The sequence below is a fragment of the Micromonospora sp. DT48 genome (assembly GCF_049844495.1).
Taxonomy (GTDB): domain Bacteria; phylum Actinomycetota; class Actinomycetes; order Mycobacteriales; family Micromonosporaceae; genus Micromonospora.
Window position 1 is genome coordinate 1 of sequence record NZ_JBNCLE010000012.1, and the last position, 230686, is coordinate 230686.

General features: G+C 71.4%; 198 protein-coding genes and 2 pseudogenes (1 of these 200 cut by a window edge). 106 read left to right on the forward strand and 94 right to left on the reverse strand.

Going from position 1 to position 230686, the window contains the following annotated elements; genetic code table 11:
• Positions 1 to 21: 21 nt before the first annotated feature.
• From ACLQ2S_RS16055 to ACLQ2S_RS16075, 5 genes are all read left to right on the forward strand, one after another.
• Entirely contained in the window at positions 22 to 7344 is a 7323-nt protein-coding gene (locus tag ACLQ2S_RS16055) for an amino acid adenylation domain-containing protein (protein ID WP_425701962.1), read from the forward strand.
• On the forward strand, positions 7344 to 8327 hold the full coding sequence (locus ACLQ2S_RS16060) for an ornithine carbamoyltransferase (protein WP_155217761.1): 984 nt from the start codon (positions 7344 to 7346) through the stop codon (positions 8325 to 8327). The genes ACLQ2S_RS16055 and ACLQ2S_RS16060 overlap by 1 nt, the downstream gene beginning before the upstream one ends.
• Complete coding sequence (locus ACLQ2S_RS16065; RefSeq protein ID WP_425701963.1) at positions 8297 to 9697, forward strand: MFS transporter; 1401 nt, start codon at positions 8297 to 8299, stop codon at positions 9695 to 9697. Before ACLQ2S_RS16060 ends, ACLQ2S_RS16065 begins: the two co-directional genes overlap by 31 nt.
• Positions 9698 to 9812: 115 nt before the next feature.
• Positions 9813 to 10748: a TauD/TfdA family dioxygenase gene (locus ACLQ2S_RS16070; RefSeq protein ID WP_155217765.1), complete on the forward strand. Its 936-nt coding sequence runs from the start codon at positions 9813 to 9815 to the stop codon at positions 10746 to 10748.
• Between the two features lie 88 nt (positions 10749 to 10836).
• Positions 10837 to 11586, forward strand: a complete 750-nt coding sequence (locus ACLQ2S_RS16075; protein WP_155217767.1) for a thioesterase II family protein — start codon at positions 10837 to 10839, stop codon at positions 11584 to 11586.
• A gap of 17 nt (positions 11587 to 11603) precedes the next feature.
• Here ACLQ2S_RS16075 and ACLQ2S_RS16080 read toward each other — a convergent pair whose 3' ends face one another.
• From ACLQ2S_RS16080 to ACLQ2S_RS16140, 13 genes and pseudogenes are all read right to left on the reverse strand, one after another.
• Positions 11604 to 12533, reverse strand: coding sequence for an NAD(+)/NADH kinase (locus ACLQ2S_RS16080; RefSeq protein WP_155217769.1), 930 nt, complete (start codon positions 12531 to 12533; stop codon positions 11604 to 11606).
• A 94-nt stretch (positions 12534 to 12627) separates the two neighbouring features.
• Positions 12628 to 15732 (reverse strand): M14 family metallopeptidase, encoded by a 3105-nt coding sequence (locus ACLQ2S_RS16085; protein WP_155217771.1) that lies wholly within the window; start codon positions 15730 to 15732, stop codon positions 12628 to 12630.
• A gap of 293 nt (positions 15733 to 16025) precedes the next feature.
• Positions 16026 to 17870: a nucleoside-diphosphate sugar epimerase/dehydratase gene (locus ACLQ2S_RS16090; protein ID WP_230462570.1), complete on the reverse strand. Its 1845-nt coding sequence runs from the start codon at positions 17868 to 17870 to the stop codon at positions 16026 to 16028.
• A gap of 325 nt (positions 17871 to 18195) precedes the next feature.
• Positions 18196 to 19464, reverse strand: coding sequence for a glycosyltransferase family 4 protein (locus ACLQ2S_RS16095; RefSeq protein ID WP_155217775.1), 1269 nt, complete (start codon positions 19462 to 19464; stop codon positions 18196 to 18198).
• A gap of 43 nt (positions 19465 to 19507) precedes the next feature.
• Positions 19508 to 21721 carry an acyltransferase family protein gene (locus ACLQ2S_RS16100; RefSeq protein WP_425701964.1) on the reverse strand — a complete coding sequence of 738 codons (2214 nt, stop codon included), beginning with the start codon at positions 21719 to 21721 and terminating at the stop codon, positions 19508 to 19510.
• Positions 21718 to 23274, reverse strand: coding sequence for a hypothetical protein (locus tag ACLQ2S_RS16105; RefSeq protein WP_425701965.1), 1557 nt, complete (start codon positions 23272 to 23274; stop codon positions 21718 to 21720). Before ACLQ2S_RS16105 ends, ACLQ2S_RS16100 begins: the two co-directional genes overlap by 4 nt.
• Positions 23271 to 24617, reverse strand: a complete 1347-nt coding sequence (locus ACLQ2S_RS16110; protein WP_155217781.1) for a lipopolysaccharide biosynthesis protein — start codon at positions 24615 to 24617, stop codon at positions 23271 to 23273. Before ACLQ2S_RS16110 ends, ACLQ2S_RS16105 begins: the two co-directional genes overlap by 4 nt.
• Entirely contained in the window at positions 24614 to 25411 is a 798-nt protein-coding gene (locus ACLQ2S_RS16115) for a GNAT family N-acetyltransferase (RefSeq protein ID WP_155217783.1), read from the reverse strand. The genes ACLQ2S_RS16110 and ACLQ2S_RS16115 overlap by 4 nt, the downstream gene beginning before the upstream one ends.
• Positions 25396 to 26031: a sugar transferase gene (locus ACLQ2S_RS16120; RefSeq protein WP_155217785.1), complete on the reverse strand. Its 636-nt coding sequence runs from the start codon at positions 26029 to 26031 to the stop codon at positions 25396 to 25398. Before ACLQ2S_RS16120 ends, ACLQ2S_RS16115 begins: the two co-directional genes overlap by 16 nt.
• A 67-nt stretch (positions 26032 to 26098) precedes the next feature.
• The gene (locus ACLQ2S_RS16125) at positions 26099 to 27190 is read right to left on the reverse strand and encodes a lipid II:glycine glycyltransferase FemX (RefSeq protein WP_425701966.1); all 1092 of its coding nucleotides are present in this window, start codon (positions 27188 to 27190) and stop codon (positions 26099 to 26101) included.
• A 31-nt stretch (positions 27191 to 27221) separates the two neighbouring features.
• On the reverse strand, positions 27222 to 28394 hold the full coding sequence (locus ACLQ2S_RS16130; RefSeq protein WP_155217789.1) for a DegT/DnrJ/EryC1/StrS family aminotransferase: 1173 nt from the start codon (positions 28392 to 28394) through the stop codon (positions 27222 to 27224).
• 124 nt (positions 28395 to 28518) lie between these two features.
• Positions 28519 to 28950, reverse strand: a complete 432-nt coding sequence (locus tag ACLQ2S_RS16135; RefSeq protein ID WP_155217791.1) for a hypothetical protein — start codon at positions 28948 to 28950, stop codon at positions 28519 to 28521.
• 94 nt (positions 28951 to 29044) lie between these two features.
• Positions 29045 to 31508 (reverse strand): annotated as a pseudogene (locus ACLQ2S_RS16140) (Tex family protein).
• Between ACLQ2S_RS16140 and ACLQ2S_RS16145 the strand changes: the two are divergent.
• The 3 genes from ACLQ2S_RS16145 to ACLQ2S_RS16155 all read left to right on the forward strand — a co-directional run bounded on the left by ACLQ2S_RS16145 (position 31507) and on the right by ACLQ2S_RS16155 (position 34740).
• Positions 31507 to 33018 carry a deoxyguanosinetriphosphate triphosphohydrolase family protein gene (locus ACLQ2S_RS16145; RefSeq protein WP_155217795.1) on the forward strand — a complete coding sequence of 504 codons (1512 nt, stop codon included), beginning with the start codon at positions 31507 to 31509 and terminating at the stop codon, positions 33016 to 33018. The pseudogene ACLQ2S_RS16140 and the gene ACLQ2S_RS16145 overlap by 2 nt on opposite strands.
• Before the next feature lie 124 nt (positions 33019 to 33142).
• On the forward strand, positions 33143 to 34072 hold the full coding sequence (locus ACLQ2S_RS16150; protein ID WP_425701967.1) for a methionyl-tRNA formyltransferase: 930 nt from the start codon (positions 33143 to 33145) through the stop codon (positions 34070 to 34072).
• Positions 34069 to 34740 (forward strand): PIG-L deacetylase family protein, encoded by a 672-nt coding sequence (locus ACLQ2S_RS16155; RefSeq protein ID WP_155217799.1) that lies wholly within the window; start codon positions 34069 to 34071, stop codon positions 34738 to 34740. Before ACLQ2S_RS16150 ends, ACLQ2S_RS16155 begins: the two co-directional genes overlap by 4 nt.
• Positions 34741 to 34757: 17 nt before the next feature.
• Here ACLQ2S_RS16155 and ACLQ2S_RS16160 read toward each other — a convergent pair whose 3' ends face one another.
• From ACLQ2S_RS16160 to ACLQ2S_RS16180, 5 genes are all read right to left on the reverse strand, one after another.
• A complete protein-coding gene (locus ACLQ2S_RS16160) occupies positions 34758 to 35909 on the reverse strand; it encodes an MBL fold metallo-hydrolase (protein WP_155217801.1) in 1152 nt (383 codons plus the stop codon).
• Positions 35910 to 36035: 126 nt separating this feature from the next.
• The gene (locus tag ACLQ2S_RS16165; protein ID WP_425701968.1) at positions 36036 to 37217 is read right to left on the reverse strand and encodes a zinc-dependent alcohol dehydrogenase; all 1182 of its coding nucleotides are present in this window, start codon (positions 37215 to 37217) and stop codon (positions 36036 to 36038) included.
• Positions 37218 to 37367: 150 nt separating this feature from the next.
• Complete coding sequence (locus ACLQ2S_RS16170) at positions 37368 to 38129, reverse strand: succinate dehydrogenase/fumarate reductase iron-sulfur subunit (RefSeq protein WP_309223193.1); 762 nt, start codon at positions 38127 to 38129, stop codon at positions 37368 to 37370.
• Positions 38126 to 40063 (reverse strand): fumarate reductase/succinate dehydrogenase flavoprotein subunit, encoded by a 1938-nt coding sequence (locus tag ACLQ2S_RS16175; protein ID WP_425701969.1) that lies wholly within the window; start codon positions 40061 to 40063, stop codon positions 38126 to 38128. Before ACLQ2S_RS16175 ends, ACLQ2S_RS16170 begins: the two co-directional genes overlap by 4 nt.
• A 2-nt stretch (positions 40064 to 40065) precedes the next feature.
• Positions 40066 to 40758, reverse strand: coding sequence for a succinate dehydrogenase cytochrome b subunit (locus tag ACLQ2S_RS16180; protein WP_309223194.1), 693 nt, complete (start codon positions 40756 to 40758; stop codon positions 40066 to 40068).
• A gap of 77 nt (positions 40759 to 40835) precedes the next feature.
• Here ACLQ2S_RS16180 and ACLQ2S_RS16185 point away from each other — a divergent pair, with 77 nt between their 5' ends.
• Positions 40836 to 41768: a LysR family transcriptional regulator gene (locus tag ACLQ2S_RS16185; protein ID WP_155217809.1), complete on the forward strand. Its 933-nt coding sequence runs from the start codon at positions 40836 to 40838 to the stop codon at positions 41766 to 41768.
• A gap of 70 nt (positions 41769 to 41838) precedes the next feature.
• Here ACLQ2S_RS16185 and hrpA read toward each other — a convergent pair whose 3' ends face one another.
• Positions 41839 to 45900, reverse strand: a complete 4062-nt coding sequence (hrpA, locus tag ACLQ2S_RS16190) for an ATP-dependent RNA helicase HrpA (protein ID WP_425701970.1) — start codon at positions 45898 to 45900, stop codon at positions 41839 to 41841.
• 431 nt (positions 45901 to 46331) lie between these two features.
• Between hrpA and ACLQ2S_RS16195 the strand changes: the two genes are divergently transcribed.
• Complete coding sequence (locus ACLQ2S_RS16195) at positions 46332 to 46754, forward strand: cytidine deaminase (RefSeq protein WP_155217813.1); 423 nt, start codon at positions 46332 to 46334, stop codon at positions 46752 to 46754.
• A gap of 41 nt (positions 46755 to 46795) precedes the next feature.
• On the opposite strand, the gene ACLQ2S_RS16200 is transcribed toward ACLQ2S_RS16195, so the two are convergent.
• From ACLQ2S_RS16200 to trmB, 4 genes are all read right to left on the reverse strand, one after another.
• Positions 46796 to 47689: an endonuclease domain-containing protein gene (locus ACLQ2S_RS16200; protein WP_155217815.1), complete on the reverse strand. Its 894-nt coding sequence runs from the start codon at positions 47687 to 47689 to the stop codon at positions 46796 to 46798.
• 153 nt (positions 47690 to 47842) lie between these two features.
• Entirely contained in the window at positions 47843 to 48484 is a 642-nt protein-coding gene (locus ACLQ2S_RS16205) for a hypothetical protein (protein WP_309223195.1), read from the reverse strand.
• A 119-nt stretch (positions 48485 to 48603) separates the two neighbouring features.
• Positions 48604 to 51108 carry a DEAD/DEAH box helicase gene (locus tag ACLQ2S_RS16210; protein ID WP_425701971.1) on the reverse strand — a complete coding sequence of 835 codons (2505 nt, stop codon included), beginning with the start codon at positions 51106 to 51108 and terminating at the stop codon, positions 48604 to 48606.
• A gap of 124 nt (positions 51109 to 51232) precedes the next feature.
• Positions 51233 to 51859, reverse strand: coding sequence for a tRNA (guanosine(46)-N7)-methyltransferase TrmB (gene trmB, locus ACLQ2S_RS16215; protein ID WP_230462583.1), 627 nt, complete (start codon positions 51857 to 51859; stop codon positions 51233 to 51235).
• Positions 51860 to 52088: 229 nt separating this feature from the next.
• Between trmB and ACLQ2S_RS16220 the strand changes: the two genes are divergently transcribed.
• Entirely contained in the window at positions 52089 to 52766 is a 678-nt protein-coding gene (locus ACLQ2S_RS16220; protein WP_375335331.1) for a hypothetical protein, read from the forward strand.
• 306 nt (positions 52767 to 53072) lie between these two features.
• The gene (locus tag ACLQ2S_RS16225) at positions 53073 to 53789 is read left to right on the forward strand and encodes a class F sortase (protein ID WP_375335332.1); all 717 of its coding nucleotides are present in this window, start codon (positions 53073 to 53075) and stop codon (positions 53787 to 53789) included.
• 43 nt (positions 53790 to 53832) lie between these two features.
• On the opposite strand, the gene ACLQ2S_RS16230 is transcribed toward ACLQ2S_RS16225, so the two are convergent.
• From ACLQ2S_RS16230 to ACLQ2S_RS16245, 4 genes are all read right to left on the reverse strand, one after another.
• Complete coding sequence (locus ACLQ2S_RS16230) at positions 53833 to 54144, reverse strand: antibiotic biosynthesis monooxygenase family protein (protein WP_155217824.1); 312 nt, start codon at positions 54142 to 54144, stop codon at positions 53833 to 53835.
• 152 nt (positions 54145 to 54296) lie between these two features.
• Complete coding sequence (locus ACLQ2S_RS16235; RefSeq protein ID WP_425701972.1) at positions 54297 to 55475, reverse strand: PASTA domain-containing protein; 1179 nt, start codon at positions 55473 to 55475, stop codon at positions 54297 to 54299.
• Positions 55476 to 55736: 261 nt separating this feature from the next.
• Positions 55737 to 56534 (reverse strand): exodeoxyribonuclease III, encoded by a 798-nt coding sequence (locus ACLQ2S_RS16240; RefSeq protein ID WP_425701973.1) that lies wholly within the window; start codon positions 56532 to 56534, stop codon positions 55737 to 55739.
• 47 nt (positions 56535 to 56581) lie between these two features.
• Positions 56582 to 57505: a proteasome assembly chaperone family protein gene (locus tag ACLQ2S_RS16245; RefSeq protein WP_309223196.1), complete on the reverse strand. Its 924-nt coding sequence runs from the start codon at positions 57503 to 57505 to the stop codon at positions 56582 to 56584.
• Between the two features lie 195 nt (positions 57506 to 57700).
• On the opposite strand from ACLQ2S_RS16245, the gene ACLQ2S_RS16250 reads away from it, so the two are divergent.
• The gene (locus tag ACLQ2S_RS16250) at positions 57701 to 58465 is read left to right on the forward strand and encodes an EcsC family protein (protein ID WP_155217830.1); all 765 of its coding nucleotides are present in this window, start codon (positions 57701 to 57703) and stop codon (positions 58463 to 58465) included.
• Between the two features lie 11 nt (positions 58466 to 58476).
• Here the strand turns inward: ACLQ2S_RS16250 and ACLQ2S_RS16255 are convergent, their stop codons facing one another.
• A complete protein-coding gene (locus ACLQ2S_RS16255) occupies positions 58477 to 59301 on the reverse strand; it encodes a GDSL-type esterase/lipase family protein (protein ID WP_425701974.1) in 825 nt (274 codons plus the stop codon).
• 223 nt (positions 59302 to 59524) lie between these two features.
• Between ACLQ2S_RS16255 and ACLQ2S_RS16260 the strand changes: the two genes are divergently transcribed.
• From ACLQ2S_RS16260 to ACLQ2S_RS16270, 3 genes are all read left to right on the forward strand, one after another.
• On the forward strand, positions 59525 to 59788 hold the full coding sequence (locus ACLQ2S_RS16260) for a DUF6343 family protein (RefSeq protein WP_155217834.1): 264 nt from the start codon (positions 59525 to 59527) through the stop codon (positions 59786 to 59788).
• A gap of 14 nt (positions 59789 to 59802) precedes the next feature.
• Positions 59803 to 61215, forward strand: coding sequence for an NADP-dependent succinic semialdehyde dehydrogenase (locus ACLQ2S_RS16265; protein WP_155217836.1), 1413 nt, complete (start codon positions 59803 to 59805; stop codon positions 61213 to 61215).
• Positions 61216 to 61321: 106 nt separating this feature from the next.
• Positions 61322 to 62281 carry a TIGR03885 family FMN-dependent LLM class oxidoreductase gene (locus tag ACLQ2S_RS16270; RefSeq protein WP_425701975.1) on the forward strand — a complete coding sequence of 320 codons (960 nt, stop codon included), beginning with the start codon at positions 61322 to 61324 and terminating at the stop codon, positions 62279 to 62281.
• A 125-nt stretch (positions 62282 to 62406) separates the two neighbouring features.
• Here the strand turns inward: ACLQ2S_RS16270 and ACLQ2S_RS16275 are convergent, their stop codons facing one another.
• Entirely contained in the window at positions 62407 to 65016 is a 2610-nt protein-coding gene (locus tag ACLQ2S_RS16275; protein WP_425701976.1) for a glycoside hydrolase family 9 protein, read from the reverse strand.
• 220 nt (positions 65017 to 65236) lie between these two features.
• Between ACLQ2S_RS16275 and ACLQ2S_RS16280 the strand changes: the two genes are divergently transcribed.
• The gene (locus ACLQ2S_RS16280; RefSeq protein ID WP_155217840.1) at positions 65237 to 65965 is read left to right on the forward strand and encodes a PP2C family protein-serine/threonine phosphatase; all 729 of its coding nucleotides are present in this window, start codon (positions 65237 to 65239) and stop codon (positions 65963 to 65965) included.
• Positions 65966 to 65980: 15 nt separating this feature from the next.
• Here the strand turns inward: ACLQ2S_RS16280 and hrpB are convergent, their stop codons facing one another.
• From hrpB to ACLQ2S_RS16295, 3 genes are all read right to left on the reverse strand, one after another.
• On the reverse strand, positions 65981 to 68590 hold the full coding sequence (gene hrpB, locus ACLQ2S_RS16285; RefSeq protein ID WP_425701977.1) for an ATP-dependent helicase HrpB: 2610 nt from the start codon (positions 68588 to 68590) through the stop codon (positions 65981 to 65983).
• Positions 68591 to 68700: 110 nt separating this feature from the next.
• A complete protein-coding gene (locus tag ACLQ2S_RS16290) occupies positions 68701 to 68892 on the reverse strand; it encodes a DUF397 domain-containing protein (RefSeq protein WP_425701978.1) in 192 nt (63 codons plus the stop codon).
• 44 nt (positions 68893 to 68936) lie between these two features.
• Entirely contained in the window at positions 68937 to 69779 is an 843-nt protein-coding gene (locus ACLQ2S_RS16295) for a helix-turn-helix domain-containing protein (protein WP_425701979.1), read from the reverse strand.
• A gap of 143 nt (positions 69780 to 69922) precedes the next feature.
• Between ACLQ2S_RS16295 and ACLQ2S_RS16300 the strand changes: the two genes are divergently transcribed.
• From ACLQ2S_RS16300 to ACLQ2S_RS16310, 3 genes are read left to right on the forward strand one after another with little or no spacing between them, the layout of a single operon-like run.
• Positions 69923 to 70549, forward strand: a complete 627-nt coding sequence (locus ACLQ2S_RS16300) for a GOLPH3/VPS74 family protein (RefSeq protein ID WP_309223199.1) — start codon at positions 69923 to 69925, stop codon at positions 70547 to 70549.
• Positions 70550 to 70581: 32 nt separating this feature from the next.
• Positions 70582 to 72105 (forward strand): APC family permease, encoded by a 1524-nt coding sequence (locus tag ACLQ2S_RS16305; protein WP_155217842.1) that lies wholly within the window; start codon positions 70582 to 70584, stop codon positions 72103 to 72105.
• Entirely contained in the window at positions 72102 to 72698 is a 597-nt protein-coding gene (locus tag ACLQ2S_RS16310; RefSeq protein ID WP_155217844.1) for a GNAT family N-acetyltransferase, read from the forward strand. Before ACLQ2S_RS16305 ends, ACLQ2S_RS16310 begins: the two co-directional genes overlap by 4 nt.
• A 60-nt stretch (positions 72699 to 72758) precedes the next feature.
• On the opposite strand, the gene ACLQ2S_RS16315 is transcribed toward ACLQ2S_RS16310, so the two are convergent.
• Positions 72759 to 73583, reverse strand: coding sequence for a SigB/SigF/SigG family RNA polymerase sigma factor (locus tag ACLQ2S_RS16315; protein WP_155217846.1), 825 nt, complete (start codon positions 73581 to 73583; stop codon positions 72759 to 72761).
• On the opposite strand from ACLQ2S_RS16315, the gene ACLQ2S_RS16320 reads away from it, so the two are divergent.
• The 3 genes from ACLQ2S_RS16320 (at position 73477) to ACLQ2S_RS16330 (ending at position 74998) form a co-directional block, all read left to right on the forward strand.
• Positions 73477 to 73749: a hypothetical protein gene (locus tag ACLQ2S_RS16320; RefSeq protein ID WP_425702028.1), complete on the forward strand. Its 273-nt coding sequence runs from the start codon at positions 73477 to 73479 to the stop codon at positions 73747 to 73749. The two genes, ACLQ2S_RS16315 and ACLQ2S_RS16320, sit on opposite strands and share 107 nt — an antisense overlap.
• A 226-nt stretch (positions 73750 to 73975) precedes the next feature.
• Positions 73976 to 74710 (forward strand): hypothetical protein, encoded by a 735-nt coding sequence (locus ACLQ2S_RS16325; RefSeq protein ID WP_309223200.1) that lies wholly within the window; start codon positions 73976 to 73978, stop codon positions 74708 to 74710.
• 159 nt (positions 74711 to 74869) lie between these two features.
• A complete protein-coding gene (locus ACLQ2S_RS16330; RefSeq protein ID WP_255456636.1) occupies positions 74870 to 74998 on the forward strand; it encodes a hypothetical protein in 129 nt (42 codons plus the stop codon).
• 97 nt (positions 74999 to 75095) lie between these two features.
• Here the strand turns inward: ACLQ2S_RS16330 and ACLQ2S_RS16335 are convergent, their stop codons facing one another.
• Entirely contained in the window at positions 75096 to 76082 is a 987-nt protein-coding gene (locus ACLQ2S_RS16335) for a pirin family protein (protein ID WP_155217848.1), read from the reverse strand.
• 10 nt (positions 76083 to 76092) lie between these two features.
• Positions 76093 to 76572, reverse strand: coding sequence for a MarR family winged helix-turn-helix transcriptional regulator (locus ACLQ2S_RS16340; RefSeq protein WP_309223201.1), 480 nt, complete (start codon positions 76570 to 76572; stop codon positions 76093 to 76095).
• Between the two features lie 158 nt (positions 76573 to 76730).
• Here ACLQ2S_RS16340 and ACLQ2S_RS16345 point away from each other — a divergent pair, with 158 nt between their 5' ends.
• On the forward strand, positions 76731 to 77252 hold the full coding sequence (locus ACLQ2S_RS16345; protein ID WP_309223202.1) for a GNAT family N-acetyltransferase: 522 nt from the start codon (positions 76731 to 76733) through the stop codon (positions 77250 to 77252).
• Positions 77253 to 77321: 69 nt separating this feature from the next.
• Here ACLQ2S_RS16345 and ACLQ2S_RS16350 read toward each other — a convergent pair whose 3' ends face one another.
• The 3 genes from ACLQ2S_RS16350 to ACLQ2S_RS16360 all read right to left on the reverse strand — a co-directional run bounded on the left by ACLQ2S_RS16350 (position 77322) and on the right by ACLQ2S_RS16360 (position 81788).
• Positions 77322 to 77909, reverse strand: a complete 588-nt coding sequence (locus ACLQ2S_RS16350) for a general stress protein (RefSeq protein ID WP_155217850.1) — start codon at positions 77907 to 77909, stop codon at positions 77322 to 77324.
• A gap of 176 nt (positions 77910 to 78085) precedes the next feature.
• The gene (locus ACLQ2S_RS16355; protein WP_155217852.1) at positions 78086 to 79465 is read right to left on the reverse strand and encodes a glycoside hydrolase family 6 protein; all 1380 of its coding nucleotides are present in this window, start codon (positions 79463 to 79465) and stop codon (positions 78086 to 78088) included.
• Positions 79466 to 79658: 193 nt separating this feature from the next.
• Positions 79659 to 81788, reverse strand: a complete 2130-nt coding sequence (locus tag ACLQ2S_RS16360) for a SpoIIE family protein phosphatase (protein WP_425701980.1) — start codon at positions 81786 to 81788, stop codon at positions 79659 to 79661.
• 188 nt (positions 81789 to 81976) lie between these two features.
• Between ACLQ2S_RS16360 and ACLQ2S_RS16365 the strand changes: the two genes are divergently transcribed.
• Positions 81977 to 82837: a mechanosensitive ion channel family protein gene (locus ACLQ2S_RS16365; protein WP_425701981.1), complete on the forward strand. Its 861-nt coding sequence runs from the start codon at positions 81977 to 81979 to the stop codon at positions 82835 to 82837.
• Between the two features lie 55 nt (positions 82838 to 82892).
• Here the strand turns inward: ACLQ2S_RS16365 and ACLQ2S_RS16370 are convergent, their stop codons facing one another.
• Positions 82893 to 83267, reverse strand: a complete 375-nt coding sequence (locus ACLQ2S_RS16370; RefSeq protein WP_425701982.1) for a DUF6401 family natural product biosynthesis protein — start codon at positions 83265 to 83267, stop codon at positions 82893 to 82895.
• A 159-nt stretch (positions 83268 to 83426) separates the two neighbouring features.
• Between ACLQ2S_RS16370 and ACLQ2S_RS16375 the strand changes: the two genes are divergently transcribed.
• A complete protein-coding gene (locus ACLQ2S_RS16375; protein ID WP_425701983.1) occupies positions 83427 to 83873 on the forward strand; it encodes a hypothetical protein in 447 nt (148 codons plus the stop codon).
• A 22-nt stretch (positions 83874 to 83895) separates the two neighbouring features.
• Here ACLQ2S_RS16375 and ACLQ2S_RS16380 read toward each other — a convergent pair whose 3' ends face one another.
• The 5 genes from ACLQ2S_RS16380 to ACLQ2S_RS16400 all read right to left on the reverse strand — a co-directional run bounded on the left by ACLQ2S_RS16380 (position 83896) and on the right by ACLQ2S_RS16400 (position 86628).
• Positions 83896 to 84183: a hypothetical protein gene (locus tag ACLQ2S_RS16380; protein WP_425701984.1), complete on the reverse strand. Its 288-nt coding sequence runs from the start codon at positions 84181 to 84183 to the stop codon at positions 83896 to 83898.
• A gap of 105 nt (positions 84184 to 84288) precedes the next feature.
• A complete protein-coding gene (locus ACLQ2S_RS16385; protein ID WP_155217861.1) occupies positions 84289 to 84546 on the reverse strand; it encodes a hypothetical protein in 258 nt (85 codons plus the stop codon).
• 136 nt (positions 84547 to 84682) lie between these two features.
• On the reverse strand, positions 84683 to 85144 hold the full coding sequence (locus ACLQ2S_RS16390) for an SRPBCC family protein (protein ID WP_155217863.1): 462 nt from the start codon (positions 85142 to 85144) through the stop codon (positions 84683 to 84685).
• A 44-nt stretch (positions 85145 to 85188) separates the two neighbouring features.
• Entirely contained in the window at positions 85189 to 85605 is a 417-nt protein-coding gene (locus ACLQ2S_RS16395) for a DUF2795 domain-containing protein (RefSeq protein WP_155217865.1), read from the reverse strand.
• A 45-nt stretch (positions 85606 to 85650) separates the two neighbouring features.
• The gene (locus tag ACLQ2S_RS16400) at positions 85651 to 86628 is read right to left on the reverse strand and encodes a YihY/virulence factor BrkB family protein (protein WP_155217867.1); all 978 of its coding nucleotides are present in this window, start codon (positions 86626 to 86628) and stop codon (positions 85651 to 85653) included.
• A 149-nt stretch (positions 86629 to 86777) separates the two neighbouring features.
• On the opposite strand from ACLQ2S_RS16400, the gene ACLQ2S_RS16405 reads away from it, so the two are divergent.
• Positions 86778 to 87179 carry a ChaB family protein gene (locus ACLQ2S_RS16405; protein WP_155217869.1) on the forward strand — a complete coding sequence of 134 codons (402 nt, stop codon included), beginning with the start codon at positions 86778 to 86780 and terminating at the stop codon, positions 87177 to 87179.
• Positions 87180 to 87266: 87 nt separating this feature from the next.
• On the opposite strand, the gene ACLQ2S_RS16410 is transcribed toward ACLQ2S_RS16405, so the two are convergent.
• Positions 87267 to 88700 carry an aldehyde dehydrogenase family protein gene (locus ACLQ2S_RS16410; RefSeq protein ID WP_425702026.1) on the reverse strand — a complete coding sequence of 478 codons (1434 nt, stop codon included), beginning with the start codon at positions 88698 to 88700 and terminating at the stop codon, positions 87267 to 87269.
• Between the two features lie 69 nt (positions 88701 to 88769).
• On the opposite strand from ACLQ2S_RS16410, the gene ACLQ2S_RS16415 reads away from it, so the two are divergent.
• A complete protein-coding gene (locus ACLQ2S_RS16415) occupies positions 88770 to 90383 on the forward strand; it encodes a phytoene desaturase family protein (protein ID WP_425701985.1) in 1614 nt (537 codons plus the stop codon).
• A gap of 9 nt (positions 90384 to 90392) precedes the next feature.
• On the opposite strand, the gene ACLQ2S_RS16420 is transcribed toward ACLQ2S_RS16415, so the two are convergent.
• Both ACLQ2S_RS16420 and ACLQ2S_RS16425 read right to left on the reverse strand, forming a co-directional pair.
• Positions 90393 to 91160, reverse strand: a complete 768-nt coding sequence (locus tag ACLQ2S_RS16420; protein ID WP_155217872.1) for a polyprenol monophosphomannose synthase — start codon at positions 91158 to 91160, stop codon at positions 90393 to 90395.
• A 94-nt stretch (positions 91161 to 91254) separates the two neighbouring features.
• Entirely contained in the window at positions 91255 to 91701 is a 447-nt protein-coding gene (locus ACLQ2S_RS16425) for an SRPBCC family protein (RefSeq protein WP_309223203.1), read from the reverse strand.
• Positions 91702 to 91941: 240 nt separating this feature from the next.
• Here ACLQ2S_RS16425 and ACLQ2S_RS16430 point away from each other — a divergent pair, with 240 nt between their 5' ends.
• The 8 genes from ACLQ2S_RS16430 to ACLQ2S_RS16465 all read left to right on the forward strand — a co-directional run bounded on the left by ACLQ2S_RS16430 (position 91942) and on the right by ACLQ2S_RS16465 (position 100639).
• The gene (locus ACLQ2S_RS16430) at positions 91942 to 93633 is read left to right on the forward strand and encodes an HAD-IIIA family hydrolase (RefSeq protein WP_155218114.1); all 1692 of its coding nucleotides are present in this window, start codon (positions 91942 to 91944) and stop codon (positions 93631 to 93633) included.
• Positions 93630 to 94601: a glycosyltransferase gene (locus tag ACLQ2S_RS16435; RefSeq protein ID WP_155217874.1), complete on the forward strand. Its 972-nt coding sequence runs from the start codon at positions 93630 to 93632 to the stop codon at positions 94599 to 94601. The genes ACLQ2S_RS16430 and ACLQ2S_RS16435 overlap by 4 nt, the downstream gene beginning before the upstream one ends.
• On the forward strand, positions 94592 to 95809 hold the full coding sequence (locus ACLQ2S_RS16440; RefSeq protein ID WP_425701986.1) for a glycosyltransferase: 1218 nt from the start codon (positions 94592 to 94594) through the stop codon (positions 95807 to 95809). Before ACLQ2S_RS16435 ends, ACLQ2S_RS16440 begins: the two co-directional genes overlap by 10 nt.
• Entirely contained in the window at positions 95809 to 96456 is a 648-nt protein-coding gene (locus ACLQ2S_RS16445) for a D-sedoheptulose-7-phosphate isomerase (RefSeq protein WP_425701987.1), read from the forward strand. The genes ACLQ2S_RS16440 and ACLQ2S_RS16445 overlap by 1 nt, the downstream gene beginning before the upstream one ends.
• 10 nt (positions 96457 to 96466) lie before the next feature.
• Positions 96467 to 97903: a PfkB family carbohydrate kinase gene (locus tag ACLQ2S_RS16450; protein ID WP_309223204.1), complete on the forward strand. Its 1437-nt coding sequence runs from the start codon at positions 96467 to 96469 to the stop codon at positions 97901 to 97903.
• A 114-nt stretch (positions 97904 to 98017) separates the two neighbouring features.
• Positions 98018 to 98722, forward strand: coding sequence for an SDR family oxidoreductase (locus ACLQ2S_RS16455; RefSeq protein ID WP_309223205.1), 705 nt, complete (start codon positions 98018 to 98020; stop codon positions 98720 to 98722).
• Entirely contained in the window at positions 98719 to 99672 is a 954-nt protein-coding gene (locus ACLQ2S_RS16460; protein ID WP_309223206.1) for a glycosyltransferase family 9 protein, read from the forward strand. Before ACLQ2S_RS16455 ends, ACLQ2S_RS16460 begins: the two co-directional genes overlap by 4 nt.
• Positions 99656 to 100639: a DNA topoisomerase IB gene (locus ACLQ2S_RS16465; protein ID WP_425701988.1), complete on the forward strand. Its 984-nt coding sequence runs from the start codon at positions 99656 to 99658 to the stop codon at positions 100637 to 100639. Before ACLQ2S_RS16460 ends, ACLQ2S_RS16465 begins: the two co-directional genes overlap by 17 nt.
• Positions 100640 to 100648: 9 nt before the next feature.
• Here the strand turns inward: ACLQ2S_RS16465 and ACLQ2S_RS16470 are convergent, their stop codons facing one another.
• Positions 100649 to 101440, reverse strand: a complete 792-nt coding sequence (locus ACLQ2S_RS16470) for a TetR/AcrR family transcriptional regulator (RefSeq protein ID WP_425701989.1) — start codon at positions 101438 to 101440, stop codon at positions 100649 to 100651.
• A 94-nt stretch (positions 101441 to 101534) separates the two neighbouring features.
• Here ACLQ2S_RS16470 and ACLQ2S_RS16475 point away from each other — a divergent pair, with 94 nt between their 5' ends.
• Both ACLQ2S_RS16475 and ACLQ2S_RS16480 read left to right on the forward strand, forming a co-directional pair.
• Positions 101535 to 102497, forward strand: a complete 963-nt coding sequence (locus ACLQ2S_RS16475; protein WP_155217882.1) for an ATP-binding cassette domain-containing protein — start codon at positions 101535 to 101537, stop codon at positions 102495 to 102497.
• The gene (locus ACLQ2S_RS16480; protein ID WP_425701990.1) at positions 102490 to 103254 is read left to right on the forward strand and encodes an ABC transporter permease; all 765 of its coding nucleotides are present in this window, start codon (positions 102490 to 102492) and stop codon (positions 103252 to 103254) included. The genes ACLQ2S_RS16475 and ACLQ2S_RS16480 overlap by 8 nt, the downstream gene beginning before the upstream one ends.
• 66 nt (positions 103255 to 103320) lie before the next feature.
• Here the strand turns inward: ACLQ2S_RS16480 and ACLQ2S_RS16485 are convergent, their stop codons facing one another.
• The 3 genes from ACLQ2S_RS16485 to ACLQ2S_RS16495 all read right to left on the reverse strand — a co-directional run bounded on the left by ACLQ2S_RS16485 (position 103321) and on the right by ACLQ2S_RS16495 (position 105982).
• Complete coding sequence (locus tag ACLQ2S_RS16485) at positions 103321 to 103824, reverse strand: hypothetical protein (RefSeq protein WP_309223279.1); 504 nt, start codon at positions 103822 to 103824, stop codon at positions 103321 to 103323.
• 125 nt (positions 103825 to 103949) lie between these two features.
• Positions 103950 to 105581 carry a RecQ family ATP-dependent DNA helicase gene (locus ACLQ2S_RS16490; RefSeq protein ID WP_425701991.1) on the reverse strand — a complete coding sequence of 544 codons (1632 nt, stop codon included), beginning with the start codon at positions 105579 to 105581 and terminating at the stop codon, positions 103950 to 103952.
• Between the two features lie 278 nt (positions 105582 to 105859).
• Positions 105860 to 105982 carry a hypothetical protein gene (locus ACLQ2S_RS16495; RefSeq protein ID WP_255456639.1) on the reverse strand — a complete coding sequence of 41 codons (123 nt, stop codon included), beginning with the start codon at positions 105980 to 105982 and terminating at the stop codon, positions 105860 to 105862.
• Between the two features lie 137 nt (positions 105983 to 106119).
• On the opposite strand from ACLQ2S_RS16495, the gene ACLQ2S_RS16500 reads away from it, so the two are divergent.
• On the forward strand, positions 106120 to 107640 hold the full coding sequence (locus ACLQ2S_RS16500) for a glycoside hydrolase family 3 protein (protein ID WP_155217886.1): 1521 nt from the start codon (positions 106120 to 106122) through the stop codon (positions 107638 to 107640).
• Here the strand turns inward: ACLQ2S_RS16500 and ACLQ2S_RS16505 are convergent.
• Entirely contained in the window at positions 107624 to 107905 is a 282-nt protein-coding gene (locus ACLQ2S_RS16505; protein ID WP_155218121.1) for a GNAT family N-acetyltransferase, read from the reverse strand. The two genes, ACLQ2S_RS16500 and ACLQ2S_RS16505, sit on opposite strands and share 17 nt — an antisense overlap.
• Before the next feature lie 72 nt (positions 107906 to 107977).
• Between ACLQ2S_RS16505 and ACLQ2S_RS16510 the strand changes: the two genes are divergently transcribed.
• From ACLQ2S_RS16510 to ACLQ2S_RS16540, 7 genes are all read left to right on the forward strand, one after another.
• Positions 107978 to 108334 (forward strand): hypothetical protein, encoded by a 357-nt coding sequence (locus ACLQ2S_RS16510; RefSeq protein ID WP_309223210.1) that lies wholly within the window; start codon positions 107978 to 107980, stop codon positions 108332 to 108334.
• A gap of 56 nt (positions 108335 to 108390) precedes the next feature.
• Positions 108391 to 109212, forward strand: a complete 822-nt coding sequence (locus ACLQ2S_RS16515) for a DUF1206 domain-containing protein (protein ID WP_425701992.1) — start codon at positions 108391 to 108393, stop codon at positions 109210 to 109212.
• A 137-nt stretch (positions 109213 to 109349) separates the two neighbouring features.
• The gene (locus ACLQ2S_RS16520) at positions 109350 to 110564 is read left to right on the forward strand and encodes a mechanosensitive ion channel family protein (RefSeq protein WP_309223211.1); all 1215 of its coding nucleotides are present in this window, start codon (positions 109350 to 109352) and stop codon (positions 110562 to 110564) included.
• A gap of 147 nt (positions 110565 to 110711) precedes the next feature.
• Positions 110712 to 111182 (forward strand): phage holin family protein, encoded by a 471-nt coding sequence (locus ACLQ2S_RS16525; protein ID WP_155217890.1) that lies wholly within the window; start codon positions 110712 to 110714, stop codon positions 111180 to 111182.
• Positions 111179 to 111493, forward strand: a complete 315-nt coding sequence (locus ACLQ2S_RS16530; protein ID WP_155217892.1) for a DUF3618 domain-containing protein — start codon at positions 111179 to 111181, stop codon at positions 111491 to 111493. Before ACLQ2S_RS16525 ends, ACLQ2S_RS16530 begins: the two co-directional genes overlap by 4 nt.
• Positions 111490 to 111762, forward strand: a complete 273-nt coding sequence (locus ACLQ2S_RS16535) for a DUF4235 domain-containing protein (RefSeq protein ID WP_309223212.1) — start codon at positions 111490 to 111492, stop codon at positions 111760 to 111762. Before ACLQ2S_RS16530 ends, ACLQ2S_RS16535 begins: the two co-directional genes overlap by 4 nt.
• 287 nt (positions 111763 to 112049) lie before the next feature.
• Complete coding sequence (locus ACLQ2S_RS16540; protein WP_011905669.1) at positions 112050 to 112253, forward strand: cold-shock protein; 204 nt, start codon at positions 112050 to 112052, stop codon at positions 112251 to 112253.
• Positions 112254 to 112349: 96 nt separating this feature from the next.
• Here the strand turns inward: ACLQ2S_RS16540 and ACLQ2S_RS16545 are convergent, their stop codons facing one another.
• Both ACLQ2S_RS16545 and ACLQ2S_RS16550 read right to left on the reverse strand, forming a co-directional pair.
• The gene (locus ACLQ2S_RS16545; protein WP_155217894.1) at positions 112350 to 112544 is read right to left on the reverse strand and encodes a hypothetical protein; all 195 of its coding nucleotides are present in this window, start codon (positions 112542 to 112544) and stop codon (positions 112350 to 112352) included.
• Between the two features lie 83 nt (positions 112545 to 112627).
• The gene (locus ACLQ2S_RS16550) at positions 112628 to 113611 is read right to left on the reverse strand and encodes an aldo/keto reductase (protein WP_155217895.1); all 984 of its coding nucleotides are present in this window, start codon (positions 113609 to 113611) and stop codon (positions 112628 to 112630) included.
• A gap of 312 nt (positions 113612 to 113923) precedes the next feature.
• Between ACLQ2S_RS16550 and ACLQ2S_RS16555 the strand changes: the two genes are divergently transcribed.
• The gene (locus tag ACLQ2S_RS16555; protein ID WP_425701993.1) at positions 113924 to 114949 is read left to right on the forward strand and encodes an adenosine deaminase; all 1026 of its coding nucleotides are present in this window, start codon (positions 113924 to 113926) and stop codon (positions 114947 to 114949) included.
• Between the two features lie 244 nt (positions 114950 to 115193).
• Here the strand turns inward: ACLQ2S_RS16555 and ACLQ2S_RS16560 are convergent, their stop codons facing one another.
• Positions 115194 to 116609 carry a HAMP domain-containing sensor histidine kinase gene (locus ACLQ2S_RS16560; RefSeq protein ID WP_155217897.1) on the reverse strand — a complete coding sequence of 472 codons (1416 nt, stop codon included), beginning with the start codon at positions 116607 to 116609 and terminating at the stop codon, positions 115194 to 115196.
• Between the two features lie 17 nt (positions 116610 to 116626).
• Positions 116627 to 117316, reverse strand: coding sequence for a response regulator transcription factor (locus ACLQ2S_RS16565; RefSeq protein ID WP_309223214.1), 690 nt, complete (start codon positions 117314 to 117316; stop codon positions 116627 to 116629).
• A gap of 75 nt (positions 117317 to 117391) precedes the next feature.
• On the opposite strand from ACLQ2S_RS16565, the gene ACLQ2S_RS16570 reads away from it, so the two are divergent.
• Entirely contained in the window at positions 117392 to 118312 is a 921-nt protein-coding gene (locus ACLQ2S_RS16570; RefSeq protein ID WP_425701994.1) for an ADP-ribosylglycohydrolase family protein, read from the forward strand.
• 23 nt (positions 118313 to 118335) lie between these two features.
• Here the strand turns inward: ACLQ2S_RS16570 and ACLQ2S_RS16575 are convergent, their stop codons facing one another.
• Positions 118336 to 119241, reverse strand: a complete 906-nt coding sequence (locus tag ACLQ2S_RS16575; RefSeq protein WP_425701995.1) for a DUF1775 domain-containing protein — start codon at positions 119239 to 119241, stop codon at positions 118336 to 118338.
• Positions 119242 to 119437: 196 nt separating this feature from the next.
• On the opposite strand from ACLQ2S_RS16575, the gene thrS reads away from it, so the two are divergent.
• From thrS to ACLQ2S_RS16590, 3 genes are all read left to right on the forward strand, one after another.
• Positions 119438 to 121444, forward strand: a complete 2007-nt coding sequence (gene thrS, locus ACLQ2S_RS16580; RefSeq protein WP_309223215.1) for a threonine--tRNA ligase — start codon at positions 119438 to 119440, stop codon at positions 121442 to 121444.
• A 61-nt stretch (positions 121445 to 121505) separates the two neighbouring features.
• Complete coding sequence (locus ACLQ2S_RS16585; protein ID WP_155218125.1) at positions 121506 to 122018, forward strand: HIT family protein; 513 nt, start codon at positions 121506 to 121508, stop codon at positions 122016 to 122018.
• A 328-nt stretch (positions 122019 to 122346) separates the two neighbouring features.
• Positions 122347 to 123405 carry an aldo/keto reductase gene (locus ACLQ2S_RS16590; RefSeq protein ID WP_425701996.1) on the forward strand — a complete coding sequence of 353 codons (1059 nt, stop codon included), beginning with the start codon at positions 122347 to 122349 and terminating at the stop codon, positions 123403 to 123405.
• Between the two features lie 34 nt (positions 123406 to 123439).
• On the opposite strand, the gene ACLQ2S_RS16595 is transcribed toward ACLQ2S_RS16590, so the two are convergent.
• Positions 123440 to 125593 carry an elongation factor G-like protein EF-G2 gene (locus ACLQ2S_RS16595; RefSeq protein WP_155217905.1) on the reverse strand — a complete coding sequence of 718 codons (2154 nt, stop codon included), beginning with the start codon at positions 125591 to 125593 and terminating at the stop codon, positions 123440 to 123442.
• Positions 125594 to 125890: 297 nt separating this feature from the next.
• Between ACLQ2S_RS16595 and pgsA the strand changes: the two genes are divergently transcribed.
• The 6 genes from pgsA to pdxT all read left to right on the forward strand — a co-directional run bounded on the left by pgsA (position 125891) and on the right by pdxT (position 130898).
• Positions 125891 to 126523 (forward strand): phosphatidylinositol phosphate synthase, encoded by a 633-nt coding sequence (gene pgsA / locus ACLQ2S_RS16600; RefSeq protein WP_155217907.1) that lies wholly within the window; start codon positions 125891 to 125893, stop codon positions 126521 to 126523.
• Between the two features lie 25 nt (positions 126524 to 126548).
• Complete coding sequence (locus ACLQ2S_RS16605) at positions 126549 to 127427, forward strand: phosphatidylinositol mannoside acyltransferase (protein ID WP_309223280.1); 879 nt, start codon at positions 126549 to 126551, stop codon at positions 127425 to 127427.
• A 13-nt stretch (positions 127428 to 127440) separates the two neighbouring features.
• Complete coding sequence (locus ACLQ2S_RS16610) at positions 127441 to 128595, forward strand: glycosyltransferase family 4 protein (RefSeq protein WP_425701997.1); 1155 nt, start codon at positions 127441 to 127443, stop codon at positions 128593 to 128595.
• A gap of 31 nt (positions 128596 to 128626) precedes the next feature.
• Positions 128627 to 129133: a hypothetical protein gene (locus tag ACLQ2S_RS16615; RefSeq protein WP_155217911.1), complete on the forward strand. Its 507-nt coding sequence runs from the start codon at positions 128627 to 128629 to the stop codon at positions 129131 to 129133.
• A gap of 166 nt (positions 129134 to 129299) precedes the next feature.
• The gene (gene pdxS / locus ACLQ2S_RS16620) at positions 129300 to 130217 is read left to right on the forward strand and encodes a pyridoxal 5'-phosphate synthase lyase subunit PdxS (RefSeq protein ID WP_309223217.1); all 918 of its coding nucleotides are present in this window, start codon (positions 129300 to 129302) and stop codon (positions 130215 to 130217) included.
• Positions 130218 to 130292: 75 nt separating this feature from the next.
• Positions 130293 to 130898, forward strand: a complete 606-nt coding sequence (gene pdxT, locus ACLQ2S_RS16625; protein ID WP_309223218.1) for a pyridoxal 5'-phosphate synthase glutaminase subunit PdxT — start codon at positions 130293 to 130295, stop codon at positions 130896 to 130898.
• 110 nt (positions 130899 to 131008) lie between these two features.
• On the opposite strand, the gene ACLQ2S_RS16630 is transcribed toward pdxT, so the two are convergent.
• Positions 131009 to 131857 (reverse strand): helix-turn-helix transcriptional regulator, encoded by an 849-nt coding sequence (locus ACLQ2S_RS16630; RefSeq protein ID WP_155218132.1) that lies wholly within the window; start codon positions 131855 to 131857, stop codon positions 131009 to 131011.
• 103 nt (positions 131858 to 131960) lie between these two features.
• Here ACLQ2S_RS16630 and ACLQ2S_RS16635 point away from each other — a divergent pair, with 103 nt between their 5' ends.
• The 4 genes from ACLQ2S_RS16635 (at position 131961) to ACLQ2S_RS16650 (ending at position 134208) form a co-directional block, all read left to right on the forward strand.
• Positions 131961 to 132590, forward strand: a complete 630-nt coding sequence (locus ACLQ2S_RS16635) for an NADPH-dependent FMN reductase (protein ID WP_155217913.1) — start codon at positions 131961 to 131963, stop codon at positions 132588 to 132590.
• A complete protein-coding gene (locus tag ACLQ2S_RS16640; RefSeq protein ID WP_155217915.1) occupies positions 132587 to 132889 on the forward strand; it encodes a hypothetical protein in 303 nt (100 codons plus the stop codon). The genes ACLQ2S_RS16635 and ACLQ2S_RS16640 overlap by 4 nt, the downstream gene beginning before the upstream one ends.
• Before the next feature lie 222 nt (positions 132890 to 133111).
• Positions 133112 to 133861, forward strand: a complete 750-nt coding sequence (locus tag ACLQ2S_RS16645; protein WP_155217917.1) for a YebC/PmpR family DNA-binding transcriptional regulator — start codon at positions 133112 to 133114, stop codon at positions 133859 to 133861.
• 164 nt (positions 133862 to 134025) lie between these two features.
• Positions 134026 to 134208 carry a hypothetical protein gene (locus ACLQ2S_RS16650; protein WP_375335337.1) on the forward strand — a complete coding sequence of 61 codons (183 nt, stop codon included), beginning with the start codon at positions 134026 to 134028 and terminating at the stop codon, positions 134206 to 134208.
• 70 nt (positions 134209 to 134278) lie between these two features.
• Here ACLQ2S_RS16650 and ACLQ2S_RS16655 read toward each other — a convergent pair whose 3' ends face one another.
• The 8 genes from ACLQ2S_RS16655 to ACLQ2S_RS16690 form a co-directional block, all read right to left on the reverse strand.
• Complete coding sequence (locus tag ACLQ2S_RS16655) at positions 134279 to 135340, reverse strand: ABC transporter permease (RefSeq protein WP_309223219.1); 1062 nt, start codon at positions 135338 to 135340, stop codon at positions 134279 to 134281.
• Entirely contained in the window at positions 135337 to 136230 is an 894-nt protein-coding gene (locus tag ACLQ2S_RS16660; RefSeq protein WP_309223220.1) for an ABC transporter ATP-binding protein, read from the reverse strand. Before ACLQ2S_RS16660 ends, ACLQ2S_RS16655 begins: the two co-directional genes overlap by 4 nt.
• 80 nt (positions 136231 to 136310) lie before the next feature.
• On the reverse strand, positions 136311 to 136991 hold the full coding sequence (locus tag ACLQ2S_RS16665; RefSeq protein WP_309223221.1) for a response regulator transcription factor: 681 nt from the start codon (positions 136989 to 136991) through the stop codon (positions 136311 to 136313).
• A complete protein-coding gene (locus tag ACLQ2S_RS16670; protein ID WP_155217921.1) occupies positions 136988 to 138343 on the reverse strand; it encodes a sensor histidine kinase in 1356 nt (451 codons plus the stop codon). The genes ACLQ2S_RS16665 and ACLQ2S_RS16670 overlap by 4 nt, the downstream gene beginning before the upstream one ends.
• 190 nt (positions 138344 to 138533) lie before the next feature.
• Complete coding sequence (locus ACLQ2S_RS16675) at positions 138534 to 140489, reverse strand: M48 family metalloprotease (protein ID WP_425701998.1); 1956 nt, start codon at positions 140487 to 140489, stop codon at positions 138534 to 138536.
• 10 nt (positions 140490 to 140499) lie between these two features.
• Positions 140500 to 141096, reverse strand: coding sequence for a LemA family protein (locus ACLQ2S_RS16680; RefSeq protein ID WP_155217926.1), 597 nt, complete (start codon positions 141094 to 141096; stop codon positions 140500 to 140502).
• 72 nt (positions 141097 to 141168) lie between these two features.
• Entirely contained in the window at positions 141169 to 142113 is a 945-nt protein-coding gene (locus ACLQ2S_RS16685; RefSeq protein WP_155217928.1) for an HAAS signaling domain-containing protein, read from the reverse strand.
• Positions 142110 to 142451, reverse strand: a complete 342-nt coding sequence (locus tag ACLQ2S_RS16690) for a PadR family transcriptional regulator (RefSeq protein WP_155217930.1) — start codon at positions 142449 to 142451, stop codon at positions 142110 to 142112. The genes ACLQ2S_RS16685 and ACLQ2S_RS16690 overlap by 4 nt, the downstream gene beginning before the upstream one ends.
• A 139-nt stretch (positions 142452 to 142590) precedes the next feature.
• Between ACLQ2S_RS16690 and ACLQ2S_RS16695 the strand changes: the two genes are divergently transcribed.
• From ACLQ2S_RS16695 to ACLQ2S_RS16710, 4 genes are all read left to right on the forward strand, one after another.
• Positions 142591 to 143205 (forward strand): TetR family transcriptional regulator, encoded by a 615-nt coding sequence (locus ACLQ2S_RS16695; protein ID WP_309223222.1) that lies wholly within the window; start codon positions 142591 to 142593, stop codon positions 143203 to 143205.
• A gap of 90 nt (positions 143206 to 143295) precedes the next feature.
• Positions 143296 to 144876 carry an MDR family MFS transporter gene (locus ACLQ2S_RS16700; RefSeq protein WP_155217932.1) on the forward strand — a complete coding sequence of 527 codons (1581 nt, stop codon included), beginning with the start codon at positions 143296 to 143298 and terminating at the stop codon, positions 144874 to 144876.
• A 178-nt stretch (positions 144877 to 145054) separates the two neighbouring features.
• Positions 145055 to 148588, forward strand: a complete 3534-nt coding sequence (dnaE, locus tag ACLQ2S_RS16705; RefSeq protein ID WP_155217934.1) for a DNA polymerase III subunit alpha — start codon at positions 145055 to 145057, stop codon at positions 148586 to 148588.
• 73 nt (positions 148589 to 148661) lie between these two features.
• Positions 148662 to 149699 carry an aminotransferase class V-fold PLP-dependent enzyme gene (locus ACLQ2S_RS16710; RefSeq protein WP_309223223.1) on the forward strand — a complete coding sequence of 346 codons (1038 nt, stop codon included), beginning with the start codon at positions 148662 to 148664 and terminating at the stop codon, positions 149697 to 149699.
• A 91-nt stretch (positions 149700 to 149790) separates the two neighbouring features.
• On the opposite strand, the gene ACLQ2S_RS16715 is transcribed toward ACLQ2S_RS16710, so the two are convergent.
• From ACLQ2S_RS16715 to ACLQ2S_RS16730, 4 genes are all read right to left on the reverse strand, one after another.
• On the reverse strand, positions 149791 to 150648 hold the full coding sequence (locus ACLQ2S_RS16715; RefSeq protein ID WP_155217936.1) for an SPFH domain-containing protein: 858 nt from the start codon (positions 150646 to 150648) through the stop codon (positions 149791 to 149793).
• Positions 150649 to 150755: 107 nt separating this feature from the next.
• A complete protein-coding gene (locus ACLQ2S_RS16720; RefSeq protein ID WP_425701999.1) occupies positions 150756 to 151853 on the reverse strand; it encodes a calcium:proton antiporter in 1098 nt (365 codons plus the stop codon).
• Positions 151854 to 151907: 54 nt separating this feature from the next.
• Positions 151908 to 153824 carry a helix-turn-helix domain-containing protein gene (locus tag ACLQ2S_RS16725; protein WP_425702000.1) on the reverse strand — a complete coding sequence of 639 codons (1917 nt, stop codon included), beginning with the start codon at positions 153822 to 153824 and terminating at the stop codon, positions 151908 to 151910.
• Between the two features lie 17 nt (positions 153825 to 153841).
• On the reverse strand, positions 153842 to 154624 hold the full coding sequence (locus ACLQ2S_RS16730) for a 3-hydroxybutyrate dehydrogenase (RefSeq protein ID WP_155217940.1): 783 nt from the start codon (positions 154622 to 154624) through the stop codon (positions 153842 to 153844).
• 191 nt (positions 154625 to 154815) lie between these two features.
• Between ACLQ2S_RS16730 and ruvC the strand changes: the two genes are divergently transcribed.
• From ruvC to ACLQ2S_RS16770, 8 genes are all read left to right on the forward strand, one after another.
• Positions 154816 to 155343 (forward strand): crossover junction endodeoxyribonuclease RuvC, encoded by a 528-nt coding sequence (ruvC, locus tag ACLQ2S_RS16735; protein ID WP_309223224.1) that lies wholly within the window; start codon positions 154816 to 154818, stop codon positions 155341 to 155343.
• Positions 155340 to 155942: a Holliday junction branch migration protein RuvA gene (gene ruvA / locus ACLQ2S_RS16740; RefSeq protein WP_155217942.1), complete on the forward strand. Its 603-nt coding sequence runs from the start codon at positions 155340 to 155342 to the stop codon at positions 155940 to 155942. Before ruvC ends, ruvA begins: the two co-directional genes overlap by 4 nt.
• 55 nt (positions 155943 to 155997) lie before the next feature.
• Complete coding sequence (gene ruvB / locus ACLQ2S_RS16745; RefSeq protein ID WP_155217944.1) at positions 155998 to 157068, forward strand: Holliday junction branch migration DNA helicase RuvB; 1071 nt, start codon at positions 155998 to 156000, stop codon at positions 157066 to 157068.
• A gap of 138 nt (positions 157069 to 157206) precedes the next feature.
• Entirely contained in the window at positions 157207 to 157545 is a 339-nt protein-coding gene (gene yajC, locus ACLQ2S_RS16750) for a preprotein translocase subunit YajC (RefSeq protein ID WP_309223225.1), read from the forward strand.
• 282 nt (positions 157546 to 157827) lie between these two features.
• Positions 157828 to 159711 carry a protein translocase subunit SecD gene (secD, locus tag ACLQ2S_RS16755; protein ID WP_425702001.1) on the forward strand — a complete coding sequence of 628 codons (1884 nt, stop codon included), beginning with the start codon at positions 157828 to 157830 and terminating at the stop codon, positions 159709 to 159711.
• 1 nt (position 159712) lies between these two features.
• Complete coding sequence (gene secF, locus ACLQ2S_RS16760) at positions 159713 to 160903, forward strand: protein translocase subunit SecF (RefSeq protein ID WP_155217946.1); 1191 nt, start codon at positions 159713 to 159715, stop codon at positions 160901 to 160903.
• 106 nt (positions 160904 to 161009) lie between these two features.
• Positions 161010 to 161576 (forward strand): adenine phosphoribosyltransferase, encoded by a 567-nt coding sequence (locus tag ACLQ2S_RS16765; RefSeq protein WP_309223227.1) that lies wholly within the window; start codon positions 161010 to 161012, stop codon positions 161574 to 161576.
• Positions 161577 to 161747: 171 nt separating this feature from the next.
• Positions 161748 to 164207 carry a RelA/SpoT family protein gene (locus ACLQ2S_RS16770; RefSeq protein WP_375335333.1) on the forward strand — a complete coding sequence of 820 codons (2460 nt, stop codon included), beginning with the start codon at positions 161748 to 161750 and terminating at the stop codon, positions 164205 to 164207.
• An 81-nt stretch (positions 164208 to 164288) separates the two neighbouring features.
• Here ACLQ2S_RS16770 and ACLQ2S_RS16775 read toward each other — a convergent pair whose 3' ends face one another.
• A complete protein-coding gene (locus ACLQ2S_RS16775) occupies positions 164289 to 165122 on the reverse strand; it encodes a peptidylprolyl isomerase (protein ID WP_309223228.1) in 834 nt (277 codons plus the stop codon).
• A 64-nt stretch (positions 165123 to 165186) separates the two neighbouring features.
• Positions 165187 to 166113: a peptidylprolyl isomerase gene (locus tag ACLQ2S_RS16780; protein WP_309223229.1), complete on the reverse strand. Its 927-nt coding sequence runs from the start codon at positions 166111 to 166113 to the stop codon at positions 165187 to 165189.
• Positions 166114 to 166356: 243 nt separating this feature from the next.
• Here ACLQ2S_RS16780 and ACLQ2S_RS16785 point away from each other — a divergent pair, with 243 nt between their 5' ends.
• Positions 166357 to 167076 (forward strand): MBL fold metallo-hydrolase, encoded by a 720-nt coding sequence (locus tag ACLQ2S_RS16785; protein WP_309223230.1) that lies wholly within the window; start codon positions 166357 to 166359, stop codon positions 167074 to 167076.
• A 72-nt stretch (positions 167077 to 167148) separates the two neighbouring features.
• Positions 167149 to 168477, forward strand: a complete 1329-nt coding sequence (gene hisS, locus ACLQ2S_RS16790) for a histidine--tRNA ligase (RefSeq protein ID WP_155217948.1) — start codon at positions 167149 to 167151, stop codon at positions 168475 to 168477.
• Positions 168478 to 168568: 91 nt separating this feature from the next.
• On the opposite strand, the gene ACLQ2S_RS16795 is transcribed toward hisS, so the two are convergent.
• A complete protein-coding gene (locus tag ACLQ2S_RS16795) occupies positions 168569 to 169399 on the reverse strand; it encodes an SGNH/GDSL hydrolase family protein (RefSeq protein WP_155217950.1) in 831 nt (276 codons plus the stop codon).
• A 246-nt stretch (positions 169400 to 169645) separates the two neighbouring features.
• On the opposite strand from ACLQ2S_RS16795, the gene ACLQ2S_RS16800 reads away from it, so the two are divergent.
• The 15 genes from ACLQ2S_RS16800 (at position 169646) to mltG (ending at position 186738) form a co-directional block, all read left to right on the forward strand.
• Positions 169646 to 170698, forward strand: a complete 1053-nt coding sequence (locus ACLQ2S_RS16800; RefSeq protein WP_425702002.1) for a S1 family peptidase — start codon at positions 169646 to 169648, stop codon at positions 170696 to 170698.
• 106 nt (positions 170699 to 170804) lie between these two features.
• A complete protein-coding gene (locus ACLQ2S_RS16805; protein WP_155217954.1) occupies positions 170805 to 171206 on the forward strand; it encodes a hypothetical protein in 402 nt (133 codons plus the stop codon).
• A gap of 24 nt (positions 171207 to 171230) precedes the next feature.
• Entirely contained in the window at positions 171231 to 171446 is a 216-nt protein-coding gene (locus tag ACLQ2S_RS16810; RefSeq protein WP_425702003.1) for a hypothetical protein, read from the forward strand.
• A gap of 197 nt (positions 171447 to 171643) precedes the next feature.
• The gene (gene aspS / locus ACLQ2S_RS16815; protein ID WP_309223231.1) at positions 171644 to 173452 is read left to right on the forward strand and encodes an aspartate--tRNA ligase; all 1809 of its coding nucleotides are present in this window, start codon (positions 171644 to 171646) and stop codon (positions 173450 to 173452) included.
• A 108-nt stretch (positions 173453 to 173560) separates the two neighbouring features.
• On the forward strand, positions 173561 to 174418 hold the full coding sequence (locus ACLQ2S_RS16820) for a sugar nucleotide-binding protein (RefSeq protein WP_309223282.1): 858 nt from the start codon (positions 173561 to 173563) through the stop codon (positions 174416 to 174418).
• Positions 174419 to 174520: 102 nt separating this feature from the next.
• Positions 174521 to 175117: an ArsR/SmtB family transcription factor gene (locus ACLQ2S_RS16825; RefSeq protein WP_425702004.1), complete on the forward strand. Its 597-nt coding sequence runs from the start codon at positions 174521 to 174523 to the stop codon at positions 175115 to 175117.
• Positions 175114 to 176397: an MFS transporter gene (locus ACLQ2S_RS16830; RefSeq protein ID WP_309223232.1), complete on the forward strand. Its 1284-nt coding sequence runs from the start codon at positions 175114 to 175116 to the stop codon at positions 176395 to 176397. Before ACLQ2S_RS16825 ends, ACLQ2S_RS16830 begins: the two co-directional genes overlap by 4 nt.
• An 87-nt stretch (positions 176398 to 176484) precedes the next feature.
• On the forward strand, positions 176485 to 176694 hold the full coding sequence (locus tag ACLQ2S_RS16835) for a hypothetical protein (protein WP_155217960.1): 210 nt from the start codon (positions 176485 to 176487) through the stop codon (positions 176692 to 176694).
• 74 nt (positions 176695 to 176768) lie between these two features.
• The gene (locus tag ACLQ2S_RS16840; protein ID WP_155217962.1) at positions 176769 to 178295 is read left to right on the forward strand and encodes a replication-associated recombination protein A; all 1527 of its coding nucleotides are present in this window, start codon (positions 176769 to 176771) and stop codon (positions 178293 to 178295) included.
• Positions 178296 to 180688: 2393 nt separating this feature from the next.
• Positions 180689 to 181402, forward strand: a complete 714-nt coding sequence (locus ACLQ2S_RS16845; RefSeq protein WP_425702027.1) for a hypothetical protein — start codon at positions 180689 to 180691, stop codon at positions 181400 to 181402.
• 139 nt (positions 181403 to 181541) lie between these two features.
• Entirely contained in the window at positions 181542 to 182003 is a 462-nt protein-coding gene (locus ACLQ2S_RS16850) for a DUF948 domain-containing protein (RefSeq protein ID WP_309223233.1), read from the forward strand.
• A 26-nt stretch (positions 182004 to 182029) separates the two neighbouring features.
• Positions 182030 to 182335 carry a hypothetical protein gene (locus ACLQ2S_RS16855; protein WP_155217964.1) on the forward strand — a complete coding sequence of 102 codons (306 nt, stop codon included), beginning with the start codon at positions 182030 to 182032 and terminating at the stop codon, positions 182333 to 182335.
• Positions 182332 to 185010, forward strand: a complete 2679-nt coding sequence (alaS, locus tag ACLQ2S_RS16860) for an alanine--tRNA ligase (protein WP_155217966.1) — start codon at positions 182332 to 182334, stop codon at positions 185008 to 185010. Before ACLQ2S_RS16855 ends, alaS begins: the two co-directional genes overlap by 4 nt.
• Before the next feature lie 73 nt (positions 185011 to 185083).
• On the forward strand, positions 185084 to 185545 hold the full coding sequence (ruvX, locus tag ACLQ2S_RS16865; protein WP_425702005.1) for a Holliday junction resolvase RuvX: 462 nt from the start codon (positions 185084 to 185086) through the stop codon (positions 185543 to 185545).
• Complete coding sequence (gene mltG, locus ACLQ2S_RS16870; RefSeq protein WP_155217967.1) at positions 185542 to 186738, forward strand: endolytic transglycosylase MltG; 1197 nt, start codon at positions 185542 to 185544, stop codon at positions 186736 to 186738. Before ruvX ends, mltG begins: the two co-directional genes overlap by 4 nt.
• Before the next feature lie 31 nt (positions 186739 to 186769).
• Here the strand turns inward: mltG and ACLQ2S_RS16875 are convergent, their stop codons facing one another.
• A complete protein-coding gene (locus tag ACLQ2S_RS16875; RefSeq protein ID WP_425702006.1) occupies positions 186770 to 188035 on the reverse strand; it encodes an endo-1,4-beta-xylanase in 1266 nt (421 codons plus the stop codon).
• A 100-nt stretch (positions 188036 to 188135) separates the two neighbouring features.
• Between ACLQ2S_RS16875 and ACLQ2S_RS16880 the strand changes: the two genes are divergently transcribed.
• The 7 genes and pseudogenes from ACLQ2S_RS16880 to ACLQ2S_RS16910 form a co-directional block, all read left to right on the forward strand.
• Positions 188136 to 188945, forward strand: a complete 810-nt coding sequence (locus ACLQ2S_RS16880; RefSeq protein ID WP_375335336.1) for a shikimate dehydrogenase — start codon at positions 188136 to 188138, stop codon at positions 188943 to 188945.
• A gap of 243 nt (positions 188946 to 189188) precedes the next feature.
• On the forward strand, positions 189189 to 190892 hold the full coding sequence (locus ACLQ2S_RS16885) for a glycosyl hydrolase (protein ID WP_309223236.1): 1704 nt from the start codon (positions 189189 to 189191) through the stop codon (positions 190890 to 190892).
• A gap of 230 nt (positions 190893 to 191122) precedes the next feature.
• Positions 191123 to 193057 carry a hypothetical protein gene (locus ACLQ2S_RS16890; RefSeq protein WP_155218167.1) on the forward strand — a complete coding sequence of 645 codons (1935 nt, stop codon included), beginning with the start codon at positions 191123 to 191125 and terminating at the stop codon, positions 193055 to 193057.
• A 96-nt stretch (positions 193058 to 193153) separates the two neighbouring features.
• Positions 193154 to 193696 carry an acyltransferase gene (locus ACLQ2S_RS16895; RefSeq protein WP_155217971.1) on the forward strand — a complete coding sequence of 181 codons (543 nt, stop codon included), beginning with the start codon at positions 193154 to 193156 and terminating at the stop codon, positions 193694 to 193696.
• A complete protein-coding gene (locus ACLQ2S_RS16900; RefSeq protein ID WP_155217973.1) occupies positions 193689 to 195284 on the forward strand; it encodes a lipopolysaccharide biosynthesis protein in 1596 nt (531 codons plus the stop codon). Before ACLQ2S_RS16895 ends, ACLQ2S_RS16900 begins: the two co-directional genes overlap by 8 nt.
• 105 nt (positions 195285 to 195389) lie before the next feature.
• Positions 195390 to 196625 carry an O-antigen ligase family protein gene (locus tag ACLQ2S_RS16905; protein ID WP_155218169.1) on the forward strand — a complete coding sequence of 412 codons (1236 nt, stop codon included), beginning with the start codon at positions 195390 to 195392 and terminating at the stop codon, positions 196623 to 196625.
• A pseudogene (locus ACLQ2S_RS16910) lies at positions 196622 to 198190 on the forward strand (lipopolysaccharide biosynthesis protein); the annotation flags it as partial. The gene ACLQ2S_RS16905 and the pseudogene ACLQ2S_RS16910, both read left to right, overlap by 4 nt.
• 157 nt (positions 198191 to 198347) lie before the next feature.
• Here ACLQ2S_RS16910 and ACLQ2S_RS16915 read toward each other — a convergent pair.
• The 9 genes from ACLQ2S_RS16915 to ACLQ2S_RS16955 form a co-directional block, all read right to left on the reverse strand.
• Positions 198348 to 200177: an AMP-dependent synthetase/ligase gene (locus ACLQ2S_RS16915; protein WP_425702007.1), complete on the reverse strand. Its 1830-nt coding sequence runs from the start codon at positions 200175 to 200177 to the stop codon at positions 198348 to 198350.
• Between the two features lie 180 nt (positions 200178 to 200357).
• Positions 200358 to 200894: a gluconokinase gene (locus ACLQ2S_RS16920; RefSeq protein ID WP_425702008.1), complete on the reverse strand. Its 537-nt coding sequence runs from the start codon at positions 200892 to 200894 to the stop codon at positions 200358 to 200360.
• On the reverse strand, positions 200884 to 202113 hold the full coding sequence (manD, locus tag ACLQ2S_RS16925; RefSeq protein ID WP_309223481.1) for a D-mannonate dehydratase ManD: 1230 nt from the start codon (positions 202111 to 202113) through the stop codon (positions 200884 to 200886). Before manD ends, ACLQ2S_RS16920 begins: the two co-directional genes overlap by 11 nt.
• 30 nt (positions 202114 to 202143) lie before the next feature.
• Complete coding sequence (locus ACLQ2S_RS16930; RefSeq protein ID WP_425702009.1) at positions 202144 to 203115, reverse strand: sugar kinase; 972 nt, start codon at positions 203113 to 203115, stop codon at positions 202144 to 202146.
• Entirely contained in the window at positions 203112 to 203750 is a 639-nt protein-coding gene (locus tag ACLQ2S_RS16935; RefSeq protein WP_425702010.1) for a bifunctional 4-hydroxy-2-oxoglutarate aldolase/2-dehydro-3-deoxy-phosphogluconate aldolase, read from the reverse strand. Before ACLQ2S_RS16935 ends, ACLQ2S_RS16930 begins: the two co-directional genes overlap by 4 nt.
• Position 203751: 1 nt before the next feature.
• Positions 203752 to 204900 (reverse strand): galactonate dehydratase, encoded by a 1149-nt coding sequence (gene dgoD, locus ACLQ2S_RS16940; protein WP_155219585.1) that lies wholly within the window; start codon positions 204898 to 204900, stop codon positions 203752 to 203754.
• A 6-nt stretch (positions 204901 to 204906) separates the two neighbouring features.
• Entirely contained in the window at positions 204907 to 205722 is an 816-nt protein-coding gene (locus tag ACLQ2S_RS16945; RefSeq protein ID WP_155219588.1) for a carbohydrate ABC transporter permease, read from the reverse strand.
• Positions 205719 to 206666, reverse strand: a complete 948-nt coding sequence (locus tag ACLQ2S_RS16950) for a carbohydrate ABC transporter permease (RefSeq protein WP_230462702.1) — start codon at positions 206664 to 206666, stop codon at positions 205719 to 205721. Before ACLQ2S_RS16950 ends, ACLQ2S_RS16945 begins: the two co-directional genes overlap by 4 nt.
• A 68-nt stretch (positions 206667 to 206734) precedes the next feature.
• Entirely contained in the window at positions 206735 to 207973 is a 1239-nt protein-coding gene (locus tag ACLQ2S_RS16955) for an ABC transporter substrate-binding protein (RefSeq protein WP_309223482.1), read from the reverse strand.
• 188 nt (positions 207974 to 208161) lie between these two features.
• On the opposite strand from ACLQ2S_RS16955, the gene ACLQ2S_RS16960 reads away from it, so the two are divergent.
• Positions 208162 to 208923, forward strand: coding sequence for a FadR/GntR family transcriptional regulator (locus ACLQ2S_RS16960; RefSeq protein WP_309223483.1), 762 nt, complete (start codon positions 208162 to 208164; stop codon positions 208921 to 208923).
• A 118-nt stretch (positions 208924 to 209041) separates the two neighbouring features.
• On the forward strand, positions 209042 to 209659 hold the full coding sequence (locus ACLQ2S_RS16965) for a CG0192-related protein (protein WP_425702011.1): 618 nt from the start codon (positions 209042 to 209044) through the stop codon (positions 209657 to 209659).
• 70 nt (positions 209660 to 209729) lie between these two features.
• On the opposite strand, the gene ACLQ2S_RS16970 is transcribed toward ACLQ2S_RS16965, so the two are convergent.
• Both ACLQ2S_RS16970 and ACLQ2S_RS16975 read right to left on the reverse strand, forming a co-directional pair.
• Positions 209730 to 210746, reverse strand: a complete 1017-nt coding sequence (locus ACLQ2S_RS16970) for a CehA/McbA family metallohydrolase (RefSeq protein WP_425702012.1) — start codon at positions 210744 to 210746, stop codon at positions 209730 to 209732.
• Positions 210739 to 211467, reverse strand: a complete 729-nt coding sequence (locus tag ACLQ2S_RS16975) for a CBS domain-containing protein (protein WP_425702013.1) — start codon at positions 211465 to 211467, stop codon at positions 210739 to 210741. The genes ACLQ2S_RS16970 and ACLQ2S_RS16975 overlap by 8 nt, the downstream gene beginning before the upstream one ends.
• A 183-nt stretch (positions 211468 to 211650) precedes the next feature.
• Here ACLQ2S_RS16975 and ACLQ2S_RS16980 point away from each other — a divergent pair, with 183 nt between their 5' ends.
• Genes ACLQ2S_RS16980 through ACLQ2S_RS16995 form a run of 4 tightly spaced genes read left to right on the forward strand, consistent with a single transcriptional unit; the run spans position 211651 to position 215094 of the window.
• Positions 211651 to 212697, forward strand: a complete 1047-nt coding sequence (locus ACLQ2S_RS16980; RefSeq protein ID WP_425702014.1) for a hypothetical protein — start codon at positions 211651 to 211653, stop codon at positions 212695 to 212697.
• Positions 212694 to 213152 (forward strand): ABA4-like family protein, encoded by a 459-nt coding sequence (locus ACLQ2S_RS16985; protein WP_425702015.1) that lies wholly within the window; start codon positions 212694 to 212696, stop codon positions 213150 to 213152. The genes ACLQ2S_RS16980 and ACLQ2S_RS16985 overlap by 4 nt, the downstream gene beginning before the upstream one ends.
• A gap of 5 nt (positions 213153 to 213157) precedes the next feature.
• Entirely contained in the window at positions 213158 to 214471 is a 1314-nt protein-coding gene (locus ACLQ2S_RS16990) for a sensor histidine kinase (protein ID WP_309223486.1), read from the forward strand.
• Positions 214468 to 215094 (forward strand): response regulator transcription factor, encoded by a 627-nt coding sequence (locus ACLQ2S_RS16995; RefSeq protein ID WP_309223487.1) that lies wholly within the window; start codon positions 214468 to 214470, stop codon positions 215092 to 215094. The genes ACLQ2S_RS16990 and ACLQ2S_RS16995 overlap by 4 nt, the downstream gene beginning before the upstream one ends.
• Positions 215095 to 215155: 61 nt before the next feature.
• Here the strand turns inward: ACLQ2S_RS16995 and ACLQ2S_RS17000 are convergent, their stop codons facing one another.
• Both ACLQ2S_RS17000 and ACLQ2S_RS17005 read right to left on the reverse strand, forming a co-directional pair.
• The gene (locus tag ACLQ2S_RS17000) at positions 215156 to 215458 is read right to left on the reverse strand and encodes a MoaD/ThiS family protein (RefSeq protein WP_309223488.1); all 303 of its coding nucleotides are present in this window, start codon (positions 215456 to 215458) and stop codon (positions 215156 to 215158) included.
• Complete coding sequence (locus tag ACLQ2S_RS17005; protein ID WP_425702016.1) at positions 215455 to 216570, reverse strand: WD40/YVTN/BNR-like repeat-containing protein; 1116 nt, start codon at positions 216568 to 216570, stop codon at positions 215455 to 215457. The genes ACLQ2S_RS17000 and ACLQ2S_RS17005 overlap by 4 nt, the downstream gene beginning before the upstream one ends.
• Positions 216571 to 216791: 221 nt before the next feature.
• Between ACLQ2S_RS17005 and ACLQ2S_RS17010 the strand changes: the two genes are divergently transcribed.
• Positions 216792 to 217217, forward strand: coding sequence for a hypothetical protein (locus tag ACLQ2S_RS17010; RefSeq protein ID WP_155219606.1), 426 nt, complete (start codon positions 216792 to 216794; stop codon positions 217215 to 217217).
• Positions 217218 to 217229: 12 nt separating this feature from the next.
• Positions 217230 to 219827 carry an alpha-amylase family glycosyl hydrolase gene (locus tag ACLQ2S_RS17015; RefSeq protein ID WP_425702017.1) on the forward strand — a complete coding sequence of 866 codons (2598 nt, stop codon included), beginning with the start codon at positions 217230 to 217232 and terminating at the stop codon, positions 219825 to 219827.
• Positions 219828 to 219890: 63 nt separating this feature from the next.
• Here ACLQ2S_RS17015 and ACLQ2S_RS17020 read toward each other — a convergent pair whose 3' ends face one another.
• The 4 genes from ACLQ2S_RS17020 to ACLQ2S_RS17035 form a co-directional block, all read right to left on the reverse strand.
• Positions 219891 to 220394, reverse strand: coding sequence for a hypothetical protein (locus tag ACLQ2S_RS17020; protein WP_155219612.1), 504 nt, complete (start codon positions 220392 to 220394; stop codon positions 219891 to 219893).
• Positions 220384 to 222186: a RyR domain-containing protein gene (locus ACLQ2S_RS17025; RefSeq protein WP_155219615.1), complete on the reverse strand. Its 1803-nt coding sequence runs from the start codon at positions 222184 to 222186 to the stop codon at positions 220384 to 220386. Before ACLQ2S_RS17025 ends, ACLQ2S_RS17020 begins: the two co-directional genes overlap by 11 nt.
• Before the next feature lie 196 nt (positions 222187 to 222382).
• The gene (locus ACLQ2S_RS17030; protein ID WP_309223489.1) at positions 222383 to 223996 is read right to left on the reverse strand and encodes a flavin monoamine oxidase family protein; all 1614 of its coding nucleotides are present in this window, start codon (positions 223994 to 223996) and stop codon (positions 222383 to 222385) included.
• 202 nt (positions 223997 to 224198) lie between these two features.
• Positions 224199 to 225485, reverse strand: a complete 1287-nt coding sequence (locus tag ACLQ2S_RS17035) for a serpin family protein (RefSeq protein WP_155219621.1) — start codon at positions 225483 to 225485, stop codon at positions 224199 to 224201.
• A 226-nt stretch (positions 225486 to 225711) separates the two neighbouring features.
• On the opposite strand from ACLQ2S_RS17035, the gene ACLQ2S_RS17040 reads away from it, so the two are divergent.
• Positions 225712 to 226278, forward strand: a complete 567-nt coding sequence (locus tag ACLQ2S_RS17040) for a hypothetical protein (RefSeq protein ID WP_425702018.1) — start codon at positions 225712 to 225714, stop codon at positions 226276 to 226278.
• A 31-nt stretch (positions 226279 to 226309) separates the two neighbouring features.
• Here ACLQ2S_RS17040 and ACLQ2S_RS17045 read toward each other — a convergent pair whose 3' ends face one another.
• The gene (locus ACLQ2S_RS17045; RefSeq protein ID WP_155219627.1) at positions 226310 to 228478 is read right to left on the reverse strand and encodes a UvrD-helicase domain-containing protein; all 2169 of its coding nucleotides are present in this window, start codon (positions 228476 to 228478) and stop codon (positions 226310 to 226312) included.
• Positions 228475 to 230686, reverse strand: the 3' portion of a protein-coding gene (locus tag ACLQ2S_RS17050; RefSeq protein ID WP_425702019.1) for a helicase-related protein. Its footprint extends 1277 nt past the window's final position; only the last 2212 of its 3489 coding nucleotides appear in the window; its start codon lies beyond the right edge, outside the window; the stop codon is at positions 228475 to 228477. Before ACLQ2S_RS17050 ends, ACLQ2S_RS17045 begins: the two co-directional genes overlap by 4 nt.

Below are 230686 nucleotides of genomic sequence, written 5' to 3' on the forward strand. Positions count from 1 at the left end.
CCGGTGGTGCCGTTCGCGTTGGTGGGTGAGGCGGATCGGGTGTTGCTGCCCGCCGGACTCACCGACGCCTACCCGGCGTCGCAGACCCAACTCGGCATGCTGGTCGAGCTGGCCACCAGCGGCGACCGCGCGGCCTACCACAGCGTCATCGCCCACCAGGTCCGCGACGGGCGGCCGTTCTCGGCCGACGCGTTGCGCGCCGCCGTCGCCACGGTCATCGCCCGGCACGAGATCCTGCGTACCTCGTTCGACCTGACCGGCTACTCGGTGCCGATGCAACTCGTGCACGCCGAGGCCACCGCACAGGTGACGGTGGTCGACGGCCGAGACGTCCCACCGGGCGAGCAGGTGCGCCTCTTCGAGGAGTTCGTCGCCGCCGAGCGGGCCAACCGCTTCGACCTGGCCACGGCACCGCTGCTGCGGGTCGCCGCGCACCAGGACGGCCCGGAGAGCTGGTGGCTGACCTTCACCATCTGTCACGCCGTGACCGAGGGTTGGAGCACCGCCCAACTGCTCGCCGAGCTGCTCGCCGCCTACGCCGAGCTGGCCGACGGACGGCAGCCGACCGAGACCGAGGCGCCGCCGGTCCGCTACGCCGACTTCATCGCCGCCGAACTGTCCTCGCTCGCCTCCGACGAGGACCGGGACTACTGGCGTACGACGATCGAGGAACACGCCCCGTTCGCCCTGCCCACCGGATGGGGTGACGTCGGCGCGCCGACGGCCATCTCGACCAGCGTCGACATCAGCGACCTGGACGAGGCCGTCGCCCGGCTGGCGTCCGAATCGGGCGTCTCGGTCAAGGCGGTGCTGCACGCCGCGCACCTGAAGGTGCTCAGCCAACTCACCACCGAGGAGAGCTTCCACGCCGGGCTGGTCTGCGACGCCCGGCCGGAGATGCTCGGTGCCGAGCGGGTGCACGGCATGTACCTCAACACCCTGCCGTTCGGCTACGACCGCACCGCCCGGACCTGGCGCGACCTGGTCACCGCCGTCTTCGACCGGGAGGTCGAACTCTGGCCGCACCGGCGCTACCCGCTGGCGGAGATCCAGCGCGGCAGCGGGGAGCGCCTGCTGCGGGTGATGTTCAACTACCAGGACTTCTCCCGGGCCACGGCGGGCGTGACCGCGACGGGCACCGAGCCGGTCGTCGTCGGCAGCGCCGGTGACGGTGCCACCGAGTTCGAGTTGTCGGTCTTCGCACACCGGAGCGCGTACCAGCTCTCCAGCCGCAGCGACGTGCTCTCCCGGGCCAACCTGGAGCGGATCGCCGGCATGTACCGGGCGGTGTTGACCGCGATGCTCGCCGACCCGGACGCCGACGCGCAGGCGGTCTGCCTCCCCGGTGGCGAGCGGGAACGGCTGCTCGCGGTGGTCGACTCCGGCATCGAGGAGCAAGCGACCGGCACCGTCGTCGAGGCGTTCCAGGCCCGGGTGGCCGCCGCGCCCGAAGCGGTCGCGGTGGTCGCCGGCCCGACCCGACTGACGTACGCGCAGGTCAACGCGCAATCGAACCGGCTGGCCCACCACCTACGGGCGGCCGGTGCCGGTCGGGGAACGGTGGTCGGCGTCCGCCTCGACCGGAGCGTGGACCTCGTCCCCGCGCTGCTCGGTGTGATCAAGGCCGGGGCGGCGTACCTGCCGCTGGACCCGGCGCAGCCCGCCGAGCGGACCGCGTACCTGCTGGCCGACGCGGGTGCCCAGGTGGTGGTCACCAACAGTGACAACGCCGACACGTTGGACGGATACGGCGGGACGCTGGTGCTGCTCGACCGCACCGACCTCGACGGCCGACCGGAGACCGACCCGGTGCCGGTCAACGACGCCGACGACGCGCTCTACGTCATCTACACCTCCGGGTCGACCGGCCGCCCGAAGGGTGTCTGCGTCAGCCACGCCAACGTGCTGCGGCTGCTCGCCAGCACCCAGGAGCACTTCGCCACCGACGAGACCGACGTGGTCGCGCTGTTCCACTCGTACGCCTTCGACGTCTCGGTGTGGGAGCTGTGGGGCGCGCTGCTGCACGGTAGCCGACTCGTGGTGGTGCCCCGGGCGGTGAGCCGGTCGCCGGAGGACCTGCTCGACCTGCTGGTCGAGCAGGACGTGACCCTCCTCGCCCAGACCCCGACGGCGTTCCGTGGTCTGGTCAGGCTGGCCGCCGACGGCGACCCACGACTGCGCCGGCTCGCGTTGCGCGCGGTGGTGCTGGCCGGTGAGCGCCTCGACTTCGCCGAACTCACGCCGTGGGTCGACCGGCTCGGGCTGGCCCGGGTCGCCCTGATCAACATGTACGGCATCACCGAGACCACGGTCTACTCCACCTATCACCGCGTCACCCGGGCCGACCTGGCCCCCGGTGTCGGTAGCCGGATCGGCCGTCCGCTGCCCGGCCTACGGATCTACGTGCTCGACCGGTACGGACAACCGGCGCCGCTCGGCGTGCCCGGCGAGATCCACCTGGCGGGGCACGGGGTGACCCGGGGATACCTGAACCAACCGGCGCTGACCGCCGAGCGGTTCCTGCCCGACCCCTACGGCCCCGCCGGTACCCGCATGTACCGCACCGGTGACCAGGGGATCCGACTGCCCGACGGCAGCGTCGAGTTCCTCGGGCGGCTGGACGACCAGGTGAAGCTGCGCGGCTACCGGATCGAGCTGGGCGAGGTGGAGTCGGCGCTGGCCGCGCTGCCGCAGGTCGCCGAGGCGGCGGTCATCCTCCGCGAGGACACCCCGGGTGACGCGCGACTGGTCGGCTACCTGGTGGCCGCGGCCGAGTCGGGCCCGACCGTCGGCGAGCTGCGTGCCGGGCTGTCCCGCAGCCTGCCGGAGTACATGATCCCGTCGACCTTCGTGACGTTGGAGCAGCTGCCCCGCAACAACAGCGGCAAGCTGGACCGGCGGGCGCTGCCCGCGCCGACGGACGACAGCCACGGCGACGGGCGCACCCCGGTCGCCCCCCGCACCGACCTGGAGGCCCGGGTCGCCGAGATCTGGGCCCGGGTGCTCGGTCGCTCGGTGGTGGGCGTCAAGGACGGCTTCTTCGAGCTGGGTGGCCACTCGATCAAGGCACTGGTGCTGGCCAGCGCGCTGCGGGAGGACGGCCTCGACGTCTCCGTCGCGGACATCGTCGACCTACAGACCGTCGCCCAGCTCTGCGCCGCGCTGGTCGAACGCACCGCACCGACCCGCGTCGAACCGGTACGACCGTTCGAACTGGTGAGCGCGGCGGACCGCGCCCTGCTGCCGGATCGCCTCACCGACGCGTACCCGCTGTCCCAGGTGCAGCTCGGGATGCTGCTGGAGATGCTGGCCGACAACGGCTGGCAGCACTACCACAACGTCGTCTCCTTCCTGGTCACCGAGGACGACCCGGTGGACCTACCGGTGTTGCGTCAGGCGGTGGGCCTGGTGGTCAACCGGCACGAGGTGCTGCGCTCCTCGGTCGACCCCACCGGCTACTCGGTGCCGATGCAGCTGGTCCACGACGCGGTGCGGGTGCCGGTCGTCCTGCGTGACCTGCGCGAGATGACCGCCGACGAACGTGAGGCGGAGCTGCGTCGACTGGTCGCCGTGGAGTACGCGTCGCCGTTCGAGCCCGACCGGCCGCCGCTGCTGCGGTTCACCGCATGCCAGGAGACCGACCGCAGTTGGCGGCTGATGTTGACGATCTGCCACGTGATCGTCGAAGGGTGGAGCCTGCACGCACTGGTGGCGGAGATCCTCGACCGGTACCGGTCGCTGCGGGCCGGCAACGACGCCGAGCCGGAGCCGTTGCCCCGGGTACGCTTCGCCGACTTCGTCGCCGCGGAACTGCGTGCCCTGGCATCGGCGACGGATCGACAGTTCTGGCAGCAGTTGGTGGACGGGCACGCCAAGTTCACCCTGCCCACCGCGTGGCGACCGCAGACCCCGTCGCCGACACCGACCGCGCACACCGTGCGGGTGCCGTTCGCCGACCTGGAGCCGGGACTGCGCAAGCTGGCCGCCGACGCCCGGGTCTCCCTCAAGGCGGTGCTGCACGCGGCGCACCTGACCGTGCTCAGCCAGCTCACCGACGAACCCCGGTTCTACAGCGGCCTGGTCTGTCACACCCGACCGGACATGGTCGGCAGCGACCGCGTCTACGCCATGTCGCTGAACACGTTGCCGTTCCCGCACGACCGCGACGCCACCAGCTGGACCGATCTGGTGCGTCGGGTGCACGCCCGGGAGGTGCGGATGTGGTCACACCGGCACTTCCCGGCCCCGGCGATCCGGCCGGCGGTGCCCGGCACCCGCCTGGTCGACGTCTACTTCAGCTACCTCGACTTCGACGAGGTGATCGGCCAGCGGGTGTCGACCGACGCCGGATACGCCGCCGCCAGCTCGGAGTTCGCCCTGGCCGTCGCCGCGGTACCCGGGCAGTTGCAGCTGAGCAGCGACAGCGACCACCTGGACCGCGCGGAGGTCGACCGGCTGGCTGCCCGGTACCGGCTCGTCCTGGAGGCCATGGTGGCCGACCCGGACGCCGACCCGACCGTGGTGCGCCTGCCCGAGGGCGAACGACACGACGTGCTGGTCGGATGGGCCGAGGCGGCCGACGAGGACCGCTCGACGCAGCCCGGCCTGGTGCCCGACCTCGTCGAGCGACGCGTCGCCACCTCGGGCGACGCCGAGGCGGTGGACGGGTACAGCTACGCGGCCCTCGACGCGGCGGCGAACCGGATCGCCTGGCATCTGCGGGACCGGGGTGTCGGCCCGGACCAGGTGGTCGGGGTGCTGCTCAGCCGGGGCGTGGACCTCGTCTCGACGTTGCTCGGCATCTGGAAGGCGGGCGGGGCGTACCTGCCGATCGACCCCTCGTACCCGGCGGCCCGGGTCGCGTCCATGCTGGCCGACGCGGGCGTCACCGTCGTGGTGACCAGCACCGACCACGCCGACCGATGCGCCACCGTGGACCGCGTCCTGCTGGACGTCGAAGCCGACACCATCGCCGCCCGCCCCCAGGAGCGACCGCCCGGCCGGATCGACCCGGACCAACTCGCATACGTGATCTTCACCTCCGGGTCGACCGGACGACCCAACGGTGTGCAGATCAGCCACGGCAGCCTCGCCGGCTACCTGGACTGGGCGGTTCGTGAACTCGTGCACGACCGGCCGGGCGGCGCGCCACTGTTCTCTTCGGTGGCCTTCGACATGGTGGTGACCAGCATCTGGGCACCGCTGGTCGCCGGGCAGCGACTGTGGCTGCTGCCCGCCGACGCCGGGCTGGACGAACTGGGCCCACGACTGGCCGAGGCGGGTCCGTTCAGCTTCGTCAAGTTGACCCCGAGCCATCTCGACCTGCTCGCCGGGCAGTTGACTCCCGAGCAGGCGGCGGCGCTGAGCCCGCTGCTGGTGCTCGGTGGCGAGCCGCTCACCCGGCGGACCTGCGCCCGCTGGCAGGCGCTCGCCCCAGGATCGGTGCTGCTCAACGAGTACGGCCCGACCGAGGCGACGGTGGCGGTCAGCCGCCACCCGGTCACCGCCGCGCTCACTCGGGACGTGGCACCGATCGGGCGGCCGTTGGGCCGGATGCGCACCTACGTGCTGGACGAGCGGCTGCAACCGGTGCCGGTCGGCGCGGTCGGCCAGGTCCACCTCGGCGGGCCGGGGCTGGCCCGAGGGTACGCCGGCCAGCCGGAACTCACCGCCGACCGGTTCGTGCCCGACCCGTACGGGCCGCCCGGCTCCCGGCTGTACCGCACCGGCGACCGGGGACGCTGGTTGCCCACCGGGGAACTCGACCTGCTCGGTCGGGTCGACGACCAGGTGAAGATCCGTGGACACCGGGTGGAGCCGGGGGAGATCCGCGCGGTGCTCCTCGACCATCCGGCGGTGCGGGACGCGGCGGTGACCGCCCGACCGGCACCCGGCGGCGGCAACCAACTCGTCGCGTACCACGTGGGCGACGCCGACGACCTGGCCGAGCACTGTGCCCGGCGGCTGCCCGCCGCCCTGATCCCGGCGGCCTTCGTGCCGGTCGACGCCATCCCGCTCAACCCCAACGGCAAGATCGACCTGCGGGCGCTCGCGGCCGTTCCGCTGCGGGCGGAGACCCGAACCGACCCGCCACAGGGGCCGACCGAGACCACCCTCGCCGGCATCTGGGCCGAGGTGCTGGGTGTGCACAGCATCGGTCGGCAGGACCGGTTCTTCGCCCTCGGCGGGCACTCCCTGCTGGTGGTGCCGGTGGTCACCGCCGCACGGCAGGCCGGTCTCCCGCTGACCCTCCGACAGGCCATGGTGGACCTCCCACTCGCCGACCTCGCCGCCCTGCTCACCCCGGCGGTACGCGCCGGTGCCACGGCGGTGACGGTGCCACGGATCGAGCCGCTGCTCGCCGAGGAGCGGGTGCCGGGCGCTTCGCTGGCCCTGCTGGTCGACGGTGAACTGGCCGAGGTCAGGGGGATCGGGCAGCGCGCGGCGGGCGACGACAGCCCGGTGACACCGGAGACCGTCTTCCAGGTGGGTTCGGTCAGCAAGGTGGTGGCCGCGATGGGTGTGCTGGTCCTGGTGGAGCGGGGAGCCCTCCAGCTCGACACGGACGTGAACGCGTACCTCAAGTCCTGGCAGCTACCCGCCGGCCGGGCGGTGAGCCTGCGGCAACTGCTCAGCCACGTCGCGGGGCTGACCTCCACCGGCAGCAGCGGACACCCCCGCGACGGTGCGGTGCCGACCCTGGCGGACCTGCTGCACGGCCGGGGCGTACCCACCGACCCGGTCGGGCTGCTCGACGCGCCCGACGCGGTGGCGGTGGAACGCAACAGCCACTTCGTCGTGGTGCAGCAGGTGATGGAGGACGTCACCGCGACGCCCTTCGCCGACCTGATGGCCGAGGTGGTATTCGAACCCCTCGGCATGACCGGCAGCAGCTTCGACCAGCACTTCCCGGAGACGTCCGGTCGGCCGGTGGCCGTCGGACACGACGAACGGGGCGCACCGCTGCCGGGAGGCTGGCAGGTGCGGGCCGACCCGGCCGCCGCCGGGCTCTGGACCACCGCCACCGACCTGGCCCAGCTGGTCAGGAGCATCCATCTCGGGTACCGGGGCGCTGCGTCCCTGTTCAGTCGGGAGACGACGGCCGCGCAGCTGACCACCGGCCCGGGCGGCGTCTTCGGGCTCGGCTGGATGGTGGACCACGTCGACGGACCGACCGGTACCCGGGTGGAGTTCACCCACCGGGGCCGCACCTCCGGTTACCGGGCGCTCGTGACCGGGCGCGTCCCCGACGGATCCGGGCTGGTGCTGCTGACCAACGGCGACGCAGGCGACGGCGTGATGTCGCGGCTGCTGTCGGACACCGCGCGTACGGAGGAGCAGTGATGACGGCCGTGTTCAGCCCCGCCACCGCACTCGTCGACAACCCGCCGACCCGACCGGTACGGCACCTGCTGTCGATCCGGGACCTCACCGACGAGGACCTGTACTCCATCGTCGCCCGGGGAGCGGCGTTCGCCGCCGGAGAACGCGGCGGCCCACTGGCCGGACAGGTGGTCGGGGCGTACTTCATGAAGACCTCGACCAGGACCCGGACCGCCTTCACCAGCGCGGCGTTGCGGCTCGGCGCGTCGGTGATCCAGTACGGACCGCATGATCTCCAGACGAACACCGGGGAGACCAGCGAGGACACCGGTCGGGTGCTGTCCGGCATGCTCGACGTGCTGGTGGCGCGTACCGCCGGTGATCCGGCCGAGATGCGTGCCTGGGCGGCCCAGGACCGGATGTCGGTGATCAACGCGATGAGCGCCGAGGAACATCCCACCCAGGCGATGACGGATCTGACCACGCTGCTGCGGCAGTTCGGCCGGATCGAGGGGCTTCGGCTGCTCTACGTGGGGGAGGCCAACAACACCGCCACCGCGTTGGCCCTCGCGCTCACCCGCATCCCGGGGGTGGAGCTGGAACTGCGGACCCCACCCGGCTACGGCCTGCCCGAGCAGATCCTGGCCGATGCCACCCGGCAGGCCGCGATCAGCGGGGCGAGCATCGTCGAGCGGCACCACATGACCGACCTTCCCGGCGACCTCGACGCCATCTACACCACCCGCTGGCAGACCACGGGCACCAACAAGCCGGACCCGCACTGGCGTCGGACCTTCGCCCCGTTCCGGGTCGAACAGGAACTCTGGCGGCGCAGCCCGAACGCGGTGTTCCTGCACGACCTGCCGGCGCACCGGGGTGAGGAGGTCACCGCGGAGGTGCTCGACGGTCCGGCGAGCATCGCCTTCACCCAGGCGGAGAACAAGCTGTACAGCGCGATGGCGGTGCTCGACTGGTGCCGACCCGCACCGCGCGGTACGACGTGATGAGCGCGGCCAAGGCGGCGGGTGCGCCCGCCCGCCGCCGGACGGGTCTGACCGGCAACCGCGACTTCCTGCTGCTCTGGGTCGGCTCCGGCTTCTCCGCGCTCGGCGCCCGGGCCACCTCCATCGGCTACACCCTGTTGGTCTTCTGGTCGACCGGGTCGGCCACCGCGGCGAGCCTCGTCACGTTCGCCGCGCTGTTGCCGAACCTGGTCGCCCAGCTGCCGGCCGGTGCGTTGGTGGACCGGTGGAACCGGCGGACCACGATGCTGGTCTGCGCCACCGGCCGGATCGTGGCGCTGGGCAGCGTGGCGGTGGCGGTGCTGCTCGACGCGGTGTGGTTGCCGCACCTGATGGTGGTCGCCTTCGTCGAGACCACCCTCGGCATCTGCTACGCCCTGGCGGAACGGGCGGCGGTGTGCAGCGTGGTGCCGCGCGACGAGTTGGGCGCCGCGACAGCGGCCAACGAGTCACGGGCCCATGCCGCCAGCATTCTCGGCCAGCCGACCGGCACCGTCCTCTACTCGGTCGCCCGGTTCGCGCCGTTCCTGTTCGCCACCGCGACGCACGTGATCTCGCTGGTGACCCTGCTGTTCCTGCGGCGGGACCTCCGCGCGCCGCGTGCCCGCAGCGACACACCGTCGCGGCTGCTCGCCCAGATCAAGGAGGGCTTCGACTTCGTCTGGGGGCAGGTGTACCTGCGTCGGGCGCTGTGTCTCTTCGCGGCCAGCAACATTCTCTTCCAGATCCTCGGGCTCGGTCTGGTGGTGCTGGTCAAGGAGCGCGGCGGGGAGCCCTCCACGGTGGGCCTGCTGCTGGTGGTCAACAGCGTCTTCGGCATGGTGGGCGCGATGACCAGCAACGCCTACCTGCGCCGCTGGGGCATCCGCCGGATGATGATCGGCATCAACGTGGCCTGGGCGGTGCTGATGCCGCTGCTGGTGGTGGCGCCCAGCCTGTTCGTGGTCGGCGTGCTCCTCGCGTTGATCAACTATGGTGCCGGGATCGGCAACGTGGCCGGCATGCTCTACCTGCTCAAGACCGCCCCCGACGAGATGCGCGGCCGGGCCGGCTCGATCTTCACACTGCTCGCCTCGGGCGCCAACTCCGCCGGGGCGCTGCTCGCCGGCCTGCTGCTCGACCGGGCCGGCATCGAGGTGGCGTTGACGGTGGTGGGCGCGACGATGCTGGTGATCGCGGTGTTCGCGGTGCTGGCCTTCGGCACCCGTGCCGCCGCCGAGGCGGAGCGGGCCGAGGCCGAGCAGATCGAAGCCGAGCGGGCCGAGGACGAGCGGATCGAAGCCGAGCGGGCCGGGGTCGGGCCGGGCGACACCGAGCGGGCCGCCGCGCAGCGGCTGCCGACCGCGCGGTAGCGGTCGACCCCGGCGCACCGACGCCGGGCCGCCCGCAGCCGATATCGAGGAAATATGGGTCCCGCCCACAGACTGGCGGCAGCGGACCGAACTGCACCCCGTAGGAGGCGTTTCGATGAGTGAGCGCGGCACCTGGCAGCCGTACGAGATCACACCCAGCAGCGCCGGAAGCGCTGCCACCGTCGACGGGCTGGTCGACCACCTGCGGGAGCTGGACCTCACGGAGTTGCTCACCGACAAGGGGGCGCTGGTGTTCCGTGGGTTCGGCGTCGAGCCGGGCGCCCTGGACCAGGTGATGGATCTGCTGCTGCCCAACCGACTCGCCTACGTGCACGGCAACTCGCCCCGCACCAAGGTCGGTCGCAACGTCTACACCTCGACCGAATACCCCGCGCAGTACACCATCTCCATGCACAACGAGCTGTCGTACGCCGCACACTGGCCGTCCCGGCTGCTCTTCTACTGCCAGATCGCCGCGGAGACCGGCGGGGCCACCCCGGTCGTCGACGCCCGACTGTGGCTGGAGTCCCTGGACCCGGAGGTCCAGGCCGCCTTCGCCGGTGGCGTGCGATACCAGCAGAACCTCCACGACGGCATGGGGCTGGGCAAGAGTTGGCAGCAGACCTTCGAGACGGAGGACCGCGCGGAGGTCGAAGGGTTCCTCGCCGAGACCGGGGCGACCTGGGAGTGGACCGCCGACGGCCTGCGGATCAGTCACGTGCGCCCGGCCACCACCCGACACCCGGTGACCGGCGTCGAGGTGTGGTTCAACCAGAGCGACCAGTGGCACCCGGCGGCCCTGGACGACGAGGTCGCCAAGGTCATGACCCAGATGATGACGCCGGACGAACTGCCGCAGTCGGTCACCTTCGCCGACGGCAGCCCGATCCCCGACGAGTACGTCCTCCAGGTCCGGGACCGTGGCCTGGAGGCCGCGATCGACGTGGACTGGCGGGTCGGTGACCTGCTGTTGATCGACAACGTGCTGGTGGCCCACGGCCGGCGTCCCTACACCGGGGACCGCCGGATCCTGGTCGCCATGTCGAACTGACTGCGCAACGGCCCGCCGACCGGTCACCCGGACGCGTCCGCGACGGACACGCACCGGGTGCCGGTGGCGGCCGAGGAGAGAGGTCGAGATGAACGGGGCCGAGTCGCCCGGCCGGTGGCTACGGACCTTCCGCCGGACCGAGCAGTCCGACCTGCGGTTGGTCTGCTTCCCGCACGCCGGAGGGAACGCCAACGTGTACCAGCCGTGGGCGCGGCTGCTGCCGGACGCCACCGACCTGCTGGCGGTCTGCTACCCCGGGCGGCAGGACCGGCTGCTGGAACCGTGCGTGGACCGGATGGACGTCCTCGCCGACCAGATCAGCGACGTGCTCGTGCCCTACCTGGACCGGCCACTCGCGTTCTTCGGACACAGCATGGGCGCCTCGGTGGCGTACGAGGTGACGCTGCGGCTGGAGTCCCGCTACGGATTCACCCCGGGCGTGCTCTTCGTCTCCGGCCACAGCGCGCCACACATCTCCCAGGTCGAACTCGACCCGGACCTGGCCGACGACGAATACCTGCTCAACCGCATCGGCGCCCTCGGCGAGGTGGACCCGGCCATGCTGCGGTCAGCCAAACTGCGCGAGCTGATCATGCCCGCCCTCCGGGCGGACCTGCGAATGCTCTACCGCTACCTGCCACGCGAACCGGCCAAGGTGCACGCCCCGATCGTCGGCTACCTGGGCACCGACGACCCGACCTGCACGGAGACGACGGTGAACGCCTGGGCGGAACTGACCATCGGCGGTTTCACGTCCACCACGTTCCCCGGCGACCACTTCTACCTGGTGCCGCAGTACGAACAGGTGGTCGCCGCGGTGACCGCGCGGCTGGGCTGACCGCGGCGCGTCCGGCCCTAACGCGGTGGTGGCAGTTCGCGGCGATCGAACTGTCGGCGTAGATTCTCGGGAAGCAACTCGCGGAGCTGCTCCGGCAGCAACGGCAGGTCGAGCAGGCTCAGCTTGAGCTGGCTGCGTTGCTGGTAGCGGCGCGGGTCGAGGCGGACCACCAGACCCGCGTCGGGGCGGTAGCGGATGTGCACCGTACCCTCCGTCGACCCGTCCCGGATGACCAGACCGTCCGCCTCCACGGCGACCGGCCCGGACCCGGGACGCAACTCCAGGTGCACCTTCTCCTCGCCGGAGAGCACCACCGACCGGGAGATGCCCGACATCGGCGCGCTCGGCGTGAGCACGACCGCCTGCGTCGCCGGGGAGACCAACGGCCCGCCCGCAGCGTAACTGTAGGCGGTCGACCCGGACGGAGTGCTCACCACCAGCGCGTCACAGCGGTAGTAGCCGTACCGCTGCCCGTCGACCGCCAGGGTCGCGTTGACGAAACTCTGACCCGGGCGGCGGACCAGCGCGATGTCGTTGAAGGCGACCACGTCGTCGCCGCACACGTCGCAGGCCAGGCAGCTGTGCGACTCGACGGTGTACGCGCCGGCCAGCAGCCGGTCCAGCGCCGCCGGCAGCTCCGGCGGCTCCACCTCCACCAGGAAACCCAACCTGCCCAGATGGATGCCGAGCACCGGCTTCGGATCATTGACGGCCGCCCGCAACGCGCCCAGCATCGTGCCGTCCCCGCCGATGCTGACCAGCACGTCCGACCCGGCGGCCAGCTGCTCCTGCGGCACCGGGCGAACCGACTCGGGTACCCGCTGCCGGTCCTGCGCCCGCACCGTCAGGGTCACCTCGTGCCGCGCGGCCCAGGCGGCGATGGTGTCCACCACCGGCGACACGTCCCGGGTGGGATGGAGCACCAACCCGAGCCGAATCCGGTCCATACCCCCAGCTCATCACAACCCGGCGCAGCTACCCGCCGGTACGCGGCAAGGCGCGCCGACGGCGGGAAACCGTCGGCGCGCCCGTCGCGCCGCGCTACCGGCGCGGTCGGCCCGTCAGATGGGTCAGCGACCGGGCGACCAGCTCGTCGCGCGCCGCCGGAGCCAACCCCTCCAGCCCGAAGCCCAGGTAGACGGTGTCCGAGGTGACCACCACGGAACCCTCCTCGAACGCCTGCTGGCTCCGCGACCAGTCGTTGGCCCCCGGAGCGGACCCGGGCGGCGGACCGGCCACCGTCCAACCCCCGAAGTCCGTCTCGAACGACGTCTCGGCGACGGTGACCCCGTCCACCACGACCCGCGTGTCGTCGACGAACAAGCCGAGGTTCTGGGTGGCCCAGTCGGTGGCGTAGGTGATCGACACCTCCACCTGCCGGCCCGCGTACCCGGACAGGTCGGCCACGAACTCCTTCCACCCGTTGGAACTGCCGGTCGCCGCGTGCCACTGCCCGGTGCTGCCGGTCGGCGAGCAGTCCGCACCCTGGTAGTGGGCGAGGAACGGGTGGATCTGCTGCACCCAACCGGAGGTGCAGCTGTTCCCGGTCTGCTGAGTGGTCAGACCCCCGGCGTCCGGCAGCGTGGTCCAGTCGTCGGTGCCGACCTCACGAGCCTCGACGAACATGAAGTCCCAGTCCGTCTCGATGTCGAACGAGGTGTAGAAGCGCAACTCGCCGCTGCTCGCCCCGGTCAGGTCCACCGTCCGGGACAGCCGCTTGTAGGACTCGTCGGACTGACCGCTGAACGCGTACCAACCACCCGTACGAGGATCGAACGGCGCCCCACCCGGCCGCTCCCAACCCACCGGAGCGGAACTGGCGAACTGCGGGAACTGCTCCGGCGGCAGGAACCCCGACGTGGTCAGGAACGACGCCGAGTGGTCCTGGTTGCCCGCCGAGCCCTCGGCGTTGAGCGCCCCGGAGAAGCCGGCGAACGCCCCGGCGTCGCCCCGGACCGGGTACGGCTGCCCCTCCGGCGAGGTGCCGCCGTCGCTGACATAGGTGTACGCACCCAGCCAGTACTGCTGGAAGTCGTTCAGCAACGGCAGACAGGTCGGGTCGGCGGCGTCCGTACACTCCGGCGGCGCGTCCGGCTGGTAGCCGTACAGACCGTCGGACGCCTGGGCGTAGAGCGCGTACTTGCCGCTGACCAGCAGCTTGCCGCCCTCGTTGAGGTAGTCCCGGACGGACAGCTCGATATCGATCGCGGCCTTCGCCGCAGTGCCCGGCACCTGCCCCTCGGAGCGCAGGATGATGTCGTCGCCGGTCTCCCAGACCACCGCCTGGTAGTGCGACAGCACACCCAGGTGGTGCGGGGCGGTACGCCCCATCACGTCGAAGTCGTAGACGTCGCTGCTGCGCCCGGCCGCCTTCAACGAGGCGGCGATCTCGTCGGCGTACCTCGCGGTGGTGGTGTCCTGGGTCGGGCTCAGACCCGTCACGTCCTCCACCGCCAGCACCAGCACGTCCCCGCCGATGTCGTGATGCACCCGGTAGGTGAACCGCTCGCTGCTGATCTTGCCCCGACCCGGCTTGTTCGCGGTGAACCACACCTGCACCCGGTCACCCGGGCGGGTACCGGTGACCGTGCCGCGCAGTTCGGCGTAGTAGTCGTTGTGGGTGTCGCCGTAGCGTTCACCACCGCGCCACTCGCGGACCGTGGCGGACTTCGCCTTGCCCCCGTTGACCGTCCAGTTCAGCTTCACGTTCTTCAACGACCGCCGGGTGATCGCCGCGACCTGCTGGGTCCGGCCGTACGACACGTCGAAGGCGTCCACCACGAAGTCCGGCGTGCTGCGCCCGACCACCGACACCGGATCGTCCGGCTGCTGCGCCGACTTCGCCACCGCCAGCGCGAACGGGATGTTCTTCGCCACCTCCGCGGCGATCAACCTCTCGTCGTCCGGGAAGGTGAAGATGCTGACGCAGTCCTCCGGACGCCACTGGTCGTCCGGATCCGAGGCGGCGGCCGTCTGGCAGGTCGACATCTCCGGGGTGAAGCCCAACGTGCCGTAGCGCACCGTGGCGTGGCTGTCGGTGTCACCGTTGGTGGTGTACAACTCGGCGGAGATGTCCGGGTCGTACCCGGGAATCGCCGGGTTGGCGTCGTCACCGGCCAACGCCTCGTAGATCACGTCGTCCGGGGTGGGCGTGGCCACCTGCCAACCGACCCCGTAGAGCAGCAACTGCGCCGCCGAGTGGTAGTTGACGAAGAACGTGAACTTGATCCGCTTGAACAGCGCGTCCAGCGCCTTCGTCTCCGGCTCGGAGTTGGGGCTCGGGCCCCGGTAGGTCTCGCTGGTCGGGTTCGGCGAGGAACCCTCGTTGTCGTAGCCCCACTTGTAGCTGAAGTTGCGGTTCAGGTCGACGCCGTCGACGCCGGTGATCTGGCCGTCGCCGTCGTTGTCGCGCAGGTTCTTGCGCCACAGCCGGTTGCCGGGCGTGAAGGTGTGGTCGTAGCCGTCGGGGTTGAGCACCGGAATGAACCACAGCTCGGTGGTGTCCACCAGCCGGGTGATCTCCCGGTCGGAGCCGTACCGGGTCAGCACGTGGTGCATCAGCCGACGGGTCATCTCCGGCGTGATCCACTCCCGGGCGTGCTGGGAACCCCCGTAGAGCACCGCCGGTCGCTTACCGTCCTTCGTGGTCTTCGCGTTCTTGGTGACCTTGATCGCGAGGATCGGCTTGCCCTGGTGGGTCCGACCGATGGTCTCCACCTTGGTCAGCTTCGGATAACGGGCCGCCGTCGCGTTGATCTCGTCGCGGATGCCGCCCGGCTCGCTGTACGACCGGAAGGCCCGCCAACCCGCTGCGGTCTGCTCCCGCAGCACCTGCGAGGCGTCCTTACCGCGTACCTTCTTGACCTTGAGGTTGACGCCCTTGCGCGCCAGCCGGTCGGCCTGCCCCCGACTCAGCACCGTCTCGATCTCAGTCCGGCCCGCCCGGTCCGGCTTCGCGCCGTGCCCGATATCGACACCGGCCTCCCGCAACTGGTGCAACTGTGCCGGGTCGACCGTGCCGACGTACACCTCCAGACCGTCGCGACCGCCCGGGTCCGACGGCGGCCGTGCGCTCGCCGGTGCGGTCAGCACCAGCGCACCGACCAGAGTGAACACGCCGGCGATCGCCAGCGGTGTGCGCCTCATCGCGCCCCCTTGGGATGAAAGGACTACTGGGCGCGAGCCTCGCGGGGTGTGCGAAAGGTGTCAATAGATCGATCATGTTCATGTCAGGGGACGCCCGGGCCGCTACTCGGCGTTCGGCGGTGCCCATCGGCGTGCTCCGTGGTCGCGGCGCTGACGCGGAGCCCGCAGCCCGCCGCTTCAAGCAGCCTGTGCTCGAAGCGGCGGAACAGCCGATCACGGTCGAATTGGACCTCGGCCACACGCACGGCAGCCCACCGGTGGCGACGCGCGCGTCCTGGCGTCGTGGCCCGTGGTCAGCGGGCGAGCGGTATACCCGCCTTCTGGTTGAGCGCTGTGTTGCGGTGCATGCCGCAGAGGCGGGCGAGTTGGTCGATGATCTTGGCGGGGTCGTCGAACGGGTCCAGTCCGCTGACCTCAAGAGGGTCCAGGACGGGCACCTTGACGTGCGAGATCAGCGGATGCAACGGGCGGTGGTCGGACTCGCCGCTACCCAGCAGGTCCTCGTGCAGCTTCTCACCCGGTCGCAGACCGGTGTAGACGATCTCGACGGGGCTGGCGGCCTGCTCGATCATCCGACGGGCGATGTCGTCGATGCGCACCGGTTCACCCATGTCCAGCACCAGGGCTTCGCCGTCGCGACCGATGTTCGCTGCCTGAAGGACCAGGTGGACGGCCTCCTGCACCGTCATCAGATACCGGGTCACGTCAGGGTGGGTGACGGTCAGCGGCTGCCCCGACTCGATCTGTCGTTGGAAGGCGGTCACGACCGAGCCGCGACTGCTCAACACGTTGCCGAACCGGACGCTGAGGAAGGTGCCCGGGTAGTTCGCCGCCGTGTGCGCGGTCAACATCTCGGTGATCCGCTTCGAGTAGCCCAGCACGCTGATCGGGTCGGCGGCCTTGTCGGTGGAGATGTTCACGAACCGGGCCACGTCCCGGCAGGCGTCCAGCACGGTGAGGGTGCCCCAGACATTGGTCTTGACCGCCTCACCCGGGTAACGCTCCAGCAGCGTCAGGTGCTTGAGGGCCGCAGCATGAAAGACGATCTCAGGACGGCGTTGCCGCATGATCCGTCGAACACCTTCGTCGTCGCGTAGGTCGGCGAGGATCAGCTCGGGGCCGTCCAACAGCGCCCGACCGGTGAGCGACATCTGAAGGCCGTGCAAGGCCGACTCGTCGCGGTCCAGCATCATCAGCTCACCGGGGTTGGCCCGCATGATCTGGCGGCACAACTCCGAGCCGATCGAGCCGCCCGCGCCGGTGACCAGGACCCGCCGACCGGTGAGCACGTTGTCGTCGAGGGTGAGGTCGCAGACGACCTGGCGTCGACCGAGTAGGTCACTGATCTGGACATCGCGTACATCCCGGACGGTGATGCGGTGGTCCACCAACTCCCGAACGGGTGGGAGGACCTTGAACGAGGCGCCCGCGTTCAGGGTCGCCTCGCGGATCTGACGGATCAGTGTCGCCTCTGCGTTGGCCACCGAGAAGATCAGGGCGGTGGCACCGGTGCGGCGGATCGCGGTGGACACGTCATGTCGGCCGCCCAGCACCCGGACGCCGGCGATGCGCAGGTCCCGCTTGTCTGGGTCGTCATCGAGCGCCCCGACGGGCAGGTAGCGGCCCTTCGGGTCGCTGAGCATCGCCCGGATCAGCCCTTGCCCCGCCTCACCCAGGCCGAACAGCAGGACGGGCGCGGCCGAACGGACGTTCGGGCGCATGGCGCGGTCGCGCCGGTGGCGGTGGAGTAGCCGCAAGCTCAGCATCGACAGCAACGCCAGCGCTCCGCCGACCAGTGGTGTGCTGGCCGGGACCGGCCGGTCGGCGAATGCGAGGAGGGCGATCAGTGCGATGACGGCGGTGCTGGCCGTGGTGCCGGCCAGACCCCGTACCTCCTCCACACTGCCCAGCGGATGACGGCCGTAGTAGATGCGGCGGAGCACTCCGATTCCGACATGCAGCCCGGCGGCGACGGCGCCGAGTCCGGCGGCGGCGAGCACCTGACCGGTGGTGAGGTCGAGTTCGTACCGGGCCCACCCGGCGACGGCGAACCCGCCGATCCAGGCGAGTACGTCGGTGACCAGGAAGGTTGCGGTACGGCGATGCGCCCGCGCTCGCCCCGCGGTCGTTGCTTGCATTGGCTGGTCGCGCTGTGCTTCCGGCGGCATATGGAATCTCCCTGTCCCGTCCGTAGCCGACGTGACCCACGGCAGGTCAGGGGCCACGTACGTCCCCTACCTGCTTAGCGGACCGGGGGAGGTTTGCCCCGGCTTTCACATTTTTGTGGCTGACTGTCTGATTCGACAGCGTAGGTAGGGTCAGCGCCTTCCGCCGGATCAGCGCGGCAGCGCCCACCTGCGGCTGCGCAGCCGTCGTCCCGGTAGCGGCAGGCGGCCCTGGGCGGAAATGCCTACGGCCGGCCGAACTTGGGCGAGGCGGTGGGGGTGGTTGTCTCACCCACGCTCAACGGCCTTTGGCGGGTGTCGCCGCACTCTCGGGCCGGCGGGTGGCGGGAAGCACCGGACGTGCGGTGTCGAGCAGGATCTGCTCGAACTGATCGAAGAGCACATCACGGTCGAAGCGGGTCTGCGCGAGCCGCTGTGCGGCCCGTCGTGCCCTGGCCGTGCGCTCGGAGTCGTGCAGGAAGCCCGCGACCAAGCGGGCGGCAAGCGCGGGGTCCCCAGCCGGTAGGACCACCCCGCAGTCGTTCTCGCGGATCAGGTCGGCGATCCAGCCCTCGTGGTTCACCGCGACCGGTCGTCCGGCGGCCAACCCGTCGAAGACCTTGTTCGCCGAGTTGGCGTGCAACTCAGGTATGTCACGAACCGTGGAGATGGCCAGGTCGCAGGCACCGAAGTAGGAGGCCATCTCGGACTTCGGTAGCGGATCAAGTAGGAAGAGGTTCCGGCCCAGTACGCCTAGCTGTTCCGCCAGCGAGCGGACATGTTCCCGTTCGGGGCCCTGCCCGATGATCGCGAAACGGATGTCCGGCTTGTCGGCCCACGCCGCAGCCGCCATCCGCACTACATACTCGACCCGGTTGAGGTAACCGAGCGCGCCAGCGTAAAGCACCAGGTGTCGGTCGCCGAGCCAGGGCGTCGCGGCCCGCAGGCGGGTGCCGAACCGGTCCGCGTCGGCGAAGAGGGACCGGTCGCAGCCGTTCGGGATCACGGTGACGGGAAGGCCGGGGAAGCGCCGTTCGATGCTCTCGGCCATCCCCGGCGACAGCGCGATGATGTGCCTCGCCCTGTGGTAGGCCCACCGTTCCAATCGGTGGGCGGCCCACCGGGAGGCGGGCGTGCGCAGGGCGCCGAGCGCCACCGGGACCTCCGGCCACACGTCCCGTACCTCGAGCACCATCGGAACCCGACGCCGCCGAGCGGAGTAAGCGCCCGGGATCGCGATCGTCAGTGGGGTGCTGGTGGCGAAGACGACGTCCTGCGGCAGGGACGCGGCCCTGGTGGCCGCTACCCGGGCGAAGCGGAAGAACGCCCGGATCCGGTCGGGATACGACATGGCCCCTCGATAGGGCACCGCGGCCCAGTGCACAGTGGCCCCCACCTCGGTGGAGACTCGCCACGAGCCGAGCGGCGCGTCGCCTGGCTCGGTGTCGCTGGTGACGACGTGAACCTCGTGTCCGCGGGCCACCAGCCGCCGGGCGAACTCGAAGGAGCGGGTTCCGCCAGACATCTGCGGAGTCCGGAAGTACTGATGCAGGTAGACAATCTTCATCGAAACCGTTCCTGTGAGGCAGTTGCCCGGAGGCTGACTACGGTCACTTGTCGAGTGCCCGGTCCAGGGCGTCGGCCAGTCGGGGCGCCAGCGTCGCGGCGTACGTGGCGGTCAGGTGGTTGGTGTCGCGGTACACGAGCACGCCACCGATCACCGCCGAGCACGGGTCGGTGGGGCAGATGGCGTCATTGAGGTCGATCAAGGTGACCTTGTCCAGGTCCGACGCCGCCTTGGCCTGCTGGTCGCCGATGCCGGCGAGCGCAGCCTCGCGGCTGACCGCGCACTTCTTCATCCGATCGGGGTACTTGGAGGCGCACTCGGCGATGTCGATCCGAGGGTTGGGAGTGTCGCGGAGCACCACGGTCGGTACGCCGGCCGTACCCAGCGCGCGCCACGTCGCTCGCATGCCCGCACCGAGGGCCTCCAGGCTCTCGTCGCTGCCGAGTACCCGACCGTCCTCGACGACCAGGTAGTTCGAACTGCTGGTGATGACCAGATCCGGCCGCTGGTCACCGGTGAGCCGTTCCCGCACCGCCTTGTTCCAGGCCGTGCATGAGGTGTACGCGTTCTGCCCGCTCTGCACCTCGGCGTCGAGGAACGGGCAGGCGGACTTGGTGTAGGTGACGAGCTTCCAGCCCTTAGCGGCGGCGATCGCCTGCAACGCCGGGGCCCATTGCGCGGCGTGCGAGTCGCCGACCAGCGCCATGGTGAACGAGGCTGAGGTATTGCCGTAGGTGCAGGTACGCGGTTCCACGTCGGTACCGCTGGCCTGGCAGCCGTCCGCGTAGAGGGCGGGTAGGTCCGACCGGGCGGTCAACGGGTCGGGTACGAAGTCACCGGGGCGGTTCACCGCGGTGCCCTTGTCGTCGCCACGTGGCCGCGCCGCCAGCACGGCCGCGCCGATCTTCGGTGCCGTCGGGTCTGCCGACCTGTCCAGTCCCTGAGCGGCGACGACCCCGGGGGTGGGCCGTGCCGACGGTGCCGGCCAGACGGTGAACTGGAAGAGCAGCCCGGCGATCACCGGGACGGCGGTGCAGAGCAGGCCCAGTTTGATCGCATGTCCGGGCGAGTACTGGAGCAGGTCGGCGAAGCGGAACGGATTCTCGACGAATCGGTACGTGAGATAGGCCGGAACGGCGGAGCAGGCGACGACCGCCAGGGACTGGGCGAGTTCCAACTCGCCCAGGGCGCTCTCGGCGATGATCAGAAGCGGCCAGTGCCAGAGATACAGCGAGTAGGAGAGGGCTCCGATGGCCCGCATCGGTGCGATGCCGAGGGCGAGCGCCGGTCCCCACCGTCCCGCCGCTGGCCCGGCCGCGATGACCGCTGCGGTGCCGAGGGTCGGTAGCAGCGCCGCGTAACCGGGGAAGGGCATGCTCTGATCGATGACGAACAGCGCTGTCAGGACGGCGGCCAGACCGGCCCAACCCAACGCGCCGGCCACTACGCGGGGTAGGCGGACCAGACTTCCCGCGCCGATGGCCAACCCGGCGCCGATCGCCAGTTCCCAGGCCCGGGTGGTGCTGTGAAAGTAGGCGCGCCCCGGATCGGCGGTGCTCAGGTGGATGGACCAGAGCAGCGACGGTACGGCGATCAGCGCCATGCAGACGAACAGGGGAGTCCGCACGCTCCGGCCCGGACCACGAAGGCGGTGGGAGAGCAGTACGGCGAGCAGTACCAGAGGCGGCCAGAGGAGATAGAACTGCTCCTCGACAGCCAATGACCAGAAGTGCTGCACCACGCTCGGCGCCTGGTCTGACGCCAGATAGTCGACCGACCGTTCGGCAAGGCGCCAGTTCACCGCGTACAAGCCGCTGGCGACCACGTCCCAGCCGGTCTCCGCCCACCGGATCCGGGGCAGGAAGACGTAGCTCAGCACGAGGGTGGTGACGAGTACGACCGCAGCGCCCGGTAGCAGCCGCTTCGCCCGGCGACCGTAGAAGCCGGTCAGGGAGAGCCGCCCGGTCTCCTCGATCTCTTTCACGATCAGCCGGGTGATGAGGAAGCCGGAGATGACGAAGAAGACGTCGACTCCGACGAAGCCGCCAGAAACGGCGCTGAGCCCTCCGTGCCAGAGGAGCACGGCCAGTACTGCGACAGCCCGGAGTCCTTCGATGTCGCCGCGGAACCTGCTACCCGGCCCTTCCTGGCCGCCAGCGTGCGGAGGTCCTGGTCGACGAGGGGCGACGGGTGGTGATGCGCTTTGGACGCTGGGCGTGTTCCACAGGCTCGCGGAAATCGGCGTCGGTCGTGTCATCGTGTAGATCCTCTGTCGAACGGTGAGCGCCAAGGGTTGGCATTCCAGGCGGCAGCTCGTGCGTGCGGCTGCGCCCTACGCGTGGCGCCATGTCGTCGTCCTGGTGTTGTCAGCGGCACAGTTCGGGCCGACCCGGGGTATCGGTGGGTGCCGCCAGCTCCGGCTGCCAGCACTGAAACCACCACCACCAGCAGCAGGATCACCGGAAGTCGAAGCAGTGCCCGGGCGCCGTAGGTGTGGGTTCCCGACCACAGCAGGTCGGGGATTCCCGCGCTGATGATGACCGCCGCAACGATTCCCAGCAGGCGAGCCGGCCCGAGCCGTATCCGCAGCATCGTGGACATCTGCCGGTCGAGGAGCCGCACCGCGATCCCTACCACCAGCAGCATCGCCACCAACCCGGGGTACCCGAAGTTGAAGAACCATTCGCCGAGCATCGAACTCGCGTCCGAGTAGCCGGTGCCCATCCGCTCCGGGGCGGTGATACGTGCCAACTCGTAGCCGAGGGCGATGGGTTTGTCCGCCCAGATCGACTCTGGGATGAGCAACGCGGGAATGCTGAAGAAGGTGCGGCCACCGGCTACTTCGAAACCGTACGTCTGATAGTGGTAGAGCAGTTCGGCGAAGGCGTGAGGTGGACGGACGGCCGACTCGAGACCGGTGCGGCCGTACGAGCCGTCGACAGCCAGCCTGTCCAGGTACGAGAGCCGTTCCCGGGCCATCCAGTACAGGACGGGGGCGGTGGTCAGCACGATGCCGATCTTGATCGCCCGGGTCCGAAACCGGATCGCGTAGAGCGCGGCGATGGTGAGGCCGAGCGTGGCCACGACGAGTCGGCCGGTCCCTCCGTGCACGTATTGCACGAAGACAACGAACTGCGCGCCTATGTAGAGAGTGCGCCAGGACAATGCCTTCGCGTTCGGGTCGAGCACCAGCGCGGCGGCGGTCAGGGTGACCGCTGCGAACGCGGCACCCAGAATGAGGTTCTGTAGCTGCTCGGAGGTTGTTCCACCGGCCGTCGCCGCCACTGCCGCGAGCAGTACTGCCATACCGGCAGCGGCGACGCCGAAACGGGTGCCGGGGGAGAAGTCGAGGAGCCCGGCGGAGTCGTCCTCGTGGGTGGTGCGTCGGTTCCAGAACCCGAAGAAGAGGATTACCTGCGCCACGAAGCCGAACAGCAGCGACTGCCAGAGCCAGGGTTGGATGAAGTCCAACGTCAATATCGCGTGGTACACCCCGCCGACCCCGAAGAAGATCGCGAAGGCGAAGCCGAAGATGCTGACCGTGGTTAGGCGGTGGCCGCCGTGGCCGACGAAGATCCGGATTCCGAGTAGGCAGCAGCAGATGCCGAGCAGCGCGTTCGCCCTGCGGTAGTCCCCGCTGGCGGAGACGGCGGCGGTCGCGGTGACGATCACGGCGAGGGCCAGCCAGGCAGAGCCTTCGAGTAGCCCGGGGCTGAGTCTCGGCCGGTGGTCGGCGCGGACGGGCACGCCGTGCGGACCGGTGTCGAACCGGTGCCGCACTGGAAGTAGCTGTGCGACCTGTTGTGTCACGTGGTCAACCTTCTTCCGTGCTGAACAGCGTCCGTCGAGTCGAGAGACGCTTCCTGGTCGTCAGACGCCCTGCGGGGGAGCCACCCAGCCAGCAGCAGCGCCAGAAGCGCTCCGACGCCGTACGCGATCGCCGAGCCGGTGGCTGCGCCCAACGCGCCGTACCGGGGGATCAGGACGAAGTAGGCGATGAGAGCCACCACCATCGCCGGAATGTCGGCGGCGAGCGCGCCCCGGGCCCGGCCTGCGGCCACGCCAAGGCCGATCGCCACCCGGCTGACGCTGTAACAGACGACGCCGATGGCGAGCGGCACGAGCAGCGCCACGGAATCCTGGTACTCGGTGCCGAACACCGGCACAACGAGTGGGCGCCCAACCAGCAGCAGGGCACAGCCGGCGACCAGACCGTAGGCCGCCGCCGCCAGTAGTGGCCCGGTACGGCGCAGGTCGCCGGAGAGGAATCGCTGGTGCCAACGCGGCGACTGTGCGTCGACCCAGCTCTGCACCGGCCAGATGGCGAACTCCGCCACGGTGGCGACGATGATGTACAGGCCGAGTTGCTCGTAGCTGCCCAGCCAGGGCAGCAGCAGCCGGTCGGCACGGAGCATCACCATGCCCGCCACGGCCGCCGGAAGCAGCCGCAAGCCGAGGCGGCGGGCCGGGACAAGGCTGTGCGGCTGCTCCGGAAGGCCCCGGTCACGCCGCATCGACACCCACGCGGCCGCTGGTCCCGCGCCGAGGGCCACCCCGTACACCAGCAGCCAGAGGTTTGGCGAGTCGACCCCGACGGCGGTGAGCACCACCGCCGCCGCGACCAAGGTCAGCTGACCGACGACTGTGGCGATCAGGTACGGCCGGACGACTCCCGCCGCGGCAGCCCCGGTCCGCAGCGACGCCGTGACCACCAGCACGATCGCGCTGACCAGGAAACCGGTGACGGCCAGCAGACCACCGGTGGGCGTGTCGGAACCGATGGCGTACACGATCGGCGTGGCCATCACGATGACGACGACGGCGGAGGGACTGACGAGGCGCAACATGTCGATGGAGGTGTTGCGTACGCCGCGGCCGAGCGGAACGGTCGCCGGATAGGAGCGGTCCGTGCCCGCGATGGCGAGCATGTTCGCCAGGTAGGCCACCTGTAACAGCAGGGCCAGATTGCCCCGACCGGCCGGCCCCATCGACCGGGCGGCCATCGCGTTGATGGCGAGACTGGCGAAGCCGACGGCTAGTTGCGCCAGGACCAGATTCCCGGCCGTTGCCAGCGACGACAGTCGGGCGGCCGGGCGCGGGGACGGACCTCGGGTGCCGGACGGACCGTCCACGACGGTCTGGGGTTTGGTCATCGTCTGGACGGGTCCGGCAACTCGACGCGCATGCGGGTGAACGCGGCCAGAGCTGGCGCGGAACGCGGCGAGAGCGCCACCGCGGTGGGCTCCAGGGTGTCCACCGTGAAACACCGCTCGACTGGTAGGAGCCGGGCGATTCCGGCGGCCAACCGCCCGGCGTCGGACTCGGCCGGGACACGCAGCGCCGTACCGACCGTTCGGACCTCGAACTGGCGCTCGCCCAGCCGGACGGTGAGATCCCCGAAACCGTACGCCTCCCGGTGCACCTGGAAGGTCGGCCAGTTCACCACCTGGACGGCGGCTGACGCGTCAGGATCCGCGAGGGGTACCGCACGCCAGCGGCACTGGGAGATGTCGACGAAGCCGTGCCGCACGTACAGCCGGCGGGCTGCGGGATTGTCCGTCGAGACGTCCAGCAGAAGAGTCCGGCGCCCCAGCCGCTCGGCGAGTCGTCGTCCGTCATCCAGGAGGCTGGCCCCCAGGCCTCTCCCGCGCTCCGATTCGCGGACCGCCACCCCGTTGAGAAGCAACCCTCCGGGCAGGAGACGCCAGTCGGCCACGGCCCGAATACCCACCCGACCACGCACAGCGCGCAGGATCAGCGTACGGGCGGCCGGCGGGGGAGTGATGGCTGCGGCCAGGAACCGTCGATAGCCGTCGGCGTGGTAGGCCACCAGGCCGGCACAGGTTTGCGGGACCGAGCTGGCCAGCAGTTCAGCCGCAGCGCCGAGGGCGGGATCGCCGGGATCGTCGATCGTCTCGATCTGTGGCTCGGTCAGGACGATATGCATGACAACTGCCGTTCCCGGTCCAGGTCGAGCATCTCGGCGGCCGGATCGACCGCCACGCCGCTGCCGCTGAAGACCTTCTTGACGGTGGCGGCGAGGATGCGTAGGTCCAGCCCGAGGCTCCAGTTCTCGACGTATCGCACGTCGAGTTCCAGGCGGTCGTCCCAGGGAAGGCTGTTGCGTCCACTGATCTGAGCCAGCCCGGTGATGCCCGGCCGGACGTCGAACCGGCGTCGTTCCCGTTGCCGATACCAGTCGTCGTAGCGGGGTAGCAACGGGCGTGGACCGACCAGGCTGAGATCACCACGAACGACGTTCACCAGCTGGGGTAGCTCATCGATGCTGAGTCGGCGCAGCAGACGGCCGACGCCACGGCAGCGGATCCCGTCGGCGAGCAGGTTGCCATCGCTGTCACGCTCGTCGGACATGGTGCGTAGCTTGATGATGCGGAACGGGCGTTGCCCCCGGCCGGTGCGTTCCTGCACGAAAAAAACCGGGGCACCCAATTGGAGCCTTACGCACAGGGCGGCGACCGCCATGACCGGTGCGGACAGGACCAGGACGACCAGCGCGAGCGCGATGTCCAGTACGCGCTTCACGCGTAGTTGTGCGGTTTTCGACATGACCTCGCCTTAGGCGATCGACCTTGACTTCGTACTGTTCATATCAGGAAAGCAGCCGATTCATGGCCTATTTCGTATTTGCCGGGAAGGGCTGCCGGTACTCCGGAAAGAACGCGGGATCCGGACGCCATGCCGGGTCCCGTCGCCGTCCCTCCACCTGGTGGGCGCTGGTCAGCGCCGCATAGCGCGCAGGGTCGAGCACCCTGGTGCCGGTCGAGTAGGTGAGCAGGTTGTGCGGGGCGAAGGCCCGCTTGTAGCGAAAGATGCCATCGTTCGGGGCGTACCCGCCGCCAAGCAGGAATCGCTGATGGCCGTGCTGTCGACCCCACTGAAAGATCTCGTACTTCAGAAGGTCGTTGGGGCGTAGGTCGAACGCCTCCTCATCGGTGCCGCCGAGAAAGGAGTACATGTTTTGCGCGGAGAGGAGGACGAGTTCGGTCGACACCACCCGGCCGCTGTGTAAGGCATGGAAGAGGACCGCACCGCCGGGCAGATCCCGCAGCAACACCTGGAAGAACTCCGGCGGGAAGTGGTAGGTCTCGCTGGCTCCCCGCCGTTGCATCGTCGCGTGATAGATCCGAAGGAAGTCGGCCAGTCGTTCGCCGGTCACGTCGACCTCGACGGTGACCCCGTTTCGCCGTGCCTTGTTCACGTTCTTGCGGACCTTGTGCTCGAACTCCCGCCACATCTGTTCGGGCGGGGTGTCGAGATCGCGTACCACGTTGACCAGCCGTGGCTGGATCTTGCCCGGGTAGGGCAACCGTTGCTCGGGGAAGACATGTAGCCGGCAGAACTCGCTGACCACCCGGCGGGATCGGCAGAAGTCATCGAAGGCGAGCCAGAACTCCTTCGCCTCGACACTGTCGACACCCTGCTGGAACGCTCCGCCACTGCTACTGCCGTAGGGGCTGGCGAGATCGAACACCGGTGGTCCGGCCGCCTGTAGGTGTGGGGCGTCGACCGGACGCAGCAGAAACGGGTAGAGCACGAATCCGCTACGGGTGCGAACGTATGCCGCGAGGGGTTCCTCCCGCTCGTCGGCGAAGAGCCGCACATAGCGCGGGTGGGCGCACACCTCCCGGTTCGCCCATGCCTCGTACGCCCGCAGCCAACGCGCCTCGTCCTGCGGGTCGCGGGCGTTCCAGATCTCAAGCCTCATCGCTGCACACCTTGGGTTCGGCCGGCGCTCCTCATCGGCGGTCGAGGAAGTCGCCGATCGCCGTGGACACCCGCGCGGCCTGACGTTCGCTCATCGCGGAGCCGCTGGGCAGAGTGAGCCCGTCAGTGAAGAGGCTCTCGGCGACGCCGGACAGGACGCCACGAGCACCGGCGAACACCGGCTGCAAGTGCATCGGTTTCCAGATCGGGCGAGTCTCGATGCCCAACGCGTCCAGGTGGCGCGCGAGATCGGCGGCACGCCATCCCGCCACCTCGGGATCGACGACGATGCTGGTCAACCAGCAGTTGGATCCGGCGTCACCGTCGCCGAGCAGCCGAACACCCGGTACGGCGGCGAAGAGCTTCGCGTACCGCTCGCGGTGGGCCCGGCGTCTGGCCAGCATGCCGTCGAGCCGGCGTAGCTGCGCACGCCCGAGGGCGGCCAGCAGGTTGCTCAGCCGGTAGTTGTAACCGAGCTCGACATGCTCGTAGTGCGGCACGGGTTGCCGGGCCTGGGTGCTGAGGTAACGGCACCTGGCGACCAGTTCGGCGTCGTCCGAGACCAGCATGCCACCACCCGAGGTGGTGATGATCTTGTTGCCGTTGAACGACAGCACGGCGGCGCGGCCGAAGGAACCGGCCGGCTGTCCGTCACGAACGGCGCCGAGCGCCTCCGCGGCGTCCTCGACCACCGGCACTCCGGCCGCCGTGCAGACGGACAGGATGCGCCGATAGTCGGCGCAGGATCCGAACATGTCCACCGGCAGCACCGCGGCCACCCGACGGTTCGCGGAGCGTAGCTCGCTCAGCGCCTGGTCGAGCAGAGCCGGATCAAGGTTTCCCGACTCCGGCTCGCAATCGACGAAGACTGGTTCTGCTCCGGTGTAGACGACCGCATTGGCGGTGGCGATGAAGGTCAGTGTCGGCACCACCACGACATCGCCGGGCCGCGTGCCGAGGGCGACAAGAGCCAGGTGTAGTCCGGCGGTGCCGGAGGCCAGGGCGACCGCATGCCGACGGTCCACCCGTGCCGCGACCTCGCGTTCGAAGGCATCCAGATCCGGGCCGACCGGCGCGACCCATCCGGAGCGCAGCGCACTCAGCAGGTACGACTCCTCCAACGGCCCGACGTCCGGCGGCGATAGCAGGACGCGATCCGTCGCCTCTCCCGACCGTCGGCTGGTGTCGTGTTCGCGTACCGCCATCTTCGGTCCCCGTCCGTCCCGATCTGTCTACGGAGGGGTCAACGACCTAGCTGGTCGGGAGTATTGCCCTAATGCGACTTATATTGTCCTTCACGTCTGCAATGTGAATAGCCCACTCCGCCGATCACGTCCAGCTGTTACCGGCTTCGAGGCGTCGGTCGAGCAGGTCACGCAGCGGCACCGACTCTCCGTCGCGACCGCCCCGCCCGATGACCAACGGCGCCGGAGACGGCTCGGGCACGGCACCGAACAACCGTGCGCGCAGACTGGCCGGCACAGACAACAGGTAGAACCGTCCTGACGTGTCGATCGCGCGGAGGCGGGCCTGATCGACGTACCAGCCGGTGAGCGGGGTGCGGTAGCGGGCACGCCCGTCGTAGGAGCGGACGACGAGCCGACTGCTGCGCAAACCGCGCCGGAGCGCCTCGGTGACGAACCCGGCCACCAGCTCGGCAGCCTCGGCATGCTCAGCCGCCCGCCGTCGTGCCTCGGCCTCGGCGTGCGCCCGTACCGCGTGGCGTTGTTGTTCCCGCCACGCCGAGTCGTCCTGTCTCATGTGTTGCTCCTTTGTCGAGCCGCTGCCGGAGGCAGGTCCGGCTACCGCACCGCCGCCGGCGCGTTCGCCGGACCGCCCGTCGGCGATGACTGACTCAGGCGAGGCCGGCGCGGCGTAGCGCGTCTGCCATCGCACCGTTCGCCGGCGCGGTTTCCCCGCCCCGCCCCTGACGCGGCTGCCCGTCGCGTCGGCCGCCCGACCCACCGCGACCGCCGGTGCCGCTCTGGGATCGGCGTCCCCCGTCGCCCCGCTGACCAGCACGATCGCTGTTGCGCTCGCGCCGACCGCCGTCGCCGCGTCCGGTGTCGGCGTCGTCCTCCAGGCGCAGGGTCAGCGAGATCCGCTTGCGCGGCACGTCGACATCCAGCACCTTGACCTTCACCACGTCACCGGACTTGACCACGTCGCGCGGGTCCTTCACGAAGGTGCGCGACATCGCCGACACGTGCACCAGGCCGTCCTGGTGCACCCCGACGTCGACGAACGCCCCGAACGCGGCGACGTTGGTGACGACACCCTCCAGGATCATCCCGGGCGTCAGGTCGCTGATCTTCTCCACACCCTCGACGAAGGTCGCCGTCTTGAACTCCGGCCGTGGGTCGCGGCCCGGCTTCTCCAACTCGGCGATGATGTCGGTGACGGTGGGCAGGCCGAACGTGTCGTCGACGAAGTCGGTCGCGCGCAGCCCGCGCAGGAGGGCGCTCTTACCGATGATCGAGCGCAGGTCCTGACCGGTGCTGGCCAGGATCCGGCGCACCACCGGGTACGCCTCCGGGTGCACGCTGGAGGAGTCCAGCGGGTCGTCACCGTCCGGGATGCGCAGGAAGCCGGCGCACTGCTCGAACGCCTTCGGGCCGAGCCGGGCCACCTTCTTCAGGTCGGCTCGGGTGCGGAACGGGCCGTTGGCGTCCCGGTGCAGCACGATGTTCTCGGCCAACCCGGCCCCGATGCCGGAGACCCGGGTCAGCAGCGGCGCGGAGGCGGTGTTGACGTCCACGCCGACGCCGTTGACGCAGTCCTCCACCACGGCGTCCAGCGAACGGGACAGCTTCACCTCGGACAGGTCGTGCTGGTACTGCCCGACACCGATGGAGCGTGGGTCGATCTTGACCAGCTCCGCGAGCGGGTCCTGGAGGCGGCGGGCGATGGAGACCGCGCCGCGCAGCGACACGTCCAGGCCGGGCAGTTCCTGGGCGGCGTACGCCGAGGCGGAGTAGACCGACGCGCCCGCCTCCGAGACCACCACCTTGGTCAGCTTCAGCTCCGGGTGCTTCTTGATCAGGTCACCGGCCAACTTGTCGGTCTCCCGGCTGGCGGTGCCGTTGCCGATGGCGACCAGCTCGACCCCGTGCGCCGCGGCGAGCGTGGCGAGGGTGTGCAGCGAGGCGTCCCACTGTCGGCGCGGCTCGTGCGGGTAGATCGTGTCCGTGGCGACCACCTTGCCGGTGGCGTCCACGACGGCCACCTTCACCCCGGTCCGCAGACCCGGATCCAGCCCCATCGTGGGCCGGGCACCGGCCGGTGCGGCCAGCAGCAGGTCCCGCAGGTTGGTGGCGAAGACCCGCACGGCCTCCTCCTCGGCGGCCTGCCACAGCCGCATCCGCAGGTCCGCGCCGAGGTGGATGAGGATGCGGGTACGCCACGCCCAGCGCACCGTGTCGGCGAGCCACCGGTCGGCGGGCCGTCCCTGGTCGCTGATGCCGAACCGGCCGGCGACGGCGGCCTCGTAGCGGCTCGGCCCGGTCACCGCCGCGTCGACGTCACCGTCGGCCTCCGGATCCATGGTGAGGTCGAGTACGCCCTCCTTCTCGCCCCGGAACATGGCCAGGATGCGGTGCGAGGGCAGCTTCGGGTACGGCTCGGCGAAGTCGAAGTAGTCGGCGAACTTCGCCCCGGCGCTCTCCTGCCCTTCGCGTACCCGGGACACCAGCCGGCCCCGCGACCACATCTGCTCGCGCAGCGTGCCGATCAGGTCGGCGTCCTCGGCGAACCGCTCGATCAGGATGGCCCGTGCCCCGTCGAGCGCGGCGGCGGCGTCGGCCACGCCCTTGTCCGCGTCGACGAAGGTCGCCGCGACCGTGCGAGGGTCCTGCGTCGGGTCGCCGAGCAGCGTGTCGGCCAGCGGCTCCAGCCCGGCCTCGCGGGCGATCTGTGCCCGGGTCCGCCGCTTCGGCTTGTACGGCAGGTAGATGTCCTCCAGGCGGGACTTCGAGTCGGCCGCCATGATCTGTGCTTCCAGCGCCTCGTCGAGTTTGCCCTGGGAGCGGATGGACTCCAGCACCGCCGCGCGCCGTTCGTCCAGCTCACGCAGGTACCGCAGGCGCTCCTCCAGGGTGCGCAGCTGGGTGTCGTCGAGCAGGCCGGTGGCCTCCTTCCGGTAACGCGCGATGAACGGGACGGTGGCACCACCGTCGAGCAGTTCCACGGCCGCGCGTACCTGGCGCTCGGCGACGCCGAGTTCCTCGGCGATCCGCTGATGAACAGAGAGGGTCACGATGTCGCTCCGCCTTCGGGTCTGGGTTCCGTGGTGCATTCTGCCGGGCTACCGTGGCGATCATGGAACCACCTGTGGCCCCCCGGGCGCGCCGACTCTTCGGCGGCAGCGCGCGGGCCCTCGGCGACCTGGCGGTCAGCCCGTTCCGCGCCGACCGGGACCGGATCGTCGGCTCGCCGTTCTTCACCCGGCTCGGCGGCGTCACTCAGGTGGTCAGTCCGGGCGGGACGGGGCTGCTGGTGCACAACCGGCTCACCCACAGCCTCAAGGTGGCGCAGGTGGCGCGGGCGATCGCCGAGCGGATCACCGCCGACGAGGACCAACGCGACCTGGTGGAGAAGCTGGGTGGCTGCGACCCGGACGTGGTGGAGGCCGCCGCGCTCGCCCACGACCTCGGCCACCCGCCCTTCGGGCACCTGGGGGAGCGGGTGCTGGACCGGCTGGCCCGGCACCGGCTCGGCCTGACCGACGGTTTCGAGGGCAACGCCCAGTCGTACCGGATCGTCACCTCGACCGAGATCCGTGGCGCGGCGACCACCGGCCTGGACCTGACCGCGGCGGTGCGGGCGGCGATGCTGAAGTACCCCTGGACCCGGCTCGACCATCCCGATCCGCATCCGCGCCTGATGGATCCGCCGCCGCGTGGGGCGACGCCGCCGCCGGACGATCCGGGCAGCGGCTCGGCGAAGTTCGGGGCGTACCGCACGGAGCTGGACGACCTGCGGCAGGCGCGGGCACCGTTCGCCGGCCGGATCGCCGAGTGGCAGCAGACCGTCGAGGCGTCGGTGATGGACACCGCCGACGACATCGCCTACGCCATCCACGACGTGGAGGACTTCTACCGGGTCGGCGTGCTCCAGCAGGGCGCGGTGGCCGCCGAGCTGATGGCCTGGCAGCGTGAGGGCGGTCAGCTGCGGGGGGTCACCGACTCCGCGCTGGCCACCTCGGCGCGCCGGCCCGGTTCGTCGATCGAGCGGCTACGCCGCCAACTGCACCACAAGGACGCCTGGATCGCCGATGACGAGGCGTTCGCCGCCGCCGTCGAACACGTCCGGGAGGAACTGGTCGAAGGGCTGCTCGCGACACCGTTCGACGGCTCGATCGAGGCGGAACAGTACATCGCCCGCTTCTCCGCCCGGTGGACCACCCGCTTCGTGGACGCGATCACCGTCGTCGAGCAGCCCGCCGTACGCTCCGGGCACGTGTTGCTGGCCCCGGCCCAGTGGCACGAGGTGCAGGTGCTCAAGTTCGTGCACCACCGGTTCGTGCTGGCCCGCCCCGACCTGGCGCTGCACCAACGCGGGCAGGCCCGGCTGCTGGACACCCTGGTCGAGGCGTTGCGGGAGTGGCTGCTCGACCCGGAGGAGGAGTCCCGGCTGCCGCGCCGACTGCACGACCTGGTGGAGTTGGCCGAGGCGGAACTGCACCCGCGTACCCCGGACCGGATCGGCAAGGCGCGCGGTCGGGCCATCGTGGACTTCGTCGCCCAACTGACCGACAGTCAGGCGGTGGCGATGCTGGACTCGCTCTCCGGTCGGTCCGGCGCCCTCTGGACCGACGCCTTCGTCCTCTGAGCTGCATTGGCCGAAATGGCCTCCTCCGCGATTTGTCCGTCTTAGCCCCTGAAAAGCTCCTAAGATGCGCGAAAGCGGCTGAGGGTGCTGTGGCGGATGAGCCGGCTGAGACGAAGGGGTGCCGATGAGCAAGCGCTTGGTATGGGTCAGTTTCGACACCATAGGCAGAGCCTGTCTGGAAGCTGCCGCCGAGGTGGGGGCCGAGGTGGCGGGCATCGTGACGCTTGCGGGTCCGATCCGTCCGGAAGTCTCGGGCATGTGCTGCTTCGACGATGTGGCCGATCGGTTCGGCGCGGAGCTGATCGAGGCCCGCAACGTCAACGACCCGGACTGCGTCGCCGCCGTACGCCGGCTGGCTCCGGACACCCTCTGGGTGGTCGGCTGGTCGCAGTTGCTCCGGGAGGAGCTACTCGCGATCCCGCGTCGCGGCACCTTCGGGATGCACCCGACCCTGCTTCCCCGGCACCGGGGTCGTGCCCCGATCCCCTGGGCGATCCTGACCGGGCTGGCCCGCACCGGAGTGACGCTCTTCGAGATCCCCGACGCCACCGCCGACTCCGGGGCCATCGTCGGACAGGCGCAGGTCGACATCGCTGCCGACGAGACTGCGACAACCCTGTACGCCAAGTGCGCGACGGCACACGTCGAGTTGGTGCGCGAGTACTTTCCGCTGATCGCGTCGGGCACCCACCCACGGCTTCCGCAGGATCCGAAGCGGGCAAGTCACTGGCCCAAGCGCACCCCGGCCGACGGCCTGATCGACTGGGAGACCCGCGCGGAGTATCTCGATGTCTGGGTGCGTGCGCAGACCCACCCCTACCCGGGTGCCTTCACCTGGCTCGGGGACCGTCGGTTGGTGATCTGGGCTGCCCGGCCGGAGTCCACCGGGCACCGGGCACCTGCGGGTACGGTCCTGGCGCATCGCCCTGACGGGGTGCTGGTCGCGGCAGGCGCTGGTGCCCTGCTGATCCGTGAGGCGTCGGTCGACGACCGCCCGCCGGCCAGCGGAGACGAGTTGCGCGACCTGCTCGACGTCGGGGCGGTGCTCGGATGAGCGCGCGACGGATCCTCATCTTCGCCGCCCACCCCGACGACGAGATCCTGGGCATGGGCGGCACCATCGCACGGCACGCCGATGCTGGTGACGCCGTACGCATCTGCTGCGTCACCGACGGATCGTCCACCCAGTACGCAGGCGACCTCGAGATCCTGCGGCAGAAACAGCAGGAGGCACGGAAGGCGGCTGAAACCCTCGGCGTCAGCGACTACGTGCACCACGACCTGCCTGACATGCGGCTGGATACGCTGCCGCACGTGGACGTGAATCGGGTGGTCGAGCGGCAGGTGGCCGAGTTCCAGCCGGACACCGTCTACTGCGTGCAGGCCGACATCAACCTCGACCATCGCACCGTCTTCCACTCGGTCGCGGTAGCCACCCGGCCGGTACCGGGACAGTCGGTGCGCAGGCTGCTCACCTTCGCCCCGAGTTCCAGCACCGAGTGGACTCCGGCGCCGGAGAGTTGGTGGCAGCCGAACTGGTTCGTCGACATCTCGGACACGCTGGAGCGGAAGCTGGAAGCGTTCAGGTGCTACCGCTCGGAGTGGCGGGACTGGCCCCATCCGCGCAACGACCGAGCACTGCGGGTACAGGCCGAGCACTACGGCACGGTGATCGGCTGCGACGCAGCCGAGCCGTTCGTGATGGTTCGCGGTATCGAGTGACAGGAGCCGGGTAGCCGTCAGGCGACGGCCTGCCACCAGCCGTCGACCGGCGGCGGGTCGTCGACCACCACCCGCTCGCCGGGGCGCGGCACGGCCAGCCGCACGTCGCGGGCCTTCGCTTCGGCCCAGAGCCGGTCCACCGGCTCGGACCAGTCGTGGATGGCGAGGTTGAACGTGGCCCAGTGCACCGGCACGAACAGACCGCCGCGCAGGTCCAGGTGGGCGGCGACGGCCTCCTCCGGGAACATGTGGATCCCCGGCCAGGCCCGGTCGTACGCGCCGATCTGCATCAGCGTCACGTCGAACGGCCCGTGTGCCGCGCCGATCTCGGCGTACCCGCCGAAGTAGCCGGAGTCCCCGGTGTAGAAGACCCGACGGTGGCGGCCCGCCACCACCCAGGAACTCCACAGCGTGACGTTGCGGCGCAGCCCTCGGCCGGAGAAGTGCTGGGCGGCGGTGCAGGTGATCTCCAGTTCGGCCACCCGGTGGGTCTGCGACCAGTCCATCTCGATGATCCGCTCCGCCGGTACGCCCCAACGGTCGAGGTGGGCCCCGACGCCGAGCGGCACCAGGAACGGCGCCGACTGGCGGGCGGTCAACTCCCGCACCGTGCCCATGTCGAGATGGTCGTAGTGGTCGTGGGAGATGAGGATCGCGTCGAGGTGGGGCAGTTCGTCGAGGCGTACCGGCGGTTCGTGCAGTCGACGCGGGCCGACGGCCGTCGAGGGGGAGCACCTGTCACTCCACATCGGATCGACCAGCACCCGTCGACCCTCGATCTCGATCAGGGCGGAGGCGTGGCCGTACCAGACGACGTTCAGCTCGCGTTCCGGATCGATGCCGGTCTCGGCGGTGGGTCGCAGCAGTGGCACGGGCGCGGCGGGCCGGCGCTTCTGCTTGCCGAAGAGCAGTTCTCGGAAGAGGTTGCGGTCGGAGACCGGCACCATCGTGCGGGTGTCCGTCCGGTTGTGGAAGGTGCCGTCGCGGAACTGCGGTGACCGGGCCGCCCGTGCGGCGCGGTCACCGGCCAGTCGGCCACCCATCGCCGCCGGCACGTTCCGTGCGGCCCAGGCCGCCCCGGCGAGCCCGGCCAACGCGGCCAGGCCCGCCACCGACCCGATGATCCGCCAACCCGTGCTCCGTCCGGTCGGCTCGTTCGGCGCCCGCATGGTCCCCCCTCGGTTGATGCCGTGTCCACATTAGCCGCCGCCGGTCCATCACCCGCCGTCGCTGGGGCGGTACGGGTCCGCGGCGGGCGGGCTCGCCGGGGTCGGCGCGAGCGGGCCCGCGGTCGGTCACGGGGCGAGGACGACCTTCACGCAGCCGTCCTGCTTCTGCTGGAACATCTCGTACGCCTGCGGCGCCTGCTCCAACGGCAGCCGGTGGGTCATCAGGTCGGTCACGCCGAGCGGGTCCTCGTCGGTGAGCAGCGGGATGATCTCGTCGGTCCAGCGCCGCACGTGGCACTGGCCCATCCGCAGCTGGATGCCCCGGTCGAACATCTCCATCAGCGGCAGCGGGTCGACCTCGCCGCCGTACACCCCGGAGATGGAGACGGTGCCGCCGCGTCGGACGGCCTTGAGCGCGGCCTTGAGGGTGACCAGCCGATCCACCCCCACCTTGTCGATCATCGGTTGGGCGAGGGCGTGCGGTAGCAGCCCGGCGGCGGCCTGGCCGAGCTTGCCCAGCGGCGCGCCGTGCGACTCCATGCCGACCGCGTCGATCACCGCGTCCGGCCCACGCCCGTCCACCAGGTCGATCAACGTGCCCGGCACGTCGTCGAGTTGGGAGATGTCGAGCACCTCCACGCCGTGCCGCCGGGCCATCTCCAGCCGCTCCGGCACCAGGTCGAGGCCGATCACCCGGTCCGCGCCCAGGTGTCGGCCGATCCGGGCGCAGAACTGGCCCACCGGTCCCAGCCCGAAGACCGCCAGGGTGCCGCCGCGCGGAGTGTCGGCGTACCGCACCGCCTGCCAGGCGGTCGGGAGGATGTCGGAGAGGTAGAGCCACCGCTCGTCCGGGCCCTCGGTGGGCACCTTGATCGGGCCGAACTCGGCGTGCGGGACGCGGAGGAACTGGGCCTGTCCGCCGGGCACCGCGCCGTAGAGGGAGGTGTAGCCGAACAGCGCGGCACCCTTGCCCTCGGCGGTTACCTGGGTGGTCTCGCACTGGGCGTAGAGCTGCCGCTGGCACATCCAGCAGGACCCGCAGGCGATGTTGAACGGCACCACCACCCGGTCGCCGGGCTTGAGTCGGGTGACCCCGGGGCCGACCTCCTCGACGATTCCCATCGGTTCGTGGCCGAGGATGTCACCCGGCTTGAGGTAGGGCCCCAGGACCTCGTACAGGTGCAGGTCGGAGCCGCAGATGGCGGTGGAGGTGATCCGTACGATCGCGTCTGTCGGGTCCTCGATTCTCGGATCGGGCACCTCCTCGACCCGCACGTCCCGCTTGCCCTGCCAGGTCAGTGCCCGCATGTCCGCTCCCTCTCGCCGCCGTCCCGTAGCTGGACTGCTACCCGTCACGGACCGCTTGAATCGGTCGAGCCGGTGATCGGAGGGATCAGCGCGAACGGCCGCCGCGCCCGTTCCGGGCGAGGCGGCCGTCGCACGGGCGCGAGGGGGCGCTCAGGTGCCGGGGGTGTCGGCGCGTCGGGTGGTCGCCGCCAGGTAATCGCGGTTGAGCCGGCCGATGGTGGTCAACGGGATACCCTTCGGGCAGACCACCGTGCACTCGCCGGCGTTGGTGCAGCCACCGAAGCCGGCCTCGTCGTGCGCCTCGACCATGCCGAGCACCCGGGTGTAGCGCTCCGGCTGGCCCTGCGGCAGCAGCGAGAGCTGGGTGACCTTGGCCGCGGTGAACAGCATGCCGGACCCGTTCGGGCAGGCCGCCACGCAGGCGCCGCAGCCGATGCAGGCGGCGGACTCGAAGGCGGCGTCGGCGTCGGCCTTGGCCACCGGTACGGAGTGTGCCTCCGGCGCGCTGCCGGTGGGTGCGGTGACGTACCCGCCGGCAGCGATGATCTTGTCGAAGGCGTTGCGGTTGACCACCAGGTCCTTGACGACCGGGAAGGCACGGGCCCGCCACGGCTCGATGGAGATGGTGTCGCCGTCGGAGAACTGCCGCATGTGCAGCTGGCAGGCGGTGGTGCCGCGCTGCGGGCCGTGCGCCTCCCCGTTGATCATGAGGCCGCACATGCCGCAGATGCCCTCGCGGCAGTCGTGGTCGAAGGCGATCGGCTCCTCTCCGGCGAGGATGAGCCGCTCGTTGAGCACGTCGAGCATCTCCAGGAACGACATGTCCGGGGAGACGTCTTCGACCTGGTAGGTCACCATCCGACCCTTGTCCTGGGGGCCGGACTGGCGCCAGATGCGCAGGGTCAGATTCACTTGTAGCTCCGCTGCGTGGGGTGGACGTATTCGAAGTTCAGGTCTTCCTTGTGCAACACCGACGGCTCACCGGTGCCGGTGAACTCCCAGGCCGCGACGTACGCGAACCGCTCGTCGTCGCGCTGGGCCTCGCCCTCGGGAGTCTGGTGCTCGGCGCGGAAGTGGCCGCCGCAGGACTCCTCCCGGTGCAGGGCGTCAATGCACATCAGCTCGGCCAGTTCGAAGAAGTCGGCGACCCGGCCGGCCTTCTCCAGCGACTGGTTGAGCCCCTCACCGTTGCCCGGGACCCGTACCCGCTGCCAGAACTGGTCCCGCAGGGCGCGGATCTCGTCGATGGCCTTGCGCAGTCCGGCCTCGGAGCGCTCCATGCCGCAGTGTTCCCACATGATCTGGCCCAGTTCGCGGTGGAACGAGTCCACCGTCCGGTCCCCGTCGACCGCGAGCAGCCGCTGGATGCGGTCCTCCACGTCACGACGGGCCTCGACGGCCGCCGGGTGGGTGGCGTCGACCTTCTCGAACGGACCGGCGGCGAGGTAGTTGGCGAGCGTGTTGGGCAGCACGAAGTACCCGTCGGCCAGGCCCTGCATCAGCGCCGAGGCGCCGAGCCGGTTCGCGCCGTGGTCGGAGAAGTTCGCCTCACCGATGACGAACAGGCCGGGGATGGTCGACTGGAGGTCGTAGTCGACCCAGAGCCCGCCCATCGTGTAGTGCACCGCCGGGTAGATCCGCATCGGCACCTCGTACGGGTCCTCGCCGGTGATCCGCTCGTACATCTCGAAGAGGTTGCCGTACTTGGCCTCGATGGCCTTGCGGCCGAGCCGCTCGATGGCGTCGGCGAAGTCGAGGTAGACCCCCAGCTTCGTCGGGCCCACGCCCCGCCCCTCATCGCAGACGTTCTTCGCGGCGCGGGAGGCGATGTCGCGGGGCACCAGGTTGCCGAAGGACGGGTAGATGCGCTCCAGGTAGTAGTCGCGCTCGCCTTCCGGGATGTCGCGGGGGTCGCGGTCGTCGTCCTTGGCCTTCGGCACCCAGACCCGACCGTCGTTGCGCAGCGACTCGCTCATCAGGGTCAACTTCGACTGGTGGTCGCCGGAGACCGGGATGCAGGTCGGGTGGATCTGCGTGTAGCAGGGGTTGGCGAAGTACGCGCCCTTGCGGTGGGCCCGCCAGGTGGCGGTGACGTTGCAGCCCTTGGCGTTGGTGGAGAGGTAGAAGACGTTGCCGTAGCCGCCGGAGGCGAGGACCACGGCGTCGGCGAACTCCGTGGTGATCTCACCGGTGACCATGTCCCGGACCACGATGCCCCGGGCCTTGCCGTCGACGACGATCAGTTCCAGCATCTCGTGCCGGGCGTTCATCTCCACGTTGCCCAGGCCGATCTGGCGCTCCAGCGCCTGGTACGCGCCGAGCAGCAACTGCTGGCCCGTCTGGCCCCGGGCGTAGAAGGTGCGCTGCACCTGCGCGCCACCGAAGGAGCGGGTGTCGAGCAGACCGCCGTACTCGCGGGCGAAGGGCACGCCCTGGGCGACGCACTGGTCGATGATGTTGACCGAGACCTCGGCCAGCCGGTGCACGTTCGACTCGCGGGAGCGGAAGTCGCCGCCCTTGACGGTGTCGTAGAAGAGCCGGTGCACCGAGTCGCCGTCGTTGCGGTAGTTCTTCGCGGCGTTGATGCCGCCCTGCGCGGCGATCGAGTGCGCCCGGCGGGGGCTGTCCTGGTAGCAGTACGACTTGACCCGGTAGCCCTGCTCGGCGAGCGTGGCGGCGGCGGAGCCACCGGCCAGTCCGGTACCGACCACGATGACCGTCATCTTGCGGCGGTTGGCCGGGTTGACCAGCTTCGCCTCGAAGCGGCGACGCTCCCAGCGGGTCTCGATCGGCCCGTCGGGCGCCCTGGTGTCGGCGATCGGGTCGCCCTCGATGAACAGTTCCATGGTCAGGACACCAATCCGGTGAGTACGGCGAACGGGACCAGGAGGTAGCCGGCGCAGAGCGCGACGGCGAAGACCAGCGCCACCACCCGGGCCCGCTGCTCGCCACGCGGGGTCTGCTGGCCGAGGCTGCGCAGCGCGCTGAACACGCCGTGCCGCAGGTGGAAACCGAGGGTGACGACCGCCAGGGTGTAGAAGAGCGTGACGTACCAACGCTCCGGGGCGAAGTCGGCGACCACGTTCGCGTACGGCCGGGAGGAGTCGCCGACCGGGTTCAGCGTGCCGGTGGTCAGGTCGAGGATGTGGTAGACCACGAAGAGCAGGATGATCACGCCGCCCCACCGCATGGTCCTCGCCGCGTAGCTGCCCCGGACCTTCTTGCGGTGGGCGTAGCGCACCGGGCGGGCGGCGCGGGCGCGCAACGCCAGGACCGTGGCGGCCCAGATGTGCAGGACGGCCGCGGTCACCAGGCCGACCCGCTGCACCCACAGGAACCCGCTGGCGGGAAGCAGCGGCACGCCGAGTTCGCGTAACCAGTGCGCGTAGTGGTCGAACGACGTCGCACCCGAGAAGATCTTCAGGTTGCCCAGCATGTGGGCGATGAGGAACAGCACCAGCAGGATGCCCGTCACCGCCATGACGGCCTTGAGACCGACGTTGGATCGGATGGGCGACCGCGTTCTTGTCGTGACTACCACGCGACCGACGCTAGGAGCAGTTTGATCAGTCGTCCAATGCATCGACGTCGCAGTCTTGATAGCCATAAGCTATGTAGATGCAGCTCCATCAGCTGAAGTACTTCGTTGCGGTTGCCGAAGTACGACATTTCACCCAGGCGGCCGACATCGTGGGCATCACCCAGCCTTCGTTGAGTAAGCAAATTCACGCGCTGGAGGACACCCTCGGTGCGCCCCTGTTCGAGCGGGTAAGGGGCAACATCACCCTCACCGCGGCGGGGGAGGTCCTGCTGCCGCTGGCCAAGCGGATCCTCGCCGACGTCGACACCGCCGTCCGCGAGGTACAGGAACTCGTCGGCCTGCGCCGTGGTCGGGTACGCCTCGGCGCCACCCCCAGCCTGGCCACCTCGCTGGCCCCGCCGGTGCTGCGCCGGTTCCGTGACGCCCACCCCACCGTCGACCTTCGAGTGGAGGAGGGTGGCTCCCAGGATCTCGTCCGTGACCTGCTCCGCGGCGACCTCGACCTGGCGCTGATCATCATGCCGGCCCAGGGCGCCGACCCCGGACTGCGCGCCGACCCGATCCTCACCGAGAGCCTGGTGGTCGCCTCGGTCGACCCGGTGCCGTCCGCCACCCCCGGTGCCGACCTGCGCGTCGCCGACCTGCGCGACCAGCCACTGGTGATGTTCCGCGAGGGCTACGACCTGCGCGACGCCACCCTCCAGGCGTGCCGGGACGCCGGCTTCGAGCCGACCCTGTCGGTCGACGGTGGAGAGATGGACGCCGTGCTCAGCTTCGTCGAGGCCGGGCTGGGCATCGCCCTGGTCCCCGGCATCGCGGTGGCGCGCCGACCCGGCATCCGGGTCACCCGACTCGCCCCGCCCGGCGTACGCCGCACCATCGCCGTGGCCCGCCGCCGCGACGTGGTGCCCACCCACGCCGGCCGTGAACTGCGGCGCATCCTGCTCGACTACGTGCACACCGCCACCGCCACCGCGCAACTGCCACCCGGCGTCGAGCCGCTGAGCTGATCAGCCGGACCGGTGTCGGATCGCGGCCGGACGCGATCGCGGGCGACCTTCGCCCGACGCGCCGGCCGGCCTAGCCGCTCTCGGCGTCGTCCATGGCGCGGTAGATACGTTGCTCGGAAACCGGGTAGGGGGTGCCGAGGGCCTGGGCGAAGATGCTCACCCGCAACTCCTCGATCATCCACCGGATCCGGCGTACCGCGTCGGCGGAGCGTCGAGCCGGTGGCAGCGCGGCCAGCATCTCGTCGTACTCGCGCTGCACCACCGCGACCCGGTCCTGCTGGGACTTGTCCCGCGCCGGATTGCTCGGCAGCCGGTCCAGCCGCCGCTCGATCGCGGTCAGATAACGCAGCAGGTCGGGCAGGCGGGCGTACCCGGCCTCGGTGATGAAACCGGCGTGCACCAGGCCGGTGAGCTGGTTGCGGATGTCGGCCAGGGCGGCCACCACGGCCAGGTTCCTCGTCGCGCCGAGGCGCTGCTGCACCGCGTACGCGGTGGCGAGCACCGCCCGGACCCGCTCCATCACCTCCACCACGGTGTCCACCAGGTCGGCCCGGACCTTCTCCCGCAGCGCGGCGAAACCCGCCTCGTCCCACGCCGGGCCACCCGCGTCGATGACCAGCTTGTCGATCGCCGCGCCGGATGCGTCCTCGATCAACGCCTGCACCCCGCCGTGCGGGTTGCGGGACAACGCCAGCTTCGCCTCGTTGGACAGCCGTCCCTGGAGGAACTTCGCCGGCGAGGGCACGGTCAACCGCAGCAGCCGTCGAGTGCCCGCCCAGTGGGCGGCCTCCTGCTCCGCCGGTGAGTCGAACACCCGCACCCCGACCGTGGCGCCCTCGTCGACCAGCGCCGGGTAGGCGGTCACCGCGTAGCCGGCCCGGACCTGCTCGATGGTGCGCGGCAGCGTGCCGATCTCCCAGCCGGTCAGCCCCGAGCGGGCCAGATCCGGCGCGGCGGCGGCCACCACCTGGCGTACCTCCGCCTTGAGTCGGCGTTGCAGGGTCGGCAGATCCTTGCCCTCGGCGACCGGCTTGTCGTCCTCGCCGAGCACCCGGAAGGTGACCCGCAGGTGCGGCGGAAGTTTGGCCAGGTCCCAGGCGTCCCGAGGCACCGTCACCCCGGTCATCCGCCGCAGCTGGCGGGTCAACGCGTCCAGCAGCGGCTCCGCGCCCGGGGTGATCTCCGCCAGCGCGGCGCGGGCGTAGTCGGGTACCGGAACGAAGTTGCGCCGGATCGGCTTCGGCAGCGACCGGATCAGCGCGACGACCAGTTCCTCCCGCAGCCCCGGCACCTGCCAGTCGAAGCTCTCGGCGGGCAGCTGGTTGAGCAGCGGCAGCGGGATGTCCACCGTCACGCCGTCGGTCGGGGTCCCCGGATCGAAGGTGTACGTCAGCGGCAACGCCACCCCGTCGGCCTGCCACTGGTCGGGGTAGTCGGCCTCGTCGAGCCCGCCCCGACCGGAGTTGACGAGCAGTTCGCGGGTGAAGGTGAGCAACTCGGGCTGCTGGCGGCGGGCCGTCTTCCACCAGCTGTCGAAGTGCCGACCGGAAACCACCTCGGCCGGGATCCGTTCGTCGTAGAACTGGAAGATCGTCTCGTCGTCGACCAGGATGTCGCGTCGCCGGGCGCGGTTCTCCAGCTCCTCCACCTCGGCCAGCAACCGCTGGTTGTCCCGCCAGAACCGGTGGTGGGTGGACCAGTCGCCCTCGACCAGGGCGTGCCGGATGAACAGCTCCCGGCTCAACGTCGGGTCGATCCGGCCGAAGTTGACCTTGCGGGAGGTGACCAGCGGGACGCCGAAGAGGGTGACCTTCTCGTACGCCATCACCGCCGCCTGCTTCTTCTCCCAGTGCGGCTCGCTGTAGCTGCGCTTGACCAGGTGTTGGGCCAGCGGCTCGACCCACTCCGGCTCGATGCGTCCGTTCACCCGCCCCCACAGCCGGGAGGTCTCCACCAGCTCGGCGGCCATCACCCAGCGGGGCGGCTTGCGGAACAGCGCCGACCCCGGGAACAGGGCGAACTTCGCGCCGCGCGCACCCAGGTACTCGTGCTTCTGCGCGTCCTTGAGGCCGATGTGCGACAGCAGGCCGGGCAGCAGCGACTGGTGCACCTTCGCGGTGTCGATCTCCTCCGGCAGATCCGCGCCGACCTGGCGTCGGGCGGCGCCGCCGTCGGGCTCAGCCGCCGCGGGGCCCCGCCGGCCGCGTCTGCGTCCGTCCCCCTCGGGCGTACGCAGGACCTGCCGCAACTGGCTGACGATGTCCTGCCACTCCCGCACCCGCAGGTAGTTGAGGTACTCGGCCCGACACATCCGCCGGAACGCGCTGGAGGAGAGCGCCCGCTGCTGCTCCCGCAGATACCGCCACAGGTTGAGGTACGCGACGAAGTCGGATTCGGCGTCGGCGAACCGGGCGTGCGCCTGGTCGGCCTGGGCCTGCTTGTCCGCCGGCCGTTCACGCGGATCCTGGATCGACAGGGCCGCCGCGATCACCATCACCTCGGTGGCGCAGCCGTTGCGTTCGCCCTCCAGCACCATCCGCGCCAACCTCGGGTCGACCGGCAGTTGGGCCAGCCGCCGACCGAGGGAGGTGAGCCGCCGTGCCGGCTCGGTCTCGGTCGGGTCGATCGCACCCAACTCGTGCAGCAGGTTCACCCCGTCGGTGATGTTGCGACGGTCCGGCGGGTCGATGAACGGGAAGGCGGCGATGTCACCCAGCCCGATGGCGGTCATCTGGAGGATGACCGAGGCCAGGTTGGTCCGCAGGATCTCCGGGTCGGTGAACTCCGGGCGGGAGGCGAAGTCCTGCTCGTCGTAGAGCCGGATACAGATGCCGTCCGAGGTACGCCCACAGCGGCCCTTGCGCTGGTTGGCGCTGGCCTGGGAGATCGGCTCGATCGGCAGCCGCTGCACCTTCAGGCGCTGCGAGTACCGGGAGATCCGGGCGGTGCCGGGATCCACCACGTACTTGATGCCGGGCACGGTCAGCGAGGTCTCCGCCACGTTGGTGGCCAGGACCACCCGTCGCCCGGAGTGCGGGGCGAAGACCCGGTGCTGCTCGGCGACGCTGAGTCGGGCGTACAACGGCAGGATCTCGGTGCCGAGCAGCGACCGCTTGTTCTGCACCAGCTTGCCCAGCGCCTCGGCGGTGTCCCGGATCTCCCGCTCACCGCTGAGGAAGACCAGGATGTCGCCCGGTCCCTCGGCGGCCAACTCCTCGACGGCGTCGCCGATGGCCTGGATCTGGTCGCGGACATTCTCCTCGTCCGGGTCCTCCTCGTCGCCGTCGGCGACCTCGACCAGTGGCCGGTAGCGCACCTGGACCGGGTAGGTCCGGCCGGAGACCTCCACCACCGGCGCCGGCTCGCCGTCGGGATGTTCGGCGGTCGGTGGCCCGGCGAAGTGCCGCGCGAACCGGTCGGTCTCGATGGTGGCCGAGGTGATGACCACCTTGAGGTCGGGGCGGCACGGCAGGAGTTGCTTGAGGTACCCGAGAATGAAATCGATGTTGAGGCTGCGTTCGTGCGCCTCGTCGATGATCAACGTGTCGTACTGGCGCAGCATCCGATCGGTCTGCAACTCGGCCAGCAGAATGCCGTCGGTCATCAGCTTGACCAGGCTGTTCTCGCCCACCTGATCGGTGAAGCGCACCTTGTAGCCGACCACGTCGCCGAGTTCGGTGCCCAACTCCTCGGCGATCCGGTCGGCCACCGTCCGCGCGGCCAGCCGCCGAGGCTGGGTGTGGCCGATCAACCCGTGCACACCGCGACCCAGCTCCAGGCAGATCTTCGGCAACTGGGTGGTCTTCCCGGAGCCGGTCTCGCCCGCCACGATCACCACCTGGTGGTCGCGGATCGCCGCGGCGATGTCGTCCTTGCGTCCGCTCACCGGCAGACTCGCCGGGTAGGTGATGGTCGGCACGGCGGCTTTCCGCCGCTCCAGCCGGACCTCCGCCGCGGCCGTCTCGGCGACGATCTCGGTCAGCACCGCTTCGCGTCGCTGTGGGTCGCGTAGCTTCCGCAACCCGTCGAGTCGACGGCGCAGGTGCCGCTGGTCACGGAACATCAACGGTGACAGGCGGCGCTGCAGGTCGCGGACGGGGTCGGTCGAGGTGGGTGAGCCTGGATTCTGCATGTCGTGGCCAAGGATAGGCAGCCACTTCCCGGACCGCCTCCTGGTTACCCCCTGCCCGGCCCTGTCCTGGTTAGCGCCTGTCCGGCCTGGCCGTCTCCTGCCTGGCCGTCTCCTGCCTGGCGCTCTCCTGCCTGGCGCTCCTGCGTGGTGGTGCCCGGCCCTTCCTGCGTGGTGGTCCGGCCCTGGTCGGCGGCACGGTGACAACCCCTCTGGGGCTGCCCCTGCGCCTGCTTGCTCTGCTTCACTCGGCGCAACGGTCGCGGCCATGAAGCGGTGCGTGGGTTGAAGCAGAGCGGCACCGGCCGGCCGGGACAGGGGAGTCGAAGGCGGGTAAGACGGGGCGGTGGTCTGGCACCAGCGTGTTGGCGGTCTATCGTTGATCGCCTTGCTGGATGTTGAGCGCGAGCTATGAGCGGACCACGGGGACACCGATGACGATGCGCGACACCGATCGGGCGCTGGTGCAGGCCGCCAGCGCGGTGGCGAAGCTGCGCTGCCGCAGCGCCATGCACACGCTCGCCACGGCGGCCCGTACCCCTGACGGTCGGGTCATCTCCGCCGTGAACGTGGTGCACGCGACCGGCGGCGCGTGCCCTGAGACGGTCGCCCTCGGCACCGCCGCCACCCAGGGCGTGACGGAGCTGGAGACCGTCGTGACGGTCGGCGACCGGGGCCGGTCCCTGGTCGCTCCCTGCGACGCCTGCCGCCAACTCCTCACCGACCGTTTCCCCGCCGTACGCGTCATCGTCGGCCCCCCCGACGCCCCCACCCCCCTCCCGCTAACCGACCTCCCCCGCCACCCGACCCAAGACCCGGACAACTTCCCGGATGTTGCTGGGTCCGACGGCGCCTGAGGCAGCAACTTCCCCGAAGTTGCTCGGATCTTGGACGGGGGTCACCCCGAGCGGCGGGTGAGGGTCTGGCGGAGTTCGGTGAGGAAGCCGTCGAAATCCTCGCGCATCCGCTTGGCAGTGACGTGCAGGACGATCCAGTCCTCGCCGAGGATGCGGTTGAGGCGTCGCCGGTCACGGTGGAACTGCTCAGGATCGTCGTGCCACAGTCCGTCGTACTCGACGGCCACCCGCAACTGCGGCCACGCCAGGTCGACCCGCGCGATGAACCTGCCCCCGCGGGTCACCACGAACTGGGTCACCGGCCTGGGCAGCCCGGCCAACACGATGCGTACCCGCAGCCGTGACTCGGGGATGGACTCGGCCCCGGCGTCGGCGAGCTCGACCACCCGCAGCAGTCGTCGCCAGCCGCGCAGACCGATCCGGCAGCGGGCGTACGCGGCGACCTGGTCGAGGCGCACCGTGCCTCGGGCGGCGAGCTGGTCCACGGTCGCCACCGCCTCCTCGACTGGGCACCACTGCGCAAGGTCCCAGCAGGTGCGCTCAGGGCTGGTCACCGGGACGTCGTCGCGCAGGATGATCTCGTCGCTGCCCAGCTCGGCGGTGTGCACGACCAGACCCGAGACCGGGCCGAACCGTCGTCCGGTCGGGACGAGCACGTCGATCGGCTCGTCGGCGGCCACCCCGCGAACGCCGAACAGCGCCGCGGCGCTGCGGCCCGCCACCGCGGCACCGGTGGGCAGCAGCAGTCGTGCCGCCGCCTGACAACGGGTGCGGTGCGACACCGTGAGATGGGAGTCCGCGTAGACATCCCGGAAGAGCTGACGCCAGGCTTTGCTGCGCAGCTCGGTGCGGGTGAGCAGCCCTCGGGCGACCATCTCGGAGCCTCGGAAGATGCGCCCCCGCAACTGGGCGGGCCGCCTCGGTGACACCGGCATCGCTCCACCTTGGCCGAGCGGTGACCGGCGTCGCTGCCCCTGTGGATAACTCCGGAACCTGTCGGGGACGGCCGGCCCTAACCGCCGACGAGGCGGCGTTGGTGTCGGGTCCGGATGCACGACCGGTGTCCGGACCCGACACCGCTGACGTTCCTAGGCGGCGGACCAGATGGCGCGGAAGGCGGCGGCTTCGCCGGCGAGCCACCGTTCGATCTCGTCGGGCTTGGCGCCCTCGGGCATTCGATGGGTGACGCCTCGGCGCACGTCGACCAGGACCGGCTCGGCGTGCGGGAGGACGGCGTCCATGTGCCGGGCGGTCAGGTGCAGCGCGGCCAGCAGCGCCTCATCACTGGGCGGAGCCTCGTCGAAGTGCAGGCGCACCGCCTCGGCGTGGCCGTCCGCGTACCGGATGCCGAAGTGGGGGTTGATCTTGATCGGGAGGTCGCCGAGCATGGCGAGTGCGTCGCGGGTCTGGGCCAGGTCGACGCCGCGCGGCTCGCCGAGCGAGTGCAGCCACGCCGTCGCGCCGGGCACCAGCGCCTGGTAGAGCGGACGCCACCGGGGCTTGACCACGTCGACCACCTGCGCCAGGTGGGTGCCGCCGGTGTGGAAGGCGATGTCGGCCTTGAGCGCCTTGACGAACTGGCCGTGCGGGTTGAACCCGGAGCGGCTCGCGCGCTGTCGACGCAGGCCGCCGACGAAGCTGGCCTTGGTCGGGCCGGTGCGGTCGACGTACCGGGTGAAACCGAGGAGGGTGGCGTACGGCGAAAGAGGGGCGGAGATGGGCGCGGTCACGAGCATCCTCCCAGGTCAGGAACTCGATTAGTACATATATTCTAATCGACAGGTCTAACATCGCCCAGGGAACGAAAGGGGCCGCCCGGGCATCCCGGACGGCCCCTTTACGGAAAATCTCAAAGCTGGCCGACGTCGGTGATCGCCACGACGGCCGCGCCCGCCTCGTCGGAGGCGGCGAGGTCGATCTCCGCGCTGATGCCCCAGTCGTGGTCGCCCTCCGGGTCGTCCAGAATCTGCCGCACCGTCCAGCGTTCCCGGCCCTGATCGATCATCAGCAGCGCCGGGCCACGGGCGTCCGGACCGGTGCCGATCTCGTCGTACGCCTCGAAGTAGGGCTCCAACGCGTCGGCCCAGGCGTCGGCGTGCCAGCCGGAGTCCGCCTCCAACTCGCCCAACGCGTCCCACTGCCGTAGCGCGGCCAACTCGACCCGACGGAACAGGGCGTTGCGCACCAGCACCCGGAACGCGCGCGGGTTGCGGGTCACCGCCGCCGGTCGGTCGTCCAGAGCCGCGGCGACCTCCGGCAGGTCCGTCGGGTTGCGCAGTCGCTCCCACTCGTCGATGAGGCTGGAGTCGACCTGGCGGACCAGCTCGCCGAGCCACTCGATCAGGTCGACCAGTTCCTCGGTCTTGGCCTCCTCCGGCACCGTCTGCCGCAGCGTCTTGTACGCGTCGGCGAGGTAGCGCAGCACCAGGCCCTCGGAGCGGGACAGCCCGTAGAACTGCACGTACTCGGTGAAGGTCATCGCCCGCTCGTACATGTCCCGCACCACGGACTTGGGGGAGAGCTGGTGGTCGGCGACCCAGGGATGCCCCTGCCGGTACATCTCGTAGGCGTTCTCCAGCAGCTCGGCGAGCGGCTTGGGCCAGGTCACCTCGTCGAGCAGTTCGAGTCGGGCCTCGTACTCGATGCCCTCGGACTTCATCGCGGCGACCGCCTCGCCACGGGCCTTGAACTGCTGCGCGGAGAGCACCTGACGCGGGTCGTCGAGGATCGACTCGATCACCGACAGCACATCCAGGGCGTACGACGGCGACTCCTGGTCCAGCAGCTCGATGGTGGCCAGCGCGAGCGGCGACAGCGGCTGGTTGAGCGCGAAGTCGAGTTGGAGGTCGACGGTGAGCCGGACCCGCCGCCCGGTCTCGTCCGGCTCGGGCAGTTCCTCGACCACCCCGCCGGCCCGCAACGCGCGGTAGATGGCGATGGCCCGGCGGATGTGTCGACGCTGCGCGGCCCGGTCCTCGTGGTTGTCGGTGAGCAGGTGCCGCATGGCCGCGAACGCGTCGCCGGGGCGGCCGATGACGTTGAGCAGCATCGAGTGGCTGACCTGGAAGCTCGACGTCAGCGGCTCCGGTTCGGCCTCCACCAGGCGGTCGAAGGTGGGCTTGCCCCACCCGATCGAGCCCTCCGGCGGCTTCTTGCGTACCACCTTGCGGCGCTTCTTCGGGTCGTCGCCGGCCTTGGCGAGGGCCTTCTCGTTCTCGATGACGTGCTCCGGTGCCTGCACCACGACCCGGCCGAGAGTGTCGAACCCGGCCCGCCCGGCCCGCCCGGCGATCTGGTGGAACTCGCGGGCCTTGAGCAGCCGGGTGCGTACCCCGTCGTACTTGGACAGGCCGGTGAACAGCACCGTGCGGATCGGCACGTTGATGCCGACGCCGAGGGTGTCCGTACCGCAGATGACCTTGAGAAGCCCGGCTTGGGCGAGGGTCTCCACCAGCCGGCGGTACTTGGGCAGCATCCCGGCGTGGTGCACCCCGATGCCGTGCCGGACCAGCCGGGACAAAGTCTTGCCGAAGCCGGAGGTGAACCGGAATCCGCCGATCGCCTGCGCGATCATGTCCTTCTCGGCCCGGGTGCAGACGTTGACGCTCATCAGCGCCTGGGCGCGTTCCAGGGCGGCGGCCTGGGTGAAGTGCACGACGTACACCGGGGCCTGCTTGGTCTCCAGCAGCTCTTCGAGCGTCTCGTGCAGCGGCGTCATCGCGTACGAGAAGAGCAGCGGGACCGGCCGCTCGGCCGAGCGCACGACGGCGGTCGCCCGACCGGTGCGCCGGGTCAGGTCGTCGACGAATCGGGTGGTGTCCCCCAGGGTGGCCGACATCAGCACGAACTGCGCCTGCGGCAACTCGATCAGCGGCACCTGCCAGGCCCAGCCCCGGTCCGGTTCGGCGTAGAAGTGGAACTCGTCCATGATCACCTGGCCGACGTCGGCCTTGGCGCCCTCGCGGAGCGCCAGGTTCGCCAGGATCTCGGCGGTGCAGCAGATGATCGGGGCGTCGGCGTTCACGCTGGCGTCGCCGGTGAGCATCCCGACGTTCTCGGCGCCGAAGATCTCACACAGCGCGAAGAACTTCTCCGACACCAGCGCCTTGATCGGCGCGGTGTAGAAGGTCGTCCGGTCGTCGGCCAGGGCGGCGAAGTGGGCGGCGATGGCGACCAGGCTCTTGCCCGAGCCGGTCGGCGTATTCATGATCACGTTGGCCCCGGAGACGATCTCGATGACCGCCTCCTCCTGGTGGGGGTAGAGGTCCAGGCCGCGCTCGGACGCCCAACTGGCGAACGCGTCGTAGAGGGTGTCGGGATCGGCGGTCTTCGGCAGCGCGGCGGTGAGTGTCATGGCCGCTCCATGGTGCCTGGATCACGCCCCCGTACGCCAACCGGCCTTTGGCGGGTGCCTGGGCGGGCGGTGGTGTTAGCAGGGGGCCCTTCCTATACACCAGGCGTTAACAAGGTGCCCTTCCTTACCGGCGGCGGTGGTAGATCAGGTCGGCGATCGGGCGGCCGGCGCGCAGTGCCCGTCGCTCGAACCGGGTCACCGGCCGGTACGCGGGCCGGGGTGCGTAGCCGTCGAAGGCGTTGACCAGGCCGGGGTCGGCGTCCAGCGTCGCCCGCATCGACTCGGCGTACTCGGCCCAGTCGGTGGCGCAGTGCAGCGTGCCGCCGACGGCCAACCGGGAACGCAACCGGGCGACGTGACCGGGCTGGATCAACCGCCGCTTGTGGTGGCGGGACTTCGGCCACGGATCCGGGAAGAAGACGTGCACCGCGTCCAGCGACGCGGGTGGCAGCAGGTCGAGCAACTCCATCGCGTCGCCCTCGACGATCCGGACATTGCCCAGGTCACGGCGGTGGATCAGGTCCAGCAGGTTGGCGATTCCGGGGGTGTGCACCTCGACCGCCAGATAATCTCGATCCGGGTCGGCGGCGGCCATCTCGGCGGTCGCGTCGCCCATGCCCGATCCGATCTCGACCACCAGTTTGGCGCGACGGCCGAACAGGGCGACGGGGTCGAACGGGTCGGCGTCGGCGACGCGCAGACCGTACCGGGGCCAGAGCTGCTCCAACGCCGCCACCTGGCGGCCGCTCATCCGGCCGCGCCGTGGGTGGTAGGTGCGAATCGCCCGCGCCACGGGCGGCGCGGCGACAGCGGGAGTCGGGTCGGTGGAGGTCACCACCAACCGAGCCTACGTGAGCACCGCGCCGAACCGGATGTGATGTACGCCCGGTGGTGAGACCATCATCGGTGGAAGGCAGCACCGGGTGCCCGTAGGGCCCGGCGACCGCCCCGGCGCACCGGGAGGGGGCATCGTGCCAGCAGTGACCCGCACTCGTCCGGGGCCGTCCGCCGCTGGTCTGCGTACCCTCGCCACCATCGCTCCGCTGCTCTCGATCGCCCTGGTCGCTCCGCTGCCGACGGCGGCGTCGGCCGGGGCGGTGACCGTCGCGCCGGGCTCGGCGCCCGCGCCGACGCCCGCCTCGACCACTGCCGAGTCACGCACCGCCGGGTGGCCCGCCGTCGCGCCGCTCGCCGCCGGACAGCCCGGCGATGGGCAGCCCGGTGTGCCCGTGGGCGCACCGCAGCCCGGCCCGACCGTGTTCGTGGAGGTCTCGCCGAGCATGGTGGAACCGGGACACCTGGTCGGTCTGCGGGCGAGCTGCCACGACAACTCGGTGGGGGCCATCGTCGTCTCGGACGCGTTCGGCCGGGTCGCCGTCCAGCCGCAGCGCGGCCTGCTGACCGGAACGGCCATGGTGAAGGACCGGGTGCTCCCCGGCAACTACCGGGTCAAGCTGGAGTGCCGGGGCGGCGAGACCGCCTCCACCATGATCCAGGTGGTACGCCACGCGAAGCCCAGCCGAGGGCCGGCGACCGGCTTCGGTGGGTCCGCCAGCACGGTCACCGCCGGTCTGCTGCTCCCCGGCGGGCTGGCGCTGACCGTCACCGGCATGGTCCTCTGGGTCACCGCTACCCGCCGTCGCGGCACCCGGCGGTGAGCCGCCATGGCCGCCGCCCGCGCACCCCGCCCCACCGGCTCGGCCGGTTCTGGTCGTCCGGCCCGGCCCGTCGGCGCCGGTCGTGCGGCCCGTCCCACCGGTAGCCCGCCCCGCCCGACCCACCGTCCCGATCTGTTCGTTCCCCCGCCCGACCCGGCGCGCCCGCCCGACCCCGCGCGTTCGCACGGCCCCGCACGGCCGTTCGATCCCGCGCGTTCGTACGGCCGCGAGCACGTGCCCGATCCCACGCGCTCGCGCGATCCCGCGCGGCCGTCCGATCGCGCGCGGCCGCGCGGCCGGGCGGCCGTGCCGGACGTCGCCGCCCGGCGCTCCAGCCTGTCGCCGCTGCCCACCGACCGGCGTCGTGCTCCCCGCGCCACCGGAAGGCCCGAGCGGGCGCGGCGGTCCGGGCGCAGCCCGTGGTCGCTGCCGCTCGCGGCGGTGCTCGTGCTGGCCGGCGTCTTCGCCACCGGTGCCGGGCTCGGGCATCGGGTCGGAAGCCCCCTGGACTGGGCCGCCACCGGCGGTGAACGAACGTCCAGCCCACCGGCGGTGGCGCCCGCCGCGCGGCCGGTGAGCCTGACCATCCCGACCATCGACGTCTCGGCGCCGGTGAAACCGGTCGGTGACGCGCCGGACGGTTCGATCGACGTGCCACCGTTGAGCCGACACGAGGAGACCGGGTGGTACGACCGTGGGCCGGTGCCGGGCGAGCCCGGTCCGGCGGTCATCGTCGGGCACGTGGACACCAAGAGCGGCCCATCGGTCTTCTACCACCTGGGCAGGCTGAAGGCGGGAGACACCGTCGAGGTGGTTCGGGAGGACGACTCGGTCGCCGTCTTCACGGTGAACTCGGTGGAACGCTTCCCGAAGGATCGACTACCGGCCGACCGGGTGTACGGCCACGAGGGCCCACCCGGCCTGCGGCTGATCACCTGCGGAGGCCAGTGGGTGGGCGGCGGCACCGGTTACGCCGACAACGTCATCGCCTTCGCCACCCTCACCACCACCCGCCCCGCCTGACGCCGACGCGGCACCTGGCCGTCGCCCGGTGCACGGGCACCGGTCAGGGAACCTGTTGCACGACCTCGAATTCGAGCAGGGTGGCGCCGGAGGCGACCGGGGGCCGTTGTTCGGCGCCGGGCGGGGCGGCATGGGCGGCGCGCGCCGGACCGGAGGCCCAGTCCTGGTACGCCTGCTCGCTCTCCCACCTGGTGTAGACGAAGTAGCGGCTCTCCCCGGCCACCGGGCGCAGCAGCTCGAAGCCGAGGAAACCGGGGGAGTTCTCCACCGCGCGGGCCCGGGCGGCGAACCGCTTCTCCAACTCCTCGCCGGCACCGGGCGGGACGTCGATCGCGTTGATCTTCACGACTGCCATGGCCTCAACCCTAGTCCGGCGGCCACCGCCGGGAATCGTGGCCGCAGTACCCGAGGTAGCGGGTGTGGCAGGGCCATCACTGGCGAGGCGGCGGCCCCGCCACCCCTCCGTCACCCGCCGGATTGCGACCCTGCCCCGGCGGACCGGGCTGGTTACGGGAGCGGGCCGGACTGCATCGTCATCGAGACCGCGCTGTCCGCGACCACCTTCGTCCCACCTGCGGGCGACTGGCTCGCTACCCATGCCGCCGGACTGGTCGACCCGGTGAAGACCGGCACCAGACCGGCGGCTCGTACGGCCTGATCGGCCTGGTGGCGCAGCATCTCGCGGACGTGGGGGACGGTCTTGTCCAGCGGCAGCTCCACCGAGAGGGCGAGGCTGCACGACGAGTTGGCGTTGAAGGTGGACAGCCCGGTGAGGTGGCCACCGGCGTAGAAGCCCTGCTCGGGAGGGAGGTTCAGCGGCGGCGGGACCAGGTTGTTGGGGATGCGGCTGGGCAGGTCGGGCCAGAGCTCCGGCGGCAGGTAGTTGGCGAAGAACATGATCAACAGGTCGTCGGTGGCGATGCCGACGTGTGGACAGGGCCCGCTGCTCGTCCGGCAGGGCAGGTCCTGGTTGTACGGGAAGTAGTCGTAGTGGTCGGCCCCGCCGTAGACGGCCCGGTGCCGGGGCTTGGCGATGGCGTTCCAGGTCGGGGCGTCGAGGGTGGCCTGCGGATCGTCGGTTCCCCAGGTCAACAGGCGGGGCACCGTGCCCTGATGGATGGGCTTGGTGCCGTAGCCGGGCTGCCAGTCGTTCCACACCCCGCTGAGCGAGGCGACGGCAGCGACCTGGATGCGGGTGGCGAGGATACCGGCGTGCAGCGCACCGTAGGAATGGCCGGCCAGCCCGGTCTTCGCGGCGGGCAGCAGCACCTCCTTACCGGGCCAGCCCTGCCGCATCCAGGTCACGGTGCTGGCCAGCACCTGCTGGGTGCCGGGGCTCTGCGCCGGGTGCACGTGAATGTTCGGCAGTTCGGGCACGGCGACGATGTAACCGGAACGGGCCAGCGCCGCCGGGGTGCGAACCCAGCGCTGGTAGTGGTTGTCGTCCTGCTCGCAGTAGCCGTGGGCGAACACGATCAACGGGTACCTGCCGCAGCCGCTGAGCAACTGCGCCGTGTTCGGAGTGGAATCGATGCTCGGATGGAACACCCGGACCCGGGTGGGTGCGCCGTCGGTCGGCCCGTACTCGCGCCAGCCCCAGAAGACGGGGGCCAGGGCACTGGGCTGCCAGCCGAGGGCGCAGCCGGACGGTGGGGTGAGGGCGGTGGGTCGGATCTCGTCGGTCACGGGCTTACTCCTCGCCGTGCGGACGGTCTGCCAGCGCGTCTGCCGCGCTGCTCAACCCAGCGTATTGGCGCAGGTCAGGCCATGTCCCCTGAGTTTCAGCGAGCTGCCGCTGATCCGACAGACCACAGCGGCCAGGTGCGTCCGACGGACCGCAGCGGCCAGGTGTGTCCGACCGACCACCGGGGGCAGGCGCGTGCGACGGACCGCCGGGGCCAGGTGCGCCCACGGCGGGCGGCGACACCACCCGCAGCTACACCGCGCTCAGAGTGACTCGACGGTCGGGACCAGGTCGGCGTCGACGACGATGGGGGCGTGGTCGGAAGGGCCCTTGCCCTTGCGGGCCTCCCGGTCCACATAGGCCGATCGGACGGCGCGGGCCAGCCGGGCCGAGGCGTACACCAGGTCGATCCGCATGCCCTTGTTCTGGTGGAACATCCCCGCCCGGTAGTCCCAGTAGGTGAACGGATGCTGACCCTTCATCGGGGTGGGCACCACGTCGACCAGGCCGAGATCACGCAGCGCCGCCAGGGCGGCCCGTTCGGGTGGCGTGACGTGGGTGGAGTCGACGAACAGCGCCGGATCCCACACGTCGTCGTCGGTGGGGGCCACGTTGAAGTCACCGCAGACGGCCAGCGGCACCGAACTCGCCAGCTCGGTGTCCAGCGCGTCGCGCAGCGCCGCCAACCAGGCCAACTTGTACCCGTAGTGCGGGTCGTCGGGCGTGCGGCCGTTCGGCACGTACACCGACCAGACCCGCAGCCCGCCGCAGGTGGCCGAGATCGCCCGGGCCTCCGGCTCGGGGAATCCGGGCTCGCCGGGAAACCCGACGGTGACGTCGGCCAGGCCGACCCGGGACAGGATGGCCACCCCGTTCCACCGCCCGTCGCTGTGACTGGCCACCGTGTAACCCAGCGCGCCCACCTCGGCCACCGGGAAGGCACCGTCCGGGCACTTGGTCTCCTGCAGGCAGACCACATCCGGCGCGGTGCCGGCCAGCCAGTCGAGCAGCCGGGGCAGTCGGGCCTTCACCGAGTTCACGTTCCACGTCGCCAGGCGCATGATGCCAGCCTGCCCCATTCCGGTCGGCTCCGCGTGACTCGCCCCGCTCAGCCTCCCGGGGTGTCGTTGTTCGGGCGGGTCTGCTCGGCGAGGAAACGCTCCAACTCGGCGCCGAGTTCCTCCGCGGTGGGCAGCGGACCGCTCTCCGCGGCGAGCAGGTTCTTCTCACCCCGACCCCGGGCGTACGCGTCGTACTGCTCCTCAAGGGCCTGGACCAGGGTGGTGGCCTCGTCGCTCTGGGCGACCTGCCGGTCGATCTCGACCCGTACCACCTCGGCGGCCGACCGCAGCCCGTCCCTCGGCAGCAGCAGCCCGGTGCTCCGGGACACCGAGGCCAGCAGCACCTCGGCGGCGGCCGGATACTCGGCCTGCGCCACGTAGTGCGGCACGTGCGCGGCGAAGCCCAGCGCGTCCCGCCCCGCCTCGCCCAGCCGGAACTCCAGCAGGTGACCCACGCTGCCGGGCACCTGCACCCGTTGCAGCCACGGTTCGTAGCCGGAGATCAGGTCACGCCGGGTGGCGTGCGCGGTCACGCCGGTCGGTCGGGTGTGCGGCACCGCCATCGGGATCGCGTTGAGCCCGACGGTGAGCCGGACGTCCAGCCGGGCGGCGAGCCCGGCGACGGCCGCCGTGAACCGCTCCCACTGGAGGTCGGGTTCCGGGCCGGTGAGCAGCAGGAACGGGGTCTCGTCGTCGTCGTGGAGCAGGTGCAGCTCCAACACCGGGTCGTCGTAGCTCTCCCAGTGGTCCTCGACGAAGGTCATCACCGGGCGGCGGGAACGGTAGTCGAAGAGCTGGTCCAGGTCGAACCGGGCGATCGGGCGGGACTCCAGCGATGTGAGCAACTGTTCGCGGGCGAGCCGGCTCGCGTTCCCGGCGTCGACGAAGCCGGTGAGCGCCTGGATCAGGACCGGCTGACCGAGGTCGGGCAGATCGTCGGTGAGTTCGTAGAGCTCGTGTGGATCGAGCACCGGTGCGGCCTCCCTGCGAGTGCGTAACGGGACGCCGAACAGACGCCGGCTCCCGATCGCCAAAACGTACCTGCCATCCTCGTCCATTCCTGTGGCGCGGGTCCGCCCGGCCCGACCGTCGGTGGCTGATCGGCCGACGGTACGGCGTTGCCCGCGCGGGGTACATATGGATGCGCGCCACCGAAGGGAGAGGTGATGAGCGATCCCGTGCCCGCCGAGGGCCAGTCCGTCATCCCGCCCACGCCACCGTCGGGCGACCAGGATGACGAGTCGCCCCCGGCCACGCTGTGGGACCGGATGCGCCAGGATCCGCAGTACGCCCCGGAGCACCTCGCCCTGGAGGCGGTGCGCCGGCTCGGTCCGGAGGCCGCGCAGTGGGCGCAACGGATCCGGGCCGCCCAGCCGGGGATCAGCACCGAGGCCCTGGCGGAGCAGGCGGTGCGGCGGTTCGTCAACCAGGCCCGGCTTTCCGGTGCCGTATCCGGCGCGGCCGGACTTCCCGGCGCGGTGATCGACGTCGGCGTACTGGCCTGGACCCAGGCCCGGATGGTCCTGCACGTCGCCGCCGCGTACGGCACCGATCCGACCCACACCGACCGTGCCACCGACCTGTTGGTGCTCCAGAAGGTGCACAAGGCCGCCGCGAGCGCCCGCCTGGCGCTGGGCGTGGCGGCCGGCCGGGAGCGGGCGGGTGCGCTGTTCGGCGGTGGTGCGCAGGCACCGCTCGGCCGGGTGATGCTGCACCTCGGGATCCGGCTCGCCCAGATGGCCGGGGTACGCGCGGCGAAGCGAGTCTTCGCCAAGCTGGTCCCCGGAGCGGCGATCATCCTGGGCACCTGGGCGAACTCCTCGGCCACCAAGAAACTGGCCGAGCGTTCCCGGGCGCTGTACCGCCAGCACGGCACCCCCCGCATCCCGTCACCACGTCCCGGCGATGAGTCGGGCGATCAGTCGGCGTAGCCGGAGGGGCGTCACGTGACCTCGGCGAGGCGGGACTGGCCGCTGGTGTTGGGGTGGAAGTAGTCGAGCGGGTTGACCATACTCAGGTCGAACCGGACCCGGTGCGCGGCGCCGCCGTCGTAGCGGCAGCGGGATCCGTAGGCCCGGCACGCCGCCTTCAGTTGACCGTTGTACGCCGAGATCTGTTTCCGGAAGGCCGCGCGGCGGCTGCGGTCCGCCGGTGCGGTCGACGTCGCGTCGGCCAGCAGCGCCGGACACACCCCGTGCCGCCAGGCGCGTACCGCCCGGGGTTCGTCGTGGCCGACCTCCCAGAGCCGGTACAGGTTCGGGATGCTCACGACCAGCACCCGGGCCTTCGGGCGTCCCTCGCGCAGCACCCGCAACCCTCGGTCGATGTCGGCCCGGAACTGGTCGACCGGCGTCATCGCATCGATCGTGGCGCGGCAGGCGTCGTTGGCGCCGACCAGCACCGTCACGTAGTCGGCGCGGTCGCGTACCGCCGCCTCGGCCTGCCCGGCCAGCGCGTCGGCACGGGCCCCCGGCCGGGCGTGGTTGTACGCCTTGCCGCGCAGCCCCGGGTTGCGGTCGAGCAGCCGTCGGTAGTGACTGTCGACCCGCAGCCCGTCCCCGGTCGACCAGGAGTTGCGCTGACACGAGGTGAGCAGCAGACAGGACCCGAAGCCCGTGGTGATCGAGTCGCCGAGGGCGGCGACGACGCGGGGGGAGCCGGGCTGGGCCGTGCCCGACGGTCGGGGCGCCGCCTCACCACCGGCCTCGCAGGCCAGTGCGACGAGTGCGAGCAGGCAGACGGCGGCGGTGGTCCAGCGTCCAGGCATGACGTCCCCAGCCTCACAGCTCACAGCGATGGCACGGTGACTCTACGCGTAGAGGTCGGGTCGAGCGGGCGCTGCTGTCGGGGATGCGGCAGTGGTCTGTCGTACCGCGATCCGGCGTGCTACATGCGGCGCCGAGCCTCCGGGGGCCGCGACGACCGGTTCTCCGGTGAACGCCGTGCGGGTCGTGACGGTTAGCGCTGGCGACGTGGGGTAGGAGGAGGTGATGACGAGATCACAGCCTCGGCGTGCCCGTGGCACGGTCGGTCACGCGTACAGCGCGCTGAACCTGCGCCTGGCGCTGGCCAGTTTCGGGCTCGTCACCATGATTGTCTTCGCGGTACTGGCGTTTCGGGCCGACGTGGTCTGGTTGGGTGTCGTCTGCGCCGTCTTCGCGCTGGTCGCCGTCGTCGACCTGATCGTCATCCAGCGTCGTCGCGCCGCCCGCCGTCGGGAGGAGCCCGGCGTGCGGCACTCACTCTTCGAGTGACGGGAGTAGCCCTGATGACCATCGCCACCACCAACCCGGTCAACGGCCAGGTGCTCAAGACGTACGAGGCGATGTCCGACGAGCAGATCGACGGCGCGATCGAACGGGCCGACCTGGCGTACCGGCAGCTGCGCGGCACCACGATCGAGCAACGTGGGCGGTGGTTGACCGCCGCCGCCGAGCTGCTGGAGGCGGAACGGGACGAGATCGCCCGGCTGATGACCACCGAGATGGGCAAGACCCTCGCCGCCGCCAAGGCCGAGGTCACCAAGTGCGCCACGGCCTGCCGCTTCTACGCCGACCGGGCCGCCGAGTTCCTCGCCGACGTGCCGGCCGACGCCGAGGCGGTCTCGGCGACCCGGGCGTTCGTCCGCTACCAGCCGATCGGGCCGGTGCTGGCGGTGATGCCGTGGAACTTCCCCCTCTGGCAGGTCATGCGCTTCGCCGCGCCGGCCCTGATGGCCGGCAACACCGGCCTGCTCAAGCACGCCTCCAACGTGCCGCAGACCGCGGTGCTGCTGGAGGACCTGTTCCGGCGGGCCGGTTTCCCCGAGGGCGCGTTCACCACCCTGCTGGTCGGCTCCGAGGCGGTGGACCGGATCCTGAGCGATCCCCGGGTACGCGCGGCCACGCTGACCGGCAGTGAGGTCGCCGGCCGGTCGATCGCGCAGATCGCCGGCCGGGAGCTGAAGAAGACGGTGCTGGAACTGGGCGGCAGCGACCCGTTCGTGGTGATGCCCTCCGCCGACGTGGAACTGGCCGCCCAGGTGGCCACCACCGCCCGCTGCCAGAACAACGGACAGTCCTGCATCGCGGCGAAGCGCTTCATCGTGCACACCGACGTCTACGACGCCTTCGCCGAGGCGTTCGCCAAGCGGATGGCGGCGCTGCGGGTGGGCGACCCGATGGACGACGCCACCGATGTCGGCCCGCTGGCCTCCGAGCGGGGCCGGGACGAGGTCGACGCGCAGGTTCGTGACGCCGTCGACAAGGGCGCGACAGTGCTCTGCGGCGGCGAGAAGCCGACCGGGCCGGGCTGGTTCTACCCACCGACGGTGGTGACCGACCTGAACCCGGGCATGCGGATGTGGCACGAGGAGGTGTTCGGGCCGGTCGCCGGTCTGTACCGCGCCGCGTCGTACGAGGAGGCCGTCGAGCTGGCCAACGGCACCAGCTTCGGGCTCGGCTCGAACGCCTGGACCCGCGACCCGGGGGAGCAGCAGCGGTTCGCCACCGACCTGGAGGCCGGGGCCGTCTTCATCAACGGGATGACGACGTCTCACCCCGAGCTGCCCTTCGGCGGAGTGAAGAACTCCGGCTACGGCCGAGAGCTGTCCGCCCAGGGCATGCACGAGTTCTGCAACGTCAAGACGGTCTGGGTGGGGGAGGGCACCGCCTCCGCCGGTGCCGGCGCCCACTCCGAATAACCCGCCATGCGACGCAGGGGTGTAAGGAAGGGGCCCTTCCTATACACGAGGCGTTAGCAAGGGGCCCTTGCTTACATCCGTCCTGGGGTGGGTAGGGGAACTCGGCATGACGGCGATCGCTTTTCACGCTTCCCACGAGCAGATCCACCCGCGTGAGCTGCTGGCGGCGGTGGTCCACGCCGAGCACGTCGGCTTCGACGCCGCCATGTGCTCGGACCACTTCGCGCCCTGGAGCGAACGTCAGGGGCACTCCGGATTCGCCTGGTCCTGGCTCGGCTCGGCGTTACAGGCCACCGGCCTGTCGTTCGGGGTGGTCAACGCGCCCGGACAGCGCTACCACCCGGCGATCATCGCCCAGGCGATCGGCACCCTCGCCGCCATGTATCCCGGGCGGTTCTGGGCCGCGCTGGGCTCCGGCGAGGCCGCCAACGAGCACATCACCGGCGACGTGTGGCCGCGCAAGGAGGTACGCAACGCCCGGCTGCGCGAGTGCGTGGAAATCATCCGGGCGCTGCTGGCCGGTGAGGAGGTCAGCCACGACGGTCTGGTCCGGGTCGACCGGGCGAAACTGTGGAGCCGCCCGGAACAGCCGCCGGCGCTGGTCGGCGCCGCGGTCAGCGTGGCCACCGCGCGCTGGTGCGCCGAGTGGGCGGACGGCCTGATCACCGTCAACGCGCCGACCGACCACCTGCGCCGCATGGTCGACGCGTACCGGGAGGCCGGAGGCCGTGGACCGGTGCACCTCCAGGTGCACCTGAGCTGGGCACCGTCCCAGGACGAGGCCGAGGCGATCGCCTACGACCAGTGGCGCAGCAACGTCTTCGCCCCGCCGGTCTGCTGGGACCTGGACACTCCGGAGCACTTCGACGTGGTCTCCGAAGCGGTACCGATGACCCGGCTCGCGGAGGTGGTCAACATCTCCGCCGACCTGGGTCGGCACGTGGGCTGGCTGGAGGAGTACGTCGATCTCGGCTTCGACCAGATCGCACTGCACCACGTCGGGCAGGAGCAGCGGCCCTTCCTGGACGCCTTCGGCGACCAGGTGCTGCCGAAGCTGCGCGCCTGAGCCGACGAGTCCGGTCCGGTGAGCCGACGAGTCCGGTCCGGACCCCGCGCGGGGGGTCCGGACCGGACGTCGATCAGATGGGGGCCGGGTGGGGCGCCGGTCGCCGTCGGCACCCCACCCGGGGATCAGGAAACGGTGCAGGCTGCGCCGTTGACCGTGACCAGGTTCGGCGCGGGGTTCGCGCCGCTGCCGGTGGTGGCGTTGAATCCGAACATCACCGAGCTGCCCGGGTTGATCCGCGAGTTGTACGACTCACCCTTCGCGGTCACCGTGGCCCCGGACTGCGTCACGTCGGCCATCCACGCGTCGCGCACCTTGGCGTCGCCGGTGAAGGCGAACCGGGCGGTCCAGCCGTTGACCGGCGCGGTGCCGGTGTTGCGGATGTTCACCTGGGCGGTGAAGCCGGTGCCGCCCTCCCACGAGCCGTAGTTGGTGTAGGAGACCGTGCAGGTCGGTGCCGGCACCGCCGCGGAGTCGCCCTGGTCGGCCACGAACGAGGCGACCCAGGCCAGCGCCGAGTTCCAGTTGATCGCCACCTCGTTGGTGGAGTACGAGGCGATGTCGTCGACGAAGCAGAACATCGGCGCGCAGCCCTCGAGCAGCTGCTCCACGAACGGGTCCTGGAGCGCGGCGTTCGGTCCACCGGCGATCGACCCGGCGGGCGGCTTCGGCATGCTCGGGTCGAGCTGGTAGCCGAAGATCCGGCTGTGCTGGTTCTCCGCCGCGTGCTCGCCCCACCCGGTGACGTACGAGATGTTCAGCGCGTTGCGGCCGAGGATGTAGTCCATCGTCTGCACCGCACCGTCCCGGTACTTCTCGTCGCCGGTCAGGTCGAACGCGGTGGCCAGCACGACGGCGTTGTTGAGGATGGCGCCGTTGCCGCCCCAGAAGTAGCTACCCGGGTCGCCCGGCATGGGCAGCCCGTACGCCTGACGGCCGATCTCGGCGAGGTAGCCGTCGGCGGCGGTGGTGACCGACGCGCGGACCCGGGCCAGGTCGGCGGCGGGCAGCCCGTTCGGCACCGTCGCCAGGTCGAGGCGGCCCAGCGCGGCCACGCTCTGCCAGCCGAAACCACGCACGTCGAAGACGTCGCCGGTGTGGTGCGGCGAGGCGGTCAGGTCGGTCAGGTAGGTGGCCTCACCGGTGGTCAGGTACAGCTCGACGGCCGCCCAGTAGAACTCGTCGGTGACGTTGGTGTCGTCGTACGGGCCACCGCCGTTGCCGGACGACGGCGCGTACCGGGCCGGGTTGGCCTTGGCCGCCGCGTACGCGGTCTTCGCCGCGCTGCCGCAGCGCTGCGCGAACTCCTTGTCGTACGGGGCGAACAGCCGGGCGCACTGGGCGGTCACGGCGGCCAGGTTCAGGGTGGCGGCGGTGGACGGCGGGTGCAGCTCGCGCGGCTCCGGGTCGTCCTCGGGCCGCATCGGCAGGCCGGTCCAGTTCCGGTCGTGGATCTTGTGGTGGGCCATGCCCGCCAGCGGCTTACCGGCCGGCACCTGCATCCGCATCAGGAACTCCAGCTCCCAGCGGGCCTCGTCGAGGATGTCCGGCACCCCGTTGTCCCGCTCGGGCAGCCGCAGCGTGCCGTCGCCGAGGTTGGCGCCGAACTCGCCCGTGGGGGCGTTCTTGGTCCGCTCGAAGGCGCTGAGCAGCTGGTAGGTGGCGATGCCGCCGTTGACCACGTACTTGCCGTGGTCACCCGCGTCGTACCAGCCGCCGCGTACGTCGAGGCGGTAGTCGCAGGCTCCGGCGGCGCAGGGCACGTTGGTGTCACCCTGGTTCGGGGCGACGTCCAGGTGACCGGCGGGGCGGGCGTACTCCTCGCCGACCAGGTCACCGTCGATGGCGATGCCACTGCGCTGGATGTAGAAGAACTGCAACGCGTCCGAGCGCAGCTGGTCGTAGATGGTGCCGGAGATGTCGAAGGGGTGGCTGACCTCGCCGTCCACGGCCAGCGTCAGCCCCTGACCCGGGGTGCGGTACGAGGAGAAGTCGACCGTGTGCACGTGCTGCGCCGACGCCTCGTCGACGCCCCGGACGGTGGTGGTGCCGCTGGCCAGCACGGCACCGGAGGCGGAGTGCAGCTTCCAGGGCAGCGCCTCGGTCGCGTCGGTGACCACGGTGGCGTTCTTCGGCCCGCCGGGCAGGTAACCGACCTGGTTGACCCGGACTCGGGGACCGGTGTCCGGCACGTAGGGCTCGGGCGGGTTTCCGCCGCGCAACGAGATGTCGTCCAGGCAGACGGTCTGCGCCTCGGCGGCGCCGCCGACCTGGAAGATGAGTTGGGCGCGGTCGTCGTCGGTCGGCGCGACGAAGGTGCGTTCGATCCGCTGCTGGGTCGGCGTCGCGGCGGCGGTGACCGAGTAGTAGCCGGTGTAGGGCTCGCTGCCGAGTTGCAGCACGGCGGCGACCGAGCCGCCGGGCGTCGCGGTGACGTCGAAGCCGAGGGTGTACTCGGCGCCGGCGATCAGCGGAAGCGCGTCGTGGCCGATGCCGGCGTCCCAGGGGTTGGCCAGGCCGCCGGCCACGGTGGCACAGAGCTGGCCGTCTACCACGCCGAGGGAGTCGGTGCCGTAGGAAAACCAAGGCGACGAGCCGTCGCTGAAATCACCGTTGCGGATCTGTTCGGGGGCGTCGGCGGGTGGGTCGGCGAAAGCGGTGCCGGCACTACCGCCGACCAGCGCCACGGCGGTCGCCGCGGCGAGCACCGCGAGACGACGTCGGGATGGCGTCACGGGGGAGTCCTTCCGACGAGCGGGACGGAACTGGTGAAGTGGGGGTACGGACCTGGGAGCGCTCCCAGGTATCGGGCATGTTTCCAGGACGCGCAACACATGTCAATCGACCGCGCCCGATGAGCGTTAACGTTCACACTGAGTGAGATTCGCCGCGCCACGCCGGGTCGTACCGATCTCCTAGAGACAACTGAGCCCTACTCCTGGCAGGCTGCGTGCCATGACCCTGAAGCTGCGTTCCGCCGGGACGAGCGACCGTGGGCTGATCCGTAGCGGAAACCAGGACGCCTTGCATTCCGGCACCTGGCTGGTCGCCGTCGCCGATGGCATGGGCGGCATGGCCGCCGGGGACCTCGCCAGCGCCATCGCCATCTCGTCAGTGGCCCCGTTGGACGTGGAGACACCGGAGGACGCGCTGGTCGCCGCGCTCCAGAACGGCATCCAGCTCGCCACCGAGCGGATCCGCCAGGCGGTCGCCGAGGATCCCCAGCGGCAGGGCATGGGCACCACCTTGACCGCGCTGCTGTTCGCGCGTACCGGTAGCTGCCTGGCGCTGGCCCACGTGGGTGACTCCCGGGCCTACCTGTTCCGCGACGGCGTGCTCAAGCAGATCACCCGGGACGACACCTTCGTGCAGATGCTCGTCGACCAGGGGTTGATCACGCCGGACCAGGCCGGAAGCCATCCCCGCCGCGCCGTGGTGACCCAGGCGTTGCAGGGCGACGAGGTCTCCCCGACGTACGCCACGATGGTGCCCCGGGCCGGCGACCGCTGGCTGCTGTGCAGCGACGGGCTGTCCAACGTCGTACGCGCCGAGACCCTGGCCGAGGTGCTGGCGAGCCAGCCGGATCGGGAGGCCTGCGGGCGTACCCTCATCGACCTGGCGTTGCAGGCCGGTGGGCCGGACAATGTCACGGTCGTCATCGCCGACGTGGTCGAGGAGCCCTGACCGGCGGACACCGGGCTACCGTCGACGCCCGCTGTGCCGGGTCGGCGTGGCCGTGGTGGGGTCCTCCGGCCAGGGGTGGCGTGGGTAGCGTCCGCGCAGTTCGGCGCGGACCTGCCGGTAGCCGGAGTGCCAGAACGAGGCGAGGTCGGCGGTGACCGCCACCGGTCGACCGGCGGGGGAGAGCAGGTGCAGCAGCACCGGCACCCGACCCCCACCGACCCGGGGCGCCTGCGACCAGCCGAAGGTCTCCTGGAGCCGGACCGCGAGGACCGGGGCCGCCGGGTCGGCGTAGTCGACCCGGATCCGCGAACCGCTGGGCACCGCGATCCGCTCCGGTGCCAACTCGTCCAGCCGCCCGGCCACCGGCCAGGGCAGCAGCCGGCGTAGCGCGGCGGTCACGTCGACCCGGGCCAGGTCGCTGCGACGTCGGGCGTCGGACAGCTCCGGCCCCAGCCAGTGCGGGGCGCCCGCCAGCAGCGCCTCGTCGGAGACGTCGGGCCAGTCGTCGCCGAGCGCGTGTCGGCAGAACGCCAGGCGCTCGCGCAGATTCGTGGCCGACGGCGTCCAGCTCAGCAGGTCGAGGCCGGCGTCGCGCAGCCCGGTCAGCAGGGCGGCGACCACCGCCTCCCGGTCGGGGCGGGCCAGGGGCCGGTCGACCACCTCGATGGCCCCCAACCGGAGCACCTCCCTGGCCACCACGTCCCCGCCCGACCAGCCGATCTGGCGTTCACTGCGCAGCAGGGAGCCGGCCACCTCGCGGGCGGTGACCTCGTCGAGGACGGCGGCGAGCCGGATCCGGGCGGCCGGTGCGCCGGGGGCACGATCGGCCACCGCGACGGCCAGCCATTCGACGCCCGCCAGCTCCGAGCCGGGTGCCAGCTCCGCCGCGGTCCCGCCGCTCATCAGGTACGCCGAACCGCCCGGCCGCCGCACCCGGGCCAGCCGTTCCGGGTAGGCCAGTCCGACCAGCAGCCCGGCGGCGAGGTCGTCGGGCAACCACGCTGGGCGTCGGCCATCCCGTCGTTTGTGCACCGGCACCCCGTCCGCCGCGTCCTGCGGCTGGTCCGGGGCGGCGGGCGGCAGAGCGGCGCGCAGCCGGCGTACCTCCGCACGCCATCGTGCGGTGGCGGCCGGGTCGGTGCCGGCGCGCAACCGACGCCAGGCGGCAGCGAGATCGTCGCCGGAACCGGCCACCGTCGACTCGGCGAGCAGCGCCACCACCTGCGCGGCGCGGTCGGCACCCACCCGGTCGGCCCCGTCGATGAGGGCGCGGGCGAGCCGGGGATGCGCTCCGGCGGCGACGACCGCCCGACCCCGCTCGGTGATCCGCCCGTCCGCGTCGAGCGCGCCGAGGGCGGTCAGCGTCTCGGCGGCCACCGCCATCGCCGCCGCCGGAGGCGGGTCGGGCAGCGCGAGTCCGGTCCCGCCGGGAGCGCCCCAGGCGGCTACCTCGAGGGCGAACCCGGTCAGGTCTGCGGTTGCGATCTCCGGCTCCGGCTGCGCGGGCAACCGCTCGTGCAGCCCCGGCGACCAGCAGCGGTACACCTGGCCGGGGGCCTCCCGACCGGCCCGACCGGCTCGTTGGGTCGCCGCCGCGCGGGACACCGGCACGGTGACCAGCGCGCCCAGCCCTCGCGCCAGGTCCAGCCGGGCCACCCGGGACAGGCCCGCGTCCACCACCGTCCGCACCCCCGGCACGGTCAGACTGCTCTCCGCCACCGCCGTGGCCAGCACCACCCGCCGTCGCACTCCCGAGCGCAGCGCGGCATCCTGCTCGGCGCTGCTCTGGCGGCCGTGCAGGCGTAGCACGTCGACATCGTCGCGCAGGTCGGAGAGTCTGCCGGCGACCGCGGCGATCTCGCCCACCCCGGGCAGGAAGACCAGCAGGTCGCCTTCCTGCTCGCGCAGCGCTCGTCGGACGGTGGCCGCGACGTGGTCGAGCAGTGTCCGGTCCACCGGTCCCGCGCCGGGCGGTGGCACCGGTCGAGGCGGTGGGGCCCAGATGCGGGTCACCGGATGCAGCGCCGACTCCGCCCGCACCACCGGCGCCGATGTCGCGCCGCCGATCAGGGCGGCGAAGCGGTCTGCCTCCGGAGTGGCCGACATGGCCAGCACCCACAGCTCCGGCCGCAGCGCCGCGCGGGACTCCACGCTGAACGCGAGCGCCAGGTCGGCGTCGAGCTGCCGCTCGTGGATCTCGTCGAGCAGCACCGCGTCGACGCCGGGCAACTCCGGGTCATGCTGCAACCGGCGGACCAGCAGCCCGGTGGTGACCACCTCCACCCGGGTACGCGACCCGACCCGCCGCTCACCCCGAACCGCGTAGCCGATTCGGTCGCCGACCGGCTCGCCGAGCAGGGCGGCCATCCGCCGGGCAGCGGCCCGCGCGGCCACCCGGCGAGGCTGGGCGACGATCACCCGCCCGGCCACCGCGTCGGCCACCGCGAGCGGGGCGAGTGTGGTCTTGCCGGTGCCGGGCGGGGCGACCAGGACCGCGCTGCCGGCGGACTCCAGCGCCGCCACCAGCGTCGGCAGCACTGGCCGGACCGGCAGGTCGAGAGGCACGTCGGAGAGCACGGCCCAGTCTCGCACCGCCCCGCCCAGCCCACCTGCGCCGGCATCCACGGAGGGGCGCGGCGCTCCGGTCGTCCGGGCGGCGCGGCGTCGATCCTGGCCGCGCGGGGACGTGGGCGGCAGGATGCGTCAGGAGGGCGTCCGCCCGGAGCCCGGAGGGGTCAGCGACTGTGGACGCTGGTGACGAAGGCGCTCCAGGCCGACGGCGGGAAGGTCAGCACCGGGCCGTGGCGGTCCTTGCTGTCCCGTACCGCAACCCCATCGTCGATGGTGGCCACCTCGACGCAGTTGCCGTTGCCCACGCTGCGGGTGCTGGTGCGCCACTTCGCCCGGGACAGGTCGAGCGCGGTCATCGCGATCCCCTTCATCGTTACCGAAAGTGACCGCGATGCAGCGGTCACGTAAAGTAGCGAGAAGCTTCCTTCAGGCGGACCAGGGACGCCGCTGGATCAAGTGCCACAGCGCACAGCCTCTCGTGCACAAGGCTATACGAGCGCACCTGCGCGGGCTCCTCCAGTGCCATGCCCACGGAGAGATTTTCCAGGTAGACGACGGCCGCGTCGGCCGCGTCGGCAAAGGTGAGCAGCACGTACGACGAGTTCATCGCCGGATGTCCGCCGACGTCGAAGGGAAGTACCTGGATGGTGACGTTCGGTAGCTGCGCGACGGTTTCCAGGTGGCTCATCTGGCCTGCCATGACGCTCCGATCGCTGACAGGGCGTAGCAGTACCGCCTCGTTCAGCACCACCGACAGCTCCACCGGGGCGTTGCCGTGCAGCACGTCCTGGCGGCGTAGCCGGGCGGCCACCTTACGGTCCAGTCCCGACTCGCCGGCGGTGAGTCGGTACACCTCGCGGGCGTACGCCTCGGTCTGTAGGAGGCCGGGCACCGCCTCGGCCTCGTACGTGCGCAGCGTGGCCGCCTCGGCCTCCAGCCCGACGTAGAACTCGAACCAGTCCGGGAGCACGTCGCTGTAGTGCTGCCACCAGCCGCGCTGCTGGGCGCCCCGGGCGATCTCGATCAGCGCCTCGGCGTCGGAGCCGGTGACCTGGTACAGCGCCAGGGCGGCTCGGACGTCGCGGGGCTTGATGCCGATCTGGGCGTTCTCGATGCGCGACAGGTTGCTCTTGGACATGTCCAGTTGGCGGGCGGCGACGTCCAGGGTCATTCCGGAACGTTCTCGCAACTGGCGCAGCTCGCGGGCGATGCGGCGGCGTCTGACGGTGGGGCTCGCAGTCACCCTCCGAGTCTGTCACGGGAAAAGGCGCAGGTCGCACCACCACGGAGTGCAACTAAGAAAAACGGGAGTTGCGTTGCAGTTGCGCTCAGTGCATCCTTTCCCGGGTTAGCGATCACTTTGGACGGCCGGCTCGGGGAGGACGTGTGCTCACCGCCGACGAGTTCTTTCTGATCGCGCACAACGACAACCGGGGCAAGGCGAAGCTGCACCCGGCGGCGACTGGCCTCGGGCTGGCCGGAGGGCTCCTCGGTGAGCTTGTCCTCTACGGACACGTGACGGTCACCGCCGGCCAGGTCGCCGTGATCGACCGCCGACCTCCGGCTGACGCGTTGGCGCACACCGTACTGGATCAGTTGGTCGGCGAGGCCCAACACCAGTCGGTGCGAACCTGGCTCAGCTTCCTCGCCCAGACCGCGGTGACCTCGGTCGGGGAGCGGCTGTGCCGGGCCGGTGTGCTGCGGCGGCAGGAGACCCGGCGGCTGCTGCGGACCGTCGTCACGTACCAACCGATCGACCTCAACGTCGTGGCCTGGCCGGCCACCCGGCTGCGGGCGTTGCTGGAACGCGCCGAACCCCCCACCGTGCCCGACGCGCTGCTGCTCGGGCTGGTCACCGCCGCCGGACTGACCCGCGAGGTGCTGTGGAGCGCCGGTCCGCGCGCGCACCACCGACTCAACCTGATCATCCCGGCCCTGCCGGACCCGCTGAAGGAACTCGTCGCGCACACCGAGGCCGCCGTCGGTGCGGCGGTGCTGCGCGGCGCTCCCTGACCCGGCACCCCTTCCCCAGACCGGAGCGGTACATGTCCTCGACAGCGACATCCCAACGACCGAGCAACGTATCCGAGGCGCTGGCCCGTGGCCGGCTCGGTGTCCCCTCGGTGATCTTCTTCGTCCTCTCCGCGGCGGCACCGCTGACCGTGGTCGCCGGCGTGGTCACCACCGGCTACGGCGTCATCGGCGTGCTCGGCATTCCGCTGGCCTTCCTGGCGGTGGCCCTGGTCCTGACGGTGTTCTCCGTCGGCTACGTGGCGATGGCCCGGCGGATGGCCAACGCCGGTGCCTTCTACGCGTACGTGGCACGTGGGCTGGGACGACCCGCTGGGGTGGGTACGGCCTGGGTGGCCCTGATCGCCTACAACGCCCTCCAGGTCGGGCTCTACGGGACCATCGGCGCGGCGGCCACCCCGGTGCTGGACCGGCTGTTCGGGATCACGCCACAGTGGTGGATCGTGGCCCTGGTGGCGTGGGCCATGGTGGCGGTGCTCGGCCTGCTCCGGGTGGACATCAACGGCATGGTGCTGGCGGCGCTGCTCTGCGCCGAGATCGCCATCATCGTGGTGTTCGACCTCGGCCAACTGGGCAACCCGGCCGGCGGCGACGTGAGCTTCACCGCGTTCTCGCCGGACAACTTCTTCGTACCCGGACTCGGCGCGGTGCTGGTGCTGGCGATTCTCGGCTTCGTCGGTTTCGAGGCCGCGGTGGTCTTCAGCGAGGAGAGCAAGGACCCGAGGCGTACGGTGCCGCTGGCCACCTATCTGTCCGTGGCGATCATCGCGGTGGTCTACGCGCTCTCCTCGTGGAGCATGACGGTGGCGGTCGGACCGGACCGCATCGTCGAGCAGGCCGGTACCCAGAGCGTCGAGCTGATCTTCAACCTGGCCGGGGAGCACCTGGGCGACACCGTCCTGACCATCGGGCAGGCGCTCTTCCTGACCTCGGTGCTGGCCGCCATGATCTCGTTCCACAACACCACCGCGCGGTACACCTTCGCGCTCGGCCGGGAGCGGGTGCTGCCGGCGGTGTTCGGGCGGACCTCGCCGGTGACCGGCGCGCCCCGGGCCGCCTCGCTGGCCCAGAGTGCCCTCGGCCTGCTGGTGATCCTCCTGTACGCGGTCAACGGCTGGGATCCGGTCCTGCAACTGTTCTTCTGGCTGGGTACCAGCGGCGGGTTCGGCGTACTGCTGATGATCGCCACCACCTCGGTCGCGATCATCGCGTTCTTCGCCCGGAGCGGGGAGCGGGAGACGCTGTGGCGCAGGTTGATCGCGCCCGGCATCGCGACGGTCGCGTTGATCGCGATCATCATCCTGGCGGTGCAGAACTTCGCCAACCTGCTCGGGGTCGAGCCGGACTCGCCGCTGCGTTGGGCGATCCCGTTGGCCTACCCGGTGGCGGCCGTGCTGGGCGGTTTGTGGGGCCTGTCGCTGCGGCGGCGGCGTCCCGACACGTACGCCCGGGTCGGTCTGGGCGCGGAGAGCGCGGCGGCCGGCGTGGTCTCGCAGTCGGTCACCGAGCCGACGCCGACGGTGGGGGTGCGGCGATGACCACGACGCAGATCACCCGGCTCGGTGCGGACGACGCCCGCTGGGTCGCCGAGCGGATCGCCGAGTCGTTCCTGGTGCTCGACGCGACGCGGTGGCTGGTGCCGGACGAGGCCAGGCGGGAGACGGTGCTGGCCGGGAACTTCGAGATCATCGTGAGTCACGCGATGCGGCACGGGCTGGTCTTCGGCACCGACGACCGGGCCGGCGTGGCGGTCTGGCTGCCGTCGGTCGGCGAACCGTTGCCGCCGCCGGAGGACTACGACGCCCGGTTGGCCTCGGCGTGCGGGGAGTGGACCCCGAACTTCGTGCACCTGGACGACCTGTTCGCCGCCAACCATCCGCACGCCGACCACCACCATCTGGCGTTGCTCGCGGTGCGGCCGGACCGCCAGGGCCAGGGCGTCGGGACAGCGTTGCTGCGTCACCATCACGCCTGGCTGGACGCCAACGGCATGCCGGCGTACCTGGAGGCGAGCAGCGAGACCAGCCGCGACCTGTACGCGCGGCACGGCTACCGGGTCGCCGAGCCGTTCCGGCTGCCCGACGGTACGCCGTTCTGGCCGATGTGGCGGGAGCCCGTGGCCGCCGCCTGAGGTGGTGCGGACACGCCGGTGGCCGGGTCCGACGGACCCGGCCACCGGCGCCACCCCCTCCTAGTACGTTCCGTCGAGCTGCCCCCGCAGCTTCGTCAGCGCCCGAGCCAGCAGCCGGGACACGTGCATCTGCGAGACGCCGATCTGCTCGGCGATCTGCGACTGCGTCAGGTTGCCGTAGAACCGCAGCGTCAGGATCTTCTGCTCCCGCTCGTCGAGCGTGGCCAGTGCCGGGCCCAGCGCCACCCGCAGCTCGGCCAGCTCGAACTCGCTGTCCTCACCGCCGAGCATGTCGCCGAGTTCGGTCGCGCGGTCACCGTCGCCGGTCGGGGTGGACAGCGACACCGCGTTGTACGCGCGAGCGCCTTCCAGACCCTCCAGCACCTCTTCCTCGGTGAGCTTGAGGTGGGCGGCGATGTCGGCGACCGTCGGGGAGCGACCCAGGGTCTGCAACAGGGAGCTGTTGGCGTCGGAGATCGCCAGCCGCAGCTCCTGCAACCGGCGGGGTACCCGGATGTCCCACGTCCGGTCGCGGAAGTGCCGCTTCAGCTCGCCGATGATGGTGGGGATCGCGTAGCCGGCGAAGTCGACGCCACGGGAGGGGTCGAACTTGTCGATCGCCTTGATGAGGCCGACGGCGGCGGTCTGCGCGAGGTCGTCGGTGGGCTCGCCGCGACCGCTGTAGCGGTGGGCGAGGTGGTTGGCCAGGGGCAGCCAGGCTTCGATCGCCCGGTCGCGCAGCGCGGCCCGTGAGGGGTGCCCGGCCGGCAGCGCGGCCATGGCGTTCAACAAGTCGGCGGCACTGTCGGTGAGCGCCCGCGGGTCGAGCTTAGGGGCCGTGGTTGCCGGGGCGGGCGTCGATTCGGTGATCGTTGACGCGGTCATTGGTGGTCCTCCCTGCACCTCGTCCGCGGATATAGACGTGACGCTTTGGTTGTTTCTGTTTGTACGTTCGGAAGTCACCTTAGCCCGACCGTCCAACAAAAATCTAGCCGAACGGACGATGTACTTATGGGATGCCAAGGAAGAAATGCCTCATACCGTGCGCTGAAGGGTCGGTTTCTGTGCTGAGGGGATGAGGGACGTAGCATCGAGGTAGCCGATCGGGCCAGTTAGGTAAGCCCGAACGTCGCCGTCGCCGAGTCGGACAGCGGCGGGAAGGTGTCGAACGGATGATGCCGGGCGGTGGGCTGCCCGTCAGTGTCACCAATCCGTCGTTGTCCCGTTGACGGGACCGGGCATAGCGTCGCGGGGTACACCCCTGATCCGGAGGCGCCGTGCTCGATCCTGCCGTTCCTCACCTCGTCGTGAACTGCCGGACGCTGTACTTCAGCTGGCTCCCGGCGGACCCGGACGCGGTGGCGGCGCTGGTCCCCGCAGGACTGCGGCCCCACCCGGACCGCGAGGTCTTCATGAACCAGTACGTGGTGGACGACGAGAGTCAGACCTCCGGCTTCGGCGCCTACTCCCTGACCTACATCGGCATCACGCTGCTCGACATGGACGCCCCGGACGGGGTGACCCCGGGCGGCTGGTGGACCCACTACGTCACCTGTAGCGAGCGGGTACGCGGCTACGCCCTGGCTCGGGGCGCCCCGGCCATGTCGGGGCGTACCAGCATCACCGAGCGGAACGACACGATCGTCACGGAGACCGCCATCGAGGGCCTGCCGGTGATCCGGGCCCAGGTGCGGGTCGGGGAGACCGGACACCTCGTGCACAACGGCCACCACCGCTACCTGACCGAGTTGCACGGTCAACTGGTCAGCAGCATCTACCCGGTGGTCGCCGAACCGTCCGCCTCGTTCGAGATCGAATCAGTGGAGTTCCTCGACCCGGATCATCCGGTGTACGCGTTGCGCCCGGAGAACCCGCTCACCATCGCCTGGGGTTACTACTCACCGAGGTCGTCGTTCGCGTACCCCGGTGGGCTGACGGTGCTCGGCGAGGTGGAGCCGGTCCGTCGGTCGCCACACCGGACGGCGGCTACCGGCCTGTCGTCGAGATCCTGACCGGGCGGTACGCGGCGACCCACCCCGCGTTGGCGTGGTGGGTGGTGGTCGGTGGATCGGGGCGGCCCGGTGAGGTTTTCACCGGGCCAGGCGGGTAACTCGGTGACCGGGTCGGCGTGTTCCGGCCGATCCCCACCCCGAGCAGCGAGGAGCCGTAGCATGTCCGGCGAGCCGACGAACTCCGCGACCGAACACCGTGAGCAGGCGGTGGAGGGCGAGCGGGGGGCGCTGTTGACCGTACTGGTGATGGTCGTGCTCGGCGTGGCCGGCATCTTCGCCGTCTCCTGAGCCACGGCCCGTCGGCCCGCACCGCGCAGCGGGACCGGTCGGTCGCGCCGGGTGGGCGGCCCCGGACATCGGAGCCGCCCCGGCGCCCGATCTGCGATCAGGGACGCTCGCCCTGACCTCCGGTGTGCGGCAGCCGCTCCGCCGGGATCACGCCGAGGCGTCCGGCCTGGAAGTCCTCGAACGCCTGGAGCAGCTCGTCGCGGGTGTTCATCACGAACGGCCCGTAGTGCGCCACCGGTTCCCGGATCGGCAGGCCGCCCATGATGTAGAGGTCCAGCGTCGAGTTGCGGCTGTCCTGGCGGGCGTTGGCCTTGAACCGCAGGGCGTCACCCGGCCCGTGCACGGCCAGCTGGCCGGTGCGTACGCCACGGCCGTTCGCGCCGACGGTGCCCCGACCGCCGAGCACGTAGACCAGCGCGTTGAAGTCGGGCCGCCAGGGCAGGTCGACCTGCGCCCCGGGCTCGACCGTCACGTGGGTGACGGTGATCGGGGTGTACGTGGAACCGGGTCCCCGGTGACCGGCGATCTCACCGGCGATCACCCGGATCAGCGCGCCGCCGTCCGGGGTGGTGAGCAGCGCCGCCTGGTTGCCCCGGATGTCCTGGTATTTCGGCGGGCTCATCTTGGCCGCCCGGGGCAGGTTGACCCACAACTGGGTGCCGTGGAACAACCCGCCGCTGACCACCAGGTGCTCCGGCGGAGCCTCGATATGCAACAGCCCACTGCCGGCGGTCATCCATTGGGTGTCACCGTTGGTGATGGTGCCGCCGCCACCGTGGCTGTCCTGGTGGTCGAAGATCCCGTCGATGATGTAGGTGACGGTCTCGAAGCCGCGGTGCGGGTGCCAGGAGGTGCCCTTCGGCTCGCCGGGGGCGTAGTCCACCTCGCCCATCTGGTCGAGCATGATGAACGGGTCCAGCTCGCTCATCGGCACCCCGGCGAAGGCCTTGCGCACCGGGAAGCCCTCGCCCTCGAAGCCGCTGGGCGCGGTGCTGAGTCGGCGGACCGGCCGGAACGTGGTGGACTCGTCGAGCCGGGGCAGCCGGGGCAGGACGAGGACGTTGTCGACGGTGATGGCGGGCATCGGGGCTCCTTCAGTTGTCGCCGAGGATGGTGTCGCCGGCGGCGTCACGCAGCCGTCGGCCGAGCCGGGTGAAGATCCCGGTCAGGCAGGCGACCTCGGCGTCGTCGAGGTCGTCCATGAGGTGGGTGCGTACGGACCGCAGGTGGTGCGGTGCGGCCTCGCGCAGCGCCAGCAGCCCGGCGGCGGTCAGGACCGCCTCGCTGCCCCGCCCGTCTCGGGGACAGGGCTGCCGGGCGACCAGGCCCCGCCGTTGCATGGCGGAGATCTGGTAGGTCAGCCGGCTGGGGGAGAAGACCAGGCGGTCGGCCAACTCGCCCATCCGCAGTCGTTGCCCGGGCACCTCGGAGAGCAGCACCAGCACGTGGTAGTCGGCGAAGCTGAGCCCGCTGGCGGCGCGTAGGTCGTCCTCCAGCCGGGTGAACAGCCGTTGGCTCGCCTCGATGTAGGTCCGCCAGGCGGTCAGGCGGGTCTGGTCCAGGCTCTCGGTCACGGTGCCAAGGTAGCACTTACTAAAAATTTGAACAATGTGCCCCTGTCCTGTCGCGAGGCAGGAGGATGACGAGCCAACGGTTCGGTCGTGCAGGTTTGAAGAGATAGACGGGCGAAACCGGTGCGCGTCGCGTGGGGGTGGTGTGAGACGCTGCCGCGGTGGAACTGACCGCACCTGGCCTGCTGCTTCGTCCCTGGCGGGAGGCGGATGCGCCTGCCGTGCTCGACGCCTGGCACGATCCGGCCATCGCCCAATGGAACCCGCCGGGAGACTCGCTCGACCTCGACGCCGCGCTGCGCTGGCTACGGTGGCGCGCCGACTGGTCCGGCGGTGGCCACGTGGCGTTGGCGGTGGTCGACCCGACCGATCCGGACGCGCTGCTCGGTTCGGTCTCGTTGCACCGCATCCACGCGGGCGACGCCTCGATCGGCTACTGGACCGTGGCTGCCGCGCGTGGCCGAGGGGTCGCGACGGCCGCGGTCGTACGGCTCACCGAGTGGGCTTTCGCCGACCTGGAGCTGGAGCGGATCGAACTCTGTCACGCGGTGGCCAACCCGGCCTCCTGCCGGGTCGCCGAGCGCGCCGGTTTCCTGGCCGAGGGAACCCTGCGGCAGTCGCACCGCTACGGCGACGGTCGACGCTACGACGAGCACCTGCACGCCCGGCTCGCCACCGACTGACCCGACGCGCGACACCACCACCGGCGCCCCACGATGGGACCGCCGGTGGTGGCGTCGGTGGTGGTGGTGTCAGGCGGCCGTCTGCGGCGCGCGTCCGCCCAGGTTCAGTCGAGCCAGCAGCTGACGGGCCTGGTCGGCCACGTCGGCCTCCACGGTGACCGCGTACTGGTTGGCCCGCAGCGAACTGGCCGAGGTGAAGTCACGCTGCCCGCCGGTCATCGCGTGCGCGATGGCACCGAAGACGGCACCCCAGATCGCGCCGATGACCAGGCCGGCCAGGATCACCGCCACCCAGTTCCCGACGGTGAAGATGCCGAACAGCAGGCCGATGAAGAGACCGAACCAGGCTCCGGTGCCAGCGCCGACCAGCGCCGCGCGGGCGGTGGTCATCCGGCCCAGCACGGTCTCGACCAGGGTCAGGTCGGTGCCGACGATGGCGGTGCGCTCCACCGGGAACCGGTTGTCGGCGAGGTGGTCCACCACCCGCTGGGCGGCCGGATAGTCCGGGAACGCGCCGATCGTCACGGTCGGTGGACCGGTGGGAGGTCCGTGGCCGTTACCACTGGGAGCGGCGGGACGGCCGCCGGGGCCCGACGGGAGGGTGCCGCCGCCGGTCACACCCGGCTGCCAGGCCGAGGGGTTCGACTGTGTGGTCATGGTTCTCCTCCTTCGTCACCTGTCGCCTTCCCGGGTCGACGCGGCGGTAACACCCTGAGGCGGCCCCATGTTGATCCGGCCCGGCAGCTCGAGCGGCAGTGCCCGAGGGGGCAGGGGTGGGCCCCCGATGCCGCCGGTCTCGGCGGCGTCGGGGGCCCACGGGTCGGATCGGCCGATCAGGAACAGGCGGTGCCGTTCAGGCTGTACCCACTCGGCGTGGCCAGGTTGCCACCGGTGAAGGTGCCCTGGAAACCGACGCTGAGCGTGTCGCCGCTGGGCAGGCTGCCGTTCCAGGCGGCGTTGCGCACCGTGATCTGGTTGCCGGACTGGCTCCAGTCACCGTTCCAGCCGTTGCTCAGCTGCACCCCGGACGCGACCGTGAAGGTGAGGGTCCAGCTGTTGAGCGAGGCACCTTGGTTGGTCACCCGGATGTCGGCGGTGAAGCCACCGGGCCAGGTGTTCGGGGTGAACGTCACCGAGCAGCCACCACCACCGGGCGGCGGGGACGACGGCGGCGGCGGGGACGAGGGCGGCGGCGGGGACGAGGGCGGCGGCGGGGACGAGGGCGGCGGGGTGGTCTGCACCGGGCCTGCCGCGATGGCCAGGTCGTACGCCCGCTGCGGGACGAACTGACCCGCTGCCGCGATGCAGCCGTCCGCCTCACCCGGAAGCTTCACCCAGAGGAAGGCGTCGATGGCGGAGTCGCCGGTGTTGGTGGTGCTCGGCGTGCCGATCGCCCGTCCCGGCGGGTCGCACCACTCGGAGCCGGCCGGGCCGTTGCCGTTACGGCTGGTGTCGATGACCGCCTTGAGGTGGGAGTGGCCGGTGGCCGCGATGATCTGCTTGGCGTACGCGACCTCGTCGTGCGTGTACCGGTAGTTCGACACGTTCACCGAGATGCCGTCGGCGCTGTTGGCGATGTCGGCGGCGTTCAGCCGAGCGGCGGCCTCCCCGGCGGAGAGCCAGCCGCCGTGGCCGATGTCGTAGTAGACCTTCGCGGCCGACGAGCCCCGCTTGAGCGCCTTGCCGGCGTACGCCATCGAGGCCCGCACCTCGGCCTGCTGGTTCGCGTCCATGCAGCTGGTCATGATGGGCAGCACGTCCGGTTCCAGGATGATGCTGGCCGGGCGGCCACCGAGACCTGCGGCGACCTGGTCCACCCACTGCCGGTAGGCGGAGTGGTTCGGCGCGCCACCCGCGCTGTGGTTGCTGCAGTCACGGTTGGGGATGTTGTAGACCACCAGAATCGGGATCTTGCCGGCGGCGGCTGCGGCGCCGACGAAGGAGTCCACCTCGGCGCGTACGGTCGAGGTGTTGGTGGTGGTGTACCAGCGGGCCTGCGGCACGTTGGCGATCCGGTCCCGGATCACGGCGGCCTTCGGGTCGTTCGGGTTGGCGGCCACCCACCGGGCGGCGCTGGCCTGCGGATCGACGTAGAAGACGGAGTCGGCGGCGGCGGCGGGCGCGGGGCGCAGCGCGCCCACGCCGACGGTGGCGGCCACGGTCAGTGCCGTCGCCGCGGCGCCGACCAGAGCGAACGTACTTCGGTTTCTCATGGTCTGCTCCTCGTACCCATCGAAGAAAGTGCGTGGAAGCGCTCCCACATGTCCGACAAGGTACGGGTCGATTGCCGGCTTGTGAAGACTTTCGGAACAACTCGATGCGTGCGGGGTTACGACACCCACCCGGCTACCGTCGGTCGCCGTGCGATCGCCGACCCGACCGCGACCGGTGCCGCCCCAGGTCAGATCAGGTCGGCGGCAACAGGATCTCGAACCAGACCGTCGAACCGCGCACCGTGGGGTCGGTGCCCCAGGCGTCGCTCAGCTCCTCGATCAGACCCAGGCCACGTCCCCGGCTGCTCAACGTCTCCGTACGGGTCCGGGTGACGGTGCCCCGGGAGCCCGAGTCGGCCACCGACACGAGCAGGCGCTCGGGGCTCAGGTCGACCTCCACCCGGGCGGCCGTGCCCGCGTGCAGCAGCGCGTTGGTAGTCAGCTCGCTGGTGCACAGCACCGCCGCACCGATCACCGACTCGGCGACCTCCCACTCGGTGAGCTGGGCGGTCATCCAGTGCCGTACCCGGCTCGGCGCGGTCGGCTCGGCCGGCACCTCCATCCGCGCCGACCGGCTCGGCCGCACCGCGTACTCGACGGCGAGGACCGCCACGTCGTCCTCGGTCGCGCCGGGCACGGCCGCGGAGGCCACCGCGCACAACGACCGCGGATCGCCGCTGGGCGCCCCCGCCACCGAATCCGCCAGGCGGGTCAGGCCGTCCGTGAGCGGATACCGGCGTCGCTCCACCACACCGTCGCTGAACAGCAGCAACGTGTCGCCGGGGGAGAACGCGACGGTACGCGTCGCGGCGCGGTAGCCGATCCCCAACGGGGTGCCGGAGGGCACGTCGAGGTACTCGGCCCTCGGCTCACCCGTCGGTGAACAGCGACGCACCAGCGGTGCCGGATGCCCGGCGCTGGCCAGGGTCAGCTCCTCCCGTTCGACGTCGATGACACCGAACGCCACGGTGACGAACAACTCGTAGGTGCCGGCCTCCGCGCCGAGGCTGCCCACCAGCCGGTCGAGCCCGGCGAGCACCCGGTCCGGGCGGGGGTCGTTGAGCGCCAGCGCGCGCAACGCGGCCCGCACCTGGCCCATCCGGGCGGCGGCCTGGACGTCGTGGCCCGCCACGTCACCGAGGACCACCCCCAACTCGCCGGTGGGCAGCACGAACGCGTCGTAGAAGTCCCCACCGGCGGCGTTGCCGTCCACGCCCGGGTCGTAGCGCGCGGCGATCCGCAGGCGGGGCAGGACCGGCAGGTTCTCCGGCAGCATGCTGCGTTGCAGCAGCTGGGCGGTGCCGTGCTGGGTCTCGAAGCGGCGGGCCCGTTCGGTGGCCTGCCCGATCAGCTCGGCCGAGGCGGCCAGCAGCGCCCGCTCCGCGGCGGACCACGGGTGCGGGGATCGGTAGCCGACGGTCAGCGCCCCCCGCACCACCGAGGCGCGCAACGGCACCGCCGCCAGGGCGCGGATCTTCTGATCGTGCCGGTCCACCGCGATCTCGTGCAGCGGCTGGCCGTCGTCGGTGAAACTGGCCTGCCCGCTGCGGGCGCTGACCACGGCCGGGGCCGACCAGTCGGCCGAGCCGCGCCGCCACAGCGGGGGCAGCCGCTCGTCCGCCTCGTCCACCAACTCGCCCCGCACCCGCCGGACCATCCGCCACCCGCTGCCACCGCCGCCGTCGTCCACGGCGAAGGAGACCCGGTCGGCGTCGAAGGTGGTGATCGCGTAGCGCAGCGCGACCCGGGCCACGTCGTCCAGGGTGAGGGTGCCGGAGAGCACCGCGGCGAAGTCGCTGAGGCCCTGCAACTGGCGGGCGGCCGGGCTGGTCTCGGCCACCACGGCCAGGACACCGACGACCCGGCCCCGGCTGTCGCGTACCGGAGAGCAGGCGCGGGTGTAGACGGATTGTTCGACCGCGCCGGAGGCACGGTACAGCGGAAGCGGGATCTCCCGGTCCAGCAGGGCAGCGGCACTGCGGTACGCGTGCTCGATCACGTCGCCGATCCCCGGGCGCTGCCAGACGTCGGCGAAGACCTCCGCGGCGGGACGTCCCACGGCGTCCGGATGCCGGTCGCCGATCAGTTCGGCGTACGCCTCGTTGTAGAGCAGCAGCAAGTCCGTGCCCAGGTGCAGGGCCATCGGGGCCGGTGAGGCGAGCACCACGTCGGCCACCGCTCGCACCGCGGGATCCCACGACTCGTACGGGCCGAGCGTCGTGGCACCCCACCGGGGGTGGCCGGCGACGGTCTTCGTGCCCGGGACCGCCGTGCCCGGCAGAGGGCCTGCTGGCGTGGGTACTCGCCCGACCGTTCCTGGCATGAGCGCAGCCTAGTCCGCCCGCTCGACCAACGTTCCCGATCATCGACCGGGCGCGTCGGGCCAGGACATCAGGGCAGGTCAGAGCCGATCCGGTGGGCTCTGTCCGGAAAAAGGGGGTGATCGCGGCGGCGTGCTGGCCGGGTGACGGGGTAAGCGCGCCGGGCAAACCATGCGACAGGAGGGACGTCATGCCGGAAACCCTCGCGGCCAGGCAGGTCAACATCGGTGACGCCGCGGCCGACATGTGGAGGTCGGTGCTGCTGTTCGTACCCCGGGCCATCGCGTTCATCGCGATCCTCGTGGTCGGATGGCTCATCGCCAGAGCCGTGCTCAAGATCGTGGACGCGGTCCTGGAACGGGTGGGGTTCGACCGGGCGGTCGAACGGGGCGGTGTCAAGCGTGCGCTGGAACGGACGCGGTACGACGCCAGTGACATCCTGGCGAAGCTGGCGTACTACGCGGTGCTGCTGTTCACCCTTCAGTTCGCCTTCGGCGTCTGGGGCCCGAACGCGATCAGCGATCTGATCGCGGGTGTGGTGGCGTGGCTGCCACGAGCCTTCGTGGCGATCGTCATCGTGGTGGTGGCCGCCGCCATCGCCAACGCGGTGCGGGATCTGGTCACCGGGGCGCTCGGCGGGCTGTCGTACGGCCGCTTCCTGGCCGACGTGACGGCGATCTTCATCATCGCGCTCGGGGTGATCGCGGCGCTCAACCAGGTGGGTATCGCCACCACCGTCACCCAGCCCGTGCTGATCGCGGTGCTCGCCACGGTGGCCGGCATCCTGATCGTCGGCGTCGGTGGCGGTCTGGTGCGGCCGATGCAGCAGCGCTGGGAGGGCTGGCTCACCAGGGCGGCCGAGGAGTCGCGGGCGATCCGTGAGCAGCGGCAGGGTGCCGAGGCCGGTCGCGGCGACATGCAGCGGCAGATGGCCGACCGGACCGGTGTCGCCCAGCCGGCCTCCCGGGGACCGGAGTCCTCGATGGCCGGGGGACGGGGTACCTACCAGTCCGGCAACGCGGGTGACGAGACCCAGCAGTTCCGTCCGTGACGGGCGGTGGTGTCGCGGGACGGGTGTCCACCCTGAGGGTGGGCGCCCGTCACCGTCACAGCGGCGGCGGCTGTGGTGACGGCGTGTCCAGCGCGGCGGTCAGCGCGCAGATCGCGAGCAGGCGCAGCAGTACCCAGTCCGCCTCCGCCCAGTCGATCGGCGCCTCGGCCGGTTGCCGGCCGTGCTCCTCGGCGGCGGCGCACATTCCGTCGGCGTAGCCGGCGAGGGCCGCGGCGGTCAGCGGACGCCGGTCCCCGCGCAGGCTGTCACGGACCGCGGCGGCGTGCTGGTCGACGGCGGCGAGCAGGCCCGGCCGCACCCGGGCGGCGGCGAGCCCGTCGAGGCCCACGGCGTTGGTGAGCGTGACGAGACTGGACCGCACCCAGTCGACGGCGGTGGGGGAGGTGACCCGGTTCGACGACACGCGCATGGGGAACGAATGTAGCCAACCCGCAGCGCCGTGACCTCGGCCGCTCGGACGGTCACGGCCTTCCCGGCGGTGCTCGCCAGGTGACCGGGGGGATCGAGTCGGGCGCGGCGGGACGCGGAAACCGGACGCCGTGGCAGGGCTGGGCACCAGGAGGTACGAATGGACACCGTCGACGGACCCGACCAGCGACACCGGCGCCCCGCCGGTGTGAGCGACGACACCGTGGCGGCGCTCGGCAAACTCAGCGAGGCGCTGGAGTGCGTGGAACGCGCCCGGGGGCACCTCTACTCGCTGCACCAGCTCATCGGACACGCCGACCTGATGCTCGACGAGGCGGTCCGGATGTTCCGCGACGCCGGGCACCCCGGGATCGCCGACCGGATCGGTGACGAGTTGATCGGTCGCAACGTCATCGCCGGTCGGTGGACGTTCCAGATCGTCGAGGACTTCGACGACGGCTACTACGCGCTCTTCCGTGACCTGGACCGGTCGGCGCGCGAGCAGCTGGTCGACGGTCGACGCCACCTCTACGAGGCGGAGATGAAGGAACACCGCCGGACGCAAGGGCGCCCGGGACACGAGGCGCGGCCGACCGGCGACCGGTGACCACCCCGACGTGCGGCGGGCCCTACTCCGAGGAGCGGGCGTCCGCCGGGCGGCGCCGCGCGGCGTCGTCGGCGATGATCACGGTCGCCACCATCAGCGCGACGCAGAGGCTGAACAGCCACGAGCTGTCGTCGACCAGCCGTGCGGATACCGGCGCCTGTATGGCGGCGAGAAGGAAACCGAGCCATGCCAGGCGGCGCTGACGCGTGGTGAGGAAGCCGGAGCCCTGATGCATGCCGAAAGTCTTACGCGCGACGCGGCCATTGCCGTCAGCCGAACGGCCGATTCTGCCGGAGCTGTCCGAATTCACCGCCGTTCGGCTGAACCTGGACCTGGCCGCCGCCCCGACCGCCGCTGAACTCCTCCGGCTACTCCGGGCCGGTGGCGGCCGGTCACCCCCCGGCGCGTCACCGTGTCACAGGGTGTCGGGGCCGGTGCGTCCGGTGGTGGACGGTCGGTAGGCGCGGTCCCGGTCGGTCGGTTCACGCCCGGTGCCGGGCACCTCGGCGCCCCGGTCGGCCGCCTCGGGGCCGTGCCCGAAGGCGGCCTCCTCGCCGGCGTCGTTGCCGGTCACGTCGTCGGCCTGCCCGTCGAGCGTGGACCGGGCGACGGCCCGGTCCAGTTCCTCCAGCGGGAGCCGTTCCTCGTCGCGCCACGCTCTGTCGTCGGTCATGCCTTCGCGGTACCCCGGCCCGGTCTCCCCAAACGACGCGCCCGACCCGGGGCGGTCCAGGGCCGGCGGGCCGACCGGCCGTACGGCGACGACCGCCGGGTGGCCCCGGCGGTCGTCGACGATCGTGTCGTGGGGGTCAGGGCTGCGGACGGTCGACCTTGCCCCGCCAGGCGCCGGTCTCCTGACCGCGCCGCTCGATGAAGGTCTTGAAGCGCTGCAGGTCACCCTTTGCCCGGCGGTCGACCACGCCGAGCTTGTCGCCGGCCTGCTCGATCACCCCGTGCGGGTCGAACTCCAACTGGAGGCTGACCCGGCTGGTGTTCTCGTCCAGCCGGTGGAAGGTGACCACCCCGGCGTGCTGGGTGCCGCCGGTCGACCGCCACGCCACCCGCTCGTCGGGCAGCTGCTCGGTGATCTCGGCGTCGAACTCCCGCTTGACCCCGGCGATCTCGACGGTCCAGTGGGTCATCGTGTCGGAGAGCTGGCGAACCTCCTCCACACCCTCCATGAAGTGGGGGAACTCCTCGAACTGCGTCCACTGGTCGTACGCCGTCCGCACCGGGACGGCCACGTCGACATGCTCCATTACGCCACTCATCAGGCATCCTTCCTGGGGTTCGGGGAAGCTGCGGACCGGTTCGGCTACCAGCGCGTCGTCTCGTTGGTGTGACCCAACGCCGCCCACACCTCGGACACCGTCTGGTACCGGGTGCCCTCGGGCAGACGCTCCAGCGCCGCCAACACGTCGTCGGGGGCCTCGTTCTCGCGTGCGTTGGCCAGCAGCGCGGCTCGATCACCGGGGAGGCTCTTCATGGTGATGAACCGCCCCAGCCGGCTGCGTGCCTCGACGTCCTCGGAGGTCATGCCCTGCGGAGAGCCGCTACGCAGCTCGCCGGCCGGTGCCGTGGTCGGTTCCGGCTGGTCCTCTCCCGCAGGTTCCGGCACGCGAGACTCGTCGACCCGCGAGCCGCCGGTCCCCGGCCCCTGTACGAGGCCGCTGACCTCCTGGCTCATCTGCTCGTCGACCCGTGGTGAGTGCTTGCTGCTGCCGCGATCCATGCCTTCTGCGCTACCCGACGGTGCGGGTGGTAAACCGGCAGGCGGTCACGTACCGGCGGGTGACCGGGGCGGCAGGACCGGCTCCTCGGCGTCGTCGCGGCCGGACTGGAGCACCCGCCCCCGTTGAAGTTCGGCGTTGATCTGGACACCGAGCATCAGCGCGGAGTTGGACAGGTAGAGCCAGACCAGGAACGCGATCACCGCGCCGAGGCTGCCGTACGTGGTGTTGTACGAGCCGAAGTTCGCCACGTACAGCCCGAAGCCGAAGGAGCCGAGCGCCCAGGTGACCAGGGCCACCATCCCGCCCGGGGTGAGCCAACGGAACCGTGGCTGGCGCACGTTCGGCGCGGCCCAGAACAGCAGGGACATCAACAACATCGCGATCAACGCCAGCGCCGGCCACTTCGCCACCGCCCACGCGGTGCGCGCCGCGTCGCCGGCACCCACCAGGTCACCGAGTGCGTCGGCGACCGGGCCGCTGACGATCAACCCCACGGCCACGGTGGCGAGCAGCACCAGCGACAGGGCGGCCAGCCCGATCTGGGTCGGACGCAGCTTCCACACCGGTCGTCCCTCGACCACCCCGTAGATGGTGTTCGAGGCACGGGTGAACGAGGCGATGAAGTTCGACGACGACCAGAGTGCGCCGAGCAGACCGAAGCTGAGCAGCACTCCGGCGGAGCTGTTCTGGCTCACCACCTCGCGGACCACCCCGACGAAGCTCTCGTTGGCCACCACCGAGCCGGCACCCACGTCGTGGGCCAGGTCGAGCACCGTGTCGACGGTGCGTTCCCCGTCGGAGACCAGGCCGACCAGGGCCACCACCACGACGGTGGAGGGGAACAGCGCCAGCACCCCGTAGTAGGTGAGGGCGGCGGCCCAGTCCGTGCAGTTGTCCCGCAGGTAGTTGCGCCCGGCCCGGACCAGCACGCCGCGCCAGGTCTGCCAGTGCAGTTGGCGGATCCCGGGTAGCCGAGGCATCGGGGTGTCGGCCGTCGGAGCGTCGGGGTTCGTCGTCGTCATCACCGCTCCCTGGGACACGGCCGGCGCGTACGGTCCGTCGATGGCCGGGCCGGTACCCGGCTCCGGGCAAGAGCAAACGCCGACGGTGTTTGCCGCCGCGTCGCGGGGGTACCCGAATTCGAATCGCTCGCAGACGGAGGAGGTTCGAGATGCCCGGGCGCGAGGTACTGCCCAGCACGCTGCGGCGCTCCCCGGAGAAGGCCCAGCGCACCTGGGTGAAGACACACGATTCCGCGGTCGAGACCTACGGTGAGGGCGAGCGGGCGCACCGTGCCGCGTTCGCCGCGGTCAAACATCAGTTCGAGAAGGTCGGTGACCACTGGGAGCCGAAGGGGCGCAAGGGCCCCAGCGACCAGCAGGCCGCAGGCGGCGGCCCGGCCCGGCGGGCACCGACCGCCGGTGGGGTGGACGCGAACGCATCCAAGGAGCATCTCATGCGGGTGGCTCGCGACCTGGACGTGCCGGGACGGTCGAGGATGACCAAGCCGGAACTGGTGAAGGCCATCCAGAAGGCCAACGACCGGCAGACCCGCAAGGCCCGTGGCCGCTGAGCTCACGGCCGTCCGCCCGGGGCCCGATCGGCGTACCCGTCGATCCGGCCCCGGCGGCTCGCCGGGCCCCGGTCGGTTCCGGCTGGTTCACCAGTGGCCGCCCCCGGGCGCCTCGATGTGCACCGCCTTGGTGGCGGTGAACTCGTCGAGCAGTTCAGGTCCGTAGCCGAAGCCCTGACCACTGGCGCGACGCGGATGCGCGGCACCGGCGGGCGCGCCACCGAAGACCGAGTTCACCTTGACCGTGCCGACCGGTAGCTCCCGCCAGGCCCGCTGGGCGTGGCTCATCGACGCGGTCAGCACCGTCGCCGCCAACCCGTACGGTGAGTCGGCCGCGCACCGCAGCGCCTCGGCGAACGAGTCGACCACCACCACGGCGGCGACCGGCCCGAACGTCTCCTCGCGGATGAGCGCCAGATCGTGCCGGCAGCCGTCGACGACCGTCGCCGGGTAGAAGGCCCCCGGGCCCTGCGGCAGGGTGCCGCCGACGCGCAGCCGGGCACCGTCGGCCACCGCGGCGGTCACCTGCCCGTGGACGTGGTCGCGGTGCCGTCGGTCGACCAGCGGGCCGAGCTGGGTGTCCGGATCCCGCCCCGGTCCGACGCGCAGCGCGGCGGCCCGCTCGACCAGCGCGTCCACGAAGTCCTCGGCGACGTCCCGGTGGGCGTAGATCCGCTCCACCGCGACGCAGATCTGCCCCGCGTTGGCGAACGCACCCAGCGCGGCCTGGCCGGCGGCCCAGACCGGGTCGACGTCGGCGTCGACGACCAACGGGTCGCTGCCGCCGTTCTCCAGCAGCACCTTGGCGCCGGTGCCGGCGGCGGCCGTGGCGATCGCCTGACCGGCGACGCTGGAGCCGACGTGCGCCACCAGGTCCACCTCGGCGGCGGCCAGCGCCGCGCCGGTCGTGGCGTCGCCGACGATCAGCGACAGCACGCCCGCCGGCAGGGCACTGTCGAACGCGCGGGCCAGCAGCCAGCCGGTCGCCGGGGTGCGCTCACTGGGCTTGTGCAGCACCACGTTGCCGGTGACCAGGGCCGCGCCGAGCAGTCCGCAGGACACCGCGACCGGGTCGTTCCACGGCGTGATGGCGGCCACCACGCCACGCGGCTGCGGCGTCATGAAGTCCAGCGCCGCGTGGTCGCCGTGCAGGGTACGTCCACCTCGGGCCGGCGCGAGTTCGGCGTACTGCCGCAGGGTGGCGATGCCCGCGTCGACGCCGCCCCGGGCGTCGCCGAGCGGCTTGCCCATCTCGGCGGTCGTCGCGTACGCGAGATCGTCGGCGACCTCGGCGACGGCGTCGGCGATCCGGTGCAGTGTCGCGGCCCGTTCCGCCGGGGCCGTCGCGGCCCACTCGGACGCGACACCCCGGGCCGCCGCCACCGCCTTGTCGACCTCGTCGGGCGTGGCGATGGGTGCCCTGGTCACCGGCCGGTCGTCCGCCGGGTCGTGCACCGTCCACTCGCCGGCATCCCCGCCGGCACCCCAGACCCCACCGATGAGCTGCGTGACCGTGTACATGGCGCGCTGGATGCCCGGGTCGGGCTGCGGCAAACGTTTCGTCGGTACGACTCGGGGTAGCGTCCACGGATGACTTCGCCAGGCTCCCTCGGTGCCGAGCGGGCCGACGCCGTCGTCGTCGGTGCCGGACACAACGGACTGGTCGCCGCGAACCTGCTGGCCGACGCGGGCTGGGACGTGCTGGTGTTGGAGGCGACCGAGGTGCCCGGCGGGGCGGTGCGGTCGGCGCAGGTGACCGCACCCGGCTACCTCAGCGATCTGTTCAGCTCGTTCTACCCGCTCGGCTTCGCCTCACCCGTGCTGCGCGGGCTCGACCTGACCCGCTACGGGCTCGCCTGGCGGCACGCCCCGGACGTGCTGGCCCACCTGTTCCCCGACGACCGGGCGGCCGTGCTCAACCGCGACCCCGACGTCACGGCGGCGTCGCTGGAGACCTTCGCCCCCGGCGACGGCGAGCGCTGGCTGGCCGCGTACGCGCAGTGGCAGCAGGTCGCCGACCCGATGATGGCTCTGATCACCACCCCGTTCCCGCCGGTACGCGGCGGACTCGACCTGCTGCGCCGGCTGCGGGTCGGCGGCTCACTGCGGCTGGCCCGGCGGCTGGTGCTGCCGGTGGGTCGGCTCGGCGGGGAACTGTTCGACGGCGCCGGTGGACCGGCGTTGCTGGCCGGTTGCGCCCTGCACACGGATCTGTCCACCCAGGAGGCCGGATCCGGCGTCTACGGTTGGCTGCTCGCCATGCTCGGGCAACAGGTCGGCTGGCCGGTGCCGGAGGGCGGCGCGCAGAAGATCACCGACGCGCTGGTGGCCCGGTTGACCGAGCGCGGTGGGCGGATCGTCTACGGCGCCCGGGTGGAGCGGATCCTCACCGCCCGGGGCCGGGCGATGGGGGTGCGTACCGTCGGCGGCACCGACTGGCGGGCCCGGCGCGCCGTGCTCGCCGACGTTCCCGCTCCCGCGTTGTACCTGGACCTGGTCGGTCCCGCCGGGCTGCCGCCGCGCCTGGTGGCCGACCTGGAGCACTTCCGCTGGGACGGGTCGACCCTGAAGGTGGACTGGGCGCTGTCCGCGCCGATGCCCTGGACGAACCGTCGGCTGGCCACTGCCGGCACCGTGCACCTGGGGGCGGACCTCAACGGGTTGACCGGCTACGCCGCCAAGCTGGCCCAGGGTGAGCTGCCCGCCGATCCGTTCCTGCTGGTGGGGCAGATGACGGTGGCCGATCCGAGCCACTCGCCGCCGGGCACCGAGTCCCTCTGGTCGTACACCCATCTGCCGTTTCGCCGCCACTGGCGTTCCGACGACGTCCTGGCCCACGTGGAGCGGATGGAGGCGGTGCTGGAGGCTGCCGCGCCCGGCTTCCGTGCCCTGGTGGTGGGCCGGCACGTGGCCGGACCGGCCGAGTTGGAACAGGCCAACCCGAGCCTGGTCGGCGGCGCGTTGGGTGGTGGCACCGCCGCCCCCTACCAGCAGTTGTTCCTCCGGCCGGTGCCCGGCCTCGGTCGTGCCGACACCCCGGTGGACCGGCTCTTCCTGGCCAGCGCGTCGGCACATCCCGGCGGCGGGGTGCACGGGGCGCCCGGCGCGAACGCCGCCCGTGCCGCCCTGGCCCGCGACCGGGCCCTCACCGGCGGGTGGTACCGACGCGCGATGGCCACCGCCCACCGGGCGGTGTACGCGTGAGCGGGCCGGTCAGGGCCCGATGTTGCGGTGCCGGGTGCGCAGCTTGAACGGCATCAACGCGCTCTCGATCTTGGTGGCGGTGGTCATCTTCGACGCGCCGTCGCGCCGCTCCTCGAACCGGATCGGCACCTCCAGGATGGTGTGCCCCAGCTTGGTGGCGAGGTAGTGCATCTCGACCTGGAAGCTGTAACCGTTGGACTGCACCCGCTCCAGGCCGATGTCGCGCAGCGCGTCGGCCCGCCAGATCTTGAAACCGGCGGTGAGGTCCCGGATCCGTACCCGCAGCAGCGTGTGCACGTACAGGTTCGCCCAGCCGCTGAGCGCCCGCCGGTACAGCGGCCAGTTCTCGTCCAGCTCCCCGCCGGGCACGTAGCGTGACCCGATGACCACGCCGGCCTGAGTGGACAGCAGGGCACCGAGCATTCCCGGCAGGGCCTCCGGTGGGTGGGACAGGTCGGCGTCCATCTGTGCCACGTACTCGGCCCCGCCGTCGAGGGCCCGGCCGATTCCGTCCACGTACGCCCGGCCGAGACCCTCCTTGCCGGGCCGGTGCACGACCTGTACCCGCTCCGGATGCTCTATGGCGAGTTTGTCGGCGACCTCGCCGGTGCCGTCGGGGGAGTTGTCGTCGGCGACCAGGATCTTCAGGCCGGGAAGGGGCAGCGCGAGGAGACGCTCGACCAGCACCGGCAGGTTGCCTGCCTCGTTGTAGGTCGGGACCACGACGGTCAGGCGCACGTCCCGCCACGGCGAGGGTAACTGGACGGGTTCGATCATGGGGGACATCCTCGGTCTGCGGACAGGGCTACTGAGAGCGTAGCTACTTGTCCCTTCCGGGGGGAAATGGCTCCCCTGGCGCAGCGCCCCGCGCTCAGCCCGGCGACTTCTGCCGACGGGCGATGTCGGCGAGCCGGTTCAGGGTCTCCTTGTTGCGTTGGTGCAGCACCAGGTCGTTGATTTTGGTGCGGATCCAGCGCAGCGGCCCGGCGGCGAAGTCCTCGGCCAGCCTCACCCGGGTCGTGTCCGAGCCGACCGGTTCCAGGGTGAAGACCACGACGGCCTCCCCGGCCGGCCAGAGTTGGACGCGGAGCACGAGCTTGCGCTCCGGTTCACAGGCCAGCACCACCGAGCAGTCCTCCAGGGAGAACGGCCAGGGCCCGGCCCGGTGGTGCAGCCGGGTGCCGACCCGGGGCCACTCCTCGTCCACGTCGCGCATGTGGGCGGTGCCCACCACCCAGTCGCTGTAGGTCCACCCGTCCGCGAGCACCGCCCACACCTGCCGGGCCGGGGCCTCGATTACTTGCTCCACAACCGCCACCGCCCCTCGGTACCCGGCGCACGGCCCCGGCTAACGGGTGGGCCGGGTTAGCTTCTCGGCGACCGCGGGTAAGGCCATCGCGGGCGGCCGAGTGGGTGCCGTCGGCGCGCGGTATCGCCGACCGCGTCGCGGGTGACGTTTACTCACCGGGGCGCAGGGAACCCGCCGCCCGTGCGACAGGACCAGGAGGAGCCGGATCAGCGCAGGTCAGCCGGGGTGCTGGCCGATCCCGGCCGGGTCATGTCCCGCCCGATCCTGTTCGACGCGGTGCTGCTGGACCGAGACGGCACCCTGGTCGAGGACGTGCCGTACAACTCGGATCCGGACAAGGTGCGGCCGATGCCGGGGGCCCGCGCGGCGCTGGACCGGCTGCGGGCGGCCGGGCTGAAACTCGCCGTGGTGACCAACCAGTCCGGGCTGGCCCGGGGGCTGTTCACCGAGCGGCAACTGGACCAGGTGCACCGCCGCATCGAGGACCTGCTCGGCCCGTTCGACTCCTGGCAGGTGTGTCCGCACGACGACGGGGACGACTGCGCGTGCCGGAAGCCGAGACCGGGCCTGGTGTACGCCGCCGCCCGAGCGTTGGGCACCGTACCCACCCGCTGCGTCATGATCGGTGACATCGGCCGGGACGTCACGGCGGCGCTGGCCGCCGGTGCCGCCGGGGTGCTGGTTCCGACGCCGGTGACCCGCGCCGAGGAGGTGGCGGCAGCCCCCTGGGTGGCCGCCGATCTGCCCTCGGCCGTCACGGAGATCCTGCGCCGCCAGGCGGCGCTGAGCCCGGCGGAGTCGGTGGCGCGGGCCGGTGCCACGGTCGCCCGCCGTGTTCGCGTCAAAGGTCCCGGCAACGGCCGCACGGTCCTGGTGGTGCGGTCGGACTCGGCGGGGGACGTGCTGGTGACCGGACCGGGAATCCGGGCGGTCGCCGCCGGGGCGCGGCGGGTGGTGCTGCTCTGCGGACCGCGCGGGCGGGCCGCCGCCGACCTGCTGCCCGGCGTCGACGAGGTGATCGAGCACCGGCTGCCCTGGATCGACCCGGCACCCGGACCGGTGGATCCGCAGGAGATGGCCGCCCTGGTCACCCGGTTGGCGGCGGTGGGCGCCGACGAGGCGGTCGTCTTCACCTCGTTCCACCAGTCGCCGTTGCCGTTGGCCCTGCTGCTGCGGATGGCCGGGGTCGCCCGGATCGCGGCGATCAGCGACGACTACCCGGGCAGCCTGCTGGACGTGCGCCACCGGGTACCGGTCGGTGTGCCGGAGGCCGAGCGGGCCCTCTCGCTGGCCGCCGCCGCCGGCTACGTGCTCGACGGCGACGACGAACCGCACCTGCGGCTGCGTCCGGTCCCACCGCCGCCGCCGGAGGCCGGCGAACCGGGCTACGTGGTGCTGCATCCCGGCTCGGCGGCCCAGGCCCGGGGGTGCCCGCCCGAGCTGGCCGAACGGATCGCCGAGGAACTGTGCGCCGCCGGGCACCGGGTGGTGGTCACCGGCGGCCCGCACGAGCGGGACCTCACCGCGCGGGTCGCCGGTCGGCACGGCCGGGACCTCGGTGGCCGGACCGACCTGGCCGAGTTGGCCGGGATCGTGGCCGCCGCCGGTGCGGTGGTGGTCGGCAACACCGGGCCGGCGCACCTGGCCGCCGCGTACGGCGTGCCGGTGGTCAGCCTCTTCGCCCCCACCGTCCCGTTCGGCCAGTGGGGGCCGTGGCGGGTGCCGACGGTACGCCTCGGCGACGCCACCGCCGCCTGCCGGGACACCCGCGCCGCACGGTGTCCGGTACCCGGGCACCCCTGTCTCAGCGGCGTCGAGCCGGCCGCCGTCCTCGACGCGTTGCGGCTGTTGGGCGTACCGCCGGACCGGCCGGCCACCGGCTCGACCGGATCGCGGGCAACCCCCGAGGTGGCCACCGTCGGCGGTGGGGGCGGCCGATGAACATCCTGCTCTGGCACGTGCACGGGTCCTGGACCACCTCGTTCGTGCACGGCAAGCACCGGTATCTGATCCCGGCCACCCCGGACCGGGGACCGTACGGGCTGGGCCGGGCCCGGACCTACACCTGGCCGGAGAGCGCCGCGGAGGTGAGCCCGGAGCAGTTGCGTACCGCCGAGGTCGACGTGGTGATCCTGCAACGTCCCGAGGAACTCGACCTGGCGCAGCAGTGGCTCGGTCGCCGCCCTGGCCGGGACCTGCCGGCGATCTATGTGGAGCACAACACGCCGAAGGACGGTCAGGTCCCCAACAGCCGCCACCCGATGGCCGACCGGGACGACCTGCTCATCGCCCACGTGACGGCCTTCAACGAGCTGTTCTGGGACACCGGCGCGACCCGTACCACCGTCGTCGACCACGGCATCGTGACGCCGACGGCGACCTGGACCGGTGAACTCGACCGGCTGGCCGTCGTGATCAACGAGCCGGTACGCCGCTGGCGGGTCACCGGCACCGACCTGCTGCCCCGGTTCGCCGAGATCGCCCCGCTGGACGTCTTCGGCATGAAGGTGGCCGGGCTGGCCGAGCACCTCGGTCTGCCGGCCGACCGGCTGACCAGCCACGACGACGTGCCACAACACCGGATGCACGCCGAGTTGGCGCGCCGCCGGGCGTACCTGCACCTGTGCCGGTGGACGTCGCTAGGGCTGAGCCTGATCGAGGCGATGACGATGGGCATGCCGGTGGTGGCGCTGGCCACCACCGAGGCGGTGATGGCGGTCCCGCCGGGCGCCGGTGCCCTCGCCACCCGGGTGGACGTGCTGCTGGAGGCCGCCGAACGCCTCGTCACGGACCCACAGCGGGCGGCCCGCGCGGGCGCGCAGGCCCGCGTCGCCGCCCGCGAACGGTACGGCCTCGACCGATTCCTCACCGACTGGGACCGGCTGCTGGAGGAGGAAGTATGCGGATAGCGATGATCTCGGAGCACGCCAGCCCGCTCGCCATCCTGGGCGGTGAGGACGCCGGTGGCCAGAACACGCACGTGGCGGAGCTCTCCGCCGCGCTCGCCGCCGCCGGACACGACGTCCGGGTCTACACCCGCCGCGACGCGGTGGACCTACCGGTGACCGTCCGTAGTCCGGACGGTTACGACGTGGTGCACGTCCCGGCCGGTCCGGCCGAGCCGGTGGCGAAGGACGCGTTGCTGCCGCACATGCGCCCGTTCGGGGCCTGGCTGATGGACCGGTGGCGAGGCGGCGACTGGACCCCCGAGGTGGTCCACGCGCACTTCTGGATGAGTGGGCTGGCCGCGCTGGAGGCCGGCCGGCGCACCGGGGTGCCGGTGGTGCAGACGTTCCACGCGCTCGGCACGGTGAAACGGCGTCACCAGGGCGTGCAGGACACCAGCCCGGCCCGGCGGATCAGCTACGAGCGCCACCTGGGCCGCTCGGTGGACCGGGTCGTCGCCCAGTGCCGTGACGAGGTCGGCGAGCTGGTCCGGATGGGCGTGCCCCGCTCGGCGATGACCGTCATCCCGTCCGGGGTGAACCTGACCACGTTCGCCCCGCTCGGCCCGGCCGCCGAGCGGGAACCTGATCGGCCCCGGATCCTCACCGTGGGTCGGCTGGTGGAACGCAAGGGCTTCCAGACGGTGGTCCGGGCGATGGCGCACGTGCCCGAGGCCGAGTGCGTGGTGGTCGGTGGCCCACCGGCCGGTCTGCTGGAGACCGACCCGTACGCCCGGCGGTTGCGGGCGCTCGCCGGTAGCTGCGGCGTCGCCGACCGGGTCCGCCTGGTCGGCGCGGTGCCCCGGGAGGAGATGGGGCGCTGGTACCGCTCGGCGGACATCCTGGTCGCCGCGCCCTGGTACGAGCCGTTCGGGCTGACCCCGCTGGAGGCGATGGCGTGCGGGGTTCCCGTGGTGGCCACCGCCGTCGGTGGCCTGCGGGACACGGTGGTCGACGGCGTGACCGGGGACCTGGTGCCGGCGCGGGACCCGAGGGCGCTGGGGGAGGCGCTGCGGGCGCTGCTCGACGATCGGATCCGCCGGTTCGCGTACGCGGGCGCGGCGCGCGCCCGAGCCCGCCGGCACTACTCGTGGGAGGTCACCGCCCAGCGCCTCGCCGAGGTGTACGACGAGGTGGTCGCCGTGCACCGACCCACCCGGGTGGTGGCCTGATGAGTCTGCTCGACGCGCACCTGGCACACCTGACCGCGGCGCTGCCGCCGTTCCGGCGCTGCGAGCCACTGCTCGCCCGGTGGGGCGCGACGCTGGCCCGGCGGCTCACCGACGGCGGTCGGCTGCTCGTCGCCGGCAACGGCGGCAGCGCGGCCGAGGCCCAGCACCTGACCGCCGAACTGGTCGGCAAGCTGCGCGACGACCGGCAGCCGTTCTCCGCCATCGCGCTGCACGCCGAGACGTCGGCGTTGACCGCGATCGGCAACGACTACGGCTACGCGGAGGTCTTCGCCCGGCAGGTCCGCGCGCACGGCCGACCCGACGACGTCCTGCTGCTGCTGTCCACCAGCGGCGGCAGCGGCAACCTGCTCGCCGCCGCGCGGGCCGGTCGGGAGGCGGGGCTGCGGTGCTGGGCGTTCACCGGGCCGACGCCGAACCCGCTCGCCGAGGCGTGTCACGAGGTGCTCGCCGTGGACTCCCCGGACACCCAGGTGGTCCAGGAACTGCACCTGGTCTCCAGCCACCTGCTCTGCGAATACGTCGAGCAGGCGATGGCGGAGCAGCCGGCGGTCGGCGCGGCCGACGTGGTGCGGGCCGGTGTCGAGGTGGTGCTGGACGGCGACGCCGTCCGGCCGGTGCAGGCGTGAGGAGGCAAGCGTGACGGGACCCGTGGTGGTGGTCGGCGACACCCTGCTCGACCGGGACGTCGAGGGTGTGGTCAACCGGCTCTGTCCGGACTCGCCGGTGCCCGTGCTCGACGAGATCGCGCACGTGGACCGGCCCGGCGGGGCCGGCCTCTCCGCCGTGTTCGCCGCCGCGCAGGGTGCCGAGGTGGTGCTGGTGACCGCGTTGGCCGACGACGCCGGTGGGGCTCGGCTGAGCGTCCTGCTCGCCGCCGCCGGGGTACAGGTCTATCCGCTGCGGCTGACCGGTGCGACCCCCGAGAAGATCCGCCTGCGCTCCGCTGGTCGGGTGCTGCTGCGCCACGACCGGGGCGGCGGGGTGGGGGAGTTGGGGGAGCCGAGCGACGCCGTGCTGCGGGTGCTGGAGCGGGCGTCGGTGGTGCTGGTCAGCGACTACGGCCGGGCGGTGGCGCGGCATCCGGCGCTGCGGGCGGCCCTGGCGTCGATCCGCGCCCCGCTGGTGTGGGATCCGCACCCCCGGGGGCCCGCCGCAGTGCCCGGGGCGAACCTGGTCACCCCGAACGAGGCCGAGGTGCGGGAGCTGATGGAGGCACCGATCGGCGCCACCCGACTGGCCACCGCCGCCGAGGGGGCGCAACGGCTGCGGCAGCGCTGGCGGGCGGGTGCGGTCGCGGTGACGCTCGGTGCCGACGGCGCGTTGCTCAGCCATACCGCGTCGACTCCGCTGATGGTGCCCGCTCCGGTGGCCGCCGAGGGGGACACCTGCGGTGCGGGTGACCGCTTCGCCGTCGCCGCCGGTCTCGCGTTGGCCCGTGGGGCGTTGGTCTCCGAGGCGGTGCAGGAGGCGGTGGCGCAGGCTTCGGCGTACGTGGCGGACGGCGGTGTGGCGACCGCCCTGCCGACGGCGGTACGGCGTGCGCCGCAGGCGGTGCACGCGGCGGTGGCCGGCGATCGGGTCGGGGTGGCCGCGTCCGCCGCCGTGGTCGCTCGGGTCCGGGCCGCCGGGGGGACGGTCGTGGCGACCGGTGGCTGCTTCGACCTGCTGCACGCCGGCCACGTGGCGACGTTGCAGGCCGCCCGGCAGCTCGGTGACTGCCTGGTCGTCTGTCTCAACTCCGATGCCAGCGTCGCCGGGCTCAAGGGGCCGGGTCGTCCGGTGATGCGTCAGGACGACCGCAGTCGGCTACTGGCCGCGCTGAGCTGCGTCGACGCGGTGATGATCTTCGACGAGCCGACGCCGGAGGCGGCATTGTCCTGGCTGCGTCCGGACATCTGGGTCAAGGGTGGGGACTACGCCACCGGCGGTGGTGACGGCACCGACCTCCCGGAGGCGGCGCTCTTGCGTCGATGGGGCGGGCACACGGTGGTGGTGCCCTATCTGGACGGTCGCTCCACCACCGAGCTGATCGCCGCGAGCGCCGACCGCAGCATCCTGGAGGTTCGTCGGTGAGTGCGAGGAGTGAGCCGGTGTTGCGAGCCCCGCAGTCGCGAACGGAGGTTTCCGGGTGAGTGCGAGGAGTGAGCCGGTGTTGCGAGCCCCGCAGTCGCGAACGGAGGTTTCCCGGTGAGTGCGAGGAGTGGGTCGGGTACCGGGCGGACGGTGCTGGTCACCGGGGGGTCCAGTGGACTGGGCGCGGCCGTGGTGGCGGCGGTGGCCGCCACCGGTGGTCGGCCCCTGGTGCTGGACCGGCAGGCGCCGGCGGACGGGGTGCCCTGGGTGGAGTGCGACCTGGCGGACACCCGTGGCGCGGAGGCCGCCACCCGCCAGCTGGCCGAGCAGGCGGGCGGGCTGGACGGCGTGGTCACCGCCGCCGGCATCGACGTGCCCGGTCGGCTCGCCGACGTGCCCGGCGAGACCTGGGACCGGATCGTCGCCGTCGACCTGCTGGCCACCGCCGCGGTGATCCGGGCCGCGTTGCCGTTCCTGACGGCCTCCCGGGGCACCGTCGTGACGGTGGCCTCCACGCTCGGTGTCAAGGCGGTCAGCGATGCGACGGCGTACTGCGCGGCGAAGTTCGGGGTGGTCGGGTTCACCCGGGCGCTCGCCGCCGAACTGGCCGGTTCGGTCGGTGTCACGCTGCTCGTCCCGGGTGGGATGCGGACGGCCTTCTTCGACGAGCGTGACGCGCAGTACCGGCCCGGTCCGGACGCGATCCTCAACGATCCGGCCGACACCGCTGCCGCGGTGATGTTCGCGCTGTCCCAGCCGGCCGGCTGCGCGATCCGCGAGATGGTGGTCTGCGCCGATCAGGAGACGTCGTACCCGTGATCCTGGCCTTGCGTGCCCTCGGCGTCGGTGACCTCGCCACTGCGGTCCCGGCGTTGCGGGCGTTGCGGGCGGCCTACCCGGACGAGCGGTTGGTGCTCGCCGCGCCGGCCTGGCTCGGTCCGCTCGTCGAGCTGGTCGGCGGGGTGGACGAGCTGCTGCCCACCGCCGACCTGACGCGGCTGGACCGCCCCGGTGGGCGGGTGACGGTGGCGGTGAATCTGCACGGCCAGGGGCCGCAGTCGCACCGGCTGTTGGCGGCGGTACGCCCCGGCCGACTGCTCGCGTTCGCCAACGCCGAGGCGGCGCACGTCGACGGGCCGCCGTGGCACGATGACGAGCACGAGGTGTCGCGCTGGTGCCGGCTGCTGCGCGGGTACGGGATCGTGGCCGATCCGGGCGACCTGGATCTGCGTCGGCCGGACGCAGCGGTGACGGCCAGCGGTGTCACGGTGCTGCATCCCGGCTCGAAGGAGCGGGCCAAGCGCTGGCCGGCGGACCGGTTCGCGGCTCTGGCCCGGGAGCTGACCGGGCGGGGACACCGGGTGGTGGTGACCGGCAGCGCGGCGGAGCGGGCGCTGGCGGCCGGTATCGCGTACCAGGCCGGGTTGCCCGCCGCCTCGGTGCTGGCCGGCCGGACGGACCTGGCCCGGCTCGCCGCGCTGATCGCCGGTGCGCGCCTGGTGGTCAGCGGGGACACCGGCGTGGCGCATCTGGCCACCGGTTACCGCACCCCGTCGGTGGTGTTGTTCGGTCCGGTCCCGCCCGCCCGGTGGGGGCCGCCGCCGGAACGTCGACGACACCGGGTGCTCTGGGCCGGTGCGCGGGCATGGCCGGACTGGGACGGGGTAGGTGACCATCCCACGATGGTCGCTCTCGGGGTGGACGAGGTGCTGGCCGCCGTCGACGACGTGGAGCGGGTGGTGCGGGGGGACCGTGCGGTTGCGGCGTAGCGATCCGAGTCGGCCCGGGTACCGGCGGCGTCGGCGCGGTAGCGGCTGGTCGTTCCTGGACCCGCGCGGCGAGCCGGTACGCGATCCCGACGAGTTGGCCCGCCTGCGGGCACTGGTCATCCCGCCGGCCTGGCAGGAGGTGTGGATCTCGCCGTATCCCAACGGGCACATCCAGGCCATCGGCGTCGACGCGGCCGGTCGCCGACAGTACCTCTACCACCCGATGTGGCGGCAGCGGCAGGACGAGGCGAAGTTCGACCACGTGCTGGAGGTGGCGGGTCGGCTCCCGGTGTTGCGCGAGCGGGTCGGCCACGACCTGACGGTGCGGGGGCTGCGCCGGGAGCGGGTGCTGGCCACGGTGACCCGACTGCTGGACATGGGCGCCTTCCGGGTCGGCAGCGACCAGTACGCGGCGGGCGACGATCCCACGTTCGGGGTGGCGACCCTGCGCCCGGAGCACGCCCGGCTGCGCCGGGGCTGCGTGCTGTTCGAGTTTCCGGCCAAGGGCGGCATCGAGCAGGCACGGTTGATCACCGATCCGCAGTTGTGCCGGGTGCTGACCGACCTGCGGCGGCGTCGCCGGGCGGCTGACCGGTTGTTCGGCTACTGGGACGGGCGGCAGTGGCGCGACGTCCGGGCCGACGAGGTCAACGACTATCTCCGTGAGGCCAGCGGCGGTGAGATGACCGCGAAGGACTTCCGTACCTGGCATGCGACGGTACGGGCGGCGACGGAGCTGTCCGCGCTCGCCTCCGCCCGGTCGGCCACCGCCCGCCGTCGGGCGGTGGCGTCGGTGATGCGGCAGGTGGCGGAGCTGTTGGGTAACACGCCGACGGTGGCTCGGGCGTCGTATGTGGATCCGAGGGTGGTGGACCTGTTCCACGACGGTGTGGTCGCCCCGGTGCCCGAGGGGACCTCTGCGGAGCAGGCCGAACGGGCGGTGTTGACCCTGTTGACGCGGGGCTGACCGGGGGCGTCAATCGTCGGCGGACGTACCGTCACCGGCGGGGTCGGCCGCCTCCTCGGCCCGTTTCTCGATCATCGCGGCCACGCCGTCGAGGATCCGGCCCAGCCCGAACCGCCACTCGAGGTCGATGTCGCCGTCGTCGTGATCGTCGCCCTCGGCCAGCAGTTCGTGGATCGCCGGGTAGGGGCCGGAGCCGGTGACCCTGGCGAGGTGATGCCAGTAACGCTGGCCGACCTGCTCGGGCGTCTGCCCGGTGCGGGCGGCGGCCTCGGCGATGTCGGCGGTGAGCGTGGCCCAGCTGCGGGCGTACCCGCTGACCAGCATGATCACGGAGATCCGTTCGTTGGCCCGTAGGTGGGTGCCGCGCAGCGCGGCGAGACCGTACTCCATCCACCGCACCTGGTTCGGGGTGATGGGTGGCCCGCTGATCGGCACGTGCCGCATCCAGGGTTGTCGGCGCAGCGCCGCGACGTTGCCCTCGCCCCATCGCGCCAGTGCCGGCCGCCACCCCTCGTCGGCGCCGCGCGGGGCCGGTGGCGGACCGAAGGCGGTGTCCACCATGAGGTCGAGCAGGTCCTGTTTGGTCGGCACGTACCGGTACAGCGACATGGTCGCCACGCCCAACTCGCCGGCCACCCGGCTCATCGACACCGCCGCCAGCCCTTCGGCCTGGGCGATCTGGATGCCGGCGGCGACGACCTGTTCGAGGCTGAGGCTGCGTTTCGGGCCACGGCTCGGGTGGTCGCGAAGGCCCCAGGCGAACGCCACGTTCTCGGGCAGCTCGACGTCGGGTTCGTCCACTCCACCTCCCACACCGGCGTTGACCGCCAGCATAACTTCTGCGTATTGTCTACGCATATAAGCGTATGGCATACACAGATTACGGGTTGTGGTAATGGTGCATGGGCCGCCAGCGGTCGAACTCGTCGACCTGCGCAAGTCCTTCGCAGACCTCGTCGTGCTCGACGGGCTGACCCTGCGGGTACCCACCGGCGGGGTGCACGCCCTGCTGGGTCAGAACGGGGCCGGCAAGACCACCACGGTGCGGATCCTGGCGACGCTGACCCGGCCGGATTCGGGTACCGCCCGGGTCGCCGGGCACGACGTGGTGCGTGAGCGACGACGGGTACGCCGCACGATCAGCCTCGCCGGACAACACGCGGCGCTCGACGACACGCAGACCGGCGTGGAGAACCTGACCATGCTGGCCCGGCTCGCCGGGTTACGGGCACCGGCGGCCCGGGCCCGCGCTGCGGCGCTACTGGACCGCTTCGACCTGGCCGACGCCGCCCGGCGGCGGGTGATGACGTACTCCGGCGGGATGCGCCGCCGCCTCGACCTGGCGGCCAGCCTGGTCGGCTCCCCGTCGGTGATCTTCCTGGACGAGCCCACCACCGGCCTGGACCCGCGCAGTCGGCAGGCGCTGTGGGAGGTGATCGGCGAGCTGGCCGACGCCGGGGTGACGGTGCTGCTCACCACGCAGTACCTGGAGGAGGCCGACCGCCTCGCCGACCAGATCATGGTGCTGCACGGCGGCGGACTCGTCGCCGAGGGGACGGCCACCGACCTCAAACGCCGCTTCGGTGCCCAGCGGTTGGAGCTGACCTGGCGCGACGCCGCCGCGCTCGCCGAGGCGGCGCGGCGGTTGGGCGACCGCGTCACCCACCGCGAGCCCGCCCGGCTGGCGTTGTCGGTGGCCACCGACGGCAGCGCCCCACAGGTCCGCAGCCTGCTCGACGAGGTCGACCCGTCCCGGGACGCAGTGGTCCGGTTCACCGTCCGGGAGGCCACCCTCGACGACGTCTTCTTCACCCTGACCGGGCGACCGAGCCCCGAGCGGGAGGTGGCCGGTGTCTGAGCTGACCCTGCGCCCGACGCACACCGCCGTGATGATCGGCAGGTGCCTGCGACTGTCCAGCCGCAACATCGACGCGCTGCTCACCTCGCTGCTGCTGCCGGTGATCCTGATGGTGCTCTTCGTCTATCTCTTCGGCGGGGCGATCGAGACCGGCTCGGCGTACGTGACCTACGTGGTGCCCGGTGTGCTGCTGCTCTGCGCCGGCTTCGGTGCCGCCGGTACGGCGGTCAGCGTCACCATGGACCTGACCAACGGCATGATCGAACGGTTGCGCACCATGGACGTGGATGCCACCTCCATCCTCACCGGGCATGTGGTGGCGAGTGTGGCCCGCAACGCGGTGTCGACCGTGCTGGTGCTGGGGGTGGCCGTCGCCATCGGGTTCCGGCCGGCCGTCGCGCCGCTGCGCTGGCTGGCCGCGGCCGGGGTGCTGCTGCTGTTCCTGCTGGCGGTGTCCTGGCTGTCGGCGGCGTTCGGCCTGCTGGCCCGGACCCCGGAGGCCGCCAACGGCTACACCTTCCTGGTCATGTTCCTGCCCTATCCGAGCAGCGCCTTCGTGCCGGTCGAGACCATGCCCAGCTGGCTGCGTGGTTTCGCCGAGCACCAGCCGGTCACGCCGGTCATCGAGTCCCTGCGCGGGCTGTTGCTGGACACCCCGGTCGGTACCGCACCCACCCAGGCGGCGGCCTGGTGTGTCGGCCTGCTCGCCCTCGCCGTGCTGCTGTCCGGCGTGCTCTTCCGCCGTCGGCTCGCCTGACGCGCCCGCCCCGTTGCCGCGACGGTCGGTAGACCGTCACCGACAACGGGGCGGGCGGAGAGTCGCTCAGTCGTTGAGGACCTGGGCCAGCCGGTCGCGGAAGCGGCGCTCCGACGGACTGACCACGCTGCCGCCCAGGCCCAGCACGCCGCCGGTGCTGGCCGCGGTGACCACCTGATCGGCGATCTCCACCAGCCAGTGCCGGTACGCGCCCGCCTCGCCCTCGTCCACCTTGGCGGCCAGCAGGGCGGACGCCTCCTTGGCCCGGCCCAGCACGTCCTCGGCGTAGCCGCGCGGGTCTGCGGGCGCGATGAGCGGCAGCTCCTCACCGGCCTCCGGGTCACCGACCCGGCTGACGATCTCGCCGGCCACGGCGGCCACCAGCGGGCTGGCCGACTCCCGACCGCCGGAGATGGTCTCCAGGCCGGCGGCGCCCTCGGCCATCGTCGCCCGGGTGCCGTCGGACTCGGCGGCGCTCGCCGCGGTGAGCACCGACTGTGGCAGGCCGACCAACAGCCCCCACTCCTCGTCGGAGAAACCGAAACCGGTGTACGCCGGTTCTTCGATCACGACCCGCCCCTCCCGCTCGTCGTTCACGTCGTTGTCTGCTGCCGCCCACGCGGCCCGACCCGTCCCGTCGTCGGTGGCGAACCTCCAGTCGACGTGCCGTCCGGGGCGGCAGCGGCCGGCTCAGGTTAGTCCAGCGTCAACAACCCCTGTTCGGACACCACGCTGACCGACAGCGTCTTGTACCCGACCTCGTCGAACAGGACGGTCATCCGCCCTTCCTCGTAACTGAGCACCAGCCCGGAACCCCACTCGGCGTGCCGCACCTGGCTGTGTACGGGGAACGGGCCGACCGAGCCGTCGTCGGGCACGCTGGTGCCCGCGTGGCAGTTGTCGCAGTGCCCGCAGATCTCGGTCATCTGCTCGCCGAAGTAGGCCAGCAACGTCTGGCCCCGGCAGGCGGTGGTCTCAGCGAAGGCGCGCATCATGTCGGTACGCGACCGGGTCAGGCTCTGCTGCCGCTCCGCCTCGGTCACCGCTGCCGCCGCCGCGTCGACCGGTGTCGGGGCGTAGCGCGGCGCGCCGATCCGCTGTCCCGCGCGCTGCTGCGCGGCACCGATCTGCTCCAACAGGGCGAGGTACTGCCCGAGCTTGCGGGGGCCGAGCCCGGTCACCTCGCGCAGCTGCTTGCGGGTGGTGGGTTCCTGCCGCAGCACGGCGGCCAGATCGCGCAGCTCGGTGGCGTCGGGCAGGCCGCCGCTGAAGTAGCGCTGCAACCCGACGTCCTCGGCCTGCCACAGCAGCAGCACCCGGGCCGGTTGGCCGTCCCGACCGGCCCGGCCGATCTCCTGGAAGTAGCTGTCCGGCGAGTCGGGCAGTGCCATGTGCACCACCCAGGCGATGTTGGGTTTGTCGATGCCCATGCCGAAGGCCGAGGTCGCCACCATGATCGGCACCTGGTCGGCGAGGAACTCCTGGTGCAGCCGGGAGCGGGCGTTGGCCGCCATCCCACCGTGGTAGTACTGCGCGGGAAAGCCGGAATCGGTCAGCCGGGCGGCCAGCTCCTCGGCGGCGCGGCGGGTGGGCACGTAGATGATGCCGGGCCGCTTGTCCTCGCGCAGCAGGGCGATCAGCCGCCGCCACCGGTAGTCCTCGGTGGGGCAGTGCGCCACCTCCAGGAACAGGTTAGGCCGGTCCAGGCCGGACACCACGATCTCGGGTTTGCGCAACCGCAGCCGGCTGACGACGTCGTCGCGTACCGGTGGGGAGGCGGTGGCGGTCAGCGCCACCACCGGAGGCCGGCCGATGCCCTCGATGAGCTGCCCGAGGGCGAGATAGTCCGGGCGGAAGTCGTGACCCCAGGCGGAGATGCAGTGCGCCTCGTCGATCGCCACCAACGCCGGCCGCAGGGCGCGGACCTCGGCCATCCGGTCGGGGTTGGCCAGCTGCTCCGGGGTGATGAAGAGGAACTCCGCCCGCCCGTCGCGGATCTCGGCGATCGCCTCGGCCTGCTGGGCCGCCGTCTCGTCGGAGCTGATCCGGACCGCGCGCAGCTCTGCTCGCTGCCGCTCGTTGAGCGCGGCGATCTGGTCCTGCTGGAGCGCCAGCAGCGGTGAGATCACCACGGTCGGGCCGGGGATCAGGCTGGCCGGGATCTGGTAGATCGCGGACTTGCCGGCGCCGGTGGGCAGCACCACCAGGGCGTCGCGGCGGCGCATCACGGCCCGCATCGCGGCCAACTGGTTGGGCCGCAGGGCGGTCCAACCGAACAGGCTGCGCGCGGCTCGGCGCAACGACATCGAGTGCGTGGTCAGCTTCATCGAAGGCCGCAGGTACCCGGGTGGCTCCGCGCCGAAACCCGAGTCGATCAACTCGCCGTCGACCGGAACCTTCGCCGCTCGGCGGCGTCCTCGGGCCGCTGCCGCTCCGTCACCCCGCTCGCTCGCGCCCCGATCTCCCGCCCGCCGGAACGCGGCGTCGCGATCATGGACAGTTGCCGTTAGCCGCTAACGGAAACCGTCCAAGATTTCCTTGGTGGGCGCTGCTGCGCGGGGGAGCGGCGTCGCGCGGTGGTTGGGCGTGGGTAGCTCCGGGCGGTTCAGCGACGGAACATCGCGCGGATGGCGAGGAGCAGGAACAGGCCGCCGACGACCAGGCCGAGCAGGCGTACGCCGGGGATGTCGGCCGCGCTCGTCGCGTCGGCCAGCAGGAGGGGGTCCATACCCGCACTGTCGCGGGACAGCGCCCCCAAGGCAACTGTAAGGTTTATTGACTATTGCGTGGCGCGGTGTGACCATGTCTGCACCGCCAGGTGGCGGGGGAGTCCACGGCGGAAAACTGCGGGGGGTACGGCGCCGAATGAGTGAGCGAGTCGAGCGCAACGGTCAGCTGGCGACTCTGGCGGCCACGGTCCTACAGCCCGGTTTCGTCGGCACCGTCCCGCCCGCCTGGATCCGCCGTTGGCTCGGCGACGGGCTCGGCTCGGTGGTGCTGTTCAGCCGCAACATCGTCGATCCCAACCAGGTGGCCGCGCTCACCGCCGCGCTGCGCGCGGAGCGTCCGGACGTGATCGTCGCCATCGACGAGGAGGCCGGTGACGTCACCCGGGTCGAATCCGGGCGGGGCAGCTCCCGTCCGGGCAACCTGGCACTCGGCGCGGTCGACGACCCGGCCCTCACCGAGGAGGTGGCCCGCGACCTCGGCGAGGAACTCGCCGCCGTCGGGATCACCCTGAACTACGCGCCGGACGTCGACGTCAACTCCAATCCGGACAACCCGGTGATCGGCGTCCGGTCGTTCGGTGCCGACGCACCCCTGGTCGCCCGGCACACCACCGCCTGGGTACGCGGCCTCCAGGCCGGTGGTGTCGCCGCCTGCGCGAAGCACTTTCCGGGCCACGGTGACACCCGCGTCGACTCCCACCACGCCCTGCCCCGCATCGACGCCGACCGGGCCCGGTTGCACGCCGTCGAGCTGGCCCCGTTCCGGGCCGCCGTGGCGGCGGGCGTCCAGGCGGTGATGACCGGACACCTGCTGGTGCCGGCCCTGGACCCGGATCTGCCGGCGACCCTGAGCGACCGGATCCTGGGCGGCCTGCTGCGCGAGGAGCTGGGCTTCGAAGGGGTCGTGGTGACCGACGCGGTGGAGATGCGCGCGGTGTCGGGCCGCTACGGTCTGGCCGGTGCGGCGGTACGTGCCCTCGCCGCCGGGGCCGACGCGATCTGCGTCGGCGGCGAGCACGCCGACGAGGAGACCGCCCGTCATCTGCGTGACGCCATCGTCGACGCGGTCGTCGCCGGTGAACTGCCGGAGGAGCGGTTGGCCGAGGCGGCCAAGCGGGTCGGGCAGCTCGCGGCCTGGACGGTGGCGGCCCGTGCCACCGGCACGCGGACCGTCCGGGCCGGTGCCGGTTCGACGATCGGGCTGGCGGCGGCCCGGCTCGCCGTCCGGGTCACCACCGCCGACCCCACCGCCGACCGGGTGCCGTTGGTCGCCCCGGCGCACGTGGTGGAGTTCCAGCCGCCACACAACATCGCGATCGGGTCGGAAACCCCGTGGGGGGTGGCGGCGCCGCTGGCCGCCCTCGTGCCGGGCACCACCAGCGTCCGGTACGCCGAGAATTCAGTGCCGGTCGACCCGGCCGCCGGTGCCGTCGGCCGACCGCTGGTGTTGGTGGTGCGGGACCTGCACCGGCACGCCTGGATGCGGGACGCGGTCGACCGGGCGCTCGCCGTCCGCCCCGACGCGGTGGTCGTCGAGCTCGGGGTACCCGCGCTGGTCACCGGGGCGGTGCACATCGCCACCCACGGCGCCACCCGGGCCGCCGGTCGGGCCGCCGCCGAGCTGCTCGCCGGCGGGCCGGTCAGTCCGAGCTGGTGAGCAGGTCGGCGTACTCCGGGTGGCGTTCGATGAAGGCGGCCATGAACGGGCAGCGCGGCACCACCCGCTGGCCCCGTTCGCGGACCTGGTCGAGGGTGCTGCGCATCAGCGCCGCGCCGACCCCCATGTTCTGGAACGTCGAGTCCACCTCGGTGTGGGTGAAGATCAGCACCCCGTCCCGGGGCAGGTACGCGGTGAAGCCCGCGAACGCGTTGTCGACCAGGATCTCGAAGCGGTGTTTGGCGGGATTGTCCTCAACCAGCATGCTCACCCCTGCATTGTCCACCGACCTGCGGCCGGGCCGGTCGGTTCGCCAGGGTCTCGTACGCTGAACGCCGTGACGAATCGACTCCTCGCCCGTAACACCTCCGGCCGCGTGGCCGGGCTGCTGACCGGTCTCGCGCTCAGCGCGGCGCTGCTGACCGGTTGCAGCTCGGAAGGGGCCAGCACCAACTGCGGGCTGGACGCCTGCACAGTGACCTTCGACCGGGGCGTGGACGCCCGAGCCAGCATCCTCGGGGTCGAGGCCCGACTCGTCGAGGCGCAGGACGACGTGGTCACCATCGAGGTCGGCGGGGAGCAGCTGTCACTCACCGTCGGTCAGCAGGCGGCTGACGTCGGTGGGCTCGCGGTCACCCTGGACAGCGTCACCGATTCCGAGGTGAAGGTCCGCATCGCGCGTAACGGCGCCTGACGCGAGCCGAGCGGCCGGCACGTTTGGAAAACCTCGCGTTCGGAGATTGAGGCGCCATGTCTCTTACCCGGAACGCCGAAGCCACCGCTGCCCGTACGGCCGACAGCCGGTGGCTGGAACTCCTCGCCCGGGCCGGTTTCATCGGCTACGGGATCGTGCACCTGCTGTTCGGCTGGCTGGCGCTGCAAATCGCGTTCGGCAACTCGTCCGACGACGGCGACCAGTCCGGCGCGCTGCGTACCCTCGCCGCGCAACCCATGGGCAAGTTCGTGGTCATCGCCATCGCCGTGGGCATGGTCGCCATGGCGATCTGGCAGGCCCTCGAGGCGGCGGTCGGGCACCGCACCGAGCGGGGCAACGACCGGACCAAGGAACGGGTCGTCTCCGCCGCCCGGGCCGTCATCTACCTCTGGCTGGCCTGGACCGCCTGGAAGGTCTTCTCGAACGCCAACTCCGACAGCGCCTCCCAGCAGGAGGAGCTCACCGCCCGGATGATGGAGTCCACCGGTGGCCGGTGGCTGATCGGTCTCGCCGGCCTGGCGCTCATCGGGGTCGGCGTCGGGATGGCCATCTACGGGGCCAAGAAGAAGTTCATGAAGCGGCTGAAGACCGGCGAGATGAACGCCAAGACCACCCAGCTCGCCCGGCGGCTCGGCATGGCCGGCTACCTCTCCCGGGGCAGCGCGTTCGCGGTCACCGGTCTGCTGGTCGTGCTCGCCGCGGTGAACTACGACCCGGAGAAGGCACGGGGCCTGGACGCCGCCCTGCGCACGCTGCGGGACCAGCCGTTCGGCACCTTCCTGCTCATCCTCGTCGCGCTCGGCATCGCCGCCTTCGGCGCGTACTGCTTCGTCCAGTCCCGCTACCGCAAGGTATGACCTTCTCCTCCGCAGGCCCCCCGACGGTGGCCGGCGACGGCGATCCGAGGCACGATAGCCCCTTTGCCGGATCTTGATCGCCTGTAAGCCGGACACCGTCGGGGGTCGCCCGTCGGGTCGGAAGGAGAAACACACACGTGCACAGCTACCTCGTGACGGTCGTCGCCGCGCTCGCCGGGGCGGCGATCGCCCTTGCCGTGGTGGAGGTGGCGCATCGCCTCACCCGCCGGTGGGGTCGCCGATCGCTACTGCTGACCGAGTTGGCCGAGCACTCGCACCGAGCGTTCCAGGTCGCCACCACCGTTCTCGCGGTGCAGTTCGCCGTCCGCTTCAGCACCGGGTACGCGGTCGGCACCGCCTGGCGTCAGGCGTTGCTGCATCTGCTGCTCCTCGCCGTCATCGCGGCCGTGGCCTGGCTGGTCGCCTCGCTGCTGGTGGTGGTGGAGGACACCGCGCTGGCCCGGTTCCGGGTGGACGTGCCGGACAACCGGCACGCCCGGCGGGTGCGCACCCAGGTGGTGATGCTGCGTCGGGTGACGATCGTGGTGATCGTCGTGCTGACCCTCGGCGTGATGCTGATGACCTTCCCCGCCGTGCGGGGCATCGGCGCCGGTGTGCTGACCAGTGCCGGTCTGGTCGGTGTCGTCGCCGCCCTGGCCGCGCAGAGCCTGCTGGGCAACGTCTTCGCCGGTCTGCAACTCGCCTTCAGCGACGCGGTGCGCCTGGACGACGTGGTGGTGGTCGAGGGGGAGTGGGGTCGGATCGAGGAGCTGACGCTCAGCTACGTGGTGGTCCAGATCTGGGACGACCGGCGGCTGATCCTGCCCACCTCCTACTTCACCAGCACACCGTTCCAGAACTGGACCCGTACCGAGGCGGCGGTCCTGGGCACCGCCGAGTTCGAGGTCGACTGGTCGGTCCCGGTGCAGGCCATGCGGGAGGAGTTGCGCCGCATGGTGGAGAGCACCGAGCTGTGGGACGGCCGGGTCTGCGTCCTGCAGGTCACCGACGCCACCGGCGGCATGATCAAGATTCGGGCGCTGGTGAGCGCCGCCAACGCGGGCGCGCTGTGGGACCTGCGGTGCCGGGTGCGGGAGCACCTGGTCGCGTGGATCCGCGACCACCGACCCACCGCGATGCCCCGGCTGCGTACCGAGGTCGGCGATGCCGGAGGCGACCTGCCGTGGCAGTGGGTGCGGCCCCGACCCTCGACGCGCCGCCGCACCGAGGCCGAGGTCCCCGACGACGCCCGGCTCTTCGGCGGCAGCGACGACGGCGAGGCCCGCAACGAAGCCTTCGTCGGCCCCGACGAGACCGGCGACCTTCGGGAGCCCGCCGAACCTCGCCGCTGAGCATCTCGTTATCCACTCGGATGTGGAGGTTTGGCGCGCCGTTTGGCGGGGACGTGCTGCCCGACACTTCTGCCCCCTTTTTCGGGAACAGGATTGACGAGCGGCGACTCCGGGCATACAGCGCGGTGATGACGAGAGGGGGACAGCATGGCTGACGTGGCGAACGCCCACACGTCCCACAACGGGCGTACACCCCACATTGGGCGTACCTCCCACAACGGGACCGAGCCGTCCACCGCCGAACTGGTCCAGCGGGCGACGGAGCAGGTCTCGCGCCTGGTCCGGGACGAACTCGCGCTGGCCCGCGCCGAGCTGACCGAGAAGGGCAAACAGGCCGGCATCGGCGTCGGTCTGTTCGCCGGGGGCGGCGCGCTCGCCTTCTTCGGTCTGGGAGCCCTGGTGACCGCCGCGATCCTCCTGCTGGCCCTGGTGCTGCCGGCCTGGGCGGCCGCCCTGATCGTGGCGGTGGCCCTGTTCCTGGTCGCCGGGGTGTTCGCGCTGATCGGCAAGCGCCGGGTCAGTCGCGCGGTCCCACCGGTGCCCGAGGCGACCGTGCGCAGCCTGCGGGCCGACGTCGACGTGGTCAGCGCTGCGGTGAAGGACAGGGGACGGGCATGACAGGCAACGGTACGGGCGACACCGAGGCGCTGCGGGAGGAGATCCGGCGCACCCGGGTGGAACTGGGCGAGACGATGGAGGCGCTGGCCGCCAAGGCGGACGTGAAGAAGCGGCTGCTCTCCTCGGCGGACCAGGCCCGGGAACGGGTACGCGAGCAGGCCGCGTTGACAGTCGCCCGGGTGCGCGCCCAGGCTGGTCTCGACCTTCAGCAGGGACGGACCCGGCAGGGCCCGACGCCGTTCATCGCACTCGCGGCCGGCGCGCTCGCCGCCGCCGTGGTGTTGATGATCATTAGAGGGAGGCGTGGGTGAGCAAGGGAATCGGCAAGGTCGCCTACAGACCGGTGGGCGTGCTGATGGGTTTCGCCGCCGGTGCGATCGCGGGCGCGGTCTTCCGCCAGGTGTGGAAGATGACCGCCGGTGACGGTGAGGCGCCCAACCCGACCGACGAGGACCGCCGGTGGGGCGAGATCCTCGCGGCAGCCGCCTTGCAGGGCGCCATCTTCTCCGTCGTACGCGCTGCGGTGGACCGGGGTGGCGCGGTCGGTGTACGCCGGTTGACCGGTCGTTGGCCGGACTGAAGTGCGCTGGCAAGGCCCTCTCACCAGGTCTCGGTGAGGGGGCCTTTTGCCTTATTCAGCGCCGCCGCGCGACCGATCTGACGCATCCGTCAGGTCACATGTCGGAGAATTTCGTCCGGTAGGCTGTGCAGAGTTTTTGCGTACGTGGTTTGCTGTTCCACGCTGTTGAGAGATGGCGTGGGTTGAGAGAAGTCTCCTTCACCGGGGGCCGCCTCAGGCACCGCTGCTCGAAAACGGCCAACCGGCCGCACGGTGTGCTCGGCCGCCAGTTTTAGAAGGAGATACACATGGCGCAGGGAACCGTGAAGTGGTTCAACGCTGACAAGGGCTTCGGCTTCATCACCGTCGACGGCGGGGGTGCTGACGTGTTCGTCCACTTCTCGGCCATCCAGACCAGCGGCTACCGCACGCTGGAGGAGAACCAGCGGGTGGAGTTCGAAATCGCCCAGGGCCAGAAGGGTCCGCAGGCCGAGCAGGTCCGCCCCCTCTGAGGCACCGGTCGGCGACCGCCGGCCAGTGGCGAGGCAGTCCCCGAATCAGTGCGAAGCCCCGCGTCCCGACGGACGCGGGGCTTTCCGCATCATGCGTCAACGACGGTTGCGGGCGCGTACGCCGAGCCAGAGCAACACCAATCCGACCAGCACCAGCAGCGGTCCGATGACCGCCCAGACACGCTGGTCGGTCATCACGCTGCCCTCGACGTAGCCGAGGCCCTGCACCGTCCAGACCGCGCCCACGACGACGGCCAGCAGGCCGAGGGTGAGCCGGAACCAGCCGCTCATCGCGGTCTCCCTCTGTTGTGGCCCGCCGCCGGGCGTGCCGCCGTCAGGTCCGCCGTCTGGCCCGCCACCGGCGGGGCCGCCGCTCACCATCGGTGGTGCACCTGGGGGCGGATCAGGTCGTCGTAGACCGCCGCCACCTCGGCGAGTTCCTGGGTGGACAGTGGTGGTTGACCGGCCACGGCGGCGTTGTCGCGGGCCTGGGCCGCGTCGCGGGCACCGGGGATGACGACCGTGACGCCCGGCTGGTCGAGCACCCAGCGCAACGCGAACTGGGCCATCGTGCGCTCCTCGCCCACCAGCGGGGCGATCCGCCGTACGGCGGCCAGACCGGTGCCGAAGTCCACGCCGGAGAAGGTCTCGCCGACGTCGAACGCCGCACCGTGCCGGTTGTAGGTGCGGTGGTCGTCCGCGGCGAAGGTGGTGTGCTCGTCGTACCGGCCGGAGAGCAGCCCACTGGCCAGCGGGACGCGGGCGATGATGCCGACCCCGGCGGCCGAGGCGGCCGGCAACACCCGTTCGAGCGGCTTGTGGCGCAACGCGTTGAGGATGATCTGCACACTGGTCACCCCGGGCCGGGCGATCGCGGCCAGCGCCTCGTCGCAGGTCTCGACGCTGACGCCGTACGCGGCGATCCGCTTCTCGGCCACCAGGGTGTCGAGGGCGTCGTAGACCTCGTCGGTGGTGAAGACGGCCGTCGGCGGGCAGTGCAGCTGCACCAGGTCCAACGTGTCCACGCCGAGGTTCGCCCGGGACCGGTCGGTCCACCGGCGGAAGTTGTCCAGGGTGTACGCCTCGGGTGTCTGCGCCACCCGCCGGCCCATCTTGGTCGCCACGGTCAGCCGGGCGTCGGGGTGGGCCGCCAGGAACCGCCCGATCAGCTGTTCGCTGCGCCCGTCGCCGTATACGTCGGCGGTGTCGAGGAAGGTGACCCCGGCGTCGACCGCGGCGGCGAGCACCGCCATCGCGTCGTCCTCGGTCACCGTGCCCCAGTCGGCGCCGAGCTGCCAGGCGCCGAGCCCGACCACGCCGATCCGGCGGTCCATGCGGGGGAACGTGCGTTGCTCCATACGGTGAGCCTAGTGACCCCGCTCGCCGTGACCGGGAGCCGGGCCGCCCGCGACGGGACCGGCCGACCGCGCCGGGGCGCTGGTCACCGCCGCCCGCCCGGGGCGGCCTGGAAGACTACGGGTGTGCACCTGCCGCGCGACGCGGACCGACTTACGTGGGGCCGACCGCACCGGGCCGCGACCGGGCACCACCGGCCCGTCCGCTCCGGTGTCACGTCGCACCGAGGCGTACCCGATGCGTCACGGCCAGGCGCACGCCCCGTTCCGGCGGGTAATCCTCGTCGTCCATACCGGTTTCACCCAGGAGAACTCGTGACCGACCTGCGTTCCTTCATCGCCGGACTTCCGAAGGTGGAGCTGCACGTTCACCACGTCGGCTCCGCCTCACCCGACACCGTGGCCAAGCTGGCCGCCCGGCACGAGGGGCGCAGCCCCGTCCCGGCAGACCCGCAGCTGCTGGCCGAGTACTTCGTCTTCCGCGACTTCGCCCACTTCATCGAGTTGTACCTGAGCGTCGTGGACCTGATCCGAGACCCGGACGACGTCTGGATCCTCACCCACGAGGTGGCCCGGGAGCTGGCCCGCCAGCAGGTCCGCTACGCCGAGTTGACGGTGACGCCCTACTCGCACGTGCGACGCGGCATCCCGGCACCCGCGTTCTGCGAGGCGATCGAGGACGCCCGCAAGCGGGCCGCCGCCGACTTCGGCATCGAGCTGCGCTGGTGCTTCGACATTCCCGGCGAGGCGGGCCTGCCGGCGGCCGAGGAGACGCTGCGGATCGCGCTCGACCAGCGACCCGACGGGCTGATCAGCTTCGGCCTCGGTGGCCCGGAGCTCGGTGTACCGAGGCCGCAGTTCAAGCCGTACTTCGATCAGGCACGCGCGGCCGGGCTCCGCTCGGTGCCGCACGCCGGGGAGACCACCGGCCCGCAGACGATCTGGGACGCGCTGCGCGAGCTGGGTGCCGAACGTATCGGCCACGGCATCTCCGCCGCGCAGGACCCGGAACTGCTCGCCCATCTGGTGGAGCGCCGGATTCCGCTGGAGGTCTGCCCGACGTCGAACGTGCGTACCCGGGCGGTCGCCCACATCGACGAGCACCCGCTGCGCCGGTTGGTCGACGCCGGGGTGCTGGTGACCATCAACTCCGACGACCCGCCCATGTTCGGGACCACCCTGGACGACGAGTACGTGGTCGCCGCGCGCCTGCTCGACGTCGGTGAGGAGGGGGTGGCCGCGCTGGCCCGCAACGCGGTCTCCGTGTCCTTCCTTGACGAGCCCGGCAAGCAGCGGATCCTCGGGGAGATCGACACCTATCTCGCCGGTCGGCGCGGCTGACGCCGTCGGCACCGCTCAGGTGGCGCGCGGCGGGAGGAGGTGTGGGGGGACCGTGACTCCCGCCGCGCGCACAGTTCCACCAGCCGCGTGCGCTGGAAGCGACAGGCTGGTGGAACTGCTGGGTTCGCTGAGATCCTGACAGCCAGACCGGTCGGCGAGAACGGGGTTAATTCGGATCTAAGGAAGACTTGCGCCGTCGCACAGCCCGGAGCCACGATCGCGCCACGGGCCGTGACGAACGCACTCAGCCGTCCGTCGGCCGTTGCCGGGGCCAGCGGCGTCCGCTCTTCTGCTCCCGGCCCTCCCGAGCCATCCGGCCCACCAGACCGAATCGGCTGACCTGGCGCGGTGTCGCCTCCGGGTCGGCCAGCAACATCACCACACTGGCACCGCCCAACCGTGCCCGGTCGATGCTGACCGATCCGTTGGCCTGCAACGCCACCCGCTTGGCGATGTCCAACCCGAGCCCGGTGGAGCCCTGGTCGCTGGCACCGCGCCGCAGCGCCCGGTCCGGGTTGGCGATGCCGGGGCCGGCGTCGTCGATCCGGATGGCCACGTACCCGTCGCGGCGTGACACCGCCACCTCGAATGCGGTGCCCTGCGGGGTGTAGCGGAACACGTTGCCGATCACCGCGTCCAGGGCGGCGGCCAGCTCAGCGCGGGGTACCGGCGCGGGAATGCGCAACTGGGCACCGCAGACCCGGTGCGGGCGGTTCTGGTCACCGGCGAGGGCCGCCCAGAACACCATCCGGTCCCGTACGACCTCGCTGACGTCGCACATCGCCGGAGCGGTCTCGGTCGTCGTCACCGCCTTGCGGGTGGTCTTGATCAGCACGTCGATCTCGCCCTCCAGGGTGACGATCGCCTGCCGGATGCGCCGGATGCCGCGCCGGTAGTCCAGCTCGGCCTGGCTGAACGAACCCACGCTGGTGTCGTCGGACTCCAACGCCTCGGCGTCGAGTCGCAGCACGGTCAGCGGGGTACGCAGCCGGTGGGACAGGTCCGCGACCAGCTCCCGCTCCTCGGTGCGCGCCGCGACCAGCCGCTCCGCCATCCGGTTGAACGCGTGACCGGCCTCGGCCAGCTCGCGCGGGCCGTGCGGCTCGACGCGTACGCCCAGGTCACCGTCGCCGATCGCGAGGGCCGCCTTCACCAGGCCCCGGCTGGCGTCCGCCGCTCGGGCGGCGACGCGGTCCACCACCAGCATCGCGGCGCCCACCAGCGCGACGGCCACCCCGCCCAGCAGCAGCCACCGACCACCGCGACCGGCGTCGAGCACGGCGTCCGGGACGAAGACCTCCACCACGGCGGTCTGCTCGCCCAACACCACGGGATCCAGCCGCAGCACCCCGCCGTCGACGTCGACGACCTGCGAGCGGCCCTGCTCGCGGGCCTGGTCCAGCTGCGCCGCATCGGCCCGTCCGGCGGAGGCGTCCACGTCCAGCCCGTGCACCACCGGCCGGGTGGCCGGGTCGTCTCCGCTGGCCTCGATCGCCCGGGTCACCGTCTCCGCGTCGGTGCTGATCGCGAGCGCCCCGGTCACCAGCGCGCTGCGCCGCGCCGCGTCGGCGATCGCCTCCTCGCGGGCCTGCCCGCTGAGGGTCAGCCCGAGCGGCACGAGGAAGGCCAGTGCCAGCAGGGTGCCCACGCCGGCCGTCAACAGGGCCAGCGTCCTCCTCAGTCCGGCGCCACCAGCCGGAAGCCCACCCCCCGCACGGTGCGCAGGTAGCGCGGCTTCGCCGCGGACTCGCCCATTTTGCGCCGTAGCCAGTACAGGTGAACGTCGATGGTCTGATCCTCGCCGACCGACGGCTGCCGCCATACCTCCTCCAAGAGCTCCCGCCGGGACACTACCCGGCCGGGGCGGGCGGCGAGATACGCCAGCAGGTCGAATTCCTTGCGTGTCAGGGCCAGTGCCTCACCGTCGAGGTGGGCGCTGCGTTCGCCGACGTCAACCCGCAACCCGCCCACGGTGTGCACGGCGGGTTGGCTGGCCCGACTGGCCCGACCCGCCCGGCGCAGCACGGTGGTGATCCGGGCGTCCAGGTGCGCGCCGGTGAACGGTTTGATCATGTAGTCGTCCGCGCCGGCCCGCAGCAGCTTGACCACGGACTGCTCGTCGTCGCGGGCGGTGGCGATGATGATCGGCACGTCGGTGATGCCGCGCAGCATCCGCAGGGCGTCCGAGCCGTCCAGGTCGGGCAGCCCGAGGTCGAGCACGACCAGGTCCGGCGTCTCCGCGGCGACCCGGCGCAGCGCGTCCAGGGCGGTACCCACCGCGTGGACGGCATGACCCCGGTCGGTGAGGGATCGGAGCATCGCGCCGCGTACGACATGGTCGTCTTCGACCAGGAGGACGGTGGCCACCCAAGCACGGTACTCGGGACGGCAAGCGCGGCGACATTGCGGCCCGCCCCCGGAACCGGTCAAGCTGATGCGACCATGACGTTCACCCTCTATCCGGACACCCGCCTGGCCCTGGCCCGGGACAGTCTCACCGGCCTGTCGGTCGGCGACGCCCTCGGCTCACAGTTCTTCGTCCCCGGTCGGCGAGTCGCCGATCTCGCCGCCGACCGACTTCCACCCCCGCCGTGGCAGTGGACCGACGACACCGAGATGGCCTGCTCGGTGCTGGCCCGGCTGGCCGAGACGGGGCGCATCGACCGCGACGACCTGGCGTTGGACTTCGCCGAGCGCTGCGAGCCCTACCGTGGCTACGGTCCCGGCGCGGTACGCATCCTGCGCCTGATCCGCACCGGCACCCCGTGGCCGGTGGCCGCCGCCTCCGCGTTCGACGGGCAGGGCTCCTGCGGCAACGGCGCGGCGATGCGGGTCGCCCCGTTAGGCGCGTACTTCGCCGACTCGACCAGCCGAGCGGCGGCTCAGGCCCAGGCGTCGGCCGAGGTGACCCACGCCCACCCGGAGGGGATCGCCGGTGCCGTGGCGGTGGCGGTGGCGGCGGCCGGTGCCGCTCGGGCACGTCTGGACGGCGACCGACCCGACCCGGGCCGCCTGCTCGCCGGTGTCGCCGCCGCCGTGGACCCGTCGACCGAGGTGCACCGGAGCGTACGCCGGGCGGTGGGGTTGCTCGGCCGAGGGCTGCCGGAGGTGGTGGACGCGCTCGGCAACGGCTCCCGCGTCACCGCGCCGGACACCGTCGGGTTCACCTGCTGGGTCGCCGCCACCCACCTGGACGACTACCCGGCCGCAATCCGCGCCTGCGTCGAGGCGGGCGGCGACGTGGACACCACCGCCGCCATCGCCGGTGGGATCGTCGCCGCCTACACCGGGGTCGGCACCGCAGGCGGGGTGCCCACCGCCTGGCAGGCCGCCCGGGAGCCGCTACCCGACTGGGTCGACTGAGCCGGGCACGCCACGCCCGCCGGTCACCGCCGCGCGCCCGCCTCGACCACGTCCGAGCCCGCCGTCTCGGCCGGTCCCGCTGTCTCGGTCGTCCGGCCCGCGTCGGGTCCGGTCGACGGGTCCGACGCGGCCCCGTCGCCGGTCACCGGTTGCGTGTCGGCGGGCTCCTCGTCGAGTACCGAGCGGTCGACCTCCTCGGCCGGATCACGGCGTCGACGGCTGATCAGCCAGCCCACCACCGCACCGCCGCCGAGCCCGGCGACCAGCCCGGCGGCGAGCAGACTGTTGGCGTTCGGGCCGCTGTCGGAGCCGGTGGTGGTGGCCGGTGCCTCGGCGGGCGCCCCGCCGTCGGGGGCCGCGCCGTGTCCGCCGTGCGCCCCCGGGTAGGTCGGGTCGCCGGGCAGTAGCGCCAACGCCGGCAACGGCCGCATGCCCGCGCCGCTACCCCAGCGCACCTGGAGGCCGTCGGCGTACGTCTGCACCAGTTCGAAACCGAGCCGGTCGGTCTGCGGCAGCGGTGCCATCGAGAACACCAGCCGGGCCGGGCCCTCGTCCGCCTCGCCCTTCGCCCGCGACCAGATCAGCGACGCGGTCACCACGTCGGTGGCCGGGCCGTGCATCCCGGACACCGGTCGGTCCAGCTTCCGGGTGGTGATCGTCGGTGCCCAACCCGGCACGGACAGCGGGTACACCTCGGCGATCGGCGGGTCCGCGGGGATCCTGATCTCGATCCGTTCGGTACGCACACCGGGCCGTTCGTCCGGCACCACGAACTCGATCTTCACCGCGTTGCCCTGCTGCGCCTCGGTCGGGGTGAAGGTCACCCCGTCGGCCCACGCCGTGGCGGGCCAGAGCAGTACCACGGTCGTGGCCAGGGCGGCCACCAGCGCGCCCCGGCGTCGACGGTTCCCGCCGTGCGTCATCGCCATCTGGGTTCCCATCCGTGTCCACGCGGCCGGAACCGGCTCCGGCCGCACCCGGTAGTTCGGATCCCGGGCCGAAAAGGTTCAACGGTGGCGGTGATCGGCTGCCGTCGGTGTCGACGGCGGCGTGTCCCCCGGCGACCGATAGCATCAGTGAGCCACCATCGGCACCATCCGTAACGTCTGCTGCGAGGAGTCACCCGTGTCCGCATCCCGTACCCCCGCCGTGGCCGACCCCGTCGTCGTCGCCGCCGGGACGACGGCGGCCGATGCGGTGGCCTCGGCCGGGCTGCCCACCAACGGCCCCCGGGCGATCGTGGTGGTCCGCGACCCGCGCGGCGTGCTGCGCGATCTGGACTGGCGCCCGGCCGAGGAGACCGTGGTCGAGCCGGTCGCGCTGGACTCCCCGGACGGGCTGAACGTGCTGCGCCACTCCACGGCCCACGTGCTGGCCCAGGCCGTGCAGGACATCTACCCGCAGGCGAAGCTCGGCATCGGTCCGCCGATCGACAACGGCTTCTACTACGACTTCGCGGTGGACAAGCCGTTCCAGCCCGACGACCTGGCCAGGCTCGAGAAGCGGATGCAGGAGATCATCAAGTCGGGGCAGCGGTTCCGGCGTCGCCGCTTCGACAGCCTGGACGAGGCGAAGGCCGAGTTGGCGGCCGAGCCGTTCAAGCTGGAGCTGATCGACGTCAAGGGCGAGGGGCTGGACTCCTCCGAGGTGATGGAGGTCGGCGGGGGCGAGCTGACCATCTACGACAACCTCGCCGCCGACGAGGACAAGGTCTGCTGGTCGGACCTGTGCCGGGGGCCGCACCTGCCCAACACCCGGCTGATCGGTGCGTTCAAGCTGATGCGGTCGGCCGCGGCGTACTGGCGCGGTTCGGAGAAGAACCCGCAGTTGCAGCGGGTGTACGGCACCGCCTGGCCGACCCGCGACGGGTTGAAGGCGTACCTGAAGCTGCTGGAGGAGGCCGCCCGCCGCGACCACCGCAAGCTCGGCGCGGACCTGGACCTGTTCAGCTTCCCCGACGAGATCGGCTCCGGTCTGGCGGTCTTCCACCCCAAGGGCGGCATCATCCGCCGGGAGCTGGAGGACTACTCGCGTCGCCGGCACTCCGAGGCGGGGTACGAGTTCGTCAACAGCCCGCACATCACCAAGGCCCAGCTGTTCCAGACCTCGGGCCACCTGCCGTACTACGCCGAGACGATGTTCCCGCCCATGCAGTTGGAGGGGGCGGAGTACTACCTCAAGGCGATGAACTGCCCGATGCACAACCTGATCTTCCGCTCGCGCGGCCGGTCCTACCGCGAACTGCCGCTGCGGCTGTTCGAGTTCGGCACCGTCTACCGGTACGAGAAGTCGGGTGTGGTGCACGGGCTGACCCGGGTACGCGGCCTGACCCAGGACGACTCGCACATCTACTGCACCCGCGAGCAGATGCCCGGCGAGTTGACCACCCTGCTGTCGTTCGTGCTGGACCTGCTGCGTGACTACGGCCTGGACGACTTCTACCTGGAGTTGTCCACCCGCGACGACTCACCGAAGTTCATCGGCTCCGACGCCGACTGGGAGGAGGCCACCGAGGCGCTGCGCACCGCCGCCGAGACCTCCGGCCTGGACCTGGTGCCGGACCCGGGTGGCGCCGCCTTCTACGGTCCCAAGATCTCCGTGCAGGCCAAGGACGCCATCGGCCGGACCTGGCAGATGTCCACCATCCAGGTCGACTTCAACCAGCCGGAGCGGTTCGGTCTGGAGTACCAGGCCGCCGACGGCACCCGGCAGCGGCCAGTCATGATCCACCGGGCGCTCTTCGGCTCGATCGAGCGGTTCTTCGGCGTGCTCACCGAGCACTACGCGGGGGCCTTCCCGGCCTGGCTGGCTCCGGTGCAGGTGGTCGGCATCCCGATCCGCGACGACCACGCCGACTACCTGCACGGCTTCGTCGCGGCGCTGCGCGCCGAGGGGATCCGCGCCCAGGTCGACGCCGGTGACGAGCGGATGCAGAAGAAGATCCGCACCGCGCAGCAGCAGAAGATCCCGTTCATGGTGATCGCCGGTGACGACGACGTGGCCGCCGGCACCGTCTCGTTCCGGTACCGGGACGGCTCCCAGCGCAACGGAGTGCCGTTGGCCGAGGCGGTCACCCACGTCCTCGACGTGGTCGCCTCCCGGACCAACACCGGCCCCTCCGCCGAGATGTGATCGACGGGCGGGGTCGTAGGATCGCCGTGTGACTGGGGCGGAGGAGCACACCGACAAGGACATGGCCGACGGGCTGGACCGGCTCTGGACGCCCCACCGGATGACGTACATCTCCGGGGAGGACCGCCCGGAGGGCGGCTACGAGCGACCCTCCGGCTGCCCGTTCTGCCTGGCCCCGGGGCGGCCACCGGGGGAGAGCCTGGTGGTCGCCCGTGGTGAGCACGTGTTCGTGGTGCTCAACCTGTACCCGTACAACCCGGGGCACCTGCTGGTCTGCCCGTACCGACACGTGGCCGACTACACCGACCTGGACGGGCCGGAGACGGCCGAGCTGGCGTCGTTCACCCAGACCGCCATGCGGGTGATCCGCAAGGTCAGCAGTGCCCACGGCTTCAACCTGGGCATGAACCAGGGCGGGGTGGCCGGTGCCGGGATCGCCGCCCACCTGCACCAGCACGTGGTGCCCCGCTGGGGCGGCGACGCCAACTTCATGCCGGTGATCGGGCAGACCAAGGTCCTGCCGCAACTGCTGGCCGACACCCGCGACCTGCTCGCCCGCGCCTGGCCCGCCTGACCCGCCCACGCCGCCGCCGTCGCGTCCGGCTCGGGTCGCCTGGTCGCGCGTCCGCATCCGGTTCCGGCAACCTACCGGTACCCACACCCTCTGCTCTGCTTCACCCCGCGCACCGGTTACGAAGCGGAACCGTTGCGTATCGGTGAGTAGAGCAAAGGGTGGTGGGATGACCGGTGACTTCTCCGGCCAGCCGCAGGTCGCCCGCGCGGCGGTTGGGAAGAGCGTGAGATCCGCCCGCCAGTGGGTGATCCGTACGACATCTGTGGCCGTACGGATGGTCGTGCTGGATGTTCGTCAACGTCTGCCCGAAAGATGGCACGATGCGCCGGTGGGAGAGTCGAAGCGGACGCTGGGCCGCAGCGGCATCGAGGTCAGCGCCCTGGGCATGGGCTGCTGGGCGATCGCCGGCCCGTGGGCCGAGGGACGCATCCCGCTGGGCTGGGGGGCCGTCGACGACGAGGAGTCGGTACGGGCGATCCGTCGGGCGCTCGACCTCGGCGTGACGCTCTTCGACACCGCCGACAGCTACGGCGCGGGACACGGTGAGCGGATCCTCGGCCGGGCCCTGGCCGGTCGCCGCGACGAGGCGGTCATCGCCACCAAGTGGGGATACACGTTCGACGAACGCACCCGGCAGGCCATCGGGCCGGACGCCTCACCGGCGTACCTGCGGCGGGCGGTGTGGGAGTCGCTGCGCCGTCTCGACACCGACCACATCGACCTCTACCAACTGCACCTGGCCGACCTGCCGGTGGCCCGCGCCCACGAGCTGATCGGCGCGTTGGAGGAGCTGGTCGCCGACGGACTGGTGCGCGCATACGGCTGGAGCACCGACCGGGCCGACCGGGCGGCGGCCCTCGGGCACGACGCCCCGCACGCCGCCGCCGTGCAGCACAGCCTGTCGGTGCTGCGTGACGCGCCCGACCTGCTCGCCATCTGCGAGAAGTACGACCTGGCCAGCGTCAACCGTGGCCCGCTCGGGATGGGGCTGCTCACCGGCAAGTACCGCCCCGAGTCGGTCCTGCCCCGCGACGACGTGCGCGGGATGTCCTCGGGTTGGCTGGAGTGGTTCCGGGGTGGCCGGCCGGCGCCGGAGTGGCTGCGCCGGGTGCACGCCGTCCGCGCGACGTTGACCGCCGACGGGCGCACCCTGGCCCAGGGCGCGCTGGGTTGGATCTGGGCGCGCAGCGCTCGGGCCATCCCGATCCCGGGCTGCCGCACCGTCGCCCAGGTCGAGGAGAACGCCGCCGCGCTGGCCCTCGGCCCGCTCGCCCCCGACCACTTCGCCGAGGTGGAGCGGCAACTCGCCGCCCTGCGTACCGCGGCGCTGCGGGAGGCCGACCGCCCCTACTGGCCCAGCCCGATGCTCCCCACCGCCCGCCCCTGATCGGCTGCGGCCGGGTCTGCGTGACGCCGCCCGGTCAGCCGTGCTCCTTGCGGATGCGGTCGGCCAGGTGGGCGGGCATCGGGTCGTAGCGGACGAAGTGGCGGCGGAAGGTGCCCGCTCCGGCGGTCATCGCGCGCAGTTCCACGGCGTAGCGCAGCAGCTCCGTGGCGGGCACCTCGGCGCGGACCAGAGTGCGGCCCTCGGAGTCCGGATCCGCCTCGGTGCCGAGCACCCGGCCACGCCGCCCGGACAGGTCGCCCATCACCGCGCCCACGTTGCCGTCGGGCACCCGCACCGTCACCTCGTCGACCGGCTCCAACAGCGTCGGCTGCCCCCGGTCGGCGGCGTCCCGCAGGGCCAGCGCCCCGGCGGTCTGGAACGCCGCGTCGGAGGAGTCCACGCTGTGCGCCTTGCCGTCGACCAGGGTCACCCGCAGGTCCACCACCGGGTGGCCGGCGACCAGGCCGCGCTCCATCTGAGCGCGTACCCCCTTCTCCACCGAGGGGATGTAGTTGTGCGGGACCGCGCCGCCGACCACCCGGTCGACGAACTCGAAGCCGCCGCCGCGCGGCAACGGCTCCACCTCGATGTCGCAGACGGCGTACTGCCCGTGCCCGCCGGACTGCTTGACGTGTCGGCCGTGCCCCCGGGCCGGCACGGTCAGCGTCTCCCGCAGCGGCACCCGCACCGGCTCGGTGTCCAACTCCACCCCGCCCGCGCGCAGCCGGTCGAGGACCACGTCGGCGTGCGCCTCACCCATGCACCACAACACCAGTTGGTGCGTCTCCGGGTTGCGTTCCAGCCGCAGCGTCGGGTCACCGGCCACCAGCCGGCCCAGGTTGCGGGCCAGGGCGTCCTCGTCGGACCGGGACTTCGCCACGATCGCCACCGGCAGCAGCGGCTCGGGCATCTCCCACGGTGCCACCAGCAGCGGGTTCTCCTTGGCCGAGATGGTGTCACCGGTCTCCGCGCTGCCGGACTTGGTGATCGCGCAGATGTCACCGGCCACCGCCACGCCCACCTCGCGCAGGGTGGCACCCAGCGGGCTGTAGAGGTGGGCGATCCGCTCGTCGGCGTCGTGGTCGGGGTGGCCGCGCTCGGCCAGGCCGTGACCGGAGACGTGCACGGTCTGGTCCGGGCGTAGCGTGCCGGAGAAGACGCGGACCACGCAGACCCGCCCGACATGCCGGTCGATGGTGGTCCGCACCACCTCGGCCACCAGCGGACCGTCCGGGTCGCAGGTCAACGGGGGTCGGGGCGAGCCGTCCACCCCGGTCACCGCGGGCAGGGTGTGCTCCGGCGGGGCGGGGAAACCGGCGGTGAGCACCTCCAGCAGCGCGTCGACGCCGACCCCGGTCGCCGAGCAGACCGGCACCACCGGGTAGAAGTGGCCACGGGCGACCGCCTTCTCCAGGTCCTCCACAAGGACGGCGGCGTCGATCTCCTCGCCGTCCAGGTAGCGGTCCATCAGGGTCTCGTCCTCGCTCTCGGCGATGATCCCCTCGATCAGCTCGTTGCGGGACTCGGCGATGGCCGGCAGGTGCTCCGGGTCGGGCTCGCGCACCTGCGGCGGCAGCCCATCCGTGTAGTCGAAGACCCGCCGCGTGATCAACCCCAGCAGGCCGACGGTGGACTCGCCGTCGTCACCGAGCATCGGCAGGTAGAGCGGGAGCACGTTGTCGCCGAAGACCCGCTGGCACAGCGCCACCGCCTCGTCGAAGTCGGCACGGGGATGGTCCAGCCGGGCCACCGCGACCGCGCGGGGCATGTCCACCGCCGCGCACTCTTCCCACAGCGCGGCGGTGGCCGCGTCCATGCCGTCGACGGCGGAGACCACGAAGAGCGCGGCGTCGGCGGCCCGCAACCCGGCGCGCAACTCGCCGACGAAGTCGGCGTAACCGGGCGTGTCGAGCAGGTTGACCTTGATCCCGTCGTGGATCAGCGGCGCACAGGCCAGGGCGACCGAACGCTGCTGGCGTACGGCGGCCGGATCGTGATCGCAGACGGTGGTGCCGTCGGTGACCGTGCCGGCCCGCGTGATCGTGCCGGAGGCCGCGAGCAACGCCTCGACCAGCGTTGTCTTGCCCGCCCCGGAATGCCCGACGAGCACCACGTTGCGGATCCTGGCCGGGTCGGTCACCACCGGTATGCCGCCGGTGGCTCCCTTGTCCTGACTCCTCTGCGCCATCGGGCGCACCTCCCTCAGCCGGTGGTGGTGGCGACCGCCGCACGCGACGGGAAATGCGGCCCGGGCGGGGTGCTGCGGCGATATCCTCCGGTGCTGCACTGGGAACCGGGCAGTCAACAGCCGGTGGGGTGAGCCGGGTCACCCTCTTGGTCCGATCTCACACCCGATGGCGACCGGACACAAGCCTCTTCGACCGCCGCGCCGGGTCGGTCCGACGCGGCCGTGCCACGCCGGGTGAGCGTGGCTGGTGGCGGGCGGTGTCGTCGGTCGAACGCCGACCGATATCGTGGGACCGCCATGGCGAAGATCTTCCAAGTGTCGGCCCGCGCGGGGATGACCCGCGTCGTCGAGCCGATCGCCCGTAGCCTGCTGCGCGCGGGCGTGTCCCCCAACGCGGTCACCGTCTCCGGCACCTTCGGCGTGCTCGTCGGCGCGCTCGGCTTCGGTGCCCGAGGCCACCTGGTCGCCGGTGCGCTGATCGTGACGGTCTTCGCGCTCACCGACCTGCTCGACGGGACGATGGCCCGGATGAGTGGCGGCTCGACCCGCTTCGGTGCCTTCCTCGACTCCAGCATGGACCGGGTCGCCGACAGCGCGGTCTTCGGCGCGGTCGCGTTCTACCTGGCCACCGAGGGCGACCGCGCGGGCCTGGCCGCCGCGCTGATCTGCCTGGCCGCAGGCGGGCTCGTGTCGTACGTCAAGGCCCGCGCCGAGGGGCTCGGGATGACCTGCAACGTGGGCATCGCCGAGCGTACGGAACGACTGCTGATCGTCGGCGTCGGTGGCCTGCTCGCCGAACTGGTCCACCCGGTGGCGCTGCCGATCGCGCTCTGGCTGCTCGCGGCGGTCTCCCTGTTCACCGTCGGCCAGCGGATGCGGCACGTGTACCGGCAGGCCCAGCAGGCCGACGTGCCGGGTGGCACGGGGTGAGCGGCACAGCCGGGCGGGGTATCCGGTGAACCTCACCGAGTTCGGCTACGTCGCCGGTTGGCGGCTGGTCCGCGTACTGCCCCGGCCGGTAGCCGCCGCCGCGTTCACCGCCGGAGCCGACCGCGCCCACCGTCGCCGGGGTCCGGGTGCCGCCCGGCTCCGCGCCAACCTGCGCCGCGTGGTCGGGCCGCAACTGTCCGAGGCCGAACTCGACGACCTGGTTCGGCGTGGCCTGCGCTCCTACGCCCGCTACTGGATGGAGGCGTTCCGGCTGCCCGCGCTGAGCCGTGAGCAGCTGCTCGCCGGGTTCCGGCTGGATCGCGCCGAGGTGCTCGCGGCGGACGTCGCCGCCGGGCGTGGCGCGGTGGTGGCGTTGCCGCACGCCGGCAACTGGGACGCGGCCGGAGCGTGGGTCGCCGCCAACGGCTGGCCGTTGTCCACCGTCGCCGAACGGCTCAAGCCGGAGGGCGTCTTCAAGCGGTTCGTCGCCTTCCGGCAGCGTCTGGGGATGGAGATCCTGCCCACCGTCGGCGGCGAGCGGCCGCCGCTGGATGTGCTCACCGACCGGCTGACCGCCGGGACGGTGGTGCCGCTGCTGGCCGACCGGGACCTCTCCGCCCGTGGGGTGGAGGTCGACTTCTTCGGTGGTCGGACCCGGATGCCGCCCGGCCCGGCGCTGCTCGCGCTGCGCACCGGCGCGCCGTTGTACGTGGCGTCGATGTGGTACGAACCGGATGCGGCCTGTGCCTCACTGGAAGGTCCGTTGCCGGTGCCGGGACCCGAGACGGGCTCGCTCGACGTGCGGGTCCGATCGCTGACCCAGCTGATCGCCGACCGTCTCGCGGCGGGCATCGCCCGGCATCCGGAAGACTGGCACATGCTGCAACGGATGTGGCTGGACTGAGGGGACGGGCGCAATGCGGATCGGCATCGTCTGCCCGTACTCCTTCGACGTACCCGGCGGGGTGCAGAACCACGTCATGGATCTCGCGGAGGCGTTGATCGGGCTCGGGCACGAGGTGAGCGTCCTCGCCCCGGCGGACGAGGACTCGCCGCTGCCGCCGTACGTGGTGTCGGCCGGTCGGTCGGTGCCCCTGCCGTACAACGGCTCGGTGGCCCGGATCGCGTTCGGTCCGGTCTCCACCGCCCGGGTCCGCCGCTGGATCATCCGAGGCGACTTCGACGTGCTGCACGTGCACGAACCGCTCGCGTTGAGCTTGTCCATGCTCGCCGTGCTCTCCGCCCGTGGGCCGGTGGTGGCCACCTTCCACACCGCGATGACCCGGTCGCGGATGCTCGCCGCCGCCCAGGGGGTGCTCCAGATCGTGCTGGAGCGGATCACCGCGCGGATCGCGGTGAGCGCCCTGGCCCGCAAGGTGCAGGTCGAGCATCTGGACGGCGGGGCGGTGGAGATCCCCAACGGGGTGGCGGTGGCCAAGTTCGCCGGAGTCGAGCCGCTGCCCGGCTGGCCGGGGGAGTGCGGGCCGGGCACCGGCGGCACACTCGGCTTCCTGGGCCGCTTCACCGAACCCCGCAAGGGATTCCCGATCCTGCGGGACGCCTTCGTCGAGCTGGCCCGGCGGCGACCCGGCCTGCGCCTGCTGGTCGCCGGCCCCGGCGACCCGGACCACCTGTTCGACCGGTTCCCGGCCGACCTGCGAGACCAGGTCACCTTCCTCGGTCTGGTCTCCGAGGAGGACAAGGCGCGGATGCTGCGCAGCGTGCACCTCTACGTCGCGCCGAACACCGGCGGTGAGTCCTTCGGCATGATCCTCACCGAGGCACTCGCCGCCGGCACCACCGTCGTGGCCAGTGACCTGGACGCCTTCCGCCGGGTGCTCGACGGCGGCCGGGCCGGCCGGTTGTTCCCGACCGGCGACGCGGTGTCCTTGCGTGCCACGCTGGCGCAGTTGCTGGACGACGCGGAGCAGCGGGCGGAACTGACCGCCTGCGGCGACCAGGTGGTGGCGAATTTCGACTGGCCCGTGGTTGCCCGCCGGGTTCTGGAGGTATACGCAGCGGCGATCGAGGCCACCGACGGGCGGGTGATCGACCAGGAGTGGGTGGGTTGACCTGATCGGGAGGAACGGGAGCAGCACTACGATGCCGGGCATGTGGTGGGCGGTGGGCGTGACGCTGGTCGTCGCCCTGGTCGCGGTGTACCTGATCTGGACCGCCGGCCGGGTCGAGCGGCTTCAGGATCGTGCCCAACTCGCCGCCCGTGCCCTGGACGCGCACCTGCTGCGCCGGGCCGCCGCCGCCGCGGTGCTGGCCGAGCGCCGCGACGGCGTCGAGTTGTACGCGGCGGCGCGGATCGCCCTCGACGCCGGGCCGGAGGAGCGGGAGGCGGCCGAGAACGATCTCACCCGGCAGTTGCGGAGCATCCCACTCGACCCCACCGACCCCGACTGCGAGGCGGTGATCGCCGCCAGCCGGCGACTCGCCCTGGCCCGCCAGGTGCACACCGACCTGGTCCGTGACGCCCGTTCGGCACGCAGCCGCCCGCTGGTGCGGCTGTTGCGGATGGGACGCCGGCACACCTGGCCGCGCTACTTCGACATCGACGACCCGACCCTCACCATCCCCGCCGCCGACGTGTCGAGCCGCTGACCTCGCCCACCGAGCCGCTGGCCGGGCTGATCAGGGTGGCCCGGCTCGTCGGAGTGACGGCGACCACACAGCAGGCCACCACGGGTCCGATTGGCTGTCGGAGCGACGTCCACCCGGGCGTAGCATCTGCGCTGCCACCTCCCGAGGACGCCTGAGGAGCGACAACGTGTCCGAGACGACTTCCCCGAACACCGAGGCCACCCCGGTCGTCGGCACCGCCCGCGTCAAGCGCGGCATGGCCGAGATGCTCAAGGGCGGTGTGATCATGGATGTGGTCACCCCCGAGCAGGCCAAGATCGCCGAGGACGCTGGTGCGGTCGCGGTGATGGCGCTGGAGCGGGTCCCCGCGGACATCCGCGCCCAGGGCGGGGTGTCGCGGATGAGCGACCCCGACATGATCGACGGCATCATCAACGCGGTCTCCATCCCGGTGATGGCCAAGGCCCGCATCGGCCACTTCGTGGAGGCGCAGATCCTCCAGTCCCTCGGCGTCGACTACGTCGACGAGTCCGAGGTGCTCACCCCGGCCGACTACGCCAACCACATCGACAAGTGGGCGTTCACCGTCCCCTTCGTCTGCGGTGCGACCAACCTGGGCGAGGCGCTGCGCCGGATCACCGAGGGCGCTGCCATGATCCGCTCCAAGGGCGAGGCCGGCACCGGCGACGTCTCCAACGCCACCACGCACATGCGCCGGATCCGCCAGGAGATCCGCCGCCTGGCCTCGCTGCCGGCCGACGAGCTGTTCGTCGCGGCGAAGGAGTTGCAGGCACCGTACGAGCTGGTCAAGGAGGTCGCCGAGACCGGCAAACTGCCGGTGGTGCTGTTCACCGCCGGTGGCATCGCCACCCCGGCCGACGCGGCGATGATGATGCAGCTCGGCGCCGAGGGCGTCTTCGTCGGCTCCGGCATCTTCAAGTCCGGCAACCCGGCCCAGCGGGCCGCCGCGATCGTGAAGGCGACCACCTTCCACGACGACCCGGACGTGCTGGCCAAGGTGTCCCGGGGCCTCGGCGAGGCGATGGTCGGCATCAACGTCGACGACATCCCCGTCCCGCACCGCCTCGCCGACCGCGGCTGGTGACGTGCAAGGAAGGGCACCTTGTTAACGCCTCGTGTATAGCAGGGGCCCCCTGCTAACACCTCGGAGGGAACGCACGTGACGCCACCCGTCATCGGTGTGCTCGCCCTGCAGGGCGACGTCCGCGAGCACGTCTCGGCCCTGACTGCGGCGGGTGCCCGCGCCCAGACCGTACGCCGACCGGCGGAACTGGACGCGGTCGACGGCCTGGTGATCCCGGGCGGGGAGTCGACCACGATCAGCAAGCTGGTCGACATCTTCGAGCTGCGCGGCCCGATCGACAAGCGGATCGCGGACGGGATGCCGGTCTACGGCTCGTGCGCCGGGATGATCATGCTGGCGACCGAGGTGCTCGACGGCCGGCCGGACCAGCGTGGCTTCGACGGCATCGCGATGACCGTTCGCCGCAACGCGTTCGGCCGGCAGGTCGACTCGTTCGAGGCGCCGGTGGAGGTCGCCGGCATCCCGGGCGGCCCGCTGCACGCGGTCTTCATCCGCGCGCCCTGGGTCGAGCGGGTCGGCGAGGGTGTCGAGGTGCTGGGCACCGTGGCCGACGGCCCGGCGGCCGGCCGGATCGTCGCCGTACGCCAGAACAACCTGCTGGCCACCTCCTTCCACCCGGAACTCACCGGCGACCACCGCCTGCACACCTACTTCGTCGACCTCACCCGCACCGCCCGCTGACCCACCCGGCCCGACGGGAGGCACCAACGTCGGAAAAGTTGCTGCCTCCGAGCGGCGGCGGAGGCGGCAGTTCCCGAACCTGCGTGGATCTTGAGCGAGTCGAGTGCCGCTCAGCCGGCGACCGAGCGGAGACCGCCCGGGCGGCGGCCCAGCAGGCGGTCCAGTGCCGTGGCGCTGTCCGGGTCGGCGGGCTGCTGCACCACCAGCCGCTGCTGGTCGTCGGCGAGTTCCAGCGTCTCGTACGACAGCCGCAGCGGCCCCACCTCCGGATGCCGCAGCCGGCGCACCCCGCTGGACTGCACCGCGACCGGCCGGCGCTGCCACCGGGACCGGAACGGTACCCCGACGGTACGGTCGAGCCGTTCGGCGAACGCGTCGGTGGCCGGGTCGCCGCCGCGCAACCGGTGCAGGTCGGCGACCTGCTGGTCGGCGAGGTCGGCCCAGTCGGGGAAGTGCTCCGGTGCCCGTTCGTCGGCGAAGATGAACCACACGAGGTTGGGCTGCTCGTCGTCGAGCAGCCCCAGCGGGCGCGCCAGCCGGTCGAACGGCTCGTTCCAGGCCAGCACGTCGCCGAGCCGGTTGAGCAGGTAGGCCGGTCGGTCGCGCAACGACTCCAGCAGCGTCCGGACCGGCGGACGGACGGTACGCGACACGAACGGCCGCCCACCCGCGCACAGTTCCCGGCGTTGGTCGACCGACGCGAGTTGCTGGAGGTGCCGCCGGTCGGCGTCGTCGAGCCGCAGCGCGTCGGCCAGCGCGGCGAGGATGCCGGGCGACGGGCGGGTGTCCCGGCCCTGTTCGAGGCGGGTCAGGTACTCCACGCTGACCTGGGCCAACGTGGCCAACTCCGCACGCCGCAGGCCGGGCGTACGCCGCCGGCCGTTGGTGGGCAACCCGACCTGCTCGGGGCGTAGCGCCTCCCGGCGGCTGCGGAGGAACGCGCCCAATTCGCCGTCCATCACGCGTCCAGTCTGCCCCGATCGCCGCCGGGGAGCATGGCCCCGCCAGGGCTACCCTCACGCCGGTCTCCCCGAGTGTCGCCCACGGCTGTGGGATCGGGTCATGGACAGAACGCACGAGAACGAACCGATCACGGTGGGCCTGGTCGTGGGCAGCAGCCGCCCGGGGCGGCGTGGCCCGACGGTGGGAAAGTGGGCGGCCGAGACGATGGCCGGGCATCCGGCCGCGCGCGCGGGTGGGCTGACCGTCGAGCTGGTCGATCTCGCCGAGCAGCGGCTGCCGATGCTCGACGAGCCGGTGCCGGCCCGATTCGGCGACTACCGGCACGACCACACCCGTCGCTGGTCGTCGGTGGTGTCCGCCTACGACGCCTTCGTCTTCGTCACCCCGGAGTACAACAGCTCGGTCCCGGCGGTGCTGAAGAACGCCATCGACTACCTGGACGCCGAGTGGCGCGGCAAGCCGGCCGGAGTGCTCAGTTACGGCTCTCGCGGGGGCGGGCAGGCGGCCGAGCACCTCCGGGTGATCCTGGGTGAGGTGGGCATGGCCGTCGTACCGGGCCACGTCGAGTTGCGACTCTTCACCGACTTCCAGTGGCCCGCCGGGAGCGCCACGGACCCGACCGCGCACGCCCGCATCGCACCCGCGCCGGAACGTGCCGCCGAACTGGCGATCATGGTGACCGAGCTGGTGGACGCCGTTCGCGGCGCCGTCCCGGTGCCGGTGCGATGAGCGTGGACACCCTCCTGATCAGTTACCGGGTCCGGGCCGACCGTCTCGACGAGCATCTGGCCCTGCTCGACGCGGTGTACCGGGAGTTGGACCGGCTCCGCCCGCCCGGGTTCCGCTACCAGACCCTGCGGCTCGACGACGGGCTCAGCTTCGTCGACGTCGTCATGGGGCCGGATCTGCCCGGACCGCTGCCGTCGCTGGAGTCGTTCGGCCGCTTCCGGGCGGAGCTGGAGGGGCGCTGCGAGCAGCGCAGCACGGCCGAATTCACCGTGCTGGGGTCGTACGGCATGGGGGAATGACTTCGTCCGCTTTGTGTTGATCGGGGGAGAGCCGGCCGAAGGCTGACGTGCGGCGGGTGACGGCCACCCGCCGTACGTCGGTAGGATTGTCGAGATTCGGCAGGGCCATCTGCCCGTCCACGGCTTCCACCAGGGCTGACCGGCACCACCGTGTGCGCCGGTGCGGAGCGGGGCGTGCGCGGTGCGGTCGATGCAGACGGCGGGTAGCAACGGAGGTAACAGATGTCCGGCCACTCAAAGTGGGCGACGACCAAGCACAAGAAGGCGGTCATCGACGCCAAGCGCGGCAAGATGTTCGCCAAGCTGATCAAGAACGTCGAGGTCGCGGCGCGTACCGGTGGTGGCGACCCGGCCGGCAACCCGACGCTCTACGACGCGATCCAGAAGGCCAAGAAGAACTCGGTCCCCAACGACAACATCGACCGGGCCGTCAAGCGCGGCTCCGGCCTGGAGGCCGGCGGCGCCGACTACCAGACGATCATGTACGAGGGGTACGGCCCGAACGGTGTCGCCCTGCTGATCGAGTGCCTGACCGACAACCGCAACCGCGCCGCCACCGAGGTACGCACCGCCCTGACCCGCAACGGCGGCTCCTTCGCCGACGCCGGCTCCGTGTCGTACCTCTTCTCCCGCAAGGGTGTGGTGATCGTGCCCAAGGCGGGCACCACCGAGGACGACGTGATGCTGGCGGTCCTCGACGCGGGGGCCGAGGAGGTCAACGACCTGGGCGAGGCGTTCGAGGTGGTCTCCGAGCCGGGTGACCTGATCGCCGTGCGGACCGCGCTCCAGGACGCCGGCATCGAGTACGAGTCGGCCGAATCCTCCCTGATCCCCAGCGTTACCGTCCCTCTGGACGAGGAGGGCGCGCGCAAGATCTTCAAGCTGATCGACGTCCTGGAGGACAGCGACGACGTGCAGAACGTCTACGCCAACTTCGACGTCTCCGACGAGGTCATGGCCGCCGTCGGCTGACCCGCGTACGAGTCGAAGGCGCTGACCAGGAGGTTGGCGCCTTTCTCGTGCCCCCGTCGTCCGCATCCCGATGCGGCGGGCGCCAAGCAGCACGTAGATCTTGGAAAGTTCTCGTCTCTCGCGTACGGAAACTGTCCAAGATTGCCCGCCTTGGGGCTCGAGGTGTGCGAGCGGCTGCCGAGGAGCGGCTCGACGACAACCTGCCGAACTGCTCGTTCCACCTGCGGCAGCTCGCCAAGTACGGGTTCGCCGAGCGGGTGCGCGGTGCGGACGCTCGGGACCGGCCCTGGCGGGCCACCACCCCCTGCCTGCCAGCCGACTGGGCGGCGGCACCGGCACACCGGTGATCGTCTGCACTCCGGTGACCGGCGCGGCGGCGTGTCGAGTCAGCGAAGTGCAGACGATCAAGCGGCGGGCTCAGCCGAGGGTTTCGCGTTCGCGCCAGGCGGTGCGGATGGAGGTGCGACCGTTGGTCCGCAGCAGGGAGCCCTCGTACACCCGGGCTCCGGCGAACAGGAACCCCACCGCCGTGACCAGGAGCAGGGCCAGCGAGGCGACCAGCTCCCAGCCGGCGGCATCACCGTTGAACAGCCGCAGCGGCATCGCCGTCGGCGAGGAGAACGGCAGGTAGGACAGCACCCGCATGGCGGTGACGTTCTCGTTCAGGAAGATCACCGCGAAGAACGGCAGCATCACCGCGAGTTGGACCGGCATCGACACGCCGCCGATGTCCTCCAGCCGGTTGACCAGTGCACCGGCCGCCGCCCACATCGACGCGATCAGCACGAAGCCGAGCAGGAAGAACGGCACGAACCAGCCGATCGCCGGTCCGAGCAGCGACAGCAACGCGCTGTTGTCACCGAACGCCATGCCGGCCACCGCGACCACGGCCACCAGGCTGATCTGCCCGAGCGCGAGGATCGTACCGGCGATCATCTTCCCGGCCAGCAGGGCACGGACCGGCACCGCGGCGACGAGGATCTCCACGATCCGGGTCTGCTTCTCCTCGATGATGCTCTGCGCGATCTGCACCCCGAAGGTCTGCGAGGTGAGGAAGAAGATGAAGGCGAAGGCGAACGGCACCAGGAAGGCCACCACCGGGTCCACCGCGTCCGGGTTCAACAGCCGGACCGGAGGTTCGGTGCTCAGCGCGGCGACGACGTCGTTCGGGGCGTCGTTCATGGCGAGCACCGCCGGGCCGGCGACGACCGCGGCGTCCGCGTCGCCGTCGCGTACCGCCTGCTCGGCGGCGGCGTCGTCGGCAACGGTGAGCACCTCCAGCCCGGCCGCCCGCAACGGTCCGGCTGCCGCCTCGGTCACGGCCACGGTGGAGGGACCGCCGGACAGCAGCGGCGGCAGGATCGTCGCCGCCGCCGCGATCAGCAGGAAGACGACGGTGCTGATCAGGAAGGTACGGTCGCGCAGCTTGACCCGGATCTCCCGGGCGGCGACCAGCCGGGTGGCCTGCATGGCGTTCACTTGGTGACCTCTCGGAAGATCTCGGCGAGGGACGGGGAGACCGGGCGGAACGCGCGGACCGGACCGCGTCGCAGGGCGGCGTGCAGCAGGGGTTGCTCGTCGGACCCGGCGGCCAGGTCGAAGACGGCACGCGCGCCGTCGAGGTCCACCAGGGTCACCCCGGGTTGGTCGCGCAGCCAGCCGGCGTCGCCGTCGACCACCAACTCGAAGCGGGGCGTGGTGTACGCCGAGCGCAACTCCTCCCGGCTGCCGGCGGCACGGATCGAGCCACCGGCGATGATCACCAGGTCGTCGCAGAGTCGTTCGACCACGTCGAGTTGGTGGCTGGAGAAGAGCACCGGAGCACCGGCGGCGGCCCGTTCCCGCAGGACACCGACGACCGTGTCCACGGCCAGCGGATCCAGGCCGGAGAAGGGCTCGTCGAGGACCAGTACCTCGGGGTCGTGCACCAGCGCGGCGGCGATCTGGGCGCGCTGCTGGTTGCCCAGGGACAGCGTTTCGAGCAGGTCGTTGCCCCGCTCGGCGAGACCGACCCGCTCCAGCAGCCCGTCGGTGGCGCGGCGCGCCGCCTCGGCGGTCAGCCCGTGCAGCTGGCCGAGGTAGGTCACCTGTTCCCGGACGCTCATCTTCGGATACAGGCCGCGTTCCTCCGGCATGTATCCGAAGCGACGCCGTACCTCCCGGGTCAACGGCGTGCCCTGCCACGTCACCTGGCCGGCGTCCGCGGCGAGCACCCCGAGGATGATCCGCATGGTGGTCGTCTTGCCGGCACCGTTGCCACCGACGAAGCCGGTCATCCGACCGGCGACGACGTCGAAGGACACGTTCCGGAGCACCTGGCGGTCGCCGAAGCTGCGGTCGACGGCGTCGAGGCGAAGCACATTGGTCACGGCGTTACGCTAATTCGCCGATCATGCTTGCCCGTCCGTCCTGGGACGGAGATCTGGTCTCCATCTCCCGGCGGAGGCGCTCACCCGCCAGGCCGGACCACCCCCTGCTCGTACGCGAACACCACCGCCTGCACCCGGTCCCGCAGGCCCAGCTTCGCCAGCACCCGGCTGACGTGTGACTTCACCGTCGCCTCGCCGAGGTGCAGGTCGGCGGCGATCTCGGCGTTGCTGGCGCCCCTGGCGACGAGTGCCAGGACCTCCCGTTCCCGGGGGGTCAGGCTGTCCAGGGCCTGCTTCGACGCCACGTCACCGCCGGGTTGGCCGCCCGGTCGGGCGAAGGTGGCGATCACCCGCCGGGTGAGTTCCGGCGCGAGCAGACCGTCGCCACGGGCCACCACCCGGATCGCGTCGACGAGCGCCTCCGGAGTGCCGTTCTTGAGCAGGAAGCCGCTCGCCCCGGCGCGCAACGCGGCGAACAGGTAGTCGTCGCGGTCGAACGTGGTCAGCATCAGCACGGCCGGTCCACCCGGCTCGTCGCTGTCGGCGCTGATCCGCCGGGTGGCCTCCAATCCGTCGACACCGGGCATCTCCACGTCCATCAGGACCACGTCGGGCCGCAGCGCCCGGGTCATGCCGACGGCCCGCTCCCCGTCGGCGGCCTCGCCGACCACGTCGATGTCGTCCTCGATCTCCAGGATCACCCGGAATCCGGTACGCACGAGGTGGTGGTCGTCGACGAGGAGCACGCGGATCGGGTTCACGCCGGACCTCCCGTCGGGCTCCCCGCCGGAAGCGGAAAGCGGGCCCGAACCCGCCAGCCCTCGCCGGTACGCGGGCCGACCTCCAGTTCGCCGCCGTGGGCGGTGACCCGTTCCCGCATGCCGACCAGTCCCAGCCCGTCGGTGTTCGCCGGGCGGGTGGCCCTGCCGTCGTCGCTCACCTCGACCTCCATCTCGTGTGCCAGGTAGCGGACCCGGACGTCGAGCAGACTCGCGCCGCTGGCGTGTTTCAACGTGTTCGTCACCGCTTCCTGCACCACCCGGTACGCGGCCTGGGAAACCGACTCCGGCAGCGGCACCGGGTCGCCGTACACCCCCAGGGTGGCGCGGAGCCCGGCCTCACCGGCCCGGTCCACCACCGCGGCGATCCGGTCGACACCGGCCGGCTGACGGGTGCCTTCCGGGTCGCTGTCGCGGGCCCGCAGCACGCCGAGCATCCGGCGCAACTCGTCGACCGCCTGGCGGGCGGTCTCCTCGATGGAGGCGAGCGCGGTACGCGCCTTCGCCGGATCCTTGTCGAAGACCCGTCGGCAGGCTGCCGCCTGCACCCCCATCACCGACACGTGGTGGGCGACCACGTCGTGTAGTTCCCGGGCGATCCGGACCCGTTCGCCGACCACGGCGTGCTCGCGTACCTCGGCCTGCGACCGGCGCAGTCGCTCCGCCTGTTCGGCCAGTTCGTGCTGGCGGCGGGCGGCCACCCAGGCGGTCTCGCCGAAGGCGTACGCGAACCCGAAGTACAGCACGTTGACCAGGACGCCGGTGACGATCGCGGCGATCACCGGCGGCACCGGCCCGACCGCGTCGTCGAAGGCGTAGGCGGTGAGTGATCCGTAGCTGATCGCGTAGGAGATCCCGAGCCAGACGAACATCGCGGCGATCACGCCGATTCGTAGTCGCCGGGACAGCCGCCGGTCCTGCCCCCAGGCGCCCAGGGTGTAGATGGCGATGAACAGCGCCCAGGAGGAGAGCTGCCACTCGGGTACGGCGCGGGCCTGCGATCCGATGAACGCGGCCGACACGGCCAGCGTGCTGATCGCGGGGAATCGGCGTCGCCAGATCAGGGGCAGCGGCACCGCCACGGTCCAGATGAGCTGTTCGACGCCGGACGGAGGCGGCCCGAGAGCGAAGGCCCCGGTGCTGCGCGCCAACGTCAGACTGAGCAGCGCGATGGCGGTGGCGGCCAACCCGGCGTACAGATCCAGGCGTCGCTGCTCCGGCGTCGGGCCTGGCCGCCGCCACTCGTCACTGGCCTCGGCTCGCCGCCCCCCGTCGACGGTCGCGACGGGGGGCCGCCGCTGGTGAGCGGTCTCGGTGGTCACCCTGCGCAGCATGCCATCTCCTCGCCGACCGCCGTCGCGGCGGTGAGACCGAGCCGTCGGCCCACAGCTGCCCGATCCTCACGGACAGTGCTGTCGCGCCGCCACCGCCATGCCTTCCCACCCACGCTTTGCTCTGCTTCAACGGACGCAATGCTGACGGATCAGGCGGGCAGGGGACGTCGGGCGCGGGGGAGGGGGACGGTCAGCCGGTGCTGACGCCGACCATCGGTGGCAGCGGGCAGTGCAGCAGACCGCAGATCGTACGCAGCAACTCGACCTCCGGCACGGTCATCTCCCCGTCGTGACTGATCACCGCGACGGTGGCCGCCACCAGGCGTTCCTTGTCTGCCGGGCGCAACTCGTCCAGCACCGGCCAGGCGGTTTCCAGGGCCAGCACGCCGTTCTCCGGCGGCGCGTAGGGCAGAGGCGTGCCCGGCAGCAGCGCGGCGACACCGGCCTGGAAGGCGCGTTCCGCCTCGGCCCGGTCGGGGTGTCCGACCTGGGCGAGGATGGCCAGCAGCGCGGCTGCGGCCGACCGCGCGTCGGTGAGTTTGCGTCGATCGGTACGCCAGCGGGAGTCCGGCCGCAGCGACTCCGCCAACTCGGCCAGGAGCAGCCGCGACAGGCAGTACTCGGTCACGTTGATCGCGCCGTCGGCGTGGATCAGGGCGAACACGGCCGCCAGCAGTGACTCCAGTTCGGCGTCCGGATGCTCCCGCAGCGCCGGGAAGGCCAGCTCGGCCAGCGGCAACCGCAGCTCGGCGGGGAGGGCGCGCAGGTCGTCGGCGGCCCGCAGCGCGCTGTCGGCCAGCTGCTGACCCTGTCGCTGGGCCACCGCGACGTACTGGTGGTTCCGGACCTCCGGCTCGGTGCTGAGCAGCAGACCGAGCAGCAGCGGCACTGCCGCGTGCCGGTCGCGGGCCCGGTCGAGCAGCGGCTCCGGGATCCGGTCGAGGATCGCCGCCGCGTGCGTGTACGCGTTCTCGGTCGGCGCGGCCACCCGGTCCAGCACCTCGCCCGGCGCGACGCGTACCCGCCCGGCGTGCCCGGTCGGCCCCGGCTGCGCCGGGGGGTGCGGCCGGTCAGGGGCGGCGGCGGGTGCCAGACCCATCGCGACGTCCTCCTGGCGGCCCGACGGCGGTGCCGCCGCCCACCGCTGGGACAGCTGCCGCAGCTCGGCCGGGTCGAACGAGGGCTCCAACGCCTTGATCCGGTCGACCAGCGGGGGGTGGGTGGCGAGCCAGGAGGCTCGGGTCGCCTCACCGAAGAGCATGTGCCCGACCTCGTCGCGCTTCGGCGACTTGAGCTCGGACCCGTCGCTCAGCCCGCCGATCTTCTTCAGCGCTCCGGCGATGCCCCGCGTCTGACGGGTGAACTGCACCGCCGAGGCGTCGGCGAGGTACTCCCGCTGGCGGGACACCGACGCCTGGATGAGCCGCCCGGCGAGCACCCCCACGTAGCCCGCCACCAGCAGGGCCAGACCCACCAGCGCCAGCGGGGCGGCGCTGCCGCCGTTGTTGTTGCCGCGTGACCGGCCACCGCCGAGGACCCCGGCGCGGGCCAGCCCACGGCCGATCACGGTCAGGAAGAGGATGCCGAACAGCAGCCCCATCAGCCGGATGTTCAGCCGCATGTCGCCGTTGACGACGTGACTGAACTCGTGGGCGATGACCCCCTGAAGCTCGTCGCGGTTGAGTCGTTGCAACGCGCCCCGGGTCACGGCGACGGCGGCGTCGGACGGGGTCCACCCGGCGGCGAAGGCGTTGATCGCCGTCTCCTCCGGCAGGACGTAGACCTCGGGCACGGGTACGCCGGAGGCCAACGCCATCTCCTCGACGACGTTGCGCAACCGGCGCAGCTCCGGGTCGGTGGTGTTGGCCGGCACCGGCACCCCGCCCAACTCGCGGGCCACCTTCCCGCCGCCGCTGCGCAATGCGAGCGTACGCACCAGGGCGGCCAGCCCGATCGCGACGACGGTGGCGACGGTGACGATCGCGATCAGGCCGACGAGCTGGCCGGGGTCGGCGGTGGTGGCGTTGAAGGCGAACAGTGCCGCGAGGTTCACCACCACCACGATGCCGACCACGGCCAGCACGAACAGCAGTACCAACCGGGTCGACAGCCGGCGTACCTGGCGCTGCCGTTCGAAGAAGTTCATCGCGGCCCGATCAGAACGAGACCTGCGGCGCCTGGCGCTGCTGCGGGTCGTCCGGCTGGAACAGCGCCGCCGGCCCGAACGAGAACATCCCCGCCACCACGCTGGAGGGGAAGACCTCGCGCTTGTTGTTGTAGGCCATCACCGCGTCGTTGTACGCCTGGCGGGCGAAGGCGACCCGGTTCTCGGTGGAGGTCAGCTCCTCCGACAGCTGCATCATGTTCTGGTTGGCCTTGAGGTCCGGGTACGCCTCGGAGAGCGCGAACAGCCGGCCCAGGGTGGCGGTGAGGGCGTTCTCCGCGCCGCTGAGCTGCTGCATCGCCGCCGGGTCGCCGGGCGTCGCCGCGGCGGTGGCCTGTGCGTTGACGGCGGCGTTACGCGCGTTGATCACCGCTTCGAGGGTTTCCCGCTCGTGCTTGAGGTAGCCCTTGGCGGTCTCGACCAGGTTGGGGATGAGGTCGTGCCGCCGGACGAGCTGCACATCGATCTGGGCGAAGGCGTTGCGGTACGCGTTGCGGGCCCGGACCAGACCGTTGTAGATCGACACGCCGAAGGCGAGCACCGCCACGACGATCACCACCAGACACAACAGTCCGATGATCAGTTCCATGGCCGCTCCCTCGGTGTGTGTCGGTAACTTCCGCTGATCATCGTACGGTCGTCGGTCCAGACCCGCTCCTGCTCAGCGCGCTGACCGCTGCGCCTTGACCGCGCTGTCGACCACGTCCCAGAGGGTGATGGCGACGATCACCACGACGGAGATCCGGGCGACGGTGTCGATTCCGCCGTCGCGCAACCAGGCGAACCGGTCGACGAACTCCGGGTTGAGCAGCCGGTCGGTGAGCAGCAGCCAGATCGCCGGCACCGCGAACGCCAGGTTGAGCACGGCGTTGACGACGACCAACGGCCAGGTCCACCGACCGGCGCGGTATTTGGCCAGCTCCAGCCCGATGTTGGCGACCAGCACGAGGATGAACACCGGCAACCAGGACGACCAGAGCGCCGGGTCGAGGATCGGGAGCCGTTCGCCGGCACCGATGACGGTCTGGAAGTGCTGCCACGGCAGGAAGGCGATGAACAGGCACAGGAACACCAGCGAGGCGCAGACGTCGACGAGGGTGGTGCCGCGCTGGACCGGCTCGGCGGGGAGTTGGTCGACGGTCCACTTCGGCATGTTCAACGGGGTGCCGAGCCGTTCGAGCACCGCGAAGACCGCCGTCACCCAGAAGGCGATCTGCACCGCGACGTTGAACGCCGCGCTCACCCCGGCCCCGATGGCACCGGCCGGGTTGTCGGAGATGGTGGCCTGCACCACGCCGACCACCAACCCGACGAGGGCGGGCACGAAGCTGAGCAACAGGATCAGCAGGCGTTGCCAGGCCAGGTAGTAGGCGGGGCCGATGAGTTGGAGTCGACGGTCGGCGTAGCGGGCGGCGAGCTGGGCCGGGTCGCCCAGCTCGGTGAGGACCTCGCGCTCGGCCGTCTCGGCGTCCTGGCCGGTGGACGCCCGCCCTTCGACCATGTCCGCGATGAGGGCGCGCAGTTCGGTGGCGATCTCGTCGCGTCGCGCGGTCGGCACCGAGCGCAGGGTCGCGGCGAGATAGCGGTCGGTCAGGGTGGTTGTCATCGGGGGGCTCCTTCGATCAGGGCGGCCAGGGAGGTCTGCACGGCGGCGAAGTCGTCGAGGAGGAGGCGCAGCACCTGCTCGCCGGACTCACTGGTCCGGTAGAACTTGCGCGGCCGGCTCTCTTCGGTGTTCCACTCGCTGGTCAGCAGCCCCTGGTCCTCAAGTCGGCGCAGCAGGGGGTAGAGGGTGTTGGCGTCGACCGGGAAGCCGTGCCCGGTCAGACGTTGCAGCAGCGCGTAGCCGTAGTCGGGTTGGCGTAGGGCGACCAGGCTCGCCACCACGACCGTGCCCCGGCGTAGCTCCTGAAGGTGGGTCCGGAGGACCTCGTCAACGGCCATGTGTCACACCATACTGTGTGTCGCACAGCATTGTCTATCGCACATCGCTGTCTGACGCCCGACATGGTGTCACCCGATGGGTTTGGCGTCACAAGATGAAACTTTGCGGAGACTGCACGTTTGGTTCTAGGGTTTCGCCGTGACCCTCGACGACACGCAGCTGGGCCGGCGGGACCGCAAGAAGCGGCAGACCCGGGCCGCCCTCGCCACCGCCGCGCTGCGACTGGTCGCCGAACACGGGCTCGACCAGGTGACGGTCGAGGAGATCAGCGAGGCGGCGGACGTCTCCGCCCGGACGTTCTTCAACTACTTCCCGACCAAGGACGACGCCCTGGTGGGCGACCCCGAGGGGGAACGCGAGCGGGTGCTGCGTGCGCTCGCCGCCGTGCCCGTCGAGCAGCCCGCCCTGGAGGCGATGCGGCGGGCGTTCGCCGAACTGGTCGAGGAGATGCAGGGCGACGCCGAGCTGTGGCGGCTGCGGATGGGGGTCGTGGTGCAGCACCCGGTCCTGCTGGCGCGTCTCGTCGCCGGCAACGCCACCACCGAGAAGGCGCTCGTCGCGGCCGTGGCCGAACGCACCGGCCTGCCCGCCGACCATGGGTACCCCGCACTCGTGGTGGCGGTCGCCGGAGCCGCCCTGCGTACCGCGATGGTCCGGTGGGCGACCTGCGGCGCGGCCGGCTCCCTGGCGACGCTGCTCGACGAGGCGTTCGCCGCCGTCGCCGCCGGCCTGCCCGACCCCCGCACCGGCTGACCGGCCGGGGCGCACCCTCGGGCCCGACGAGGCCCGCTCCAACCACCGGCGTGACCGCGCCGGGGCAGCACCATGCGTGAGGAAAGGTCCATGACAGCTACGACTGAGCCGGTCGGCGCGCCCGTGACCGGCGCCGACCGGATGTCCCGCCGGGAGATCCTGCAAGCCCTCTCCGGGCTGATGGTCGGCATGTTCGTCGCGATTCTCGCCTCGACGGTGGTGGCCAACGCGCTGCCCCGCATCATCGCCGACCTCAACGGCACCCAGACCGTCTACACCTGGATCGTCACCACCGAGCTGCTGGCGATGACCGCCACCGTGCCGCTCTGGGGCAAGATGGCCGACCTCTACAGCAAGAAGCTGCTCATCCAGCTCTCCCTCGGCCTGTTCGTGGTCGGCTCGCTGATCGCCGGGCTCACCCCGAACGTCGAGGTGCTCCTGGTCAGCCGGGTCGTCCAGGGGATCGGGGCCGGTGGCATGACCGCCCTGGCGATGATCGTGATGGCCGCGATGATCCCGCCCCGGGAGCTGGGTCGCTACGCCGGCATCTTCGGTGCCGTCTTCGGCGTCGGCACCATCGCCGGCCCGCTCATCGGCGGCGTCCTGGTGGACACCTCCTGGCTGGGCTGGCGCTGGTGCTTCCTGATCGGCGTACCGTTCAGCATCCTGTCCATCGTGCTGCTCCAGCGGACCCTGCACCTGCCGGTCATCCGCCGTGAGGTACGCATCGACTGGCTCGGCGCGGCGTTGATCACCGCTGGGGTCTCCACCCTGCTGATCTGGTCGTCACTGGCCGGCCACAAGTTCGCCTGGGTGTCCGGCTGGACCGCGCTGCTGGTCGCCGGTGGGTTGGCGCTGCTGGTGGCGGCCGTCTGGGTGGAGGCCCGGGTACCCGAACCGATCATCCCGCTGAAGATCTTCCGCAGCCGGACCGTCGCGTTGACCACCGTCGCCAGCATGCTGGTCGGCGTCGCCCTCTTCGGCGGCACGGTGTTCCTGTCCCAGTACTTCCAGACCTCGCTGGGCAAGTCGCCGACGATCGCCGGCCTGATGAGCCTGCCGATGATTCTCGGCCTGCTGGTCTCCTCCACGGTCGCCGGCCAGCTCATCACGAAGTTCGGCCGGTGGAAGGCGTACCTGGTGGCGGGGGCGGCCGTGATGGTCGTCGGGATGCTGCTGCTGTCGACCATCACCGTCGACACCCCACTGCCGCTGCTGTTCAGCTACATGGCACTGCTCGGCATCGGGGTCGGCATGCTCATGCAGAACCTGGTCCTGGCGGCGCAGAACGACGTGCCCGCCCACGAGCTGGGTGCCGCCACCTCCGTGCTGACCTTCTTCCGCAGCATGGGCGGCGCGATCGGCGTGAGCGCCCTCGGCGCGGTGCTGGCCAACCGGGTCACCGGCCTGATGACCGAGCAACTCGGGCCCGCGGCGGGCGTCACCGACGGCGGCACGACCGAGGTACCCGACCTCTCCGCGCTGCCCGAGCCGATCCTGGCGATCGTGCGGGACGCGTACGCCACCGCCACCTCGGAGCTGTTCCTGATCGGCGCGCCGATCGCCTTCCTCGCTCTGGTCGCGGTGCTGTTCATCCGGGAGAAGGCGCTGCACACGGTCAGCGGCGACGAGCGGGCCCGTCAGGAGGCGGCGCTGCCCACCGGGCACTGAGCATCCTGCTCCCGACGAACGCGGGGTGCCCGGGAACGGGCACCCCGCGTCCGCCTGTCCGGTCCGAGTCCGCCAACCGACTGTCGTACGGGGGCCGCGCGGCGTGCTGGAACGCCCGCCGGAGGCAGCGTTAGGGTTAGCCCCGACCGACTCGATCAGCTACCCGGGGGGCCTCCGCATGGGCGATTCGTTCGCGCATCTGCACGTGCACACGGAGTACTCGATGCTCGACGGGGCAGCCCGGCTCAGGGACCTGTTCGCCGAGGTCAAGCGGCAGGGGATGCCGGCGGTGGCGATGACCGACCACGGCAACATGCACGGCGCGAACGACTTCTACAAGCAGGCGATGGCCGCCGGGGTGACCCCGATCCTGGGCATCGAGGCGTACGTGGCGCCGGAGTCACGGTTTCACAAGCAGCGGGTGCGGTGGGGGCGACCGGAGCAGAAGGGCGACGACGTCTCGGGTAGCGGTGGCTACACCCACAAGACGATCTGGGCGCGCAACCGGACCGGTCTGCACAACCTGTTCGCGCTGACCTCGCGCTCGTACACCGAGGGTTACTTCGTCAAGTGGCCACGGATGGACACCGAGCTGCTGGCCGAGTACTCCGAGGGCCTGATGGCCACCACCGGCTGCCCGTCCGGCGAGGTGCAGACCCGGCTGCGGCTCGGCCACGACGCGCAGGCCCTCGAGGCAGCCGCGAAGTACCAGGACATCTTCGGCAAGGAGAACTACTTCCTGGAGTTGATGGACCACGGGCTGGAGATCGAGAAGCGGGTCCGCGACGGCCTGCTGGAGATCGGTCGCAAGCTCAACATCCCGCCGGTGGTCACCAACGACTCGCACTACACGCACGAGTCGCAGGCCGAGGCGCACGATGTGCTGCTGTGCGTGCAGACCGGCAGCAACGTGGCCGACCCGAACCGGTTCAAGTTCGGGGGCAGCGGCTACTACATCAAGTCGGCCGACGAGATGCGCAGTGTGGACAGCTCCGACGCCTGGTTGGAGGGGTGCCGCAACACGCTGCTGGTGGCGGAGCGGGTCGACCCGTCCGGGATGTTCGAGTTCCACAACCTGATGCCACGCTTCCCGGTGCCGGAGGGGGAGACGGAGGAGTCCTGGTTCCGGAAGGAGACCTTCGCCGGGCTGGCCCGCCGGTTCCCGGAGGGCATCCCCGAGGGCCACCTGGTGCAGGCCGAGTACGAGTTGGGCGTCATCATCCAGATGGGCTTCCCGTCGTACTTCCTCGTGGTGGCCGACTTCATCCAGTGGGCCAAGAGCCAGGGCATCGCCGTCGGTCCCGGCCGTGGGTCCGCGGCCGGTTCCCTGGTCGCGTACGCCCTGGGCATCACCGACCTGGATCCGATCCCGCACGGGCTGATCTTCGAACGGTTCCTCAACCCCGAGCGGGTCTCCATGCCGGATGTCGACATCGACTTCGACGAGCGTCGGCGCGGTGAGGTGATCAAGTACGTCACCGACAAGTGGGGCGAGGACAAGGTCGCGCAGATCGCCACGTTCGGCACGATCAAGGCGAAGGCCGCGATCAAGGACTCGGCCCGGGTGCTGGGCTACCCGTACGCGGTCGGCGACCGGATCACCAAGGCCATGCCGCCGGCGGTGATGGGCAAGGACATCCCGCTCACCGGCATCTTCGACCCGAAGCACCCCCGCTACGCCGAGGCCGGCGAGATCCGGGGCCTGTACGAGTCGGACCCCGACGTCCGCAAGGTGATCGACACCGCCAAGGGCATCGAGGGGTTGATCCGGCAGACCGGGGTGCACGCGGCGGGCGTCATCATGTCCGCCGAGCCGATCATCGAGCACATCCCGCTGATGCGCCGCGACGCCGACGGGGCCATCATCACCCAGTTCGACTACCCGACGTGCGAGTCGCTCGGGTTGTTGAAGATGGACTTCCTCGGCCTGCGGAACCTGACGATCATCGACGACGCGCTGAAGAACATCGAGCTGAACCACGGCCGCAAGGTCGACCTGCTCAAGCTGCCGCTGGACGACAAACCGACGTACGAACTGCTCGCCCGAGGTGACACCCTCGGCGTGTTCCAGCTCGACGGCGGGCCGATGCGTTCGCTGCTGCGGCTGATGAAGCCGGACAACTTCGAGGACATCTCCGCCGTCCTGGCGCTGTACCGGCCCGGCCCGATGGGGGCCAACTCGCACACGAACTACGCGCTGCGCAAGAACGGGCTCCAGGAGATCACCCCGATCCACCCGGAGTTGGCCGAGCCGCTGGAGGAGATCCTCGGCCCGACCTACGGCCTGATCGTCTACCAGGAGCAGGTGCAGCGCGCCGCCCAGGTGCTCGCCGGGTACAGCCTCGGCAAGGCCGACCTGCTGCGCCGGGCGATGGGCAAGAAGAAGAAGGAGGTCCTCGACAAGGAGTTCATCCCGTTCCGCGACGGGATGCGCAACAACGGCTACTCCGACGAGGCCATCCAAACCCTGTGGGACATCCTCGTCCCGTTCGCCGACTACGCGTTCAACAAGGCGCACACCGCCGGTTACGGGCTGGTGTCGTACTGGACCGGCTACCTGAAGGCCAACTACCCGGCCGAGTACATGGCGGCGTTGCTGACCTCCGTCGGCGACGACAAGGACAAGATGGCCATGTACCTGTCGGAGTGCCGCCGGATGGGCATCCAGGTGCTGCCGCCGGACGTGAACACCTCGGCCGGCCCGTTCACCCCGGTCGGGCGGGAGATCCGCTTCGGGCTCGGCGCGATCCGCAACGTCGGCGCGAACGTGGTGGCCTCGATCATGCGCTGCCGCGAGGAGAAGGGCGAGTACACCGACTTCTACGACTTCCTGTCCAAGGTGGACGCGGTGGTCTGCAACAAGAAGACCATCGAATCCTTGATCAAGGCGGGGGCGTTCGACTCGCTCAAGCACCCCCGCAAGGGCCTGCTCGCCGTGCACGCCGACGCCATCGACGCGTACGCGGACGTCAAGCGCAAGGAGGCCGTCGGGCAGTACGACCTGTTCGGCGCGGGTTTCGGCGACACCGAGGTGGCGACGAACACCACGGTCATGCCGACCATCGCCGAGGGGGAGTGGGACAAGCGCGACAAGCTCGCCTTCGAACGCGAGATGCTCGGCCTGTACGTCTCCGACCACCCGTTGTTCGGTCTGGAACACGTCCTCGGCGCGGCGGCCGACACCACCATCGCGGCGCTGTCGGAGGAGGGCACCGTGCCCGACGGTGCGGTGGTCACCCTCGCCGGCATCCTCTCCGGCGTGCAGCGACGGGTCACCAAGCAGGGTCGGGCGTGGGCCTCGGCGACCCTGGAGGACCTCGCCGGTGGCGTGGAGACGCTGTTCTTCCCGAACACCTACGAGGTGATCGGACAGTACATCGCCGAGGACGCGATCGTGGTGGTCAAGGGCCGGGTCGACCGACGCGACGACACCCCGCGCATCATGGCCATGGACATGTCCCTGCCGGACATCAGCACCACCAGCGCGAACAAGCCGGTCACCCTGACCATCCCGGTGACCCGCTGCACCCCGCCGCTGGTGGAACGGCTCAAGGAGACCCTGGTGCTGCATCCCGGCGACGCGGAGGTGCACGTCAAACTGCTCAACGGCACCCGGAGCACCACCCTGCGACTGGGGCCGGTACGCGTCGCCGCCACCACCGCCCTGATGGCCGACCTGAAAAGCGTCCTGGGCCCCGCCAACGTGAACTAGCCCGGGCGGGCCGGGGGCCACCGGGGCGGGATTGGTGCTTAGGGCCGACCGACGCGGCGGTTAGCGTCGGGGCGTGGAACTGGAGCAGGCACAGAAGTTGTGGCAACCGCAGCCGGGCTGGCTGAACACCGCCAGCTACGGGTTGCCACCCGACCCGGCGTGGGAGGCGTTGCAGGACGCGCTGGCCGCATGGCGGATGGGTCGGGGCTCGTGGGAGAGCTGGGGAGCGGAGACCGACAGGTGCCGCAGGGCGTTCGCGCGCCTGGTCGCGGTACCGGTGGCCGACGTCGCGGTCGGTGCCACCGTCTCACAGCTGCTCGCGCCGGTCGCCGCCGCGCTGCCCACCGGCGCCCGGGTGCTGGTGCCCGAGGTCGAGTTCACCTCCAACCTGTTTCCCTGGCTCGTCCAGGTCGAGCGGGGCGTCGAGGTACGCACCGTCGCGTTGGAGGAGTTGGCCGCCTCGGTCGACGCCGACACCGACCTGGTGGCGTTCAGCCTGGTGCAGTCGGCGGACGGCACCATCGCCGCGTACGACGAGATCGTCACGGCGGCCCGGGCCCACGGCGCGCTCGTCGCGGTCGACGCCACCCAGGCGTGCGGTTGGCTGCCGTTCGACGCGACCCGCGCGGACGTCGTGGTGGCCGGCGGATACAAGTGGCTGATGGGCCCCCGGGGCACCGCCTACGCCTACCTGGCTCCCGAGCTGCGGGACCGGCTGCGACCCGACGCCGCCGGCTGGTACGCGGGCCGCGATCCGCACGCCTCGTACTACGGGCCGCCGCTGCGGCTGGCCGACGACGCCCGCCGGTTCGACCTCTCACCGGCCTGGTTCAGCTGGGTGGGCGCGGCTCCCGCGCTGGAACTGCTGCTGGAGATCGGGGTCGCGCAGGTGCGGGCGTACGACGTGGCGCTGGCCAACCGGTTCCTCGCCGGGCTCGGCCAGCCGCCCGGGGACAGCGCGATCGTCACCGTCGAGGTACCCGGCGCGCAGGAGAAGCTGGAACGCGCCGGGGTACGCGCCGCGGTGCGGGCCGGCCGGGTCCGCGCCGCGTTCCACCTCTACTCCACCACCGAGGACGTCGACCTGGCCCTCGACGCCCTCACCTCCTGACCGCGTCGTCCGCACCGCACCGGACGGCTCGCCGGTGTGCGGCCGCCGCCCGCCGCCCGCCCTCATCCCCTGACCGGTGAGGGCGGGCGGCTCACTTCCCGGTGATGATGCCCGGGTTGATGCACAGGCCGGGGGAGCTGCCGTGCTTGTCCGCGATCTCCAGGCAGCGGGTCACCTTGTCCACCTTCGCGTTGGTCTCGGTGACCTCCTTCTGGATCTCGGCGTTGAGGCGGTCCTGTTCGAGGTTGCGGGTCTGGGCGAGCTTGTCCTGGAACGCCTTGATGTTGCTCTCGGTCTTGTCGTCGTGGTTGACCCGGGTGATGGTGACCGACAGGATCTCCACGTCGTCGGCCAGCCGCTCCTCGGCGTTGGCCTTGATGCTGGCGGCGAAGGGCTTCAGGTCGACGTTCAGGTTGCCGGTCTTCGCGTCGATGCGCTCCAACGGGTTGTAGGCGGTGAAGGCGTCGTTCACTGCGCTGTCGAGCTGGACGCCGACCCGCTGCCCCCGAAAGCTCTGGAAGTCACCCTTGTAGTCCATGAACTGCTTCGGGGCGTTCTCGGGCTGGACCTGCCACTCGACGAGCACCTCCACGCACGCGTCGGCCAGCGTGCCGGTACGCACCCGGACGCACTGGTCGTTGCCGATGTGGTCGTACTTCTGCCGTCCGGCGTCCCACTCGCCGACCCGCTGCCACGGGGCGACCCACTTCAGGCCGGAGCCGGTGACCTCACCGGTCGGCTTGCCGAAGCTGGTGACGATGCCGACCGAGCGGATCGGCACCGAGTGGGCGCTCGACGCGACGGCGAAGACCGCCGTCGCGGCCAGGGCACCGACCGCCGTCAGCACCCCGAGCTGCCGTACCTGACGTTGCGAGCTGAGCAGGGTGACGGCGACAGCGATGATCGCGGTGGCGGCGGCGACGATCGCCAGGATGAAGCCGAAGGACATGACGGGACCTTTCCGGGGTGACAACCTGCTGAGTTGATCATCAACTTAGCCGCCCGGGTCAAGCCCTTGACCAGCGGCGGGGCCCGGCCGGCAGGTCGAGGCGCCCGTCAGGGGCTGGCGGCGAGCAGGATGAAGGCGGCGAACAGCACAAGGTGCACACCGCCCTGGAGCAGGGTGGCGCGACCGGGCACGACGGTCAGCACGCCGGTGACGACGGTCAACGCGAGCAGCGTCATCTCGGTGCCGCCGAGACCGAGCAGGAGCGGCCCGTCGAGCCAGATCGAGGCGATCGCGATGGCGGGGATGGTCAGACCGATGCTGGCCATCGCGGAGCCCAGCGCGAGGTTGAGGCTGATCTGGACCCGGTCCCGGCGGGCGGCACGGGCGGCGGCCAGGGTCTCCGGCAACAGCACCAGCAACGCGATGATGACACCGACGAAGGCCGGGGGCAGGTTCACCGCCGCGACGCCGGCCTCGATGGCCGGCGAGACGGACTTGGCGTCACCGACGACGGCCACCAGGGCGACCAGGAGCAGCACGAGGCTGGTCAGGGCCTGCCGGGTCGACGGCGGATCGGCGTGCACCTCCTCCGGCAGCGTCTGCCCGTGGCGGCCGACCGGGAGGAAGTAGTCCCGGTGCCGACCCGTCTGCACCATCACGAACAGGGCGTACAGGGCGAGCGAGACCACCGCCGCGAAGGTGAGCTGAGCGGGGTTGAACTCGGGGCCGGTGCGGCCGATGGTGAAGGTCGGCACGACCAGGCTGAGCGTGGAGAGGGTGGCGACGGTGGCGAGCGCGCTGCCGGTGCCCTCGGGGTTGAACACCGCCAACCGGCGGCGCAGGGCCCCGATGAGCAGGCTCAGACCGAGGATGCCGTTGCAGGTGATCATCACGGCGGCGAAGACGGTGTCGCGGGCCAGGGAGGCCGTCTTCTCCCCGCCACTGATCATCAGCGTCACGATCAGGGCCACCTCGATGACGGTGACCGCGACGGCCAGCACCAGCGACCCGTACGGCTCGCCGACCTTGTGCGCGACCACCTCGGCGTGGTGCACGGCGGCCAGCACCGCACCGGCGAGGAACGCCCCGACCACGATCACCATCACGCCGACGAGCTGCTGGTTCCAGGTCACCGCCAGCACCAGCAGGGCGGCGATCGGCACGGAGACGGTCCAGCCGGTCAGGGAACGGAGCAGCGCGAGCACGACCTTCATCCTGCCGAGCGACCACGCGGCGGGGACGGCGAACCGTCGAGGTCGTCAGCCGGGCGTACGCAGACGGTGCAACCGCAGGGCCAGTTGCACCTCCAGGGCCCGGTCGGGCTGCTGCCAGTCGGCACCGAGCAACTGACCGACCCGTTCCAGGCGCTGGGTCACCGTGTTGACGTGCACGTGCAGCTGCTCGGCGGCCCGGGCCAGGCTGCCACCCACCCCGAAGTACGCCTCCAGCGTCCGCACCAGCGCGGTACCGCGCCGGGCGTCATAGTCGATCACCGGCCCGATGGTGGCGGTGAGGAACCGGCTCACGTCGGCGTCGCCGCCGCCGTCGACGGCCCCCAGCAGCAGCCCGACGAAACCCAGCTCGGCGCTGCTCGCCCCCTGCCCGGCCCGGCCCAGCGCCCCGAGCGCGGTCAGGCAGCGGTCCGCCTCCCGGAAGGCGGTGCCCAGCGACGCGGGGTCGGTGAACGGCCCGCTCGCCCCGGCGGTCACCGGTCGGCCGGTGATCCTCGACAGGTCACGGGCCACCGCTCGGGCGCTGTCACCCGCGTGGTGACCGGGCAGCATCAGCGCCACCCGGCCGTCGCGCGCGGCGGCCAGCCCACCCCGGGTCGAGGCGTACGTGGTGGCCCAGGAGAGCACCCGCTGCCGGGCGGAGCCGGTCGCCGCGATGGCGTCGTCGCCGACGGCCACCAGCACGTGCGGTGCGTCCAGGTCCACGCCCAGCCGACGGGCCCGGCTACGCAGCGCGTCGGGGTCGCGCAGCGGCCGGGCGATCAGGTCGTCGAGCAACTCGCCCCGGACCCGTCCCTCCGCCTCGGCGACGGTACGCCGGAACAGCAGCAGCAGGGCGGTCACCAGCGCCGCCCGCTCCAGGATGCGCTGGTCGGCGTCGTCCGGTTCGCCCTCGGGGCGCAGCACCAGCACACCGAGGTTCTCCGTGCCGGCTACCACGGCGGCGTACCACAACGCTCCCCGGCGTACGCTGCGTCCCTCGGTCCGCGACGCCGCGACCGCCTCGACGATCTCCGCTCGCTCAGGCTCGTCGATCTCACCGACCTGGGCCAGCCGCCGTCCCTCGGCGTCGAGCACCAACAGCACCCCACCGAGCACGTCGGTGACCGCCGCGGCCACGTCCTCCACGCCGCCGCCGCGCAGCACCAGCGCCGTCATCCGGTCGTGGGCCGCGGCGGCCCGCTCCACGGAACTGCTGTGCGCGCGGATGGTGGTGTTCGCCGAGGAGAGTTCCTCCAGTGCCGCGCGGGTCTCGGCCAACAGCCGGGCGGTGTCGATCGCCACTGCGGCGTGAGCGGCCAACGAGAGCAGCAGCGCCACCTCCTCGCGGGCGAACGGCCGGGCCGTCCGGTTGGCCGCGTAGAGCACCCCGATGCTGGTCGAGCCGAGGCGCAGCGGCACTCCGAGGATGGCCACCAGCCCTTCCTCGCCCACCCCGGCGTCGATCTCCCGGGTGTGGTGGAACCGCTCGTCCTCCGGATAGTTCGCGGTGACGTAGGGAGCGCCGGACTGGGCCACCAGACCGCCGAGCCCGGCACCCATGGGCAGCCGCAGCCGCTGGAACCGGGCGGAGACCGACCCGTCGGTCACCCGCATGTAGGTGTCGCCGCGCTCGGCGTCGTTGAGGGTCATGTAGGCGACGTCCGCGCCGAGCAGGTGCCGGGCCCGGTGCACGATCGCCCGCAGCACCTCGTCCAGGTCACGCAGCCCGGCCAGGTCGCTGACCGTGTCGTACAGGCCGGAGAGTTCGCTCTCCCGGCGGCGACGGCGTTCCAGCAGCGCCCGGACCCGCAGCGCCACCGTCTTGGCCCGCTCCAACTCGGCGATGCGTTCGGGCGGCAGCCCGGCCGAGCGGGCGGCGACCAGCGGTCCCTCGAATTCGACCGCGGCTGCCTCCCGGGCGAGCAGTTCGAGGAACTCCACCGGCGACGACATGACCGACATTCTGCGGGTGACCTCCGCTAATTCGCCGTCCAGCCCCCGTCGAGCGCGATCGAGGCGCCGGTGAGGAAGCTCGCCGGGGGTGAGCAGAGGTAGGCCAGCAGCTCCGCCACCTCCTCCGGTTCGATCAGCCGCTTGACCGCCGCGCGGGCCAACATGACCTTCTCGATCACCTCGGACTCGGGGATGCCGTGGGCGGCCGACTGGTCGGCGATCTGGCTCTCCACCAGCGCGGTCCGCACGTACGCCGGGTTGATGCAGTTGGCGGTCACCCCGCAGGCCGCGCCCTCCAGCGCCACCACCTTCGACAGCCCTTCCAGCGCGTGCTTCGCCGAGACGTACGCCGCCTTGTACGCCGAGGCACGCAGCCCGTGCACCGAGGAGATGTTCACGATCCGGCCCCAGCCGCGTGCGTACATGTGCGGCAGCGCCCGCCGGATCAGCAGGAACGGCGCCTCCACCATCACCCGCTGGAGGTACTCGAAGCGCTCGACCGGGAACTCGTGCAGCGGTGCCACGTGTTGCAGACCGGCGTTGTTGACGACGATGTCGACGTCGGCGTCGAGGGCGTCCACCGCCGCCGGGTCGGACAGATCCACCCCCTCGGCCCGGCCGCCGATCTCGGCTGCCACCACCGTGGCCGCCTCGACGTCACGGTCGACCACCACGACGCTGGCGCCGGCCGCCGCCAGCCGCCGGGCGCAGGCCCGGCCGATGCCGCCGCCGCCCCCCGTCACCAGGGCGGTACGACCGGTCAGGTCGACGTTCACGACGTGGGGGACCGCCACGGGTTCTGCCGTCATGGCGCATGAAGTTACGAGGTGTGTGCTCGGGCGCACATGGGGTTGTGACACATACTCCCGGGGCACACTGTGGCCGCCTCCTACACTGCCGCCGCGGCTGCCAGATCGGGCGTGTCCCGGGGCGCGGCGCGGCGACGGCATCGGTAGGGTGTCGAACACACGTACTGCCCCGGCGGCTGGAGGGAGGCGGCGTGCGGGTGCTCGGCGTCGACCCGGGGCTGACCCGGTGTGGAGTCGGCGTGGTGGAGGGGGTGCCCGGCCGGCCCTGCACGCTGATCGCCTACTACGTGGTCTACACCGACCCGGCCGACGAGTTGCCCACCCGCCTGCTGCACCTGGACCGCTCGTTGACCGACCTGGTCGTCGAGCACCGGCCGGACAGCGTGGCGGTGGAGCGGGTGTTCAGCCAGCACAACGTGCGTACGGTGATGGGCACCGCCCAGGCCAGTGGGATCGCCGTGCTCGCCGGGGCGCGTGCCGGGCTGCCGGTGCAGACGTACACCCCGAGCGAGGTGAAGGCGGCGGTGACCGGCTCCGGCCAGGCCGACAAGGCGCAGATGACCGCGATGGTCACCCGGCTGCTGCGGCTGGCCGAGCCGCCCCGTCCGGCGGACGCCGCGGACGCCCTCGCGCTGGCCATCTGTCACGTGTGGCGCGGTGGCACCCGGTCGAAACTGGCCGCCGCGGCGGACCGGGCGAGACGAGGAGGAGCGAGATGATCGCCAGTGTGCGTGGCGTGGTGGCCGCCACCGGCCCGGATCACGCGGTGATCGAGGTCGGTGGGGTCGGCCTGGCCGTGCAGTGCGCCCCCGGTACCCTCGCCGACCTGCGGGTCGGTCAGCCGGCCCGGCTGGCGACCAGCCTGGTCGTCCGGGAGGACTCGCTCACCCTCTACGGCTTCGCCGACGACGACGCCAAGGCGCTGTTCGAGTTGTTGCAGACCGCCAGCGGGGTCGGCCCGCGACTGGCCCAGGCGGTGCTCGCCGTGCACACCCCGGACGCGGTCCGCAAGGCCATCGCCAACGCCGACACGGCGGCGCTGACCCGGGTGCCCGGCATCGGCAAGAAGGGCGCCGAGCGGCTGGTGCTGGAACTGCGCGACCGGATCGGCCCGGTGCCGGTGGGCGCCGACGGCGCGGCCGGGGTGACCGGTGGGGCCTGGCCCGAGCAGGTCCGTCAGGCGTTGATCGGGCTCGGCTGGACGGCCGGTCAGGCCGACCAGGCCGTCGCCGCCGTCGCCGAGACCGTCGACGGTCCCACCCCGCCGGTGCCGGTGCTGCTGAAGCAGGCCATCCGACTGCTGGGTCGCACCCGATGAGCGCGCGGGTCCAGCCGGGTCCGCGAGCCCCGAGGTCGCGAATGAAGGACCCCCGATGACCGGCCCCGACGGCGGACTCGTCTCGGCGTACGTCAACGACGCGGAACGGGACGCCGAGGCCAGCGTCCGGCCGAAGCGGCTGGACGAGTTCATCGCCCAGCACCGGGTCCGCGACCAGCTCGACCTGCTGCTCCAGGGCGCGATGCGGCGCGGCTCCCCGCCCGACCACATCCTGCTGTCCGGGCCGCCCGGCCTGGGGAAGACCACCCTGGCCAACATCGTCGCCGCGGAGTTGGGCACCGGCATCCGGGTGACCAGCGGGCCGGCGATCGAACGCTCCGGGGACCTGGCGGCGATCCTGACCAGCCTGGCCGAGGGGGACGTGCTCTTCATCGACGAGATCCACCGGATCGCCAAGCCGGCGGAGGAGCTGCTCTACAGCGCGATGGAGGACTTCCGGGTCGACGTGGTGGTCGGCAAGGGGCCGGGCGCCACCGCCATCCCGCTCGACGTGGAGCCGTTCACCCTGGTCGGCGCGACCACCCGGTCGGGCCTGCTCACCGGCCCGATGCGGGACCGGTTCGGCTTCGTGGCGCACCTGGACTTCTACTCGCCGGCCGACCTGGAGGTGCTGCTGCACCGCTCGGCGCGCATCCTCGGTGTGCCGATCACCGAGGACGGGGCGGCGGAGATCGCCGGTCGATCCCGGGGCACGCCACGCATCGCCAACCGGCTGCTGCGTCGGGTGCGGGACTTCGCCGAGGTACGCGCCGACGGTGTGGTCACCGTCGAGACGGCCCGCTCCGCGTTGACCGTGTACGACGTCGACGCCCTCGGGCTGGACCGGCTCGACCGGGCGGTGCTGACCGCCCTGGTGGATTCGTTCAAGGGCGGTCCGGTCGGCCTGTCGACGCTGGCCGTGGCGGTCGGGGAGCAGCCGGACACGGTCGAGGAGGTCTGCGAGCCGTTCCTGGTGCGGGCCGGGCTGTTGGCGCGTACGCCCCGGGGGCGGGTGGCCACCGAGGCCGCCTGGCGCCATCTTGGCCGTACACCGCCAAATGGTACATTTGGTCCAGAAGCCCCTCCCGCGCCCGATCTGTTCTCGGTGGACATCGGCGAGCCGTGATCTGTTCGTGATCCGGGCGACGTTCGGCGTTCCCAGACAGAGCGACTAGACTCGCCGCGGTCTGTACAGGACGTGCAAATCCGCCTCCGTTCCGGCGCCAACGCGCCGGTCCGGCGGCCAATGGGAAGGTCGACAACCGTGCACTACGCAGCAGAAGGCGGCGGAGCGGGAGGCTTCACGCCGATCCTCATGATCGCTCTGCTCTTCGGCGTCATGTATTTCATGATGATCCGTCCGCAGCAGAAGCGCCGCCGCGAGGCCGAATCGATGCAGGCCAACCTCTCCCCGGGCGACGAGGTGGTCACCATCGGCGGGCTCTACGGCACGGTCACCGGCATCGAGGACGACAGCGTCCTGCTGGAGGTCGCTCCAGGAGTGCAGACCCGCTACGCCCGACCGGCGATCGCCCGGGTGGTCACCCCGGCGGAGCGCCCGGCCGAGGCGGCGGCCGAGGAAACCGACTCGGTCAAGGACTGACGTCGAGTCCCGTCCGGGTGCCGGTTTCCCGGTGACTCGGACGGGGCACCCGCCCGCGTCCCCGGGTGGGTGTCACTCTCGAACTGCGCATTGAGACAATTGGATATCATGCCGACGCCGGGCGTCGGCGCGTCCGCCCGTACCCGGTCCACGCGTCCGCGCCGACCAGCCGAGGCGGCGGCACCAGCCCGGAAGCCGTCGGAAGGCAGGCCGTCGGCCCGGGATTCCGGCCGACCCGCCGCCGCACCCGCGGCGGCGTGACCACAGGGAGACAGGACAGCCGTGGCACCACCTCAGGGACAGATGCGCCCGGGACGGCAGTTGGCCGTGCTCGGGGCCATCTTCGTCGTCCTCTATCTTTTGGTGTTCTTCTCAGGCGGTGCCAGCGGTGGCTGGAAGGATCGGCTGGAACCTCGCCTCGGTCTTGACCTGGTCGGTGGCACCCGGCTGACGCTGGAAGCGACCAACACCCTGGACGGCCGGGCTCCGACGGCCGACAACCTGGAACGCGCCCGCCAGATCATCGAGAACCGGGTCAACGCCTACGGCGTGGCCGAGGCCGAGGTGGTCACCGAGGGCGACCGCAACATCGTCATCTCCCTCCCCGGCGAGAACCGCGAGCTCAACGAGGTCGGTAACGCAGCCGAGCTGCGCTTCCGCAAGGTGCTGAAGATCGTCGACGGCAGCGGGTCGATCCCGTCGCCGGCGCCGAGCGAGAGCCCGGAGGCGACCCCGTCGGGTACGGCGAGCCCGGAGGCCACGCCGTCCGGCTCCACCAGCCCCACGCCCGACACCGACGCCACCGCGTCGCCGTCGGCCGGCGGCCAGGGTGGTGGCGCGCCGACGCCGCCGCCGTCGGAGTCGCCGACCCCGTCGCCCACGGCGAGCGAAGAGGTGCCGCAGAGCATCGAGGAGCTGCGCCGCGCCGTCGAGCAGAAGGTCGGTGCCGAGGCGTGGGCCGCCGCGAGCGGGTTGCAGGCACCGGCCGACCTGAGCGCCGACCCGTCGCTGGCCGAGAAGCTCAAGCCGTTCGGTGAGCTGAGTGGCCGCGAGGTCGCGGTGCTGCCGGCGCAGATGCAGTTCAACGTGCCGACGATCAGCTGTGTGCAGCTCGACGACCGGCCCCCGGCGTCCATCTCCGACCCGGAGCAGCAGGTCGTCGCCTGCGAGGGCGGCTACGCGAAGAACCTGCTGGACGTGGCCAAGGTGCTCGGCACCGACGTCTCCGACGCCAACGCGGTGCGCGACCAGACCAGCCAGTGGGTGGTCAGCCTGAACTTCACCAGCTCCGGGCAGCAGAAGTGGACCGCGCTGACCCGCGAGGCGTTCAACAACGAGGGCCAGGCTTGCGACGCGTCCGCGCTCGGCGACGAGGGCAAGTGCCGGGTCGCCGTGGTGCTGGACAACGTGATCATCTCCTCGCCGCAGATCCAGGGCGTGCTGACCGGCAACTCCCAGATCACCGGTAACTTCACCAACGCGGAGGCCAGCGAGCTGGCCGGCTACCTGAGCTACGGCGCCCTGCCGGTCACCTTCGAGGCGCAGGAGCAGCAGAACGTCACCGCCACCCTGGGCGCCAGCCACCTGCGGGCCGGTCTGCTCGCGGCCGGCATCGGCATGCTGCTGGTCATCATCTACTCGTTCTTCTACTACCGGCTGCTCGGCTCGGTGATCTTCCTGAGCCTGATCCTCTCGGCGCTGCTGCTCTTCGGCGCGCTGGTGGTGCTCGGCCGGCAGATCGGCTTCACGCTCACCCTCGCCGGTATCGCCGGCATCATCGTCTCGCTAGGTGTGGCGGCCGACTCGTTCGTCATCTACTTCGAACGACTCAAGGACGAGATCCGAGAGGGACGCAGCCCGCGCAGCGCGGTACCTCGGGCCTGGGTCCGGGCCCGCCGGACGATCATCTCCGCCAACGCGATCACCATCATGTCGGCGGTGGTGCTCTACATCGTCTCGGTCGGCACGGTGAAGGGCTTCGCCTTCGCCCTGGGCCTGGCGACGGTGCTGGACCTGCTCGTGGTCTTCCTGTTCCGGCATCCGATCATGACGATGTTCGCCCGAACCAAGGCGTTCCTGTCCCCACGGGTCAGCGGCCTGGGCCGGGCACTGCCGGCCCGGTCGGAGCAGGCCCAGCCCCGCAACCAGCGTGTCAAGGAGGCCTGAGATGGCTGAGACTGGTCTGGCAGCCCGCCTCTACCGAGGTGAGGCCGGCCTCGACATCGTCGGCCGCCGCAAGGTGTGGTTCACCATCGCCGCCGTGCTGGTGACACTCGCGCTCGGCAGCGTCATCTTCCGGGGCTTCAGCCTCGGTATCGAGTTCGCCGGTGGCAACTCGTTCCAGGTCCCGACCAGCGTCGGCACCCTGGAGCAGGCGGAGCAGCGCGCCGGTGAGGTGTTGGCCAACGCGGTCGAGGGTGGCCGGGTGGTCACCGCGCAGCAGGTCGGCGGGGGTGGCGGCGAGTTCTACGAGCTGCGTACCACCGAACTCGACTCCGAGCAGGCCGAGGCGGTGCGGCTCGAGCTGGGGCAGGCGTTCAACATCGACCCGTCCGAGATCGCCAGCAACCGGGTCAGCGAGGCGTGGGGTAGCCAGGTGACCAACCGGGCCTTGCTCGGTCTGGTGATCTTCCTCGCGCTGGTGACGGTCTATCTGGTGCTGCGCTTCGAGTGGCAGATGGCGGTGGCAGCGGTCTTCTCGCTGGTGATGAACCTGGTGCTCACCGCCGGCCTCTACTCGATCGTCGGATTCGAGGTGACCCCGTCGACGATCATCGGATTCCTCACCATCCTGGGCTTCGCCCTCTACGACGTGGTGGTGGTCTTCGACAAGGTGCAGGAGAACACCAGAGGGATCACCGCGAACAACAACCAGACGTACGGCGAGGCCGCCAACCTGGCGGTCAACCAGAGCCTGATGCGGTCGATCAACACCTCGGTGGTCGCGCTGCTCCCGGTCGGCGGCATCCTGTTCATCGGTGCCGGCCTGCTCGGCGCGGGCACCCTGAAGGACCTCGGCCTGGTGCTGTTCGTCGGTATGGCGATGGCCTTCATCACCTCGATCACGCTGGCCACCCCGCTGCTGGTGGTGCTCAAGAACCGGGAGCCACGGATCCAGTCGCACAACAAGCGGGTGCAGGCCCGGCGGGCCACGGTCAACCGGGGCGAGACCCCGGCCAAGGGCGGCGCCGCAGCCCGCCCGGCCGAGCGCGAGGAGGAGCCGGTCGCCGCAGAGGCCGGTGCCCTCGCCGGTGCCGCCGCGCCGAAGGTGGGCGCACGTCCGGCGGGCAAGCGCTCCGGCGGGGCCCGGGGCGGGCGTCCCGGCGGCAACCGTCCGGGCGGCGGAAAACGCCGCTGAGGACGCCGGGGAGCCACCCGGTAGTCAACCGTGCCGGCGGCGTCCTGCATGCTGTGCGAGCAGTGTGCGGGACGCCGCCGTCGTGTGGAAGGGAAGCGGAACTGCCGTGACGGAGACCCACAGCGCCGAGGTGCGTGGAGACAGCGGGCTGGAGGTGGCCCGGCTGGTCGCCAGCCGGGTGCTCGACGTGCCCGACTTCCCCAAGCCCGGCGTCATGTTCAAGGACCTGATGCCGTTGTTCGCCGACGGTGACGCCTTCCGGGACGTCATCGACGGGATCGTCGCGTACCACGGACGGGAGTCCTTCGACACCGTGGTCGGTATCGAGGCGCGGGGGTTCGTGGTCGCCGCCGCGATCGCGTACGCGACGGGAGTCGGTGTGGTGCCGGTGCGTAAGGCGGGCAAGCTGCCCCGACCCGCCTACGCCGCCTCCTACGAGCTGGAGTACGGCGAGGCCACGCTCGAGGTGCACCAGGACGCCTTCACGGCGGGCCACCGGGTGCTGGTGGTCGACGACGTGCTCGCCACCGGTGGCACCGCGGCGGCGACGCTGGATCTGGTGGAGCGGGCGGGCGGCACGGTGGCCGGGTTCACCGTGCTGCTGGAGCTGTCCTTCCTCGGCGGCCGTGACCGACTGGCCCCGCGTCCCGTGCATGCCCTGTTGACCGTTTGAGTCGACGGCGGCGCCGGACGGGTCCGGCATGGTCCGTCCGGTGGAGCGGCGCGGTACCCCCGGTGGGGGTAGCATTGCCCATTGCTGACCGGGCGGTGACCCGTCTGTGCGGCGCTAGACCAGACCGGCCGGCGCACGGTCGGTTCGTTCCGGCGAGCGGTGAGGAGGCCGGTGTCCCACGAGGTCGTTCCTCCGGTGGAGGGCACGGTGCACCCGACAGGTGACGCGGAGGGCTCGTTGACCGGCCGCAACGGCGCCGCACCGGTGCCGGGTGGCGATTCCGGCACGGCGCAGCCGACCGGTGAGAGTTCCCGTCCGGCGGTCGGTGCCGGCGATGCTGTTGACCTCTCGGCGGCCGGTGGTTTCGCCCTGTCCCACGCGCCCACCGGGCGGCGGGTCCGGGCACGGCTCGCCAGGTTCAATGCCCCATGGCAGTCGTCGCAGGTCAGCGAGGTGCTGGAGCCGCTGATCGCATCACACCGGGAGAATCACCCCAAGGCCGACGCACGGCTGTTGCAGCGGGCATTCGACACGGCGGCTCGCTGGCACTCCGGTCAGTACCGCAAGTCCGGCGACCCGTACATCACCCACCCGCTCGCGGTGGCGACCATCCTGGCGAACCTGGGCATGGACACCACCACCCTGGTCGCCGCGCTGCTGCACGACACCATCGAGGACACGGAGTACTCCCTCGACCAGATGCGCTCCGACTTCGGTGGCGAGGTCGCCCTGCTGGTCGACGGCGTCACCAAGCTGGACAAGGTCAAGCTCGGTGACGCGGCGAAGGCCGAGACCATCCGCAAGATGGTCGTCGCCATGGCCAAGGACCCGCGCGTGCTGGTGATCAAGCTGGCCGACCGGCTGCACAACATGCGTACGCTGACCTTCCTGCCGCGACCGAAGCAGGAGCAGAAGGCGAAGGAGACGCTGGAGATCCTCGCCCCCCTGGCGCACCGGCTCGGTATGAACACCATCAAGTGGGAGCTGGAGGATCTGGCGTTCGGGACGTTGTTCCCGAAGCGGTTCGAGGAGATCAACCGGCTGATCGGGGAACACCAGCCGCAGCGGGAGGCGTTGCTGCGGCAGGTGACCCAGAAGGTGCAGACCGACCTGAAGGCCGCCAAGATCAAGGCGGAGACCACCGGGCGGCCGAAGCACCTGTACTCGATCTACCAGAAGATGATCGTGCGGGGGCGGGACTTCAACGACATCTACGACCTGGTGGGTGTGCGGATCCTGGTCGACACGGTGCGGGACTGCTACGCGGCGCTGGGGGTGATCCACGCGAACTGGCAGCCGGTGCCGGGCCGGTTCAAGGACTACATCGCCATGCCGAAGTTCAACATGTACCAGTCGCTGCACACCACGGTGATCGGTCCGACCGGCAAGCCGGTGGAGATGCAGATCCGCACGTACGCGATGCACCGTACGGCGGAGTTCGGCATCGCGGCGCACTGGAAGTACAAGGAGCACAAGGGCACCCAGATCGTCGGCCCACCGGCGCACATCGACGAGATGACCTGGCTGCGGCAGCTGCTGGACTGGCAGCGGGAGGCGGCCGACCCGAGCGAGTTCCTGGACGCGCTGCGGTTCGACCTGTCCAGCCAGGAGGTCTACGTCTTCACCCCGAAGGGCGACGTGATCCCGTTGCCGACCGGGTCGACGCCGGTGGACTTCGCGTACGCGGTGCACACCGAGGTCGGGCACAAGTGCATCGGCGCGCGGGTCAACGGCAAGCTGGTGCCGCTGGAGTCGACGCTGTCCAACGGCGACGTGATCGAGATCTTCACCTCGAAGTCCGACACCGCCGGCCCGACGCAGGACTGGCTGGGCTTCGTGAAGAGCCCCCGGGCGCGGACGAAGATCCGGCAGTACTTCAACAAGGAGCGTCGCGAGGAGGCGATAGAGGAGGGCAAGGACGCGATCGTCAAGGCGATGCGCAAGCAGGGCATGCCGTTGCAGCGGATGCTCACCTCCGACAACCTGATGGCGATCGCCCGGGATCTGCACCTGCCCGACGTGGCGTCGCTGTACGCGGCGGTCGGTGACAGTCAGGTCTCCGCCCAGTCGGTCGTGCAGAAGCTGATGGCCTCCTACGGCGGTGAGGAGGGCGCGGCCGAGGACATCGCCGAGACCGCCGTGGCCACCCGCCCGCCGCGCAGCCGCTCCTCCAGCCACGATCCGGGTGTGGTCGTACGCGGGGTCAGCGACGTGTGGATCAAGCTGGCCCGCTGCTGCACCCCGGTCCCACCGGATACGGTGTTCGGGTTCGTCACCCGCTCCGGCGGGGTGAGCGTGCACCGCGACGACTGCGCCAACGCCGAGGACCTGCGCGCCCAGGGCGAACGGGTGGTCGAGGTGAACTGGAAACTCACCTCCGCCTCGACCTTCCTGGTGGCCATCCAGGTGGAGGCGCTCGACCGGCACAAGCTGCTCGCCGACGTCACCCGGGTGCTCTCCGAGGAACGGGTCAACATCCTCTCCGCCACCGTCACCACCACCCGGGACCGGGTGGCGGTGAGCCGGTTCAGTTTCGAGATGGCCGACCCGAAGCACCTGGGGCACCTGCTCGCCGCCGTACGCAAGGTCGACGGCGTCTTCGACGCCTACCGCGTCACCTCCGGCGCCTGACCCCACCCACCCGGTACCAAAAGACTCGGGTCCCGATCCAACCGGATCGGGACCCGAATTCTCTGCTCAGAGGCGCAGTGCTCAGGCGTCGGCCATGGTGAGGTCGGTGATGATGACCTCCTTCTTGGGGTGACCGCCGCCGGCCTGCTGGGCGAACGCGCCGTCGTCACCGGCCGCCGCGACGTCCCGGACGATGTCCATGCCGTCGGTGATGGTGCCCAGGACGGTGTAGTTCGGGTCCAACGGCGAGTCGCCGTACACGATGAAGAACTGGCTGCCGCTGCTGGACGGCGCGCCGGAGTTGGCCATGGCGATGACGCCCTCCGGGTACGGCGGGCGCTTGTCGGCCGGCAGGTTCTCCTCCACCATCCGGTAGCTCGGGCCGCCGGTGCCGTCGGTCTCGCGCCAGCCCTCGCCGGTGGCGCTCGGATCGCCGCACTGGAGCACCTTGATGCCCTCGGTCACCAGGCGGTGGCACTTGGTGTTGTCGAAGAAGTCCTTCTCGGCCAGGTGAATGAAGCTGCCCGCCGTGCACGGCACCGCCGCCCGGTCGATCCGGGCGGTGATCGGGCCGAGGTTCGTGGTGATCGTCATGGTCTGGACGCCCACCTTGCTCTGCTGGGTGGGCGGCAGCCCGACGTCCTTGATCTGCGGGGTGCGCTCGCCCTCGGGTACCTCGATCCAGTCGCACTGCACAGAAGTCGCGTCCTGGGCCGCGTTGTCGGTGCCGCTGTCGTCGCCGAGCATGTTGCTGGCCAGCCAGGCCGTGCCGGCGACCACCAGCAGCAGGACCACGCCGGCCCCGACGACCGCCTGGGTCTGGCGGCGCTTACGGGCCCGGGCGGCCCGCTCGGCCATCTCCTTCTCGAGCCGGGCGCGGGCCGCCGCGCGCTGCCGCTCTCTGGTGGACGTCACGCCTCGATCCTCCTGGACTGTATGTGGATGCCGCTGCGGTGGGGTGGACCCTGCTCGCCGACGCTCAGCCGGCGTTGGCGCTGGCCTCGGGCGCGCCGGACGCGTCCGGACTCGGTGTGCCCGAGGAAGCCGGATCGGCGCTCGACGCCGGGTCCAGCACGGGCTCGCCGACGGTCAGGCTCTGAATGACCACGTCGTCGTTCTCCGGCTTGACCTTCTCCCCGGCCCCATTGTCCACCGTCGGCAGGGCACCGATCTTCTCGACGACGTCGAGCCCCTCGGTGACCCGGCCGATGATCGGGAACTGCGGCTCGGTGGTGGTGAAGTCCTTGAAGAAGATCAGGAACTGGCTGCCGTTGGCGCCGGGCGGGTTCGAGATCATCGCGACCGTGCCCTTGGGGTACGTCGGCGGCTCGTCCGGTGACGGGCTCGCGTCCGGCGAGGGGCTCGTCTCCGGCGCGGGCGGCACGTTCTCGCTGTAGAACGAGTAGGTCGGCCCGCCCAGCCCGGTGCCGCTGGGATCGCCGCACCGCACCGCGCCGTCGGCGGTGATCTCATGGCACTTGGTGTTGTCGTAGAACGACTGGCTCGCCAGGTGGGCGATGCTCGCCGCGGCGCACGGGGCGCTCGCGAGATCCAGCTCCACGGAGATCGGCGCGCCCTGGTTGGTGGTGATCGTCATCGGGCGGGTGCCGGTGACCGGCAGATCGGTGGTCGGGGGCTCGCCCACGTCCTTGAGGTTGCTGTTGCCCTCGGCGTTCTGCGGGGTCCAGAGGCAGACCTCGTTGTTGCTCGCGGTGTCGTCGACCGGCTCGCTGTCGAACGCGCCGAGAGCCCACGCTGTGCCGACGACCACCAGCACGAGGATCAGGGCGCTGCCGACACCGGCCTGGATCCGTCGGCGACGCCTGAGAGCAGCCGCTCGGCGGGCCATCTGCCGGTCGAGCTTGGCCCGCGCCAGTTTGCGCTGCCGGTCCCTGCTGGAAGCCACCCGTGCTCCCCTTTCCTCTACCCTGGTCCTGACCCGGTGTCGTGTACCTGTCGGGCGGCAGGTGCGCCACGCCACACGCCCGCCAGAGTGTACGGGTACCGGCTGGGAAAGTGGTGTACGAGGTCGGTGCCCAATTTCATCGGGATCCGTCAGTGCCTCACCCGGTGCTGGCGCGTTGGGTGGTCCGGAGTGTGACGCCGGTAGGCTGCCCGGTGAGGACGACTCGACGGAAAGGGAGCAGACGTGCTCGTTACCGGCTTTCCCGCGGATGCCTTCGGCACCAACTGCTACGTGGTTGCCACCGGGCCGGGGGAACAGTGCGTGGTGGTCGACCCCGGCATCGGGGTGATCGACCAGCTCGACGCGCTGCTCGCCGAGCATCGTCTGCACCCGGCCGCGGTGCTGCTGACCCACGGCCACCTCGACCACACGTTCTCCGTGGCGCCGGTCTGCGGGGCGCGGGGGATCACCGCGTACGTGCATCCCGCCGACCGGGAGCTGCTGGCGGACCCGACGAAGGCGCTGTCGATGGACCTGACGCAGCTCTTCGGTGGGCGGCTGTCCTACGCCGAGCCGGAGGACGTGGCCGAGCTGACCGACGGTACGACGCTCACCCTCGCCGGGTTGGAGATCACCGTCGACCACGCGCCAGGCCATACCGGCGGGTCGGTGCTCTTCCGGCTGCCCGCTACCGACTCGTCCATGGAGGCGGAGCAGATCTGCCTCTCCGGTGACGTGCTCTTCGCGGGCTCGATCGGCCGCACCGACCTGCCGGGCGGCAGCATGCCGATGATGCTCACCAGCCTGCGGGACAAGATCCTTCCGCTGGCCGACGACACCATCGTGCTGCCCGGCCACGGCCCCGCGACCACCATCGGCCGCGAGCGCGCCACCAACCCGTACCTCGCCGAGGTGGCGGGGACGGGCGGTGCGCGACCGGCGGCACCCACCCGCGGCCTCTAGACCTCACCGCGCCCCGCGCGGGATCGCCCCGAAAACCCTGCCGCGCGGCGCGCGGCTGCCGAGGAGTACGTCATGAGCAAGCCCACGCCCATCTCCGGGTTCCCGGAGTGGACGCCCGCCCAGCGGATGATCGAGCAGTTCGTCCTCGACCGGATCCGGGCCACCTTCGAGCTGTACGGCTTCGCACCGCTGGAGACCCGGGCCGTCGAGCCGTTGGACCAGTTGCTGCGCAAGGGGGAGACCTCCAAGGAGGTCTACGTGATCCGGCGTCTGCACGGCGACCCGGACGGCCCGGCCGGCGACGACACCCTGGGCCTGCACTTCGACCTGACCGTGCCGTTCGCCCGGTATGTGCTGGAGAACGCCGGCAAGTTGGCCTTCCCGTTCCGCCGCTACCAGATCCAGAAGGTGTGGCGCGGCGAGCGGCCCCAGGAGGGGCGGTACCGCGAGTTCCTCCAGGCCGACATCGACATCGTCGACCGGGACACCCTCGCGGCGCACCACGAGGCGGAGATGCCGCTGGTGATCGGGGACGCGCTGCGTTCGCTGCCGATCCCGCCGGTACGCATCCAGGTCAACAACCGCAAGATCTGTGAGGGCTTCTACCGGGGCATCGGGCTGACCGACCCGGAGGCGGCGCTGCGGGCGGTCGACAAGCTCGACAAGATCGGCCCGGCCGGGGTGTCGGAGCTGCTGGCGACCACGGCCGGGGCGAGCGAGGCGCAGGCCAAAGCGTGCCTGGCGCTGGCGGAGATCTCCTCGACGGACGCCTCCTTCGCCGACGCGGTGCGGGCGCTCGGGGTGAGCCACCCGTTGCTCGACGAGGGGGTCGAGGAGCTGGTCCGGGTGGTGGAGACCGCCGCGTCGCACTCGCCCGGTCTCTGCGTGGCGGACCTGCGCATCGCCCGTGGCCTGGACTACTACACCGGCACCGTGTACGAGACGCAGCTGGTCGGGTACGAGCGGTTCGGCTCGATCTGTTCCGGCGGCCGGTACGACAACCTGGCCAGCGCCGGCAACGTCAGCTTCCCCGGGGTCGGCATCTCGATCGGGGTGACCCGGCTGTTGGGGCTGCTCTTCGGCGCGGGCAAGCTGTCGGTGTCGCGGGAGGTGCCGACCTGTGTGCTGGTCGCGGTGGCCAACGAGGACCTGCGACCGGCCAGCAACTCCGTCGCCGAGGCGCTGCGGTCCCGGGGCATCCCGACCGAGGTGTCACCGAGCGCGGCCAAGTTCGGCAAGCAGATTCGGTACGCGCAGCGGCGCGGCATCCCGTACGTCTGGTTCCCGGGCGTGGACGGCGCGCCCGACGAGGTCAAGGACATCCGTTCCGGTGAGCAGGTGCCCGCCGCCCAGGGCGAGTGGACCCCGCCTCGGGAGGACCTCAAGCCCCTGGTGAGCTGAGCTTGGTTCCCCGCGATCTCGCACGTCGTCGGCCGCCGTCCGGACAGCGGTGCGGTGACGAGGCGCGAGATCGCGGGGTGGCCGAGTCGGCCTACCAGGCGAAGCCGGCGGCGTAGGAGACGCTGGCCAGGGCCTGCTGGCCGCTGGTGTTGGGGTGGAAGTAGTCCCAGCCGGAGAGCTGGCCGAGGGTGAACGGGTAGCCGAAGACCGCGTTGCCGTCGTACCGGCAGTTCGACCCGTACGCGGCGCAGGCCGCGGCGAGCTGGCTGTTGAAGTCGATCACCCGCTGCCGGACCCGGTTGCGCCGGTCGACGTCGGCCTGGGCGGTGGAGGTCGGGTTGGCCAGCAGGGACTGGCAGATGCCAAAGAGCGACCAGGCGGTACGCGCGCTGCTGCTGCCCTTGCCGACCGACCAGAGCCGGTGCACGTCCGGGATGCTGATCACGAAGACCTTGGCGTTCGGCAGGCCCGTCCGCAGCCGGTTCAACGCGGAGTCGATGTTGGCCCGGAAGGTGGCCGGCGAGGTCATCGTCGACTCGGAGCTGGTGCAGGCGTCGTTCGCGCCGATCAGGATCGTCACGTAGCCGACGCCCTGGCTGATCGCGGTGCCGGCCTGGCCGTACAGGTCGGCTGATTTCGCGCCGGTGCGGCCGGCGTTGTGGTTGCGTCCGTTGATGGCCGGTTCGAGCCGGCGGACGCGGAGGTAGTGACTGTCCACTGCGGAATCGCTACCGGTGCTGAACGAGCGGCTGGTGCAGTCGACGTACCACCCGCAGGCGTTGAAGCCACGGGTGATGGAGTCGCCGAGGCTGGCCATCGAGGTGGGTGCCGGGCCGGGGTTGGCCGTGGCGGGACTGGTGGCGAGCAGGACGAGGGCGATGACGCCGGCGAGGGTGGCCAGCGTACGTCGGACGAGGGGCATGGTGGCCTCCGGTTCACGGGTGCCGGACAGCGGCGGTTACCGGAGCGTATAGATGACTTTCTGTGTCCACAATGTTGCGTCGGGGTTACATGCGGCCGGTGGGTGAATTCGGGCAAACGGGGGTCTTGTTTAGGATCTTAAATATGTGAATACTTTCCATCGCTTGGCCATTTCCCCAGGTGGCCGAGTTGCCCCCGCCCCTGTCGGCATGACAGGGCCCTCAACCCCCAAACGGGAGGCTGTTACATGCGACCCACAAGGTCAATGCTGCGTCGCGTCGTCACCGTCGCCGCGGCCGGAACCCTGGCCGGCGGCCTGTTGGCCGGCGTGCCCGCCCAGGCGGCACCTGGATCCGCCTCGCCCGATGCCGCCGCCGCTCTTGCCGAGCGCCTCGGCGACCGCGCCGCCGGCACCTACGCCGACGCCACCGGCAAGATGGTCGTCGCCGTGACCGACGCCGTCGCCGCCCGCCAGGTGGCTTCCGCCGGCGCCACCCCCAAGGTCGTCAAGCGCGGCGCCGCGGAGCTGAACCGCGCCACCGCCGAGCTGGACCGTTCCGCCGCCATCCCCGGCACCGCGTGGTGGGTCGACCCGGCCACCAACCAGGTGGTCGTCTCCGTGGACAGCACGGTCACCGGGGCCAAGCTGGAGCGGGTCAAGGCCGCTGCCGCGCGCACCAACGGCGCGGTGCGCATCGAGGCCGAGGCCGGGGTGCTGAGCACCCGCATCTCGGGCGGCCAGGCCATCTACGCCCAGGGCGGTGGACGCTGCTCGCTCGGCTTCAACGTCCGGGCCGGCAGCACCTACTACTTCGTCACCGCCGGGCACTGCACCAGGATCGCCGCGAACTGGTACAGCAACTCGGGTCAGACCTCGCTGCTCGGCACCCGCGCCGGCAGCGTCTTCCCGGGCAGCGACTACGGCATCGTGCGGTACAGCAACCAGAGCACCGTGCAGCCGGGCAACGTCTACCTCTACAACGGCAGCTACCGCGACATCACCGGGGCCGCCAACGCCTACGTCGGGCAGTCGGCGCAGCGCTCCGGCAGCACGACCGGTGTCCGCAGCGGCTCGGTGACCGCGCTCAACGCCACGGTCAACTACGCCGAGGGCCAGGTCCGTGGGCTGATCCGCACCAACATCTGCGCCCAGCCCGGTGACAGCGGGGGCTCGCTGTTCAGCGGCGGCACCGCGCTCGGCCTGACCTCGGGCGGCAGCGGCAACTGCTCCATCGGTGGCACCACCTTCTTCCAGCCGATCATGCCGGTGCTGAGCCGCTACGGCGTCAGCGTCTACTGATTTCTGCGTAGGGGAGCACGTCCACTCCCAGCGGGCCGCCGGATTCCTCCTCCGGCGGCCCGCACTCGTCGTGCCCGCCGTCGAAGCCATCACGTACGGTCACCCCATGGTCGTACGATTTCTGGCGCAGCTCCGCCCGCTGGTCGTCGTGGGTGGACAGCTGTCCACGTGGCTGCTGCTCGTCGTGGACGCGCGTCGCGAGTGGAGCCCGTACTGGTTCGTCGGGCTGCTCCTGCTGCTCGGCGCGCTCGCGGCGATACCAGCGGCAGAGGTCGGCGAGCCGGCATTCCGGCCGGTCGCCCTGGTCACCTACACCATCGGGGCCGGCATCGTCGCGCTGGCCCTGTATGACACGGCGGACAAGCGGGCTCTGTGGGCGTACGCCCTGACCGCCCTCGGCGTGGTGGCCCTGCCGACGAGTCGGCCGACGATCGGTCGGGCGACCGTGACCGGTGTCGCGGTGGCCCTCCTGCTCACTATCGGCGTGTCGGCCCCGGCCCTGGCCTGAAGTGGTGGGTCGCCCGAGGTGACGGTGTGCGTCTCGTCGGAGGAGGCCGTCGACGAGCTGGTGCGCGAGGGCCCCCGCTTCGATCCCCGGCACGCGATCGCCGGCTTCGGACTGACCGAGTCGGATCCGCCCTGCGTCGAGGTGCTCCTGGATCCCGGTGCCACCGCTGGCGACGCCGACGACATCGCCCGCCGCTACTTCGAGGATCCGAGGGTGGTGTCCGCGAGCCGAACCCGCTGACCGACGTCCGGGCACGAGGTGGGGCAGCTCGCCCGTCCTGCCCAACCGCTGCCGCCAACTTCAGCCCGGGGCGGGTGTAAGGAAGGGCCCCTTCCTCTACCGCAGGCGTTAACAAGGGGCCCTTCCTTACACCCAGGGAAGGGGGAGGGGCAGAATGCGGGGGCAGAGACATTGAGCAGACGAGGGAGACGCACGTCGTGATCCGTACCCATGACGCCGGAAGCCTGCGCGCGACGGACGCCGGCACGACGGTGACGCTGGCCGGCTGGGTGGCCCGCCGACGTGACCACGGCGGTGTCATCTTCGTCGACCTGCGCGACGGCACCGGCGTGGTGCAGGTGGTCCTCCGCGAGGAGGACGCGCACGCGCTGCGTAACGAGTACTGCGTCAAGGTGGTCGGTGAGGTCACCCGGCGGCCCGAGGGCAACGAGAACCCGGAGCTGCCCACCGGCGAGATCGAGGTGACCGCAGCGGAGCTGGAGGTGCTCTCCGAGGCCGCGCCGCTGCCGCTGCCGGTGGACGACCAGGTCGTGGCCGGGGACGACGTCCGGCTCAAGTACCGCTACCTCGACCTGCGTCGCGGCGGTCCGGCCCGCGCCATGCGGCTGCGGTCGCGGGCCAACCAGCTCGCCCGCTCGGTGCTGCACGAGCGGGACTTCCTGGAGATCGAGACGCCGACGCTGACCCGGTCCACGCCGGAGGGCGCCCGCGACTTCCTGGTCCCGGTGCGCCTGCAACCCGGCAGCTGGTACGCGCTGCCGCAGTCGCCGCAGCTGTTCAAGCAGCTGCTGATGGTCGGCGGCATGGAGCGCTACTACCAGATCGCCCGCTGCTACCGCGATGAGGACTTCCGCGCCGACCGGCAGCCGGAGTTCACCCAGCTCGACATCGAGATGTCCTTCGTCACCGAGGACGACGTGATCGACCTCGGTGAGGCGATCGTCGCCGCGCTCTGGTCGGAGCTGGCCGACCACGAGATCCCCCGGCCCATCCCACGGATCACCTGGCACGACGCCATGGCCCGGTACGGCTCGGACAAGCCGGACCTGCGCTACGGCGTGGAGCTGACCGAGCTGACCGACTACCTGCGCGGCACCCAGTTCCGGGTCTTCGCCGGCGCGATCGACGCGGGCGGGTACGTCGGCGCGGTGGTCATGCCCGGTGGGGCGACCCAGACCCGCAAGGAGCTGGACGGCTGGCAGGACTGGGCCAAGGCGCGCGGGGCCCGGGGCCTGGCGTACGTGGTGCTCGACGCCGAGACCGGCGAGGCGCGCGGACCGGTGGCGAAGAACCTGTCGGCCGAGCACCTGGCCGGGCTGGCCGACGCGGTCGGTGCCAAGCCGGGCGACGCGATCTTCTTCGCCGCCGCCGCCGAGGCGCGCGAGGCGCAGGAGCTGCTCGGCGCGGCCCGGGTGGAGATCGCGCGGCGGGCCGGCCTGATCGACGAGAGCGCCTGGGCGTTCTGCTGGGTGGTCGACGCGCCGATGTTCGAGAAGACCGAGGAGGGTGGATGGACGGCGGTGCACCACCCGTTCACCTCGCCGAACTCGGAGTGGGTCGACCGGTTCGAGGAGGCGCCGGACCGGGCCCTGGCCTACGCGTACGACATCGTCTGCAACGGCAACGAGATCGGCGGCGGCTCGATCCGTATCCACCGCCGCGACGTGCAGCAGCGCGTGTTCGACCTGCTCGGCATCACGCCGGAGGAGGCGCAGGACAAGTTCGGCTTCCTGCTGGAGGCGTTCAGCTACGGTCCGCCCCCGCACGGCGGCATCGCGTTCGGCTGGGACCGGGTCTGCATGCTGCTCGCCGGCGCCGACTCGATCCGCGAGGTGATCGCCTTCCCGAAGACCCGGGGCGGCTTCGACCCCCTGACCGGCGCGCCCACCCCGATCACCGCCCAGCAGCGCGCCGAAGCCGGCATCGACGCCAAGCCCAAGCCGCAGCCGTCGCCCGCCCACCTCGGCACCGCCGGCCCCGCCGCCCCCGTATCCGACCCCACCTAACAGCCCCCACCCCCACCCCGCCCGGGTTGATCAAGAAGTTTGCGTCATGATCTGAGCGTTTCGGCGACCAAAACGTCTTGATCGACGCGTACGGGAGCGGGTGGTGTGGTGCGGGTCCTGGTGGTGGGGGGCAGCGGGTTTCTGGGGCGGGAGGTCTGCCGGCAAGGAGTCGCCGCCGGGTGGTCGGTGGTGGGCACGTGCCACTCCGGCGAGGTCGGGGTGCCTGGTGTCGAGGTGCACCGGCTGGATGTGACCGATCGGAGCGCGGTGGTCGCGCTGGTCACGGCGGTACGGCCGGACGCCGTGGTCTCCACCCCCTACCGGTACGGCGACTGGGTGGTCACCGCCGACGGGGCGGCGCATGTGGCGTACGCGGCTGCCCGGGTGGCGGCGCGGCTGGTGCACATCTCCAGTGACGCGCTGCATGCCGGGCGACCGCAGCCGTACGCCGACGACGATCCGCCGACCCCGATCTTCGCGTACGGTGCCGCGAAGGCGGCGGCGGAGACGGCGGTGCGAGCTGTCGACCCGGGCGCCGTGCTGGTGCGGACCTCGCTGATCCTGGGTGCGGGGAGCAAGCAGATCCAGCTCTGCCGGGACGCCCTGGCCGGTCGCGCGACCCTGTTCACCGACGAGTTGCGGTGCCCGATCGACGTCGGCGACCTCGCCGCCGCCGTACGGGAACTGGTGGACAGCGATGTCGCCGGCCCGCTGAACGTGGCCGGTCCGGAGGCGGTCAGCCGGGCGGAGTTGGGCCTGCTGGTGGCCCGCAGCGAGGGGATCGACCCGGTCGGCCTGAAGACCACCACCGGGGCCGCCGCCGGTGTGGTGCGCCCCACCGAGGTACGCCTCGACTCCTCCCGCGCCACCACCCTCCTCCGCACCCCGATCCGACCCGTCTCCACCCTCCTCCCACCCCCACCCCTCCTCCCATCCCTCGGGTTGATCAAGAAGTTTTCGCCATGAATTGAGCCTCTCGGTGACCAAAACTTCTTGATCAACGCGTACAGGGGGGAGGGAGGTGGGGTGGGGTTGTGCAGAGGAAGTGTGCATAAGTATTGTGCATTCATGGGAGATGGTGAGGAGCGGGCGGGCGGGCGGCAGGTCTGGCTTGATCGTCGGCAGGTGCGGGTGCTGGCGCATCCGTTGCGGACGCGGCTGCTCGGCGCGTTGCGGGTGAGGGGTCCGGCCACCGCGACCGTGCTGGCCGAACTACTCGACACGAACACCGGAGCGACCAGCTACCACCTGCGCCAGTTGGCGGAGGTGGGTCTGGTGGTGGAGGAACCGGGCCGGGGGACTGGACGGCAGCGTTGGTGGCGGGCCGCCCACGACGTGACCAGCTGGGAGAACACCGACTTCGACGACGACCCGGACGCGCGGGCCGCGATCGAGTGGATACAGGCCGAGCAGGTACGCCACTTCGTCGAGCACGCCGAGCGGTGGTTCGCCGCCCGCGCCGAGTGGTCGCCACAGTGGCGCGACGCGTTCGGCATGAGTGACGCGCTCCTGACCATCCCGGCGGGCCGACTGAAGGAACTCCAGCACGAGATGTGGCGCGTGGTGGAGCGCTACCGGGCCGAGGCCGATCCGCAGGAGCCCGGTGCCGAGCAGGTGCAAATCTTCCTCGCCTCCCTGCCGCTGCTGCTCGGGAGGAAGCCGTGAGTGAGCTGTCCGTACGCCAGATCCAGCGTCGCTTCCTGATCCTGCACGGTCTGCGATGGCTGCCGACCGGCCTGCTCATCCCGGTGTTCATCCTGCTCATGCGGGAACGGGGCCTGACCCTGACCCAGATCGGCCTGGCCGTGGCCGCGCAGGGCGTGGTGGTGCTTGCCCTGGAGTTGCCGACCGGCGGGTTCGCCGACGCCCTGGGTCGCAAACCGGTGCTGGTGGTGGCGAACGCGGTCGGCCTGGTGTCGGTGGGTCTGCTGGTGGTCGCCGACTCGTTGGCCCTGCTGGCCGCGGTCTGGGCGCTTCAGGGTGTGTTCCGCGCCCTGGACAGCGGCCCCCTCGAATCGTGGTACGTGGACGCCACCCTCGCCGTCGACCCGGACGCCGCGTACGAGAAGGGGCTGGGCCATGGTGGCACCGTGCTCGGCCTGAGCATCGCGGCCGGTGCCCTGCTCAGCGGTGGCCTGGTCGCGCTCGGTCCGCTGGGCCCGGTCAGTGCCTTGACCACGCCGGTGCTGGCGGCCTTCGTGCTGCAGGGGATCGCGTTGGCGGCACTGCTGATCCTGCTGGAGGAACGGCGACCGGCGAGCGGCCCCGGTGCCCTGCGGGCCTCGGTCCGCTCCGCTCCCCGCATGGTCGGCGAGGCCGTCGGCCTGCTGCGGCGCTCCCGGGTGCTGCTCGCGCTGGTCGCGGTCGAGCTGTTCTGGGGATTCGGGATGACCACCTTCGAAGGGCTGCTGCCGATCCGGCTGGGCGAGGTGGTGGGCGACGCCGACCGGGCCGCCGCCCTGCTCGGCCCGGCCAGCACCGTGGCGTGGCTCGCCTCGGCCGGTGGTGCCGCGCTGACCCCACTGCTCATCCGCTGGGTCGGCGCGGCACCGGGTGCCGCCCTGTTGCGCGTCGTGCAGGGGGCGACGGTGGTCGGGATGGCCCTGCTGGCCGGCCCGGTCGGGGTGTTGATCGCCTTCTTCGCCTGTCACGCCGTGCACGGCGCGTCGAACCCGCTGCACATGGGGCTGCTGCACCGCCAGGTCGACGGCCCGTACCGGACCAGTGTGATCTCGGTGAACTCGATGGTGGCCATGCCGGCCGGCGCGCTCGGCGGTGTGCTGCTCGGCGTCATCGGCGACCGGGCGGGGGTGAGCACGGCGATGCTGGTCGGCGCGCTCGCGCTGGCGGTCGCCGCGCCGCTCTACCTGCCCGCCTGGCGGGCGGGCCGGGCCGCCGACTCGGCGGCCACGGGCCAGGCGGCGGCAACCGAGATGGCGCGCTGAGCGGGGGCATCCTCCACTGGAGATTGGCGAGCCGACCGATCGGGTACATCCCGCGCGACCTACTGGAACCCCCACCGGAGGAACGTCATGCTCGCCATCGCCGCAGCCATCGTCTTCGGCTTCGCCCTGTTGCTCGACCTGCTGGACACCAAACTCGGCGCCCCGGACCTGTTCAACTGGAACACCCTGGTGCTGATCGGCCTGCTGCTGCTCTCCCTCTACCTGGCCGGCGTCGGCCGTGGCCCGGGCGGCGGGGGCGGTCGCTGGTACCGGGGCCGTCGGCCGGGCCGAGGCTGACCGGAAACGACCATCCGGGCTCGGTCGGCGGCGCGATTCCGGCGTTGCCGACCGAGCCCGGTACTGTTCTCGTGATGGAGACCGACGCCCTGTTCACCCTCGGTGAACCCGCCGCAGCACCCGGTGCGCAGGCGGGTTCCAGCGGTGTCGGCGGCTTCACCCCGGCGGGTCCGGACGCGCCGCTGCCGGTCCGCATGCGCCCGGCCGATCTGGACGAGTTGGTCGGTCAGGAACACCTGCTCAGCCCGGGTGCGCCGCTGCGGCAACTGGTGGCCGGCAGCGCACCGATGTCGGTCATCCTCTGGGGGCCGCCGGGCAGCGGCAAGACCACCATCGCCCACCTGGTCGCCGCCGCCACGGACCGACGGTTCGTGGCCATGTCGGCGCTGACCGCCGGGGTCAAGGACGTCCGCGCGGTGATCGACACGGCCCGACGGCAGCGGCGCTCGGGTGGCCCGCCGACGGTGCTCTTCATCGACGAGGTGCACAGGTTCAGCAAGACCCAGCAGGACTCGCTGCTGGCCGCCGTGGAGGACCGGACGGTCACGCTGCTGGCGGCCACCACCGAGAATCCGTACTTCTCGGTCATCTCCCCGCTGCTCTCCCGCTGTGTGCTGCTCACGCTGCGCCCCCTCGACGACGATGCGGTGCGCGGGCTGCTGCGCCGGGCGCTGGTCGACGAGCGGGGGTTGGCCGGGGCGCTCACCCTCGCGCCGGAGGCGGAGGAGCATCTGGTCCGGCTGGCCGGTGGGGACGTCCGCAAGGCGCTGACGGCGCTGGAGGCGGCAGCCGCCTCGACGACTGCGCTGGGCCGGGATCTGATCGACCTGGCCACCGCCGAACGCGCGGTGGACACCGCGGCCGTCCGCTACGACCGGGCCGGGGACGCCCACTACGACGTCACCAGCGCCTTCATCAAGAGCATGCGCGGTTCCGACGTGGACGCCGCGCTGCACTGGCTGGCCCGGATGCTGGTCGCCGGGGAGGACGCCCGGTTCATCGCCCGGCGGTTGGTCATCTTCGCCAGCGAGGACGTCGGCATGGCCGATCCGGGTGCGCTCGGTGTGGCGACGGCGGCGGCGCACGCGGTGGAGTACGTCGGCCTGCCCGAGGCGCAGCTCAATCTCGCCCAGGCCGTGATCCACCTGGCCACCGCGCCCAAGTCCAACTCGGCGACCACCGCCATCGGGGCGGCGATCGCCGACGTGCGGGCCGGTCGGGGCGGGCCGGTGCCCCGGGGGCTGCGCGACGCCCACTACTCCGGTGCCCGGGGTCTGGGGCACGGCATCGGTTACCGCTACCCGCACGACGACCAGCGGGGCGTGGTCACCCAGCAGTACGTGCCCGACGACCTGGTCGGCACCGACTACTACCGGCCGAGTCAGCACGGCGCGGAACGATCGGTGGCCGGCCGGCTGCCGTTGCTGCGCCGGATCGTCCGAGGGCTGCCCACCCCTGCCCGTCCGGACGAGCCGGCACCGGGCGGGCGGCCGCAGACATCGAGGTCGTCCGGGGGGGACGACGGCGATCGCCGTACGGTCACGGACGCCCAGGTGGCCGAAGAGGTCGGCGCGAGCGCCGACGGGAGGGGTCAACAGTGAAATCGTCGGACCGACCGGACGAGGGGCCGGACGCGCGACGCGGCAAGAGTCGGCGCTGGGGTCGGGGCAAGGCCGAGCCCGCCCCGGAGGAGCCGACCGGCGGCGAGGATTTCGGCTGGATCGACGACCTGCGTTCAGCCAAGCGGCAGCGCGGCGAGTTGGGCCCCGACGGCATTGCGGTCGAGCCGCCCGCCGGAGCACGGAGCGCCCCGGCACGCCCCGGCCAGGAGCCACCGGTGCGGCCCGGCGGAGTCCACCAACCCGGCCCGGAGGGGTCGGTGGCCGTACCCGGTCGCGGGCCGGCCGAGCCGCCACGGGCACGTCCGGTCGACGGTCCCTGGCCGGGCGCCCCGGCTGCCCGACCGCCTGCCGGCGGGGACCGGCCGTCGCCGCCACCGTTCGCCGCCCCACCGGCGACCACCGGCCGACACGAGCCCGGCGCACCGAACACCCCGCCGCCCGGTTGGGCACCGCAGCCCGGTGTCGCCGGACCGGCTGCCCGGCGACCGCAGCCCGGTGATCCGGTGCCGGGTGGTCCCGGACCGGTTCCGGAGGCCAACCCGGTGTCGGGCGCACCGGTCGGTCCGGGTCGCCCGCCGGTGTCGGGCCCGCCCGCCGGTCCCGTGTCGGGGCCGCCCGGGCGTCGGCTGCCCGGTGCCCGGCCGAACGCCGCGCCCGCCGGTCCTCGTCGCCTCCCGGGAGCCGAACCCACCCACGCATCGGAGCCGGTCACCGGTGGGCTTGCGCCGAACCACGCCGACCCTGGTGTTGCCGATGGTCGGACCGGACGGTTCGCCGGGCCGGGCCGACCACGTGTGGCCGATGCCCCGGCGGGGCCGCCCGCACCCGGTGTCCCCGATCCGACGCCTCCGCGAGGGGCCCGACGCGTCGCTGCGGATCCGGTCGGTCCGCGGGCTCCCGAGCACTCCGGACCAGCCGTACCTCCCGGTTCGGTGACCCCAGGCATGACGCCTGCCGCCGGTCGACCGGCCGGGCCCCCGGCGGGGGGGCCACGGGGCGGTCGTCGGCGGGCCGCCGAGCCGGAGCGGCCCGTGGTGCCGCTGTCCGGCAACGCGCCACCGATTCCCGGCGTGCCCGCCGGCCAGCCGCCGACCGGGCCCGCTCGTACCGCACCCACCGGGCGCAGTGAACCCGGCGTACCGACGGCGGTGGACCGGGACCGCCGGGGCGCGCCCACGCCCTCCGGTGTGGACGCGGCGGCGAGCCGTCGGGCGGTAACCGCGCCGCAGCCGCCGTTCGACCGTCGGCCGGTGGACGGGCCGGTCGAGCCGCCGCGGGGACGCCGCGCGGCCGATGCCGCCGACGCGCCAGGTCGACGCCCGGACGAGGAGCCGTCCGGACGGCACGCGGTGGCGGGCGCCGGCAGCGAGACGCCTGCCGCCGGTCGACCGGGTGAGGGCCGGGCCGGACGGCCGGAGCGGCCGTCGGACTGGCTCCGGCAGGCCGGGCGAGCACACCACACAGACCCGGCGTTGCCCACGATCAGCAAGCGACCGGTGCCACCCGGTCGGGTGGTCGGCACCCCCACCGGGGGTACGCCGACCGTCGGCGACCGTCGGGGCGTGGACGCCGGGGGACCGCCCCGCCGTCCCGTGGCGGGCGGTGCGCCGACCGACGGACGCGGTGTCGAGCCGGGACCGGAACGTGCCGCCCCCGACCGCCGCGCCGACGGACCACTCACCGGCCGTGGCCGTCCTGCTCCCGTGAGCGGTCCCGTTCCCGGGCCCGACGGATCACCGACCGGCCGTGGTCGTCCTGCTCCGGGTGGCCCTGTTTCCGGGGCCGACGGACCCGGACGTGGTCGTCCCCCTTCCGGGGGCGGCCCCGTTCCCGGGGGCGACGGATCCGAGCCGGGTGGGCGGGCCGGTGCGCCGCCACGGATCGGCGGCGCGGGCCCGGTCGTTCGACCCGACGGCCCAGCCGGTGGCCCGCCACGTGGTGCGGTGCGCCCCGACGGTCCGCCTGCCGGTGCGCCGCGTGGTGCGGCGCGAACCGATGGGTCGCCTGCCGGGCCGCCGCGTGCCGCGGTGCGTCCCGACGGGATTCGCACCCGTCCGGGCGGGCCGCCGCCGGGACCGGCCCGGGGCGCGGCCCGGCCCGACGCCGGGGCACCCGACGGCGTCGACCCCGGTCGAGCCGTCGGCACCGGACCAGTCGGTTCGCCGGTCACGGCTCGGGCGGGCGCCCCGGTGCGACCGGAGGACCGGGGGACCGGCCGGGCGACCCCGCCGCATCGGAACCCGGCGGGCCCCGAACCCTCCGGTGCGTCGCCGATGCCCCCGACGCGGGTCGGCGAGGCCCCGGCGGTGGCTCGCGCCGCGGCTGCCGTGGCGCCGGTCGACCCGGCCGCGCCTCGACCCGGGGCGGAGCCGATGGTTCACCGCGCCGACGCCGCGGACCACCCCGACGTCGACCGGTCCGAGAGCGACCAGGTCGGTGACGGCGAGGCGCGTCGGCCGACGGCGGGCAACACGCGGGCGCGTACCGCCGTGCTGGTGCTGGCCAGTGTGCTCCTGCTCGGCGTGCTCCCAGCGTTCTTCGGTGTGCAGACCATGAACCGGGACCCGGTCTTCGCCTCGCTGGACAAACTGGACGTGCCGTCCTGGGCGTCGGTCGAACCGGTCGACGACGTCAGCGGCAGCCAGTGGTGCCTGCTCGACTGCCGACTGCGGGAACGCACCGCCACCTCGGACCGCCCGCCGGACGAGACCGCCCAGGCGTACGAGGCGGCGTTGACCGGTGACGGTTGGCAGCGGTGGACGCCCAACTACTGCCCGGAGCAGGAGGAGAAGGGCAGCTACACCTGCTGGCGGCGCGACGAACTCACCCTCGACCTGTGGGTACGCGAACGGACCTGCGTGCCACCGCCGGTCGACGGTGAACCCGCCGTGGTGCCGGTCCCCGACCCGTCCACGGCGGCCGAGGAATGCCCCGGATCGTTGGTGTCGGTGAAGGTGCGCAACGCCATCGACGACGAGCGGACGCGACCCCAGCCGAGCACCGACCCGTCGCTGACCGGTGAGGATCCCTTCCCGACACTGACCGAGGACCCGCTGGGCGATCTGACCTCGTCGCCACCGTCCTGAGCCGATCGTCATCACGGACGGTAGGGTCAGGTGCTGGTGGTGACCGGCGGTCGGCCGGGAACTCGACGTTGGCGTGGGTGAGACGGTCGTGCGGTTGGGGGCCCCTGCGCCCCGGAAGCACTCTTCGAGGAGGACTGGCGTGGGCTTTTTGGAGGTCGCGGCACTGATCGCGGCGATCGCGTTCGCGATGCTGGTGCTGATCCTGACGCTGCCCATCCTGCGGTTGCGGCATACCGTGGACGCCGCCACCCGCATGATCAACGACGTCAACGACCGGACGGGTCCGCTGCTCGGCGACGTCAACACCACGGTACGCAACGTCAACGTGACGCTGGAGCAGGTGCAGACCTCCCTCGACGGTGTGAACCTCCAGTTGGCCAAGGTCGACACCATGACCAGCCACGCGCAGAACATCAGCGCCAACGTCGCCAACCTGGTCACCGTGGTCTCCGCGGCAGCGGCCAACCCGCTGGTCAAGGTCGCCGCGTTCGGGTACGGCGTGCGCAAGGCCGCGGCCAGTCGCCGGCACGCCGAGACCGAGCGCGAGGTGCGGGACACCATCAAGGCTCAGCGGCGCGCCGCCCGGCGCGGCAACCGCTGAACCCGACGGCACCGGGAGGTACGAGCATGAGGCGCCTTTTCTGGCTGGGTATCGGCCTGGCGGTCGGTGTGGTGGTGGTGCGCAAGGCGACGCGTGCCGCGCACGCGTACACCCCGGCCGGCATCGCCGACAACCTGTCACAATCCGCTGGCGGGCTGGTCGAGGAACTGCGTAGCTTCGTGGCGGACGTACGCGCCGGGATGGCCGAGCGGGAGCACGAGATCCACGAGGCGTTCGCCCATGGCGAGGCGTTCGACGACCAGTTCGCCGAGCTGCGGGAGGATCCGCGGATCGGCGACCGAGAGATTTTCCCGGAGGACCACCAGCGATGAAGACGGCGGAGATCAGGCGGCGGTATCTCGCCCATTTCGAGGCGAACGGGCACACCGTGGTGCCGTCCGCTCCGCTGCCCGCCATCAGCGATCCGAACCTGCTGTTCGTCAACGCCGGCATGGTGCAGTTCGTCCCCTACTTCCTGGGCCAGCAGACGCCCTCCTACCGGCGCGCGGTGAGTGTGCAGAAGTGCATCCGTACGCCGGACATCGACGAGGTCGGCAAGACCAGCCGGCACGGCACGTTCTTCCAGATGAACGGCAACTTCTCGTTCGGTGACTACTTCAAGGACGGGGCGATCCCGCTCGCCTGGGACCTGGCCACCAAGTCGGTCGGGGCCGGCGGCTTCGGGCTGGACCCGGAGCGGATCTGGGCGACGGTCTACCTGGACGACGACGAGGCGTACGAGATCTGGCGTCGTACCGGTGTGCCCGAGGAGCGCATCGTGCGCCGGGGCAAGAAGGACAACTTCTGGTCGATGGGCATTCCCGGCCCGTGCGGCCCCTGCTCCGAGCTGTACTACGACCGGGGCCCCGAGTACGGCCCCGAGGGCGGCCCGGAGGTCGACGAGGACCGCTACCTGGAGTTCTGGAACCTCGTCTTCATGCAGTACGAGCGGGGTCCGGGCACCGACAAGGAGAACTTCCCGATCCTGGGTGAGCTGCCGGCGAAGAACATCGACACCGGCATGGGCCTGGAGCGGATGGCGTCGATCCTGCAGGGCGTCGACAACCTCTACGAGATCGACGAGGTTCGGCCGATCCTGGACCGGGCGGCGGAGTTGACCGGTAAGCGCTACGGCGCGCAGTCGGGTCAGGCCGCCAACCAGTCGCACCCCGACGACGTGCGGCTGCGGGTGGTCGCCGACCACGTGCGTACCGCGCTGATGCTCATCGGTGACGGGGTGACCCCGTCCAACGAGGGCCGGGGCTACGTGCTGCGGCGGATCATGCGCCGGGCGATCCGGGCGGTGCGGCTGCTCGGCTGGCAGGAGCGGGCGCTGCCCGAGCTGCTGCCGGTGGCCCGGGACTGCATGGCCCCGTCGTATCCGGAGCTGGCGGAGGACTTCGACCGCATCTCGGCGTACGCGTACGCCGAGGAGGACGCCTTCCTGGCGACCCTGCGCGCCGGCACCACGATCCTGGACACCGCGATCACCGAGACGAAGTCGGCGGGCAAGCCGGCGCTCTCCGGTGACAAGGCGTTCCAGCTGCACGACACGTACGGTTTCCCGATCGACCTGACGTTGGAGATCGCCGCCGAGCAGGGGTTGAAGGTCGACCAGGAGGGTTTCCGTCGGCTGATGGCCGACCAGCGGGCCCGGGCCAAGGCCGACGCGCAGGCGCGCAAGACCGGGCACACCGACCTGTCGGCGTACCGGTCGGTGCTCGACGCCGGGGGGCCGGTGACCTTCACCGGCTACACGGAGGTGGCCCGCGAGTCGACGGTGCGGGCGGTGCTCGGCACCGACGGCCCCCGGGCGGCGGCGGTCGAGGGCGACACGATCGAACTGGTGCTCGACACCACCCCGTTCTACGCGGAGGGCGGTGGGCAGCAGCCCGACCTCGGCATGATCACCGTCGGTGGCGGCCAGGTCGAGGTCCTCGACGTGCAGCAGCCGGTGCCGGGCCTGATCGTGCACCGGGCCCGGGTGCTGCGGGGCGAGGTGCGGGCGGGGGAGACCGGCTACGCCGAGATCGACACCAGTCGGCGGCGGGCCATCTCCCGGTCGCACACCGCGACCCACCTGGTGCACCAGACGATGCGCAACTTCCTCGGCGAGTCCGCCACGCAGGCCGGTTCGCTGAACGCCCCGGGCCGGCTCCGGTTCGACTTCAACACCGCCACCGGTGTCGCCCCGAGCGTGTTGCGGGACGTGGAGCAGCAGGTCAACGAGGTGCTCCTGGCCGACCTGGAGGTGCACGCCTTCGTCACCTCGCTGGAGGAGGCGCGGCGCATCGGCGCCATGGCGCTGTTCGGTGAGAAGTACGGCGAGCAGGTCCGGGTGGTCGAGGTCGGTGACTACGCCCGCGAACTGTGCGGCGGCACCCACGTGGCCCGCTCCGGCCAGCTCGGCCTGGTCAAGATCCTCTCCGAGTCGTCCATCGGGTCCGGGGTACGCCGGGTCGAGGCGCTCGTCGGCATGGACGCGTTCAACTTCCTGGCCCGCGAACACCTGCTGGTGGCCCGCCTCGCCGAGTTGTACCGGGTCCCCTCCGAGCAGGTCGCCGATCGGGTCGAGCAGACCGTCACCCAGTTGCGCGACGCGGAGAAGGAGTTGGAGAAGCTGCGTGCGCAGCTGGTCCTCGGGGGCGCGGCGGCGCTCGCCGCCCAGGCCAAGGACGTCGGCGGGATCGCCTACGTGGGCACCGAGGCGCCCGAGGGGGCGGCCGGTAACGACGTCCGCACCCTCGCCCAGGAGATCCGGGGCCGGATCGACGCGTCGCGGCCGGGTGTGGTCGCGGTGGCCGCCCGGGCCAACGGCAAGGCGTCGCTGGTGGTGGCGGTGAATTCGGCCGCCCGCAGTCGGGGTGTCGCCGCGAACGACCTGGTCAAGGCGGCGTTCTCCGGCCGGGGCGGGGGCAGCCCGGAGTTGGCGCAGGGCGGTGGCCTACCCGAGTCGGAGGTGCCGCGCCTGCTGCTCACGGTCGAGAAGGCGCTCGCCGACGCGTGAGGCGTCAGCGCGATGGATCAGGGCGGACCGTAGCGGTCCGCCCTGACGCGTATGTCCGGGGAGGTGACACGGCGTGAACGACTCGCCCCGGGGGGTACGCCTCGGAGTGGACGTCGGACAGGTCCGGATCGGGGTCTCCCGGTCCGATCCGCACGGGGTCCTGGCCACCCCGCTGGTCACCCTCGCGCGGGAGCAGAATCCCAGGTCAGAGGCGGTACCCTCGGATGTCGCCGAACTCGCCGCGCTGGTCGCCGAACACGAGGCGGTGGAGGTGGTGGTGGGTCTTCCGGTCAACCTCGCCGGAAAACATGGCCCGGCGGCGGAGCAGGTGAAGGCGTACGCTCGACAACTGGCCGATGTGATAAGTCCGGTGCCGGTGACGCTCACCGACGAGAGGATGTCCACGGTCGTGGCGAGTCGTAGGCTTGCCGAGCGTGGTGTCCGAGGGAAGAGACAACGGGCGGTGGTCGACCAGGCCGCCGCCGTGGAGATTCTGCAGAGCTGGCTGGATGCGCAGCGGAGGCGGACGCGATGATGGACGATCTGGATCTCGGGTTCGACGAGCCGGAACGGGGGGAGAAGGGCAAACACCGCCGGGGGCGTCGCAAGGGTGGCCGATCCGGTGGTGGACGGGGTAAGACCGTCCTGGCCCTGCTGCTGGCCGTGGTGCTGCTCGGCGGTATCGGCGGGGGAGCCTTCTACGGCTTCGACCGGATCCAGAGCTATTTCGTCACCCCGGACTACGACGGCGCGGGCACCGAGGACGTGACCGTCCAGATCCCGCAGGGCGCGTTCCTCGCCGACATGGCGGTGGCGCTCTACGACGCTGGCGTGATCAAGAGCACCAAGGCGTTCATCGAGGCAGCCAACGACAACTCCCGCAGCCGCAACATCCAGCCCGGCACCTACAAGCTGCGCAAGCAGATGAGCGGCGAACTGGCCGTGGCCGCGATGCTGGACCCGAAGAACCGGATCGTCAACGGGGTCACCATCCCCGAGGGGCGCACCGCGAAGAGCATCTTCAAGCTGCTCAGCGAGCACACCAAGATCCCGGTCAAGGAGTTCGAGGCCGCCGCGAAGGACCCGGCGAAGCTCGGCGTACCGGACTGGTGGTTCAAGCGGGAGGACGGCAAGAAGCCCAAGAAGTCGATCGAGGGCTTCCTCTTCCCGGACACCTACGAGATCCCGCCGGACGCCACCGCCAAGGACATCCTCGGGCAGATGGTCGACCACTTCCTCACCGTCACCGGTGAGATGGAGTTCGCCGACCGGGTGCAGAAGGAACGCGGCGGGATCAGCCCGTACGAGGCGCTGATCGTGGCGTCGCTGGCCCAGGCCGAGGCCGGTACCAAGAAGGATCTCGGCAAGGTCGCCCGGGTCGCCTACAACCGGGCCTACTCCGGCACCTTCGACTGCGGCTGCCTGGAGATGGACGTCACAGTCAACTACTACCTGGAGTTGACCGGGCAGAAGACCAAGACGTCGGCCGAGATGACCGTCAGCGATCTGGACAACCCGAAGAACCCGTACAACCGCAAGCTGCGCGGCATGATCCCCACGCCGATCAACAACCCCGGCAAGGATGCCCTCGAAGGTGCGATGGACCCGCCCAAGGGCGACTGGCTCTTCTTCGTGGCCATCGACAAGGAAGGCAACTCCGCCTTCGCCGAGACCTACGCGGAACACCGGAAGAACGAGGCCAAGGCCCGGGAGGCCGGCATCATCTGACCGGTTACGGCACCCCCGGGCCCGGGCCGGGTCAGGTCAGGTCGACCGTCGCGGTGGTGGCGGGGGCGTCGATGGTGAAGCGCGCGGTGCGGTCACCAACGCTCACGGTGTAGTCGCCGAGGAAACCTTCGACGGTGACGGTGCCGTCCGCGTCGGTGGGCAGCTCCGTCGGCGACAGCCACCACTCGCCCTTGACGAGGGCTTTCAGGGCCTCGTACGCGGGCTTCGGGCTGCCGTCGGCGCGGACCAGTCCGGCGGGTGCGCCGAGCCAGGCGCCGTGGTCGGTGATCCCCCAGTAGTTGATCGCCTGGACCGACGGGTGGGCCACCAGCGACCGGTAGTGCCGCTCGATCTCCTCGGCCTGGCGGGCCTCACCCTCGGGGGTGCTGGGCCAGTGCGGGATCTGGTAGTCGTTGAGGTCCTCGATCTCGGGCGGCATGAGGTGGCCGGAGACCAGCGTCGTCTCGGTCAGGTGCAGCGGCAGCCCGTACCGGGCGAACCGGTCGAGCGTCCGTTGCATGTACTCCTCGCCCCGGTAGCCCTGGTGCATGTGGGTCTGCAAGCCGATCGCGTCGATGCGTACCCCGGCTTCGAGGACCCCCTCGATGAGACATTCGTAGGCCGAGCTGAGGTCGAAGTCGTTGAGCACCAGGGTGGCCGCCGGGTTGGCCGCGCGGGCCTCCTCGAACGCCAGCCGCACCATGTGGATGCGGCCCCGGGCCCGCGCCAGCGGGGTGATCGCGTTGTCGCCGTTGTCGAAGACGGGCATGATGACCGCCTCGTTGATGGCGTCCCAGGTGTCGATCAGCCCGGCGAACCCGCCGGCCAGGTCGCGGACCCGGGCCCGCAGCAACCGCTCGACCTCGTCGAGGTCCAGGCCCAGCAGCCAGGACGGCTGGACGGTGTGCCAGACCAGCGGGTGGCCCTTGACGGTGACGCCCCGCTCGGCCAGCCACCGTGCCGTGGCGGTGAGTCGGTCGGTGTCGGGTGCGCCCCGGCGCGGCTCGTAGCGGCCCCAGTAGAACGGCAGGGTCGCGGTGTTGAACACGTCCAGCCACAGCTCGCCGAGCCGGTCCAGGTCCAGGCGGTCGGTGCCGCCGAAGCTCTCGACGTCGGTGGTGTCGGCCGGACCCGCGCCGCCGACCAGGTCTACGAAGTCGAAACCGATGTTGCCGAAGGCGAAGGCGTGTCGGGTCTGGGTGACCGTCACGACCTGGTCGGCGAGTGGCTGCCGGTCCGGTCCTCGGACGGTGAGGGTGATCTCGCCCTTGCGGTGTCGCAGGCTGCTGTCTGACATTGTTGGATGTTAGGCGACAGATGATCGTCGGTGAGGAGCGAAGGTGGCGGAGTCGGTGCGCGAGGCGGCAGCACCCGAGGCATCGGTACGCAGGGCGGCGGTGCTGGGTAAGCCGATCGCGCACTCGCTCTCCCCGGTGATCCACAACGCGGGGTACGCCGCCGCCGGGCTCGACGGGTGGTCGTACACCCGGATCGAGTGTGCGGCGGCGGAGCTACCGGCCCTGGTCGCCCGCCTGGGGCCGGAGTGGGCCGGGCTGTCGGTGACCATGCCGGGCAAGGAGGCGGCGCTCGCGGTGGCCGCCGAGGTCTCGCCGGTCGCCGCCGCCGTGGGTGCGGCCAACACGTTGGTACGCCGCGCCGACGGCTCCTGGTTCGCCGACAACACCGACGTCACCGGCATGGTCGAGGTGCTGACCGAGGCGGGCGTACGCGCCGGTGCCACCGTCACCGTGCTCGGCGCGGGCGGAACCGCGCGGGCGGCGCTGGCGGCGGCGGCCCGGCTGCGCGCGGCCGAGGTCCGGGTCGTCGCCCGTCGCCCGGCGGCGATCGCCGAGCTGGCACCGGTCGCGGCGGTGCTGGGGGTGCCGATGGTCGCCGCGCCGTGGCCGGTGCCCGGGTCGGAGCCGTCGCCGCTGGCCGACACCGACGTGCTGATCTCCACGGTGCCGAAGGGTGCCGTCGACGAGCTGGCCGACAGCGTGCCCTGGCGGGCGGGCACGGTGGTCTTCGACGCCATCTACGACCCGTGGCCGACCCCGCTGGCCGCCTCCGCCGAGGCCGCCGGTTGTCGCATCGTCTCCGGCCTGGACCTGCTGCTCGCCCAGGCGATCGGCCAGTTCGAGCAGTTCACCGGAGTTCCCGCACCCCGCTCCGCGATGGCCGCCGCGCTCGCCGCCGCCCGCTCCTGACCGCTCCCGCCCGCATCGCGCGCTGCCCCGTCGGCGTGCTTCGCGCCGGTGGCGATGTCGCCGCCGACCGGGTGGATCCGCGCCATGATCGGTCCCGTTCGGTGCCGAGCGGAGTGGGGCGCGTGAGTTGGGTGGTGCTTAGGTGACTTTTAAGACCCGCTTAGGTCCGGCCGTCGGACGCACACTCCGTTGTGTACACAGATACGCTGCTCAGCGTTGTTGCCGTAGACACGAGGAGTATCCGTGACCAGTCGCGGACTGCACCGCATGATCCCGCATCGTGGCCCCCGGCGGAAGGCCGTGGTGCTCGGCGCCATCGGCACCACTGTGGTGCTGGGGCTCGGTGCGACCATGGTGCCGCTGCTCGCCGATGACGACCTGTCGATTCCGGTGGTGGCCGACACCACCGCCACGATGGTGCCGCAGGACGGCGACAACAGCGTCAAGACGACCCTGGCGACCTGCCCCGCGCCCTGCGACGGCAACCCACGTGGCGCGCGGGAGGCGGTGCTCACCTTCCTGGTCACCACGCTGCCGGCGAACGCGGTGAACGTCCGGGCCACGTTGCGGGTGCACGCCTGGGAGAAGTTCGACGCGACGGTGAGCGCGCACGAGTCCCGGCTGGACGCCCGGGCGGCCCGTCCGGCGCCCTCGCCGCTGGGCGCGGCGCTGGACACGGTCACCGGCGTCACCAAGGGATTCAACGAGTGGGACGTCTCGGGTCTGGTCACCGGCAACGGAATCTGGACGCTGTCGCTGGCGCAGGCCGGGCTCGACACCCGGATCTACTGGGCCTCCGCCGAGAACCGCAACGCCGACCTGCGTCCGCGGCTGGCGCTGAGCTACGGCGTGGGTGCCCGGCCGCCGTCCGCCCCACCTAGCGTCTCACCGACGCCGTCGGCCTCGCCGAGCCGCCCGCCGGCCTCGCCGTCCGCCTCGCCGAGCGCGAGCCCGACGCCCGCCCGACCCAGCCCCACCTCGACGCCACCGCCGGCCTCGGACAAGTGCGGCACGGTCTCGGCGAAGCTGGTCCCCGCCTGCGGCGCCTGGTGGGGGATGTACTCGCCGTCCAGCGCCGCCACCGGGTGGGACCACGGCAAGTCGATCACCGATGTGGAGAAGCAGGTGGGCCGGACGTTCGACATCGTCCACCGCTACCACGACTTCTCGAACACCGGCAGCAACGGTGCCTTCCCGGACGCCTTCCAGCAGCAGCAGATGCGGGAGGGCAGGCTGATGTTCTTCGCCTGGGAGAGTCGGATCTTCTCCTCGGGCACCGTGTTGACCTGGAAGGACGTCTACAGCGGACGGTACGACGCGACCATCGACGCGGTCGCCGGACGGATCCGGGCGATCGGCAAGCCGGTCTTCATCGGCTTCGACCACGAGCCGGAGGACGAGCCGGCGAAGGGTAGCGACGCGGACTTCGTCCGGGCCTGGCGGTACGTGCACGACCGGTTCGCCAACGCCAAGGCCGACAACGCGGTCTGGGTGTGGACGATGATGGGCTGGTCCGGCCACTACGACAGGTACGCCGGCCTCTACCCCGGTGACAGTTACGTCGACTGGGTCGCCTGGGATCCGTACAACTTCCACGTCTGCAACGGCAGCACCGTGTGGAAGAGCCCCAGCAACACCATCGGTTCCTTCTACCGCTGGCTGGACGACAACGGCATCGGTGCGGGCAAGCCCCGGATGCTGGCCGAGTTCGGCACCAACATGAACTCCGCCGACCCGAACGCCAAGCGACGGTGGTTCGAGGAGTTCCCGGCGGCGCTGAAGGCCCACCCGAAGATCAAGGCAGCGATCTACTTCAACTCGCCGGGCATGACGAAGACGACGAACACCTGCAACATGCTGATGAACCAGGACGCGGCGTCGATCGCCGGATTCGCCGCGGCGGGACGAGACAGCTACCTGCGGCAGCCGACCGGGGGGAGTCGCTGAGTGAAGTGAACTGATCACGGAGACGTACCGCTTGGATTGTCAATAATCTGACTGTCTGCCGGGTTGTCCGTTTCCTGATCCACCGACCGCCCAATCGGCGGATGCCGCCCTCCAGCGTGGAGCGGGCACGCTACGTGCATTCTCGTCCACTCTGGAGGCGCAGCGTGCCCAGATTCTCCTTGCCGTGGCGTACGGTTCGTCGGCGTCGAACACGGGCCGCGACCGTCGCGATGGTGACCGTCGCGGCTGTCCTGGCCGTGCCCACCGCGACATCCGCAGCCGTGGTTCCGGCGCCCGAGCCGGCCACCCTGGTCTCGACCAACCCGGTAGACCAGACCCCGCACGCCCGCGACGGCGAGGCTCGCGCCTTCGCCGAAATCGGGAACACGGTCTTCGTCGGCGGCACTTTCACGCAGATTCGGCAGACGGCCAGTTCGGCCTGGACCTCCCGTAGCTACCTCTTCGCGTACGACCGGACCACCGGGACGATCTCCACGACCTTCCTGCCGGTGCTCGACGGTGCGGTCAACGCGCTCATCGCCGGCCCCGGCGGAATACTCATCGTCGGCGGGGCCTTCAAGAACGTCAACGGTGTGTCCCGCCGCAACCTGGTGGCCCTCGAACCCTCGACCGGCATGATCGTCGACAGTTGGGTCGGTCGCTCCGACGGTGGCAACGTGCGGGACCTGGTGCTGCACGGCAACTGGCTCTACGTTGCCGGAGCCTTCAACTGGCTCAACGGCACCGCGCACGCCGGGCTCGGCCGGATGGACGCGACCACCGGCGAGATCGACCCGACCTTCAACATCAACACCAGCGTCGGCCGACACGGCACCAGCATGTACGTCTGGACCATCGACGTCTCGCCGGACGGCAACACCCTCGTCGTCGGCGGCAACTTCCTCTACGTCAACGAGCTGCCACGCAACCAGATCGCGCTGGTCGACCTCACCGACACCCCGAGCGTCATCGACTGGAGTTCGGAGCGGTTCGTGGCCCCGTGCGCGAACCCGACGACCTTCGTGCACTACGTGCAGGACGTACGCTTCGGCGGCGACGGGACCTGGTTCGTGGTCGGCACCAACGGCGGTACGGGCTGGCCGAGCGCCTACTGTGACGCCCTGGTCCGCTTCGAGACCGACGCCCGGGGGCCCAACCAGGTCGCCACCTGGGTCAACTTCACGGGTAACGACACGATCACGTCGGTCGAGGTGGCCGACAACGTGATCTACCTCGGTGGGCACTTCCGCTGGCTGAACAACCCGAACGCCAGTGACCGGGCCGGCAACGGCGCCATCGACCGGCTGGGCATCGGTGCGGTCACGCCGGCCACCGGCATGCCGGTGAACTGGAACCCGCGCCGCAGCGGTGGCAACGCCCTGCCCTCGGGCGCCAGTTCCTGGGGCTCGTCGGTGCCGGTGCTCTGGCGGGGCAGCGCCGGTCTCTACTTCGGTCATAACTCCGACGGCATGGGTAACGAGTACCACGGCCGGCTCGGCATGTTCCCGCTCAGTGGTGGGCGCACCATCACCCCGAAGAACCCGCCCACCGGGAGCAGCGGATACCTCCACCTGAACGTCGGGCCCGGCGAGGTGGCGAAGGTGCCGTTCGACGGCACCGAGTTGGACGCCGAGAACGCCACGGTGGTCAGCCAGCCGAACTACACGGGCGCGGGCGCGACCTGGCTGGTGGATGACCGGATCTACTGGTCCCACGCGGTCTCCGGCACGCCGACCGGCAGTCGGATCGACGTCTCGCTGTTCAACGGCTCCACCATCGGTGGGCCCTGGGAGGCGTCCGGCTACAACGACTGGTACAACCCGGCCCTGCTGACCGGCGCGTTCTTCCTGGACGGTCGGCTGTACTACACCCGCAGCGGCGCGAACAACCTCTACTACCGCTACTTCGAGATCGACGGCAACTATCTGGGCGCCACCGAGTTCGTCCTGCCGACCACCGGCGTGACCTGGTCGGCGGTGCGAGGCATGGCCTGGGTTGACGGTAAGATCGTCTACGGGGCGACCAACGGTTCGCTGCGTAGTGTGCCGTTCGACCCGACCCTGGCTCCCGCTGCGGCGGTCAACGGCACCGAGTCGACGCTCATCGCGGAGGCGACCCCGGAGCTGACCTGGTCGACCGCCTCGATGTTCTTTTCGGTGTCCTAGCGTTCACCGTTCGTAACGAATCCTCGGTAGTTTGTTCACCTCGGGTCGGCGTGCGGCATCATCCGCCGCCGACCCGAGGCAAGGTGGGGAGGCTCGTTGACTGGCATCCGGCGTGGACTCGTCGTGCGTACCGTCTTCGCGGTCAAGCGTGGTTGGTACCGGCTGCGCTATCCGCGTCTGCGACTCGGCGCGGGAGTGGAGATCCGGGGCCGGATCCGGCTGCGTCGCGGCGTACGGGTCACCATCGGTGAGCACACCCGACTGAACAAACTGGTCCGGTTCGCCGGGCCGGGTGAGGTGCGCGTCGGCGCGAACTGCCTGCTCAACGCGACCTGGATCGGCACCTGGACGTCGGTGACCATCGGCGACCGCTGCCTGTTGTCGGACTGCGAACTGCTCGACAACGACTTCCACAACCTTGCCCCCGACCGCCGGCACGATCCGCCCACCCCGGCCACCCGCGCTCCGATAACCATCGAGGACAACGTCTGGATCGGCGCGCACGCGCTGGTCATGAAGGGGGTGCGGATCGGTCGGGATAGCGTCGTGGGTGCCGCGACCGTGGTCCGCGCCGACGTGCCGCCCGGGGTCGTGGTGATCGGCAACCCACAACAGATAGCGAAGAAGTTCCATGACTGATCCCGCGCCCAGCCACTGGACCGGTCCCGTGGCCGCCTCCTCGCCCCGCACCGTCACGATCGGCGACATGGCGCGGGTGCCGCTGCACCGGCTCCGGTTGGTCGCGGCGGTGGCCCTCGGCGGACTGCTCGCCGCCGGCGGCTACCTGCTGCTGGCACCGGCCACGGTCACGGCGAACGCGGTGGTCGCGGTGCGGCCGGTGGTCACCGACGCCTTCACGCCCAGCGGTGCCGCCGCCGACCGGGCGGTGAACATGAACGTGGAGAGCGGCATCGCCACCGGCACCGAGGTCGTCGCCAAACTGGCCGAGCGCTTCGACTCCGACCATCGCACCGTGCGCGACGCCCTCGAGGTCGAGGTGCCCGCCGGTGGCCAGATCCTGCGGTTCACCTACCAGGCCCCGGACGCCGAACAGGCCGTGACGGGCGCCAACCTGGCCGCGCAGAGCTACCTGGACGTCCGCCGTGCCATGTACGAGAAGCAGCGCGAGGAGATGCTGCGGTCCTACGACGAGAGCATCGAGAAGGTCGTCGCACAGCGCAACGCCGTGCAGCGCCGGATCAACAACGCCCGGGACACCTCCGCCGCCAACGCCGCGGTCGCCGAACTCGGCGGGATCAACAACCAGCTCACCCAGCTCAGCTCGGCCCGCACGGAGATCGCCGCGGTCGACGTGAACCCGGGCTGGGTCACCCGCAGCGCCGAGCGGGCGCTGGCCACCACGGCCGGCAACGCGCCGCTGCTGCTGGCCGGTGGGCTGCTCGGGGGGACCGTGATCGGGCTGGTGCTCGCCTTCCTGTGGGAGTCGGTGGACCGGCGCATCCGCAGCGCGGCCGACGCCCGGGACAGCACCGGCCTGCCGCTGCTGGGCACCGTCCGCCGGGTCGGGCTACGCGGCCGGGCGGTCGACGCCGACGTCCGCTACGTCGCCATGGCCGTCGCCGAGCGGGTACGCCAACCCGCCCGGGTCGCCGTGCTCACCGCGCGGGAGGACGCCACCGAGATCACCGCCGGTCTCGCGGTCGCCCTCGCCGTGGTCGGTCGGGAGGTGTTCGTCGCCGACGACGGCGGCCGAGTCGACCGACTGCGGGCCGCGGTGCTCGCCGACCGGGACCGGTTGCCGCCGAGCCTCGACCCGACCAAACCCGCCGTACCCAAGCCCCGTACCGCCCCCACCGACATCGACGACGGCCCCACCGAGGTCGTCACCCGCCGTCCCTCCCCACATCCGGTGGGGGCACGCCCGTCCACCGATCCGGAGGCGACGCTCACCCTGCCCCGTGTCGCCAAGACCGTCGGCCGTACCGACAACGGCCGGCCGACCGGCGACGCGCAGGTGGTGGTGGGCGCCGGCTCCGTGCGGTTCGGCACCTGGCGGCAGGGCGCCGACCAGAGCCTGGTGCTGTACAACGCGCCGCCGGCGGAGACCGACGAGCGGGGTGTGGCGATAGCCCGACAGGGCACCGCCGTGGTCGTGGTCGAACGCGACCGCACCCGGCAGGCCGACCTGCGCCGCCTCGCGGAGCGGCTGCGGGCGGCCGGGGTCAACCCGCTGGGATTCGTGCTGTGCCGCAGCGGGCGGAGTTGAGGCGTGCCGGTCACCCACGCCCCGCCGACCACCGAGCCGGCCCGGCCGGCCGATGTCGCGCCCGCGCCCGCACCGCCCCGACTGCCGCTGTGGCCGTTGGCGGCGATGTTCGGGCTCGTTCCCCTGTGGTGGGTGGCCGGCAGCTTCTACCTCGGCTGGCCACTGCTGGGTGCCCTGCTGTTCACGCTGCTGGCCACCCGGGGTCGCGTGCCGCTGCCACCCGCGATCGGGATCTGGCTGCTCTTCCTGGCCATCGCGGTGGCCAGCGCGAGCCGGCTGACCTCGCTCACCTCGGTGCCGACCTTCGTGCTGCGACTGGCGTTCTACCTCACCGCGCTGGTCGTCGCGATCTACGTCTACGCCGTCACCCGGGAACGCCCCGACCAGGCCGTCGTGCTGGTGCCGCTGTGCGCGTTCTGGTTCAGCCTGGTCGCCCTGGGCTGGTTGGGCGTGCTGATCCCGCGCTTCGAGCTGACCACCCCGCTCGAGATCCTGCTGCCGCCGGGCGTGTCCGGCGTGCCGTTCATCAACGACATGGTCCACCTGAGCACCGCCGAGTACAGTGCCCGGTCGCTCAACCCGATCTACCGGCCGGCGGCTCCGTACGCCTACACCAACAACTACGGCAGCGCGTACGCGATGACGCTGCCCTGCGTGGTCGCGTTCACCATGTTGCGTCGGCGCGGCCTGCTGCGGTGGCTGCTGCTCGCGTCGTTGCCGCTGTCGCTGGTCCCGGCGTTCTTCACGCTCAACCGGGCGATGTTCCTCAGCCTCGGCGTCGGCCTGGCCGTGCTGGGGGTGCGGGCGGCGCTACGCGGCAACGTCCGGGTGGCCGCCTCCATCGCCGGAGTGGTGGTGCTCGGCGGCGTCGCCAGCCTGTTCATCCCGGTCGCCGAGATGATCGGCAATCGGGTCGAGTCCAGCGACACCAACACCGACCGGCTCTCGCTCTACTCCGAGGTGCTGCGTCGGGTGGGTGATTCCCCCTGGCTGGGCTACGGCGCGCCGATGGACGTGGACACGGTCAGCGCCGACGCGCCGATCGGCACCCAGGGGCAACTGTGGATGGTGCTGTTCAGTCACGGCGTCCCGGCGCTGCTGTGCTTCCTGGCCTGGTTCGTCGCCGCCGCGCTGATCTGCGCCCGGGCCCGGTCGGCGGCCGGGCAGTGGCTCTCCATCGTCCCGGTGATCTGCCTGGTGCAGGTGCCCTTCTACGGGATGGCCAACCAGAATCTCGCGGTCGCCTTCTTCGCGGTGGCGTTCGCGATCGCCCTCGACGAACGGGAACGCGGCAGCCCACCGGACGGGTGGTCGCGACGAGCGGCGGTGACACCGGCATGACGGCGACGACCAGCCCACCGACCGGGGAGGGGCCCGGACGTACGCCGAGCCTGCCCGCCGCCTCGTCGACGGGCACGACGACGGCGGTGGACGGCACGGCCGAGACCCGGCGCAGCACCCGCAGTGGAGTCGCCGGGCTGCTCGGCGCGGCGACCAGCGGCCTGTTCGGTTTCGTGCTCGCGGTGGTCATCACCCGTGGTTACGGCACCACCGGAGCGGGCGCGTTCTTCGCCGCGATCGGCGTGGTGACCGTCGCCGCCGCGATTTGCACCCTCGGTGCGGAGACCGGTCTGATCTGGGCGCTGCCCCGGCGACGTCTCGGCGCGACCGGTGACGGCGCCCGGGTGCTGCCGGTCGCGCTGATACCGCCGCTGGTGGTGGCCGTGCTGGTCGCGGTCGGCGGAGCGCTGGTCGCCGGGCCGCTCGCCGGGCGGTTGCAGGGCCCGGCGGGTGCGTCGCTGCTGGTGGTGACTTTCGCGGCGGTGCCCGTGGTGGTCGCGATGAACCTGCTGCTGGCCGTCGTGCGCTGCGTACGCCCGATGCGGGCCTACGTCGCGGTGCAGTTCCTGCTGTTGCCGGTCGCCCGGCCCCTGCTGGTCGGTGCGGCGGTGCTGACCGGTGGTGGACTGCTGGCGGGTATGACCGGCTGGCTGGTGCCCGCCGCCGTGGCCCTGCTGGTCTGCCTGATCCTGGTCACCGGGCCACTCGGCGTCGGCGCGGGTGCCCGGCTGCGCCCGGAGCCTCGGGACTGGTCCACGTTCTGGCGGTTCGCGTTGCCCCGCGCCGCCTCGGCGGCGATCGACGCCGGCAACATGTGGATCGGCGTGCTGCTCACCTCGGCCCTGGCCGGGCCCGCCGACGCCGGTGTCTTCGGTGCCGTCGGCCGTTACGTCCTCGCCGGTCAACTCGCGATGCAGGGGCTGCGGGTGGCCGTGTCGCCGCAACTGTCGCGGCTGCTCGGCCGAGGCGAGCGGGCCGCCGCCGCAGCGGTGCACCGGCAGCTGACCACCTGGGGTCTGGTGCTCTCCTGGCCGGTCTACCTGTTGCTCGCCGTCTTCGCACCGGCCTTCCTGGCGTTGTTCGGCTCGGAGTTCACCGCCGGCACCGCCGCGATGACGGTGCTCGCCGTGGCGATGCTGGTCAACACCGGGGTCGGCAACGTGCAGAGCATGCTGCTGATGGGCGGGCGCAGCGGCCTGCACCTGGTGGCGGTGCTGACCGGGCTGCTGGTGACCGTCGGCGGTGGACTGGTGCTGATTCCCGCCCACGGGGCGACCGGGGCGGCGGTGGCCTGGGCCGCCGGCATCGTGACCGAGAACCTCGGTGCGGTCACCTTCGCCTGGCTGGTGGTGCGCCAACCCCTGGTGGACGCCCGGATGCTGGCCGCGGCGGCGGCCACCGTGGCGGGAGTCGGGTTGGCGGCGGTGGCCGGCCTGACGGTGGCCGGACGCGGAATCGCGGGGCTGGTCCTCGCGCTGGCCGTGCTCGCCGCCTTCTGCGTCGGCTTGTTGACGTTGCCCCGGGTGCGGCGCGGCATCCGGGTGACCATGGTGCAGATCCGTGGGGGGGGGGGGGGCGGGCGGCCGCCCCCCCCGGCGGGTGGGGGGGGGGGGGGGGGGGGGGGGGCGGGGGGGCGGGGGGGGGGGGGGGGGGGGGGGGGGGGGGGGGGGGGGGGGTCCGGCCCCCCCCGCCCCCCCCCCCGGCGGTGGTGACCACTGTGGGCTACCGATGCCCCTGGTAGAGGGCGTCTATCTCGTCGGCGAAGTGCTCCCGCACGACCTCACGCTTGATCTTCAGGGTGGGGGTGAGTTCACCGTCGGCCTCGGTGAGATCCCGGGGCAGGATCCGGAAGGCCTTGACCTGCTCGGCTCGCGAGACGCTCCGGTTGGCCCGCTCGATCGCGGTCTCGATCTCCCCGCGCAGCGTCGGATCGTCCCGCGACGCCGCCACCGAGGCCCCGGAGCGTCCGTGCTGCTCCCGCCACCGCGTCCACGTCCGAGGGTCGACGGTGACCAGCGCGGCGACGTACGGGCGACCGTCGGCGACCAGCATCGCCTGGCTGACCAGCGGATGCTCCCGGATGCACTGCTCGATCGGTCCGGGGACGACGTTCTTGCCGACGGCGGTGACCATGACCTCCTTCGCCCGCCCGGTGATCCGTAGGAAACCGTCGTCGTCGATGCGGCCGAGGTCGCCGGTACGCAACCACCCGTCGTCGGTGAACGCCTCCCGGGTGGCCTCGGGGTTGTTCCAGTAGCCGCCGAAGACCACCTCTCCCCGGGCCTGGATCTCACCGTCGTCGGCGACGCGGATCGCGACCCCGGGCAGTGGCCGACCGACCGTGCCGATCCGCATCGCCGTCGGCAGGTTCGCGGTCAACGCCGGTGAGGTCTCGGTCAACCCGTACCCCTCCAGGAGCGTGACGCCCGCACCCCGGAAGAAGTGCCCCAGCCGCTCCGCCAGCGGCGCGCCACCCACCATGGCCGTGCGGCACCGCCCGCCGAGGGCGGCGCGCAACCGGCGGTACGCGACGAGGTCGAACACCAGGTGCGCCAGGCGAAGCAGCCCTCCCGGCCCGCGCGGCGTGTCCAACGCGCGGCTGTACCGCACGGCCACCCGCTCGGCGAGGCCGAAGAGCCATCCCCGGTGCGCGTCCTCGGCGGACTGTCGGGCATGGTCGTGCATCTTCTCGAACATCCGGGGCACGGCCAGGATGAACGTGGGTCGGAAACGGCGCAGCTGGTCGAGCACGCTGGAGAGGTCGGCGCTGTGCACCATCGTCGCCCGGATCCGCACCACCCCGATCTGGATCAGCCGGGCGAACGCGTGCGCCAGCGGCAGGAACAGCACCGTCGACGCACCCGGATGCAGCAGTTCGGGCAACACCGCGACGGCGTTACCGACGTCGGCCGAGAGGTTGCGGTGCGTCAAGACGCAGCCTTTCGGCGGCCCGGTGGTGCCGCTGGTGTAGACGATCGTGGCGATGTCGTCGCCGGTCACCGCGGTGCGGCGGGCGTCCACCTCGGTGGCGTCGACGGCACGGCCCCGCGCGACCAGGTCGATCAGGTCACCGGCGTCGATGCGCCAGGTCTGCCGCAGCTCGGGCAGCTCCGTCCGCATACCGGCGACTGCGGCGGCGTGGTCGGCGGTCTCCAGTACGCAGCCGACCGCGCCGGAGTCGCCGAGCATCCAGCGGATCTGTTCGGTGCTGGAGGTGTCGTAGATCGGCACGCTCACCGCGCCGATCGCCCAGAGGGCGTAGTCGACCATGCTCCACTCGTACCGGGTGCGGCTGAGCAGACCCACCCGGTCGCCCCGGGTGATACCGGCGGCGACGAAACCTCGGGCCACCGCCAGCACATCGTCGCGGAACTGACGGCAGGTCACCGGCAGCGGGCCGCCGACGGAGCGGCGGACCGGCCACGACCGGGGGTCCGGGTCGGGCCGGATGAACTGCACCGCGTCCGGGTCCTCGGCCGCGTTGCGCCACACCTGCTCGGCCAGGCCGCCTTCGTCGCCCCTGACGATCGGCTCGACCGTTGTCTCCCGCACGCCCGTCCACCTGCCGTCGCGTCACCGCCGGCGTTGCCGCCACCGCCCTCCATGGTCGACCTCGACATCCCGCCGCGTCCCGGGAACCGGCAAACCCGGCCGCCCGCGCGGGCCTGCGGGCCGCCCCACCGCCCACGCCGCTGATCGCGCGGAGGGGGGGCGTGGGCGGGGTGCGGGCGCTCAGGTGCGGGACGGGGACACGGGTAGCCCGAGTCGCACCACGGCGGCGGTGACCAACTCGTCGGTGGTGCCGCGCAGGTCGAGCACGAAACCCTGCTCGTCCGGGTGCAGCGGCTCCAGGGTGGCGGTCTGCGAGTCGAGCAGGCTCGGCGGCATGTAGTGCCCCGAACGCAGCGTCAGCCGCTCCCGGATGACCTCGGTCGGCCCGGCCAGGTGCACGAAGTCCACCTCCGGCGGCCCCTGCCGAAGCACGTCCCGGTAGGCGCGCCGCAGCGCCGAGCAGGCCAGTACCGTCGACACACCCTCCCGGTGGCGGGCGGCCATCCAGTCGGCCAGGGAACGCAGCCACGGCCAGCGGGCCGCGTCGTCCAGGGGGACGCCGGCCCGCATCCGGGCCACGTTGTCCGCCGAGTGGAACTCGTCGGCCTCGGCGAAGGTCAGCCCGGTCAGCGCGGCGACTCCCCGCGCCACGGTCGTCTTCCCGGCACCGGACACCCCCATCACCACCACGTGGCGGGTCGACCGGTCACCAGTCATGGACCGTGCCGTCCTGAAGCCGGTTGAACGGCAGGTACGCCGGCTGGTACGGGAACCGGGCGGCCGCCTCCTCGTCCAGTTCGACGCCGAGACCCGGCTGCTCCCCCGGGTGCAGGTAGCCGTCGGTGAAGGTGAACGACTGGCGGAACACCTCGTTGGTGAGCGGGCCGTGCCGCATGTACTCCTGGATGCCGAAGTTGTGGATGGCGAGGTCCAGGTGCAGCGCGGCGGCCATACCGACCGGGGAGATGTCGGTCGGACCGTGGATACCGGACTTGATCTGGTACTGGGCGGCGAAGTCGAGCAGCTTGCGCATCGCGGTGATGCCACCGGTGTGGGTGACCGCGGACCGCACGTAGTCGATCAGCTGCTCCCGGATCAGGGTCTGGTAGTCCCAGACGGTGTTGAAGACCTCGCCGATGGCCAGCGGCGTGGTGGTGTGCTGCCGGACCAACCGCAGCGCCTCCTGGTTCTCCGCCGGGGTGCAGTCCTCCAGCCAGAACAGGTCGTACGGTTCGAGGGCCTTGCCCAGCTTCGCCGCCTGGATCGGGGTCATCCGGTGGTGCCCGTCGTGCAGCAGCGGCAGCTCCGGGCCGAACTCGTTGCGCACCGCCTCGAAGACGCCGGGCAGGTGACGCAGGTACGCCCGGGTGTCCCAGTCCTCCTCGGCCGGCAGCGGGGTGCGCTGGGCCGGCTCGTAGTCGTAGCGCTTGCCGTCGGCGCTGGGCTGGGCGGCCACACCGTACACGGCGTTGATGCCCGGTACGGAGGTCTGCACCCGGATCGACCGGAACCCGAGGTCGAGGTGCGCCCGGATGGAGTCGAACAGCTCCGGCAGGTCCCGCCCGGAGGCGTGACCGTACGCCATGATGCCGTTGCGGGACGCCCCGCCGAGCAGCTGGTAGAGCGGCATCCCCGCGGCCTTGGCCTTGATGTCCCAGAGCGCGACGTCGACCGCGGCGATGGCGGCCATGGTGACCGGCCCACGCCGCCAGTAGGCCGAGCGGTACAGGAACTGCCAGGCGTCCTCGATGCGGTGCGCGTCGCGCCCGAGCAGCAGCGGCACCACGTGATCACGCAGGTACGAGGCGACGGAGAGTTCACGCCCGTTGAGCGTACCGTCACCGAGGCCGGTGATGCCGTCCTCTGTGGTGATCTTCAGTGTGACGAAGTTGCGGTCCGGGCTGGAGACGATGACGTCGGCGGCCACGATCTTCACGAGGGGTGCCTTTCTCCTGCGGGAACGTACTCAGCGGAGGGTGGTCCCGGCGGCGCTGCCGGTGAGGAGGGTCAACTCGTCGCGGCGGGGCAGTCCCTCCCAGTCGCCGTCACCGGCGACCGCGAAGGCTCCGAGGGTCACCGCGCGACGGAGCCGGTCGACGAGGTCCAACCCGTCGAGGTGTCCGGAGAGGTAACCGGCGGTGAACGCGTCACCGGCCCCGACGGTGTCCACGGCGGTCACCGGCACCGCCTCGACATGGACGACACCGTCGGTGGTGTACGCCCGGACACCGTCGGCACCGAGTTTCACCAGCACCGTCCGCACACCACGAGCCAGCAGGCCGACCGCCGCGCCGGGTTCGTCGGCATCGGCCGACGCGACCAGGTCCAGCTCGTCGGCGGAGGCCACCACGACCGAGGCGTACCCGGCCAGCGGGTTCAGCGCCTCCCGGGCGGCCTCGCGGGACCACAGCCCGGCCCGGTAGTTCACGTCCAGACAGACCGCGATCCCGGCCTCGGCCGCGGTACGCACCGCCCAGGCGGCGGCCGCGCGGGCACTGTCGGACAACGCGGGGGTGATCCCGGTCAGGTGCAGCATCCGTGGCCCGGCTGCGAGCGGGGCACGCAGATCCTCGACGTCGAGGGCGGAGCCGGCCGATCCGGCCCGGTGGTAGCGGACCCGGGACACGTCGGCGGTACGCCGCTCCAGGAACATCATCCCGGCGGGCCGGTCCGCGTCCCGGCGTACCCCGGCGACGTCGACGCCCTCGGCGCGGAGTTGGCGCAGCACGAACTCGCCCAGTTCGTCGTCGCTGACCCGGCCGACCCACGCGGACCGGTGGCCGAGCCGGGCCAGCCCGATGGCCACGTTCGACTCCGCGCCGGCCAGGTGCATGGTCAACGGTCCGCCCTGGGCGAGCGGCCCGGCGGAGCGCAGCGACACCAGCGCCTCGCCCACGGTGAGCAGGTCCGGCCCGGTCTGTGCGCTGGACGGGTTCATGACGTCGCCGCTCCGGCGACCGCCGCGAGGTGGGCGCGGGCCCGCTCGCGCAGCGCGTCCAGGTCGCCACCGGACGCGGCGTCGCCCACCAGCGGGCCGCCGACACCGACGGCGATCGCGCCGGCCGCCAGGTAACCGGGCAGTTCGGCCGGTCCCACCCCACCGACGGCGACGAACGGGATGTCCGGGAACGGGTCACGCACCGCCCGCAGATACCCCGGCCCGCCGACCGACGCCGGGAAGAGCTTGACCGCGCTGGCACCGAGTCGCATCGCGGTGAACGCCTCGGTGGGGGTGAGCGCACCGGCGGCTACCGGCAGGCCGCGTCGGGCCGCCTCGCCGATGGACTCGACCACGGCCGGGGTGACCACGAACTGGGCTCCGGCCGCGGCCACGTCGGCGACGTCGGCGGCGGTGAGCACGGTGCCGGCGCCGACCAGGCCGCCCGGCGCGGCGACCGCCCGCAGCGCCTCGATGGCCCGTGGCGCGTCGGGCGTGGTCAGCGCCACCTCGATGATCGACACACCCTCGGCGAGCAGGGCGGTGCCGGCCGCGATGGCGGCGGCGGTGTCGGTGCCCCGGATGATGGCCAGCAGCCGGGTCGCGGCGAGTTCGGCGGTGAGATCGACTGTCATGTCACCACTCCGCGTACGAGCCGTCGGGATGCCGGAACGTGGGGCTGCGCCAGGCGTGCCCGCGCTTGTCCGCCGCGCGTACCGCCTGCTCGTCGATCTCGATGCCCAGCCCCGGGGCGGTGAGGCGCTGCACGTACCCGTCGTCGAAGGCCAGCGGCTGCTGGTCGACGCAGTAGTCGAGTACCTCGGCGCCGAGGTTGTAGTGGATGCCGATGCTCTGTTCCTGGATCAGATAGTTCGGGGTGGCGAAGCCGACCTGAAGGCAGGCCGCCAACGCGATCGGTCCGAGTGGGCAGTGCGGGGCGAGTTGTACATCATAGACGTCCGCCAGTGCGGCGATCTTGCGTACCTCGGTGATGCCACCGGCGTGCGCGAGGTCCGGCTGGGCCACCGCGATGCCGGCCTGGAGCACCGGCAGGAACTCCTGCCGGTTGTAGAGCCGCTCCCCGGTGGACACCGGGGTGGTGGTGGACCGGACGAACTCGCCGATCAGGTGGGAGTTCTCCGGCACCACCGGCTCCTCCAGGAACAGCGGCCGGTACGGCTCCAGCAGCGGCGCGACGCGTCGGGCGTTGGCGAGGGTGAACCGGCCGTGGAAGTCCACGGCCACGTCACGGTCGTCACCGAGCACCTCCCGGGCCGCGGCGACCCGGCGTACCACCGCGTCGAGTTCGGCGACGGAGGCGAGCGGGCTCATCCGCCCGGAGGCGTTCATCTTCACCGCGGTCAGCCCGGCCTCCACCCGGGCGGCGATCTGGTCCCGAACCTCGTCGGGCTCGTCGCCGCCGACCCAACCGTAGACCCGGATGCGGTCGCGTACCGGCCCGCCGAGCAGTTGGTGCACGGGCGCGCCGTACCGCTTGCCGGCGATGTCCCACAACGCCTGGTCCAGGCCGGAGACCGCGCTGGCCAGGATCGGCCCGCCCCGGTAGAAGGAGGACTTGGTCAGCACCTGCCAGTGGTCCTCGATCCGCAGCGCGTCCCGGCCGACGAGCAACTCGCTGAGCTGCTCGACGGCGGTGCGTACGGTCTCGGAGCGGCCCTCGCAGGTCGCCTCGCCCCAGCCGACGATGCCGTCGGTGGTCTCCACCCGGACGAAGAGCCAGCGGGGCGCGACGAGGAAGGTCTCGACGCGGTCGATGATCGTCATGATCCGTCAGCCCTTCGTCGCACCGGCGGTGAGGCCGGAGACGATGTACTTCTGCACGAACAACGCGATGATCATGATCGGCAGGGTGACCACGGTGGTGGCGGCCATCAGCCCGCCCCAGTCGATGCTGGCGTAGCCGACGAAGTCGAAGATCGCCACGGGCAGGGTCTTGGTGTCCGCGCCGGAGAGGACCAGGGCGAACATGAAGTTGTTCCAGGAGAAGATGAAGGACAGGATGCCCGCGGTGGCGATGCCCGGCACGGACAGCGGCAACGTGACCCGGCGGAAGGCGCCGATGTGGGTGAGGCCGTCGACGAGCGCCGCCTCCTCCAACTCCTCCGGCAGGCCGTCGAAGAAGCCCATCATGATGTAGACGATCAGCGGCAGCGACACGAACATGTGGCTCAGGATCAGCACGCTGAAGCCGCCGACCAGGCGCAGGTTCGAGAAGACGTAGTACCAGGGCACCAGCAGCGAGACACCGGGAATGACCCGGGCCATCAGCACCACCAGCGCCGACTTGCGCATGTTGAACCGACTCATCGAGTACGCCGCCGGGACGCCGAGCAGCAGCGACAGCGCCGTCGCCGCGAAGGCCACCCAGAGGCTGTTCCCGATGAACTGCACGTAGTTGGCCTGTCGCAGCACCGTGCCGTAGTTGTCCAGAGTCGGCGTGAAGACCAGCGCCTTGGCGGAGTCGTAGATGTCGACGTTGGTCTTGAACGAGGCGGCGACCATCCAGATCAGCGGTGCCACCAGCGAGATGACCACGACGATCAGGGCGATGGTGCGGAACACCTTGAACGCGGCGCGTTGCTTCATCGTCCGGCCCCCTTCCGGCGTGCGGTCAGCGCCCACATCGAACCGATGATGATCAGGAAGAACAGGATCAGCACCGTCGAGGAGAGGCCGTACTCGTTGTAGTCGAAGCTCAGGCCGTAGGCGTACACGTTGAGCGTCTCCACCTCGTGGAAGGAGCCACCGCCCCGACCCTTGGTCGCGTAGAGGATGTCGAAGGTCTTCAGCGCGTCGATGCCGCGCAGCAGGACCGCCACGATGACGGTGGGCATCAGCAGCGGCAGCGTGACGTGCCGGAAACGCTGCCAGGCGCTGGCCCCGTCGATCATCGCGGCCTCCTGCGGCTCGTCGGAGAGCGAGGTCAGGCCGGCGAGCAGGATCAGTACGACCATCGGCGTCCACTGCCAGATGTCGATGAAGATGGTGGTGGGCAGCGCGGTGTGCTGTCCGGCGAGCCACGGCTGCGGGCCGATACCGACCCAGCTCAACGCCTGGTTGGCCAAACCGATGTTGGGGTCGAAGATGAGCCGCCACATCATGCCGACCGCGACCGGGGTGGCGACCAGCGGCAGCAGGATGGCGACCCGGACCCACTTCTCGCCGCGGAACGGCCGCCACAGCAGCAGGGCGATCGCCATGCCCAGGACGACCTCGAAGAACAACGCGGCTCCGGTGAACGCCGCGGTACGCCCCACCGCCGGCCAGAACCGGTCGGTGTCGGTGAGCACCTCGACGTAGTTGCGGAAGCCGATGAACTCCGAGTCGGCGCGGACGGAGCCCGCCGAGTCGGTGAGGCTGAGGTAGGCCGTCCAGGCGAGCGGAAAGATGATCAGCGCGGCGACGAAGACCATGGCCGGGGCCGCGAAGAGCCACTTGCGATGGTCATTGGCCCAGCGTGCCCAGCCGGGCGTGTCGGGCATGACGGAGGCGCCGCGGGGCGCCTTCTCAGGGGCGGTGACTGCTGGCATCGGATCTCCGTGGTGGACAGGGCCGGGCGGGGGTGACAGGGCCGGTGCCCGGTCACCCCCGCGCGGACTCAGCGGGCCTCGTCGTCCAGGAACTTCTGGAATCCCTCGTTCGCCGCGTCGGCCGAGGCGGCCGCGTCCTTACCGGTGATGGCGTCGACGATCGGCTGCCCGACGATCTCCCGGGCCTGGGCGACCCGCTCGACCACCGGCCGGTCGTGGCCCACGCCGTTGGCGAGGCTCACGGTGATGGCGTCGGCCATGTCCTGCGGGTAGGTCGCGATGCCCTCCGGGTTCTCCCAGACGGAGGCGCGGGCACCCGGCACACCGGCCTTCTGCTGCTCCAGCGTCTGCTCCTTGCCGGCGGCCCACTCGATGAACTTCCAGGCGTTGCTCTGGTTCTCCGAGGCCTCGTTGACGGCCAGCGCCCAGGAGGGGATGTTGTACGGCTTCGAACCGGCCGGACCGGCCGGGAACGGCGCGAAACCGACACTCTCGGAGACCTTCGACTTGGCCGGGTCGGTGGCGTTCTTGTAGAGCGAGTTCGCCTCGGTGTAGAAGGCGGCCTGCCCCTGGGTGAAGATCGCCATCGCCTCGGACCAGCTCATGTCGGTGCTGATGTTGGCCGGGCCGTGCTCGCGCAGCAGCTCGCCGTAGTAGGCGTACGCCTGCTTGGCGGCGTCGGTGTTGACGGCGGCCTTGCCGGAGTCGTCGACGAAGTCGCCGCCGAAGCTGAAGAGGAAGCTGGAGAACTGGGTGACGGCGGCGGCCTTGCCGGTACGCGACACGAAGCCCGCGACGCCCGGGTTGTCCGCCTTGATCTTGGCTGCCTGGGTCTTCAGCTCGTCGAGCGTCTGCGGCGGCGCGGAGAAGCCCGACTTCTCCAGCAGGTCCTTGCGGTAGTAGAGCACCTGCTGCTCGGTGATGATCGGAATACCCACCACCTTGTCCTCGTAGGTGGTGGCGCCCAGCGGCGACGCCTGGAAGTCGTCCAGGCCGAAGTCGGCGCTCTCCTTGGCCCGGTCGGTCAGGTCGGCGAGGTACTTGTTCTTGGCGAACAGCTGACCTTCCTGCAACGGCCGGTACATCATCACGTCGATGTCGCGGGAGCCCGCGTTGAGCTTGACGTTGTACTGGTCCGAGAGCTGGTCCTCACCGAGCTGGGTGACCTCGACCTTGAGCCCGGTCGCCTTCTCGAACTCCGGCAACGCCTGCCGGATGTTCTCGGTCCAGACGTGGTTGACCAGCGTCACCCGCACCGTGTCCGAGGCACCGCTGTCTCCACCGCCGCCGCAGGCGGACAGGGTCACCGCGGCCACCATCGCCAGAGATGTCCCAAATATTGATCGACGTCCCACGCCCGTCTCTCCTTCTGTCCTGGTCGCCGACTCGGGGGGACGAGCGCGACCTCGGCCTTTTACATCCGCTTAACGTCCGGATGCTAGGCCGAAAAAGCAGACTTAAACAAGGGGTAGACCTAACTGATACGATCCGAGCCGTGGATTTGACCTCTCCGGGGGCCGTACCCGCCCAGACCGCCCCCACCGAGGCCGGGCTGCACGGACGCGTCCTCGACCACCTCGGCACCGCCATCTGCGGCGGGGACATCGCGCCCGGAGCGGTACTCAACATCGACGACCTGGTGGACCGTTACGCGGTGTCCCGCTCGGTGGTCCGCGAGGTGCTGCGGGTACTGGCGTCGATGGGCTTCATCGAGACCCGCCGACGGGTCGGCGTCATGATCCGCCCGGCCGGCGACTGGAACGTCTTCGACCCACAGGTGATCCGCTGGCGGCTCGCCTCGGCCGGGCGCATCGCCCAGCTACGCTCGATCACCGAGCTGCGTACCGCGGTGGAACCACACGCCGCCTGGCTCGCCGCGCACCGGGTCGACCACGACGAGGCGAGCGATCTGGTCGGCCTGGCCGCCAAGATGTGGGCCGCGGGCAAGGCCGGCGACGAGGAGCGCTTCCTCAGCCTGGACATCGAGTTCCACCGCCGGGTGCTACGCGCCTCGGGCAACGAGATGTTCGTCAAGCTCCAGGACCTGGTGGCGGAGGTACTCACCGGCCGCCACCACTACCACCTCATGCCCCACCACCCACACGAGCAGGCGCTCCAACTACACGCCGACGTCGCCCAGTCGATTCAACGCCGCGACGGCGAAAGCGCCCGCCAGGCCATGAAACAGATCATGGAGCACGCCTTCGACGAGATGTCCTCGATGTGGGAGCATCCGCCCACCCCCCACCCCGCCTGACGCAGACCACCGTGGCGGCGGCTCCGGTCAGGTGGTGAGGCCGACCGGTCGAGCATCGGCCGGTCGGCGGGTGTCACCGTCGCGGCCGGTTGGTTCCGGGGTGCGTACGATGCGGCCCATGGCGTTGTTGCACCGAGCGGAGATCCGTCCCACCAAGCTGGAGCTGCTGGCAACCTGGCTGCCGACCCGTGACTGGTACGCGGGCAGCGGCGACGTGACGCGGGTGGCCGCGTACCGGTTCGACGATCCGGCCGGGCAGGTGGGCATCGAGACGCTGCTGGTCCGGGGCGGTGACGGTCCGGTGCACCAGGTGCCGTTGACCTACCGTGGGGCGCCGCTGGACGGTGCCGACGAATGGCTGGTGGGCACCACCGAGCACTCGGTGCTGGGCCGCCGCTGGGTCTACGACGCGGTGGGTGACCCGGTGTACGCGGGCGCCCTGGCCGCCGCCATCCTCACCGGCTCCGGGCAGGCCGAGGAGTACTTCGAGGTCGACGGTCGGCGGGAGGTGCGCGCGCCGAGCATGGACATCACCAGTGACGCCTCCGCCGCCGACGTGCCCACGGTCGGGACGGTGCGCCGGGTGGTCGACGGCGACCCGACGCTGATCGTCACCGACGCCGTCGAACTGGGGGTGATCCGCCGCCCCGGAGCCGCCGCCACCCCGACCGGCGCCACGTTGACCGGCACCTGGGACGACGTCCGCGCGCCGCTGGCGTACGCCGCGTCGCGCTGAGGCTGAACCACCGCGCACCCGGCGCGTGCCGCCCGGTCGCGCATCGACCCGGCGGGTCGGGCGACGCCGATCAGGCCAGGATGACGGGGTTGGTCAGGGCCGCCGCCTGACCGTCCGGATGACGCACCTCGGCCCGGACGAAACCGGTGTCCCGCGCGGTGGTCTGCCAGCTCAGCGTGCCCGATCCGGCGGTGGTGAGCCGCTCCCGCAGGACCGTGCCGCGTTCGGTGTGCAGACTGATCGTGCCGGACGGTACCCCGGACACCCGCACCCGTAGCTCGATCGGCTCGCCGTCGGACGCCAGGCGTTCACCGATCCCGGTCACCCGGTCACCGGTCGCGGCGGTGAACTCCAGCTCCACGGCGGGCGAGCCGGCGATCCAGCTACGACCGGCGCGCAGCCCGGCGAGGACCGCGTCGACGCTCAGCTCCTCGGCGAAGACCACGGTGTGCGGCTTGCCGAGTTGGCCGGCCAGATGCACGTCGCTGTTGCCCACCGCCGGCCACCACCGCCCCCGGTGCACGTCGTGGCTGAGGTTGCGGCCCCACTCGGCCAACGCCGCCTCGTTGTCGGCGTTCCACGGCAGGTCCGAACGCCACTGTCCGTTCCACACCTCCACCGCGTCGAACCAGTGGTACGGGTAGCCGAGCGTCCCCGACTCGTACGGCGCGTACGGGTGCGCGGCCACGCAGAGTCCACCCACCCGGTGTACCTGTGCCAGGTGCCGGTCGATGGTGTCGTCGCGTACCCCGTACCGCCACTCGACCTGCTGGCCGGGTGTGAGGCCGAGGGCCAGCCAGTGCCCGGTGCGGGTGGTGACCTCCTGACCGAGGATCACCAGCAGGTCGTCACCGGCGTGGCGGGCCCAGTCACCGTGCCCGGCCGAGGTGTTGTGCTCGGTGGTGGCGACGAAGTCGAGCCCCATTTCGCGGGCGGCGGTGACGAGCTGCTCCGCGGTGAGTTCACCACCGGCGGAGAGCACCGTGTGCAGGTGGACGTCGCCCCGGTACCAGCCGGGGCCCCGGCCCGCCACCCGGCGGGCCGGAAAGCTCGGCTGGTCGGGGCCGGGGATCCGGGTCTCAGCCACCGGAGGACCGCAGCAGCCGCTCCGGGGTGGCGAACGCGTAGCCGCGTGAGGCGATCAGCTCGGAGTCGTCCCGCTCCCAGGTCAGTTCGTCGACCACCTCGACGACGCCGGCGAGTGCGGCCGTGTGGTCGGCCACGATGCCGGCGAGACTGCGGCTCTCGACGGTGCCGGACAACGTCACCACACCGTCCGCCACGGCGACCGTCACGGTCCTCGGGTCGATCCAGAGCCTCCGCAGAAGGTGGTCGGTGACGTCGGCGGCGATCTCGGAGTCCGGGCGGGTGTGGATCCGCAGCAGGTCCCGCCGGGACACGATGCCGACGAGCCGCTGATCGGCGTCCACCACCGGCATCCGCTTGACCTGCGCGGATTCCAGCCGCCGGGCCGCCGCGGCGACCGAGGCCGTCGGTTCGACCACGACCGCCGGCGCGGTCATCAGGTCGGCGGCGGCCCTGGCCTGCGCCTTCGCCGCCGCTCGGCGTACGCCGATGAGCCGGCGGTGCCGCTCGTCCCCGGCGGCTTCGATCTTGTGCAAGAGGTCGGCCTCGGACACCACGCCGAGGACCTGCCCGTCGGCGTCCACCACCGGCGCCGCGCTCACGCCGCTGCCCACCAACGCGTCCACCACCTCGCGGTACGAGGTGTCCGGCCGCACCGACACGACGTCGCGGGTCATCACGTCGTCGACTGTCCACTGTGTCTTCTTCTTGGGGGTGGTCATCGTCGCCTCCTTACTATCGCCAGGCTGCCACGCCACCGACCAGTTACCCAGAGGCGTTGGCCCTACCCGCGCGGGACCGTCTTCCCTCTCCTACCCAGGTAGGAGAGGGAACCCGACCATCGGTCGCGATCCGGGCCCGCAGTCGGGCGATGTCCACCGGCGCACCGACCAGCATCTACAGGTATGACTGACAACCTGTCGCGGCGGTCGTACCGGCACCGCCCTCTGATGGTCTTCGTATCGGCGATGGCGGTGCTCGCCGTCGTCTGCGCGGTCGGCATCGTCGCCGACGAGCGGGTCCTGACCGGCGCGCCGATCTGGCTCAAGCCGTTCAAGTTCTCGGTGTCCTTCGTGCTCTACGGCGGCACCCTGGCCTGGCTGCTCGCCCTGCTGCCGCGCCGCAGCCGGGTCGCGGAGTGGGCGGTCACCGTGGTGGTCGCCATGGGTGTGGTGGAGATGATCATCATCGTCGGGCAGGTGCTCCGTGGCACCACCAGCCACTACAACGAGACCAGCGCGTTCAACGCCGCGCTGTGGCAACTGATGGGTGTGGCGATCATGGTGCTGTTCGTCGCGCACGTCGTCGTCGGCGTCGCGGTGCTGCGGCACCCGATCGCCGACCGGGCCGGTCGGTACGCGATCGGTCTGGGGCTCGGGCTGGCGGCGCTCGGCATGCTGGTGGCGGTGCCGATGACGATGCCGGCGCAGGCTCCCATGATCGAGGGCATCGCCGGGGCGCACAGCGTCGGCGTACCCGACGGTGGGCCGGGGCTGCCGCTGATCAGTTGGAGCACCACCGGCGGCGATCTGCGGATCGGGCACTTCGTGGGGCTGCACGGGATGCAGGTGATGCCGATCCTGGCGATGCTGCTGAACACCGTCACCGGCGGGCGGCTGGACGAGCGCACCCGAGCCCGGTTGATGCTCGTGGTGGGGCTCGGCTATGGCGCGTCGACCATCCTGGTGACCTGGCAGGCCCTGCGCGGTCAGCCGCTGCTGCGTCCCGACGCGCTCACCCTGGCCGTCGCCACGGCGCTGGTGGTCACGGTCGTCGCCGCCGCTGCCTTGGTGCTGGCGCGACGCCGGGCTCCGGCGACCGGAGTCGACCCCCGGGCGGAGCGGGGTGACCGGCGACCGCCAGAGCCGGGTTCGTCGGAGCCGGGTGCACAGGCGGCGGGGCCGCACCGTGGTCGGGGCGACGGTGCCGAGCGGATGGCGGTGGACGCATGAGCGCCGTGCTGTTCCCGCTGACCTTCGCGGTGGCGGCACCGTTCTGGATCCTGATGATCCTGGCGCCGAACTGGACGGTCACCCATCGGGTCGTCCGATCACCGCTGATCGTGGCACCGGCCGCGGTGATCTACGCGATCCTGGTGCTACCCGCGCTCGGGGAGGTCCTTCCGGCCGTGGCCTCCCCCACCCTGGACGGCGTACGGGAGTTGCTGGGCAGCGCCGACGGGGCGGCGGCCGGTTGGGCACACATGATCGCCTTCGACCTGTTCGTCGGCCGGTGGGCGTGGCTCGACGGGCGCAGGCGGGCTGTTCCGCCACTGGTGATGGCACCGGTGCTGGTCCTGACGATCCTGCTGGGCCCACTCGGGTTGGTCGCCTACCTGGTCGTACGCACCAGGTGGGCGGCCCACCCGTCGGCCGCTGCCGACAGCGACCCGCACCACCTAGGCTGAGGGGCGTGGGCTGGATGGGACGGCTGTTCGACGCACGCGACAGCTTCACGCGGATGGCGCTGCTCGTCCTCACCGGCCTGGGCTACCTGTTCTTCGGCGTCGATGCGGCGCCGACGACCACCCAGTGGATCCTCGCCGCGTTCGCCTTCGTGGTCGGGTTGGCGCTGCACCACCGACCGCTGGTCAACCTGCTGGCGCAGATTGCGCTGCTGGCGGTCGCGATCTGGCTGATCGACGACTTCATGATCAACCAGGTGGGCGCCAGTTGGGCCCTGCTCGAACTGACCCTGGCCGCCCGCCGGAACCGGACCATCTGGCTGACGGCGGGGCTGTTGGCCGCCGTCGACCTGACCGATTCGATCGGCGATCCGTTGCCGCGCCTGCTCTCCGGTGTGTTCGGGCTGCTGCCGGAGGTCGGCGTACCACTGCTGCTCGGGCTGGTCATCCGCACCACCCGGGAACTCGGCCAGCAGTCGCGGCGGCGGGCCGAGGAGGAGCAGCGGCGGCGCGAGTCGGAGAGCCGCGCCGCGCGGGCCGACGAGCGCAGCGCCATCGCTCGGGAACTACACGACGTGGTCGCCCACCACGTCGCGTCGATGGTGCTGCGGGTCGGGGTGGCCCGGCACGTGCTGACCGACCTCGACCCACGGGTGGGCGCGGTCTTCGACGATGTGCACGGCACCGGCACCGCGGCCCTCGCCGACCTGCGCCGACTGGTCGCGGTGCTGCGCGACCCCGACGGGGTACGCGGTGACGCCGCGTTGACCGCGATCGACCCGTCGGCGGTGCCAGCCGCGCTCGGCGCCGCGGTGGACCGGGCCCGTCAGGCCGGGGTCAACGTGGTCGCCGACATCGACCCGGCGGTCGGCGCCCTCGACGCGGTACGCGGCCTCGCGGTGCTGCGCCTGAGCCAGGAGGCGCTGACGAACGTGGCCAAGCACGCCGGTGCCGCCGCCGTGGCGCGGCTGTCGGTCAGCGTGGTGGACGACGACGTGCACTGGGAGGTGACCGACGACGGATCCGGCTGGGTGCCCGACGCGGTGCCGGTCGGCGGCGGTCACGGCATCACCGGCATGCGCGAACGGGTCGAGGTCCTCGGCGGCGAGTTGACGGCGGGCCCGACCGGCACCGGGTGGCGGGTGGCCACCGTGCTGCCCGGCGGCCACCCGGTGGCCCGGTCGGCCGCCTCGACGCCGTCCCGGGACGGCGTTCCGGCCGCACGGTCGGCGGCGAGCCGAGATGTCGGGCCGCCGGACGCCACGTCACCGAACGACACCGACGGCAGCCGCACCGGCCCCGACGCGAAGGAGCGCACGTGATCCGGGTCCTGCTGGTCGACGACCAGCATCTCATCCGGGCGGGCCTACGCATGCTCTGCGACGCCCAGCCCGACATCGAGGTCGTCGGCGAGGCCGACAACGGTCGGGACGCGATCACCCTCGCCGCTCGGCTGGTGCCGGACGTCGTGGTGATGGACCTGCGGATGCCGGGCGTCGACGGGATCTCCGCGACCAGCCGGATTCTCGCCGAGCGTCCCGGTGCCCGGATCCTGGTGCTCACCACCTTCGGCGACGACGACCATCTCTACCCGGCGTTGGCGGCCGGTGCCTGCGGCTTCCTGCTCAAGGACGCGCCGCCGACCGACCTACTCGACGGTGTGCGCCGGGCCGCGACCGGCGACAGCCCGTTCAGCCAGGAGGTGCTGCGTCGGCTGGTGCAGCGGGCGGTGCACGCCCGCACCGGGACGCCGCCGTCGGTCGCCGGGTTGACCACCCGGGAGCAACAGGTGCTCGACCTGGTCGCCGACGGGCTGTCCAACGGGGAGATCGCCGAGCGGCTCCACATCGGCCTCACCACCGTCAAGTCCCACGTCACCAGTCTGATGACCAAGACGGGCAGCCCCAACCGGGTACGCCTGGCGCTGTTCGCCCGGGGGCTCTGAACGCACCGGGCGACCCGACCGGCGTCACCGGTGGGGAGCCGCGCGGCAGTGGTGCTGCCGCTCAGCCCCCGGCCATCGCGCCGAGCACGATGAGTGGCTCCTCACCGGAGACCACGCGTTCCGGCAGGGGCGTGTCGGGTGAGCAGTTCGACAGATCCTCCTCGCAGGCGTAGAAGCGGACGAAGGCACGACGTTTCCCGCTGTGCCGGTCGCGGATCGTGCCGAGCAGCATCGGATACCGCGCCTCGACGGCGTCGAGCACCCGGCGCTGGGTGGCCGGCCCGGGGCCGGCCACCTCGACACGCACCTCACCGGTCACCCCGGCGAGGGTCTTCAGGTGGGCCGGGAGCACGACCCGGATCACGGCAGCACCTGGACTTCCACGGACAGCACGGGCGGCAGGTCCCGGACGATCGGCGCCCAGCTGTCGCCGCCGTCGGCGGAGCGGTACACCTGGCCGCCGGTGGTGCCGAAGTAGATGCCGCAGGGGTCGAGCGTGTCGACGGCCATGGCGTCGCGCAGCACGTTGACGTAGCAGTCGGCCTGCGGCAGCCCGACGGTCAGCGGCTCCCACTCGTCGCCGCCGGTGCGGCTGCGGTAGACGCGCAGCCGGCCCTCCGGCGGGTAGTGCTCGGAGTCGCTCTTGATCGGCACGACGTAGACGGTCTCCGGCTCGTGGGCGTGCACCGCGATCGGGAAGCCGAAGTCCGACGGCAGGTTGCCGCTGATCTCGCGCCAGTTCGCTCCGGCGTCGTCGCTGCGCATCACGTCCCAGTGCTTCTGCATGTACAGCGTGTCGGGCCGCGACGGGTGCTGGGTGATGTGGTGCACGCAGTGGCCGACCTCGGAGTCCTGGTCGGGGATCTCCCCCGACCGCAACCCCTTGTTGATCGGCGTCCAGCTGGTGCCGCCGTCGTCGCTGCGGAACGCGCCGGCCGCCGAGATGGCGGTGTAGATCCGTCCCGGGTGGACCGGATCCAGGATGATCGTGTGCAGGCACAGGCCGCCCGCGCCGGGCTGCCAGGACGACCCGCTCGGATGGTTACGCAGGCCGGTCAGCTCCGTCCACTTGCCGCCGCCGTCGGTGGAGACGTAGAGCGCCGCGTCCTGCGCGCCCGCGTAGACGGTGTCCGGGTCGTCGCGCGACGGTTCGAGGTGCCAGATGCGGGTGAACTCCCACGGGCGGGCGGTTCCGTCGTACCAGAGGTGGTCGCCGACCTCACCGGCGTAGGCGAAGTCGTTGTCGACGGTGGTCCAGCTCCGGCCGCCGTCGTCCGAACGCTGGATCAGCTGCCCGAACCACCCACCGGACTGGGAGGCGTAGAGCCGGTCCGGGTCGGCGGGCGACCCGGTGAGGTGGTAGATCTCCCAGCCGCCGAAGTGCGGGCCGTCGACTGTCCAACTGTCGCGTCTACCGTCCGAGGTCAGGACGAACGCACCCTTGCGCGTCCCCACCAGTACGCGTACACCACTCATCTGAGGTTCCTCTCGTCGTCGGCCGGCGGCGGTCGTCGCGACACCGGCCCATGGTCGGTCTACCTGCCGGGTACGACGAAAAGGACATCGGCGATCCGGACAACACCCGGCGCGGGTCGGTCCGACCGGTCCGCAGTCGGATGCCCGACACGCTCGACGTGCACTCGCATTCCGTCGTGGCGGCCCTTGCCCCGGGTAGTCGCGCCGACCACGATGGGATCATGACCGATGGATTGATCTTGCGGGTCGTGTCGGACGAGACGGTCAGCGACGAGGAACTGGCCGAGCACGCGCGCCATCTCAAGGAACACCTGAACCAGCTGCCCGGTGTCGAGGCGAGCGAGCAGACCGTTGCGACCGCGCCGGGTACCCGGGACACCGTGAGTTACCTCTTCGGCGTGCTGGCGCTCGCCGTGTTCACCGTACCGACGGCCAAGCGGGCGGCGGCGGACATCCGACACCTGGCCGAGGTCATCAAGCGTTACCAGGAGCGCAACAAGGGCAAGCGGCTGCGGATGACCCTCCCCGACGGCACCGAGATCGACGTACGGGACGTGTCGGAGAAGACCCTGACCGAGATGCTCAAGACGGTGTCGGTGCCCCGGCAGGGTACGGCGTCGATGCCCGAGAAGGTCGACGGTGACTGATCAGGTGCTCCGGTGAAGCGGGCGCTGCTGATCGGGGTGGGCAGTTACGTCAACGAGGCGCTGCCCACCCTCGACTCTCCCGCCAGCGACCTGAAGGACTGGTCGCGGCTGTTGCGGGATCCGACCCTCGGTGCCTTCGACGACGTACGCGACCTGCTGGACGCCGACTCGCACCGCCTCCAGATCGCCCTCTACGACTTCCTGACCAGCGCCGACCCGCACGATTTCCTGCTCGTCTACTACTCCGGCCACGGCCGGTTGCATCAGGGCAACCGGCTCTACCTGACCGCGACCGACACCGACCCCGAGCGGTTGCCGCCGACCTCGATACCGACCGACGAGTTCCGGCACTGGATCGACGAATGCCGGGCCGGCGAACTGGTGCTGATCCTGGACTGCTGCCACGCGGGGGCCTTCGGCGACCTGAAGCAACGCGGCGACCGCAGTCGCATCGTGGTGGTCTCCGCTGGGGCCACCGAGTTGGCCCACGAGGGCGACGGCCACAAGCAGCACGCACTGCCGTCGGCCTTCTCCGGCCCCTTCCTGGAAGGGTTGCGCACCGGAGGCGCCGACCGGGACGGCAACGGGATCATCAGCGTGCGGGAGGCGTTCGAGTACGCGGCCGTACGCATGGTCGACCGGGAACGCCGCCAGACGCCCCAAATGCGTGCCGCCGGGGTCGGGGACCTCATCCTCAGCAACGCGCCGCGTCGGCCCGAGCTGATCCCGGCGGACCTGCTGGCGCTCACCCACAGCCGGCTGGTGACGGCCCGGGTGCTGGCCGTGGACGAGTTGAGCAACTGGGCGTACGGCCACCAGCGCAGCCGGGAACAGCTGGTCGCCGCCGTCGAGACGCTGGAGACCCTGGAACGGGATCCGGCGGAACGGGTGGCCGAGCGAGCCCGCCAGGCGCTGTCGGGACGGCTGCGGCACACCCGGGACGGGATGGCGGAGGATCCCGGTCCGCCGGAGCCGCCGGGCGAACCGGGCTGGGCCGCCGGGAGCACCTTCTACGAGGTGAACGTCCGGTTCTTCTACGACTCCGACGGCGACGGCCACGGTGACCTGCGGGGCCTCACCGAGAAGCTGGACTACCTGCGCCGGCTCGGCGTCGACTGCCTGCTGCTCAACCCGATCATGGCAGCGGCGACCCCGGGGGACGGTCGGGCGGCGGCCGACTTCGAGGCCATCGACGAGGGACTGGGCGCACCGTCGCACCTGCTGGAGCTGCTCAGCCTCGCCCACCGGCAGGGGTTGCGGGTGGTGCTCGACCTGGTCCTCAACCACACCAGCGACCAGCATCCGTGGTTCCAGGCGTCCCGCAGCGACCCGGCGGGGCCGTACGGGGACTTCTACGTCTGGAGCGACACCGGCGACGACTACGCCGAGGCCGACGACCCGTTCGGCAGCCACGGCGCGGGATGGACCTACGACAGCCGACGCCGCCAGTACTACTGGCACCGCTACGGCCGATCCGAGCCGGACCTGAACTACGACTCGCCCGACGTACGCGCGGCGATGCGCGACGTGATGGACTTCTGGCTGCGCCAGGGCGTCGACGGGCTGCGGCTGCTCACCGTCCCGTACCTCTTCGAGCGCACCGGCACCTCCAGCAAGGGCCTCGACGAGACCCACAGCTACCTGCGCGAGCTGCGGGCCTGGCTGGACACGGCGTACCCGGACCGGATCCTGATCGCCTGGAGCGAGGACTGGCCGGAACGCGCCGCCTCCTACTTCGGCACCGACGAGCACCCCGAGTGCCACCTGGTGATGTACGCCTCGCTGATGCCGAGCCTGCTGCTGGCGATGCGGCGGGAGGCACACCGCCCGGTGTCCCGGGTGTTGGCGCAGATGGGCGACCAGCCGGACGACCGGCACTGGGCGGTGTTCCTCCGCAACGGCGACGAGATGCCGCTGGGTCTGCTGCACGAGCGGGAACGCGACGACCTGCTGCACGCGTACGCCCCGCTGGCTCGGATGCGCGGCGCGACCGGCATCCGACGCCGCACGGCCACCCTGCTCAACGACGACCGGGGGCAGCTGGAACTCGCCTTCGCGCTGCTGTTGTCGATGCCCGGCGTTCCGGTGCTGTACTACGGCGACGAGATAGGCATGGGCGAGAACCTGGCGTTGCCGGGCCACCTGGCGTTCAACACCCCGATGCAGTGGGCTCCGGACCGCAACGGTGGCTTCTCGGCGGCCCAGCCGGAGAACCTGCCCGCGCCTCCGATCCACGAGTCGATCTACGGCTACATGGCGGTGAACGTGGAGAACCAGCTCCGCTCGCGTTCGTCGCTGCTGCACGTGGTCGAGAGGCTGATCGAGACCCGGCACGCCTGGTCGGCGTTCTCCCGCCCAGGCTGCCGGATCGTCCGCTCCACCAACCCGGCGGTCCTGGCGTTCCTGCGCGGTGAACCCGGCGACGAGGTGCTCTGCCTGTTCAACTTCTCCCGCTACCCGCAGACCACGGCCCTGGCCCTGACGTCACACGTCGGTCGGCGGCCACGCGAGGTGATGGGCGGTGCCGAGTTCCCGGTCGTGCCGGAGTCGGGCGAGTACGACCTCGGCATCGCCGGTCACGGTGTCTTCTGGCTCTCGATGGCGGGGTGAGCGCCGACGTGCTCCAGCTCGGCCTGCACGGCGCGGGCCCGGGTGAACCACCGGCGGTCCGGGTCACGACCGGTCTCGTCGTGCGTCGGCGGGCCAGATGACGGTGGTGGGGATGTCCCGCTCCCGGGCCCAGCCGACCGTCCGGTCGGTCGACGCGTCGTGGCTGCCCGGTTCGCCGTCCCAGACCGCCAGCAACCGTTGCACCCGCAGCAGCAACTGCCGGTTGGCGGCCACGTAGGCGGCGGTGCCGGACGTCCGGTGGCCGGTGTGGATCACCTCGGTCGCCCGGGCGAGCAGCTCGTCGAAGGCGGCCCGGCGCGACGGGGTGATGGTGTCCCGGTAGTCGGGGGCGGGCAGGATCACCTCGTACGTGCCGGCGCAGTCCAGGACCACCTGGGCGAAGATCTGGTCGGTGCCGGCGGCCAGGCAGGTGACCCCGTGCACCGGCCGGTCGCCGATCCGGCGCAGTTCGGCACGGATCGCCTCGGCGACCAACCGCTCGGTGGCCGGGGTCAGGTTGATGTGGCCGGTGACGCCGACGCGTACCGGTGCCCGATCAGGCGGCATCGGCTGCTCCTTCCCGCTGAGCGGGAACCGTGGGACTCAGCCGGATCAGCTCGAACCCGCTGTCGGACAGCACGTCGGGCAACGTCCGGATCTCCTCCCGGTTCTGTTCCTGCACGGCCGGGGGCAACTCGTCCCACGGCCGCAGCAGGGGGTGCCGGCGGCGGGCGTCGTCGCGCGGCTCGCCGTACGTCCAGCCCTCGGAACGCCGCTCCCGGCACCACCGTTCGTGTTCGAGCCGGGCGAGCTGCTCGATCCGGTCGTCGATGGCCCGGCCGGCGGCCGAGGCGTCACCGGCACCGCCGTGTCGGGGCGCCACCACGCAGCCGAGGTTCAGCAGCTTGGCGGCGATGTCCTGGACGTGGCTGCGGTTGGCGCGGCGCAGCGACTCCGGCAACCGGGACCAGGGCACCATGGCGGGCGCGTCACCGAGGCGTACCCCGGCTCGCTGCTGGGCGTACAGGTATCGGATGTGGATCTGCTGGGCGAGCCGTTCGGTGAGGTCCTCGGCGATCAGCCGGGCGTCGCACGCCTGCGTCAGCACCGGATACAGCCGCAGTTTGCCGTGCACCTCGTCGAGCAGGTCATGGCGGGCGTCACCGTGGAAGGCGGCGGCGAGCGCCGCCTGCCGGTAGACCGGCACGAAGACGGTGCTCCGCGCGCCACGCCAGAGCGCGGGAGTGTCCAACGCGAACCGCAGCCCGCTGATCTCGTCGGTGGCGCAGATGTAGATGCGGTCGTAGCTCGCGGCGACGAACTGGTCGAGGCCGACCATGCCGTCGATGGTCAGGTCGTACGCGGCCAACCGGCAGACCTGGTCGAGGAACGGGTAGCGGGAGGTGGCCAGGGCGAGTTCGGCCCGGGCGTCGGGTGCCACCAGGTCCACCCGCAGTCGACGGTCGGGTCCACCCTGGTCGACCTGGCGGGCCCGCCAGTGTCGGGCGGTCTCCACCAGCAGAGACCGGCGGAAGCTGCCGTCACCGGCGATGAGGACCGCGGTGGGGCGGTCGGGGGCCGACGGCAGCGGATGGTGCCGGTGCAGCGCCCGGGCGGCGATGTCGTCGACGTGGAAGTAGTCCAACCGCAGCCGGCTGGACCCGGCCGCACCGAGCCGCCGGGCCTGCAACGACAGACACATCTCCGGATCGTGGACCTGCACGTAGACCCGGGGCGGGTGTCGCCGGTCCTGGATCAGGTGGTTCGCGGTGTTGGCGATCGCGTGATTGCGGTCGTCGTCGTCGGTGCAGGCGTAGACGGTGTGCGCGCGGGGCAGGCCCGCGCCACGCAGCACCTCCTCGTTGGTCGGATCGCCGACGACGCCGAGGTAGCGGCGTCGTCGGTACTCCAGCGGGCCGAACGGCTCGGAGCGTACGACGACCACCCGGTCGCCGTCGGCGTACAGCCGGTCGGCCAGCATGTGCGCGAACTGGGAGTCACCACAGACGACGGCGTGGTCACTGGCCCGTCGGGCCCGGCGACGCCGGATCTCCGCCGCCAGCAGCAGTCGACCGGCCTCGGCCACCGCCAGCAGGGTGAACAGCGGGGCGACGAACCGGGCCACCTGCAACTGCCACGGATAGGGGCCCGGCTCCTCGAAGAGTTCGGCGCTGAGGAAGAACAGTTGCAGGTCGTAGTAGAGGATGTCGTACCGGTCGCCGATGGTGTCGGGGCGTACCTGCGACAGCCGTTCCAGGCCGACATAGCCGAGCACCGAGGCGACCAGTCCGATCACCCCGAAGACCAGCCGCAGCCACCACGCGGCGGGCCGGGTCGTGCCGAGGGTCGGTTGGGTCATCGCGGGGCTGCCGCGACCCGCCGGTGGTGCGGCCGCGCCCCGGGCCGTTGACGACCAGGTCGCCGCCCCAACCACCGGATTACGACCATGCGGGCCATGTTATTGGACGAAGTCGATCACCAGGGTCGGCGACGTGCCGGGCGGCCGGGTGGTTTTCGCAGGTGACGCCCTTTCTTCGAGGTCGAGCTGTCGGGGTTCAGCTCGACATGACCCGGGCGTGCAGGTCGGTGACGACCTTGCGGGCGGACTCGAACGCCCCGGCCTGCCAGGCGATGTAGTGGCTGAGGTGGTCACCGGCGAAGTAGACCCGACCGTCCGGCTCCAGCAGCCGGCCGTAGTGCCCGTTGGTACGCGACGGCCAGGACACCCAGCCGCCCTCCGAGTAGCGGGTGCGTTCCCAGGCCACCGAGAACGAGGTCTCCAACTCCGTCCGATACGCCTCGCCATGGATCTTCACGCCCTGCGCGACGGCGCGGGCCTCCCGCTCGGCGTGCGTCAGCGCCGCGTACGCCTGTGCGTTGGCCCCGAAGTTGTAGTAGCCGACCACCACGCCCTTCGCGCCGTGGTACCCGTAGGAGGGGTACCAGATGGTGGCGAGGTCCAGGTTGGTGTTGGTGATGCCGGAGTAGATGTTCTCGTCCTGCTCCCACCACCGTCGCCGGTACTGCAATCCGATCTTGCCGGTGGCGTTCGGGACCGGGTAGGCCAACGCGTCCCGGACCGGCTGGCTGAGATTCGACGGGATCTTGGCCAGCACCTGCGGTGGGATGGTGCAGACGCAGAAGTCGGCGGTGGCGGTGTGCGGCCGCCCGCCCGGTCCGTCGTAGACCACGGTGACCCCGGAGCCGGTGTTGGAGATCGAGCGCACCGCGGCGCCGTAGGTGATGAGGCGACGGCCCACGGCCTTTTCGAGGGCGTACGCGATGCGGTCCATCCCGCCGACCGGCTGGAACATCAACATCGCCTGGTCGTAGCCGAACTCGAAGGAGATGTACCGTCCGATGCCGCTGGCCAGGACGTCCGTCAGCGAATACGGGGCGAGTTTCGGAGTGCCCGCCTCGAAGCCGGCGCCCGGCTCCACCAGGTAGCCGCGCCGGTTGGTGCCCGCGTACCGCCAGCTGGCCGCCGGGTCGCCGGCCACCCGGCCGCCGATCGCGCCGAAACCGCGCAGGAACTCCAGCAGCCGTTCCTTGTCCTCACTCGTGAGGTACGTGTCGAGGGCACCCTGGTCGGTGGCCTTGGCGAGCAGTTCGGAGACGTACCCGTAGACGTCCGCCTTCGCCTCGCGGTGCCGGATCGGTCGACCGGACAACGCTCCGGCGTTCTCGTTGACGTAGTAGGCGTCGGCGTTCTGGTTGCCGAAGATCTCGATCGGCACGCCGAGTTCCCGGCAGTAGTCGAGGGTCACCATGTGCTGGGCGATGCGGGCCGGACCGGCGTTGAGGTACTGGCCGTCGGCGAAGCGGGCCCGTTGGGTACGCCCGTCCAGATCGGTCTCGGTGGTGCCGCCGCGCACCGTCCAGTTGCGCCCGCCGGGCCGGTCGCGCGCCTCCAGCAGCCGCACCCGGTAGCCCGCCTTGCCCAGCTCGTACGCGGTGGCCAGGCCGGCGATGCCGGCCCCGAGCACCAGCACGGACTTCGCCGAGCGGCCGGTCAGCGTGAAGTCGGACCGGTTCGGTGCCTGAAACGGTGGTGCCGCCTGCGCGGCGGGTGCCAGCCCGAGGGCACCCATCGTCCCGTAGAGCACCCCGGCCCCGCCGGACACCCCGACGGCCTGGAGGAACTGTCGCCGTGTCGTCGGTATCGTCACCGCCACCTCCCGCACAAGATCGATATCCGACGATCTCAACGGTGGGTTTCATCGATGCATCACTGTTGTTACACGTCGAGCAACGGCCCGGTGCGCTCGATTCCGCCGCCAGGTCGTCTCGGCGCGGCGATCTCACGGACGCTCAGACCGGCCCGTGTCCCCTCCCCGCCGGTCAGGTGGGGAGGGGACACGGGCCGGTCGGTCAGGCGGTGACCAGCGGGTCGTGGACCCGACCGAGGAACAGCGGCACACCGGTGACCCGGTCGTTGATGATGTACAGGAACGGCCGGTTCACGAAGAACTGCGGCCCCTGCGGGATCGACGGCGGCCGGACGATGACCGCCGACGCGGCTGCCGCCTCGACACCCTTCTCGTCCACCCCGATGTACGTCTCGTGCACCACGTCGTCGATGCACAGCGCCGGGTCGGTGGTGCTCATCCCGGTGAAGTCGGCGTGTTCCGTGAAGGCCGTGGGCATGCCGAGGCCGCTGAGCGCGGGGCCCAGTTGGGCCGGCAGGCGGAACGTCCACCGGGGCATCCGCAGTTGGATGTCGGTGTACTGGAAGCCGGCGAACAACGCGCTCAGCCACGCCCCGTCGATGTTGGCCTCGACGGTGGCGAGGTCATCCTGGTACGGCATGACGATGGCCATGGCCAGCCCGTCACCGGCGAGCGGCACGTTGACCGCGCGCCATCCGTCGCCCAGGACGTACCCCATCCGGTCGAACGGGCCGCGCATCATCGGCACCTGGACGACGGTGCCGTCGTCCCGGGTGAACGGTTCGTCCACCGTGGCCGTCAGGGCGAACGGGTAGTACCAGGCCGCCTTGAGGTAGGTCGTGTTGGTCAGCACCAGGCTGGTCTCGACGTTCACCGCGCCCGGGATCAGCAGCTCTGGGATCTTGTCGTTGGTCCGCTCGGACACCCAGGTGTTGATCTCCTGACGGGCGGCCTCCGGCGCGCCACGGAAGTCGACCGGGTGCGGCAGGGCACCGTAGTAGCCGGCCAGCGTGTCCTGGTAGGCGGATCGCAGCCCCAGATCGAGGCGGGTCCACACGGCGTTGGCCGTGATCATCCGGGGCTGCCGCGTGCCGTCGCCATCCTGGAACCGCTCGGCGAGCGACTGGTCGACGGTGTTCAGGCCGCTGTCCAGCGCACCTGGGCGCGGATGCGGCGCGTGCAGCACGGCATCCATCTCGTCGGCCGTGGTCGACCCGGCACCCGCCCTGGCCATCGCGAGCGCCAGTTGGACCGAGTAGGGCGCGCACACCACGTTGCCGCCGACCCGGTTCTCCGCCAGCGTGCGGTACAGGTCGGCGGTGAAGCCGCACACCGCGTTCGCGGCGGACTGCATCGTTGCCGGGTCGGGAGGCACGCGGGCCGGGACCGTCGATGGTGACGATCCGCCGAGCCAGGGATGACGTGGGGCGGTGGTCAGGGCTGCCGCCGCGAGCGGCACAGTCTGGAGGATCGATCGACGCGAAACCATGTTTCGACGGTATGTCAGCCACCGGGAAAAGCGCCAGATCTATCGAGAGTGGACTATGCCTTATTCATGACCACAACCTCACCACCGAGCGGGTGAATCAGACCGACAGAGGGGCGACTCCTGTCGCATCGCCGTCAGGAGCCACTTTGTCAAGTGATAGGCATCTATGCTTTGAGTGTTCCGGCACCCCGGTCATTGCCATCCACGGCACACGGGAAGGTGACCCATGCCCGTCAACCACGCCCCGGTCACGTTTCGCCCCCGACGGCCAGCGAAGGTGCTGCTCGCACTCGGCCTGCTCCTGGGCCTGGTCGCCAGCACCGCGCTGGTCAGTCCCGCCTCAGCGCGAGACGTCACGGCGTCGTCCGCCGACCCCCTCTGCAACTCCTCGGGTTTCAGCCAGCCGCCCGGCCCCCTCACCCCGATCGCCCTGACCTGGTCGCACATCGGCAGCCGGAGCAACAGCGGCACCACCTACCGGTACTGGATGGTGCAGGAGGTGTACACGTCGACAGTGGTGTATCGAAACAGCTATGTGGTCCGATGCTCCGGCACCACCCTGCTCTCCACCACCCTGATCCCGACGAACGGCGGCTTCGGCACCCCCTACTGCACCAGTTCCGGCGACTACAACCCGCCGGCATCGTCGACCACCGCACGGTACGTTGGACAACGCACCTCCCGAGAATCGGGGTTCATCGGCGCCCTGACGTTCCGATACTGGCACCGGGAATGGCTCTCGGTCGCCACCCTGAAATGGGTCTACGATTCCAGCTACGTCGTACGGTGCTGACCCACCGCGTCCCGCATCCCAGGGTCGGTGTTCACGGTCGCTGACGCTGTACGAGTCGACTGGTGAGGAACGGGCTCGGCGTGCCGTGCCAGAAGACCACCAACTCGTCCCGAGGGCGGGTGGCGGCGACGAACAACAGGGAACGGTCTCGCTGACGTTCACGCTGATACCGCTTCGGGTCGGTGTCTCGGTACCGGTTGATCATCTGCCGTGGGACGAGGCCGTCGCTGACTCCGGCGATGATCATGCGCTGGTATTCGAGGCCCTTGAACCGGTGCATGGTGCCGACATGGACGCCGTCGGGCTGCTTCGGGCCGTCGGGGCCGATCTCCACGGCAGGCAGCCCCTCGGCCTCCAGCCGGCTGATCACGTCCGCCGCCAGCTCCCGTGTCGGTACGCAGATCGCCACCGAGCCGTCGACCGGGTCCTTCCACGCCCGCAACTGCGCGGCGATCAGATCCCGCTCCTGAGACCAGGTCGAGGCTCCCCGGAACACGGGCCGGGCACCCCTCAGCAGCGAACGGTAACCGGCCAGGTTCTCCTCGCCACCGTCCAGGTCGTCGTACACCTCGCCGGTCATGATCTGCAGGGCGTCGGCCAGGATCTGCCGGGTCGTCCGGTAGCTCAGGGTGAGTCGGGACGAGCGACCGCGGATGTTGATGCCGAGGCTGCTCAGCGTCACATGGTTGTCGTAGATGCGTTGGTGGGTGTCGCCGGTGAGGAACATGTCGTCCGGGCCGGGAGCGACCATCGCACGCAGCATCTTCCAATGGGCAGCGCTGAGGTCCTGCGCCTCGTCCACCACGACGTGCCGGTAGCGTGGGCGGTAGGAGGCGCTTGAGGACTCTCCCCCGCCCGACGCCCGGTCGATCTCCAGACGTGCCGCCCGCTGTGCCACCTGCCGCCAGGTCCAGACGCTCCGGGTGTCGAGCCAGCTGGTGAAGCGCTCGGTCACCTGCCAGACCTGATCCCGCTCGACCCGGGTCAGACTCCGACCGCGGTTCGGGCGACGCGCCTTGAAGTAGTCGTTGCGCGAGTTGAGCACCTGGCCGAGGATGACGTGAGTCCACTCGGCCGCCAGGAACTCCGCGTCCCATCCGGATTCACCGGTCTCCAGCAGGAACTCGGCCCACAGCTCGGCGACCCGGCTGTCGTCGACGACGCGGCGACCACCGGCAGCCTTCGCCTCGGCCACCACGCGGCTGGCCAGCCGGTCGATATTGACGATGTCGACCCGTGCCACGAGTTCCTGTCCACCAAGGGCGAGTAGTCGAGTCCGCAGGTCAGCTGCGAGGTTGCGGTTGAAGGTGGTCAGCAGGATGGGCTTGTCGGTGCCCGGTGGAAGCTGCCGGGCAAGGTGAGCGACCCGGTGCAGCGCGACGATGGTCTTGCCGGTGCCGGGACCACCGCCAACCCGGGCCGGGCCGTTGTACCTCTTCTCCACCAGTTTGCGTTGAGTCGGGTGCAGGAAGATCTGCCACCGCTCGAACGCCTCGCCGATAATCGCCTGTAGCGCCTCGTCGTCCGAGGTGACCTGGGTGGCCGGGCGCCTGACCGCCGACTCGAAGTCCTCCGGGTCGATCGGCTCGTCGGCGCGGACCGGATCGGTGACCTGCTCACGCACCACCTCGTACGGGGTGCCGTCGAAGAGTGCGAAAAGCACGTCGGTGGTGAGCTGCGGGGCCCGGTCGAGCAGCTCCAGCAGGTCGGTCTCGCTGACGAGGTCACGGATCTGCGGCAGCAGCGGCTCGGAGACACCCAGCTCCAGCAACTGGGCGTCGGTGTACGCGTCGAAGAGTGGTTTGCGCGCGGGCTCCGGCTCGGGCTCCGGTGGCACCACCCGACCGACGATGCTGTCGCCGACCGGTGCCAGGTCGACGACCTCGATACCACCGGTGACCCGGTTGATCCGGTACGCGAAGCGCGACAGGTCGTCGTACACCTCGCGGCGATGCTTGACGGCGACGAGCAGGTAGTCGCGGGCGGCGATGTGCAGCAGCAGCGCCCGGTAGTCCCGGTTGACCCGGGCGGACATCAGCCGGGAGTCGCCACTGAGCGCCTTCAGTTTGAGCCCGGGGTTGTCCGGGTTGTGCCGGAACTTGTGCATGAACTCGTAGACCGCACCGATATCCGCGCGGGTGAGCTTCATGACCTCCTTGTCGGCCCGGTCCAGCATCCGCAACGTCGCCCCGGCGCTCATCGGTTCTCTCCCCCATCCACGGCAAGCTGTGCGGCCAACTCCTCGACCGACCATTCGCGGGCGGTCCGCACGTGCCAGCCCGCCTCGGCGTACGCCCGGTCCCGGTCCTCGATCTCCGGATCACCGGACGGCCCGGTCAGCACGATCGCGATCCGCTGCTCGGGCCAGGCCAGTTCGGCCTGCCAACCCTGGTCGCCCAGCTCATAGCCCACCACCGGGGTCGGCAGGTTCTGCCGAGCGAGCTGCTGTACGAGTGCCTCCAAGGTGCCCTCGTCCGGGTCCACGTAACGCAGGACGTCCCGCCACGGTGACGTGTCGTCGACCGGTGCCGCTCCGGTCGCCGCCGGCTGCGGAGTGGCGCCGAGCCACGTGGCGGTCTCCTCGTCCAGTGGCAAGGCGCGCTGAGTGAGCAGCAGACCGGTTCCTTCGGTGACCGCCAGCGACGCCGGGTCGAACGCGTCCAGGTCAGAGGTCGCGAGCTGGCCACCGTCTCCCCCGCCGTGGCCGAGGAACTGGATGACGTTTCCCCAAGCGAGCCAGGCAGCCCACCGTTCCTTGTGTCCGGCCTCAGCGACTGCGACCGGCAGGTCGTCGACGACGGTCAGCGCCGACCAGGTCGGCAGTGGTTTACGTCGGCCGTCAACGATCACGGTCACCGCGCATCCGGCGTTGTCGTGAGCGCGGGCCACGATGATGTGTCGTTGCGCGGAAGGCCCCGGCAGCGGTGCGCCGCGCAGCGAGGCGAGCAGCCGGTCGCCGACACCGGCCGAATCGGTGGGGCTGTTGTCCCTGGCCTGCTTGAGCAGGCCCGCCAACACCGCCTCGGCCCTGCGCTGCCACCGGGTGAGGTCGGGGTCGGCGAGGAACCGCATCAGCTGCGCGATCGGGTTGACCCAGACGTTCGTTTCGAGTTCGTCCGGATCCGCGCCGGGCAGGAACTGCCGGTACCGTTCCCGGGCGACCTGCTTGCAGACTCCGCCGTACGGTGTCCACTGCCCCGGGCCGTCCAGGTTTCCCCAGGTCTTGACGTCGTCCCAGGTGGCGGCGAAGACCAGGTAGCCATGGGCCCGTAGCCGAGCACGTTTCTGTGCGTCGTCGGCGAGACGGTTGTACTGCGGTGTCGCGTGGTACTTGAAACCGTCGAGGTAGACCACCACCTCTGGCGACGGTGCGTCGAGGCGTTGGAAGTGAACGTCCGGGCGGGTGCCCTTGACCGTGTTCTGCAACTTCATCTGCCAGTGGGTCACGCTGTGCCCACCGTTGCCGACGAACCTCAGGTCGGCGATGCGGGCACCATCGTGATCACGACGTCGATCGATGCGCAGCCCGGAGCCGGGGGTCGCACCGTAGGCGAGCAACTTGGTCAGGAACTGCAACTCCAGTTCGCTCTCCACCTGGTGGATGAGCGAGATCTCGTCGGTGCGGGTGCCCTCCTCGACGTCCCAGTTGTCGAGGAGCTTGTCGAGCATGCCGAGCGCCTCGTCACGGCTCATCAGCGCGAAGTGCTCGTTGCGGGCGTAGCGCAGCAGGCACCGGTGGCACACCGGCTTAGCCTCCTGCCGGCACTCGCAGTCGGCGATCCGCTGCCGGGCCAGCTCCAGCACGGCACGGAACTCCTCCGGCTTCGCGAGCCGGTGAAGGTATCCGGTGCCCTGCGGCTGGGTGTCGTAGACGACCACGAAGTTGCGGGTACCGTCGCTCTGCCCATCCGGCATCGTGGCCGGCACAGCCTGCAGGTGTGCCGGGTCGCCGCCGTACTGGGCGGCGATGCCGAGGCGGATGGCGGCGGCGAAGGACAGCAGCCGCTCCTGCACCATCGCCGTCGCCGCGGGGATGAGGATCCGCAGCGCCTCCGTTTCCAACTGGTGAGCGAGGATCAGGTCGACGTGGAGGTCGGGCGTCGCCGCCGCCCGCCGGTACGGACACCAGGGTCGGTGGTGTTCCCCGCCCGGCACGACGGTCGCGCCGGAAGCCTGAGCGGCCACGTGCTGGCTGGTGGTCGGAAGACCGTCCACGGTGGTGCCACCACACGAGGTGCAGGTGTGGAACCGGTTGATCCGTACCTCGTCTCCGGCGAACAACTCGGCCGGCCGGTCGTAGCGCTGTGCCCCCAGGTTGAAGTGACGGATCATGGCATGTCGGCTGTAGTCGACGCCGAAGGTGTCGTGCGCGTGCCGCCAGGACGAGTCGACCTTCGCCGGGTCGATG

Excerpts from the sequence above, each read along its gene's own strand:
- ACLQ2S_RS16060 (WP_155217761.1), top strand. The coding sequence starts at position 7,344 with ATGACGGCCGTGTTCAGCCCCGCCACCGCACTCGTCGACAACCCGCCG.
- ACLQ2S_RS16070 (WP_155217765.1), top strand. The coding sequence starts at position 9,813 with ATGAGTGAGCGCGGCACCTGGCAGCCGTACGAGATCACACCCAGCAGC.
- ACLQ2S_RS16075 (WP_155217767.1), top strand. The coding sequence starts at position 10,837 with ATGAACGGGGCCGAGTCGCCCGGCCGGTGGCTACGGACCTTCCGCCGG.
- ACLQ2S_RS16080 (WP_155217769.1), bottom strand. The coding sequence starts at position 12,533 with ATGGACCGGATTCGGCTCGGGTTGGTGCTCCATCCCACCCGGGACGTG.
- ACLQ2S_RS16085 (WP_155217771.1), bottom strand. The coding sequence starts at position 15,732 with ATGAGGCGCACACCGCTGGCGATCGCCGGCGTGTTCACTCTGGTCGGT.
- ACLQ2S_RS16090 (WP_230462570.1), bottom strand. The coding sequence starts at position 17,870 with ATGCAAGCAACGACCGCGGGGCGAGCGCGGGCGCATCGCCGTACCGCA.
- ACLQ2S_RS16095 (WP_155217775.1), bottom strand. The coding sequence starts at position 19,464 with ATGAAGATTGTCTACCTGCATCAGTACTTCCGGACTCCGCAGATGTCT.
- ACLQ2S_RS16100 (WP_425701964.1), bottom strand. The coding sequence starts at position 21,721 with ATGACACGACCGACGCCGATTTCCGCGAGCCTGTGGAACACGCCCAGC.
- ACLQ2S_RS16110 (WP_155217781.1), bottom strand. The coding sequence starts at position 24,617 with ATGACCAAACCCCAGACCGTCGTGGACGGTCCGTCCGGCACCCGAGGT.
- ACLQ2S_RS16115 (WP_155217783.1), bottom strand. The coding sequence starts at position 25,411 with ATGCATATCGTCCTGACCGAGCCACAGATCGAGACGATCGACGATCCC.
- ACLQ2S_RS16120 (WP_155217785.1), bottom strand. The coding sequence starts at position 26,031 with ATGTCGAAAACCGCACAACTACGCGTGAAGCGCGTACTGGACATCGCG.
- ACLQ2S_RS16125 (WP_425701966.1), bottom strand. The coding sequence starts at position 27,190 with ATGAGGCTTGAGATCTGGAACGCCCGCGACCCGCAGGACGAGGCGCGT.
- ACLQ2S_RS16130 (WP_155217789.1), bottom strand. The coding sequence starts at position 28,394 with ATGGCGGTACGCGAACACGACACCAGCCGACGGTCGGGAGAGGCGACG.
- ACLQ2S_RS16135 (WP_155217791.1), bottom strand. The coding sequence starts at position 28,950 with ATGAGACAGGACGACTCGGCGTGGCGGGAACAACAACGCCACGCGGTA.
- ACLQ2S_RS16145 (WP_155217795.1), top strand. The coding sequence starts at position 31,507 with ATGGAACCACCTGTGGCCCCCCGGGCGCGCCGACTCTTCGGCGGCAGC.
- ACLQ2S_RS16150 (WP_425701967.1), top strand. The coding sequence starts at position 33,143 with ATGAGCAAGCGCTTGGTATGGGTCAGTTTCGACACCATAGGCAGAGCC.
- ACLQ2S_RS16155 (WP_155217799.1), top strand. The coding sequence starts at position 34,069 with ATGAGCGCGCGACGGATCCTCATCTTCGCCGCCCACCCCGACGACGAG.
- ACLQ2S_RS16160 (WP_155217801.1), bottom strand. The coding sequence starts at position 35,909 with ATGCGGGCGCCGAACGAGCCGACCGGACGGAGCACGGGTTGGCGGATC.
- ACLQ2S_RS16165 (WP_425701968.1), bottom strand. The coding sequence starts at position 37,217 with ATGCGGGCACTGACCTGGCAGGGCAAGCGGGACGTGCGGGTCGAGGAG.
- ACLQ2S_RS16175 (WP_425701969.1), bottom strand. The coding sequence starts at position 40,063 with ATGGAACTGTTCATCGAGGGCGACCCGATCGCCGACACCAGGGCGCCC.
- ACLQ2S_RS16185 (WP_155217809.1), top strand. The coding sequence starts at position 40,836 with ATGCAGCTCCATCAGCTGAAGTACTTCGTTGCGGTTGCCGAAGTACGA.
- hrpA (WP_425701970.1), bottom strand. The coding sequence starts at position 45,900 with ATGCAGAATCCAGGCTCACCCACCTCGACCGACCCCGTCCGCGACCTG.
- ACLQ2S_RS16195 (WP_155217813.1), top strand. The coding sequence starts at position 46,332 with ATGACGATGCGCGACACCGATCGGGCGCTGGTGCAGGCCGCCAGCGCG.
- ACLQ2S_RS16200 (WP_155217815.1), bottom strand. The coding sequence starts at position 47,689 with ATGCCGGTGTCACCGAGGCGGCCCGCCCAGTTGCGGGGGCGCATCTTC.
- ACLQ2S_RS16210 (WP_425701971.1), bottom strand. The coding sequence starts at position 51,108 with ATGACACTCACCGCCGCGCTGCCGAAGACCGCCGATCCCGACACCCTC.
- trmB (WP_230462583.1), bottom strand. The coding sequence starts at position 51,859 with ATGAGCGGCCGCCAGGTGGCGGCGTTGGAGCAGCTCTGGCCCCGGTAC.
- ACLQ2S_RS16230 (WP_155217824.1), bottom strand. The coding sequence starts at position 54,144 with ATGGCAGTCGTGAAGATCAACGCGATCGACGTCCCGCCCGGTGCCGGC.
- ACLQ2S_RS16240 (WP_425701973.1), bottom strand. The coding sequence starts at position 56,534 with ATGCGCCTGGCGACGTGGAACGTGAACTCGGTGAAGGCCCGACTGCCC.
- ACLQ2S_RS16250 (WP_155217830.1), top strand. The coding sequence starts at position 57,701 with ATGAGCGATCCCGTGCCCGCCGAGGGCCAGTCCGTCATCCCGCCCACG.
- ACLQ2S_RS16255 (WP_425701974.1), bottom strand. The coding sequence starts at position 59,301 with ATGCCTGGACGCTGGACCACCGCCGCCGTCTGCCTGCTCGCACTCGTC.
- ACLQ2S_RS16260 (WP_155217834.1), top strand. The coding sequence starts at position 59,525 with ATGACGAGATCACAGCCTCGGCGTGCCCGTGGCACGGTCGGTCACGCG.
- ACLQ2S_RS16265 (WP_155217836.1), top strand. The coding sequence starts at position 59,803 with ATGACCATCGCCACCACCAACCCGGTCAACGGCCAGGTGCTCAAGACG.
- ACLQ2S_RS16270 (WP_425701975.1), top strand. The coding sequence starts at position 61,322 with ATGACGGCGATCGCTTTTCACGCTTCCCACGAGCAGATCCACCCGCGT.
- ACLQ2S_RS16280 (WP_155217840.1), top strand. The coding sequence starts at position 65,237 with ATGACCCTGAAGCTGCGTTCCGCCGGGACGAGCGACCGTGGGCTGATC.
- ACLQ2S_RS16290 (WP_425701978.1), bottom strand. The coding sequence starts at position 68,892 with ATGACCGCGCTCGACCTGTCCCGGGCGAAGTGGCGCACCAGCACCCGC.
- ACLQ2S_RS16305 (WP_155217842.1), top strand. The coding sequence starts at position 70,582 with ATGTCCTCGACAGCGACATCCCAACGACCGAGCAACGTATCCGAGGCG.
- ACLQ2S_RS16310 (WP_155217844.1), top strand. The coding sequence starts at position 72,102 with ATGACCACGACGCAGATCACCCGGCTCGGTGCGGACGACGCCCGCTGG.
- ACLQ2S_RS16320 (WP_425702028.1), top strand. The coding sequence starts at position 73,477 with ATGGCGTTCAACAAGTCGGCGGCACTGTCGGTGAGCGCCCGCGGGTCG.
- ACLQ2S_RS16315 (WP_155217846.1), bottom strand. The coding sequence starts at position 73,583 with ATGACCGCGTCAACGATCACCGAATCGACGCCCGCCCCGGCAACCACG.
- ACLQ2S_RS16330 (WP_255456636.1), top strand. The coding sequence starts at position 74,870 with ATGTCCGGCGAGCCGACGAACTCCGCGACCGAACACCGTGAGCAGGCG.
- ACLQ2S_RS16335 (WP_155217848.1), bottom strand. The coding sequence starts at position 76,082 with ATGCCCGCCATCACCGTCGACAACGTCCTCGTCCTGCCCCGGCTGCCC.
- ACLQ2S_RS16350 (WP_155217850.1), bottom strand. The coding sequence starts at position 77,909 with ATGACCACACAGTCGAACCCCTCGGCCTGGCAGCCGGGTGTGACCGGC.
- ACLQ2S_RS16355 (WP_155217852.1), bottom strand. The coding sequence starts at position 79,465 with ATGAGAAACCGAAGTACGTTCGCTCTGGTCGGCGCCGCGGCGACGGCA.
- ACLQ2S_RS16360 (WP_425701980.1), bottom strand. The coding sequence starts at position 81,788 with ATGCCAGGAACGGTCGGGCGAGTACCCACGCCAGCAGGCCCTCTGCCG.
- ACLQ2S_RS16365 (WP_425701981.1), top strand. The coding sequence starts at position 81,977 with ATGCCGGAAACCCTCGCGGCCAGGCAGGTCAACATCGGTGACGCCGCG.
- ACLQ2S_RS16370 (WP_425701982.1), bottom strand. The coding sequence starts at position 83,267 with ATGCGCGTGTCGTCGAACCGGGTCACCTCCCCCACCGCCGTCGACTGG.
- ACLQ2S_RS16375 (WP_425701983.1), top strand. The coding sequence starts at position 83,427 with ATGGACACCGTCGACGGACCCGACCAGCGACACCGGCGCCCCGCCGGT.
- ACLQ2S_RS16385 (WP_155217861.1), bottom strand. The coding sequence starts at position 84,546 with ATGACCGACGACAGAGCGTGGCGCGACGAGGAACGGCTCCCGCTGGAG.
- ACLQ2S_RS16390 (WP_155217863.1), bottom strand. The coding sequence starts at position 85,144 with ATGAGTGGCGTAATGGAGCATGTCGACGTGGCCGTCCCGGTGCGGACG.
- ACLQ2S_RS16395 (WP_155217865.1), bottom strand. The coding sequence starts at position 85,605 with ATGGATCGCGGCAGCAGCAAGCACTCACCACGGGTCGACGAGCAGATG.
- ACLQ2S_RS16400 (WP_155217867.1), bottom strand. The coding sequence starts at position 86,628 with ATGACGACGACGAACCCCGACGCTCCGACGGCCGACACCCCGATGCCT.
- ACLQ2S_RS16405 (WP_155217869.1), top strand. The coding sequence starts at position 86,778 with ATGCCCGGGCGCGAGGTACTGCCCAGCACGCTGCGGCGCTCCCCGGAG.
- ACLQ2S_RS16410 (WP_425702026.1), bottom strand. The coding sequence starts at position 88,700 with ATGTACACGGTCACGCAGCTCATCGGTGGGGTCTGGGGTGCCGGCGGG.
- ACLQ2S_RS16415 (WP_425701985.1), top strand. The coding sequence starts at position 88,770 with ATGACTTCGCCAGGCTCCCTCGGTGCCGAGCGGGCCGACGCCGTCGTC.
- ACLQ2S_RS16420 (WP_155217872.1), bottom strand. The coding sequence starts at position 91,160 with ATGATCGAACCCGTCCAGTTACCCTCGCCGTGGCGGGACGTGCGCCTG.
- ACLQ2S_RS16430 (WP_155218114.1), top strand. The coding sequence starts at position 91,942 with ATGTCCCGCCCGATCCTGTTCGACGCGGTGCTGCTGGACCGAGACGGC.
- ACLQ2S_RS16435 (WP_155217874.1), top strand. The coding sequence starts at position 93,630 with ATGAACATCCTGCTCTGGCACGTGCACGGGTCCTGGACCACCTCGTTC.
- ACLQ2S_RS16440 (WP_425701986.1), top strand. The coding sequence starts at position 94,592 with ATGCGGATAGCGATGATCTCGGAGCACGCCAGCCCGCTCGCCATCCTG.
- ACLQ2S_RS16445 (WP_425701987.1), top strand. The coding sequence starts at position 95,809 with ATGAGTCTGCTCGACGCGCACCTGGCACACCTGACCGCGGCGCTGCCG.
- ACLQ2S_RS16475 (WP_155217882.1), top strand. The coding sequence starts at position 101,535 with ATGGTGCATGGGCCGCCAGCGGTCGAACTCGTCGACCTGCGCAAGTCC.
- ACLQ2S_RS16490 (WP_425701991.1), bottom strand. The coding sequence starts at position 105,581 with ATGAAGCTGACCACGCACTCGATGTCGTTGCGCCGAGCCGCGCGCAGC.
- ACLQ2S_RS16495 (WP_255456639.1), bottom strand. The coding sequence starts at position 105,982 with ATGGACCCCCTCCTGCTGGCCGACGCGACGAGCGCGGCCGACATCCCC.
- ACLQ2S_RS16500 (WP_155217886.1), top strand. The coding sequence starts at position 106,120 with ATGAGTGAGCGAGTCGAGCGCAACGGTCAGCTGGCGACTCTGGCGGCC.
- ACLQ2S_RS16505 (WP_155218121.1), bottom strand. The coding sequence starts at position 107,905 with ATGCTGGTTGAGGACAATCCCGCCAAACACCGCTTCGAGATCCTGGTC.
- ACLQ2S_RS16515 (WP_425701992.1), top strand. The coding sequence starts at position 108,391 with ATGTCTCTTACCCGGAACGCCGAAGCCACCGCTGCCCGTACGGCCGAC.
- ACLQ2S_RS16525 (WP_155217890.1), top strand. The coding sequence starts at position 110,712 with ATGGCTGACGTGGCGAACGCCCACACGTCCCACAACGGGCGTACACCC.
- ACLQ2S_RS16530 (WP_155217892.1), top strand. The coding sequence starts at position 111,179 with ATGACAGGCAACGGTACGGGCGACACCGAGGCGCTGCGGGAGGAGATC.
- ACLQ2S_RS16540 (WP_011905669.1), top strand. The coding sequence starts at position 112,050 with ATGGCGCAGGGAACCGTGAAGTGGTTCAACGCTGACAAGGGCTTCGGC.
- ACLQ2S_RS16545 (WP_155217894.1), bottom strand. The coding sequence starts at position 112,544 with ATGAGCGGCTGGTTCCGGCTCACCCTCGGCCTGCTGGCCGTCGTCGTG.
- ACLQ2S_RS16550 (WP_155217895.1), bottom strand. The coding sequence starts at position 113,611 with ATGGAGCAACGCACGTTCCCCCGCATGGACCGCCGGATCGGCGTGGTC.
- ACLQ2S_RS16570 (WP_425701994.1), top strand. The coding sequence starts at position 117,392 with ATGACGTTCACCCTCTATCCGGACACCCGCCTGGCCCTGGCCCGGGAC.
- ACLQ2S_RS16575 (WP_425701995.1), bottom strand. The coding sequence starts at position 119,241 with ATGGCGATGACGCACGGCGGGAACCGTCGACGCCGGGGCGCGCTGGTG.
- ACLQ2S_RS16585 (WP_155218125.1), top strand. The coding sequence starts at position 121,506 with ATGGCCGACGGGCTGGACCGGCTCTGGACGCCCCACCGGATGACGTAC.
- ACLQ2S_RS16595 (WP_155217905.1), bottom strand. The coding sequence starts at position 125,593 with ATGGCGCAGAGGAGTCAGGACAAGGGAGCCACCGGCGGCATACCGGTG.
- pgsA (WP_155217907.1), top strand. The coding sequence starts at position 125,891 with ATGGCGAAGATCTTCCAAGTGTCGGCCCGCGCGGGGATGACCCGCGTC.
- ACLQ2S_RS16610 (WP_425701997.1), top strand. The coding sequence starts at position 127,441 with ATGCGGATCGGCATCGTCTGCCCGTACTCCTTCGACGTACCCGGCGGG.
- ACLQ2S_RS16615 (WP_155217911.1), top strand. The coding sequence starts at position 128,627 with ATGCCGGGCATGTGGTGGGCGGTGGGCGTGACGCTGGTCGTCGCCCTG.
- ACLQ2S_RS16630 (WP_155218132.1), bottom strand. The coding sequence starts at position 131,857 with ATGGACGGCGAATTGGGCGCGTTCCTCCGCAGCCGCCGGGAGGCGCTA.
- ACLQ2S_RS16635 (WP_155217913.1), top strand. The coding sequence starts at position 131,961 with ATGGACAGAACGCACGAGAACGAACCGATCACGGTGGGCCTGGTCGTG.
- ACLQ2S_RS16640 (WP_155217915.1), top strand. The coding sequence starts at position 132,587 with ATGAGCGTGGACACCCTCCTGATCAGTTACCGGGTCCGGGCCGACCGT.
- ACLQ2S_RS16645 (WP_155217917.1), top strand. The coding sequence starts at position 133,112 with ATGTCCGGCCACTCAAAGTGGGCGACGACCAAGCACAAGAAGGCGGTC.
- ACLQ2S_RS16670 (WP_155217921.1), bottom strand. The coding sequence starts at position 138,343 with ATGCTGCGCAGGGTGACCACCGAGACCGCTCACCAGCGGCGGCCCCCC.
- ACLQ2S_RS16675 (WP_425701998.1), bottom strand. The coding sequence starts at position 140,489 with ATGAACTTCTTCGAACGGCAGCGCCAGGTACGCCGGCTGTCGACCCGG.
- ACLQ2S_RS16680 (WP_155217926.1), bottom strand. The coding sequence starts at position 141,096 with ATGGAACTGATCATCGGACTGTTGTGTCTGGTGGTGATCGTCGTGGCG.
- ACLQ2S_RS16685 (WP_155217928.1), bottom strand. The coding sequence starts at position 142,113 with ATGACAACCACCCTGACCGACCGCTATCTCGCCGCGACCCTGCGCTCG.
- ACLQ2S_RS16690 (WP_155217930.1), bottom strand. The coding sequence starts at position 142,451 with ATGGCCGTTGACGAGGTCCTCCGGACCCACCTTCAGGAGCTACGCCGG.
- ACLQ2S_RS16700 (WP_155217932.1), top strand. The coding sequence starts at position 143,296 with ATGACAGCTACGACTGAGCCGGTCGGCGCGCCCGTGACCGGCGCCGAC.
- dnaE (WP_155217934.1), top strand. The coding sequence starts at position 145,055 with ATGGGCGATTCGTTCGCGCATCTGCACGTGCACACGGAGTACTCGATG.
- ACLQ2S_RS16715 (WP_155217936.1), bottom strand. The coding sequence starts at position 150,648 with ATGTCCTTCGGCTTCATCCTGGCGATCGTCGCCGCCGCCACCGCGATC.
- ACLQ2S_RS16725 (WP_425702000.1), bottom strand. The coding sequence starts at position 153,824 with ATGTCGGTCATGTCGTCGCCGGTGGAGTTCCTCGAACTGCTCGCCCGG.
- ACLQ2S_RS16730 (WP_155217940.1), bottom strand. The coding sequence starts at position 154,624 with ATGACGGCAGAACCCGTGGCGGTCCCCCACGTCGTGAACGTCGACCTG.
- ruvA (WP_155217942.1), top strand. The coding sequence starts at position 155,340 with ATGATCGCCAGTGTGCGTGGCGTGGTGGCCGCCACCGGCCCGGATCAC.
- ruvB (WP_155217944.1), top strand. The coding sequence starts at position 155,998 with ATGACCGGCCCCGACGGCGGACTCGTCTCGGCGTACGTCAACGACGCG.
- secF (WP_155217946.1), top strand. The coding sequence starts at position 159,713 with ATGGCTGAGACTGGTCTGGCAGCCCGCCTCTACCGAGGTGAGGCCGGC.
- hisS (WP_155217948.1), top strand. The coding sequence starts at position 167,149 with ATGAGCAAGCCCACGCCCATCTCCGGGTTCCCGGAGTGGACGCCCGCC.
- ACLQ2S_RS16795 (WP_155217950.1), bottom strand. The coding sequence starts at position 169,399 with ATGCCCCTCGTCCGACGTACGCTGGCCACCCTCGCCGGCGTCATCGCC.
- ACLQ2S_RS16800 (WP_425702002.1), top strand. The coding sequence starts at position 169,646 with ATGCGACCCACAAGGTCAATGCTGCGTCGCGTCGTCACCGTCGCCGCG.
- ACLQ2S_RS16805 (WP_155217954.1), top strand. The coding sequence starts at position 170,805 with ATGGTCGTACGATTTCTGGCGCAGCTCCGCCCGCTGGTCGTCGTGGGT.
- ACLQ2S_RS16825 (WP_425702004.1), top strand. The coding sequence starts at position 174,521 with ATGGGAGATGGTGAGGAGCGGGCGGGCGGGCGGCAGGTCTGGCTTGAT.
- ACLQ2S_RS16835 (WP_155217960.1), top strand. The coding sequence starts at position 176,485 with ATGCTCGCCATCGCCGCAGCCATCGTCTTCGGCTTCGCCCTGTTGCTC.
- ACLQ2S_RS16840 (WP_155217962.1), top strand. The coding sequence starts at position 176,769 with ATGGAGACCGACGCCCTGTTCACCCTCGGTGAACCCGCCGCAGCACCC.
- ACLQ2S_RS16845 (WP_425702027.1), top strand. The coding sequence starts at position 180,689 with ATGGTTCACCGCGCCGACGCCGCGGACCACCCCGACGTCGACCGGTCC.
- ACLQ2S_RS16855 (WP_155217964.1), top strand. The coding sequence starts at position 182,030 with ATGAGGCGCCTTTTCTGGCTGGGTATCGGCCTGGCGGTCGGTGTGGTG.
- alaS (WP_155217966.1), top strand. The coding sequence starts at position 182,332 with ATGAAGACGGCGGAGATCAGGCGGCGGTATCTCGCCCATTTCGAGGCG.
- mltG (WP_155217967.1), top strand. The coding sequence starts at position 185,542 with ATGATGGACGATCTGGATCTCGGGTTCGACGAGCCGGAACGGGGGGAG.
- ACLQ2S_RS16875 (WP_425702006.1), bottom strand. The coding sequence starts at position 188,035 with ATGTCAGACAGCAGCCTGCGACACCGCAAGGGCGAGATCACCCTCACC.
- ACLQ2S_RS16890 (WP_155218167.1), top strand. The coding sequence starts at position 191,123 with ATGGTGACCGTCGCGGCTGTCCTGGCCGTGCCCACCGCGACATCCGCA.
- ACLQ2S_RS16900 (WP_155217973.1), top strand. The coding sequence starts at position 193,689 with ATGACTGATCCCGCGCCCAGCCACTGGACCGGTCCCGTGGCCGCCTCC.
- ACLQ2S_RS16905 (WP_155218169.1), top strand. The coding sequence starts at position 195,390 with ATGTTCGGGCTCGTTCCCCTGTGGTGGGTGGCCGGCAGCTTCTACCTC.
- ACLQ2S_RS16920 (WP_425702008.1), bottom strand. The coding sequence starts at position 200,894 with ATGACTGGTGACCGGTCGACCCGCCACGTGGTGGTGATGGGGGTGTCC.
- ACLQ2S_RS16930 (WP_425702009.1), bottom strand. The coding sequence starts at position 203,115 with ATGAACCCGTCCAGCGCACAGACCGGGCCGGACCTGCTCACCGTGGGC.
- ACLQ2S_RS16935 (WP_425702010.1), bottom strand. The coding sequence starts at position 203,750 with ATGACAGTCGATCTCACCGCCGAACTCGCCGCGACCCGGCTGCTGGCC.
- dgoD (WP_155219585.1), bottom strand. The coding sequence starts at position 204,900 with ATGACGATCATCGACCGCGTCGAGACCTTCCTCGTCGCGCCCCGCTGG.
- ACLQ2S_RS16945 (WP_155219588.1), bottom strand. The coding sequence starts at position 205,722 with ATGAAGCAACGCGCCGCGTTCAAGGTGTTCCGCACCATCGCCCTGATC.
- ACLQ2S_RS16950 (WP_230462702.1), bottom strand. The coding sequence starts at position 206,666 with ATGCCAGCAGTCACCGCCCCTGAGAAGGCGCCCCGCGGCGCCTCCGTC.
- ACLQ2S_RS16965 (WP_425702011.1), top strand. The coding sequence starts at position 209,042 with ATGGCGTTGTTGCACCGAGCGGAGATCCGTCCCACCAAGCTGGAGCTG.
- ACLQ2S_RS16975 (WP_425702013.1), bottom strand. The coding sequence starts at position 211,467 with ATGACCACCCCCAAGAAGAAGACACAGTGGACAGTCGACGACGTGATG.
- ACLQ2S_RS16980 (WP_425702014.1), top strand. The coding sequence starts at position 211,651 with ATGACTGACAACCTGTCGCGGCGGTCGTACCGGCACCGCCCTCTGATG.
- ACLQ2S_RS16985 (WP_425702015.1), top strand. The coding sequence starts at position 212,694 with ATGAGCGCCGTGCTGTTCCCGCTGACCTTCGCGGTGGCGGCACCGTTC.
- ACLQ2S_RS17005 (WP_425702016.1), bottom strand. The coding sequence starts at position 216,570 with ATGAGTGGTGTACGCGTACTGGTGGGGACGCGCAAGGGTGCGTTCGTC.
- ACLQ2S_RS17010 (WP_155219606.1), top strand. The coding sequence starts at position 216,792 with ATGACCGATGGATTGATCTTGCGGGTCGTGTCGGACGAGACGGTCAGC.
- ACLQ2S_RS17020 (WP_155219612.1), bottom strand. The coding sequence starts at position 220,394 with ATGCCGCCTGATCGGGCACCGGTACGCGTCGGCGTCACCGGCCACATC.
- ACLQ2S_RS17025 (WP_155219615.1), bottom strand. The coding sequence starts at position 222,186 with ATGACCCAACCGACCCTCGGCACGACCCGGCCCGCCGCGTGGTGGCTG.
- ACLQ2S_RS17035 (WP_155219621.1), bottom strand. The coding sequence starts at position 225,485 with ATGGTTTCGCGTCGATCGATCCTCCAGACTGTGCCGCTCGCGGCGGCA.
- ACLQ2S_RS17040 (WP_425702018.1), top strand. The coding sequence starts at position 225,712 with ATGCCCGTCAACCACGCCCCGGTCACGTTTCGCCCCCGACGGCCAGCG.
- ACLQ2S_RS17045 (WP_155219627.1), bottom strand. The coding sequence starts at position 228,478 with ATGAGCGCCGGGGCGACGTTGCGGATGCTGGACCGGGCCGACAAGGAG.